This is a genomic window from Psychromonas sp. CNPT3 (assembly GCF_000153405.2).
Lineage (GTDB): Bacteria > Pseudomonadota > Gammaproteobacteria > Enterobacterales > Psychromonadaceae > Psychromonas.
The window spans coordinates 2652891-2883576 of record NC_020802.1 but is presented as its reverse complement, the minus strand read 5'-3'; the positions used below and the strand labels follow the sequence as shown (position 1 = coordinate 2883576).

Below are 230686 nucleotides of genomic sequence, written 5' to 3'. Positions count from 1 at the left end.
GGGTTGCTTATGCAAGTGGTAATTGGGATTTCCAAATGGAGATGCAATATTGGCAACAAATGGAAAGTAATGCGATAAGTGAATTTGATAATGGCAATTCTGATTATCTCTATAACTTTAGAGTTATGTATGCATTTCATGGGCTTAATGGTAAAAAATGGCGTCCTTTTGTTGAAGTCGGTAATGTAAGAGAGAGTCGTACTACAGATAACAGACAAACGCGTTATCGTGTGGGTATTAAATACACTTGGTAATCTTGTTCTGAATGATCTTCATTAAATAAGATAGATCTAATCGTATAAAACGAAAAGTATAAGTACTAAAAATAGTGGGTGTATAAGGGAACCTACAAGGCTAAATAGGAGCGGATATTATTATTCCGCCCTTATATTAGATACTATTGCACTGCTTACGAAATGACTTTTCAGTGTTTCTTCTTTAATTATTTAATAGCGATTAATTCTATTTCAACCAGAGCATCCATTGGTAAACGCGCAACTTCCACGCAAGACCTCGCTGGTTTATGCTCCCCAAAAAATGCAGCATAAAGTTCATTTAACTTAGAAAAATTATCCATATCAGATAAAAAAACGGTTGTTTTAACGACTTTGTTTTTATCATAGCCTGCTGTATCAAGAATGCTTTTAACATTTTTAAACATTTGTGTTGCTTGAGTAATAATACACTCACCTTCAAGTTTTAAGGTGAGGGGATTTAATGCTAACTGTCCTGACATATAAAGAGTGTTATTGGCATCTATAGCATGGGCATATGGCCCAACAGCGGGAGCGACGTTATCTGAGTATATTGCTTGCATTACTTTTCCTTATTGTTGATATTTTTTAATTCAACAAGCATATCTTTAAAATCACGATAGCGCATCGCAAAAAGAATTAAATCAGAATATTAAAAGCACAAATGTATGATAGGAGAGTTTTTAATGCACTTAGTTAGAAAGATCAACTTACGGGAAAGATTTGTTTTTAAGTATTGTTTGTATGAGATAGGGTTTTTAGAGTAAAGGTTCAAATGTCTATACGGTCTTTTTGAGGATCTTTCAAAACGCCGTAGTAAATAATAACTATGAGACTCATAAAGAAAAGATTAAGCTTATATTCGTTTTGTCTAGCTAATTTCCTAGGTTATAAAAGCGAAGTTACATTATAAATCTGTACTCTTAGTAATAAATTACGTTATGACCTATAAAATGAAATCGAATGATTTTAAGACAGAAGGCGTTAGGTACTGGTGAATATTATAAAAATATTTATATCAGTATAAGGATGGACATTAAATGTTTTTATGGAGGAAATATGAAAAGAGTTTCTATTGTTATCCCTTGCTTTAATGAAAGTGAGGTTATAGATACCACCGTTGCAGAATTGATATCGGTAACACAGGGGATCAAAAATTATGAATTTGAGCTGATTTTTGTCAATGATGGTAGTTCTGATGATACAGAGAAAAAATTGCTGGCGCATAGTAAACGTTATAACAATGTACGTACTATTTCATTTTCACGTAACTTTGGTCACCAACAAGCAGTGAGCGCCGGTTTAGATGTTAGTACGGGTGATGCTGTGGTTTTGATCGATGCTGATTTGCAAGATCCTCCAAAAGTTATTGCAGAAATGATAATAAAGTGGGAAGAAGGTTTCGATGTTGTTTATGGAACAAGAGCAAGTCGTGAAGGTGAATCGTGGTTTAAGCTTCTCACCGCGAAAAGTTTTTATAGAATATTAAACTATTTGTCAGAGGTTAAAATTCCACTTGATACGGGTGATTTTCGTTTAATGGACAGGCAGGTTGTTGATCATTTAATAGCAATGCCGGAAAAATCTCGATTTATTAGAGGTATGGTCAGTTGGATTGGTTTTAATCAAACGGCAATCAGTTATAAACGCTCTGCACGTTTTGCGGGTGAATCTAAATATCCGTTAGCAAAGATGCTTAAATTTGGCATCGACGGCATTTTATCCTTTTCAGTTAAACCGTTAAAATTATCGATTATGATGGGCTTTGCATGTTCAGGGGTTGCGATGCTGATGTTACTGTATTCAGTATATATTCGCTTGATGACGGATCATTGGGAGACTGGCTGGACCTCAATATTAGTCTCTATTTTATTTATGGGGGGAGTACAACTGATTTCTATCGGTATTCTGGGTGAATATGTCGCGCGAATTTATAACGAATCCAAGCAGCGTCCGCTGTATATTATCAAGCAACAAAGAGAAGTGGATGTTCAAGAAACAGACTCAATTACTAAGTAATTTAGTGACCTCAGATTTACAACAAAAAATACGTTTTGCAACGGTAGGTGTTATTAATACGGTTGTGGCGTATTTGGCTTTTATGATCTTTTATGAACTATCAGCGCGCTATCTGATTTCCTCAATCTTCTCCTATTTCATTGGGATGATCATAAGTTATGCCCTTAATCGCACATTTGTATTTAGAAGTAAGAAAGAAAAAGGGCAATTTATTCCCTTTTGTGTGGTTAATTTTACCTCATTAGCGATCTCAACCGTTACGTTATTTTTGTTGGTACATTATGCAATGCTACATGTCTATTTAGGGCAGGGATTGGCGGTATGTGTGTCTATGGGGATCAATTATTTAGGTTATAAAATAGTATTTACAGAGGGAGTTTCAATGCAAAAACACTTTAAAGATTTGTATGATAAAGAGAGAAATATCAAGCCATTTATCATGCTGCAATGGGGAATTCTCATTGTATTTACTGGCGTGACATTATTTAATCTACAATTGGCGATGTCGGCAAATGTAGCGCATGACGCATTACCTTATATGGAGAATTATATAGGTAAATTCACCACAGAGGGGCGCTGGATAAATTTTGCCTTCTATTATCCATTATGTGCATTACCTGCTTTTATTGCAGCCAGTTTAGCTAACCTCTTTATGTTTATATTTGTTTACAAAGTAGCAATGGGTATAAAGAAAGAGTATTGGTTGGCTATCATGGTTGCTTTGTTAGTTATCAATATACCTTCTTTTACTATGTTGCTTAAATGGCCGATGACGATAATGCCAAGTTGCTTTATGTTGGCCGTGTTGGCATGCAACAAAGATAAATTAAAAATGCCCTTATTTTTAATACTGGCAGGGATTTTGTTATTTTCTACCTATCCCGTCTTCTATTTTTTGATGCCGTTATTGTATTTATCAACGTTAAGACACGCTTCTTATTCTGATAACTTTAAATTTTTGTGTTTTTGGATTTTAGGTTATGTACTTGGGTATGTCGTTGCCAATGCATTTGTGTACTTATATACCTTTGCTTTCTCTGATCAGGCATCCTTTATTCAGTTTGTGAGTTGGCGACATGAAACACCATCACATAGCCTATCTGCATTGCTTGGAAATATACAAAGTAGTGCCGGTAATTTTATGCGTAACTTTAACTATATTGGGCGATTAAGCCTATGGCTTTATATCCCGATTGGCGTTACCGCATTATGGGCATTGCGAACACATTTTAAATATACAGTGATGCTTTTATTAGTGGTGATCTCATTGTACGTTAGCGTGCTTCCCCTTGGCATAACGGTTCCCCTACGTTCGGGAGTTACCTTCCCGATAGGTATGGTGATGTTGTTATTTATTATCCCTAATAAATATTGGCGCTTACTGACGTTGCTGAGTCTTATGATCCCTTTTGCATTGCAAACGTATAATTATAATTCACGCTATGCGTATAACAGAGAAGTATTGGCGCAGATGCTAGAGAAACATGACAATCAAAACGCATTAAAAAATCCCCAACGTTTTGATAAAATTGTAGTGCGTGTGGATGCTAAAAAGATGAGTCACTATATGTGGGAAAAAACCGGTTCAAATTCTTTTAAGCGGGTTTTGAATTTACGAGATCATTATATTAAACCCTATCTATACCAATATGATTGGAAGGATGCTGAGATAGAATTTCTGAATATAGTGGGCGCTCAGATAAAAGGTAACGTGTCATTTAAGATAAAAGATAAGATACTGTTTGTTGTTATGGAGTAATAGTAGAAATAAAAAAAGAGAGGCTTGCCTCTCTTTTTTTATGATGATTTAGTAAATAAAGTTAAGGTAGCCTTGTAATATAATGGCATTCACAATATCAATAAAAAAGGCGCCTACGATAGGTACAACCATAAATGCTTGTGGTGACGGTCCTGTTCTGCTGACTAATGCGCCCATGTTCATAACAGCGGTAGGGGTTGCGCCCATACCAAAGCCACAATGACCACCTGCCATTACTGCGGCATCATAATTACCACCCATGACTCTAAAAGTGATGAAATAGGCAAATAGACCTAAAATAACCGTTTGTATTAATAAAATAAATAACAATGGGATCGCCAGATTAAAGATCTCCCATAATTTTAGATTCATTAAAGCCATCGATAAGAATAAAGAAAGTGAAACGGTACCTAAGATATCGATACATTCACTGTTTATTTTATAGCCACGTGAAATTTCAGTAATATTGGTGATCACCACGCCGATAAAAAGAGCATAAACAAAGTTCGGCATTTTCAACCAGCTGATACCTAGATTTGAGATGGCATAGCCAACCCATTTAGCGCCTACGACACAGATAAGTAGAATAAAGAGAACTTCTAAAATACTTTTTGCGGTGACTTTATCTTCTTCAAGTTGATCATAAGTAACCAAATCAGGGTGATCTTTATGCGAGTTACCGCCGGCACCATAAGATGAAACAAGATTATTTTTATTAATAAGTCGCTGCGCTACTGGCCCACCGATGATACCGCCCATGACAAGACCAAAGGTCGCAGATGCCATCGCAAATTCAAGGGTGTTAATACCGTAATCGTCAGAGAATGTTTGCGCCCATGCCGCGCCCGTTCCGTGTCCGCCAGAGAGGGTAATAGAGCCTGCAATTAAGCCCATTATCGGATCTAATCCTAATGTTGTTGCCATACTAACGCCGACAATATTTTGGATCACAATATAAAAAGACGCAATACCAAGGAAGATAAAGACTTTATTACCACCCTTTAATAATAATTTGTAGTTTGCGGCGAGGCCGACGGTACTGAAAAACATCAGCATCAATGTATTTTGCATGGACAGTGAGAACTGCAATGTGATCTGATAAAAATGTAAAATAGTGATAATGGTGGCCACAATAAGCCCACCGACGATGGGTTCGGGAATATTATATTTTTTGAAAAAGGCAACATGACGGTTGACGGTATGACCGATAAATAAAACCAAAATGGCTATCAGAAAAGACTCAATTTCACCTATTGAATATATTGTATTCATGAAACTCCTAATTGAACATGTTGAGTTTTATTTTTGTAGAAGTCTATTTATAACTAATTTCTATTTGATAAAACTCTGTATGGGAATACTAAGTTTGATAGCGCGAGTATTGTAGTGAATACTCGTTATTCGCGTTATGAAACTCGGCGCTTTTTTATGGGTATCTGATGCATTGATCAGAAGGATAAAGTGGTAGGTTTACCACTGCTAATAATTTTATGGAATGAAAAAAGCAAGGCTATCTTTATAAATTACATCATATCTAGGGCAAAACGATAATGTATGTTTAATGCTAAAAAATCAAACTAAATAATTCGCAATGTGATCTACTGTTCCTTTTTATGTATTTATTAGAGGTACCACGTAAGTACCAATCCGAGAGCCTACACTTTTAAAATACTGATGTAAATCATGTTAGCTGTTCCCCGCTACCTTTTGCTCTGATCTTATAGACATTATAATGCCTTTCATTTTAATGAATGTTTTATCTTTTAACCCCCTGTTAACTTCAGTTTAACTTCTCTTTTACTTTAGATTACCTCTTATAACCTTATAAGGTGAGGATTGGTATTTGTTTTCCTATAATAACGTGGAATATGAAAAAATGATTTAAAAGTGTCACGGCCAAAAAGTTATTGATTATTTTTTGTTAAAATCTCATGTGGTTCATGATTTTGTGAGCTTAATTAAAAGTATAAAATTATTAAATAGCATTTTTTTTTATCTTTAAAGTCAATTAATACAGTATTTTGTTGCGCAATAAATAAACACTGTTGTAATGGTAATTATTATCAATTAACCTCTTTTTTCTATTTAGTGGTCTTTTGGTGAGCTATGTTTTTAAAAGTAATACAAGGTGTCTTGATTGTTTTCTCTCTTATGATCTCAGTTAATACATATGCAAGTCCAGACTATCAGGCGCTTGTAGATGATATTTCCCAGCGTTTAGATAAAACGTTGGCACTCTATGAAGAAGGTCAAATAACCACGGCAAAACGCACCGTACAAATGGCTTATTTTGAAGTTTTTGAAAACTTAGAAGGCCCCATTCGTATTAATTATTCGGCCGATTTAAGTTATCAATTAGAGAGTAAATTTGGGTTTATTCGTAAATTAATTACTAATAAGGCGCCTTTAGCGCAAGTTGAAAATGAGATCCTGACCTTAAAAAAAGCATTACAAGCTTTACCTGAAGCATTAAAAAATGGCCATCAAATAGTAGCGCAGAGTCGCCATGACTTAAACGATGAAATAGCGCCTTACTGGTTAAAACAAATTGAATTTATTGATGAACGCTTAGGCCTTGCTGTTATTGCTTACAAAACACACCAATACGAAAAAACCAAAGCGTATGTTCGCCAAGCTCAATATAGTGGCTATAAAAACTCTGAATTGGAAACATACCTTGGTATTGAAGTCAGTGGGGCTATTTCAGCTGCCTTTAATCGACGTTTTAAAGTGTTATTAGATTTATGTCAAAGTGATGATCAATTAATTGAATTTGGCTATCAAACGTCGAATTTGGTTTTAGAGTTAAATGATTTTCTGCCCGGCCTTAAAGTGCCACAAAGTCAAAAAACGCAAGAAAATAATCCGCTCGAGCAGAGCAAAGATTGGGATGGCGTTAAACAACAGATACTGGGCGCATTCTCGGACGTTTTAGTGTTACAGCAAAAGGGTAAAACCCAAGATGCTATTTTCTTAGTACAAGATACTTATTTTGATTTGTTTGAAGCCAGCGATATGGAGGCCAAAATCGGAGCGCGTGATGCGACGTTTAAAGCCGAATTAGAAAGCTCATTTACTAAAATCGTGAGTTTGATCCGCGCGGGTAAATCGGTGCGCGCCATTGAAGACGAGATAGATAAATTAGAGATCAACTTAAACATAGCCGTACAGATGTTAAGTAAAGAAAATCAAACACCTTGGTCGCTTTTCTTATATAGCTTGATGATCATTGTGCGTGAAGGTTTAGAGGCGATGTTGGTAGTGGCTGCTATCATTGCGTACTTAATAAAAAATAAACATGAAGACAAGCTCACTATCGTCAAAAACAGTGTTGTTGTTGCTTTGGTTGCCAGTGTGGTGACGGCGCTTATTTTCAAATTCATTTTAGATAATTCAGGTGCAAAACAAGAGATCCTCGAGGGTGTGACCATGCTTTTGGCAGCCTTGGTTTTATTCTTTGTCAGTTATTGGTTAATTGCAAAAGCGGAAGCTTCAAGGTGGAAAGCATATATTGATGGAAAATTAAGTAAATCATTAAGCACTGGCTCAATTATCGGTTTGTGGTTTGCTAGCTTTTTATCTGTCTACCGAGAAGGCGCTGAAACTGCATTGTTCTACTATGCCTTGATCCTTGATGCACAGCTGCATGGATATTGGATGATAGCGGCTGGATTTGCATGTGGCTGCATTATTTTATTACTTTGTTATTTAATTATTCGCTACAGCGTAGTTAAATTACCATTAAGACCCTTTTTCATCTTTACCAGCGCATTGCTGTATTTAATGGCATTTGTGTTTGCAGGTAAAGGTGTTCTTGAACTTATCGAAGGGAAAGTATTTCAACCCCATTTGGTAAGTGACTTTCCACAAATCACGGTGCTAGGCATTTTCCCTTATGTAGAAACGCTCATTCCTCAAGTTGTTATCTTGTTGGCTGCGTTCTTTGCTCTTTATTTACTAAAGAAAAATAAGGTGCAAGAAATTGTTTAAGCCGGCGTATTTATATTTTATTTGTTATCTATGGAGAAGAAAATGATAAAGAACCAACTAGTTAAGATCCTTGCCGGTGGAGCATTACTTGCTGCATCTAGTCAGGTAATGGCATTTACTGAATATCCTGCGGGCGAGTCTGTGGATATCAATCAAATGGAAATTGCTGCGGTATATTTACAACCTATCGTGATGGAGCCTCGTGGTATGGGCTTACCTGCCTCTCAAGCTGATATCCATTTAGAAGCGGATATTCATGCATTAGAAGGTAATAAAAACGGTTTTGGTGCAGGACAATGGATCCCTTACCTAACGATTGAATACACATTGAAAAATACCGATACAGGTAAACAACAAACTGGCACATTCATGCCAATGGTTGCATCAGATGGAACACATTACGGTGCCAACGTTAAAATGATGGGAATTGGTAATTACACTGTGACTTACCGTATTGATCCACCATCAAAAGCGGGTCTTTACCGTCATACAGATAAAGAAACGGGTGTGGGTCGTTGGTGGAAATCATTTGAAGTTAAATATGACTTCAAATACGTTGGTTTAAAGTAACCAACCTCATAAAATAAAAGTGTCGATGACGATCAAGCATCGTGATCGGCACTTTAAAAGGTGATTTTACTATGAGTTTTTTTGCGGCGAGTCTGTTGCATAAATTTTTACTATTTACTTTCTTGCTTGGGCTTTTACATGCAAGATCAATCACGATCAATGTAAAAAGTATTTTCTTACAATCTGTAGGCGCTATTTTTATAGGGGGATTGTTATCTCTTTATTTACCCTCTTCGTTGTTGATCCGTTTATCTATCTCGGTATTTGAATGCATCCTTATTGTGTTTATTTTATTAACCTTCTTATTACCAAAACACTTCAGTATTTTGTGCGCGCTTTGGCAAGTTCTTTTACTCACGCTTGCGAGCTACCTTTTTTTCCTGCAACCAGAAATTTTGCTAATAACAAGTGCCAGCGTACTTAACACTGCGCTTATATTAAATGTGAGTGCCTTGATTTTTGCCGTGTTTTTGTTGGTGTTATGCCAATTAAGCAGTTATAAAATGAGTAAATTTCAGCCGAAGTTGGGATTGTTTTTTGGGCTACTTATCTTATTCTTATGGGCTTTTTCATTAAGTGGTCAATTGCTGCTTTCGATGATGAAGTTACATGTTGCGACCTTAACCAGTTTACGTTTGTCGTTTGCTAGTAAAAGTATTTATTTCACCGAATTTGTGAGTTACAGCGCGATCCTCTTCTTATGCGTTTTTAGCGTGCGTTATCACTTTAAATTTATTGCGCCATTAGTTGAGCCTCTTAAAACGTTAACGGCGATAAAATATCGGCATGCGTTAGCGCAGTATTATCAAAAGCGCAGGTTATTGCGTTTGACTGTACTGACCTTATTACTTTGTTTATCGTCTCTTTTATTTTGGGATCTTTATGCATCTCGGCCTGCCAGTTTATCCGCCTCTACTTTTGTTACGTTAGAAAGTGATGATGCTATCCATCTTGATATAAAGAAACTTGAGCTTGGCAGTGGTAAATTATATCGCTTTATCTGGGTTGCGTCTGATGGTAAAGCTATCCGTTTTTTTGTTATCAATCGTTATAAAGATCAATTGAAACTCGGCGTGGTTTTTGATGCTTGTTTATTATGTGGCGACAAAGGCTACGTACAAAAAGGCAATCAAGTTATTTGCCTCGCCTGTGGGGTACGTATTTTTATCCCCTCAATCGGTAAAGTCGGTGGTTGTAACCCTATTCCCATGCAGTTCACCCAAGATGCGACAGAGGTGCGTATTAGCAAAGAAAGTTTACTTCAAGGTTATCAATACTTTACGCAAACCCTTGAAATAGAAGTCTGGGATCCTGTTGCAAAAATCAAATTATTAAATACGAAAGCCAGTAGCCAGTATAAATACAAAGGCAAAACATGGTTCTTTATTAATGATGCAAACTATACGCATTTTAGGGATGATCCTGAACGTTATCTTGAGAATACCGCCTCAGCAACAGGAGATAAATAATGTTTTTACTCTGCCTGAAACAGTCATTGTGGCGTGGTCGTAACCGGAAAATATTATCGATCTTTACTTTTTTCTTATCCGCAGCCTTACTGAGCGCGTTATTTGCCGTATCCATTAACATTGGCGATAAAATGGCGCGGGAAATGAAGTCCTATGGGGCTAATATATTGATTCAAAGTGCCAGTGAGTCGTTAGCGATGCATGTTAATGGTATTAATTATAATCCGTTATCGGGACAATCCTTTTTAGATGCAAGAGAGCTAAGAAAAATAAAAGGTATTTTTTGGCGTAATAATATTATTGGTTTTGCGCCAAAATTACACGCGCGAGTCAGTTTGAAATCCGCACAAAAAACACTGCCTAATATCGGCTTACTGGGTACCTACTTCAATAAAAAAATTGGCGTCGATGATGAGCCAAATTATCACACTGGGATGCAAATTATTGCCCCCTTCTGGGAGATACAAGGGCGCTGGCCTGATGATAGTAAAATCAATGAAGTGTTAGTTGGTGCTGAGATTGCCAAGCGTTATGCAATATCGATTAATAGCGAGTTAAACATTGTCTATAAACAGCAACAATACCCGGTTTACGTGAGCGGTATTGTGACAACGGGTGGCGAGGAGGATTCGCAGATAATAGCAACGCTTGCGTTAGTGCAGAAAATATTAAATCTGCCGGGGAAAATGCAACAAGTACAAGTCAGTGCATTAACGGTGCCTGAAAATGCACTCTCGAAAGCTGCGCGTAAGGATCTAGCCGGATTAAATTCTGCCGATTATGACAAATGGTACTGCACTGCCTATGTGTCTGCGATTGCATTGCAATTAGAAGAGGCGATGAGCGGGGCGCTTGTGCAACCCATTTGGCAAGTGGCTGCCTCTGAGGGCTTAGTCATAGAGAAATTACAATTGTTATTGTTGGTTGTCACGATAGCAGCCTTTATCGCAGCCGGTCTCGGTATTGCGTCCTTAATGACAACCACCATTATTGAACGGGCAGCTGAAATCGGTTTAATGAAGTCATTAGGGGCAACCAACAGCGAAATCCATGGGCTTTTTTATTGTGAAGCGATGATTTGTAGCCTTATCGGGGCATCACTGGGCTGCGTTGCGGGGGCGTTACTGGCGCGAATTATTGGCTGGTCTCTTTTTAATAGTCCACTTGAATTTAGCTGGATTGTGGTGCCGGTTGTTATTGTTGTTTCCTTATTAATTGCCCTATTTGGTAGTTTTTTCCCCGCTAAAAATATTACCAAGTTATATCCGGTGGAGGTGCTACATGGGCAGTAAGAAAATGCGCATATTTGCGAGTAAAATCCAAAGTGTGTTCCTTTGGACGCTTATTTTTAAAGCCTTGTGGCAACGTAAGCAGCGCGTGCTCGTGGTGATCGGCGCGCTTATAGTGGGATCATCGACCATTTTTGCCTTGACCTCTATTTACTTTGATATCAATGCAAAGATGAGCCAAGAGCTGCGCACTTATGGCGCTAACTTTTTTATTAAGGGATCGTCCTTAGATGCTAACGAATATCTTGAGATGGATCTTTTTAAACAAGTCTTGGCATTGGCAGATAAAGACTTAGTGATGGGCGCTAGCCCGTATTTATTTGGGCAAGTTCGCGCATCATTACAAGAGGTTGTATTAGTGGGAGTTAACTTTAGCGCCCTGCCTAAGATCAGTCCATATTGGCAAGTACAAGGCGCTTGGGTAACGGTAGATTTTGATGAGCGCAATGCAATGATCGGTAAGCGTTTAGCGAAAAAATTAGATGTGGGTGTTGGCAGTTTACTTACTCTTATCGATAACGAAAAACCGATACATTTAAAAATAAAAGGGATCATTGAGTCGGGAGACAGTAGTGATCAGTACTTATTCGTGAACTTATCATTAGCACAAAAGCTACTGCATAAAGCCAATAAATTTCAACATATATTAATGAGCCTCGCTAATGATAACGATCAGGTCGAGGCCTTCGCGCTGCAAATAAATGCAAAAATAGCACAATTAAATGCCAGCGCCATTCGTAAAGTGTCTGCCTCTGAGGGTCAAGTTCTCGATAAAATAAAGGGTTTAATGGCCTTTATTGCTTTGATGATATTTGCGTTAACCACCTTGTGTGTGAATACCACATTAACCGCCATGATAGCGGAGCGTAGCCGTGAGTTTGCATTACAAAAATCACTCGGCGCGCGCAATAAAGAAATTATCCTGCAAATTTTAATTGAGACATTTTTTATCACCACGGTCGCCATTATTTTGGGCTGCCTACTCGGTTATGTACTGGCGCAAATATTAGGACAGACCGTTTTTTCATCGAGTATTAATTTTAGGCTTGTTGCCTGCTTTATTACCATTATAACAGCGATGGTTTCGGCTTTCATTGCTGCCATTATACCGGTAAGGCGAGCGATTAATGTACAAGTTGCTATCTTGCTAAAAGGAGAATAACAGATGCATGAATTTGTTATTGAAACACGCGCTATGAGTAAAAGGTTTGGCAATGTATTGGCGTTAGATAATCTAGATATACAGATAAAAAAAGGGGAGTTTGTTGCCTTTATGGGGGCCTCTGGCTCAGGAAAAACAACCTTACTGAACATTTTAAGTTGTTTGGATGTACCGAGTAGTGGGCAAGTCATTTTAGATGGCATTGATGCTGGTAGCTTAGATGAGGATAGCCAGCGCCAATTCAGGGCAAATAAAGTGGGCCTGATTTTCCAGCAATTCCATCTTATTCCGTACTTAAATGTACTTGAAAATATTATGTTAGCACAACATTACCACAGCGTTGTCGATGAGCGCGCCGCGCGTAAAGTATTGCAACATGTAGGCCTGTCGCACCGCGAAACGCATTTACCTAAACAGTTGTCTGGTGGTGAGCAGCAACGTGCTTGTATTGCGCGTGCGCTTATTAATGAGCCACCCATTATCTTTGCAGATGAGCCAACCGGTAACTTAGATGAAGAAAATGAGAAGCGCATATTAGCCATGTTAAAAGATCTCAATAAGGCGGGGCGCACCATTATTATGGTGACGCATAACCCTGAATTGGGCGCACAAAGCGATCGCATTATTACATTGCAGCACGGCAAAATAATGAGTGAGGTAAAAAACAGTGCGTAAAATATTAACAATGTTGCTACTAAGTCTTAGCGTTTGTGTGCTCAGTGCTTGTAAGGAAGAAATTGTAGCAATCGACAAGGTTGCGCCATCGCTTGCGGCTGTTGATTTACAGGGTCAACAAGTTGATTTTCATGATTATCCTGAAAGCGTTAAATATCTGTTTTTTTGGTCCATTAATTGTGGGGGATGCTTGGCGGAGCTACCCATGTTAGAGCAACTGTCGCAACAATATCAAAGCACCTTAAGTATTGTTTCTATCAATGTTGATACGGATATCGTTGCGCTACAAACATTGGCTAAAAAATATGGATTGAGCTTTAGAATGTTACAAGATCAATTACAGATAACCCAAGAGCGCTATCGCATCATCGGCACGCCAACCGCTTTTATTATCGATAAGCAAGGCATTATTCGTGAAGCGTTTCAAGGGATGATGAGCCACGCTGCACTGCGTGACTTTATTGAAACTGCGCTAAATAAATATTCTAATGTTGAAATAGAGAGTAAGGACTTTTAATGAAAAAATGTATCTATGTATTATGCCTATTACTGAGCGGGCCAATGTTTAGTGGCATCGTTTTGGCGCAGGGCGCAACGGCCCATGTGAAGCATGTGTTTATCAACTCTGGCTCAGAGAAACATTTTTGTACGCTGTGTGGTATGCATCTTAAAAAATTTTACAAAACAAATTATATCGTGAGCTTACAAGGCAAAGACGAAAAACAAGTTTGTTCGATACATGGCGTCAGTGCGCTACTTAAAGAGTTTCCTTTTTCGCACGTAGATGCTATTCGCGTTGTTGATTTTAATACGCAACGTTTTATAGACACTCAAGATGCTTATTATGTGCTGGGTAGCAATATAAAAGGCACCATGTCTATAACCAGTAAGCTTGCCTTTGCGAGTAAGAATGATGCGTTGGCGTTTATTAAAAAAGAGGGCGGGCAATTGACGCGCTTTAAGGCGGCGCTGCTCAATGCTGATAACGACTTTGCGATGGATAATAAAAGGATCTTTAAAAAACGCAGTAAAATGATGTATGCCAAAGGTGAAATGATTTTTAAAACGCAGTGTGATGCAACAAAACTTATTTCATTACAAAAAGAAGGGCAACAAGGTAAGCATTTACATGTTGGCGCATTAAAGGCTTTAATGATCGATAATAATATTTGCTCGGCAATAAAAGGTAAGCGCTTACAAATGGCGGCTCTTTATTACCACGATAAAGTACTTACGCACTCCCCTCATCTGCAAGCTGATTTATCCCGCGCTATTCCTAAAGATGCTAAATGCCCCGTTTGTGGCATGTTTGTGTATAAACACCCGCATTGGGCAACTTGGATCCGAGTAACCGATAGCAAGATCCATTACTTTGATGGGGTGAAAGATTTAGTTAAGTTTTATTTAACACCGAGTAAATATGGCTATGACTATAAAGCAGAAGATTTTAAACAAATAGTGGTGCTTGATTACTTCTCCTTACAAGGCATAGATGCAAAACAGGCTTATTTTGTTGTCGGCTCTAATGTCAGTGGCCCGATGGGCGCAGAATTCATTCCTTTTGAAAATAAAAACGAGGCTTATCAGTTCCTCGTTGATCATAGAGGATCGGGTGTGTACTTGTGGGCTGATTTATTAAAATCAGATGCATTGCATTAGATGAAAAATAAGTTGATTGGGCTCTCTTTTTTCTCGCTACTGATACTTGCCGGAGTAGGCGTTTATAACGTATCTGCGCGCAATGTAAAATTACCGGCGTGCTTACCGGCGGCGCTCGCCTTTTCAACGAATGCAAGTTTTGTGCGTTATAACGAGCGTTCACTACATGCATTAAGTGCGAATAAATTAAGCTTTATTTATAAATCTCAACACGCTAAAAACAAGCACGCGGCAGAGAATAAAGGGCGTTAACATGCAGTTTTTTTATTTTTCATATTTAATGCTAAAGCGTGATATAGGCAAAAACGCGTTATTATTTAGTTATTATCTTTTTTTGGTTTTTATACTGAGTAGCGTGATTTTTACTGCCAATTCATTGCAATATACCTTTTTGCAGGGCGTTAAAAATCAAGATGATATTGTCGTTAGCTTTGAAGTTGCGGGGCGTAATAGTGCGATAACCGAGGATAAAATAGAGAAAATCGAATTGATTGATGGTATTAAAAAAATCAATAAGCGTGTTTACGGGTTTTATGATGCTTATCTAGGTGGTAATAAAATTAGTATTAATGGGATTGATTTTTATGATGCCGACACTGCCTCTTCGATCGCGCCATTAGTGGAAAACTTCGATTTAAAAGATTTTTTATCAAAGCCTAATATGTTGGTATCGGATGCGGTAAAAGCATTATTCGAACGTCAATATTACCAAGATAAGTTCGTTTTTGAAAATCAACAGGGGCACTTTACGAAGGTCTCTTTGTATCGCACTTTTAAGCCGGGAATAGAGCTGTTTTTAAATGATACGATCCTGATTGATATAGAGCTCGCGCAGTCATTACTCGGTTACGCCTCCGATGAATATACCGATGTCACGTTAAGTGTGCCCAACCCTTATGAAGTGGATAATATTATCGAGAAATTGCACGTATTTGGGCTTTCTGGGCGCAGTAAAAAACGAGCGATTTCTGACGCCATGGATCTCTATGAATATAAAGGGGGGCTTTTTCTTTGTTTATATTTAATGGCTTTTCTTGGGTTTATGATGATTTTTTATATTCAAGCGAGCGTGCAAGGTGGTGCGCAGAAGAAACAGGTAGGAATTTTAAGGGCAATTGGCTGGTCTATTAGCGATATTATTCGCTGGCGTTTATGTACCGCGCTACTGATATCTATTAGCGCTTTTGTGCTGGGCGTTACATGTGCCTATTTGTATGTTTTTTTGGTAAACGACAACGTCTTTCTCGGTATTTTTATGGGCACTGAAAACTTAAATAATGATTTTGTCTTATTGGCGCATGTCTCTATCGAAAATATTTTCTTATTGGCATTACTGCTGATCGTGCCTTTTATCGGCAGTACATTGTACCCCGCTTGGAAAGTGGCGGTGCATTCACCGAGTGAGGCAATGAAATGATTTATCTAGAAGATATTGTCTTTGATCCGGATCCTCAAGCCAATGCGGGGCCTATTTTAGATTTAATCAATTTACACGTAAAAAAGAAAGAGATATGTATTTTATCGGGTGTGAGTGGTAGTGGGAAAAGCTCATTGCTGAGTATTATTGGCGGCCTTACTCGCCCTGGCTCTGGGCTGGTATTAATAGATCAATGCGCAATTTCTAAAATGCCAGATAAGCATGCGTCAAAACTAAGACAGCAAAGTATTGGTTTTATTTTCCAGCAATTTAATCTATTTGATAATTTAACGGTATTAGAAAACATTTACTGCGCCTTAGTGCCACTTAAAAAGACGCAGCAAGCAAAGCTAAAAATTGAAACCTATTTAGAATTAGTGGCGCTTAGTCATAAAAAAAATGCGTATGTGCAAGATTTATCCGGAGGGGAAAAGCAGCGTTGCGCGATTGTGCGCGCATTAGTGAATTCGCCCAAACTATTATTGGCGGACGAGCCGACTGCCAATTTAGATAAAGATAATTCAATCATTATTATCAATCTTCTTAAATCGTTAAATCAACAAGGTGTGACGGTACTCATTGCAACTCATGATCCACTGTTTTCTGAGCTTTTGCCAAACGCACAGGTGCATTATATCGATCAAGGTCAATTACGCTGATGTTCTCTTTGTTAATGCTTAGTTTTGTGTTTATAGAATTACTGCTATTTATATTACTGCTGTGTTTATTACCACGTTGCTACTTTATTTATCGTTATTGGGATTTCTCTAAAAGTACGCAAAGGCAATATGCTTACGAGCGTAGCGATCATCTCGTTTCATTGTTATGCCTCTTTATATTGGCGACTAAAATCATATTGTTACCCTTTTTTGTGCGTTTATTAGATCAGTTATCAGAGAGAATATCCGGTGCAATGTGTGGCGCTGGCGTACTCAGTGCAAATGAATTTGGGGTGCCAGTCATGCAACTCAAACTCGCGGTGGTCGCGTTGAGTGTGTTATGGCTATTGTTAAATAAATTTGATATCGACAGTGCTTGTTTTGCTTTTTTAAAGAAACGCTATTGTTGTTTTTTTATATTGGCAGGCCTGATGCTGGCTGAGTTTGTTGGTGAGTTTTTATTTTTTAGCGGGTTAGATATACATAAAGTCGTACTCTGTTGTAACGCTATTTTTGGTGTTAATAAAAATAATGCGTTTCTGCTTGGGCTTTCAACCTCACAAATTCTCGTCGGCTTTTACGTTAGTTTTATTTTCTATGGCTTGGCTTATTTTTTAAAGAAAAAAAGCGTTGTTCTTATTCTTACCTGCTTATTTTCACTGTTTTCTTATTATAGTTTTACCTTGTTTTTTTGTACCTATATTTATGAGATCCCAACGCATCAGTGCCCTTATTGTATTTTTCAAGCTGATTATTATTATATTGGCTATGTCGTTTGGGGGTTGTTATTTAGCGGTCTATTTATAGGTGCTTCGAGTATCGTTTGTTCTTATTTAACCTCACAAAACACAGATGCCTTACAAAAATATGCGTTTATTAGTCATTGCGCTTTCATCGTATTGTGCACCTATTTTGTCGTTTCATTTTATCTGCGCAATGGCGTGTTTTTATAAATTATTTTTTGATAAAAGGAGTTTTTAATATGCCAAGTAACAACAAAAAAGGCCATAAGGGAAAGCTTACCCTGGTGATCCTTATTATTTTATGTGGCCTTGCAGGGCTTGGTTACTATTGTATTAATATGATCATAGATGGCAATAAAGAAGCCATTGTACAAAATAAATTGATTTTAGCCTCAGGCATAAAAACCGATAAAGCACGTTATTTTATCTTTAAGCATTACATTAAAAAAAGATTGTTAGATCTTGATAGTGGCATGTTGGTGGAGGTTGATGATGTGCTTACCCAAGGTTATCAGCAGCACCTTGCCAGCGAAGATCCTGCGCAAAGTAAAAGCTTATCAAAAAAACGCGATGTGGCAAAAATTAAGCGCCGAGCTAACTGGGCAAGTATCTATTTAGTTTTTAACGACGCGGGAAAATTACAGCGTTTTATTCTACCTATTCACGGCAGTGGTGGATTATTAGGAACAATGTCCGCTTTTGTTGGCATAAATACCGATGCACAGCATATTGAATCATTGATTTATTATGAACAATATGAGACGCCGGGCCGAGGTGGAAAAATTGAAGGTGAGCGTTGGCGTAAGCAATGGGCTGGCAAATCTTTGTTTAATGATCAAGGCGAAATGGCCATAAAAATAGTCAATGAGAGGCCTGCATTAGAAAATTCAAAATATGAAATTGATGGTGTAACGGGGGCAACAATGACCAGCCAAGCGGTACAACATAGCTTTGATTTTTGGTTCGGTGCCCAGGGTTATCAACCTTTTCTGAGTAACGTGCAACATAAAGATAAGAAACTGCTTCTTGATTTAGGCCTGTAATTAATACGCGTTATACGGATATAAGCTAAAGATTCTTTATGGGGTACTCCCGAATTTTTGTTTAAGGTATCCCCTTTAGTCTTGGGTATAAGGGATATTAAAAACCGCGCAGGCTGTTTTTAATATCCGCATCTTATCAAGAAAATTGTGAGATCAAGGCTTGCTGTCTTTCGAGTTTATCGAGTAAATCATGGGATAAATCGACAGATTGACGACTGTTTTTCTCACTGTCACATGCCATTGATGAAATACTTACCACATTAATATTGATTTGCTCACTAACGACTGCTTGCTCCTCAATTGCCGTGGCAATTTGCATATTCAAATCGGCTAATTCACTTATCTCACCCGTAATGGCTTCGAGTGAAACGCCTGTCTTATCGGCCAGTTGAATACAGATCACAGAGAGGTCGTTACCTTTTTGCATCGATTTATTAACGATATCTGATTTTAATTGCAGTTTAGATAATAGATCATTAATTTTCAATGTGGAGTGTTGCGTGCGTTTTGATAGGGCGCGCACTTCATCGGCAACCACTGCAAAGCCTCGTCCAAATTCACCGGCTCTGGCCGCTTCAATGGCTGCATTTAAAGCCAATAGATTGGTTTGATCGGCAATACCACTTATTTCACTGAGGACCGTTTCAATAGATTGGCAATCATTACTTAATAAAATGATTTGTTGCTCAACGTCTTGTAGCTGTGTTGCTAAATCATGGTTAGCAACAATAGTTTGTTGCACCATATCTTGGCCTTCTTGGCTTGTTTTTAGGCCTTGTTGTGAGGTGGTTGATGCATGTTCGACGACTTGTGCCAGATCCTGCACCGTGGCAGACATTTCATTCATTGCGGTAGCCACTTGATCTGTTTCATTGTGTTGTTGCAATAAAATGCTCGACACTTTTAACCCGCATTCTGATGCATCTTTGGCTTTTTCGGTGATACTGTCAGAGACGTCAGAAACGCGGCCAACAACAGCGCTCAGCTCGGCTTTACGCATTCTTAACGCTAAATCGATATTACCAATAACGTCATGTGTTCCGGTATAAAGATAGCGCATTAAAGGGTTGTCGAAGGTAGAGATAGCAACCGTAATGATTTTTTTATATTGAGTGCGCCAATGTATAAATAAAGCACAAAAAATGGCAGAGACAAGGGTACTTGCAATACCTACCCACATATTGATATCACTAAGCAATGCATTTGCGAGGCAAAACAGGAAAGTCGCAATAAAAAAACCTTGAAATAGTGCACTTATATCGGTTGTCCTGTTTAATGCTGCCGGTGGCGTACCCGCTTTAATTTTTTTATAAACCTGTGTTGCTCTGTTTACAACCTCAGCATCTAATTTAGTGCGAATGGATTGATACTCAAAAATATTGCCTTCACTATCTTTGATCGGTGTAACAAAGGCATTAACCCAGTAATAATCCCCATTTTTACAGAGATTTTTAACGGGGCCCATCCATGATTTCCCCGCTTGTGTAAATGACCACAAATCTTTAAATGCTTGTTTGGGCATATCGGGGTGGCGCACCATATTGTGTGGTTGACCTTCTAACTCATTTAATGGGTAGCCTGCTATATTACAAAAATTTTCATTTGCATATTTAATATTACCGTGAAGATCGGTAGTTGATAATAATTTTTCAGATTCAGTAAATAATTGCTCTTGGCTCATGAGGATGTTCACTTATGATAATGATAATGATAATGATAATATTTTAATGTTTCAGATGGCATTTTACATTTAGATCTTAAATTTTACATTTAGACCTTAAATTTCACAAAATGTAGATCTGTATTTTATGTAAATATAACTAAAAAACAGCTCTATGTTAATGATTTTTTTCAATAAACATTCTTAATGTTTGAAGTGTAAAGGTTTTTTGTATTTATTCTTTGAGGGTTTTTAATAGAGATCATACGATTAAATACAGGAGATAAGCCTTTTGACAGTGTATTTTTATTTTTTGTTGTACGATTAACACCTATTTTTGCATATATAAGGCGACAGGTATAATCTAGTGTTTTAGGCTCGGTTTATGAAAATAAGCTATCGCCTTTAGCTTTAGGAGATAAAAATGCCGAGTAACACAAACAATGATCGCATTCGTTTAACCCAATATAGTCATGGCGCTGGTTGCGGATGTAAAATATCCCCACAAGTATTACAAAAGATTTTACAATCCTCTCTACCTCCTTTTTCAGATCCTAATTTACTGGTTGGTAATGCAACGAATGATGATGCTGCAGTGTATGATCTTGGTAATGGCAGTAGCATTGTGAGTACCACTGATTTCTTTATGCCGATTGTTGACGATCCCTTTGATTTTGGGCGCATTGCGGCCACTAATGCAATAAGTGATATTTATGCGATGGGCGGTAAACCTATTATGGCCATTGCGATCTTAGGTTGGCCGATTGCGAAATTAGATCCAAGTATCGCAGCGCAAGTACTCGATGGTGGGCGATCCGTTTGTCATGCCGCAGGGATATCTTTAGCGGGAGGGCACAGTATTGATTCACCTGAGCCTATTTTTGGTTTGGCGGTAACGGGCGTCGTTGCAACAGAGCATATTAAGAAAAATGTGAGCGCAAAATCGGGTGACCTTTTATTTTTATCTAAAGCGATTGGCGTGGGCATTTTAAGCACCGCAGAAAAAAAGGGCTTATTACAAGCTGAGCATAAAAACATAGCGCGCGATAGCATGTGTCAATTAAATGATTTTGGGCAGCAATTAGGGTACATGTCCTTTGTTCACGCGATAACGGATGTGACCGGTTTTGGCTTATTGGGACATTTATCGGAAATGTGTAAAGAGGGTGTACTCGGTGCAACGCTTGATTTTAAGGCTATCCCTGTTTTAGGCGGTGTAGAGCATTATATTTCTTTGGGCGCTATCCCCGGAGGCACTCATCGCAACTTTGCGAGTTATGAAAATAAGGTAAGCCAGATAACGCAAGCGCAGAAAATGATATTGTGTGATCCTCAAACATCAGGCGGATTGTTAATTGCCGTTGATCCCGCGCACAAAGAGGCTTTGTTAGACAAAGCGAAACAAGTAGGCTGTGAACTTTATCAAATTGGTACAATGCATACTTTAGAGGCACAAAGCCCCTTAATTAGTGTTGTATAAAATGGATAATAACAAGAAAAAGTTAACGCCAGAGCAGGCGAACTATCGAACGATGCTACTTGCTAACACTCCCTTAATCGATGTGCGAGCGCCTGTTGAATTTGCACAAGGCGCTTTACCTAATGCGACTAATTTACCCTTAATGAACGATAATGAGCGTCATTTGGTGGGCATTTGTTATAAGGAAAAAGGTCAAGATGCCGCCATTAAATTAGGCTATCAATTAGTTGAAAATGAGATGCCAGCGCGCATTGAGCAATGGGCCACATTAAAAAACCAACAGAGTAATGCTTTGATATATTGCTTTCGTGGGGGGCTTAGATCGCGTTTATCTGTGCAGTTTTTAAAAGATAATGGCGTTGATATATCCCTTATTCCAGGGGGTTATAAAAGCGTACGCCGTTATTTGATGGGCATTTTAGAAGAGCAAGAGCAATTACCGATTGTCGTGCTAGGCGGAAATACCGGTTGCGCTAAAACCGAACTGATTCAACGTTTAAGTAATGGATTAGATATTGAAGGAATGGCTAATCATCGAGGCTCTAGTTTTGGGAAGCAAGTGACCCCTCAGCCTCGGCAGATAAATTATGAACATCAACTCGCATTAAAGATCCTACAGATAGCAAACCGTGCAGGCTCGTTAGTGATAGAAGATGAAAGTAAAAGGATTGGCCAATTAATGGTGCCACTGCCTTTGTTTAAAAATATGCAAGAGGCGCCAATGGTCATCATAGATGATCCTTTAGAGCTGCGATTGCAACGCTTAAGCAAGCAATATTGTGCGGATATGTGGCTTAAATTTAAAGCCGAATTAGGTGCTGAGCAGGGTTGGACGGCTTATGAAAATTATTTACATCAAGGCTTGTGGGGGATCCATAAACGTTTAGGTTTAGAGCGCTTTAAAATGTTAAAAGTGCTACTTGATCAAGCGTTGCAGGCTCAAAAAACGCGTGCCTGCTGTGCTGCGCATCAAAGCTGGATAGAAATTATATTGAGAGATTATTATGATCCTATGTATCAATATCAATTAGCGTCTAAAACGCAGCGCATACAGTTTTCAGGATCATCAGATGAGGTTGCGCAATGGCTTATGATGCACAAACAGTCACTAAGAACATAAGCAAGCGCATTCTTTTTTATCTACTGCGCGTGTTGATAGCTAACTGCTTATTGCGTTAAATAGAGTATTTGCTTTATCCAACTTTTAGAAACATTTTTATACGGGGTTTCTAAAAGTTGCGTAAATATTTTTTGTGATTGTTCCCATCGTTGTAATTCAAAATAACTCATTGCTTGGAGTAAAGACCAATAATCTCGATTGCTATGATGCTTATCTAAACGCTTAGTAAGTTGAATGCATTTTTCCCACTTACCTTGTTGGTAAGCAAGTAAAGCTTGAGTTGAGATCTTATCATTTTCCGAATATTTTTCTAACCAAAGTGCTGCTTTATCCGTATCCCTTGAGTTTAAGTAAGCTTGTGTAAGTAACTGCTGGTATTCTTTTTTCTTTTCCAAATTAGGGTTTTCTTCTAAAATAATAACCGCGCGGTTAGGGGCGTTATTTTTTAATAAAAGAAGCGTATAAAGTAAAATGTTATGCTCTGATAAGCGTTTTGCTTTGTAGGCACTGCCTAACGTATCGAGTGCTTTTTTTTCTTGTTTTAATTGTAAAAAAGATTGGCTGTATTGTTCCCAATATTGTTTTTTATTTGGATAATGACTGACTAAGTATTTTAATACCTGATGGCTTTCGACCTTATCTTTTCTTTTTTTATGTATATTTAATAAAAATAAATAACGGCCTTCAGTTGCCTTGTTTTTTATTGCGTTTTTTATGGCAAGTAGAGCCTTATCGAAGTTTAATTGATAATAATAGCTATAAGATTTTAGAGTATATATATCTGCAACTAAGGTATGAGAAGGGCGGTTTTTTAAAGCGTTTAAACTTGTTAACCATTGCTGAGCTTTATCAATAACCATGCTGTATTCTTGTATTTGATAATGCAGTTGTGTGGCCAAACGCAGTAATTGCGTTTTATTTTGGGATGGCTCAATGATCCCTAACATAATATCGACATAATGGCTGGCACAGGCGTAACGTTGTAAACTGATACAAGCTTGTATCAGCAGATGATAGGACATCTTCTTTGCTTTAATGTCATCTCGTTGCACTTGTTTTTCAAATAAATATAAAGCCGGTAACGTGTGTAATGCATCTTGTTGTAATTGCATTTGTAGGCGCTGATAAGTTTGATAATTTTGTGAAGTACTGGCCAGTACGCTACTGAAACTGCAATAAAAGCACACAAACAATAAACTATTTTTCCAATTCATAACGTATGGTTATCCTTTGCCATTGCGTTGATTTAGGCGCTAAGAATCGCCACCTCAGTACTGCTTTTTTGGCCGAATGAGAAAATATACCCGTCGGTTTTTCTTTAAATACCTTAATACTTTTCACTCTTCCATCTGCGTTTATATGCAAATCTAATGTTACAAATCCTTCAATGGCGTGCCGTTTAGCATAAAGAGGGTATTGAGGGGGTATTTGAAAAATGGGTTTTGCTTGTGTGATCTTATTTGTCATAAGGCTCATAGTTTGATCGCCCAGTGCACTAATATCTAGATTGATATTGTTTAAATGCAGTGCATTTTCTGTTTGTAGTAATATATTTTGTGGGAGACTCAATGTTTTTTCAAGTGCGTCGAGGGCTAAATTTAATGCAATAGGGGGGGCAGGCGCAGGCGCTGATTGAGGTGCTTGTGTTAACTTAAATAATGTCTCCAAAGGAGCTAACTCTTTTTTAGTTTGATGGGGCGAAAAAATAACGCCCATTAAAATCTGAGTTTTTTTATTTTGTATCTCGCCTGCAGAGGTAAGCCAGAGCATGAGATAGACTAAAAAAGTATTAAAGCTTAAGCTTAAAAATACCCACACTAATTTTGACGATTTGTGCTGCTCAGTTAATTTGCGTGGCAACTGCAACATTATTAACTCCTGCAATTCTAATTTTATCGATTACTTCAATCAAATTTCCACTGCTTACTTGTTTATCGACATGGATAACGACACTGAGGTTATTGCTGTTTTTTGCTTTTTGTTTTATTTTAGAGGTTAATGAAGACGCTTTAATTTGCTCTTTATCCATCCAAATAATATTTTGTTTGTCGATGCTAACCATTAAGACTAGGCTGGTGACGCTATCGCTTATTTGGCTTTGTGGTCGGTCTATTTTTATTTGATTTTGTTTTTGAAATGAAGCCGATAAGATAAAAAATATTAATAAAATAAAGACGATATCAACTAAAGGTGTCATATCAATATTAGCTTGATCGGTGAGATCATTGCTATGGCCGAAGCGCATGAGTTATCTCCAATTTAATTTTTAATTTGTGTATATATTTATTTTTTCGTTGTTGTAAATCGTGTATTAAATAAAGTCCTGAGAGCGCGGTTACTAGACCGGCTAAGGTTGTGAGTAAAGCGTGGTAAATACCGCCTGCTAAATGTAACTGTAAGTTGGTTTGTTGCATGTTTTGAAAGCTTTCAACCATGCCATCCACGGTACCGAGTAAGCCTAATAAAGGCAGTATTTTAATAAAAACACGGATCAAGGCAAAAGTATAACTGAAGTATTGATCCGCTTGATTTAGCCATGTTTGAGACAGGTGTGATTTTGACGCCTTTGACAGCGAGTTGTATTTGTTTTTTTGTGTTAAAAAATATTGGCTTATTTTATTTTTATTATTTATCAAAACCCAATAAGAGCGAATGATCAGGCACCACATTATGCTGGATATCGCAATAATGCACCAAAATAAAAAGCCAGCATTGAGTATAAAACTATTCATTTATATTTCGTAAATCATGTTGGCGAAGTACTAATAACCCTGCACTTTGTTGCTCTAATATTTCAATTAAACGAATACTTTTTGAGCGTAACAAGCAATGTAATAACAACAAGGGTATTGCCACCATTAAGCCAAGTTCTGTGGTAAGTAGCGCTTGGGATATGCCCCCCGCGAGCAATTGACTATCACTATTTCCCTGCTCCGTGATCACTCTAAACGTTTCAATCATGCCTGCGACAGTACCTAACAAGCCAAGTAACGGCGGTATACTTGCAATAACAGCAAGTGTGCTGATACCTTTTTTAATGGTAGGCACTTCTTTTAATATCGCTTCATCAAGGAGTGCATCTAAGGATAAGAGATCGCTTTTTTCAGTTGCAAGGATAACTCGGCCCAACGCGTTATTGGAGAGCGCTTTGGAGTGTTTTAATTGAAACTGTATTTTTTGTTCTTCCTGGTGTAAAGCCCACATTCTTATTGCACAAATAAGACCACCAATAATACCGAGTAATATAATAAGTACCCCCACGGTGCCCGCTGGTTTTAAACGTTCATACCAGTTAGGTGCTCGGCTTTCTTTTATTAATAATTGTCCAAAAGAGGGATCAATTTGCATTGTTGTAGTATCTATTTGCGTTGTTGGCTCTGGGGTAATTTGTTGCCATATTTTTTGACCCGGCAAAAAGGTTAACCAGTGGTATTGTTTTTGGATTTGAGAATAGGCATTAAAAGGTCCAAATTGCACTGTATATTGGCTTGTTAAGGTGCCGTTAGTCAGCACTATTTGTTGTTCATCCTGGATTATTTTACTGCTCATTAAAATTTGCTCAATCAAGGCTATCCATAATTGGCGAATGTGCAGATTATTAATGTTGCCTTTGTCTTTTTGTATGAAATTTGATCGATCATATTTCCACAGACCATAAGCTGCCGTGCGTTGCAGCATTATGTCGCCATGATCTGCCACGCTCTTAAACACTCCTTGCATACCTTCTTGTTGCGACTGATATTGCGCCCGACGTTGTTTGATTTGTGCTTGTAATTGTAAAATACGATCTTCTAATATCACATTTTCATTATTAGTACTTTTTAGTGTTTTACGGGCATTAAATAAACGCTTATTTATTTTTTTAACGTCAATATGAGCGTTATAAATTTGTGCTTTTGCTTGTTTTTGTTCAATTAAGTTGCCTTTTTTCACCTGTTCTAATATTGCATCTAGAGGGGTAGCAGGCACACTTAAGCTGTATAAAAAGAGAAGAAATCCGATATATTTGTTCATTACAGGCTCTCCATATCAAGGCGAGGAAGAGTCAGAATGTGAGGTGGGATCTCTCCGCTTGCAACTTGTTGTGCTTGCTTCAGATAAGGGATCCATTTCTTTGGTAATGGCTTCCATTTATCCTGCCATACGGCCGCTTGTTGAGCTTCAACTGAAAAATAGTAATAACCTAAGCGTCCAATTCGCACAAAAGTAACCAATTTATTTTGAAACTTACCTTGCCAGCTTTCAATGCTATAGCCATAACTCAGTTCGACTTGGTAAGCATCAAGTAATGAAAGCATTTGTTCACCTGAACTTAAGCTCGGATCTTGTAGTTTTTGTTGCAAGTTACGTAATCTAGCTTGTCGTTCGGGGAGCAAAAATGGCGTATCACTTTGAATCATTGTGCTGAGTGTTTTAAGCATTTCTTGCATTAAAGGCATTAGCATCATGCGCGTATGACGTAGTGATTTTTGTTTTTTTTGTATGCCTTGTAGGACTTCCTCTGCATGTTTAACTTGAGCGCTTAATAAGCTTTGATATTTATTTGCGAGCTGCTGTTCACGTAATATTTGTCGATATTGTCTTTGCGCAAACTGCGCTTGATCATCTAGCACATTTACTTTTTCTTGTGCGCGTTGACTCAATGCTAATCCTTCTCGCTCAGTTGCTAATACCTTTTCTATATTTTGTGCAAAGGTGTTCGGAGTGTGTAATGAAATACACAAAGAAGCGAACATCAAATACGTTTTAATCCTACAAAAAAACAAAAGAAAGTCTCCATTATCAATCATGTATATATTTATTTTATTAGTCACTTGATTCTTGATTAATTCAGAGACGTAAAATTTAAGTGTCGCAATCGTAACACTTTCTTGTAATAATGATAACCATTATCACCAAATGGTCGGTAATATTTCTTGTGACAAAGGTAAATTGTTGCAGTTTAAAAAGTAAAAGCGTATCGCCTAGAAAATGTGACAAGGAAGATACATGAAATTTATGAGGCAAAAAATGAAATACCCACTTACTATTCTTAGTGGCATACTTTGTAGTGCATATGTCGGTGCGACTGATATGCAAAATAACGTTGAAGTCGTTGTTAAAGATACAATAGAGGCCCCTCTTAGCAGTACACAAATATTAACATCAGAAGAGATAAAACAACGGCCAACAGGCGATGGCAATGTCACTGACTTATTGAAAACTAATCCTGCAGTACAATTTTCAAATAGCGCTAATAATGCGATGACACAAGGTGAAATCAAGCCAGCAGATATTTCTATTCATGGTTCAACGGCTTATCAAAACTCCTTTACGTTAGATGGCATGAATATCAATAATGACATTGATCCCGCAAGTGGCCAATTAGGCGTAACAAACAGTCAACTTTCTTCGGATGAACAAGGTTTCTATTTAGACAGCAAACTGATTGAAAGCGTGACGGTTTATGATGCGAATGTCCCTGTCGAGTTTGGTGGTTTCACCGGCGGCGTCGTTGAAGTGAAAAGTCGCCGCTGGCAAGGTGAGACGAGTGCGCATGTTTATTACCGCACTACAGACGCCAGTTGGAATAATTTATTCGTTGATGAAAAGCTTGATTTTAGCAGTAAAAATAATGATGCGAGTCGTCCTGCGCGTTTCCAACCGAAATATTCTAAAAATAGTTATGGGGTGAGTTTTGAAACGGGTATCACAGATAATTTAGGTATGATTGTTTCTCTTTCGCGTCGTTCATCTTCAATCCCAATGCAACGTGTTGGTGGAAAATCAGTTAACTTAAATGGCGATACTTTCTATGAGTTTGAAATGCAAGATAGCATGCAAACACAAACACGTACGGCCGATAATATTTTTAGTAAATTAACTTGGTACGTCTCCCCGAAAACGACGGCTGATTTAAGTGTGACCTATTCAGGCTATGATGCTGAGCTATTTATGAATGGTATCGCCAAGTCAAATTACAGTGATAAACATGATGGTTTATCAACGACGTTACAAGTGCAACATATGTTTGATTTTGCAACATTAGATGTGAGTGCTGGTTTTCAAAGCATGCAAGATAAACGCACAAGTGAACAAAACAATTTTGTTTCTTTAGTTGATTATAGCGACTGGAAAAATCCGACCTCATATTCGTCGGGAGGACCGGGCGATCTTTTGAGTAAGCAACAAAACAGCTCATTGAAAGCCAAAATTTCGTTTAATCCTGTGAAGCTTGCAGGCGTGACGCATCAAGTCGTAACCGGCGCTGAAATGACGCACAGCAATGCAAAATCGAGTCGTAAAAAAACGTACTTTAGAAATTCCTATAACGCATACATGCCGACGCCAAGTGTCGATGCTTTTTTTGCCGGAGAGAAAAAGACAAATTATACCAACATCGCGGCTTTTATCGAAGATACTCTTAAATTAGGGGATGTCACGGTACGTGCTGGTCTGCGTATTGATCGAGATGATTTTATTAAAAGAACTAATATAGCGCCTCGAGTGAGCAGTAGCTGGGACGTGTTCTCTGATAATTCGACAACATTAAGCGCGGGAGCGAGCCGTTATTACGGGCGTTCAATGCTGACTTATGCTCTGTATGAAGCGCAAAATGCGGGCTTAAAACATTGTATGATGAATTGTACTCCTAACAGTGAAAGTGCGAATGTGTGGACGAATACACCTGATTATGAAGGTATGGGTGAACTGCAAACGCCGTATAACGATGAATTAACATTGGGCGTTGCGCAAGTGATAAACAATAGTCTTTGGTCGTTGAATTATGTACATCGTTTAGGTCGCGATGAGGTGCGAGCACGTTATAAATATCCAGACGCGAATAAATACTCCGCTGAAGCTAAAATCCGCAGTTTTGATAATCAAGGTAAAACATACCATGATAGTGTCGCTTTAACCGTTGCTAACCGAGTACCTTTTGAGATAGCCCAAAGCTTAAATCAGATGAGCGCTTCAGTGGTCTGGCAGAAAACAACCAGTAATAGCCCATCTAACCAAGGCTATGCCTTCCATGATCCTTCTATGTCGTTAGACAGAACGAAGGTTTGGTACGATGGAAAAATTATTGATGCAGATGATTTGCCGAGTACAGATTTTAATGCACCGTGGCGCGTGAATTTAGAATGGACGTCGCAGTTACCTACATATGATCTTACTTTCTATAACTTATTACAATGGCAAAGTAGTCGTGAGCAAGTCACTCGTCATGAAAATGAATATGCGATAGACAGTGCAACGGGCAACCAAGTGATGAAATATGAAGCGGTTGATTTTGAGGATACTTTGCGCTGGGATGTTAAAGCGCAATGGCAACCAAAGTTTGCTTATGGTGCGAGTTTAGCGTTAGAGGTGACTAATTTACTTAATAATAAAAATGCATCAGATGCTTTTGTGAGTGGTGGAAACGTATATCGCTCTTATGAAGCGGGTCGTCAATTCTGGCTACAAGTTAGTTTTGATTATTAATCTACTAGGGGTATGAAAATACCCCTTTTCAATTAGTTAACTGAATGCAATTTTATGAAATTATTATCTCAATATTGGCAATTAGTTAAACCTTTTTGGTTCTCCGAAAAAGGTTTATCTAGTTTTTTTTTACTGCTTATCATTATTGCAATGATGGCAGGATCTGTTTGGCTTAGTGTGCAGTTTAATCAATGGAATGGTGACTTTTATAATGCGTTACAGCAATTAGATGGTAGTCAAATTTATCGTCTTTTAAGTCAATTTATTCAACTTATCATTGCGATGATCCTTTTCTCTGTCTATAGCTTTTATTTACAAAAAAAGTTGTTAATCGAGTGGCGAACATGGATGACAGGGAAATTGGTGCAATCCTGGCTATCTTCTTCGCAACATCATTATCATTTAAAACTGACTCAGGAAGAGCCAGATAACCCGGATCAGCGTATTGCTGAGGATGTTTACCTTTTAATCGATCTGTCATTAGATTTATTATTGTCGTTTTTACGATCGACTCTGACGTTGATCTCATTTGTTGCGATCTTATGGGCATTATCGGGTGATTTTAAATTTGAAATGTTTTCTATACAGTGGAGTATTCCAGGCTATATGGTATGGATGTGTTTAGTTTATACATCTTTAGGGACGATCATTACACATTGGATAGGAAAATCATTACAACAACTTAATGTTTATCAGCAAAAAAATGAGGCCAATTTTCGTGCGAGTTTAATTTCATGTCGTGAGAACAGTGAAGTTATCGCGGCCCAAAAAGGTGAGGGAGTGGAAAGACAAGATCTTAAAAACAAATTTAAGGCAGTGTCTACAAATTGGTATAAATTAATGTTAAAAGAAAGAAATTTAGGATTCTTTACGGTCGGTTATGGTCAAGTTTCCAGTTTAGCCCCCATTTTTTTTGCTTTACCACAATTTTTATCAGGCGCTATTTTATTGGGTGGATTGATGCAACTGAAAATGGCTTTTACACAAGTATCAGGCGCATTAAGTTGGTTTATTTATTCTTATCAAAACATCGCAAAATTAAGTGCAACAGTTGAAAGGCTTTCTGTTTTCACTCAAAAAATAGAGTCTATTCAGCTTCCAAATGACATTGTTAAACCATGTCATAAAGTGTATTTACAAGCGCACATAGAAATTTACCATCAAGATAAAAAACCGTTATTAAAACTGCCAGAATTATTGCTACATAGTGGTGAGTTGATGGTGATAAAAGGGCGTTCTGGACTGGGTAAATCTAGTTTGTTACGTACGCTCAGTGGCTATTGGGCGCATTATACGGGAGATATTAAACGTCAAGATTGTATTTGGATCCCGCAAAAGTTATATCTTGCACCCACATCATTAAAAGCACTACTTTGCTATCCTCAGCACACTCAAAATATTGACGATCCAACGTGTATTGAAGTATTAAACAAAGTGGGCTTATCTGAGTTGCAAAAAGAGTTGGATAAATCGATGTCATGGTCGACACGTTTGTCTGTTGGTGAGCAACAAAGGCTGATGTTTGCACGCTTATTAATTAATAAGCCGAGTTTGATCCTACTCGATGAAACAACCTCTGCATTAGATAGTGATGCGGCGGTTAATTTGCTATTAATGCTTCGTCGCTCTCTACCAGAGAGTGCTATTTTAATGGTAAGCCATCAGCGAGAGCTATGGACGCTTGCGGATCAATTTATTAATTTAGATGCATCGACAAAAATAAAAGAGGGTATAAAAACAGATCCGAGTCTTTTATTTAATCCATAATATGCTTACACAGATGATGCCAAATACCAGCCGTTTAGTGGCTGGTATTTGGCATTTTTAGCGATTTATTTCTTCTTTATAGTGACAGTCTAGTTATGTCTAAAGGCTGATCGTGGAATGCTCTTCTTGTCGTATGTGTGCCCCTGCCATAAAGCTGCTCAGTATAAACAGCTAGAGTCCGATAGAGCCCCTGACTTTTAGACTGTTATTTTTCCTTTGGTATTAACAAAGGCGCCTTTGCTATAAGCATACCTAAACAAACAACATATCATCAACAAGTAAAAGGACGTGAAATTCAAGGCGCCAGCAGAGGCTTTGCTCTGCATTACGATGCCTCGACCTGTTTGTTCGCTACGCACACTTGCAGAGTTAGGGATCGTTGATGTCATGGTGATGCTGGCGTGTTTACTTTGTGTATTTAGGGGGGTGAAGTAGACATTAAAAGTACAGGTACTTAGTGCTGAAATATACTCACAAAGACTCGAATCAAAAGAAAATTGAGGGGAGTTTTTGATATCTTCTTGGTAAGTAAATGTCGCATCATAGTGACTATTATTGCGTACCATCATTATTTTACTTTTTTGTTTACCTATTGGTTGCGCATTAAATTCAACATGTGATGTGATCGTCGCATTTTGTACATAACTGTTTATCCATTTTTTATATGTGGCGACTCGTGTGTAGATACCTGGGTAGCTGGATGCACAGCCTCTGCCTCGACTGACAATACCAATTTGTTTCCAAGTATTATTTACTTGTAGTAGTAAAGGTCCTCCACTATCACCTTGGCAAGCATCTTTGCCTTGTGTAAACGCACATATCAAGGTGTTTTCTGAACATTGTTTGGCGTACTTGAGATCAGGAAAGTCAGCTTCTGTTTTTAATGATAATTGCACTTCTTGTAATACGCGGGGGTATTTTGCAATGACGTCTTCTGCGGGGGAATATGCAACGGTTGATCCCCATCCTAGTACGGTTACTTGTCGGCCAGTATTTAACGCATTTATGGTGTTTTCAGCACTTACTCGTGAAAAATAATGAGGAAGAGGGGTATCAAAACGGATTGGTTTTTCCAATTTTAATAAAGCAATATCATTATTTTTTGTCTGCTTACTATAATCGGGGTGCAGATATAAGGCGCTAACATTGACGCCACTAGAGATAGAGGCAGATTTTGGGCTGGCGCCCCCAACAATCGCTTTTATCACATCGGTGGGATAGCGCTGGCCTTGCGAATTAACCAAGCAGTGCGCAGCGCTTAAAATCCATTGATTTGCAATTAATGATGCACCACATAAATGTTGTCCATAAACACTGATGGATACCATATAAGGCCATGCATCTTGCCTACTGTTTTCGCCATTAATAATACGTGTCGTTTCGCCTAAATTTTCGCTATTGGCATAACTTGTCATGCTTATTAGAGAGACAAAAAATAAGAAAGAAAGAGGGATTGATTTGAGCATTGAGAGCCTTACCTTTAATATTGTAAATACAGAGAGGGTTTAGACATAGGGTCTGATAGAGATGGGATTATACTTGCCAATGCGATTGATAACAATTACTATTTGAGAGTTAAAACTCTCCTAGTAATATGATCTGATCCTCTAATATGTATTCGATTTATCATTATTAGTTATCAAATGTAAATTGAAAAGGAATATTAGATGCTTCTATATCGCATCCGCATAGTCATTTGTATCCTCAGTGTTATCGGGGTTTTTGGCTGCCAAACGTCGAAAAATGTGCCATTAAAAATATCGAACGTCCTAGCACCCCGTGTTGATATTGAGCAGTATCAGTTAGAAAATGGTATGCGTATCATCCTACATAAAGGTCAGAGTGAGCGCCTTGAAATGCGCTTGTTAGTACATGCTGGCTCTTTACAAGAATCTGATTCGGAACGGGGTATTGCTCATTTTGTCGAGCATATGGCATTTAAAGGCACTAAAAACTTCCCTCAAAAAAGTATGATCCATGCACTGCAGCAACAAGGTGGCACGTTAGGTGTGCACATTAACGCGGTTACGCATTACGACAGTACTATTTATAATTTATCGTTCGCTAATGCCTCGGTGAAAAGCCTCTCTTTAGGTTTAAATATTTTAGCCGATTGGAGTCATCAGCTTAATTTTGATAGTGATGCTTTTGAGCATGAGCGTGCGATCATTATCGAAGAATGGCGTTTAAGCCAGAGTGTTGGGGGGCTGATCAATAAACGTTTAGAAAATTTTCGCTATCAAGGCAGTCGTTTCCTAAATCGAAATGTGATTGGATCGCTGGACGCTATTCGTAATGTGGCACGAGAAAATGCGATTGCTTATTATAAAAAATGGTATCAACCACAGCGTATGACTTTGATTGTTTCAGGTAAGTTTGATGCATTACAAGTACATCAAGAAATAGATAAGTTGTTTTCAGGACTTAAAAGAGGCGCGACGAGTGCAGATCCTCAGCGTTGGCAAAAATTTAGCAGTTCAAAAAAATTCCAGAGCGCATTGATTTTTGAAAAAGAAAATAGCCAACGTTTAATACAATTAACGTTACAGCAAGATTTATTGTTTGAAAGTAACACTAAACAGGGGCTTCACGCAGAGATGCTTGATAGCGTATGGCTACATATATTAGCTCAACGTTTGGCGATTTTAGTGGATAAAGGCCTTTTAAAAGGGGTTTATGTTGGGCAGAAAGGGCACTTGTTGAGTCCTTATCGTAAGCAAATCCTATTGACTGTATTGCCGTTTTCTAATGATTATTTATCAGCTTTTGAGCGAGTATCCATTGAATTAGAACGCCTTTCGCAGCAAAAAGTGAGCGCGCAAGAGCTACTTAATGCGAAGCGCGCGTTACTTGCTAACGCGCGTCAAAAAATGAGTCACATAGGATCAGATACAGACGTGGTGAGTCAATTATTACAAGCGAGTCGTTATCAATTAGCCATGCTGGACAATAAACAACAATTTAAAATATTAGATGTTTTTTTGAAAACGTTAAGTAGAGACAACATTCAACAAGCAGTACAACATATATTAAAATCTAGTCTGCATAAAGTGGCGTTAGTGGGGCCCGGTACTGATACGGGAACTATCACATCGGCAACACTCTCACATGCATGGGGAAAAATACGTTTATCTCGGTTAGCACCCTTTAATTTAACGGCGACTAAGTTGACCTTGAAGGTTAATGCGCTGGGTGCTGGAGAAATCACCAACACTAAGGAAGTGCACTTGAAGCAGGGAGTAAACAGCTTCGAATATCAATTGAGCAATGGTATTAACGTGATGCTTTTTAGTGATCCGAAATTGCAAGGTGGGAGCCAAATAAATGTGCAATTTAAAGGCGGTGCATCGCTTGAGCCTGATCCTCAAATTGGCGTCATTTCTTGGGCCAGTAGAATGGGTGAACGTTGTGGTTATGGGGAATATAGTGCCTCTCAATTAGCCCGCTGGAGTAAAAAACATAATGTGAGCGTCACACCTTATGTTGGCTTTATTACACATGGATTTCATGTAAATGCGCCATTAGGGCCGATGCAAGATGCCTTAAAATTATTGCACTTGAAACTGACACAACCGAAATTTTGTGAGCAAAAATTACAAAACATGCAAAAGGGGATGTTGCAAAGCCTTAAGCAATCATCCGTAGAAAGAAAATTTAAAGATTTAGTTAGTGCCTCTGCATTTACACATAGTGAGCGTTTAAGTGTTAATAAATTAGGTGCATGGAGGAATTTTTCTGTAAAGCAACTTGCGCAGTGGCAAGATAAAGTGTTCAGCGATACGCAACAAATGCGGGTTACAATTGTGAGTTCGCAAAGCATTGCAAACGTTAAAAAACAGATTGAAAGATGGTTAGCAAGCTTACCTCAAAAAGCTCGTCCTTTGATGCAAGTGCTACAACGAAATGTACAACCTAAATTAGGGACTGAAAGTAAACGCTTTTATATGTCGAGCAGTAATAAAGCAATGGTGGAGATCCAATACAGTCGAAAAGTGACGTGGTCGATTGCAATGCAGGTGAAAACGTCATTATTAGAGCAGATAATGAATAAACGTTTACAGTCTGCATTAAGAGACAAAGTATCGGGTACTTATGCGATTAGTATGTCACAAATGTTGGTGCGAGATCCAAGTGCGTATTATTTAGGGCGTATGTACTTTAGTTGTGATCCTACCCGCTCGGATGCCTTGGCAGAAATGGCAAATAGGGTGGTTGAAAAAATGCGAGATAAGGGCGTATCAGAGCAAGAAATGCAACAAGCTAAAAAAACATGGGTAATAGATCAAAGCCAACGTGAGCGATATAGTCAATATTGGGTCGAAGCGCTTAGTCAAGATGCATTTAGACGTCTGCCTTATCAGAATATAAGAGAGCAACGTAATATTTTACAGAAAGTGCAAGTCAGTGATTTAAATATTTTGGCCAAAGCATTGCTTGGCCAAAATAAAAAGACCTATGTATTAATGCCGACAAAAGATTAATATTATTTTTTAGTGACAGAGTGATATTTTTTGTAAAAGAATAAAAGAGTATCACGTCAATGCTATATGGACGGATCCAAGCAAAATTATAACGTTTAATCATTAAATATATGTTTTTTTATAAAAACTAAGGATTATCACGTTACAAATTGCTTAAAAATCCTTATACTATCGAGCTTTATTTCCTCAGTATCGAGAATAATGCTTTGTTTATTTATCGAGACTGAATTTAGGTTATCGCCTTAGTGTGCTACCGTATATTTTGTAAAGTGATAATATACAAAATATTATGAATATTTAACATTGGATAAAAACAAGCTATGAGTGCAATACATACTGAAAGCAGTAAAAGCTCACTGGATGGATTAAAGTGGGTTATAACAGTTTTATTATTAGTCGCTATTATTGCGGGTAATTATATTTACGGTGAAAGCGTGCATATTATTGCTCGCATCTTGATTTGTTTAGTTTTAGCTGCCTTAGCTATTTTCTCTGCCGCGATGACAGAAAAAGGGAAAACATTTATCGAGTTTGCGACTGATGCTCGTTCTGAAGTACGTAAAGTGGTTTGGCCAACACGCCAAGAAACAGTACAAACAACCTTAATAATCCTTGCTGTATCAACTATTGTCGGTTTGATATTATGGGGCTTAGACGGTATTTTTGTTCGAGTGATCGAATACATCACTACAGCAATCTAAGGATTTAATATGTCAGATGAAGTACAAAAAATGAGATGGTATGTTGTGCAAGCTTTTTCAGGTTATGAAGGGCGCGTACAAAAAACATTAATTGAGCATATTAAATTAAACGAAATGGAAGAATATTTCGGTGAAATTTTAGTTCCAACTGAAGAAGTTGTAGAAATGCGTGCCGGTCAAAAACGTAAGAGTGAACGTAAGTTCTTCCCTGGTTACGTTTTAGTGCAAATGGCAATGAATGATGCAAGTTGGCATTTAGTTAAAAATACTGACCGCGTCATGGGCTTCATTGGGGGAACAAAAGAGCGTCCAGCTCCGATTTCTCCTAAAGAAGTAGAGAACATTCTTAATCGTTTACAAGAGTCTGTTGATTCTCCTCGCCCACGTACCCTCTTTGAAGCGGGTCAAATCGTGCGTGTTGTTGACGGACCGTTCTCTGACTTTAGCGGTACTGTTGAAGAAGTGGATTACGATAAGAGTCGTTTAAAAGTATCTGTCTCTATATTCGGCCGTGCAACACCAGTCGATTTAGAGTTTTCTCAAGTTGAGAAAGATTAAAGCTTAAAAAATCAACAAAAATATCTTGAAGAAGGTGGCGAATTACAGGTATAATTCGGCACCTTTTTTATTTATGAGTAAATATACTCAGAAGTAAGAATAGGTATTTATTTTAACCGGGGAGCTTATCCTTTTGGAATGAGCGTTATACCCAAACATAGGTAATATTATCATGGCTAAAAAAGTACAAGCATATATCAAGCTGCAAGTTTCAGCTGGTATGGCTAACCCGTCACCACCAGTTGGACCAGCTCTTGGTCAACATGGTGTTAATATCATGGAATTCTGTAAAGCATTCAATGCAAAAACAGATAAAATGGAAAAAGGCGCTCCAGTACCTGTAGTAATTACAGTATACAACGATCGTTCTTTCACATTTGTGACTAAAACTCCACCTGCATCTTACTTACTTAAGAAAGCTGCTGGTATCAAGTCTGGTTCTGGCGTTCCTAACAAAGACAAAGTGGGTACAGTTACACGTGCACAACTTGAAGAAATTGTTAAAATAAAAGAAACTGATTTAACGGGTGCCGATCTTGATGCGATGGTACGTTGTATTGCGGGTTCTGCTCGTTCAATGGGCTTGGAAGTGGAGGGTTAATACAATGGCTAAATTATCTAAACGTATGAAGAACATCCGTACTAGCGTTGACGCTACTAAAGAGTACGAAATCAATGCAGCTGTTGTACTTTTACAAAAGCTAGCAACAGTTAAATTCAAAGAAAGCATAGATGTTGCAATCAACCTTGGTGTTGATTCTCGTCGTAGTGATCAAAATGTTCGTGGTGCAACAGTATTGCCACACGGTACAGGTCGTGAAGTACGCGTTGCTGTATTCACACAAGGCGCTAACGTTGAAAAAGCGAAAGCAGCTGGTGCGGATATCGTAGGTATGGAAGATCTTGCAGCTCAAATTAAAGCTGGCGAAATGAACTTCGACGTTGTTATTGCTTCTCCTGATGCAATGCGTGTTGTTGGTCAACTAGGTCAAATCTTAGGTCCTCGTGGTTTAATGCCTAACCCGAAAGTGGGTACTGTAACACCTGATGTTGCAACGGCTGTTAAAAACGCTAAATCTGGCCAAGTACGTTACCGTAACGATAAGAATGGTATTATCCATTCTACTATCGGTAAAGTTGACTTTACTGCTGAACAAATTAAAGAAAACTTAGAAGCTCTGCTTATTGCGATTAAAAAAGCAAAACCATCAGGTGCTAAAGGTCAATTCTTGAAGAAAATTGCTCTATCTACAACAATGGGTGCTGGTATTAAAATCGACCAAGCATCTCTTGATACTACGGTAGCGTAATTTTCGGTATAGATTGAATATTGCTTTTTAGTGATATTCACTCTATACAAGGTCACAAATTATCTGTATAATTTGCGGCCTTACTTTGGAGGGCCTTAGGTCCCTTCTTAGACCGTAGGGGTAAAATTTATTTTACTTAATATCCTACGTAGATGGTGCCGGACCCCAGAAAGAATTATTCTACCTGGATCCGATGACCAAATAGTGCCTCGTTATTTTCTGTTTAAGCAACGAGGGTGTTTAAGCTGGAGTTAAATCCAGTGGAATCCAGGAGTAAAACCAAATGACATTAAGACTCGAAGACAAGCAAGCTATTGTCGCTGAAGTTAATGTGGCTGCAAAAGCTGCACTGTCTGCTGTTGTTGCCAATGCACGTGGCGTAACAGTTGGTGCAATGACTGAACTTCGCGCACAAGCGCGTGCTAACAATGTATATTTACGTGTAATACGTAATACATTGGCACGTCGTGCTGTTGAAGGTACAGACTTTGCATGTCTAGTAGATACGTTTACTGGTCCTACAATCCTTGCATTCTCAAACGACCATCCGGGTGCTGCTGCGCGTCTTTTAAAAGACTTCGCTAAAGCAAACGAAACGTTTGAAGTAAAAGGGTTGGCATTTGAAGGTGAATTTATTGAAGCCGATCAAATCGACCGTTTAGCGACACTACCAACGTACGACGAAGCAATTGCAAGATTGATGGCTACCATCAAAGAAGCTGCTGCGGGCAAACTTGTACGTACACTGGCTGCATTACGCGACCAGAAAGAAGAATCTGCAGCTTAATCGCTGTCATTTATTTAATTTTTTTAAAAGTAGGAATTGACTCATGTCTATTACTAAAGACCAAATCATTGATGCTGTTGCAGAGTTAACAGTTATGGAAGTTGTTGAATTAATCGAAGCAATGGAAGAAAAATTCGGCGTATCTGCAGCTTCTGCTGTTGCTGCGGGCCCTGCAGCTGGTGAAGCAGTTGAAGAGCAAACTGAATTTGACGTTGTTATGACTGCGTTCGGTGAGAACAAAGTTAAAGCAATCAAAGCAGTTCGTGCAGCTACAGGTCTTGGCCTGAAAGAAGCTAAAGCGACTGTTGAATCTTGCCCAGTAGTGATCAAAGACGCTCTTTCTAAAGAAGAAGCTGAAACACTTAAAGCAACATTAGAAGAAATCGGCGCAACGATTGAACTTAAATAGGTTATATTTTATAACTTATTAGCCATGCAAATGGCACTGGCTGGTGATTATTTAATCACCGGCCTTTTTGCGCTATAGGATTCTGTAAGTTTTCATTATTTTAATTACGGGATCATAAGCACTCAATGTAAAAAAGCATTGAGACATACTAAAATGATGTTCGCCGCTGCCTAATAATGAAGGCCTAATAATAGGTCCGGTAGCTATGATCACTTAATCAGCGAGCAAAGGAACCACATGGGTTACTCTTATACTGAGAAAAAACTTATTCGTAAGGATTTTGGGAAACGTCCACAAGTTATGGAAAAACCATACTTGTTGTCGATTCAATTAGATTCATTTAAACGCTTCATCGAAGTCGATTTAACTGGAGAGGTTGGTTTAGAAGCCGCTTTTAGAAGCATCTTCCCAATCGCTAGCTATTCAGGCACATCAGAACTGCAATATGTAAGCTACCGTCTGGGTGAGCCAGTCTTTGATGTCAAAGAATGCCAAATCCGTGGCGTTACATATTCAGCGTCAGTGCGTGTAAAATTACGCCTCGTTATTTACGATCGTGATGCACCAGCTGGTACCATCAAAGATATTCGTGAACAAGAAGTGTACATGGGTGAAATGCCACTCATGACTGATAACGGAACGTTTGTTATCAATGGTACAGAGCGTGTTATCGTTTCTCAATTACATCGTAGTCCAGGTGTATTCTTCGATCACGACAAAGGTAAAACGCATAGCTCAGGTAAAGTACTGTATAACGCACGTGTTATCCCTTACCGTGGTTCTTGGTTAGACTTTGAGTTTGATCCGAAAGACAATCTCTTTGTTCGTATTGATCGTCGTCGTAAATTGCCAGCGACTATTATGTTGCGTGCATTAGAATATTCTACGCAAGATATTTTAGATATGTTCTTTGATACAACGAAGTTTGAGATCAAAGATGGCGCAATTTCAATGGCGTTAATTGCCGATCGTTTACGTGGTGAACAACTCTCCTTTGATATCGTAAGCGCAGGTAAAGTATACGTTGAAGCTGGTAAACGTGTGACAGCACGTCATATCCGCCAATTACAAAAAGACAAAATTAAACACCTTGAAGTACCTGCTGAGTACCTTGAAGGTAAAGTTTCTGCAAAAGATTACATCAGTTCAGAAACCGGTGAAATTATCATTAATGCTAATGATATATTGACACTTGAGTCTCTTGCTGAGCTAGCGCAATCTGGCATTAAAGCTTTTGAAGTTATCTACACTAATGAATTAGATTGTGGATCATTTATGTCAGATACATTACGCGTCGATTCATCAACTAACCGTTTAGAAGCGTTAGTTGAAATCTACCGCATGATGCGCCCAGGCGAGCCACCAACAAAAGATGCAGCAGAAGGTCTATTCCAAAACCTATTCTTTGCTGAAGAACGTTATGACTTATCTAAAGTAGGTCGTATGAAGTTCAACCGTCGTGTTGGTAATGAAGGCGATGAAGGTAAGGGCATTTTATCTAAAGAAGATATCTTAAGTGTAATGAAAACACTGATTGATATCCGCAATGGTAATGGTGTTGTAGATGATATCGATCATCTAGGTAACCGTCGTATTCGTTGTGTAGGTGAAATGGCAGAAAACCAATTCCGTGTTGGTTTAGTACGTGTTGAGCGTGCGGTTAAAGAACGTTTATCATTAGGCGACCTTGATGCAACAATGCCTCAAGATCTTATTAATGCAAAACCAATTTCTGCAGCGGTTAAAGAGTTCTTTGGTTCATCACAACTGTCTCAGTTTATGGATCAAAATAACCCGCTTTCAGAAGTGACGCATAAACGTCGTATTTCAGCGTTAGGGCCCGGTGGTTTAACACGTGAACGTGCAGGCTTTGAAGTACGTGACGTACATCCAACTCACTATGGTCGACTATGTCCAATCGAAACGCCAGAGGGACCAAACATTGGTCTAATTAACTCATTAGCTACGTTTGCGCGTACTAATAGTTACGGTTTCTTAGAAACACCATACCGTAAAGTAGTTGATGGCAAACCAAGTGATAAAGTTGAATATTTATCAGCCATTGAAGAAGGCTCATTCGTCATCGCACAGGCATCTGCGCGTATTGATGAAAATGGTTTCTTGAACGAAGAGTCTATTCCATGTCGTCACGAAGGTGAAACTACCTTTATGGCACCCGATCAAATTGATTACATGGATGTATCTCCACAGCAAATCATCTCTATCGCAGCATCGCTTATCCCGTTCTTAGAACACGATGATGCTAACCGTGCCTTAATGGGCGCGAACATGCAACGTCAAGCCGTACCAACATTACGTGCGGATAAACCGCTTGTAGGTACAGGTATTGAACGTCGTATCGCGATAGATTCAGGTGTAACGGTTATTGCAAAACGCAGTGGTCTTGTTGATTATGTAGATGCGTCTCGTATCGTGATTAAAGTAGATGATTCTGAACTCCTTCCTGGTGAAGCGGGTATCGATATCTACAACTTGACTAAATACACACGTTCAAATCAGAACACTTGTATTAACCAACGTCCAACATGTAAACCTGGCGAGCCAATCGTTAAAGGTGATGTGTTAGCTGATGGTCCGTCAACAGATATGGGTGAGTTAGCGCTAGGTCAAAACATGAAAATTGCATTCATGCCTTGGAATGGTTTTAACTTCGAAGATTCAATCCTTATCTCTGAGCGTGTTGCGCAAGAAGATCGTTTTACTACTATCCATATTCAAGAATTCTCGTGTGTTGCACGTGAAACTAAATTGGGTTGTGAAGAGATTTCTGCAGATATCCCGAATGTCGGTGAAGCTGCCCTAAGCAAACTAGATGAGTCTGGTATTGTTTATGTTGGTGCTGAAGTTAAACCGGGTGATATTCTAGTAGGTAAAGTGACACCAAAAGGTGAAACACAACTTACACCAGAAGAAAAATTATTACGTGCTATTTTCGGTGAAAAAGCGTCAGACGTTAAAGACAGTTCTTTACGTGTTGCCAATTCTACTTATGCAACGGTTATCGATGTACAAGTATTTACCCGTGATGGCGTAGAAAAAGATAAACGTGCTCTTGAAATCGAAGAGATGCAACTTAAATCTGCTAAGAAAGATCTTAATGAAAAATTCAAGATCTTAGAAAATGCAATCTTTGAAAAAGCATTAAAGATTTTAGTGAGTGCTGGACAAGATGAGCAACGTCTTAAACAGATGCCTCGTGCGCAGTGGTTAGAGATCATCGTTGATGATCAAACTCAGCAATCATACTTAGATCAAATCATTGCACAATATGATGACATCAAAGCAGATTACGAGAAAGAGTTTGATATTAAACGTCGTAAAATTACACAAGGTGATGATTTAGCACCTGGTGTACAAAAAATTGTTAAGGTTTACTTAGCCGTTCGTCGTCGTTTACAGCCTGGTGATAAAATGGCTGGACGTCATGGTAACAAAGGTGTTGTTTCAAATATCGTTCCTGTTGAAGATATGCCTCATGATGAATTTGGTGTGCCAGTTGATATCGTATTGAACCCGCTAGGTGTTCCATCACGTATGAATATCGGTCAGATCTTAGAAACGCATTTAGGTCTAGCTTGTAAAGGCGTAGGTGAAAAACTTGAGCGTATGATCAAAAATCAACGTGAAGTTGAAATGGCTAAAGTGCGTGAGTTTATACAGAAACTTTACTCGTTTGGTGAAGCGCCTTGTCACGTTGACATCAGTGAATTTGATGATGAAGCAGTAATGCGTCTAGCGAAGAATTTATATCGTGGACTGCCTGTCGCAACACCCGCATTTGATGGTGCTTATGAGTCAGAAATTCGTGAGTTATTAAAACTTGCCGATTTACCTGAATCAGGTCAATTGATCTTAACAGATGGTCGTACAGGTATTCCTTTCGAACGTCCTGTTACTGTTGGTTATATGTACATGCTTAAATTGAATCACTTAGTTGATGATAAAATGCATGCACGTTCAACAGGATCATACAGTCTTGTTACGCAACAGCCTCTAGGCGGTAAAGCGCAGTTCGGTGGACAGCGTTTCGGTGAGATGGAAGTATGGGCTCTACAAGCATTTGGTGCGGCGTATACGCTTCAAGAAATGCTAACTGTTAAGTCAGATGATGTTAATGGTCGTACTAAGATGTATAAAAACATCGTTGATGGAGATCATCGAATGGAGCCAGGTATTCCTGAATCGTTCAACGTATTGTTGAAAGAGATCCGTTCATTAAGCATTAATATTGAGTTAGACGAAGAAAACTAGAATTTATTTTAGTTAACAATAAGTGGCACCTTACTGGGTAAGGTGCCTCGTTTTAACTCCTATGGGAGAATAGCGTGAAAGACTTACTTAAGTTTTTGAAGCAACAAAATAAAAGCAAAGAGTTTGATGGAATAAAAATTGGTTTGGCCTCACCTGAAGTGATCCGTTCATGGTCATTTGGTGAAGTAAAAAAACCTGAAACAATCAACTACCGTACCTTTAAGCCTGAGCGTGAAGGTCTTTTCTGTGCGCGTATCTTTGGTCCAATTAAAGATTACGAATGTTTATGTGGTAAGTACAAACGCCTAAAACATCGTGGTGTGATCTGTGAAAAATGTGGCGTTGAAGTAACCCAATCTAAAGTTCGTCGTGATCGTATGGGTCATATCGAATTAGCTTCTCCAGTGGCACATATTTGGTTCCTTAAATCATTACCATCACGTATTGGTTTAATGCTAGATATGACGTTACGTGATATCGAACGTATTCTTTATTTTGAATCATTTGTTGTTGTTGAGCCTGGCATGACAGATCTTGAGCGTCGTCAAATTCTTCTTGAAGAAGAATACCTTGATATGCTTGAGCAATGGGGCGATGAATTTGAAGCGCTAATGGGCGCCGAAGCTATATTTTCTCTATTAAAACAACTCGATCTTGATCATGAAATCGCAGAAATGCGTGAAGAGTTGGGTACTACTAATTCTGAAACTAAGCGTAAGAAACTAACTAAACGTTTGAAATTGGTTGAATCTTTCCACCAGTCTTCAAATAAACCAGAGTGGATGATATTAACAGTATTACCTGTATTACCACCTGATTTACGTCCGTTAGTACCACTTGATGGTGGCCGTTTTGCAACGTCTGATCTTAATGACTTATACCGTCGTGTTATTAACCGTAATAACCGTCTAAAACGTCTATTAGACTTAAATGCGCCTGATATTATCGTACGTAATGAAAAACGTATGTTACAAGAATCAGTGGATGCATTATTAGATAATGGTCGTCGTGGCCGTGCTATTACTGGATCTAACAAGCGTCCTTTAAAATCGCTTGCTGATATGATCAAAGGTAAACAAGGTCGTTTCCGTCAGAATCTACTTGGTAAACGTGTAGATTACTCTGGTCGTTCTGTAATTACGGTTGGTCCAGCGCTGCGTTTACACCAGTGTGGTCTTCCTAAAAAAATGGCGCTTGAGTTATTCAAACCATTTGTTTACGGAAAATTAGAAGCATTAGGTCTTGCAACCACGATCAAAGCTGCTAAAAAATTAGTAGATCGTGAAGGTGCTGAAGTTTGGGATATCCTTGAAGGGGTTATTCGTGAACATCCAGTACTACTTAACCGTGCGCCAACATTGCACAGATTAGGTATCCAAGCATTTGAGCCTGTTTTAATTGAAGGCAAAGCGATGCAATTGCATCCTTTAGTTTGTGCTGCGTACAACGCCGATTTCGATGGTGACCAAATGGCGGTACACGTACCGTTAACAATTGAAGCACAGCTTGAAGCGCGTACTTTAATGATGTCTACCAACAATATCCTTTCACCTGCAAATGGTGAGCCGATTATTGTACCATCACAAGATGTTGTATTAGGTCTTTACTATATGACGCGTAGTAACATCAACGCGAAGGGTGAAGGCATGTGGTTTAAGAGTGCTAAGGAAGCAGAAAAAGCTTACCGCGCTCGCGTTGTAGATTTACAAGCAATTGTTAAAGTGCGCATGACGCAAGTACATATTGCAGAAGATAAATCACGTACAGAAACCACTTCAATTGTTGAAACAACAGTTGGTCGTGCGATCTTATCGTTAATTATGCCTGTAGGTCTTGAATTTAAACATATCGATTTAGATATGGGTAAAAAAGCAATTTCTAATGTGCTTAATGCTTGTTATCGTTTACTGGGCATTAAAGATACGGTTATCTTTGCAGATCAACTTATGTACACCGGTTTCGAATATGCAACATTATCAGGTGCATCAGTTTGTATCGATGACATGGTTATTCCGGATGCTAAAAAACATTTAGTAGAAGAAGCGGAAGAGCAAGTAACTGAAATTTATGAGCAGTTCCAAGCTGGTCTTGTAACCGCTGGTGAGCGTTACAATAAAGTTATCGATATCTGGGCAACAACGAATGATAAAGTTGCCAAAGCGATGATGGATAACTTGTCAACGGAAATGGTTAAAGATCGCCACGGTGAATATGTTGAACAGAAATCATTCAACAGTGTTTACATGATGGCCGATTCTGGTGCTCGTGGTAGCCCAGCTCAGATCCGTCAGTTAGCGGGTATGCGTGGTCTAATGGCGAAACCAGATGGTTCGATCATTGAAACGCCGATCATTGCGAACTTCCGTGAAGGGCTAAACGTACTACAGTACTTTATCTCTACGCATGGAGCACGTAAAGGTCTAGCAGATACCGCACTTAAAACAGCAAACTCGGGTTACTTAACACGTCGTCTTGTTGATATTGCACAAGATCTTGTTATTACTGAAAGAGATTGTGGCAGTGAAGACGGTCTATTGATTAAACCGCTTATTCAAGGTGGCGATATCGTTGAGCCACTTCGTGAACGTGTATTGGGCCGTGTTGTTGCGCGTGACGTTATTAAGCCTGGCACTAAAAATGAAGTTATCTTCAAACGTAATACATTACTTGATGAGAAACTTTGTGATCTTATTGAAGTTGCGTCTGTCGATGAAATTTGGGTACGCTCTGTAATCACTTGTAAAACTGACTTTGGCGCATGTGCGGCTTGTTATGGTCGTGATTTGGCTCGTGGTCATATGGTTGGTCAAGGTGAAGCTATTGGTGTTATGGCTGCACAATCAATCGGTGAGCCAGGAACGCAGCTTACAATGCGTACGTTCCATATCGGTGGTGCGGCATCTCGATCTGCTTCTGAAAATAACGTACAAGTTAAAAACACAGGTAAGATCAAACTGCATAATGCTAAATTTGTTATTAACTCTGAAGGTAAAGTTGTTGTAACTTCACGTTCAACAGAATTAACAATTATCGATGCGTTAGGTCGTGCTAAAGAAAACCATAAACTACCTTACGGCTCAGTATTAGAGAAGTTAGATGGTGCGGCAATCGTAGCTGGCGAAATTATCGCTAACTGGGACCCACATACACATCCAATTATCACTGAAGTAGCGGGTAAAGTTGAGTTCCTAGATTTCGTTGAAGGTATTACTATTACCAAACAAACGGATGAACTGACTGGTTTATCAAGTATTGTTATCATTGATCCAGCGCAGCGTCCAACTGCAGGTAAAGAAATGCGTCCAACTGCGAAATTAGTTGATGCTGAAGGTAATGACTTATTTATTCCTGGTACGAAAGTAACAGCGCAATATAATCTACCTGCTAATGCAATTGTAAACCTAGAAGATGGTGCACAAGTGCAAGTTGGTGATGCGGTTGCTCGTATACCTCGTGAAAGTTCGAAAACACGTGATATTACCGGTGGTCTACCACGCGTTGCGGATTTATTCGAAGCACGTATACCAAAAGATGCTGCTATCCTTGCTGAAGTTTCAGGTACGCTTTCATTTGGTAAAGAAACTAAAGGCAAAATGCGCTTAGTTATCACTAAAGCTGATGGCGAAACGTATGAAGAGATGATCCCTAAATGGCGTCACCTAAACATCTTCGAAGGTGAGAAGATTGAAAAAGGTGAGGTTGTTTCAGATGGTCCTGAATCTCCTCATGATATCTTGCGTTTACGTGGTATTAGCCCAGTGGCGAACTACATTACTAATGAAGTGCAAGAAGTTTACCGTCTACAAGGCGTAAAAATTAATGATAAGCATATCGAAGTTATCGTTAATCAAATGCTACGTAAATGTGTGATCACTGATGCCGGCGATTCAACATTCCTAGTGGGTGAGCAAGCTGAAGTAGTACGCGTTATTATTAATAACCGTCTATTAAAAGCTGCGGGTAAATCTGAGACTAAGTTTAATTACGTGTTACTCGGTATTACTAAAGCATCACTTGCAACAGAATCATTCATCTCGGCTGCGTCTTTCCAAGAAACAACGCGTGTTCTTACGGAAGCTGCGGTTGCAGGAAAATGTGACAAACTTTACGGTCTTAAAGAGAACGTTATCGTGGGTCGCTTGATCCCTGCTGGTACTGGTTTTGCTTATCATAAAGCACGTGCAGCTGCGAAAGCTAAAGCACTTGAGCCTAAACCAGAGCATCCTGTTATTGACGTAGATGCTGCTGAGAAAAACTTAGCAGACTTACTAAATGCAGTTGATTTTGGTGAATAATCTTTACTGATAAAATCATAAAAAGGTGCTTCGGCACCTTTTTTTTTAACTTTTTTATGTGCCAGAATGTGGGTTAATTTACTTAGGCATATGTGAATATCTGTTTTATGATGTTATTTAAACGTGCGTATAAATTTTAAAAATGCGATCGTACAAATTAATAGCAAAGGAATTAATTAAGTTTTCATGTATTGCGCAGGAAAAATTAACACTAGCAAAGCATGAGTTGTAGGAGATAGTTGTTCTCACTTCAAAACTCACAACGCAGGTAGGGATAATTTCAACAAGCAAGACGGGTAACCTTTTTAGTTTCTTTGGTATAAGCAGAGAGTTATTATGTCAAAAACAAAAATAGCCTTATTAGTTTCAGGTGCGCCTTATGGACAACAAGGCGCCAGTAGTGCTTATCAGTTTTGCCACGCAGCCTTGCAAAGTGGACATGAAATTGTAGGGGTGTTCTTTTATCAAGAAGGCGTTCTGAATAGTAGCTATATACTGAGCCCCGCGACAGATGAAGTTAATTTACAACAATTATGGTGTGATTTGGCAACGCAATATCAGTTTCCATTAGAAGTGTGTGTGTCGGCAGCATTACGCCGAGGCATTGTTGATAGTGTAGAGGCAGAGCAATTGGCCCTTAGTCATTTTAACCTTAAACCTCCTTTTGCTTTAAGTGGCCTTGGCCAACTCGCAGAGCTAAGTGCAAAATCAGATCGTTTGGTGCAATTTTTATGAAACAAAAAAAAATTGGAATAATTAATCGCGCGGCATCTCATGGCTCAGCGCAAGGACGTGAGGCGCTTGATTTGACCTTAGCGTTATCGGCATTTAATGAGTCACTGTCCGTTTTTTTTATGGGTGATGCGGTGTATCAATTATTAATCGGTCAAGATCCTGATGAAATTTTACAAAAAAACTTTGCGCCTCTCTTTAAAATGTTAGCGTTGTACGATGTTGAAAATATTTATGTCTGCGCCGAAGCACTGGCAGCGCGTCATTTACAAACAAAAGATTTACTGATCGAGGTCAGTGTTTTGGATAAGCATCAATTACAACAGCAATTGGCACGACAAGATCAACTATTGAGTTTTTAATATGATATTACATAGCGTGCATACGTCTCCATCACAAAGCTTGGCATTACAACAGTGTTTAGCGTTGCTTAACGATGCTGACAGCTTGATTTTGTTAGAAGATGGTGTATTTGCCTGTCATGCAAAGCATGCATGGTATAGTGCATTAGAGGCGCTTTCTGAGCAGGGTAGATTAATGGTGTTACGCCCTGATTTAGAGGCGCGAGGCATAAAAAATAAAATAGGCAAAAGCTGTTCATATACAGATTTTGTCTCTCTCACGCTAGCGCACAAGAGCCTCATAGCGTGGTAACGAAATAGAATTTTACGCTGCATTAGATTTGTTGAGCCGGATCACAACTGCTTAATTATTGACTCGCATTTGTAAGCAGCGTAAACTCTTGCAACCCTAAATTATAGGGTTTGATTTTTCACACACAAATTAGGAGCTATTTAATAATGGCAACAATTTCACAATTGGTACGCAAACCACGTAAGGACAAAGTTGTAAAAACTAAGGTTCCTGCGTTAGAAGCGTGCCCACAAAGACGTGGTGTATGTACTCGTGTATATACTACTACTCCAAAAAAACCTAACTCAGCAATGCGTAAAGTTGCTCGTGTTCGTCTAACTAACGGTTATGAAGTTACTTCATACATCGGTGGTGAAGGCCATAATTTGCAAGAGCATAGTGTTATCTTGATCCGTGGCGGTCGTGTAAAAGATTTACCGGGTGTTCGTTACCACACTGTTCGTGGTGCTCTGGATACTTCAGGCGTTGCAGATCGTCGTCAAGGTCGTTCTAAGTACGGTACTAAAAGACCTAAGTCTTAAGTTGTCCCGTAAGTAAGGCCAAACAAACACTATTTTAATTTAATATGTTTTGGGGAAAATCCTGAAGCGCACGGAGATAATAAGATGCCAAGAAGACGCGTCATAGCTACTCGTAAAATCCTTCCAGATCCTAAGTTCGGATCAGAAGTTTTAGCAAAATTCATTAACGTTGTAATGGTTGACGGTAAAAAGTCAATCTCAGAAAAAATCGTATATGTTGCTTTAGAAGTTTCTTCTAAAAAAACTGAAAAAGATGCATTAGAGCTTTTTGAAAGTGCTCTAGAAAACATCCGCCCAAGCGTCGAAGTTAAATCTCGTCGTGTTGGTGGTTCAACATACCAAGTTCCTGTAGAAGTTCGTCCTTCTCGTCGTAATGCTTTAGCAATGCGTTGGTTAGTTGAAGCTTCTCGTAAGCGTGGTGAAAAATCAATGGCATTACGTCTAGCTGGTGAGCTAGTCGATGCAGCAGATAATAAAGGCTCTGCGGTTAAGAAACGTGAAGATGTTCACCGTATGGCTGACGCAAATAAAGCGTTTGCTCATTACCGCTGGTAAGATCTTAACGCAAGCTATTGCTTGCGTTTTTTCGTTTCAAAAAATAATTAGTTATTTCAAAGGACATCACTTTGGCACGTACAACACCCATTAGCCAATATCGTAATATCGGTATTGTTGCTCATGTAGATGCGGGAAAAACAACAACAACCGAGCGTATATTGTTCTACACAGGTCTATCTCACCGAATGGGTGAGGTGCATGACGGTGCAGCAACAATGGATTGGATGGAGCAAGAGCAAGAGCGTGGTATTACTATCACAGCTGCTGCGACGACTACATTTTGGTCTGGTATGCAAGGGCAGTTTGCGAAACACCGCATTAACATCATCGATACACCGGGACATGTTGATTTCACTGTTGAAGTGGAACGCTCGTTACGCGTATTAGATGGTGCGGTTGTTGTTTTTTGCGCAGCCTCTGGGGTTGAACCTCAATCAGAAACCGTTTGGCGTCAAGCGAACAAATACCACGTTCCACGTATCGTATTTGTAAACAAGATGGACAGAACGGGTGCTGATTTTGAGATGGTACTTGAGCAAATTCGAGAACGCTTAGGCGCAACTTGTGTACCCATTCATTTGAATGTAGGAACAGAAGAAAACTTTAGCGGTATAATTGACCTCATCATAATGAAGTTAATTAAGTGGAATGATGCAGATCAGGGCATGACGTTTGAATATCTCGATATTCCAGCAGACTTACTTGAGCAAGCTGAAATGATGCATGAAGAATTGCTCGATCACGCCGCGGAAGCCAATGATGATTTAATGGATAAGTACCTTGAAGAAGGCGACCTTTCTATTGAAGAAATCAAACAAGGCTTACGTGAGCGTACATTAAACAATGACATTGTATTGGCAACCTGTGGGAGTGCTTTTAAAAATAAAGGCGTTCAAGCAGTGCTCGATGCTGTTATTGATTTTTTACCATCTCCTTCTGAAGTTAAAGCTATAAAAGGCCTTAATGCGAAAGAAGAAGAGATTGCGTGTCCTGCGGATGATGATGCCCCTTTTGCCGCACTAGCATTTAAAATTGCAACGGACCCCTTTGTGGGCACGTTAACGTTTATTCGCGTTTATTCGGGTGTGGTGAAAAGTGGGGATAATGTTTATAATTCAGTCAAACAAAGTAAAGAACGTTTAGGGCGCATTGTACAAATGCACGCTAACGAACGTAATGAGATTAAAGAAGTGAGAGCGGGCGATATCGCTGCTGTAATCGGTCTTAAAAATGTCACTACGGGCGATACTTTATGTGCGATTGAGCATAAAATTATCCTTGAGCGCATGGATTTCCCTGAACCTGTGATCCAGATCGCAGTTGAACCTCGTACTAAAGCAGATCAAGATAAATTGACCATTGCACTAACTAAGTTAGGCGCAGAAGATCCTTCATTCCATGTCGAAACAAATGAAGAATCAGGACAAATTCTTATCTCCGGTATGGGTGAATTACATCTTGATATTATTGTCGAACGTATGCGTCGAGAATTTAATGTCAATTGTAATGTCGGGAACCCACAAGTGTCATATCGAGAAGCTATCCGCAAAACAGTGGAAGCGGAAGGTAAATTTATTCGTCAAGGCGATGGACCTCACCAATACGGTCATGTTCATCTTAAACTCGAGCCGCTTGAAGCGGGTAGCGGGTTTGAATTTGTTAATGCAATTACTGATGGACGTATTCCTAAAGAATATATCCCGGCGATCAGCAAAGGCTGTGAAGAGCAAATGAATCAAGGAGTATTAGCGGGTTATCCTATGCTGGATGTGCGCGCTACACTTTTTGATGGTTCGTTTCATGAAACGGACTCTAACGAAATGGCATTTAAAGTGGCTGCCATGTTTGGTTTTAGAGAAGGGGCATTGAAAGCCGATGCAACTATTCTTGAACCGGTAATGAAAGTTGAAATTACAACACCAGATGACTGGCTGGGTGATGTAGTAGGTGACTTAAATCGTCGTCGTGGCATGATTGAAGGAATGGGCGATGGTCTCGGAAACGTGAAAATTGTTCATGCTAAAGTACCACTAGCCGAAATGTTCGGTTATGCGACAGCATTACGCTCTGCAACGCAGGGTCGTGCCTCATATTCGATGGAATTCCTCGAATATGGTGATGCACCTAAAAAAATAGCTAACGCTATTATTGAAGCGAAATAGAAAATAAATTAAACTACGATCTTTCCATGTGATGGCATGTGGAAGGTATTAACTGAAATAGAAGGTACACACTGTGTCTAAAGAAAAATTTGAACGTAATAAACCACATGTAAACGTTGGTACTATTGGCCACGTCGATCATGGTAAAACAACTCTAACTGCAGCAATCACTTCAGTTCTTGCTAAAAAATTCGGCGGTGAAGTAAAAGACTTCGCATCAATCGATAATGCACCTGAAGAACGTGAACGTGGTATCACTATCTCTACTTCACATGTTGAATATGATACAGCTGTACGTCATTACGCACACGTGGATTGTCCTGGACATGCCGATTATGTTAAAAACATGATCACTGGTGCTGCACAAATGGATGGTGGTATCCTAGTTGTTGCTGCAACAGATGGCCCTATGCCACAAACTCGTGAGCATATCCTACTTGCACGTCAAGTTGGTGTTCCACATTTAGTTGTTTTCATGAACAAATGTGACATGGTTGATGATGAAGAGCTTCTTGAGTTAGTAGAAATGGAAGTTCGTGAACTTCTTAGCGAATATGATTTCCCAGGTGATGATTTACCTGTGATCCAAGGTTCTGCTCTTAAAGCACTTGAAGGCGAAGCTGAATGGGAAGAAAAAATTCTTGAGCTAGCTGATGCTCTTGATAACTACATTCCAATTCCAAAACGTGATATCGACAAACCATTCATCCTACCAATTGAAGATGTATTCTCAATTTCAGGTCGTGGTACAGTTGTAACTGGTCGTGTTGAACGTGGTATTGTTAAAATTGGTGATGAAGTAGAAATCATTGGTCTTAAAGACACTGCTAAAAGTACTTGTACTGGTGTTGAAATGTTCCGTAAACTACTTGACGAAGGTCGTGCTGGCGAAAACGTTGGTGTTCTTCTACGTGGTATTAAACGTGAAGAAATCGAACGTGGTCAAGTTCTTGCTGCGCCTGGTTCAATCACTCCTCATACTAAATTTGAGTCTGAAGTTTACGTACTAAGCAAAGATGAAGGCGGCCGTCATACTCCTTTCTTCAAAGGTTACCGTCCACAGTTCTACTTCCGTACAACAGATATCACTGGTGCTGTACAGCTTCCAGAAGGTGTTGAAATGGTAATGCCTGGTGATAACCTTAAATTCGTTGTTGAGCTTATTGCTCCAATCGCAATGGATGAAGGTCTACGTTTTGCTATCCGTGAAGGTGGCCGTACTGTAGGTGCTGGTGTTGTTTCTACAATCATTGAATAAATACTATTCATAAATTGTTAAACACATGATAGAAGAGAGCTTAGGCTCTCTTTTTTTATGCCTTTTTTATGTGTTTTTAGTGAGTGTAGCAGGCTGATTGCATCAAATAAGCGCAATGGACGAAGGTCTACGTTTTGCTATCCGTGAAGATGGTCGTACTGACGGTGCTGGTGTCGGATCTCATCATTGAATAAATACACTTCATAAATGGTTAAACACAGTTGAGCGAGCTTAGGCTCTCTTTTTTTATGCCTTTTTTATAGTTTTTATGTGTTTTAATGAATGTGTAAGGCTGATTGCATCAATAAGCGCAATGGATGACGGTCTACGTTTTGCTATCCGTGAAGGTGGCCGTACTGTAGGTGCTGGTGTTGTTTCTACAATCATTGAATAAATACTATTCATAAATTGTTAAACACATGATAGAAGAGAGCTTAGGCTCTCTTTTTTTATGCCTTTTTTATAGTTTTTAGTGAGTGTAGCAGGCTGATTGCATCAAATAAGCGCAATGGACGAAGGTCTACGTTTTGCTATCCGTGAAGGTGGCCGTACTGACGGTGCTGGTGTTGGATCACATCATTGAATAAATACACTTCATAAATGGTTAAACACAGTTGAGCGAGCTTAGGCTCTCTTTTTTTATGCCTTTTTTATAGTTTTTATGTGTTTTAATGAATGTGTAAGGCTGATTGCATCAATAAGCGCAATGGATGACGGTCTACGTTTTGCTATCCGTGAAGGTGGCCGTACTGTAGGTGCTGGTGTTGTTTCTACAATCATTGAATAAATACTATTCATAAATTGTTAAACACATGATAGAAGAGAGCTTAGGCTCTCTTTTTTTATGCCTTTTTTATAGTTTTTAGTGAGTGTAGCAGGCTGATTGCATCAAATAAGCGCAATGGACGAAGGTCTACGTTTTGCTATCCGTGAAGGTGGCCGTACTGACGGTGCTGGTGTTGGATCACATCATTGAATAAATACACTTCATAAATTGTTAAACACAGTTGAGCGAGCTTAGGCTCTCTTTTTTTATGCCTTTTTTATAGTTTTTAGTGAGTGTAGCAGGCTGATTGCATCAAATAAGCGCAAGGGACGAAGGTCTACGTTTTGCTATCCGTGAAGGTGGCCGTACTGACGATGCGGGTGTTGGATCTCATCATTGAATAAATACACTTCATAAATCGTTAAACACAGTTGAGCGAGCTTAGGCTCTCTTTTTTATGCCTTTTTTATGTGTTTTTAGTGAGTGTAGCAGGCTGATTGCATCAAATAAGCGCAATGGACGAAGGTCTACGTTTTGCTATCCGTGAAGGTGGTCGTACTGACGGTGCTGGTGTCGGATCTCATCATTGAATAAATACACTTCATAAATTGTTAAACACAGTTGAGCGAGCTTAGGCTCTCTTTTTTATGCCTTTTTTATGCCTTTTTTATGTGTTTTTAGTGAGTGTTGCAGGCTGATTGCATCAATAAGCGCAAGGGATGACGGTCTACGTTTTGCTATCCGTGAAGGTGGCCGTACTGACGATGCGGGTGTTGGATCACATCATTGAATAAATACACTTCATAAATCGTTAAACACAGTTGAGCGAGCTTAGGCTCTCTTTTTTTATGCTTCTTTTATGCTTTTTTTACGAATATTACCGGGAGTTATGAATCAATAGGAAAAATGTCTGCTGATGTACGTTTTAATGTGCACGTAGAGGGCCATACGGAGATGCAGGTATTGTTTTGTTGATTATTTAACACATAGGTGCATAAATACTTAAAAGCCGACTAGCGAGCTTAGCTCTCTTTTTATGCGCTTTTAGTCATGTTTTAGGCCTTGATTTATACATTGTTACGCGCACATGCCTGAGGTAAATGTGCCAGAAAAGCGGATCACAGATCCTTTATTAAAACAAAAATCTATGATCAGATGCATTTGCGTCAAACCATTATTAAATGAATGAAGCGGCTATTAATCGACAGACATAGAACTATTTGAGGTTTTATCCGCAGTTAGCCCGCATCGAGGATAAACACATCCGTTAAAAGTTTAGGATGTCGGTTTTATTCTCAATGCCTATGTCCTGATTTTACAAAAAATAAATTTAAGCATTATGAGAGAATGTAATTTCTACACGCCTATTTTTTGCTCTCCCTTTTTTTGTTTCATTATCATGAGTTGGAAGTCTTTCACCATGACTTAATACGTTGATCCTGTTTTTATTTATATTCTTATGTAAAAAATATTTCGATACTTCGAGCGCGCGTTTCGCTGCTAATTTATCATTGTATAGGTCGGATCCTTCACTATCTGTATGGGCAATAATAGAAATGTTAATTTTGGGAAACTTGGCTAATTGATCCGTGATCTGATGTAAAAGTGGAGTGGGCAGGATTTCTGATGAATCGAAATCAAAAAATAGTATTATATTTTTAGGTAGCTTAGGTTGTTTTTTGATCTCAGAGACGACAGTTTCTTTTGGTTGTGTGATCGGGATAATGTCTTTTTGTTTTGAGCTGGAAAATCTATATTTGATCCCGACAGAGGTGAAATGGAGATCAGCTTTTAATGATGTGTCATCTCCTATTCCATCGATAAATTGGTACTCACCACGTAAAGACCAATTATTATCTAGTTTGTAATCAATACCCATGGCGACTAGTCCTCCAAAGCTTGAACCCGAAAAGTCACCTAGATCTGACATTGTTTTATTTATATGTTGATACGAGATCCCAACTTTTGTATACAGTTGTACATTGTCGGTTAATCGATAACCAAATTTAGTGGAGAGATCACTACTAATCGCTAATGCCTCAACATCATAATTTTGATATGATGAATTAACCTCATTGTGATTTGTTACGCCACCTTCAATGGCAAACCAATCAGTAAAATCATAGCCTACAAAAAGACCATAACCTAAAGAATCTTCTTCACATTTAGTGTAACCATAGAGACATGCATCTTGGTATTTTGACCAGCCAGCCTTTGCGCCAATGTAAAAATTATTGGTATTATTTTCAGCTGCTTGTAAAAAGAAAGGCAGAAGTGGGCAGATGGCTATTAATATTTTTGTATTGTTCATTAAGCAGAGAGGGGAATTGTGTTTCATTGCATTGATCCTTTGATAAATTGTTAAAGTTTGCCTTTCAATTCCCTGAATTGTTAATTAGATTTCCTTTACTATCTAAGTATGAGATATAGACTTTTTCTCTGTTTTTCTTTAATTATATCGAGTATAAAGTGTCCAATAAATTATGTAATACCAAAGGAATTAATTAAGTTCTCATGTATTGCACAGGAAAAATTAACGCAAGCAAGACGGGTAACCTTTTTAGTTCCTTTGGAATAAGTCTATAGAGGCATAGAGCCTTTTTTTAGATGCGTCTCGTTATTCTTTTTTACGAAAAAAGATGATAGGGCAACGAGCACCGTATTACATCGTAATAAAGAAATACGCTTTGGGTCGTCTAAGCTAACTTTGATCGTATCATCACTCATGATCCTGTTTAACCAAGATAGACTAAATAAAAATAAAGACATAAAAAAAGTGCGTTACAACACGCGTTTTAAGTTTAAATATATATAGCAGTGAATATTAGAAGAGGTAAAAAACGGAAGAATGATGCGGGAGAATAAGCACATAACTTTCATGTGCAGGATCGATAATAGAAACGTTTTCTTGGCGTAGTGTTATTAATGTATGTTGATAAGCATTACTGCAGGCATAAAAAAACCTAAGCATATAATACTTAGGTTTTGTTATAGGAAGGCTCTAGAATACGTACGAAGCACCCATCACTAAGACATTGTTATTGTGTCCATAGTTGTATTTAGCGCTATCTTCTTGATTACGGTATTCGATATAAGGTTGAACTCCATTACGAGTCCATGTTGCGCGTAATTCGTGCTCCATAGAGTTACGGTTGGCATCGCCTTCGTTAATGTAAAATACATTGTTGTATTTAACATTAAGATCAATATCAGAGAAAGAATAAGCGATATTATTATCAAAACGTATTTTATCATTGGTGATGTCTTCATCAATGCTGTTGTACGCATCATATGCTTGAATTTGGTAACGTGTACGGTTAGAAATTGCAATGCCGTTATCAAAGTTATAACCAATTTTAACTAGTGGGCGGTACTCGGTTGCTTTGCCATCATGTAGTAATTGATGGTAACCCGCAGCAACCCAAAGGTTATCATTTAAGTTAAACATTTGCTCAACACCTAATGTGATATAAGCAGGCGATGCACCATTTGGTGTCGTTTGACCTAATTGGATGCCATCAAATTCGACTAATAATGTCGTGCCGCTGTCAAAAGTATGACCACTTTCTAATGTGGAAGTTGTATCTGAACCATTAAAGTCAGCACGATCATGTATTTGAACATTACCGGTGACGTAAGATGAGCCGGCAGCGAATGCGAGAGGAGTCAATAAAAGAGAGGTGCAAGCCATTGCGAGTGTTAGTTTTTTCATTATTTAATACCTTTTATATTAGAATTCTAGTTATAAATTCACGACTTCCATGTTGGCAAGGTGCTGTTAGATATATTCCATTCTTTTATAAATTACATCGTCTATGATGTTCTAAAGATATTAAACAAGCATCCGGCGTTATTCCCGTAACGCTGAGTTATGCATATAATCTACAAGGTTTTATTTGAACACGCAAACCAACAAAGTGGAGATTTGCATCTTATGAAACAGGGGCTATTATGTAAGGTTAACCTTAAAAAATTTATCGTGGATATAAGTTTGATTATTTTCATTCTGCTTTATTTAGGTGCGCTATGGAATGCAATAGAGATATTGGATGCTAACGGCATATTCTAGGATTAGGGAGATATATTTTCTTTGAACTTGGCTTGTTGTCTGTGTCTTTATTTTGACGTCGAGATATCGGCTTTGTTAGATAGGGATTTAATCGGTATGTACTCGCGCTTATTTTTTTGTATTTTATGTGATAAGGATCTCTCTTTTTAGCATGTTAAAGTGAACTTTTATGCATTCGCTGAACCGTAAAGATGCAAGTATTAAAAATAGACTCTTTTTTATTTAGTGTACAGGGAGCATCTGTATTATGGTCTTTGTGCTTGTTGAACAATCTGCTCGGGCATTCTGTCGGCTAATTTAGCGAGTAATCTTTGTGCTTTTAAATGCGTCCTTTTATCGGCGATAATGCTTGAAAACAGTGCGTGATAGGCATCCGGGTAATCAAGAGGGCTACCGTAACCTGCTAATAAAAGATTGATATAACGTAATTGTGCTTTGACAAAACCTTGTAGTGCAGCTTCTCGGTAATAAACTAATGCCCGCGTTTTATTTTTCTGTACCAATGTGCCATGTTCATAATAACGGCCCAATTGTTCAATGGCCGCCAATAAACCTTGTTTTGCAGACTGATTAATATAAAACATACCTAATTTTACATCTCGATCAACACAAACACCCCAAGCAAGCATATCTCCCCAGAGGAAAGTATAAGTGGGCTCTTTTACTTTTAAAGCATGTGCTTTTATATCTTCAACCAATTGACACTCATCCGCTTTAACGCGCTGTAAGTGCTTGTTATTAAGTATTAAAACGTTCAGTTCATCTTGGCTGTAGAGTTGTACAACATCAAATTTACTGTAGAGCTCAGAAGATGCGGTGGTACTATAAATGAGCATGAAAAGTAAAATTAATATTTTTTTCATCGGTAATTCCTATAAACAAAGACTAGTTAACGTATCGGCAGAGAGCTGAAAATCTTAAATAGGTATTAAGTAGAGGTAAAAAGAGAGAGTGGAACGATAGGTAAGAGCAAACAACCATCATGTTTTCGCATCGTTGTTTACTCTTTTTATTTTTTAAAAATGTACTTCGACGCCGGCAAATAGGCCTTTGTTTTCTTGTTTAACAGAATTAATAGTCATATCTTGCATGCGGTACCCTGCACGTACTGAGAAATTTAGAAGCACTGAATTAGGATTGAATGTATAAGCAACACCTAGCATAGCATCAGTCGCATTATCACTTGTTAGTGAGCCTGTTGTGCCTTCTGCGAAAACATTCATTGGTAAACCAGGAAGTTGTACTTTTGCCGCTAGGTAGCCTTGTAGTAAATTAGTATTTTGGCTAGAAAGATCTTCTGCGTGTGTATAAGCCAAACCAAAATCAAATTCAAACATGCCATTATCAAAAAGTTGGTAATATAAAATAGCATTGCTCATCGAACTTTCTTGATCTGCATTTTCATGCTCAATATTTAACGTCGCATGTTTTAATTTAACGTTCGGGATCAGAGGGATAAAATGTTCAAAAGCAATATAGCCTGAAAAATTATTACTGTCTTTTAAATCTGTTTCTGAATAACTATTATTGGTTGTGCTGTAATCAATACCGGCAAAAACACCAATATTATCTGCGAAAGCAGATGTGCTAAGAAGGCTTGTAATGGCGATGGCACACAGTTGTTTTTTCATTATAATTCCTAAAGTATTTAAGTAGTTGATATTGTATAGATAATAATTTTTTATGAAGGACTCAGATCAAGATCTATGTGTTCATAAAAAAATAATATCCACAGATATTAATATATCGCATCATATTAATTGCAGAGCAATCAGTACTTATATTATGCGTTATTATTCATTCTATTTATAGCAAGCACTTCTCGACAGATTTTAGTCTGAGATCTGTTTTCAGTGCATTTTTTGTGCATACTATAGCTATGATACTTCAAGATACAAAATCAGCAAGCCAAATTGGCGTTAGATTGTTAGCGTAAAAGTGATGCAGTGTGATCCTACATCGATGTTTTATAAGAAAATATCCACAACACTGAAGAGTTCAAGTCAGGCTGCCAGCTCGCATATCACTTTTGCGTTGTAACTGATGGAAAGGGGATATCTTTTATAAATGTTGTGTCTTGAACTGCTCTCTGAGCGTGCGCCGGATAAAGCATCTATAGGTAATATGTTTAGAGTGAGAGAAGTAAAAACTTCTAGTGTATTTTTTCTATTTTTGGCCTTTAATATTATCCATTTAATTTTCATCTTTATGAAAAAAGTAATAATAAAGACAAAGTGCGAGGATGATCCAGAATCCAAACTGGAAAACAAAGCTGATAGTGCTTAATAGAATAAAGCCAACGAACATAATAATAGCGATGATGCTTAAACTTAGCACGGAAATACCAAACATAAAGATCACAAAGGCCGAAAGTAAAAAAGCGGCTAATTCAAACATATAAACTCCTAACAAGAGAAGACGGATTATTTTGCGTTATGCATATTTTATATAAATAAAGCCTCCTCGGTGAATAGTATAGAGAATAACGGTTTTTTAATAATATGCAGAGTTTTTCCTTATCTAATTTATTTTATAAAGCGCACGTTCGAGTGTAATATTCATTATATGTCTTTGACTCTACTGTTGATTTTATATAAAAGTATATAAAACAATATTTTTGTTGTACTAAGTTGTTTAAAAAGTACCTAAGTGACTATATATTTCAATGGATATTGGTTAAAATTCGTCTTCTTTTTACCGTCGAATAAATAGAGGCTTTGATGTTTGAAATTAATCCTGTTTTACATAAAGTAAAAGAGCTTTCTGAGCGTGCGCAATTACTCCGGGGGTATCTTTGACTATGATGTCAAAGTGGAGCGTTTAGAAGAAGTGACACGTGAGCTTGAATCTCCTGAAGTATGGAATGATCCCGAGAGAGCACAAGCATTAGGTAAAGAGCGTAGCGCATTAGAGCTTATCGTTGAAACTATCAAAGCACTCGAAATCGGTTGTGATGAGATATTGATGTTAGTTGAGTTGGCTGTTGATGAGCAAGATCAAGATACCTTTGATGAGGCCGCTAATGAAACTCTCGAATTAGAAAAAAAACTTGAAGTCCTTGAATTTCGTCGCATGTTTTCGGGTAAAAATGACAGTTGTTCTTGTTACTTGGATATTCAATCTGGCTCTGGCGGAACGGAAGCTCAAGATTGGGCCAATATGCTACTGCGCATGTATTTACGCTGGGGCGAAGCCAATGGCTATAAAACAGAATTAATGGAAGTGTCGGCAGGTGATGTCGCTGGTATAAAAGGGGCAACAATTCGCTTCTCGGGTGAATATGCATATGGCTGGTTACGTACTGAAACCGGCGTACATCGCTTAGTACGTAAATCACCGTTTGATTCATCAGGCAAACGCCACACTTCTTTTGCGTCTGCTTTTGTGTACCCTGAAGTTGAAGATAATATTGATATAGTGATCAATCCTGCTGAGTTGCGTATTGATGTATACCGAGCGTCAGGCGCCGGCGGGCAACATGTCAATACCACTGAGTCGGCGGTACGTATTACGCATTTACCGACCAATATAGTGGTGCAGTGTCAAAATGATCGCTCACAGCATAAGAATAAAGATCAGGCAATGAAGCAGTTAAAAGCCAAATTGTATGAGCATGAAGTACAAATTCAAAATGTAGAAAAACAAATCAGCGAAGATAATAAATCGGATATTGGCTGGGGTAGTCAAATTCGTTCGTACGTTTTAGATGATGCACGTATAAAAGATTTAAGAACCGGGGTTGAGAGTCGTAACCCACAGCGAGTGCTTGATGGCGAGTTAAATGAATTTATCGAAGCCAGCTTAAAATCAGGACTTTAAGTCTATGGCCATATAATGGCCATATTTGAACAATGTATAAATTAATAAGGGAAAAAGATGTCAGAGAAAAATCAAAGTGAAGCACCTACAGTAGAGCTAAGTGAAATTTTAGCGCAACGTTTAGCAAAGCTTGATGCTATGCGTGAAAAGGGTAATGCATTTCCAAACGATTTCCGTCGTAAAAATATTTCTGATGAATTACATGAAAAATATGATGATAAAACAAAAGAAGAATTAGACGAACTTGCTGTTGATGTGAGTATCGCGGGTCGAATGATGACGCGTCGTATTATGGGTAAAGCTAGTTTTGCAACCATTCAAGATATGGGCGGACGTATTCAAGTTTACGTGGTGCGTGATAACCTGGCTGTTGATTTTTATAATACTGAATTTAAGAAATGGGATCTTGGCGATATAATTGGCGCGCAAGGGCGTCTATTTAAAACTAAAACCAATGAACTGAGTATTAAAGTTTCAGAAATTCGTATTCTGACTAAGGCGCTACGCCCATTACCAGATAAGTTCCATGGTTTAACCGATATTGAGTCACGCTATCGTCAACGTTATTTAGACTTGATCGCCAATGATAACTCTCGTCGTACTTTCATACTGCGCAATAAAATCGTTAACTCTATCCGTCAGTACCTAAATGACCGTGATTTTATGGAAGTTGAAACGCCAATGTTACAAGCTATACCTGGCGGCGCAACGGCGAAACCATTTGAAACTTTCCATAATGCACTTGATTTACCGATGTACTTACGTATTGCACCAGAGCTTAATTTAAAACGTTTAGTGGTTGGTGGTTTTGAACGTGTATTTGAAATAAATCGCAGTTTCCGTAATGAAGGTACTTCTACTCGCCATAATCCTGAATTTACGATGATAGAATTTTATCAGGCATATGCAGATTACATCGATTTGATGAACCTTACTGAAGATATGTTACGCCATATTACAGAAACAGTATTAGGCTCAAGCGTTGTTAAATATGGTGAAGAAGAATTTGATTTTGGAAAACCATTTATTCGCATGACCATGAAAGAGTCAATTCTTGAGTACAATGATGAGATAAAAGCAGAAGAGTTAGATAGCATGGAAGCACTACAAGCGCTTGCGAAACGTTTAAACATTCATCTGAAAGATAATTGGGGTGCGGGTAAAGTTCTGACTGAGATCTTTGAAGAAACAGCAGAGCATAAACTAATGCAACCTACCTTTATTACGGCTTACCCTGCAGAGGTTTCTCCTCTTGCACGTCGTAGTGATAATGATCCTGATGTGACAGATCGTTTTGAATTCTTTGTAGGTGGTCGTGAGCTTGCAAATGGTTTCTCAGAGCTAAATGACGCACAAGATCAAGCGCAACGTTTTAGAGATCAAGTGGCACAAAAAGATGCTGGTGATGATGAAGCGATGTTCTATGATGCAGATTACATTGTTGCTTTAGAGCATGGTCTACCACCAACAGCGGGAGAAGGCATCGGTATTGATCGCTTAGTCATGCTGTTTACAGATAGCCATACTATCCGTGACGTATTGTTATTCCCGCATATGCGTCCACAAAATAAATAAAGACATATAAAAAGGGTGTCATATAGACACCCTTTTTTTATTATCATCTTTAACTTAACGGCTTTATTTCTCAACTAAGAGAACTTTAATACCCAGTTGTTTTAAACTTGCTAAGTCATTCTCAGAGATACCATCATCGGTGATCACGGTATCGACACGTTTAGAGTCGAGTATTTTATGTAAACTAATATTTGAAAATTTAGACGAATCAGTGACCACAATAATTTCATCTGCAACTTCACACATCGCCCTATTTAATTGAGCTTCGGGTTCATTATGTGTGCTAATACCTTTTTCTAAATGGAAACCATCCACCCCTAAAAACAATTTATTAAAATGATATTGTTTCAAAGATTGCTCTGCTTGAGAACCAAAAAAAGATAAGGACTTACGGCGTAAATGTCCTCCTGTGATCAGTATTTCTATGCCTGGCGATTTTATCAGGGCATTGGCAACGTTGATCCCATTGGTCATCACAATGACATTTTTAATATTTTGTAAATGCTCTGCTATTTGTGATGTTGTGGTACCCGAATCTAGAATAATAGAATCACCCTCATTAATAAGCGTGGCAGCTAATTTTCCAATTCGTTGTTTGATCACATCATTAAATTTACTTTTTTGATCGATACTGTACTCCGTCAGGCTAATATTTGCTTTATTCAAATAAGCCCCCCCATAAGCACGGGTTACAATCCCTTTCTTTTCAAGTGCACCTAAATCATTGCGAATGGTTACGGTGGATACACTAAACATTTCTGCTAAGTCTGCGACCTGAACACTGCCTTTTTGGTGCAGATGAAAGAGGATCAATTCACGTCTTTCACTTGTTGTTTTCATATTAATAAAATACCTTTTTAACCTTTTTTTGCATTATACGGTTATCTTATCAAAAAGAAAGCAAAGTAAAATGACGGTGTTAATAGAACAAAAAGAAAGTTAAAAAAAGTTTTAAAAGAGCGACGAGCCTTTCATTTCCTTTTATTTTATTGTGTTTATTGTGATGCAACGCTAATTATCGAGCCACTTTCGTTTTGTTTTTATTTCTTTCATTTTATTGTGGTGTTATCTGATTGTAAGTTATATTTATTTTATTTAAGGGTTCAATTGAACGATATGTTGCCTTTTAAATATGAACTTTTGATTTAAACGAATAATAAAGAAGGATAGAGCAATGCCAAATATCGTGTTAAGCCGTATAGATGAACGTTTAGTACATGGGCAAGTCGGCGTGCAGTGGGTTGGGTTTGTGAATGCAAACTTAGTGATAGTGGCTAATGATGTCGTTGCCAAAGATGAAATACAACAAAATCTAATGGAAATGGTTGTTGCTGATGGTATTGGCATTCGCTTTTGGAGCCTACAAAAAACCATCGATACTATCCATAAAGCAGCGGATAGACAAAAAATATTATTAGTCTGTAAAAACCCAAGTGATTTTTTAACATTAGTAAATGGTGGTATTGAATTATCAAGGATCAATGTGGGAAATATGCATTTTATTCAAGGTAAAGAGCAGATCCATAAAACGGTTTCTGTCGATGAAAACGATATTAGTGCCTTTAAAGCGTTGCAAGAAAAAGGCATAGAAAGCTACATTCAAGGTGTTCCAACAGAAAAAGAGACGGATCTTTATACATTACTTTAAGAGGAAATAAAAAATGGAAATTGGCATCATACAGGCATTAATGCTTGGTCTACTTGCTTTTATCGCAGGTTTAGATTTATTTAATGGCTTAACACACATGCACAGACCGGTGGTCTTAGGACCACTTGTTGGTTTGATACTTGGGGATTTACAAACAGGTATTCTAGTCGGTGGTACTTTAGAATTAGTGTGGATGGGTCTTGCACCACTTGCTGGCGCACAGCCACCAAATGTAATTATTGGAACTATCGTGGGCGCAACCTTTGCGATCACTACCGGTGTTTCTGCTGAAGTTGCAGTTGGCATTGCCGTTCCTTTTGCGGTTGCCGTACAAATGGGTATCACTTTATTATTCTCTGCTATGTCACCAATGATGTCGAAATGTGATGTTATGGCGGCAGAAGGTAATACTCGTGGTATTGAACTGGTTAACTATTTTGCGTTAAGTGTATTGGGTACGTTTTACTTCTTATGTGCTTTTTTACCGATTTATTTTGGCGCCGAGCATGCGGGCGCATTTGTTGAAGCATTACCTAAAAATCTGATTGATGGACTTGGTGTTGCCGGTGGGATCATGCCTGCGGTTGGTTTTGCTATTTTAATGAAAATCATGATGAAAAATATTTACATTCCTTATTTCATCTTAGGTTTTGTGGCTGCTGCTTGGTTAGAGCTTCCTATTTTAGCGATTGCATGTGCAGCGCTAGCGATGGCTTTAATTGATTTTATGAAAAAAAATGAACCTGCGACAGTAAAGAAAGAGGAGATTGAAGATGGGATCTAATACACAAGAAAATGCATTGATTGATGCCAATGAATATGAAGATCAATCAGTAGGCGCAGAGCTTACCACTGCAGATATTAATAAAATGGCGTGGCGCTCTTTACTTTTACAAGCCTCTTTTAACTATGAACGTATGCAAGCCGGTGGTTGGTTATATGGCTTATTACCTGCGCTCAAAAAGATCCACACCTAATAAAAATGATTTAGCTAAATCGATGCAAGGACACATGGGTTTTTTGAATACCCATCCCTTCTTAGTCACTTTTGTTATGGGTATTATTCTTGCTATGGAACGCTCTAAGCAAGATGTCGCGAGTATTCAAAATACTAAAATAGCAGTAGCAGCGCCTTTAGGTGGTATTGGAGACGCTATGTTCTGGCTAACACTCTTACCTATTTGTGGTGGTATTGGCGCAGATCTCGCGTTACGAGGCTCCATAATGGGTGCTATCGTTTTCTTCATTATGTTTAACGTTGTGCATTTTACCTTACGCTTTGGCTTAGCGCATTATGCATATCGTATGGGCGTTAAAGCGATCCCTCTTATCAAAGCGAATACTAAGAAAGTGGCTCATGCAGCGGCTATCGTAGGTATTACCGTTATTGGCGCTTTAGTGGCGACCTATGTGCGTTTATCAACCACATTAGAAATCAATGCGGGTGAGGCGGTAGTTAAATTGCAAGGCGATGTTATTGATAAATTAATGCCGGCATTTTTACCGCTAGTCTATACGTTACTTATGTACGCTTTAGTGAAACGTGGCTGGAGCCCAGTAAAACTTATCCTCTTTACCATGGTTTTAGGTGTTGTTGGAAAATACGCTGGTTTCTTATAAAAATGAGCTAAGTAGCAGAGCATACGCTCTGCTACTTTAAAAAGGAGAAATTATGTTAGGTGTCATTATTAGTGGGCATGGTGGATTTGCCAGTGGTATGGAAAAAGCGATGTTACAAATCGTGGGCTTACAAGATCAAGTGCAAGCGATAGATTTTCCGGAAGAGTCGACAAGTGAGTTATTAGAGAGTCAATTTAAAAAAGCATTTGCTAAAGTAGACAGTGGTGACGGGGTTATTTTCTTAACGGATTTATTAGGCGGCACGCCATTTAGAACCGCATCTATGATAGCGCTTGAAAAAGAAAAAGTAGAAGTTATTACCGGCTGTAATTTACAAATGATTTTAGAAAGTTTATTAGAGCGAGATGAATTAACGATCAGTGATTTTAAAGAATTTTCACTTGCATCCGGGCATCGTGGTATGACAAGTTTGAAAGATGAATTACAAAAATCCAAAGAGCCTCAAAAGGAAGATGAAGACGGAATTTAAGTGGTTAGGTGTATTTTTTAAAACACACGTAATAATGAATCATTGATAAGATCTACGTATAGGGTGTTGCTATGCACCTTATACGTGCTTTTTTAATAGGTTAAAGCAGACAGATTTTAACTATCAATAACATTAATATATTGCTCTCCGGCAGTGTTTATCGCCCTTATTTATTAAGGGCGTTTTTTTGTCTAAAAGAGAGGTATTTTTTCGGCTAAAAATAAGCGGGAGTCTTAATTAGAAGTAAAAGCTAAAACACTTTAATAGGAGAGGCCAACAACTAAAATTCAGCACACTGAGGTTGATATCTAATGAGAGAGATAAATCGTTAAAAAGGATCTCAAGAGATCCTTTTTGTTTTTAAGCTTTGTTTGCGAATAATTTACTTTCACCATAAAAGTGTGATTTTATGTGGTGAACGTTACCTTTTTCGGTTAATTTCACTTCCCAAATCTCACCATTATGGGCGATATCTTTTGGATAGTCAGGCAGGATATTAAGTAAAATGGCCTTGATTAAACGTAAGGTTACTGCGTGAGTAATAATTAAAATATGCTCTTGCTCCGCTTTAAACATATCGTCAAAGAAAGGCTGTAAACGCGACGCTATCATCGCATAGGACTCTCCTTTACCTTCAGGAACCCAATTCCAGCGTAAGTTTCTATCGTGGCAGTATTTCGGCTCATCTTCTAATTCAGCGTAGGTTTTCCCTGCATATTTCCCTAAATCTTGCTCAATAACACGAGAGTCAATACTCGGTGTTAATGAAAACAACTCAGCAAAAGGGGCAGCGGTTTGTTGCGCTCGAATAAGAGATGAACAAATAATATGATCAATAGGATGGTTTTGTTGTACTTCTTTTGCAATTTGTTGCGCATCTTTTTTTCCTGTTTCTGTGAGCGGAAAATCAAGTTGTGATGCGAGTATATCTGCAAGATTCGCTTCGCTTTCTGCGTGGCGCATAAAATAGAGAGTGGTCATGAAATAGCCTTATAAACAAATGTTAAAATAAAAGAGAGTCGTTTAATAAAAACTGTCCGTTACATGTAAATACGTTTTAGTTTTAGGGGACGTCAGTTTGAACAATAAACAGTCAATTAAACAAAAAAGATCCAGAAGAGCGCACCAGAAAGACAGATGGTGATGATGGCCGGTAATTTATTATTCAAGATTTTTTTAATAACCGAACTATTTTCAGCGCGAGTTTCTTCTTCTTCTTGTTGTTGAAACTGTTGCTTAGGCGTAACGTCCTCAAATTCAGAGTATTCATTACCATCGGCCATTCTAACTTGTGGCTCTGCAGAGATTAACCAGTGCACTTTATCACTACTTTGGGGATCGGTACCTGTGGCCATATATTCGACATTACCTTCACCAGGTGGTTTAGATTTAAAATCGGCTTTAACAACCCATTTTTGTTTGCGTTTTTTCTCGACTATTTTTTTTAATCTGGTTTTAACTGAGGAATAACTGGGATATTTTTCAGAATACTTAAACTTGTTTTCTCCGCTTTCTCCTTGATAAACCAAAGCAGTTAAATAATAGGCTGTATTTTTTTTGTTATTACCCTTGTCTGTTATTTGATTCATTATGTTTCACTTATTAGTTTTGATTAATAAATTCTATGATAGTGCTCTCTCTAACGAGCATGAATGTGAGCGTCACTATAATACAAAAAGAAAGCTTTTGAATACTATACACGAAACGAAACGAAAGTTAAAAAAGCTTTTTAACTGAAATGTTGGCAGTGTGAACACTGAGACTTTTATCAATAAACTTTAAATGTCATAGGCTTAGGAGAGATAGATGCGTTGTGGTTTATTTTGTTTTTGATAGCGACTAATTAATCGAAATATGGGTGAGAGTAGACAGATATATTTTAACGCTTCGTTATGTCTTGTACTTTTAAAAAGCTCAGCGCATTTTTGCTGTTATTTTTCAGAGTGAATAAGTCATGCGTTCTAACGTTAAATTTTAGATAAAAAAATACCTGCACATGGCAGGTATTTTATTTTAAAGTGATGGCTGTGAATTACTCAGCAGCAACAACTTCAATTGTAAGAGTGCTAGTAACATCTGAATGTACAGAAACGTTAATTTCATAAGTACCAATGTTACGTAAAGCGCCTTCAGGAAGACGAACTTCACTTTTAACAACAGCAACACCAGCAAGTGTAATTGCATCTGCAATATCACGTGTACCGATTGAGCCGAATAGTTTGCCTTCATCGCCTGATTTAGAAGTGATCACGATCGCTTCTAAAGCGTTAAGTGCATTTCCACGCTCTGTAGCTGCAGCTAAGTTCGCCGCTTGCTTAGCTTCTAATTCAGCACGACGTGCCTCAAAAGCTTCTAAGTTTGCTTTGTTTGCTGGAACAGCTTTTTGCTGTGGGAAAAGGAAGTTACGTGCGTAACCTGATTTAACACTTACTTTATCGCCAAGTTTACCAAGGTTAGCAACTGTATCTTGTAGAATAATTTCCATAATATATAGCTCCTATTTACTTGTGTAAATCTGTGTAAGGGATAAGTGACAAGTAACGTGCACGTTTGATAGCGCGCGCTAGTTGACGTTGGTATTTCGCACATGTGCCAGTAATACGGCTAGGTACGATTTTACCACTTTCAGTGATGTAATTTTTTAACGTAGTTACGTCTTTGTAATCAATTTCGCTAACACCTTCAGCAGTGAAGCGACAGAATTTACGACGGCGGAAGTAACGAGCCATGGTAGTTCCTCAAATTTGTTCTATGTACTGAGCATGCAAAACTAATTTGCCAAGATTATTGGCGCTTTTCTGATAAGCGATAAAACCACTTATCCTAAGTTGCATACCTTTCGATAATGTATTTTTTAACTGAGTAGCGAGTGTTCCACTAATAACGATTTGCATATAACAATATACGTTACGTGGTAATTCAGCTTCTTTTTGCATAGAACGATGTTCAATTGTAAAATAACAATGTTCAACACCACTCGGGCTCACTTTAAACGTAGGTTTTTCAGTGATATTGCCGGATAAACGCAAAAAGTTTTCAGTCACTAGTGTTCTTATGCAGTTGTTTCTGTTCTAGCTTCTGGGCGTGGGGCACGAGGAGCACGATCAGCACGTTCAGAACGTTCTTCTCTTGCTTTTGCCACTACAGATGCTTCAGTCACAGCTGTTTTAGTACGCATGATCATAGTACGGATCACAGCATCGTTGAAACGGAAAGCATTTTCCAAGTCATCGAGTACATTTTGCTCTGCTTCAATGTTCATAAGAACATAGTGTGCTTTGTGTAGTTTATTGATTGGGTACGCTAGTTGACGACGGCCCCAGTCTTCTAGACGATGGATCGTACCGCCAGCTTCTGTAATAGAAGTAGTGTAACGTTCGATCATACCATTAACTTGTTCACTCTGATCTGGGTGAACCATAAATACGATTTCATAATGACGCATATAAAAATCGCTCCTTACGGGTTAGTAGCTTCATAAATTGGCTCAGCCGGGCCAAATAGAAGCAAGGAACAAAAAGATTGGCTGAATTAAGGCGACAAATTATACTGTTTAGAGTGAAAAGGTGCAAGCTTTGTTAATAAATAGATCGATTCTATTGTATACACTTATACAAAAGATAATTTTAAGGACATAATGACGTAGGTATCCTCGATTAATTTTTATACGGGAAATTGATTTATTTTCTTTTTTATAATGCAATTTTGACTTAGAATTGGGTGTATTTTATTTATGTTGGGTGTATTTTATTACTATTAGGCGTATTTTGGGTAATTCCATCATCTCATTTATATTGTTTTTTAATTTTAGCTTATTGGCATGTAACGGTTGGCTCGGCTTAAGTGACGCTAAAAAAGCACCCTTGTTAGACAAAAATGCAAAAAATAGCCTCTATTATGTGGGTTATCCCTATCATGACGCAGCAAGTCCAGATCAAGCGACTTATATCTTTAAAAAGCCACATCCTCCAGTGAGCAAATCCAAAATACAAACAGCGGAAATAAAAAAATCTCATCAAAAAACGCAAATCCTAACACTTTTACAAAAAAACAAAGCGTTGCAAGCACAACTAGAATTGGCTCTTAAAATAAATGATAAATATCAAAAGAGCATTGCACAATTACATCAAAAAGTGAGCCAGCAAGCGCGCTCATTATCTTTGCAAGAAACTAAGAAGTCAGTACCATCAGCGATATATACAGATAGTTTATTTACATCTAGAAGTGAGCGCCTACAAGAAAACATAGAAGTGCAACCTGCACTGTTGAATTTAGCAGATGCGAGCACAGTGAATGCGTTTTCTGCGGATGAAGACGCGAGTATTCATGATGTCTCGGGATCGGTTGAATTCGGTTTTAATTATGAACGCGATAACCATCGCACTCAAAATATATATACGCGCTTGATATTAAATTATACATATAACGATATATATAATATCAATAATGATTTAAATATTGAGATCGAATCGGAAGATGATGAAATAAGTACGGAGCAATATCGCTGGCAATTACAAGGTGATTACTTTTTAGATGCAAGAAACATCTTATTTTTACGTACCGATCTGCAGCGTAGTAAATTTGCAAGTTATGATCAAGAAGATGTTTATACTATGGGTTATGGGCATACATTATTTAATACCACAAAACATTTGTTGAAGCTAGAAATGGGCCCTGGTTATAGAATGGCGGTGCCTAATGTGGGTGAAGATGCCGTTTCAATCGATGAGTTTATTGTGCGTACAAGGCTCAATTATGAGCGTGTCATTTCAGAATCATTGCAAATAAAAATGGATACCGTGTTAGAGCTCGGGCGTGAAAATAATACCTATTCGTTAAGTTTCGTCGCGCAAAATAAAGTGTATAGAGAGTTATATCTTAATTTTGATGTCGATTATAAATATACACAAAATGTGCCGATAGATACGCATAACAAAGAGATATCTACCGGCATTAAATTAATGTACGCCTTTTAACTGCGTTGACGAACCACTTCAAACAGGCATATGCCTGTTGCAACAGAAACATTGAGGCTTGATACACTACCTGCCATGGGTAGTTTGATTAAAGCATCACAATGTTCGCGTGTTAGGCGTCGTAAGCCTTTATCTTCAGCGCCCATCGCAATAGCTATTCCACCTGAAAATTGGCAATCATAGACGCTACCAGTAGCCTCACCGGCGGTGCCATAGATCCAAATGCCTTTGTCTTGCAAACTGCGCATGCAACGCGCCAAGTTAGTCACTTGAATAAGTGCGACTGACTCTGCTGCGCCACAGGCAACTTTACGTACAACAGGTGTTAAACTTGCTGAGTTGTCTTTAGGAATGATCACTGCATGTACGCCAGCTGCATCTGCACTACGCAAACATGCCCCTAAATTATGGGGATCTGTGACACCATCTAAGATCAGTAAAAAAGGTGCTTCTGTTAAATTTTCTAAAAGGCTCTCTAAATCGTTATCATTTAATACTTTGGCAATTTTAATACGTGCTAATACACCTTGGTGTTGCTCGCATTGCGCTTTTTCATCTAATGATTTACGTAGCATTTCTTGTACAGAGATGCCCCAGTGCTTTGCTTTTTCAGTAATGTCCGTTATGCGCTGATCATCACGGCCCTTTAAAGTGTATATTTCAATTATTCTTTCAGGCTCTCTTTCTAGTAATGCATCAACTGCGTGCATACCGTAAATTATTTCACTCTTACTCATATTCTTCTCTCTGCTTAGATTCGTTAAACGCTTTGCACTTATATATTGACGCTAACTTATGACGCGTTGCTATTGGATACTTTTGCTTTTGCGCGTGCACTGCGACCTAAGCGTGTATTTTTCTTTGTGGTTTTCTTTTTCTTTGATGAAGCTGTATTTTTTTCACCTTGTTTTACTTTGTATTTTGGTTTCTTTTTTTCTTTTTTAGGTTTAGACAATTTTTTCTCAGTTTCTTTGTTAATTTCTTTGATCAATGGCTGCTCATCGTGTTTATTGCTTGTTTTACGATCTTTTTTGTTTTTAGCACGTTTATCCATTGGGCGATCGATTGCATTTTTATTACCTTTAAAAGCCCGTTTTCGACTACCCGCAATCGCTTCATCATTTAATTCAAAGTCGATTTTTTTATCTTCAAGATTAACGGATAAAATCTTCACTTCAAGCGCATCACCAATACGGTAAGTGCGGCCAGTGCGCTCACCTTTAAGGGTTTGCTTTCCGGCATCAAAGATATAATAGTCACTAAGTAAACCCGTTACGTGTACCAATCCATCTATTTGTAGCGCTTTTAAGCGAACAAAGAAGCCAAAATTGGTTACTGCTACGATGGTGCCATCCATGACGTCACCAACATGATCTTGCATATATTCACATTTCAAAGCATCGCTTACATCACGGGTCGCATCATCCGCGCGACGCTCTGTCATTGAGCAATGCTCACCGAGTTTTGTTATTTCAGCGGGCTGGTAATGATAGCCACCTGTTTTTGTCCACTTAGTATTTTGTTTACCAATTAATGATTTTATGGCGCGATGCAAAATTAAATCAGGGTAGCGACGAATAGGTGAGGTGAAATGTGCATATTGCTCTAACGCCAAACCGAAATGACCTAAGTTTTCATCTTGGTAAACTGCTTGCTTCATAGAGCGCAGTAACATGGTTTGTAACAGCTCTTGATCGTCTCTTCCTGCAAACTTTTCAGCAAGGTCGGCATAATCTCTCGGTGCAGGTTTATCGCCACCGGCTAAGACTAAGCCCAAGTCAGATAAGAAAGAGCGGAAGTTAGTCAGTTTTTCTTCACTCGGGGTTTCATGTACACGATATAACGCGGATGCGTTTGCATTTTCAATAAAGCGAGCAGCTGCAACATTGGCTTGGATCATACATTCTTCGATGATCTTGTGCGCATCATTGCGCACTAATGGTTCAATGGAGGATATTTTACGGTTCTCATCAAAAATAAAGCGCGTTTCTAGGGTCTCAAATTCCATACCACCACGATGATGACGTGCTTTTTTCAAGGCTTTATATAACTGCTCTAGTGTTTCTAAATGGGGGACTATTGCTTTATATTGCTGGCGAAGCTCTGCATCTTTATCGACAAGGATCTTCGCGACTTTAGTATAAGTAAAGCGCGCATGGGAGTTCATTACCGCTTCATAAAACTTGTGCTCTTTAAGCTGACCGTCTTTATCGATACACATTTCACTGACCATACACAAGCGATTTACTTGTGGATTTAGTGAACATAAACCATTAGAAAGTACTTCAGGAAGCATCGGGACAACTTGATCGGGAAAATACACCGAGTTACCGCGTTTGATAGCTTCTTTATCTAAAATAGTGTCATGGCGAACATAGTAACTCACATCGGCAATAGCGACCCATAAGCGCCATCCTCCATTAGGCTCTGCTTGACAGTAAACGGCATCATCAAAGTCACGTGCATCTTCACCATCAATGGTTACTAAAGGTAAATCGCGTAGATCTACTCGTCCTAGCATTGCACTTTCAGGCACACTTTCTGTAAATTGTTGTAATTCTTTGTCGAGTCCTTCAGGCCATGTATGTGGAATATCATGGGTGCGTAAGGCGATTTCAACTTCCATACCCGGCTGCATTTCTTGGCCTAATACTTCGGTGATTGTACCCATCGCGTTGAAACGTGCTTTAGGACGATCTGTTATCTCTACAACGACAATTTGACCGTGGCGAGCACCACCATTACATTCTTGTTTGATGAGAATTTGTTGGTTAAGACGAGGATCATCAGGGATCACCATCGCAATGCCATCTTCCACAAAATAACGACCAACAATACTTGCGCTACGAGCTTTTAATAGACGTACAAAGCGCGCTTCAGTGCGCCCTCTATGATCCAGTTTCACCGGTTGTGCTAAGATCTCATCCCCATGGAAAAGAAAACGCATTTGATGTGCTGGTAAGAAAAGATCCTTTTCTTGATCGCATTTTAAAAAGCCAAAACCATCTTTATGTCCAATAACGATACCTTGGATCAAACTTAATTTATCCGGCAAGGCATAAGTTGCATTACGGCACCAAATTAATTGACCATCACGCTCCATCGCTTTTAAGCGTCGACGTAATCCTTCTGCTTCTTCTTCACTCTCGAGTGAAAAAGTTTTAAACAGAGTATCTCTACTAATCGGTTTATCCTGTGTTTTCATAAATTCTAAAATAAATTCACGGCTCGGCACAGGATGTTCGTATGTTTTTGCTTCTCGTTGCTGATGGGGATCTTGGATCATAATGAAGGCTCTTAATAAGTAAGTGGATAAAGTATATCTGAAAACAAAAGAATCACCTTATATATTCAATTCTAGCGAAAATCGTACGAAGAATCAGCATATAGTTAATGTTTTATAAAAATTAGCCGAAAATAGTAGACATAAATGCAAACATTGAGTAATATCCGCGCCACGCCAATGACGTGAGCACCCGTAGCTCAGCTGGATAGAGCGTTGCCCTCCGGAGGCAAAGGCCACAGGTTCGACTCCTGTCGGGTGCGCCATACTTCGGAAGATAATGCCCAGTGGTGTAATAAGAAAAATGGCGGATGTAGCTCAGTTGGTAGAGCCCCGGATTGTGATTCCGGTTGTCGCGAGTTCAAGCCTCGTCATTCGCCCCATCTTATAAGATGTAAAATAAGAATTTCGGTGGTTAGTACAGTTTGTTAGTGCACCTCCATGGGTTTATGAAGAGTTGGACCAGAAGGTTTGTCTTTTATAATGTAAACGCTAAATAAAAATTTCGGTGATTAGCGCAGCTTGGTAGCGCACCTGGTTTGGGACCAGGGGGTCAAAGGTTCGAATCCTTTATCACCGACCACATTAGAAAAACCCGCTAAGTTTTAATTAACTTAGCGGGTTTTTTCGTTTTAGATGCTTATTCTGCGACTCATTAAGCACGGTAAGAACAGCGGTTCGTCTCCTACTCGCTAAGCACATTAGAATAGCCCGTAACGTTTCAATACGTTACGGGCTTTTTGCTTTTAGATACTTATTCTGCGATTCATTAAGCACGGTAAGAACAGCGGTTCGCCTCCTACTCGCTAAGCACATTTAGAATAGCCCGTAACGTTTCAATACGTTACGGGCTTTTTGCTTTTAGATACTTATTCTGCGATTCATTAAGCACGGTAAGAACAGCGGTTCGTCTCCTACTCGCTAAGCACATTAATAATAACCCGCTAAGTTTTAATTAACTTAGCGGGTTTTTTCGTTTTAGGATGTTTGATTAGTTAATACTGCACCGTTAGACAATTAACAAAGTAAAGAGTAGCGGTTCGTCTCCTGCTCGCTAAGCACATTAGAATAGCCCGTAACGTTTCAATACGTTACGGGCTTTTTGCTTTTAGATACTTATTCTGCGATTCATTAAGCACTGTAAGAGTAGCGGTTCGCCTCCTACTCGCTAAGCACATTAAGAATAGCCCGCTAAGTTTTAATTAATTTAGCGGGTTTTTTCGTTTTAGGATGTTTGATTAGTTAATACTGCACCGTTAGACAATTAACAAAGTAAAGAGTAGCGGTTCGTCTCCTGCTCGCTAAGCACATTAGAATAGTTCGTAACGTTTCAATACGTTACGGGCTTTTTGCTTTTAGATGCTTATTCGTTATATGTATTATGCGACTCATTAAGCACTGTAAGAACAGCGGTTCGTCTCCTGCTCGCTAAGCACATTAATAATAACCCGCTAAGTTTTAATTAACTTAGCGGTTTTTCGTTTTAGGATGTTAAGACTACACCGTTAGACAATTAACAGAGCAAAGAACAGCGGTTTGTCTCAGGATCTACGATCTTACTCGTTAAAGGCTCCTTTACAGTTGGTAATTCATATTGGAATTCTCGGTTCAATTCGAATTTTCCTATAAAGTAAGTGCATCGAATAAATTTGTTACTAAATGTAATAGATCTGTTCCCTTCACATTTTACGCATGGGGGGAATGATAAAGTAAACGTTAAATTACTTACTTGGAGTGGATCATGAGCTTAGTTGGGAAAGTGTTAATGGCGCCTCAAGGCCCTAAATTTTCAAAAATAGTGCAAGGTTATTGGCGTTTGGCGGCGTGGAATATGTCTGCACAAGAGCGTCTATCTTTTCTCAAACAACATGTTGAACTAGGTATTAGTACGGTCGATAATGCGGCAATTTATGGAGATAGTGAGCGTTTATTTGGAGAGGCTTTGAAACTTGATCCCTCAATGCGCGAGCAGATCCAACTGGTTTCGAAATTTGGCATTAATGGTGTTATATCTGGGCAAGATACAAAATATGTAGCGCATTATGATAGCAGTAAAAAAAGTATTATCGCATCAGTTGAAAGATCATTACAGCGCTTAGGGGTTGAGCAACTAGATGCTTTGTTGGTACATCGTCCTGATTTTTTAATGGATGCAGGGCAAGTCGCAGATGCTTTTGGTGAATTAAAAAATAGTGGTAAAGTGCAACATTTTGGTGTTTCTAATTTTAACAATACACAATTTTCATTGTTACAATCATGTTTAGATAAGCCCCTTATCACCAACCAAATTGAAATCAACCCTCTTAATTTTTCTGTGCTTGAAGATGGTAGTTCGGATCTATTACAACAGCATCATATTCACCCTATGGCTTGGTCATGCTTAGCTGGAGGGGCTATTTTTAATGAGAAAAACGCACAAACAGCCCGTTTACGTCATACTTTTATACAAATAGCCGAAGAACTCGGTACCCATTCAATGACTCAGGTTATTTTTACGTGGGTATTAAAACATCCATCGGGACCGGTTGCTTTGGTGGGTAGCGGTAACATTAAACGCGTAAAAGAGGCAGCAGGCGCATTACAATTACAGATGACGACTGAGCAATGGTATCGGATCTGGGTTGCATCAAAAGGACATGATGTTGCTTAATACTATTTTTGGTTGAGCGCTATTACAATCTATAAAAGAATTTATACATTGTAATAGTCACTGATGCAGTTGTAATGTTCACTTGATCTTAAATTAGTGCGATGGCGAGGCGAGCAGCAAATGCAAGTAAAATAATACCCATCGCACGTTCAAATATTACGCTATAGCGAATAAATTTACTGCGGATGCTTTTTCGGGTGAATAAAAATGACACCAAAGAAAACCACAACATGGTGCTTAAAACTATCCATATACCGTAGATTGATTGTACTGCTAAAGGGGTGTTTACACTTACTATGGTTGTAAAAATGGCTAAGAAAAACAGCGCCGCTTTGGGGTTTAAAATATTAGTAAGAAAACCTAATAAGAAGGCTTTTTGATGATGGCGCGTGTCCTCCTGAATACTTTCTAATTGCTCTTCTTGCACATCTAAATTCGTTTTGCTTAGCAGTAGTTTTATTCCGAGATAAGTGAGATAAAGCGCCCCAATAATTTGTACGGCAACAAAGATGGGTTTAGATTGAGTAATAAGGAAACCAATCCCGAGTAAAGTATAACTCACATGAACAGCTATCCCTGCACCGATCCCTAAACTGGTTATTATCGCTGTTTTGCGACCAAAGCGGATACTTTGACGGATAACAATTGCAAAGTCTGGACCGGGACTCATCACCGCTAATAAATGCACAATTGTGATCATTAAGAATTCATGAAGATATGGCATTGATAATTCCTGTTATGGCGAAGGGATGCAGTACAATAGCTTAATTACTTCGGTTAGCATAAGGTTAAATAATGTCATTATTAATTGAATTCCCTATTCCCGTATTAGGTTTTGCAGCGTTTAGCGGCACAGGGAAAACCACGTTACTTGAAAAGCTGATCCCATTATTAACTGCATACGGATTAAAAATTGCGTTGATCAAGCACAGTCATCACGATATTGAGCTTGATAAACCAGGTAAAGATAGTTTTCGTTTACGTAAAGCGGGTCTTTCTCAATTAGTGTTAGCGGGAACAAAGCGTTCTATTTTATTTAAAGAGTATGCACAATCTGCGGATCGGAAATTAATAGATCAATTGACTCTTTTAAAGACGGACGAATTGGATCTTGTATTGGTAGAGGGGTATAGAGACGAAGGTTTTGCGAAAATCGAATTACATCGCAGTATTTTAAATAAGCCATTTTTGTATCCTAATGACGCTTCGATTATTGCTTTAATATCTGATAATATTAGGGTAAAGCATCGTTTGCCGGTATTAAATATTAATGATATTGAGCAAGTTAAAATGTTTATTATTGAGTGGCTAGGACATCAATAATACAACTTAATCGAACGTATAATGATAAGGAAGTAGCGCAATGACAATACCTAAAAGTTTTGTACATTATAAAAGTAGCTCGATCATGAATAAAGATAATGTTCCTAAATTGTTTTTATTTGAACATAATACAAAAGCCGGCGTTTATGGCGAAATTTGTGTGTTAGCAGGATCCCTCAAATTTTATGGCTTTAATGAACGCCGTGGGAAAATAGAGCAAGAATTTATTATTTATATGGGAGAGGTGGCAGTATCTCCCCCTGAATATTGGCATAAAGTTGAGTTGTTAAGCGCGGACACGACATTTCAAGTTAAATTTTATGCGCACAAAGACTCTCAAATTGTTTCGGATAATTTATCAGAGCGCAACATTGAAACGAAGTAGTTGAAGTAATGAATTAAGGGCCACGCTGGCTTATACCAAAGGAATTAATTCAGCTTTCATGTATTGCGCAGGAAAAATTAACACTAACAAGGCGTGAGTTGCAGGAGATAGTTGTTCTCACTTCAAAACTCACAACGCAGGGTGGGATAATTTCAAAAAGCAAAACGGATCACTTCTTTAGTTCCTTTGGTATTATAGGTGCCTAAATTGTTTTTCTAATTCAAATTGTGTTGCATGGGCTGGTAAGCTTTTACGCTCTTTACCTAACAGGTAGTTTTCTTTAAAGGTTTCAAAAAGTAGGTCGAGTAGACTTGCATTAGCGCTTTCGTGTATAAATTCTAAAGCGCGAGCTGCCACTTCTGCGGTTGCTAGTTGATTGTCTTTACTTGCTTTACGTACTAAATAACGCGATATGTTTTTAGGATCAAAAGAAAGCACCGGGAAGTTTTCAAGATAGGGGCTTTTACGAAACATCTTTTTGGCTTGCGCCCAACTACCATCAAGTAAAATAAATAAAGGGCGTTTAGTTGAGCTTGGAAGATAGCTCAACAAAACTTTCTCTTGCTGCGCGTATTCTGCTGGGAAAATAACAATAGGTTGCCATTTTGGATCTTTGAGTAAGGTCAGCATTTTACTATCAGGTTGGGTTCTTGACCAAATGTATGCAAACGTATCAGGGATAAGGTCGGCAATTAGCCTACCTGTATTGCTGGGTTTTAATATCTCATCATCATACATGAGGATCAAAAAGGCACTTTGTGTCGAGACTGTTTTTTTTATTAAGCAGATACATAAATTAGGCAATAACATACAATTCAAACATCGCTTTATTCGACCTCCTCGTGCTAAAAAGGGACGAGTAGATTGTGCTAAACGGTGTTTATAAAGACGGTGTAGAGCATGAATTCGCATGAAAGTATCTTTTATAAAAAAGAGGAGAATATTATATTCTCCTTCTTTTATATAGGTGATTTTACCTTTGTGAACAAATAAGGATCTTAAGGGTCGATAAAATGTATAACAAATTACAAAAATATTTTGGTTTTGACTCTTTTAGAGAAGGTCAGGAACCAGTGATCAAGGCGTTATTAAACGCGCAAAGTGCAGCCGCTATTTTTCCAACCGGATCGGGTAAATCATTATGTTATCAACTTCCGGCATTGTGTCTTCCTCATTTAACCTTGGTGGTATCTCCCTTACTTGCATTGATCCAAGATCAGCTTGATTTTTTACATCAAAAAGGTATTTCGGCTGCCAGTATTCAATCGATGCAAAGTGCAGCGCAATCAGCGGATGTTTATCGACAAGTTTCTGAAGGTAATATTAAGATCCTGTTTATTTCTGTGGAGCGTTTAAACAGTGAGCGCTTTCGTTTGTTTTTAAAAACAATTCGTATTTCTTTATTAGTGGTTGATGAAGCGCATTGTATTTCTGAGTGGGGCCACAACTTTCGCCCAGATTATTTAAAGCTAGCGCAATATCGTAAGGAATTTAATATTGCACAGGTTTTGTTATTAACCGCAACAGCGACCTCTAAAGTGATTGCGGATATGGCGAGTAAATTTTCAATATCCCCTGAAAACATTACCCAAACAGGATCTTATCGTAGCAATTTAAACTTAGACGTTCAGGGTGTATCGGAAGCCGATAAATTAACAACCTTGATCCCATGGTTACAACCGCGCTTGGGGCAAGCGGGAATTGTATATGTGACATTACAACATAGTGCTGAAAAGGTAGCCCAAGCTTTAACGCGGGCAGGTATTGTTGCACAGGCATATCATGCCGGAATGAACAGCGAGGATCGCATTTCGATACAGCAGCGTTTTATGTCAGGAGAGTTATCTTTAATCGTCGCAACGATAGCGTTTGGTATGGGCATAGATAAAAGTAACATCCGTTTTGTTGTGCATTATGATCTTCCTAAATCGATTGAAAATTACGCTCAAGAAATTGGCCGTGCGGGCCGTGATGGTCAAAGTAGTGATTGTTTGTTATTAGCGAACGTCAGTAATCTTAATGTACTGGAAAACTTTGTTTATAGTGACACACCAGAGGCCTCTGGCATTGATTTTATCTTTTCAGAAATAAAGAAATCTGGATCGCAGTGGGAGGTATTAATGAATAGTCTGTCAGATAAATCGAATATCCGCTTGCTTGCCCTTAAAACATTACTGGTGTATTTGGAATTAGAAGGGGTGCTAAGCCCTGCATATAGTTATTACGCAGAGTATCGCTATAAACTGTTAGTGCCAGAAGCACAGTTACTCGCTCGTTTTAAAGATGAAAGACTTCATTTTGTAAAAGTCATATTAGAAAGCTCAGACAAAGCACGGACTTGGGCTACCCTTAATTTTGAAAAATTAGAGCAGATCGATCAAAGCCCGCGTAGTCGCGTGATCACTGCGATTGATTATTTGGCACAACAAGGCTTAATAGAATTACAAACGAAGCAGATGACCTTGGTTTATCATATTTTAGATAAACCTATTAATAGTGAATTACATGACTTGTTATTACGTCGTTTTATTGAAAAAGAGCAAAGTGAGATCCAGCGGATCCATTTTTTAATTAACTTTTTTGCAAGTGATCGTTGTTTGAATTTGCAATTAGCACAATATTTTTCAGATCCAAAGTTAAAGGGGGCATGTTTGCATTGTAGCGTTTGCGCCGGGAATATAGCAAGGATGCCTGAAGTGGAGAGGTTAGTCCCTGTTAATGAATTAAATTTTTATTCATTAACCCAAGAGATCCAAGAAAAATTAGGTGTACATCATAGTGCAACTTTGATCGCGCGTTTCTTGTGTGGTTTAAGCACTCCCATTTTTAGACGTATAAAGGCGCGTAAAATCTTTGCGTTTGCAAAATTAGAGAAATATCGTTTTGCACAAGTAAAACAATGGGTCGAGATGCAACTAAAGTGATAAGTAAAAAGAAGGAACACCTCTTTGTTGTTGCTCTGTTGTATAAAACAGCAAGGTAGGATCACAGCGTTTCCGTTTCCGTTTATGGTGAGAAGCGCTAGCAAATTTAGTCTAGTGATTTTACATCTGTAAATAGAAGCGGTATAACGTAGGCAATATTCACTTTATATAAAGAGAGAAAAATGGCGAAGAAAAAACGTATCTATATAGCTTATACCGGTGGCACGATTGGTATGAAACCGTCAAAAGAAGGTTTTGTACCTGTTGCGGGCTATCTTTCACAAACTATTGCAGATATGCCAGAGTTTTTTCATGAGGATATGCCGGATTTTGAAATTTATGAATATGATCCCTTAATTGATTCAGCTAATGTCTCGCCTGATATATGGCAAACGTTAGCACTCGATATCCAAGCGCGTTATCATGATTTCGATGGTTTTATTATATTGCATGGTACCGATACGATGTCTTATACCGCATCTGCGCTTTCTTTTGTTTTTGAAAATCTGTCTAAACCTGTGATCATTACGGGATCGCAAATTCCATTATCACAATTACGCACCGATGCGCGTATTAACTTATTAAATGCCTTATATATAGCAGCTTATCATCCGATCAATGAAGTGAGCTTATTTTTTAATAACCAACTGTTTCGTGGCAATCGTAGTAGCAAACAAGATGCCGATGGTTTTGATGCTTTTGTCTCACCAAACTATCCTGCATTATTAGAAGCCGGTATTGAAATAAGAAACATTGCAGGTAGTAAACAGGAACTGCTCAATACGCGTTTACGAGTGAGTGAAATTAAAAGGCAATCGGTGCTCATTCTTCCTCTTTTCCCTGGGATTGATTGGAGTATTCTTGAAAACGTATTAAAAGGTCCATTACAAGCTTTAGTTTTACTGACTTATGGGATTGGTAATGCGCAACAAGATGAAAAGCTGCTAACGATATTAAAAGAAGCCACCGACAGAGGTGTGTTAATTGTTAACTGCAGCCAATGTTTAAAAGGTAAGGTTAATATGGGCGGATATGCAACGGGAAACTCATTACAAGCAGCGGGTGTGATCAGTGGTTTAGATATGACGACAGAAACGGTGATAACTAAACTTTATTACTTATTAAGCCAAGATTTACCGACGCATGTCGTGGCCGAGTTATTAACGACAAACTTACGTGGCGAGCTAAGTTAATATTAATCGGTGTTTTAAGGGAGAAAAGAGTATAAAAAACACAAATTGATTACTAAACAATCATTAAAGTGTTTATTTTAATTTAATGTAAATAAAGCCTTGCCAATGTCGATGAACTCCCTATAATGCGACCCCACAGACACAGCAAGTAACGCGAGTTACGCAGTGTTTGGTGAGACAACGATTTGATTATTAACTTAAATTAAAGCGTTGACAAATCTCACTGGTGACGTATTATACGCACCTGCCGAAAGGCACGCTCTTTAACAATTTAATCAAACAATCTGTGTGGGCACTAGATGATGATTTCAAAAAAGTCCTTATGGTGATTTTGCTTTGCAACTTCATTAAGAGGACAAAAAGAATCAATATCAGTGACACACGAATTAATTCATTAATTCAGAATAACAACAAGTACTTTTCACTAGTTGATTAGTTACTTAGTTTTAGTCAGTAATATTGAGTCGCATTGTTGGTAACAACATTGCAAATTAAACTTTAAATTGAAGAGTTTGATCATGGCTCAGATTGAACGCTGGCGGCAGGCTTAACACATGCAAGTCGAACGGTAACAGAGAGTAGCTTGCTACTTTGCTGACGAGTGGCGGACGGGTGAGTAATGCTTGGGAATATGCCTTAACGTGGGGGACAACAGTTGGAAACGACTGCTAATACCGCATAATGTCTACGGACCAAAGCAGGGGACCTTCGGGCCTTGCGCGTTTAGAGTAGCCCAAGTGGGATTAGCTAGTTGGTAAGGTAATGGCTTACCAAGGCGACGATCCCTAGCTGGTCTTAGAGGATGACCAGCCACACTGGAACTGAGACACGGTCCAGACTCCTACGGGAGGCAGCAGTGGGGAATATTGCACAATGGAGGAAACTCTGATGCAGCCATGCCGCGTGTGTGAAGAAGGCTTTCGGGTTGTAAAGCACTTTCAGCGAGGAGGAAAGGGTAGTAGTTAATAACTGCTATCTGTGACGTTACTCGCAGAAGAAGCACCGGCTAACTCCGTGCCAGCAGCCGCGGTAATACGGAGGGTGCGAGCGTTAATCGGAATTACTGGGCGTAAAGCGCGCGTAGGTGGTTAATTAAGTCAGATGTGAAAGCCCAGGGCTCAACCTTGGAACTGCATTTGAAACTGGTTGACTAGAGTTTTGTAGAGGGTGGTAGAATTTCAGGTGTAGCGGTGAAATGCGTAGAGATCTGAAGGAATACCAGTGGCGAAGGCGGCCACCTGGACAAAGACTGACACTGAGGCGCGAAGGCGTGGGGAGCAAACGGGATTAGATACCCCGGTAGTCCACGCAGTAAACGATGTCTATTAGAAGTTTGTGGCTATATGCCGTGGGTTTCAAAGCTAACGCATTAAATAGACCGCCTGGGGAGTACGGCCGCAAGGTTAAAACTCAAATGAATTGACGGGGGCCCGCACAAGCGGTGGAGCATGTGGTTTAATTCGATGCAACGCGAAGAACCTTACCATCCCTTGACATCCAGAGAATCGCCTAGAGATAGATGAGTGCCTTCGGGAACTCTGAGACAGGTGCTGCATGGCTGTCGTCAGCTCGTGTTGTGAAATGTTGGGTTAAGTCCCGCAACGAGCGCAACCCTTATCCTTACTTGCCAGCGGGTCATGCCGGGAACTTTAGGGAGACTGCCGGTGATAAACCGGAGGAAGGTGGGGACGACGTCAAGTCATCATGGCCCTTACGGGATGGGCTACACACGTGCTACAATGGCAGATACAAAGGGTTGCTAACCTGCGAGGGTATGCGAATCTCATAAAGTCTGTCGTAGTCCGGATCGGAGTCTGCAACTCGACTCCGTGAAGTTGGAATCGCTAGTAATCGTGGATCAGAATGCCACGGTGAATACGTTCCCGGGCCTTGTACACACCGCCCGTCACACCATGGGAGTGGGCTGCACCAGAAGTCATTAGCTTAACCTTTCGGGGATGGCGATGACCACGGTGTGGTTCATGACTGGGGTGAAGTCGTAACAAGGTAGCCCTAGGGGAACCTGGGGCTGGATCACCTCCTTATACGAAAGAAACACGTTTAGTGTCCACACAGATTGTTTGATTAGAATGATAAAGAGATGTATAGATAATTGTATCGCTTATAAAGAGCGGTGAGGTCGGCTTTGATTTTTCAAATCTGTCCAGACCCACAATTACTTTAGTTGGGTCTGTAGCTCAGTTGGTTAGAGCGCACCCCTGATAAGGGTGAGGTCGGCAGTTCAAATCTGCCCAGACCCACCAATTTTTGATTTACTCTGTGTTAAATGAAAGCTCGTTTAGAAAAGACTAAACTACGCCATCATTTGCCTTGATTAAATCCAAAATAATGGCCAACTAATATCTATACAAAAACCATGTTGGGGCTATAGCTCAGCTGGGAGAGCGCCTGCCTTGCACGCAGGAGGTCTGCGGTTCGATCCCGCATAGCTCCACCACTTCTTATGAAGTGTACCGACATGAAAACCAAGATAATAGAAGTTTTCGATAAGTTATTAAATTTATCAAAAACTTTTTACGAAGTTTGCTCTTTAACAATTAGGAAAGCTGATAAAGTTCTTACTTAACGTATTAGCATAATAAACCATCCACTGGATGCTTTATTACATATGCATATTACGTTAAGTATAAACGAAATTGTTCTCAGTAATTAGTATTTATATTAATTACTGTAATCAAGCAAAAATAAAAACAGCTGCAATTCACGTAAGTGAAGTGCAGTTTGTACGTATCTACTCAGTTATTTATAACTGATAGGTGCACGAAAAACGAATGTGTTTTTCATAGTAAAATATGAGGATCGCAAGCGTCTTGGAAACGACATATAACATCTAAATTTTATAATCTTATGTGTTTTTTGAATGTTATTAATATTCATAAAAACGCTTAAAGACAGTATCTTTAGGTATTGTATGGTTAAGTGAATAAGCGTGCACGGTGGATGCCTAGGCAATTAGAGGCGATGAAGGACGTGGTAATCTGCGATAAGTCCAGGGGAGTTGATAACAAGCGTTATATCCTGGAATTTCCGAATGGGGCAACCCGGCACTTAGTGTCATCGTTAAGTGAATACATAGCTTAACGAAGCGAACGAGGGGAACTGAAACATCTAAGTACCCTTAGGAAAAGAAATCAACCGAGATTCCGATAGTAGCGGCGAGCGAAATTGGAACAGCCCTTAAGCTGTTTAGAAGTTAGTAGAATGCTCTGGAAAGTGCAACGATACAGGGTGATAGTCCCGTATATGACAACTTCTTTATAGTGAAAACGAGTAGGTCGGGACACGAGAAATCCTGACTGAATATGGGGGGACCATCCTCCAAGGCTAAATACTCCTAATTGACCGATAGTGAACCAGTACCGTGAGGGAAAGGCGAAAAGAACCCCTGTGAGGGGAGTGAAATAGAACCTGAAACCGTGTACGTACAAGCAGTAGGAGCCGACTTAGTTCGGTGACTGCGTACCTTTTGTATAATGGGTCAACGACTTAATTTCAGTAGCAAGGTTAACCGTTTAGGGGAGCCGTAGGGAAACCGAGTCTTAACTGGGCGAATAGTTGCTGGGATTAGACCCGAAACTTGGTGATCTAGCCATGAGCAGGTTGAAGGTTGAGTAACATCAACTGGAGGACCGAACCCACTAATGTTGAAAAATTAGGGGATGACTTGTGGCTGGGGGTGAAAGGCCAATCAAACCAAGAGATAGCTGGTTCTCCTCGAAAGCTATTTAGGTAGCGCCTCATGTATCACTGTTGGGGGTAGAGCACTGTTTAGGCTAGGGGGTCATCCCGACTTACCAACCCTATGCAAACTCCGAATACCAACAAGTGCAATCATGGGAGACACACGGCGGGTGCTAACGTCCGTCGTGGAAAGGGAAACAACCCAGACCGCCAGCTAAGGTCCCAAAGTATATGTTAAGTGGGAAACGATGTGGAAAGGCTTAGACAGCTAGGAAGTTGGCTTAGAAGCAGCCATCTTTTAAAGAAAGCGTAATAGCTCACTAGTCGAGTCGGTCTGCGCGGAAGATTTAACGGGGCTAAACATATCACCGAAGCTGCGGATGCATAATTTATTATGCATGGTAGAGGAGCGTTCTGTAAGCCGTCGAAGGGAAAGGTGTAAACCATCCTGGAGGTATCAGAAGTGCGAATGTTGACATGAGTAACGATAAGGGGGGTGAAAAACCCCCCCGCCGGAAGACCAAGGGTTCCTGTCCAACGTTAATCGGGGCAGGGTGAGTCGACCCCTAAGGCGAGGCCGAAAGGCGTAGTCGATGGGAAACGGGTTAATATTCCCGTACCCTTTATTATTGCGATGGGAGGACGGAGAAGGCTAGGTGGGCCTGGCGATGGTTGTCCAGGTTCAAGTATGTAGGCGGGAGACTTAGGTAAATCCGGGTTTCTATTAACGCTGAGATACGATGTCGAGTCACTACGGTGATGAAGTCATTGATGCCATGCTTCCAGGAAAAGTCTCTAAGCTTCAGATAATAAAGGATCGTACCCCAAACCGACACAGGTGGTCAGGTAGAGAATACCAAGGCGCTTGAGAGAACTCGGGTGAAGGAACTAGGCAAAATGGTACCGTAACTTCGGGAGAAGGTACGCCTACGACGGTGAAGTCCCTTGCGGATGGAGCTGTTGTAGGCCGAAGATACCAGATGGCTGCAACTGTTTATTAAAAACACAGCACTCTGCTAAATCGTAAGATGACGTATAGGGTGTGACGCCTGCCCGGTGCTGGAAGGTTAATTGATGGGGTTAGCGCTTGCGCGAAGCTCTTGATCGAAGCCCCAGTAAACGGCGGCCGTAACTATAACGGTCCTAAGGTAGCGAAATTCCTTGTCGGGTAAGTTCCGACCTGCACGAATGGCGTAATGATGGCCATGCTGTCTCCACCCGAGACTCAGTGAAGTTGAAATCGCAGTGAAGATGCTGTGTACCCGCGGCTAGACGGAAAGACCCCGTGAACCTTTACTACAGCTTAGCAGTGAACTTAGAGCCTACATGTGTAGGATAGGTGGGAGGCAATGAAACCAGGTCGCTAGATTTGGTGGAGTCAACCTTGAAATACCACCCTTGTATGTTTTGAGTTCTAACCATGGCCCCTGAATCGGGGTTTGGGACACTGTTTGGTGGGTAGTTTGACTGGGGCGGTCTCCTCCTAAAGAGTAACGGAGGAGTACGAAGGTTGGCTAATCACGGTCGGACATCGTGAGGTTAGTACAATGGTATAAGCCAGCTTAACTGCGAGACAGACACGTCGAGCAGGTACGAAAGTAGGTCATAGTGATCCGGTGGTTCTGAATGGAAGGGCCATCGCTCAACGGATAAAAGGTACTCCGGGGATAACAGGCTGATACCGCCCAAGAGTTCATATCGACGGCGGTGTTTGGCACCTCGATGTCGGCTCATCACATCCTGGGGCTGAAGTCGGTCCCAAGGGTATGGCTGTTCGCCATTTAAAGTGGTACGCGAGCTGGGTTTAGAACGTCGTGAGACAGTTCGGTCCCTATCTGCCGTGGGCGTTTGAGAATTGAGAGGAGCTGCTCCTAGTACGAGAGGACCGGAGTGGACGAACCGCTGGTGTTCGGGTTGTCATGCCAATGGCATTGCCCGGTAGCTACGTTCGGAATCGATAACCGCTGAAAGCATCTAAGCGGGAAGCGAGCCTCGAGATGAGTTCTCACTGGAGCTTTAAGCTCCCTAAAGGGCCGTTGGAGACTACAACGTTGATAGGCAAGGTGTGTAAGTACAGTAATGTATTGAGCTAACTTGTACTAATTACCCGTGAGGCTTAACCATACAATACCCAAAAGTATTGAGCTTAATAAAAGATTCGAGTATTGAGAAGATTATTAATCTTCTTTTGCGAGAGTGAAGATATTAAGACTTAGATTTGAAGTATTGTATTGAGTAACCAAGAGATGATTGTAATCAATCAAATACGTTTGCGAAGACATATTTTACGAAACAAATTGCAAGATTAGACACAATCCAGCTTTTCTAATTAAGATTTTTAGCTTGGCGATAATAGCGCTGTGGCACCACCTGATCCCATGCCGAACTCAGAAGTGAAACGCAGTTGCGCCGATGGTAGTGTGGGGTCTCCCCATGTGAGAGTAGGTCATCGCCAAGCGCCTAATTAACGATAAACCCCAGTCCTTCTACGAAGGGCTGGGGTTTTTTCGTTAAAGGCTTGGCAATGACCTACTCGAACATGGAACATAAATAGCCTGCCGAAGGCAGATACATATTGTGTGATAGTAGGGCGAGTATCGCTACAGCGATGTATACGAGCGGAGGAGCTCTGCGAGCCCTGACCGTCGCCAAGCGCCTCTCTTAATAAATTCCAACGATAAACCCCAGTCCTTCTACGAAGGGCTGGGGTTTTTTCGTTATTAGCTTGGCTAGATGACCACTCTCACATGGAAAATAAACAGCGCAACAAAGTTGCTTTCCTTAAGTGTGATAGTAGGGCGAGTTTGCCGACAGGCAAGTTTACGAGCGGAGGAGCTCCGCGACTCCTGTCCATCGACAAAGCGCCTCTTTTTTTAAACTCATCACTATATAAAATCGTTTTTTTCGTTAAATGCTTGGCAAATGACCACTCTCACATGGGAAATAAACAGCGCGGCGAAGGCAGAAGCATATTGTGTGATAGTAGGGCGAGTTTACGGCAGGTAATATTCACGATCGGACTAATCAATGCATGTCCTGGAGGGTATTATCGACAGGAAAGTAGTTGATCTAGGGGATCGTATCAGACGTCAACTACTTTGGCCGATCGTCGTCAAAGGCCTCTTTTTATAAACACTTCACTTTTTTAAAACAGTTTGTCCGTTATTAACTGGCTCGATGGGCCGTCTCACGCTGTTATGTTGGCAAGTTTCGTTGATTGATGGTTGCGAGCATCGCCAAAGGCCTCTTTTTATAAAGCCTTCACTCTTTTAAAACAGTTTTTTCATTATTGGCTTGGCTAAATGAGTCTTTTAACTGACGAATGGATATGGCGATCGTCGCCAGCACTTCTTTTTATATATATCCCACTCTGAAACGGTTAATAAACAGGCGTGCCTAAGGATTAAACATATTGTGGATAGTCGGGTGGTTTATTTTATCTAAGATTAGGATCGAAAGTGTCGTCTTTTAATGAAGAGCCCCTATCGATTATGCGGTAATTAATTTGGTTGTGTTCATATCCCTGCTTTCCCCCTTTCTTGTGGCGTGCTATATTTGCATTTATTTAATAACATATATTTTCGTTTTATTATCAGCTTTAGCGTTAATACGAATACTTTTATTTGGAATACTAAATGACTACGATCAAGTCGACCTCTGAGATCCGTCAAGGATTTTTAGATTTCTTTGCCAACAAAGGCCATCAAGTAGTGAGCAGCAGCTCACTCGTTCCTGCTAACGATCCCACGTTACTGTTTACAAATGCGGGGATGAACCAATTTAAAGATACATTCCTTGGTAGTGAACAACGTAGTTACGTACGAGCAACTTCAAGTCAACGTTGTGTTCGTGCTGGCGGTAAGCATAATGATTTAGAGAATGTAGGTTATACCGCGCGCCATCATACTTTTTTTGAAATGCTAGGTAATTTTAGTTTCGGTGATTATTTTAAGCGCGATGCTATTTCTTTTGCTTGGGAATACTTAACCGTTGAACTTGGTTTGCCAAAAGAGAAACTTTGGATCACTGTTTACGATAAGGATCCGGAAGCGGAAAAAATTTGGATCGAAGAAATAGGTGTTGATCCTGCGTGTTTGTCACGTATTGGCGCAAAAGATAATTTTTGGTCAATGGGTGATACTGGGCCTTGTGGTCCTTGTACTGAAATATTTTATGATCATGGTGAGCACATTTGGGGCGGTCCTCCGGGGACACCTGAAGAAGATGGCGATCGTTATATTGAAATCTGGAATTTAGTTTTCATGCAGTATAACCGTCATGCTGATGGCACTATGGTTGATCTTCCTAAACCGTCTGTCGATACGGGAATGGGGTTAGAGCGAATTTCTGCTATTTTACAAAACTGCCATTCAAATTATGAAATAGATCTATTTCAAGCTTTGATTAAAAAAGTAGCAGAGGTAACGGGCGCGACTGATTTAGAAGATAAATCATTACGTGTTGTTGCTGATCATATCCGTTCTTGTGGGTTTTTAATTTGTGATGGTGTGATGCCATCAAATGAAGGTCGTGGATATGTACTGCGCCGAATTATTCGCCGCGCCGTACGTCATGGTAATAAACTGGGAGCACAAGGTGTTTTCTTCTTTAAAATCTATGGTGAACTAATCTTGCAAATGGGTGATACCTATCCAGAGCTTGGAAAACAACGTGATTTTGTTGAAAAAATATTGCGCTTGGAAGAAGAGCAGTTTGCTAAAACACTGGTACGTGGATTACAGATCCTTGATAACGCATTAGAGAGCCTAGAAGGTAACGTTATTTCAGGTGAGACTGTTTTCAAACTCTATGATACTTATGGATTCCCTGCAGATTTAACGGCAGATATTGCGCGTGAACGTGATTTGATAATTGATATTGATGGGTTTAATACATTAATGGATGAACAACGTACTCGTGCCAAAAAAGTGGATCATTTTGGTACTGATTATAATGATGGCCTTAAATTTGACGAAAAAACGCAATTTTTAGGTTATGAACATTTGCAACATAGTGCAACTGTTAGCATCTTAGTAAAAGAGGGGGAATTAGTCCCTGCTTTAAATCAAGGTGAACACGGACACGTTATTTTAAAACAAACGCCTTTTTATGCAGAATCAGGTGGTCAGGTTGGAGATAGCGGTCGTTTAGTTTTAAAAGATGGCATCTTTAACGTTACGGATACTAAAAAATCGGGTGATACGTTCTTACATATTGGCTATGTCGAGAGTGGCAATATCAGTGTGCATGATGAAATTATAGCCGAAGTAGACAGTGAGCGTCGTAAAGCGATTGCATTGCACCATTCTGCCACGCATTTATTACATGCTGCATTACGTCAAACATTAGGCGAGCATGTGACTCAAAAAGGCTCACTATGTGACGCGGACAAATTACGCTTTGATTTCTCTCATTTTGAAGGCTTATCTTCGCAAGTTTTAGAGCAGGTTAATTATTTAGTTAACAGTGCCATTCGCGATAATGTAAGCGTGTTAACCAAGCTTAGTGATATCGAAGAAGCAAAAACAGCGGGCGCGATGGCCTTATTTGGTGAAAAATATGATGAGATGGTGCGCGTAGTAAGTATGGGCGCGCTATCAACGGAGCTTTGTGGTGGAACACACACTTCGCGAACCGGTAATATGGGGCTGTTCTTTATTCGCAGTGAATCAGGTATTGCCGCGGGTGTTCGCCGTATTGAGGCGTGCGTAGGTAAAGCTGCTGAACTCGCTTTACATGACGTTATGAGCCAATTTACAAAATCATGCGAGCTTGTTAAAGGGGATGCGTCTTCTTTAAGTGATAAAATATTACAAACATTAGAGCGTAATCGCGCGTTAGAAAAAGAGCTACACACTTTAAAAATTAAAATGGCAGCATCTGCAGGTTCAGATTTAGTCGCGAATGCTATTATTATCAATGGTGTAAAAGTAGTGATTGCTGATTTGCCGGGTATTGACCCAAAGTCATTACGTGATAGTGTAGATGCAATGAAAAATAAAATGCAGTCAGGAATTGTTGTTTTAGGAACGGCTGTTGCAGATGATAAAGTTAGCTTGATAGTAGGTGTAACGAAAGATTTAACTAAAAAAGTCAAAGCGGGAGAATTGGTCAATGTTGTGGCAGCTCCCGTTGGTGGTAAAGGTGGCGGTCGCCCTGATATGGCAATGGCAGGCGGTAATGATGCTAGTGCATTAAAAGCTGCTTTAGCACTCGTTGAACCGTGGCTTGCTGCGCGTTTATAAGAATATATCCCGCTTTACAAGAGCGGGTAAAGAGGTGTAAAGAAGAATGGCGTTAATAGTTCAAAAATATGGTGGCACGTCGGTAGCTAATGTTGATCGTATCAAAATAGTCGCTAAAAAAGTCAAAGCTTGCAAAGATGCAGGGAATGATGTCGTTGTTGTACTTTCAGCAATGGCTGGCGAAACGAATCGAATGATAGCGTTGGCAAAAGAGTTAAATGTAGCCCCGAGTTCAAGAGAAATGGACGTACTATTGAGCACTGGAGAGCAAACGACTATTGCGTTACTTTCTATGGCATTACACCATTTAGGTGTTGATGCGGTTTCTATGACGGGCGATCAAATCCGTTTAAATACCGATGATACACATGCTAAAGCACGCATTCTAAATGTTGAAACAGACAATCTGAAAAAGCATCTAAAGCTTGGGCAGGTTGTTGTAGTTGCTGGTTTTCAAGGTCGTAATGCGGCCAATGAAATCACCACATTAGGGCGTGGTGGAAGTGATACTTCTGCCGTGGCTGTGGCTGCTGTGTTAAAAGCTGACGAGTGTCAAATCTATACGGATGTCGATGGCGTTTATACGACAGATCCGCGCGTTGAGCCAAATGCTAGGCGCTTAGAGCGTATTACGTTTGAAGAAATGCTTGAAATGTCGAGTTTAGGCGCCAAGGTATTACAGATCCGCGCGGTTGAATTTGCAGGAAAATATAATGTACCACTGCGCGTACTGTCTAGTTTTAAAGAGGGCGGTGGAACATTAATTAGCTATGAGGAAAACGAAATGGAATCGCCTATTATTTCGGGTATCGCATTTAATCAAGAAGAAGCACGTATTACTATTTCTGGTGTACCAGATAAACCGAGCGTTGCTGCGCAAATCTTATCGCCTATTGGTGCTGCCAATATAGACGTGGATATGATTGTACAGAACACGGTAGGGCAAGGAAAAACAGACTTTACTTTTACCGTGCACCGTGAGGACTATCAGCAAGCAAAACATTTACTTAAAGCGGTTTGTGCGTCATTAAATGCAGATGCAGTGCAAGGCAACGATGAAATTGCTAAAGTATCTGTCGTGGGTGTTGGAATGTGGAATCATCCCGGAGTGGCTGAAACCATGTTTAAAGCATTGGGAGATGAAGGTATTAATATTCATCAAATAGCGACCTCTGAAATAAAGATATCCGTACTCGTTGATGCTAAATATTTAGAATTAGCAGTACGTACATTGCACCATGCCTTTAATTTGGCAGAAGAGCCTTGTGAAAAATGAAAGAATACTCACTAATTATGATATAAAAGCTGAATTTTTATCATAATTAGGTCATAATGCGTTCAATCGGATCGAATAATAATAATAGGAGCAGGATATGCTAATTTTAACCCGTCGTGTAGGCGAAACTTTAATGATCGGTGATAATGTTACCGTTACTGTTTTAGGTGTTAAGGGTAATCAAGTGCGCGTAGGTGTAAATGCACCTAAAGAAATTTCCGTGCATCGTGAAGAAATTTATATGCGTATTCAGGCTGAAAAAGCCAATGAAGCAGTTAAAGTCGCAGAAGCACAATAAATAAAGCCTTTTTATTGTTAGTAAATTTTGAAGGGAAAGTTTCAAATATCTTTTCTCTTGAAATTTAGTATGATCAAAAGTTGTTATAGTATCGCTCTTTTTTATATTTCATAGTCTAAAAAATGAGCTTTAAGTTGATGTTGTTGCTATAAATTGAACGCTTTGTTGGTTTAGTAAGCAAACAACATTAAGCAGTCAAAAAAGGTTTGACTTGTTTTTAGAACACCGTATTATAACGACCAACAAGACGACGGTGGGGTGGCCGAGTGGCCGAAGGCGCTCCCCTGCTAAGGGAGTAACGGGTTTATAGCCCGTTCGAGAGTTCGAATCTCTCCTCCACCGCCATTTTGTACTGATTCTTAAAGCGGGTGTAGCTCAGCTGGATAGAGTACCTGGCTACGAACCAGGCGGTCAGGGGTTCGAATCCCTTCACCCGCACCATCTTTCTATTTGTACGAAGGATGAGTTGAGAATCAAAAAGAAGAACAAAAGAATATCGCGGCGGGTGTAGCTCAGCTGGATAGAGTACCTGGCTACGAACCAGGCGGTCAGGGGTTCGAATCCCTTCACCCGCACCATTCTTTTAAAGCTTTATTTATACTGCTTTTTGTTCTTTGAGCTTAATAATATGTTCCATCATATTATGCATCTATGCGGGTGTAGCTCAGCTGGATAGAGTACCTGGCTACGAACCAGGCGGTCAGGGGTTCGAATCCCTTCACCCGCACCATTTTATTAGTACATTCCTTTATATATATTAAATCAAAAACAAATCTACTCCCATTTTAAATCTGTTTATATTATGTAAAAACGTTATGTGTTACCGGGTAACTATTTTTACGTTTTATTGTATTAACTTAATGTAGCGACCCATTCCTTATTACCCACTCAACGTATAGTTCCTATTAGAATTGCGACTCTGCAATGTTTTCTGTTTTTTAAAAATAAATAAACACAATCACTAAGCATTTGTTATGAGCGCCGTTAAGCTAACTTGTGGGAATTAATGCTGAAATTCACTGTGTTTTTTTTATTTTGTATTTGTTATCCGCTAATAAATTAGGTAACCTATTTATTCGGATCAGATCTTACTAAGGGTATATCGTGTCTCTTACTTTTAAGCAACGCTTAGCGGTTATAGAACAACAACCACAATCAATAATAGGCTTAGGCCGAGGTATTGAACGCGAAGCATTACGCGTTGATGAAAATGCTCATCTTTCACAAAAATCACATCCCTATGCCTTTGGTAGCGCACTTTGTCATTCATCAATTACGACAGATTATGCAGAAAGTTTATTAGAGTTTATTACCCCTGTTGCAAAAACAGTGCCTCAGTTATTCGATTATCTCAATGATATACATCATTACGTGGCTAAAAATTTAGATGTAAATGAAACACTTTGGCCGATTAGTATGCCTTGTTATGTAAATGACCAAAGCGCCGTTGAGTTAGCACAGTATGGCTCATCTAATGTCGGTCGAATGAAAACAACGTATCGACAAGGCTTAAGCAATCGTTATGGCAGTATGATGCAAATTATTTCAGGCGTGCATTATAACTTCTCATTACCAAACGATTTTTGGCCTGTTTGGGCAGAGATACATGATTCGCCATTAAGCGGAAAAGAGCGCCAATCCGCGGGATATTTAGGCTTAATGCGCAATTATTTCCGTTATGGTTGGGTCATTCCTTTTCTATTTGGTGCTTCGCCTGCTATTTGCCGATCTTTTATTCAAGGTAAAGAAACCCTTTTTGACTTTCAAGAATTTGATGAAGAATGTATTTACTTACCCTATGCAACCTCACTTCGTCTTAGCGACTTAGGCTATACCAGCAGTGAGCAGGCAGCGCTGAATATCGCTTACAATAGTTTACCCGAGTATATAACGTCGGTGCGTGATGCTCTGCAGCATAAATCACCTGAATTTAAAAAGTTAGGCATTAAAAATGCGGGTAACTATGTACAACTCAACGACAATGTTTTACAAATCGAGAATGAACTGTACGCCTCTATTCGTCCTAAACGAGTATTAAACGAAGGTGAAACGCCTTCTCAAGCATTGCATGCTCGCGGCGTTGAATATATTGAAATTCGCTCTCTTGATGTGAACCCTTTTGAAAAAGTGGGGATCAGTGAAGAGCAAGTTTACTTCTTAGATCTTTTCCTCATTTGGTGTGCCATGCGTCCTTCGGATAGCTTAACGAAGGCAGAAGAGCAGCATTATGCGAAAAATTTTGATTGCGTGGTGACGCAAGGGCGTAAACCTGATCTGCAGTTAGAGATTGAAGGCTCAACTAAAACAATCGCTGCGTGGGGAGAAATGCTAAGTGAGGAATTGCAACAATTAGCCGTCGTACTTGATAAAAACAGTCCAGACAATCAGTATAGTGATGCCATAAAGCATATTTCTGTGCGTTTTGACAAGACTGAGCTTACGAGCTCTGCTCGTGTGTTATCGCATCTTACCGGGCAAAATCGCAGTAAGTGCTCACTGGCATTAGAGTTATCTAAAGAGTATAAGAAGCAGCTAATAGCACAAGATTATCGTTGTTATTCGGATGCCTATTTTGAACAACAAAAAACACTCTCATTACAAAAACAAGCGCAAAAAGAACAAGCCGATGTGCTTAACTTTGATGACTATTTAGAGCAATATTTCATTAAAGCTCAAAATAAATAGGCGAACTTAGATAATATAAGAGGCGTAAGTAAAAACTTATGCCTTTGCCTATTCGCTTTACTTTATGTTAACAAATATGCCACTGCGCATGTGCTCAATAAAGGATCATTGCCGTATGCAAGTCCCAAAGTATATTGTTGTTTTTTTGAGTTGTTTGTACTTAAGCGCTTGCGCCACTCCTCCTCCTAAAAATCCTGACAATATTTGTTCTATTTTTTTAGAAAACCGCGATTGGTATGATGCGTCGAAAGAGATGCAGGACACCTGGGGAACGCCTATCCATGTGCCTCTTGCTATGATGTACCAAGAAAGTAGTTTTAAGCATGATGCCCAGCCTCCGATGCAATACTTCTGGTTTATTCCTATTGGCCGCGCTAGCGATGCTTATGGCTACGCACAAGCCAAAACAATGACTTGGAGTGATTATAAGCGAGAAACGGGTAACAGTTGGGCGGATCGAGATGATTTTGATGATGCGATAGATTTTATGGGCTGGTTTACGGCAAAAACGCATAAAATTAATGGGGTATCTAAATGGAATGCGTATGGCCAGTACTTAAATTATCATGAAGGATGGGGTGGTTATCGTAATAAAAGTTATAAGAAAAAGCCCTGGTTAATGAAAGTGTCTTGGAAAGTAAATAGTCGTGCTAAAAAATATGCCTCACAATTAAAAGGCTGCCGAGAAAACTTAGATTCAAGTTGGTTGTGGCGCTTGTTCTTCGATTAAAGTAATGCGTCGTGAGATCTGCTCACGACGCTCAACGTTATTTAACGCCTTTCTTCTTGGTACAATGCTGGCATGACTTTGACTAACTTGACGGTGTTATTTTCAACTTCTAAAATTTCCATCGGATAGCCACAAATACGTGCACTAATATTACTGTTTGGGATCTCTTCAAGGTGCTCTAAAATCAAACCATTTAGCGTTCGCGGGCCATCGGTTGGGAGTTTCCATCCCATCTCTTTATTAATATCACGAAGACCTAAACTGCCTTCCATAATGTAAGAGTCATCTTGTTGTTTTTGAATTTCTTCTGAGCTACTTGGCTCGCGAGTCGTTGTAAAATCGCCAACAATCTCTTCCAAAATATCCGCTAAAGTCACTAATCCTTGAATATCACCATACTCATCAATCACTAAGCCAATGCGCTCTTTATTATGTTGAAACTTACTCAGCTGAGTATTTAAAGGCGTACCTTCAGGAATAAAATACAGCTCTCTGACGCTACGCAATAAGGTCGTTTTCGTGAAGTCTTCTTTTAATAATATATTTAAACAATCACGCGCATGCACAAAACCTATCGCATCATCAATGGTGTCGCGATATAACAGCGTCATGGTGTGATTGCGATGTTGTAACTGTTTTAAGATGCTTTCCCAGTCAAGGTTAATGTCTATCCCATCAATTTCATTACGCGGGATCATGATCTCATCAATAGTGACTTTCTCAAGTTCAAGAATACTGAGCAACATCTGTTGGTGATGCGCGGGAATAAGAGAGCCTGCTTCATGAACAACAGAGCGTAACTCTTCACTCGAGAGTGCATTATTATTCTTATGGATGACTTTTATGCCGACGATGCGCAATAAACCATTAGAGATACCATTGATCATCCAAACGATGGGCGTTAATATCTTTTGTAAAAAAATAAGAATATAAGAGCTGGGAAATGCAATTTTCTCAGGGTAAAGCACCGCTAAGGTTTTTGGCGTGACCTCTGCAAAGATCAGGATAATTAAGGTTAATGCGCCGGTCGCAATAGCAATACCTGCATCACCAAACACGCGTTGACCGATGATGGTCGCGATGGCGGAAGCTAAAATATTAACTAAATTATTACCAATGAGAATAAGACCAATTAATTTATCGGGCTTAGTCAGTAATTTTTCAACGCGTATCGCTGCCTTATTTTTAGCTTGCGCCATGTGTCGTAAGCGATAACGATTAAGTGACATCATGCTTGTTTCAGAGCTTGAGAAATAAGCAGAAAGTAGGATCAAAACAACTAAAGTGATCAGCAGTGCAGTGGTCGAGATTTCGTTCAAAACGGGCCCTTTTTATTAAATAAAGTTAAGTATAGATGAATCTTTGATAGTAACGAACAATGCGTAATAAAACAAAATAATATTGGTTTATTTTTAAGTGCAATGGAAAATTATGCGCGATATCTGCTTAATGTTGGTTTGTTAAATTGTGTCAGTATTAATATAAAAAACGAAGAAGTGTGACCGGGACTTACAGAGCTAATTAATGAGGCCTATTTGAGGGAAATAATTTAGGGTGCTACGTCTTAACGTTGAATGAATACGTTATTCATTCAAAAAAAATCCCGAAGTATAAACTTCGGGATCATAATAAACACTAATAAATAAGGCTATTAGAAGTTTATTTTAACACCAGTAATGTAACCTAATTCAGTATTATCTGCATCAGATTTACCAAGTTCAGCATATACATGAACACTAGATGTAAATGAGTAACCTACATTAGCATAGTAATTTTTTGAATCAGTATCTGCTACGTTATTTTTAACAATACCAAGACCTAGACCGAAGTTCCAAGCGTCCATGTAGTAGTTACCAGATACGCCGTAAGCATCGTTATCTTTAGTATCTACATTTGAAGCATTATCTTTAGTTGCAGTGTTTGCATAGAAAGCACCAAGATCGAATGCATCAAAAGTATATACACCTTGTAGGATGTAAGCTGTTACTTCGTCTTTAGCTGCAGTTTTACCAGTAGAGTAGAAAACAGTAGCATCAAGACCGCCAACACGGATACCTACATTAGCATCAACAGTGTGTGAGCTATCTTTAAGTTTATCAGCACTTAGTACATAAGCTACGCCAGCGTATACATTGTCCCACTCGCCTTTATATTTGATAACTTGAGTACTTGCATCTGTAACATCGCCGACATAAGTGTCAAAGCCGAATTCATAATCACCACTGATACCAGCATCATCAAAAATAGTTGCTTGGTTACCAATTGTTAACGTACCGTATGAATCATGACTAACGCCAACAAATGTATCGCCTAATTCTGCAGTGCCATCTTCAGCTGAAATTTCCATTGTGCCGCCAACAGTGTAACCGTTGCCTACATCATAAGTTAAACCAAAACCGAAATCTGCGTCATCAATAAGAATAACACCGTCTTTATCACTGTCTTTAGCAGTATCGTTTAAATATTGTACTTCTACATCGCCGTAAAGATCAATTGTTACGCCGTCTGCTTCATAAACTGTTGCAGCCTGTGCTGCTGTAGCCGCGAATAAACCTGTGATAGCAATTGCTAGTATCGTTTTTTTCATTTCCATAGCCTTTTAAAGTATTAATTATTAATAATTAATTAAATGATCCATATACCCTGCGTAAGCAGTTATTTTTCTTACAGACAGACACTAGCAATGCCAAAAAATAAATGCAATAAAAATTGAACTTTTTAAAAGAGAGTGAAATGTAGCTAAAACGGCTTAAAATTGGTTTTTTGGTGATGTTTTAATTACTTTATATGTTGCCAAATGATAATCAATAGCGTTAGTGTGACGAGCGTCACATTTATTGTTGGTTTTGTCGGCGGCGAAAGTTGTTTCCCTTTCTTTTGATTGATTGTTATTTGATTTAAATTTATTTCCCATAGCATGGTATTTGTGAACTATGTCTGATCTTAAGCTTACTATTAATAAGGGAATAGTTATGGTCGTTTATTTATTAAAGAGAAGAAGTGCTATTAGAAAGGGGGGGAGTTGGTTGTTTTGAGCGTATGACATAAAAAATCGAAGCACGTAGGCTTCGATTTTGATATTCGGTGTCTTTAAAAAGTATTAATGTACTACTCTTTAAAAAACGACTTCCATACCGACAACGTAACCTACTTCACTGTCATCTTCATCGCTGTAACCGACTTCAACATAACTTTGAATGTTTGATGTGAATGCATACGCAACATTTGCGTAGTAATCATTACGATCATTATTAGAGGTTAGGTTATCTTTTTCTGCACCCCAACCAAGACCAAAGTTCCATGCGTCCATGTAATAGTTACCAGATACACCGTAGTGATTTAAATCGCTAAGATCTGAGCCATTTGAATTTTCAATTGTTTCATTTGAGTAAAAAGCGCCAACTTTAAATGCATCTGCATTGTACATTGCTTGTAAAATATAAGCGTTGTTATCTTGTTTTAGATTATTTGTGCCTGTTGAGTAATAAACAGCAGCATCAATGCCAGCAAAACGCACACCAAAGTTAGCATCTACTTGATTTTTATCGTCTTCACCCGTTGTTCCGTCACCATTGCTTGTTGCATCGCCATTAAGCATATAAGCAACACCAGCATAAAATGTATCCCAGTCGCCTTTGTATTTAATAACTTGCTCGCCAGAATCGGTCGTATTCGCGTAAGTATCAAAGCCAAATTTAAAATCTTCACCGATGCCTGCATCATCAAAGATCAAAGGTTGTTTACCAACAGTAACTGTACCAAAATCACCAGCAACACTAAGGAATGTATCACTTAATGCGATATTGTCGTCTTCACCTGAAATTTCCATGGTTGCGCCAAGTTCAATGCCATTACCGATTTCGTAACCTAAAGCAAAAGAAAAGTCAGCGTCATCAAGTTCAATGTAGTTTGAATCTACTTTGTTATCATTAAACTTACGAACGTCAGATCCATAATTAATTTTAACATCACCATTAAGTTTAAGTGTTACGCCATCAGCATCATATACTGTGGCAGCTTGTGCTGCTGTTGCTGCAAATAATCCGGTGATAGCCATTGCTAGTATTGTTTTTTTCATTTTCCTGCGCCTTTTAAATAGTTGTATTTATCTATCAAAAATTTTATTTTTTTAAGTTAAGCTGTATTTCATAGGAGACATTATCAACGTAAAAAATAAATGCAATTAAAATTGAACTTTTTTGCAAAGGCGAAAATCGCTATAAAAGGGGTGTTTTTGATTGTGATTGAGGTTTGATTGGCTTGGCTTTGGCTTTAAGTGCATGGTGTGGGGTTTTTAAAGGTTTGTATTTGATGTTTTTGGGTTGTTTTTGGTTGTGTCCCCTAAATTGAGCACATAAATAAATATTTATTTATGTGATCTGTTTCCATTTCTGTCTTCAACAAAAGACACAAGCGAAGGTTTTTAAGGGGATTTTATTTTACGATAAGATGATCTCTCGTACAAAGCGACTGCCGAAATAAGCAAGGGTTAATAATGAGGAAGCAGCTATGGTGATATAAATCGTCATGCGCCCTCGCCAACCGCGCTTAAAGTGACCCCATAATAATACGGCGTAAATTACCCAAGCAAATAAAGTCAGTACGGCTTTATGTGCGTTTTCTTTATAAAACATATGCTCTAAAAAGAAAAAACCGGTTAATAACGTACAACTTAGTAAAATAAAGCCGATCAATATAAATTGAAATAAACTTTTCTCTAGTGTCATTAAAGGTGGCAGACTTAGTTTTCTTTTAATAAGTTGCGGTCGTTTTAAATAGTGGTTTAAATAAGCAAGTTGTAAGGCAAATAAGCTGGCAATGGTTAAAACAGAATAGGCGAGTAAAGCAAAAAGAATATGTGTGCCGATAAGCGGGTTGCGCTCTAAATGGGTAATGTAATGGCTCGGAAGATAAGTAATAATAATAAACGTTAAAATGCAAAAAGCATAAACCACAGGTAATAAAACACCGGTATTAAAGCGTTTATGGGCAAGCGTTGACAGTACTGCAATAATAAAAGTGATCATGGAGAGCACATTTAACATCGGTAAGTTTTGTCCACTGACTAAAAAAATGTGTTGATAGAGCCAAGAAAAATGAGCAAAAAAAGCAATACTAATACAGGCAGTAAAATGCACGCGATAGGCAAGCGCATTTGAAAAAAGGCGTTTGCTTACTATAAAGCTTGCCATAAAGTAAAAAACACTACTGACTAGTGCATAATAATCCATATACCATTCCACTTATATTACGGTTGATTTGCTGATCATATTCAAAATTTGGCGAATGACAAGTGAATACTTAATACCTTTAGTATAAAGAGTGTTAAAACGAAGTATAGTTCCATTAATACCTAATATTATGTGCCTCGATAAAATGATGCGGTGCTGATTTTTACATCTACAAGGCTTACAGGTATAATCCTTCATTATTCTTTTAATTTAGCAGTGAGATCTCTGATGTTTGAAAATTTAACTGAGCGACTATCGAAAACCCTGAAAAGTATCAGTGGCAAAGGACGTTTAACGGAAGACAATATAAAGTCGACCTTACGTGAAGTGCGCATGGCATTACTTGAAGCTGATGTAGCTTTACCTGTTGTCAAAGATTTCATGAAAGCTGTCAAAAAACGTGCATTAGGGCGTGAAGTTCAAAAAACATTAAATCCAGGGCAAGCCTTTTTAAAAATAGTGCAAACAGAACTTGAACTTGCAATGGGTGAGTCGAATGAATCACTTAATTTAGCGATGCAGCCTCCGGCCGTTTTATTAATGGCAGGCTTGCAAGGTGCGGGTAAAACAACCTCTGTTGCTAAACTAGCTCTCTTATTAAAGAATAAAGAGAAAAAATCAGTCTTAGTGGTCAGTGCCGATGTCTATCGCCCTGCCGCTATTAAACAACTGCAAACATTGGCGAGCGAAGTCGATGTTGAATTCTTTCCCAGTGATATTAGCCAAAAACCTATTGATATTGCTAATGCTGCTATCGCGCATGCCAAAAAGAAATTTATTGATGTTGTGATCGTCGATACCGCGGGTCGTTTGCATGTCGATACGGACATGATGAAAGAGATCCAAGACTTGCATGCTGCAATATCGCCGATTGAGACATTGTTTGTTGTTGATGCAATGACAGGTCAAGATGCGGCTAATACAGCAAAAGCGTTCAATGAGATGTTACCTCTAACCGGTATCATATTAACCAAAGCCGATGGTGATGCTAGGGGTGGTGCTGCACTTTCTATCCGCCACATTACTGGTAAGCCGATTAAATTTATTGGTATGGGTGAAAAAGTAGATGCCCTAGAAGCTTTCCATCCGGATCGTATTGCTTCACGTATTTTGGGAATGGGTGATGTTCTTACTTTAATCGAAGATCTAGAGCTAAAAGTAGATAAGAAAAAAGCAGAAAAATTAGCTAAAAAGCTTAAAAAAGGTAAGAGCTTCGATCTTGAAGATTTTAGAGACCAACTTGTGCAGATGAAAAGTATGGGTGGTATGGCGGGTATGATGGATAAATTGCCGGGCATGGGACAACTTCCTGACGCAATGAAAAGCCAAGTTAATGATAAAGCGACGGATCAAATGGAAGTTATTATTAATTCTATGACCAAAAAAGAGCGTGCGAAACCAGAAATCATTAAAGGTGGACGTAAGCGTCGTATCGCTGCAGGCTCAGGCACCCAAATACAAGATGTGAATAAATTATTAAAGCAGTTTACGCAAATGCAAAAAATGATGAAGAAGATGTCTGGTAAAGGCGGGATGCGTAAAATGATGTCGAGCATGCAAGGAATGTTACCACCTGGCATGGGCGGTATGGGAGGCATGGGTACACCTCCTGGCCTTGGCGCTTTTAGAAAAAAATAAACGTTAGAGTTAAATGAAGAAAGTAAGTTATTGCTTACTTTCTTTTTTTTTGTGAAATAAATAATGGCAGAGTATTGCCATTATTAGCCCCGCTAATAAGCCCACAAGATGCGCATAGTTGGCAACATTTACCGGTAGAATATCAACAAACCCTAACGCCAACCAAAACAGTAAAAACAGAAAATAAGATTGTGGTAAATTGACTAAACTACTTTTATCTAATCGTCCACTAAGCCAGCAATAACCCACCAAAGTATAAACCACACCACTTAAGCCTCCAAAGTAAGGGCTCACTAAAAAATACTGCGCTAAATTTGACGCTATGGCTGAAAAAACAAAAAGAATGAGTAAACGTGCGGAGCCTTGCTGCTTTTCGATAACACCTGCGAGTTGCCACCACCACAATAAATTGAACACAATATGTAATAAGCTAAAGTGCAAGAAAGCTGGACTAATAAAACGCCAACTTTGTGAAAGATCAAAAGGTTGATTTACAAAGAAGGCCAGTGCTCTAAAGGTCGACTCAGAAAAGCCAATATTCATTAAGATAAAAACGAAGACGCAAAGTCCCAGCACGCTGTGCGTTAATATCCCTGCATGTGCAATAAAGTTATTAAGTAAGTTCTCGTGGGTATCGTAGGCACTATTACGGACTTGTTTAGTGCTACCTGTACTCCAACTCGCTGATAGGTACTTATCAGCGTTGGGGTTTTCAAGAAATGCATCTAGCTCATGTTGAGCTTGCTCTTGTTGATCACTTTTTAAAAGAATAAGCACATAATTAAACTCATCGCTTTCAATTTTATTATCAATATCGAGCGTATTTAAGTGGTCAGAAAAAGCCTGTGCAATGCGTAAATTTTGAAAGTAATACAAACGAAACATAGGAGTATGCCTTTATTGGGGACTATATGTAAAAATATTGTTATCAAAGTACAATATGAAATTTAGCTAAATATAGCCTTAAAGAGCATAATGACATTTTAAAGCAGAAACAAGTGCTTACCACAATTAAAACATAAAGAAAATAGTTAATAAAAAAAATACTTTGCTGGCAATAAGTTATCGAGTAGGAGAGTGGAAGCTTGACAAAAAAATGCTATAATAGCGTGCTGGTTTTTTTGTTCATATAAGAGTTACTTTTAAAAAGAGAATAAGATGAAAGTATTGACTGTCTTTGGTACTCGTCCAGAAGCTATAAAAATGGCGCCGTTAGTGGCTGCATTAGCGGAAGACCCTCGTTTTGAGGCTAAAGTTTGTGTTACAGCGCAGCATCGTGAAATGCTAGATCAGGTATTAGAACTTTTTGACATTAGTCCCGATTATGATTTAAATCTGATGAAAAAAGGTCAGACATTAAATGATATTACAGCGAGAATTTTACAAGAAATAAAGCCTGTACTTGAGGATTTTAAGCCTGATGTTGTACTTGTACATGGCGATACGGCTACGACATTTGCTACAAGTTTGGCAGCTTATTATGAACAAATACCGGTTGGTCACGTGGAAGCCGGTCTTCGCACTGGTAACCTTTATTCTCCTTGGCCGGAAGAAGGTAATCGTAGATTGACAGCCTCATTGGCAAAGTATCATTTTGCACCTACAGAGGTATCAAAAGAAAACTTACTTAAAGAAAATCATTCAAAAAATAATATAAATGTAACCGGGAATACGGTTATAGATGCGTTATTAATGATTAAAAATAAAATTGACACTGATCCCGCATTAAATCTTAAATTATCAGAAAAATTCTCTTTTTTAGATAAAGCAAAAAAATTAATTTTAGTGACAGGCCATAGACGAGAAAGTTTTGGTGGTGGCTTTGAACGTATATGTGAGGCGCTAGCTAAGACCGCGAAAACACATCCAGATATTCAAATATTATATCCAATGCATTTAAACCCGAATGTACGCGAGCCGGTTAATCGTATTTTGAATAATATAGATAATATATTCTTAATAGAGCCTCAGCAATATTTGTCTTTTATTTATCTAATGGATCGTTCTCATATTATATTAACAGATTCGGGAGGCATTCAAGAAGAAGCCCCTTCATTAGGAAAACCTGTTCTAGTTATGAGAGATACAACAGAGCGCCCCGAAGCAGTGAAAGCTGGGACTGTAAAACTAGTCGGTACAGATGTAGATACTATTGTATCTAGCTTAAATGAATTATTAGTAAATGAAAAAATTTACAAAAAAATGAGTTATGCACATAACCCTTATGGCGATGGTAATGCATGTGAACGTATTCTTAATATTTTAGATAAAAAGTAAAGGTTAAATTATGTCTTTTAAAACTATTTCTGTTATTGGTCTTGGCTACATAGGCTTGCCAACTGCTGCTATGTTTGCATCGTATAAAGTTAAGGTTATTGGTGTAGATGTGAGCGCCCATGTTGTCGAGACGATTAATAAAGGAAAAGTACACATAGTTGAACCTGATTTAGATCTTCTCGTTCAAGAGGCGGTTGCAAAAGGGTATTTAAAAGCAGTCACAAAGCCAGAGATTGCCGATGCTTTTTTAATAGCGGTACCTACACCATTTAAAGCTTGTAAAAAAGGTGATATACCAGAGCCTGATCTTCGTTATATTGAATCTGCCACTAAAGCAATTGCTTCAGTACTTAAAAAGGGTGATTTAGTGATTTTAGAATCAACTTCACCCGTTGGCGCTACAGAACAGATGTCGGCTTGGTTGGCTGAAGCTCGTCCTGATTTGAGTTTTCCTCAAACAGCAGGCGAAAATGCAGATGTAAATATAGCTCATTGTCCTGAGCGTGTATTACCAGGGCAGGTTGTTCGAGAGTTAGTTGAAAATGATCGCGTTATTGGCGGGCTATCAAAACGCTGTTCCGAGCGTAGTGTTGAACTTTATAAAACATTTGTAAAAGGTGATTGCGTTATTACGAATGCGCGTACCGCCGAAATGGCAAAATTGACTGAAAATAGTTGCCGTGATGTGCAAATTGCATTCGCAAATGAATTATCTGTTATCTGTGACAAATTAGACATCGATGTATGGGAGTTGATAGCATTGGCTAATCGCCACCCTAGAATTAATATTCTTCAGCCAGGTCCGGGTGTTGGGGGGCATTGCATTGCAGTTGATCCTTGGTTTATTATTTCAAAAACGCCACAAGAAGCTCAATTGATACATACTGCACGTAAAGTGAATGATGCAAAGCCTGAGTGGGTCATTAATAAAGTTAAATTAGCGATAGCAGACTTTTTGCAAGCGAATCCAGATAAAACAACAAAAGATGTACGAATTACTTGTTTTGGTTTGGCATTTAAACCCAACATAGACGATCTTCGTGAAAGCCCTTCATTAGCTATTGCCCAAAAAATTGCAAAAATGCATGCCTCAGTTGTTAATTTTGTTGAGCCTAATATTCATGAGCTTTCGGAGGAAATGAGTAAAAATTCTAAGCTGATTAGTTTTATAGGATCAGAAGATAAAACAGATATTGCCGTTCTGTTGGTTGATCATAAGGAATTCATTAAAGCTGATAAAGCAGTTAACTTTGCATTCATCGTTGATACAAAGGGTATTTGGAAATAATGAGGATTAAGGAGATCTTTAAAGAGTATTCGTTATTAACCATTCTTTTTAAAGTGTTTAACAGGTTTAAGCAAAAAATGCAGATGTATATCTTAAAGTACTTTTTATTAAAATATGGCTTTAAAATTTCATTGAAGAATTTTTCTCCTTTATTAACATTTTTTTATGGTTCAGAATCAAAAGAAAAAGTAAAAAACTTTTATGATGAAAACCCTCAAATTCAAAAAGAAGTAATAAAAAGTGCAGATGCTGTTTTAATGCATCAGTTTTATTTGCTTGGGTCTAATTTAGTAACACTAAGTAAAAAGATACCATGGAACAAAGATTTTAAAAGTAACTTTGTTTGGGAAAATATCTTTTATAAAGATATTGTACTTGTGGATTTAAATAATTCTGCAGATGTAAAGATCCCATGGGAAGTATCTCGATTTCAGCATTTTTTTTGTTTAGGAAAAGCATATTGGATAACCGGAGATGCTAAATACTTCACAGAAATGAAATTTCAAACTTCTGACTGGATCGATTCAAATCCCTATTGCTTCAGCGTTAATTGGACTTGTGCTATGGATGTTGGGATTCGAGCTGTGAATTGGATCCATGCTTATTTCCATTTTGAAGAACCGATTAATCAAGACAAAAAATTTAAAGATAAATTCAATCAAAGCTTATACCAACACGGACAATTTATTTTTAGAAATCTAGAAAATGGAGAGAAGTTAAAGAATAATCACTACCTTTCAAATTTAGTTGGACTTATTTATCTAGGATTATATTTTTGTGCTTTTAAAGAAAATAAAGAGCATGAAAAATGGCTCTGTTTTAGCATGAAAGAGCTAGAAAAAGAGATGTTTATTCAAAACCATATAGATGGAAGTAATTATGAAACATCTACATCTTATCATCGATTAGTAACTGAACTTTTTTTCTTTGCAATGTTATTAACTGAAAAAAACAAAATCAATTTTACTGAAAGCTTTAGAATGCGATTAGAGTTAATGCATGAGTTCCTTATGAATATAACCAAAACCAATGGAACATCTCCCCTTATTGGTGATGTCGATGATGGTCGCTTATTGATCATATCTGATTATTATGGCTGGAAAAAAAATGCACTTAACAACACGCTTGGCCTTGCTGGTCTATATTTTAAGCGAAAAGATTTTAGTCAGTATGGCTCCGCCTATAAAGAAGAGTGCCTTTGGATCTCTGGATTGGTTAATTACGACCAAGACAGAACACTAACAAATGGGAAATCAATTTCTTATCCGGATGGAGGGCTTTATTTTTTAAAAAATAAAGCGATATATTGCGCAATAAGATGTGGCGCTTTATCATTAAGGGGCAAAGGGGGGCATAGCCACAATGATCAATTGGCGATTGAATTAAATATTTTAGGGGAAGATTTTTTTATTGATCCGGGTGTCGATGTTTATACTGCAGATTATAAATCGAGAAATAAATTTAGAAGCACTAAAATGCACAATACGGTAAGTATTGATGGTGATGAGCAAAATGATTTTGATGAAAAATCTCTTTTTCAAATGAAAGAACAAAGCTTTGCTAAATGTTTAAAGTTCAATGAAACAGAGTTTGAAGGTGAACATTATGGATTTTACAAGAAAAATGGGGTTATCCATAATCGGAAAATAAATATAAAGGAAGGTGTTTTTGTTCTTCAGGATGAAATTAAAGGAGGAGTAGGAATTATAAACTTCGTATTATGCCCCGATGTTGAGTTGTATTTTATATCTGAACGCATCGTTTTTCTTAGGAAAAATTTTGTGGAACTTCAAGTTCACTTGTTAAACGGCAGTTATATAGTGATAAAAGAAGATCTTATTTCTCTGAGCTATGGAAGGCCTTTAAAGACTAAAAAAATAGAAATCAATATCAAGAATAGGAACAAGATTAGCTTTTCTTTTCAATACCTAAGCTAAAAATCATAAAATAAATCACATAGAATAATGAGGTTTAGAGGTATTGAAAATCACTTTAATTAAAGTTTCTAAAATCGAGAACCAATGAAAAAGCTAATAAAAAAAATACTCAGCCACCTCCCAAGAGATCTTTCTCGTTTCATTATATACGGTAAGGAATACTTTAAGGTAAAAAGAGAGTTAACTGAAAATGCTGAGTTTAATGAACTGGATGCAATGAAAAATCTTTTAATTCATGCTTATGAAACAACGATCTATTATAAAAACAGTTTTGATGCAGCTTGTTTCGATCCTTATAAATTTTCAAATGTAGAGGAAATAAAGGAGATTTCATTAATTGATAAGACAAGTGTTATGAGTAACCTTGAACAATTTAAGTCAACAAAGTTTCAAAAGAAAGACTTTCGGATTGTAACAACAGGCGGTACAAGTGGTGTACAAATGAGATTTTATCATCATAAAAAAAGTGCAGCGAGAGAACTAGCTTTTATTGATTATATTTGGAGTTCTGTTGGTTACAATTACAAAAAGTCATGGAAGGCTATTTTTAGAAATCAGGTTCTCGGCGATGAACTTTATTATGTCGATCGGTTTAATAAAAACATTGTTTTCAATACGTACTTAATGACTAATAGCAATATAAAAAAAATGATAGATGTAATGAATAAGTACAAACCCGAGTTTATTCACGGGTACCCATCAGCTCTTTTGATTTTATCTGAATCTATGCTTACATATGGTTTCAAGCTTAATTATAAGTTAAAGTCTCTTTTATTAAGCTCTGAAAATCTATATAAAGGACAACGGGGTTTTATTGAAAAAGTATTAAAATGCAAAATTTTTACTTTTTATGGGCACTCAGAGCTATGTGGAATGGCCATAAATAAAAATAATGATCACCATTACCACATTTTAAAAAAATATGGCTACATAGAGCTCATAGATGACAATAATGAGGTAATCAAAGAAAATGGGAAAATGGGAGAAATTGTAGTGACAGGATATGGTAGTGTCATTATGCCATTTATTCGTTACAAAACTGCAGATTATTCCTCTTATTTAGACTATGAAAATGGGGTTTTAGAAGATATAAAAGGACGATGGACACAAGAGATGTTGTTCACAAGTAGGGGCAATAAAATTTCAATAACAGCCTTAAATATGCATTCTGATATTTTTAAAAATGTTTGTAATTATCAGTTTATCCAGAATGAAATTGGTGTCGTTACCTTAAAGCTAGTCAAAGGTGACGATTTTAATGACAAAGATTTTCATCTAATAAAAACGAGTTTATCTGAAAAATTAGGTCGGCATTTAAATCTTGAAATAGAGTATTGCTTTATTATAGAAAGGACAATGGCTGGAAAACAACGGTTTTTAGTCCAAAATGTTAAAAATCAGAAATAAGGGATGTAACATGAAAATAACACTTTTTGGCTCATTCCCCCCTCCTATTGGAGGTATTTCAATCCATATAAAAAGAGTAAAGCTACTTTTAGAAAAAAAGGGGGATGAGGTTTTAATTTATACTAATGGAAATAAAGAAAAAGAGGCAAAAAATATAGTTATAGAAAATTTTAAACATACAATTTTTAAAATCCCATTTTTAGACACTGATATTTTACATTTTCATTTAACAAGTCTAAAAATAAGAATGTTACTAGGGGTCTATTGTCTACTAGGAAAAAAAGTGATTTTAACCATTCATGGCGAGAGCTTGAATGAACAATTAAATACCGCTACGTTTCTTCAAAAGCACACTTTATTGTGGAGCTTAAAAAAAATAAATAAGATTGTTTGTGTAAACCATAAAATGGTTATAAAGCTAATTAAATTAGGTGTTAAAAAAGAAAATGTTGTACATATTCCGGCATCCATTAATCCAATTGAAAGTAAAAATGAAATTCAAAATATCCCTGAAAATGTAACTAAGTTTATGGAAAACGCTAGTTTTTTGATCTCAGCCAATGGTGCTATTCGAATTCATGAGAACGAAGACCTATATGGTTTAGATATGCTTATTGAATTGATGGCAAGTTTAAAAGAAAAAAAAAGAGACGTTAAACTGTTATTTTGTGTGCTTTCAAAAGAGGTACAGCAAAGCCAAGAAAAAATACTTTATCAAACATTGAAAAATAGAATTTTAGAGTTAAGTTTAGAAAATAATATCATGTTATATGAAGTTGAAAATACAGAGTTTTATCCAATTCTTAAAAAAAGCGATTTATTTATAAGACCAACAAATACCGATGGAGACGCAGTTTCAATTCGAGAAGCTTTGTTTTATGGAGTGCCAACGATTACCAGTAATATAGTTGCGAGACCAGGAGGAACTCTTCTTTTTAAAAGCAGGGATCAGAATGATTTGATAGAGAAAGTTATGTTTCTTTTGGATTCTTATCAAGAAGAAAAATTAAAAGTGATCAACATTAAAGTTAAAGATTATTTTGATGAGTTATATTGTGTTTATAAAGAAGTGAGTAAAAGCCTAAATGAAAGTTGAAATAATTCGGACGACAGAAGAGTTCTATAAGTTAAAAAACATCTGGAATGACTTAGTTGAGCAAAGTAATACTTTAACATATTACGATACATTTGATTATAACTATCATTGGTGGACTTGCTTTGAAAGTAAATCCGAAACTAAATTATTTATTTTGATCCTGTACAATAAACTTAATCAAGTAATAGCAATTTTTCCTTTAATGATAAAAGAGAATCAACATTTTTTCCTGAAAGAAAAAGTATTAAGTTTTTTATCAAAAGGAGATTACCACAATATAATTACAATCTCTGATAATACAAATTTAAATAAAGTTTTTAATCTGTTATTTTTAAAGCTTCTAGATAGTAAGACTGAGTTCGATAAAGTGTTGCTTACTCACCTAAACATCTCATCTGCATTTTCGAAATATTTAATGAAGCACCAGGAGTATAATAAACATTTTAATCTATTAGTCGAAACTCCCGTATTAAAGAAAAATGAAGTTACTTCATTGATAAGTTATAAGAAGGCATTTTTATCAAAGAATGTTAAAAACTTAAATAATCGGCTTTTAAAAGATGTTAATTATACATTTGAAGTCACTTATAATAATTGCATAGATATAATATCTAAAGTTCATATTGAACAACAAAAAGAAGACTCAAGAGATGGTCGTAGAAGTCTATATCAAGATAAAAAAAGGCAGAAGTTTCTATATAAGCTTTATTCTAAAAATAAACACATAACATTTTTAATAAAAAATAAAGATGGCGAAGTTATTGCCTATCAAACCGCGTACGTGCATAAAAAAACAATTAATTTTTGGAATATGGGTTATCAATTAAATTATACTAAATATAGTATTGGTCGCATTGGTGTATGGAAAATGATTGAGTGGTTTATTGAAAGCGAATGTTTCGATGAGCTTGATTTTGGTAGTGGACGATACCCCTGGAAATTTCAATGGACAGATGAAATGAATTCAGTTTATAAACTAGAGTATTATGTTAATCACTCAATAAAAATTAAATTTGTTACAAAGGTAAGAGAACTAAAAAGAGTTATAAAATGTTTTCTAATATATTAAGTAAGATAAAGAATCAAAAAGTCCTTTCAAATGGCCTAACATACCTTTTTTTTTCAGTCTTTACTCAAGTTGTCGGCTTACTTTACACCCCTATTTTAACTCGAAACTTATCAATAGAAGATTATGGTAGTTATAATCTTATTTTGTCAGTTCAGGGGATCTTGGCTATTTTATTTACCTTATGCCTTGGTAGTGGTTTTTCCCGATTTTATAATGAAGTCAAAAATAAAAACCTCTTTATTAATTCAGTTATTAACCTTCATTATGTATTAGGCATTAGCAGTTTATTCTTGATCATTACTTTCAACAGTTTTTTTTCAAATATTTTATTTGGTAGCCTAAATAATGCCTCTGAATATTTGATTTATTTGGGTGTTTTGTCCTTATTAGGCGGGGTGATCTCAATATATGAAATCAAATATTCAATGGAATATAAGGCAAAGCAAGCCTCTTTAATAAATTTCATTAGGATTGTAGTTCGATTAGGAAGTGTGTTTTTATTAAGTATGACCGGAACTTTAGATGTTAAATTACTATTAACTGTTCAAATTGTAATTAACCTGTTTATTTTCATGGGGTTATTTTTTACAAATAGAAAGACATACAAACTAGAAGTGGATTTTATATTAGTAAAACCAGCGTTAAAATTCGGAACTGGCTTGATTTTAGGTAGTGTATCAACATGGGTGCTATCTTTAATCGATAGACGATTTATAAGTGAGTACCATGGACTTTCGGATGTTGGCATTTACTCTTTAGCTGCAACAATTGGAATGCTTATATCTCCTGTATTTTTAACCCCTTTTCGCAAAGTATTTACACCTTTTAAATTTAGTGTATATAACAAACCGGGAGGGAAAGATAAAATAATTCACTTTTATAATGTTTATATTTTTTTATGTGTTTTATGTGTTTTAGGGCTCTCTTTATATGGGGAATTGCTAATACATATTTTGGCAACAAAAGAGTATTATGAAGCAGCTAAAATAATCCCGTTAATTGCTATCTCTTATTTCTTTTGGGGGTTAAATGAATTTTATGGTCTTGGTGTTAATATAAAAAACAAGACATTTATAAACTCTTTAATAGCAGGAAGCGCTGCGTTGATGAATGTTTTATTAAATGTTTTGTTAGTGCCTAATTATGGTATTTACGGTGCTGCGGTAGCAACAATTATGAGCTATTTCTTCACAAATGTTATTTATTTTGTTTCATTAAAAGTCTATTTTAATATAGAGATCAAATATTATAATTGGATCAAGTTCTTTTTTGTGTATTTATCTCTTTTTGGGGTTCATTTATATTTAGATCTTAACCTGATTCCAGATTTTTTTCTCAACCTTTTTTTGATTTTCCTTTATATTTTAACTTGTTTTGGGTTTAAGTTTATAACTCCCAAAGCATTTAAATCAATTAAAATTTAATAATAAAAGGAGGCTTCATGTTTTGTAAAATTTTCCTTTTGCTAAAGGAAGAAGGCATTCGAGGCTTATTTAAAAGGGTATTCAATAAAACTCTACAAGTTTACTATCTTTATGAAATAAAGTTGACAGATGAAATGGAACTGGAACATGAAAAAGAGTTTTTGTCACTGTCTCTTGAGGTTTTAACTGCTGTATGTGACGCTGATATTAATGAAATTACAAAAGAAAAACTGGATATTTTAAAGAAAAGATTAGATTTAAAAGGTGTTCAAGATTATTTTTTCTTAGAAAGTACATTCATAGCAGGGCACTATGGGCTGGCTTTTGAAAATAATCAAGATAACCCTTATATCAATAAGTATTTAAAAATAAAAAAAGGAGAAAGTTACTTATTTGATGATTACACTTTAGCAAGATATAGAGGAAAAGGGTTTCATAAAAAATCAATCTTAAGCAGACTTGAAATGTCCAGAAAAAAGGGTTGCGACAAGAGTTTTGTTATTATTTATTCTATTAATCAAGCGTCTCAAAAATCATATGAAAAATTGGGTTTTATTTATCAACGAAAACTATATGAAATAAAGCCGTTTAAAATCATTTTGTATGGTAATAAATAAAAGCCAAAAAACGCGATTAAGAATGAGAGGTATTTTTTGTGGTTAATAGGTATTGAAAACATATGAGTTTTACCAAAAAATTAGATTATTAACTAGGTCTTTATTTTTGAATTTTAATTGATTGTGAAAGAAGCTAGAGATGCTCAATTGAAATTTTATAAATCAGCTTTCAACTGTTTTTGTATCCGTAATCATCTCCAACCTTAAGGATATTTATCATCATTTAACCGATGTGTTTTTTTAGCGATAACAGCCGCGATTCCAAGCCCTTAAACTTTTGAACCTATGTGGATGTATGATTACAATTGATGGCGTGGGCTGTCAAACTAAAATAACGAAAAGTAGTGCTTAAAGTTGATGTCTACTTGTTACCAGTCAAAGATAATCTGAAAAGATAGTAATCGATATTGGGTTATTTGTTTCCTATTAATAAGCTAGAAAAAAAACGAGTAAAACTTACTTAATAAAAAAGGCATGGTATGAAGAAATTCACCCTTGCATAGTATTAGCTGTCAGTGAAATTGGTAATTTAGCTTTTTAGGGATCCACTTTTAAAATAGTTGGGTATATTGTTTCTTTTAAAACGGGAAAATAACCGTTACCTTTAAATTTTACATTAGTTCAGCATTCAAGCTTGCACCGATTAAAGACTGAAAAATAAATTGTTGCTGGAATTAAGTGAAAATATAAACAAGCAAACCTAAGTGATAGTTACAGAGGAAAGTAATATCAGGTTTGTCTCTGCGTTGAGATAGAAACATCAATAAATTTAAAATAATAACGTGAATAGCATCACTCGCGGTCTCTCCTTTGAAATGAGGATGGTTGCTTTAGGTGATACGTATGAGGATTAAAAAATGAATGCGATGAAGCTATATGAATTATCCTTTTATTTTTATTCTAAAAATAAAAGGATAATAAGGATCTTCCAAATGCTTAATCGGTTCTTTAATAACTCTCATCTTCCATATGAGGCGAATAAAAGGAGTTCATTTTATAGGAAGCATTGGTGTTGTTATTCATTCTAATGCAGTCAGCGGGAGCCCGAGTGCTTGGCGGGATAACGATTGGAGATAATGTAGTGAGAGGCACTAATTTTGTTGTAATACGAGATATTCCATCAAATAAAGGGGTGGTTGGTATACCAGGTAAGATTTTTTCTAGATGTTTTAATATATAAACGAGAGGGAGAGATATGAACATTAATATATGTAAATGGAAATACAATGCACAATCACCTGTATTGTTTATGATTGATGATCTTGCAAATGTTTGGGTTGACCTAACTGGAACGGGGCAGGTTGATTTGGGAGAAGACTGGGGCTACGCTAAAAATGGAAAAAACGCATCAATTAGATTCTTAGAGAATAAAATTTTAAAATCATTCCCTTGGGTTAAAGTAAACTTCTATGTGCCTGTTGGAAAAAGAATAGGAATGCTAAAAAAATCATCGATATTTATGTATTCTAATCCTATTAATGAAAATAAAGAAACTAAGAATTTTTTTAATGCTTTACATGCTCATCCAAATTACGAACTATCATATCATGGACTAACCCATGGAGAGGTGTTTGAAAAAGCTGAAAATCAAAAGCAAGAATGGGATTGCTATGGCTCATTAGATGAAGCGATGGCAACTATCGAGAAAGGAAAACAAATATTCAAAGACGCATGTGGAGAATATCCTAAAGGAGGAAAGTACTGTGGCTATAAAGCTGGGGAATTTGGAGATCAAAGTATAAATGATTCTAACTTTTTATGGTGGCATAGGTATTGGAATAAAGGAGTGGAAAATCAAGAGAAAGGGCTCGATATAGGTAATGAATTAAACCCGTTAAAGAACTTTGATCTAATTAATTTTGGAAGTCAAAAAGTAATTGATATTCCATCAACATTAAATGGAGCGTTATTTAATAATACTTCTGCAAATAAAATTAAATTAATAGTAAAAAAAGCATTATCATTTTACTTTTTTAAAAAGAAAAAAAGAGAAATAGATTTTTTACTTGATAATAAACTTGTTATATCCATCCAAGAACACATATCACCAGCAAGAAATGATGGAAAGACGCAAACACCAAATATATTTGATGACAGAAAAAGTCTTATCAAAATTTTTAATTACTTAAAAAATAAAAATGTGTGGTACTGCACAGGAACAGAGCTTGCAGAATATTATATTTTAAGAGAATCTTTAAATATAAAAATAATAGATAAATTTTCATTTGAATTTGAGCTGGAAAAGACAAGCCATGATATTTCTGGCGTTGAAATCTCATTGATTGTACCTTCTGCCATTAAATCTATAACTACTCCTAGTAACAAGGAGATTATTACGCATAAAAATGTGGTTACTCTGCTTCCCACTAAAGGCATTTATTACTTTGATTTTTATGGCAATGAGAAACGAGACTGATGATATTTTATATACTTTTTGGGTGTCTTTTTATAGCGTTATTTATAGTAACTCAAAGTAAAAGTTTGCTTCAAAAAAAGATAAGTACCACTTTAATTATGATTCTTTTTTGGATTGTTGGAGGATTAAGTTATAAAATTCATAATGATATGTACATTTATGAACAATTTTATAATTCAATACGGCTATCTTCTATAATCAGTTGGAGGCCTGTTGATTTTGAAATAGGCTTTGTAATATTAAATTATATTGGTAAAAATATTTTATTCCTACCCTTTATATTGTTTAAAGCATTAGTTTATTTTTTCTGTGTTTTAATGATATTTAAAGGGGTAGATAGAGTTTTAATTAAAAATAGTAATGAAACCGCTTTTTTATTGATCCTTCTCTATTTCTTTACCGCCTTTTATATGTCTTTTTTTGTTACCTTTAGACAAGCAATTGCGGTATCAATTTTTATTTATGCTATTAAATATATCGGGTCAGTTCGTTTTTATTTTTTGATTGCTGTTGCTTCTTTATTTCATTTAAGCGGTATTCTTTTATTGTTTATACCCCTGTATATTAGAGTCAAAAGGAAAAGCAAATGGTTAGATTCTAGTTTGATAATACTTATTCCCCTCTTCATGTATTCACCCGTATTTAGTTATATTATAGCTTTGGTGATGCCTTATCTTGGAGAGTTTAGTGGGAAAATTGTTTCTTACGGAATTGGTCATGTAGCAGTGAAAGTTTTCGGCTTAATGGACGCCCTTCATTTTATAATAGGGTTGCTGGTTATATTTTTAGTGAGTAAGAAAGCATTAACAAAAGAAGAAAGTATAATTTATAAATTATTTATTCTTTATGTAATTCTGGCGCTAGTCGCGAGTACAATTCCTCTAATGTATCGAGTATTGATGTACTTTCAGGTGTTTTTACCGCTAGGAATTGTTTTAGCATTTAGAGGTATTAAATCTTCCTCTTTGAAAAACATAACAAAATTAGTGGTCATTATTAGTTTCTTTGGTTTGTTCAATTTATATAGAATTAATTTAGCTTATAAATTTGATGGGAAATTTATACCGTATCACTCCGGTTTAGAGTTGGTTTTTTACGAAATCCCTTATTCAACTACAGCACAGTATCGGCACATGATTGAGAGGTGGGGAGTGCCTAATGTCGAAATATATTAACGGTGAAAATATGCTTGTACTTGCTATAGGGAGTGAAAACTCTCATCGAAAAAGTAAACAGATTTATAACCTTTTTGGGAAAACTGTTAGACAATAAAAAGTTAACTCTTTCTTAAAATGGAGCCAAAATGAAAATCATATACATTACATCTTTACTCTCAAAACAGGGGAGCTCAGCTTCTATTCGTAACACGTCACTTATTAATGGACTATCAAAAATAGGCCACGATGTGACGGTTTTAACTATTAAATACCCTCAAGAAGTATTAGATGATTATTTAATTAATGAAATCCATGAAAATATTAATGTTATTGAAGTCGATTCAGGTCTTATCAGTCGCTATGTTCCAAGATTAGCTAAAAAATCAGGTTTTTCTCAAAAAAGGAAAGCATCTCTATTAACTGAATTTAAAAAAATGGTTAAGGATGTTATTTTTTTTCCAGATGTTGATGCTGGGTGGATAAAATCATCGAAAAAAGAATTTATAAAGTTGAATTTAGAGGTGTTTGACATCATGATCAGCTCGTCAGATACCAAAACATCTCATTATGTTGCTAAAAATATTAAGAAAAAGTTTAATAATCTTAAATGGATTCAAATTTGGGGAGATCCTTGGTATTCGGATGTGAATGTGATGTCATCCTTTAAAAGGATACGCATCAAATATGCAGAAGAAAAAATACTAAAAATAGCAGATTTAGTTTTTTATGTGTCGTTGCCAACTCAGATCGAAATGTCGAAAAAGCATCCATTAATCGATATGCGCTATGTACCTCGAGGTTACCTGAATAATGTTGATAAAATTTCTGTAGATTCAATTAAATCATTTAAAATGGTTTATACGGGGTTAATTACAGGGCGTAATATAAAACCAATAATATCAGCAATAGAAGCGTTTAATTCTTCAAATAATATTCCTATAAAATTGTTTTTTTATGGTCGAGTTGATTTAGAACTTGTAAGTCAATATGAACATATTGATTTTGTTGAATTTAAGGGGCAAGTATCCTTACATGAGGTGATGTATGTTTATCAATGGGCTGATATTCTTCTCTTGATTGGAAATGATAAAGTAACAACTCAAATCCCAGGGAAACTCTATGATTATTTTGGAACGAAATGTTCGATTCTTGTGTTACTTGAAGATTTAAATAATGAAGTCGCAAAATTTATAAAGGCGACAGGAAGATGTAATGTTTTTTTAAATGTAAAAGAAGAAATTAATTTAAAATCAATTTGCAATAGTTCCATCGATGAACTCTTTTTAGAGGAGTACTCTCCTGAAAGTATTGCAAGAAATTTAATAACTCAAGTTGTAAGTGTTTTGTAAAAAGGAAACAAATGTTTAAAATCGAAGATCACGGGTAAAATGCGACTACAATACTTGAACAAACTCATCTGAACACTATGAGTTATGGCTTAGATGTCGAGCTTTAGGTTATCGATTTTGAAATTTAAAAGAAATTACTTTTAAATATAGGGTGTTGGAAAGTAGTATCTCAAGGTTAAATAATAAAGCCAGGAGCCAAGCTTCAATTAATTTAATTTAAAATATTGTGATTTTTTTACTAATCAATCGGAAGCTGAATATCTACTTTATAATTGTATATGTTCGAAGGATTTTAAACTTAATATTAAGTTTTGGTGGCGAAATATAATCAAGTTTAGGTTTTTTAAATCTATTTTTGTCCCTTTATATTTAATTAAATAAGGGATCCTGGTGGAAATTTTATATAAGTAACTTATATTTTGTAATTATATTGATATAATTCTTTGGTCTAGTTGCTATTAGATCTAAAGTTTAGTTTTACTATAGCGAATTATTTGTATGGGAATTTAACTTTTTTATGGTCGAGAGTTGATCTTATATAACTGTTATATCAATTATGACGTATAGTAAAAGTGGATTATATGGGAAATAGAAAATTAACTTTAATTATTGCAACGATGAAGAATCGAATATCTTCCCTCTATAGAATATATTAGTAGGTAGGCACTGGAAAATAACATTAATACTATAGCGAATGTGACTAACTTACCTATAAACAAAAATTTAATTACTCTTCAGGACAAGCGATATCAACAGCATCTACAGATGCAGTATAACAATGTGTTTTTGTTTAAATAACCCTCAATTTTTTAGGCGAATCGTCGTTATATAGAGTTTAATTTACGATTTATTATTCTGACTAATTAGTCGCCGGGGTAGATGTAGTTGTACGTTAAGGGGATTATAGTTTTAAACTTACTAGAAGGTTTTTGATAATTGATAAGTGTATTAGTATCCTGCTTATATAGTAGGTTAGATAACGTAGATAATGTGATTAAGCAACGTCAAAGTAATGTTGAGTATATAGTTGTGGTTCAAGGAACAACCGAAGATTTACTTATCGAGTATAAAAGGGCACATACTTGGACAAAACGATCTGATGTGCAAATAGTCTTTGATTCTAATTTAGGGGTTTCTTATAGTCGAAATATGGCTATTAGTTATAGCAATGAAGGACTTATTTTATTTACAGATGATGATGTAATTCTTTCTCCCGATTTGTTTGATTTGTTAGAGAATAGCTTCTCAAAGTCTCCTGATTGTACTTTTATAACTTTTGATGTTGAAGATAATGAAGGTAAATTACTTAAGCCCCCATTATGTAAAAATTATCATAATTTACGTTCAATTCTAGGTGTCGGCACTATTCAAATCGCAGTGTCTTTAAATAATGACACTAAAAAATATAGGTTTCCATGCGATCTAGGTGCAGGAGCAAAATATCCTAATTGTGATGAGCCAGTATACTTAGCTCAATTTCTGAATAATGGGGGGAAAGGCAAACATATACATAATACAATTTGTCAGCACCCTAGAGAATCTTCGGGAAACTCATTAAATAGCTATGTCAAAATAATGTCTAGGTTTATTGCATTTCGTTACATATTTGGTAACACAAAAGGCATAATAATTTTTATATGTTTTATTTTAAAAAACATAAAAAAAATGTATTAATAGATAAATTTACATTGGTCCTTACATATGAAAACTTTAGTTTCAATAATAACACCTTCTTATAATTCAATTAACTTTATAAGATCAACCTATGATTCATTATCCCAGCAAACCTATTCCAACTGGGAGTGGCTGGTTACCGATGATTGTTCAACCGATGAGACTTTTACATTACTGCAGGAGTTAATGAAAAAAGATTCCCGTATAAAGCTATTTAAAAACAAAGTAAATTCCGGAGCCGCAGTTACAAGAAATGTATCTTTAGAACATGCTAAAGGCGATTTCATTGCTTTTTTAGATAGTGATGATCTATGGTATTCGGATAAACTAGAAAAACAAGTATCCTTTATGGGGGATCAAATTAATTTTTCTTTTACAGCTTATGAGTTGATTGATGCTGAAAATGTAAAGGTTGGAAAAACGGTTGATACAAAGCAAAAGGGTTCTTTTAATTATCAAAATCAATTGCGCAAAAAAGCAACAATGGGATGTTCGACAGTGATGCTAAGGCGTAGTGCTTTTAATGATATTAAGATGCCCTTGATTAGAACACGACAAGATTATGCCCTATGGTTAAAATTATTAAAAACGGGTGAAAGTGCTGTGATTTTAAATGAAATATTAACTCAATATAGAATACTACCAGATTCTATTTCTCGAAATAAAATAAAAGCGGCCCAAAAGACATGGTTTGTATACCGTGAGATTGAAAAATTGTCATTCTTCTCTGCGTGTATAAGTTTTATATTTTATGCGTGGCGCGGTGTCTTTAAAACGCAGTAAGGAACAAATATATGAAAATTGCAATCGCAGGGACTGGTTATGTCGGATTATCAAATGCAGTATTATTAGCACAACATAATGATGTCGTAGCAGTAGATATTATTGCTGAAAAAGTATCATTAATTAACGCTAAAAAATCTACAGTGGCTGATGTTGAAATAGAAAGTTATTTAGCTAACAAACCATTAAGCCTTAAAGCGACCTTAGATAAAGAGAGTGCTTATAAGAATGCTGACTTTGTGATAATAGCTACCCCCACCGATTACGATGTAGCTACTAATTATTTTAATACCAGTTCAGTAGAGATGGTAATTAAAGATGTGCTGTATGTTAATAGGCAAGCAACTATTATTATAAAATCTACAGTTCCTGTTGGCTTTACTCAAAATATGAGGCTGCAGTTCCAATATGAAAACATTATCTTTTCACCTGAGTTTTTACGCGAAGGGAGGGCCCTACAGGACAACCTTTACCCTTCTCGTATTATTGTGGGGGATAATTCAGAGAAAGCTAAAGTCTTTGCTAGTTTGTTAGTACAAGGGGCTATTAAAGAAGATATAGATGTCTTATTTACGGACTCTACCGAAGCTGAAGCCGTCAAGTTATTCTCTAATACTTATTTAGCGATGCGTGTCGCTTACTTTAATGAATTAGATAGTTATGCTGAAGCACATGATCTAGACACTAAGCAAATAATACAGGGTGTTTGCTTAGATCCGCGTATAGGAAATCATTATAATAATCCTTCCTTTGGTTATGGTGGTTATTGTTTACCTAAAGATACTAAACAGCTTCGTGCTAATTATAAAAATGTTCCAAATTGTATTATTGGTGCCATTGTAGATTCAAATACTACACGTAAAGATTTTATTGCAGATTCTATATTAAAACGTCATCCAAAGACGGTTGGAATCTACAGGTTGATAATGAAAAGTGGCTCGGATAACTTTAGAGCATCGAGTATTCAAGGTATAATGAAACGTATTAAGGCAAAAGGTGTCAACGTTATTATTTACGAACCAGTGTTAAAAGAAAAAACATTTTTTCATTCAAAAGTATTTACTGATCTCACTAAATTTAAACAAGTATCTGATGTCATTGTCAGTAATCGCATGCTTGATGAGTTAATTGATGTGAAAGATAAGGTTTATACTCGTGATATTTTTGGTAATGATTAGTTATTACTAAGCCTTAATCATTACCATCCAAGAATTTCGTCAAGATGGATACTTATTGTATTATTGATCAGGGATCACTATTTAGCCCCAAATCCAGTTAGCATTGTTTTAATCGTTTTAATGACAATATTTGCATCCAACCAAAATGATAAGTGTTTAATATAATAGAGATCGTGTGCTAATTTCTCTCTTGTTGAATCTGTGTCATCCGTATACCCTTGTACTGTTTGTGCCCAGCCGGTTATCCCAGGCTTTACCATGTGCCGATAACCGTAAAAAGGGATCTCTTTCTCGAAGGCAAGAACAAATGAGTTTTGCTCTGGACGAGGGCCTATTAAGGCCATTTCGCCTTTTAGTACATTAAAAAATTGTGGAAGTTCATCAATACGTACTTTTCTAATAAATTTACCGATGCGAGTGACTCGAGCTTGCTCTGCTGTTGCAAATTTTGATTCTGAGTTTGGGCTACGTACAGTCATACTTCTAAATTTATAAATAGAAAATTCTTTGCCACCTTGGCCAATTCGTTTTTGGATGAACATAGCAGGGCCTGAGCTTTCTATCTTGATACAAATCGCCGTTATTATCATGATAGGCAGGGTGATCGGAAGTGTTATTAAAATAAGCAATGACTCCCAAATTCTTTTAAAAAAAGTATAAAAGGGGGGGGAAAGTAATGTTCCAATTGAGTTTTCGGATAAATGCTTTGTTTGAACTTTACCTTCTAAGTTTTCTTTAATGGCTGCAAAATGAAAAACATGTATATTGTTAATACTACAATCAGCCAGAAATTTTTCTTCGTTGGCGGTTAAATTGTGGTGTAAATCGACAACAACGCCATCTTTAATATTGGTTAATTTATAAGGGGTTCGTAAAATACTAATGTCTAAACGATCGTTGACTCGTAGTTCTTTTAAATCAAAATTGGGTATTGCAGCAAGCTTAAGTCGTTTCGACTCTCGTCTTAATCTGGAACTTATATAGAGCCAAACAACAGAAAGAATTATTCCTTTTAGCAAAATAGAAAGAGAGTAATCGATGCGAAACATTACTATTATTAACAGCGCGATACCGTAAGCACTAAATAGAACGGGGAGTATGTAATAGGTTCTTTCAACTAAAAGGTATTTTGTTATTTTAGGGAGTGTCATTGAACACGACAAGTAAGTTAATAGGGTAATGATGATACTATTTGTTACGTTGTCTGATGAAATCGGGGAAAGAAAAAAAAGAAAAAAGGCAATCAACGATAAGCCTATACCATGACATATATATGAGTTTAAAAATAAATTCTTCATCAATTTCTTTTTAGATTATTAAAGGTTATTTTGATAATACCAGAAAACAGGCACTTTTAGACATTAAATCAATAAAAATGTAGTGTACTTTGTGGTTTTAATTTAGACATTAAAAAATGTCACGATAACGCTCATTGACGTTAATGATTTCTTGTTGGTGCTTACGAAAAGCTGCCACCACGAGCGGATCAAAGTGTTTGCCTTCTTGATCATCTATAAACTTTAAAATCTCATCCATTGGCCATGCTTTTTTATAGCAACGATCATGTGCTAAAGCATCAAAAACATCTGCAAGAGAAGCAAGTCTACCAACGAGATCAATCTCTTCACCTTTAAGGCCATTAGGGTAACCGCTACCATCCCATTTTTCATGATGTTGATAACAGATAACCGCTGCAAACTTTAAAATATCTTGTTGAGAATAGCGCACTAATTCATAGCCAATCTCGACATGTGTTTGCATGGTTTTCCATTCTTCTGCCGTTAACGATCCCGGTTTATGTAAAATGCAATCGGGGATCCCTATTTTCCCGAGATCATGCAGAGGAGAGGCTGATTTTATTTTTTCAGCATCGCTAATGCTATAACCTAATTCCAGTGCCAAAATATAGGAAATTTCAGCAACTCGGCGAATATGATTGCCGGTTTCTTTTGATTTCTTTTCAATCGCTTCACCGAGTAGATAAATAATCTCTCGTTGGCCCTCATCAACTGCGTTACGTAACTCTTCATTGTCGAAAGAGGTTTGTGTGTTGCGGGCAAAGACTTCAATCCAAGTAATATCGGTATCCGAAAGGGGGGTGAAGCCTTCAACGTAGAATAAAATACAACTATTATTACTACTGTGCATATTTAAAATGAATGCGTTTTCAGTAAAAATGTTGGTTTTTTCTGCCAAACTTTTGGATATTAAAATGGAAACATTGTCGGGGAGTAAAGAGATATCATTAAATTGAGCTAACTGAGTAAACTTACCCTGTGCACCGGATAGTTGAAAAGTATTTTGATCGCAATAAATGCCTAACGTCGAAAAATCGGTGCTATTACCCTGAGTGCATTGTTCAACCAAAAGTGACAAATAATGGATTGTTTCATTAACTAAAACGTTATAGGTTCTTGCCTTTATAAGTTGTGCTGATGAGTTGGCAATAATTTGTAAACTATTTTTACTTTTCTTTAAGCTAATAATATTTTGATAAGAGCGTAAAGCACTACACATTAAAGTGTCGAGCTTAACGCCACTGAGTTCTGTTTTGTTCTTATAATCAGAGATATTGTATTCTCTAATGATCTTGCGCTCGGGGGCTTGACCGGGTTGGCCTGTGCGTAAAACAATGCGTGTAGTATGATTTTTTAATTTATTACGGATGTTTTTAATTAAACGTAAGCCAGCATCGTCTGTTTCCATTACCACGTCGATTAAGGCAACAGCAATGTCATCGTGCTCTTGAAACATTTCTTCGGCCTGTGCCGCTGAATAGGCGCTTAAGAACTCTAATGTTCGACCATCCCATTCAAAAGAAGAAAGAACAAGTTTAGTAACTGCGTGCACTTCTAAATCGTCATCGACAAGCATTACCTTCCAAGGCGCGAGCCGCAAGGAGGGAAGGATTGCGTCGGAGTCATTATCCTCTTCTATAAAAAGAATCTCATCATTCATAAATAGGTCTCTAAGATAGTAAATACAGCATTTATTTTACAGTTTAGTGCATTTTCGATCATAAGCCGATAACTATGTATCACGTTCATTATTATCATATTCTACGCAGTTGAATAGATAGTTTAGCTTATATGTCCTACTTTGTGACAATCTTCACGTAGATCAAATAAAGTAAAGCTTACTTTGTTTGATTTTTAAGCGTTTGTTTTATTATGATATTGCTGTGAATTTAATGGTGATATCATCGCACAATCATTGTCTTTATTTATTGAGTGCTTATTTTGTTGAGTACATGGATGTATTGAAAGAGGATGAATACAACAAACTAAACACTTTAAATTTATTTTTAAAGTGTTTAGTTTTGAAAATATGGATAGATAAAAGTCATTTATTTGTAGGGATGTTTAAGACGTAGAGATTTAAGCTCTATTTCTAGCGAGCTGAAACAGATATAAATGATGATCATTTTATGCGTTATTTTTTGTATATTGCTTTATTAATTCAGAGCTTAAAACACAAAAAACACCTAATGCATTGTATAAGCTAAGATAAATTGACTTTACTTGTTGATAGTAATTATCGTCAATAAGGTCATAATCAGATTTTTTTTGATATTAAATAAAGTTCTATTAGAAAAATAGTCTTATTATGCAGAGTGATCTTTTTCATTTGTTTTTCAAATTCCCCCGTTTAAGGGTTATTGGCTAGTAATTTGCCCATGGAAAATAAGCGTCTTTATCTGTATTTTTATATATAAGACTTATTCTAATAAAGGAATTAATAATGTTACACAAATTTAAGCCGATGAGTATCTTGCTGATGCTTGTCGCTGTTTTATTTTCGCCCTCATTGTTGGCTAGTGAAGGGGTTTTGGTCGATTTAACGTCTAGTGGTATCGGTTATACTGCACTATTGATTTTTACGATTGCTTATTGTTTGGTCATGCTTGAAGACGTTATTCACCTGCGCAAATCTAAACCTATGTTAATAGCTGCCGGTCTTATTTGGGCAATGATTGGTTATTATGGAACGCAACATGGTATGAGCCATGAAGCAGAAGCCGCTTTCCGTCATAATTTACTTGAATACTCTGAATTGTTTTTCTTCTTATTGGTTGCGATGACCTATATAAATGCAATGGAAGAGCGTCAGTTGTTTGATGCTTTACGTGTGTGGATGGTGAACAAAGGCTTCACACTGCGCAATATCTTTTGGTTAACGGGTGTACTCGCCTTCTTTATCTCTCCGATTGCAGATAATTTAACAACCGCATTATTAATGTGCGCCATTATAATGAAAGTGGGTGGTACCAATAAAAAGTTTATTACGTTAGGTTGTATCAATATTGTTGTTGCCGCTAATGCAGGGGGCGCATTTAGTCCCTTTGGTGATATAACAACGTTAATGGTTTGGCAAAAAGGTATGGTACCGTTTGCTGATTTCTTCCAGTTGTTCTTACCATCAGTCGTTAACTTCCTCGTGCCAGCTTCTATTATGAGCTTCTTTGTTGTAAATGAAGCGTCAAAAAGCCACGCTACGTTTGTACATATGAAACCCGGTGCATTACGCATTGTTGGTTTATTCTTATTAACCATCCTTTGCGCTGTACTTGGGCACTCTTTCTTAGGAATGCCTCCTGTATTAGGTATGATGTTTGGTTTAGGCTTGTTACAGTTTTTTGCCTTTTACTTACGTAAAACGCACACTGCTTATTATAGAAAAGCGATTGCAAAGACGTCGGATCAACATGAACACGATCGCTTGCATGCATTAGGTAATGGCGCGCCTTTCGATATATTTAGTAAAGTTGCGAGAGCGGAGTGGGATACATTATTGTTTTTCTACGGTGTTGTATTATGTGTGGGTGGACTTGGCTTTCTGGGTTATTTAGGCTTAACATCATCAATAATGTATGCAGATCCTGCAATGATGACTTGGGCAAATATTGCAGTAGGTTTACTCTCTGCAGTGGTTGATAATATCCCGGTTATGTTTGCGGTATTAAGCATGCATCCTGAAATGAGCGAAGGTCAGTGGTTGTTAGTTACTTTAACCGCTGGTGTGGGTGGTAGCTTACTTTCTGTTGGCTCTGCTGCTGGCGTGGCATTAATGGGGCAAGCGCGAGGTATTTATACCTTTGGTGCACATTTAAAATGGACGCCTGTTATCGCACTGGGTTACGCTGCCAGTATCGCGACGCATTTATGGATAAATTCAGCTTTATTTTAAGCTGATAAGTTAAAATACAATCAAAAAGCCAGCGTATATGCTGGCTTTTTATTATATAAAATATAATGTGATGTTCTTTTTAATTGTTATAGCAAAGGAATTAATTTAGTTATCATGTATTGCGCAGGAAAAATTAACGCTAGCAAGGCGTGAGTTGTAGGAGAGTGTTGTTCTCACGTCAAAACTCACAACGCAGGGTGGGATAATTTCAACAAGCAAGACGGGTAACCTTTTGAGTTCCTTTGCTATTAATAGGGTTTTTATGCACAGCATTGAGATAGATAAAATAGATTTAGCGATATTAAAGTTATTACAGACGCATGGTCGCCTTTCTAATCAAGAGTTAGCAGAATTAGTCGGGTTATCACCATCACCCTGCTCTCGACGCGTCAAAGCGCTAGAAGCGACCGGGTTTATTAGTGGTTATGCTACATTGCTTTCTGCTCGGCATTTTGATTTGCGCTTAACCGCTTTTGTACAAGTGCAGCTAGAAAAGCAGATGCATAATGTTTTAAATGACTTTGAAGAAAAAGTGGCGACATATGATGAAGTACAAGAATGTTACTTATTAACCGGTAGTGATGCTGACTATCAGTTAAAAGTATTAGTTGAAGATATGGATGCGTATCGAGAGTTTATTTTGGATAGATTACTAAGCTTGCCATTTATCAGTGGCATAAAATCTAGCTTTGTATTAAAAGCCGTAAAAAATAATACGCAGATCCCTTTACCGGATAAATAGTTTTAATGACGCCTTAAAAAATGCTTTGTTATCTTATTCTAAGATTATAATTTATAGCTTCTGCCTCATTAGATGAGGTGCTTTGTTAGGATAAACGCTTAAAAATCCCGCATAACCTCCTCATTTAAAATAAAGTGTAATTAAAATTCAAAAAGATCTTATTGCGTGGCTTCGTGCACTCATTATTTATGTTTGGTATGTTTGCCGTATTTCTTTGTTAATTGACATTTAATCTTGTTTTTGTGTGTTTTGTTAGCTTTTTATGCTTGCTTCTGTTCTGTTACTGGCTGTTTGTAGCGTTGCAGTTTTGCGTTAAATACTTATGATGGAGCCTTATATAAAGTCAAAGAGTTAGCACAATGAAGAATGCAAAATCAAATCAATTTAGTTCTCGCTTAGGTTTTATCATGGCTGCTGCTGGCTCCGCTGTTGGCGTCGGTAATATTTGGGGCTTTCCAACGCAGGCTGCCTCTAATGGAGGAGGTGCATTTTTACTTGTTTATCTTATTTTGATCTGCCTGCTTGGTTACCCGATGTTAATGGCTGAATTAATGATAGGTCGGCACGGACAAACGAACCCTGCCGATGCAATGGCTAAATTAGGTCAGCATAAATGGACCCGCTCCATTGGTAAAGTGATTGGATTAGCGTCCATTATAACTGCCCTTTTAATTTGTAGCTTTTACACTATTTTATCGGGTTGGTTTGTTAGTTTTGCATTGGCATCGGTGAGTCGTTTTGTTGGGTTTGCTCAATTATCATCTTGGTTTATTGATTTTTCGGTGGCGAGAAACGTTTTTTTCACGAGTTTATTGATCGTGATGGCGGTTTATATTATTCGCCAAGGCGTGCAACAGGGCATAGAAAAATGGTCAAAAAGATTAATGCCTTTATTGTTAGCTATATTACTGGGTGGCGCTATTTATATTTTAACCTTACCCGGGGCGATGCAAGGTCTCTCTCTACTTTTTAAACCTGATTTTTCTAGGATCTTAGACACACAAGTCTTGATGGGGGCGTTAGGGCAAACATTTTTTTCCCTGACTATCGGTACTGGCGCAATGATGGTGTATGGCTCTTATATAAATAAAAAAGAAAACATTGCAAAATTAACGGCTTATGTAACTTTAATGGATACTTCTGTGGCTTTTTTAGCTGCTATGATGATCATCCCTGCCATGTACGTTGCGCAGCATAATGGGGTTGTTATTTTTGATGATCAGGGGCAACTACTTAATGATACGACCCTTGTATTCACAGTGCTTCCGCATCTGTTTGATAGTATCGGAGGGCAATCTCAGTATATTTTGAGCTTTATATTTTTTAGTTTAATGGCGATTGCGGGTTTAACCTCAACCATCTCGATTGTTGAAGTTCCCACAAGTTATCTTGTTGAAAAAACGAAAATGGGTCGTAATAATGCGAGTTTATTTGTCGGTGTTTTGATTTTAGTGCTCGCATTGATTGTCGTTTTCTATTTTGATCCTTTGTTTAATTTTATGATCACTTTGACCACCGAGCGAGCGCAACCATTAATTGCTTTAGCAATCGCTATCTATTTAGGTTGGGTATGGCAGCGTAATGATTTATTAAAAGAGATATATGCACAAGAGGGGGTGAGTCAGGACTCTTTATTTTGGAAAATATGGCCTATTTATGTGAAATTCATTTGCCCTGCGTTGATCCTATTGATCATCATTAAATTGTTTTAACAGATTATTTGTCAGGGTAGATCCAACGTGAGGTGGCCGGAGAGATGAGCGATAACTAAAGGTTATCTGTTGTAAAAAGACTACTTTTTAAAGTAGCCTTTTTACTGTTTTATATCTATCTATGAGGCTTTATGCATCTAACTAAAGCGAACCTATTAGCAATTTAACAGCGCGTTTAATTCATCAAGTGTTGCGACTTGATAGCTGGGATCTATTCCCTCTGGTAGGGGAGTGCCTTGCACATTTAGCCAACAAGTATGAATGCCAGCGTTCATTCCGCCTAGAATATCGGAGTGTGGGTTATCACCTACCATTAAAATCTCATGCTTATTGGGATGGTCCATTTGTGTAAAGGCAAAGTCAAAAATACCTTTGTGCGGTTTGGCTATGCCCACTTGTTCAGAGATGATCAATGCGGAAAAAGTATCTAAAAGTCCCATCTTCTCTAATCTAATATTCTGTAATTCAGTAAAGCCATTGGTAATGATCCCTAATTTCACGCGATCTTTTAAGCTATTTAAAAGTTCGAGTGCGCCGGGTAAAAAAGTGCAGATATCGGCCATCGCACTTAAAAAAGCACTGTTTATTTCTTGTGTTGTAATGCACAGTTGCTCTGCCCAGGGTTGAAAACGAATATTTTGTAATTCCTTAGAGGTGATTTTCCCGTCTTGATAATCGACCCAAAGTGGTTTGTTGACCTTCTGGTATTCGGTGAATTGTTGTTTTGAAAAGGTAATGCCGAAACGTGAAAACATTAATTTAAGACCTTGATAAGCATCAAAGTGAAAGAGCGTTTCGTCTGCGTCAAATAGGATCCATTTATACTGCATTAATTATTGCCTTATATTTAATATTTTTAAGGTTGCTTGTGAGAGCAAAGTACTTAGATAGTTTGTCTTCTTTACATATTTATATCAGTGCTTGGTTGCCACAAAATAAGTGCCTAATAAATTAAACATCTCTCTTATTAGGCCTAAAATATTGTAAAGGCATTATATTATCGAGATATGACATGGAAATAAATAATGGAAATAAATAAAAAACAGAGCATTTAGGTGCGTAGCCCTCTATTGTATTTATTTACTAGATAGCATGATAGAAGCGTATATATAAGAATATATCCGTATTGAAAATAATATCTTAACGGAGGTAACATGGGTATATATTATTTTCCTTTATTTTAACAACATAAGGTATGCAACATGCGAGGCATTATATCCATCCAATCCCATGTGGTTTATGGCTGTGCGGGCAACTCCTCGGCCGTTTTTCCTCTTCAGCGTCTTGGTTTTAATGTGTGGCCGATACAAACAGTACAATTTTCTAATCACACGCAATACACCGAAGGTTGGACGGGCAGTGTTCTTCCACAAGGCGAGATCTCACGCTTATTTGATGGGTTAGAAAACATTAATGTGTTGGGTGATGTCTCAGCCCTTATTTCTGGTTATTTAGGCTCGGGTGCACAGGCGTTAGAAATTTTAGATAATTTAAAACGCGTAAAAACAGCGAATAAAGATTGCCTTTATATTTGCGATCCGGTGATGGGCGATCCTAAAAAAGGGTGCATTGTCAGCGCGGATGTTACCACCATGCTGTGTGATCATTTAGTGCCGGCAGCTGATATTATTACCCCCAATCAATTTGAATTATCGCAAATAACGGGTGTTGAGATAACCGATTTAGACAGTGCAATTAGCGCTTGTTTAAAGGCGCGCTCTATGGGGCCAAATATCGTATTGGTTAAGCACTTACATTACGCATCTGCCTCATCTTATACCATGTTAATGGCAAATAAAGAGGGGGTTTATCTCATTGAGCGACCTTTGGTCGATTTTGACATTTATCCTGTGGGCGTTGGCGATTTAATTACTGCACTCTTTGTGGGGAGCTTGTTTAAAACTAAAAATGCGGTGCATGCTTTTGAGCAGACCAATCAAGCGGTTTATGAAGTGATGAAAGTGACTAAAGCGTTAGGCGAAAGAGAGTTACAAATTATTGCAGCACAAGAGAAGCTTAGTACGCACAATATTGAATATTTCTGCACTCAGGTTGCGCTTGCATAGCGTTAGGCTATCGCCGAGCTCTGTTTTAATAATACAAAATAAAAAGGATCTGTAAAAACAGATCCTTAATTATTTTAAGCATAACAATGATTGATATTTTTAGATCTAGAACGGAATATCGTCATCAAAATCCATTGCAGGCTCATTGTATTGAGCGGGTGCTTGCTGAGGCGCTTGTTGTTGAGGCGCCGCTTTCTGTTGTGGTGCTTGAGGCGCTTTTGGTGCCTGTGGTTGTTGAGTAGGCGCCTGATAAGCAGGTGCCATTTGAGGTGCTGCTTGTGCTTGCATTGGTGGTTGTTGTGGTGCATTTCCCCAGCTTTGTTGTGCGGGTTGTGCATTTTGTTGTGGGGCATTATTTTGGAATGCTTGTCCACTTTGCTGGTTACGTGAATCCATCATTTGAATTTCAGAAACGTTAACCTTTGTTGTATAACGAGCTTGGCCACTTTGATCTTGCCATTTGTCCGTTTTTAAACGTCCTTCAACGTAAATTTTGGCGCCTTTTTTAAGGTACTCTCCACACATTTCACCTAAACGGCCAAATACCGTTAAATTATGCCATTCAGTGTGCTCTTTGCGCTCACCGCTTTGTTTATCTTTCCAACTTTCTGTCGTTGCTAACGTTAAGTTTGCGACTGCATTACCGTTGGGCATGTAACGCATTTCAGGATCTTTACCAAGATTACCCACTAAAATAACTTTGTTGATGCTACGGTTAAACATTTTCTTTCTCCGCTCTTATGCTAGTTAACTAAAATTTGTTTGGCTTTATCGCTATTAAATTCAGCGTTATTCACCTTAATATAAACAGTTTTCTCTTCAACAAAAAAGACGACTTCAATCACGCCTGGCAGTGCAACGAGTTGATCGCTAAGCGTATGCGCATGATCATCATCTTTAATATCAGTAGTATAACTGTGAGTACGAATTTTGCTTGGGTTTAACATTCCCCAAGTGATAAAAAACCAAATCAATATTAATATGGATAAGCAATAAAATAAACCACTACTACCGAGTAGTTTATAGGAAATTCCGCCTAAAATCCCACCTAAAAATGCACCAGAAAACTGAAAAGTACTATAAATACCCATGGCACTACCTTTGCCCCCAGCAGGAGCAAGCATTGAGATAAAGGCTGGCAGTGAAGCTTCTAAAAAATTAAAAGCCGTAAAATAAAACATAACACACAAAAACATCACAAATAAGGAATGTGTGGTGCTTCCCATTGCCACTAAACTTGCTGCCATTAATAGGATCGCAAAAAGAAAAAATTGACGATTCATATCTTTTCGGGCCGCCAGGATCAGCATCGGAATAATTAATAAGAACGAGAGCAGTAAAGCAGGTAAGTAAAGATGCCAATGCTCAGCTGCGATTAATTGCATGTCCAGTAATTGTAACGGTAAGGCGATGAACATAGCCGTTAATGTCATATGCAGGATAAAAATACCTAAATTAAGGCGTAGAAGTTGGGGATCTTTTGCTAATGCTTTTAATTGTTGCGGAATAGGTACGGTTTCGCCACGGGGCGCTTTATTAATAATATTAGGTACCATAAAGTGCACAATGGCAATACCGGTTACCGCGCCAGCTGCGGTAATAAAAAAGAGTCCCTTTAAGCCGATAATAGGCGCAAGTACCGGGCCTGCGACCATTGCAACAGCAAATGAAAGACCGATGCTGACACCTATCATGGCCATCGCTTTTGGGCGTTGCTCTGCGCGCGTAACGTCGGCAGCCAATGCTAAAATGGCGCTGGCAATGGCGCCTGCACCTTGCAATGCTCTACCCGCGGTGACGCCATAAACGCTGTCAGAAAATCCCGCGACTAAGCTGCCTAATGCAAAGAGACACAATCCACCATAAATAATGGGACGACGTCCAAACTTATCAGACAGCATTCCTGCAGGGATTTGTAATAAAGCTTGTGTTAGTCCGTAAGCGCCAATGGCAAAACCCACCCAGATAGGAGAGTAGCCTGTTAGATGTTGCCCATAGATAGCAAAGACGGGCATGATCATAAACAGTCCAAGCATACGTAAGGCAAAGACTAAAGAGAGTGATATCGCGGTGCGTCTTTCGATGGGGTTTAAGGTTTCTGTTCGCATTGCATTCCACCTGATGAGAAATAAATTTGGCGATGATAATAACATGCAGGTTGTATTTTGACGCTTGTTTTTTTAGTGTAAAATAGGAAAAATCAGTATACTTAATAATTTGGGAACGCTTTATGCTCAGCTATCGTCACTCTTTTCATGCAGGAAATTTTGCAGATGTTTTAAAACATACTGTTTCAACTGCTATTTTCCATCATTTATTAAAAAAGGATAAGCCTTTTTGTTACCTGGATACACACGCAGGTTGTGGCGCATATTCTTTATCTTCAGAGCAAGCGCTTAAAACCAAAGAAGCAAATAACGGGATAAAACGTTTATGGGGGCGTAAAGATCTTCCGCCTGCACTGGCTAACTACATGTCGCAAGTTATCGAGTTTAATGCGCAAAAAGAGTTAAAATATTATCCTGGTTCACCCAGTATCGCGCAGCAAATGCTACGTGAAAATGATCGATTATTTTTATTTGAGTTACATCCTAATGAGTTTATTAATATGAGCGAGAACTTTGGCTCAGATAAGCGCGTTAAAATGGCAAAAAAAGATGGTTTAGAAGGTTTAATTGCAAACCTTCCTCCTCGAGAGCGCCGAGGTTATATTTTAATTGACCCGTCTTACGAGATAAAAACAGATTATCAAGATGTGGTTGATACGTTAATACAAGCGTGTAAACGCTTTTCGACTGGCACCTATGCACTTTGGTATCCGGTGGTGAACCGCATTGCAATTAAAACAATGGAACGCGAGTTAAAGCAATCTGGAATTAAAAACATACAACTTTTTGAGTTGGGAATAGAAGCCGATAAAGGTGAAACGGGCATGACATCAAGTGGCATGATAGTGATAAACCCACCGTGGACATTAATGGCTGAAATGCGTCAAACCCTACCTTATTTAGCGAAATCGTTAGCCAAAGAAGATAAGGGTTTTTACCGTATAGAAACACTGGTTGCAGAGTAAGTTAGCATTGATATTAGTGGTCGTATGAGTTTATTTTACATTCTTTTTTTTATGCAGATGTAAAATATCCTTCAGTTTGAAATAACGATCATAGTGTTTTTTATCTTTATGCCCAGAGGTACCCGAGTTCTCTATAGCAATGATACCGGATCGATTAAGGGTTATTTTATAGCGTTCAAAATGCTCGGTATATAAACCTTGATCGATACTCACCACAATATTGATTTGGTAACGACGCTCAATAGAAATTTTTTGTATTTTTTCTTTGTTATTACTCGGGTCGTTACGCTCATAAACGCGACCCGTGCCGCGCTCTAAATAGCGAGATAATGGGCGTAAGCTAAATAATATCGTTTCTTCTATACTGCTATAGCCCGCCTGAAAACCGTGATTATTGACTTTGGTTTCTATACGGTAATGTAGTATTTCAGAGCGTTGTTTATTTTGTGTATCGCGCCGAGCCAGTAGTTCTTTTGCCTGTAAGGGTAAATTTTTAGACTTAATATAATCTAGCCATACTTTTTGTTTGGCTATTTCATTGTGGCTCGTCGGATCTTTTAACATACGCGACCATTTAGGTTTGCCTTTACGGATCCAGCGCCACAGCATATTTTTAAAATCATCTTTAAACACTTCACGCACACCATAGATGATAGCGAGAAGAAAAATCATTAAGGAGGTTAAATTACTGAAAGCACCTTGCGTCTTTATAATTAAGATCAACACCACACTCATGATCAAAGCCGTCGCAATACCGGTTACAAATTTACGTATTATTTTTCCTAACTCGTAGGTATCACTTTTAAAAATAACACCAAATTCAATCAAACGGCGTAGTAAACGCATTTTATTGGCAATGCGGTTAGGATCGCTCAAGGTCACGCTGCTATTATAAACTTTTTTCTGTCGATATTGATTTTCAGTGTGACAAATATCAAGTAAGGCTAAGCGCTCGTCGGAAAATTCGCTATGGCGAGGTTTTTGAGAAAGCATGCCTAAAATAGACTGCTCAGTATACCAAGAGAGGTAATTATCTACGGCTTCAAAAATAGATAATAGTTTGTTGTCGCTCGGTATATGACTACGATGTTTTTTTAAAATAAGTAATGACTGTTCAACGAGTTCATTGGTGGCACTATAAAATTCACTAAGGCTAGTGCTATCGTCTATTTTCAGTACATCTTGAATGTCAGTGTCTAAAGCGACGATATATTGGTAAGCAAAGAGGTTGAGATTACTTTTGTACTCTTCTGGGGAGCGTTTCATGCGACTTGCAAAGCGAGTATGCAGTAAAGGAAGGTGTAGCCCTGCAGTGTAATAGGCGCGTCGACCTTTTATTCCCGCATTAAAATAGTCTCGTTCACTCAATGTATTTTTATTAATGCCCATTTCATTGGGTAATAAAAAATAGATATCGAGACGTCGGTACTCCCCTTGTTTTATTTTATGTGAGAGCTTTATGGATAATTTATCTTGTTGCTTCAATGTAAATCTATGCAAAAAATGTCCTCATCGTTAACGTTTTATAGGTAACCAATTATTAAAATAAGGTATTGGCATTGCTTCTTTTATGCTAACTTATCTCGTTTTTTCGAGAGCATCTGCTAGAAAGTGCATGATGTATCTCGATATTTATCCTTATTAAATGAATTTTTTATATTAAGAAGAACAGTGTAACGCTGTATCCAAATATTATGAATTTATTTATTATTTATTATTTTTTTTCGCAAAGGTAACACATGAAATTATCCCAACTTAACGCCTCTCTTTTTGATCATTTATATCGTGACATTATGCAGTTTCGCATGACCTTTGATTTACCATGTGAAGATCCACTCTCATTAGATGATAAATCAGATCAATTACATAGCTCACTTATCATAGAAGAATTAACCGAGCTTGCACAAGCAAATTCTCTGATAGATGAAGCGGATGCTATCGTTGATAGTGTCTATGTATTAATGGGACGTGTGGTGCATTTAGGTAATAAAAAGTTAACGGATAATCTTGCGTTAAGTTATTTAATTGATTTATTTTTAAATGTGGCTGCGTCACGTAAAATAAACTTTTTAGCGTGTTGGGATGAGATCCATGCCAGCAATATGAGTAAAGTGTGCCGTAATGCCCAAGAATACCAAGAAACACAGGCCTATTATGAAAAGCAAGGTGTAACGCTCGTTGATAGTGTTAAAGGTGATTTTATTATTGCCAAATGTGCACAAGACGTGCAACTTGCGGATAAACTGGTACGCCAAGGTAAAGTATTAAAATCTGTTTATTATCGTCCTGCCGATTTAACTAATATCGTATCGCTATAAAATAAAAGGCAAGGATCATGACGATCCTTGCCTTTTATTGAACGATTTTAAGCCTCTTTAAGTTGGTAAAGTAGCGCCAGCGCTTGTTTTGGGCTCAATTCATCCGGATTTATTTGTTTTAGCAAACGATGCACGCCATCTTCTTCTACTTCCTCTACAGGTGTCATAAGCGTCTGCGCGGTGATATTTGTATTATTCGACGTTAATTCTAATTGTTGTAATTTACGTTTTGCGTTTTTAACAACTCGGCTTGGTACACCGGCAAGGGCTGCTACCTGTAAACCGTAACTTTTGTTGGCAGCGCCATCATGCACCGCATGTAAGAAGATAATGTTGTCTCCATCTTCTGCCGCATCAAGATGTACATTTACCACCTCTTTAATTGTTTCGGGAAGCGCAGTTAATTCAAAATAATGCGTTGCAAATAGGGTGTAGGCTTGGATTTTAAGAGCAAGCTCTTCTGCGCATGCCCATGCCAGTGATAAGCCATCAAACGTACTGGTTCCTCTGCCTATTTCATCCATGAGTACTAAACTGTTTTTGGTTGCATTATGTAATATATTAGCCGTTTCTGTCATCTCTACCATAAAAGTAGAGCGTCCACTGGCAAGGTCGTCCGATGCGCCAATACGGGTGAATATTCTATCAACCGGACCAATGGTTGCACTTTGCGCCGGAATAAAACTACCAATATGTGCCATTAAGACAATCAATGCGACTTGGCGCATATAGGTTGATTTACCTCCCATATTGGGGCCGGTAATAATTAACATACGCCGATCATCTGCAAGTGCCACAGGGTTCGCAATAAAGGGTGTTTTATTCACTTGCTCTACGACAGGGTGGCGTCCGTCTGTAATGATAATGCCCCGATCAGGTGACAGTGTTGGGCGCACGTAATTAAGTGTTAATGCGCGCTCTGCAAGTGTATTTAAAACATCTAGCTCAGCGAGTGATTGCGCCGTAAATTGTAGTGCTTTTAAATAAGGCAATAATTGCTCAATTAATTGTGCATACAATTTCTTTTCAAGTGCTAATGCTTTGCCTTGGCTGACCAACACTTTATCTTCGTGCTCTTTGAGCTCTGCAATAATATAACGCTCGGTATTTTTTAATGTTTGACGGCGTACATAATGTGCGGGAACGGCATCTGCTGCATGGCGACTGGTTTCAATGTAATAGCCATGTACGCGGTTATAACCGACTTTTAAAGTAGATATACCCGTAGATTCTCGCTCTCTTATCTCTAATTCTTTAAGATAATCCGTTGCACCTTTCGCTAAATTACGCCATTCATCAAGCTCACTGTTATACCCAGGTGCTATCACGCCACCATCGCGAATGATCACGGGAGGGTTATCGATAATCGCATTTTCTAACAGGGTAAGTAGTTCTGGGTAGTTACCCATTTCAGTGCTTAATTTATGCACTAGTTCGTGAGGCAGTTCGGCGAGTAGATTTTGTAACTCAGGCAACAATGCAAAAGCGCTACGTAAACGAGTGAGATCTCGAGGGCGTGCCGAGCGCAGTGCTAAACGCGCTATCACTCGCTCAATATCCCCGATTTGTTTAAGGGGCTCTGCTAATGCATTACACAGATCCAAATCTATCAATGTTTGGATCATTGTTTGTCGGTAATTTAAAATGTTGACGTTACGAATGGGTTGGTGGATCCAGCGTTTTAATAAACGACTCCCCATCGGGGTGACGCTGACATCTAAAATTTGCGCTAAAGTATGATCCGTTCCACCACTTAAATTTTGGGTTAACTCTAAATTCTTACGGGTGGCAGCATCTAAGATCACTGTATCAATTGTTTGCTCTAATTTAATACTTTGTAAATGTGGCAGACTAGTACGCTGTGTATCTTTTATATATTGCAGTAATGCGCCAGCTGCACAAAGGGCAAATTCGGCTTTATCAACACCAAAACCGACCAGATCTTGCGTTGAAAACTGTTGATTTAGTGTTTTTCGCGCAGTACCCAAATCAAATTCCCACTCAGGGCGGCGGCGAGTACTCGGTAAATGTTCAATTAAATGTAATGCTTCAAAAGTCTCTACATAGAGTAATTCTGCAGGATTTAAACGTTGTAGTTCAGCTTGTAAGGTTTCTTCATGTTGAAATTGGTTAATAACAAAACGGCCACTACTGATATCTAAAGAGGCAATCCCGAAATTGTTTTGTTGTTGGTATAGCGCGCATAGCAAGTTATCTTGGCGATCATCGAGCAAGGCTTCATCGGTTATTGTCCCGGGCGTAATAATGCGTACTATTTTTCTATCGACGGGACCTTTAGAGGTCGCGGGATCGCCGATTTGTTCACAAATGGCAACCGACTCTCCTAAGGCGAGCAATTTGCCTAAATAACCTTCTACACTATGATAAGGTACTCCTGCCATCGGAATGGCATTACCACCTGTTTTTCCACGTTGAGTTAATGAAATTCCCAATAATTGCGAAACTTTACGGGCATCATCAAAAAACATTTCGTAAAAGTCGCCCATACGATAAAAGAGCAGGGTATCAGGCACTTCACTTTTGATAGTTAAAAACTGTTGCATCATGGGCGTATGTTTTTTTAATTCTTGCGCACTAGGTTTCATATAAATACACTTATAGCTATGGCCTAATATAAAGGCTCTATGGAGAAAACTTATGTTTACTGAAAAAACGGTACAAGAGTTAGCGCAAGTTTTAGGTGAAAAACTTAGCCAAACAAATATGATTGCTAGCTGTGCAGAATCCTGTACTGGTGGAGGTGTAGCATACGCTATAACTGAAATATCTGGAAGTTCACAATGGTTTGAACGAGGCTTTGTTACTTATAGTAATGAAGCAAAAATACAGATGCTGGGAGTTGATAAATCCGTGATCGATAAATATGGCGCGGTATCGGAAGAAGTGGTTGCGCAAATGGCGCAAGGTGCGATAAAAAATTCAGATGCTGATATTGCGGTGGCGATCAGTGGTATAGCTGGGCCGACGGGGGGGAGCGTGCAAAAACCGGTGGGTACAGTATGCCTTTCTTGGTATAACTCGCATGGCCTTGAAAAAACGGTCACTTATCTTTTTGTCGGAGATCGCAGTGCGGTACGTACACAAGCTATCCGCGTCGCCTTATTGGGATTAATTGAAATAATATAACGCGTATTTTGATAGGTTTAATTAATTAATTGAGATGGCATTTAAAATAAAACTTGATACTGTATGAATAGTCAGTAAACTGATCATATAAACAGTAAAACATAAGCCTATCTGGAGATAAAATGAGTCAGGATAAAAATAAAGATAAAGCACTAGCGGCAGCGTTAGGACAAATTGAAAAGCAATTTGGTAAAGGCTCTATTATGCGTCTCGGTGACGGGAATGCGATGATGGATATTGAAGCTGTATCTACTGGCTCATTAGGTTTAGATATAGCACTCGGCATAGGTGGACTACCTTGTGGACGTGTGGTAGAAATTTATGGGCCAGAAAGCTCAGGCAAAACAACACTCACATTACAAGTGATTGCAGAAGCACAAAAGAAAGGCAAAACATGTGCCTTTATTGATGCTGAGCATGCACTTGATCCTATTTACGCTAAAAAATTAGGTGTAAATATAGATGAGTTACTTATTTCTCAACCTGATACGGGTGAGCAAGCGTTAGAGATTTGTGACATGTTAATTCGCTCTGGCGCAGTCGGTGTCGTGGTGATCGATTCGGTTGCTGCATTAACACCAAAAGCTGAAATTGAAGGCGATATGGGCGATTCTCATATGGGCTTACAAGCACGTTTAATGTCACAAGCATTACGTAAATTAACCGGTAGTATTAAACAAACTAACACCATGGTTATCTTTATTAACCAGATCCGTATGAAAATTGGTGTTATGTTCGGTAATCCAGAAACGACAACGGGTGGTAATGCACTTAAATTTTACGCTTCTGTTCGTTTGGATATCCGCCGTATTGGCGCGGTTAAAAATGGTGATGAGATCGTCGGTAATGAGACGCGCGTTAAAGTCGTTAAAAATAAAGTATCACCGCCGTTTAAACAGGCTGAATTCCAAATTCTTTATGGCCATGGTATTAACCGCTTTGGTGAATTAATCGATTTGGGTGTGAAAAATGATTTAGTAGAGAAAGCGGGATCTTGGTATTCGTACCAAGGCGTTAAAATTGGCCAAGGTAAGAGCAATGCTTGTAAGCATTTTCTTGAGAATCCAAAATTAGCAGCTGAGCTTGAATTAAAACTTCGTGATATTTTACTGCCGAAACCGGAAGAAGATGAAAAAGCGGCAGATAAGCCTGTTGATAAGAAAGAAAGCGCACTCTAACTTTTATATGAGAGCTTATCTTTTGAAAGGTGCACTTAGTGCACCTTTTTTATACCTGTTTTTTAAGGTTCTATTTACATACCCATGATTTTTTAAATAAAAAATCAGCAAGCCCGCTTAGGCTTAGCTTCTCTGTATGAAATTGAAAGCATGTTATTCTACATTGATGTTTTATAACAACAGCTAAAATACAAAGCTAACTTTAAGTTGCGAGTGCCTAAGAAATGACAGTGAGGTAATATAGATATATTACAGCCCTCTGCTTTTCATTGCGAAGACTCAGTCAGGATCCGTAAATTATTATTTTAGTTTCCCTAGCGTAAAGAAATTGATGCTATTCTAAGTTTCGTTAAGGAACTTATTTTATAATAAACCACAGGAAGTCATATGAAATTTAATTTTAGTCCCACCGTGAGTGCTAAACAAGATACTTTATTGGTCCCTATTTTTTCAGATAATAATAGTTCACTTGAGAAATTAGCTTGTCATCAAGCGATTCAAGCGCTTATTGATGCGCAGCAAATTAGTACAGCCAAAGGCGAAGTCACCGCATACTTTTTTGAGCAACAAAAAGTGTTGTTACTTGGTGCGGGTAAAAAATCAGAGTTAAATGAAAATCGCTTACAATCTTTGATAGAAAGTGCTGTTAAAGCAACAAAAACACAAGCACAGCATGTCGCTATTTTTGTGGATGCACTTGTACCGAAAAGCCGTGATATTAACTGGACGTTGACCCAAGTAAGTCAGTATTGGGTAAGTAACTTGTATGCTTATGACACAACGAAAAGTAAAAAAGAAAGTGCCACAAAAACGACCCAAATTACTTTCATTAGCGCGACTGAAAATGAGAAAGCGGTACAATTAGGTTATGCGATTGCTCAAGGCATGAATATAACGAAAGAATTAGGTAACTTGCCTTCAAATATTTGTACGCCAACTTATCTTGCGGAACACGCGTTGGCTTTAAGTAAAAATAATAGTCAATTTAGTTGTGAAGTATTAGGTGCTGATGAAATGTATGCATTAGGAATGCATTCCTTTTTATCTGTCTCTAAGGGCAGTGATGAGCCTGAAAAACTAATTGTTTTAAAATACCAAGGTGCTCAAAGCAATGAAGCGCCACATATATTAGTGGGTAAAGGTATTACGTTTGATAGTGGTGGTATTAGCTTGAAGCCGGGTGCCGGTATGGAGGAGATGAAGTATGACATGGGCGGCGCTGCGTCTGTTCTTGGAACGATGAATACTTTAGCACTATTAACGCCAAAAATTAATGTGATTGCCATTATTGCTGCTGCTGAAAATATGCCGTCTGCACGCGCGTCAAAACCGGGTGATGTGATAACGAGTATGAACGGTAAAACAATTGAAATTATTAATACTGATGCAGAAGGCCGTCTTGTACTCGCTGATGCTTTAACTTATGCAGAGCGTTTTGAGCCTGCTTCTGTGGTTGATATAGCAACACTGACTGGCGCGGTGATCGTTGGTCTTGGTAGTCACCCAACGGCGGTCTACGCGAATGATGATGCTTTGAGTAAAGAGTTATTAGATGCGGGTTTAGAAGCTTGGGATCGTGGCTGGCCGATGCCTTTATGGGAAAATTACGAAGAAGAGATCACAACCCCATTTGCAGATCTTCGTAACACCGGTAATGTGGGTCGTGCCGGCGGATCAATCACTGCAGCTATGTTCCTAAAAGCCTTTGCAGAAAAATATACTTGGGCACATTTAGATATTGCAGGAACCGCGTGGACAAGTGGTAAAAATATGGCGTCAACGGGTCGACCTGTCCCAATGTTAACGCATTATTTACTTAACAAAATCAAATAAGGCCTAAAAAGGACACTTATTTGCATTAAATGCAGTTTATTTTAAAGCACCTTTTAGGTGCTTTTTTCTTTTTATTTCTTATAAAACATAAGCATAAGATTTAAGCAGTTTTCTACCAAAAAAATTGTTTATAAATCCATCAATAAAGTCTTGATCATCGCTTAACTTAGCTCTATTATCTCGCCTCGATCGCCCTATGCCGCTTTGGCAATTCCAGGGTTTTATCCTATTAAAGAATGAGTAACGCGCGTGTTAGATAAAATAAATCCCCCAAAAATGTCAAAATTATTATGCTTAGTTATTTTAATGGCGGCTGTTGGTCAAATGACGCAGACAATGTATGTTCCTTCCATTGCTCTTATGTCTGATTATTTTTCAGTTCCTGTCACTAGTTTACAAGCGGTGATGGCAGCTTATTTGATCCCTTATGGTATATCACAATTTATCTATGGACCTTTATCGGATAGGATCGGGCGAAGATCGGTTATTTTAATGGGCTTAGTTATCTTCATGTTGGGATCTGTCCTAACATTAATGACGTCAAGTTTTGAATTCTTTTTACTTGGAAGTTTTATTCAAGGCATGGGAACGGGTAGTTGTGGCGCTATGTCACGTACGGTAACGCGAGATTGTTTTGATGGTCCATTGTTACATAAAGCGAATAGTTATGTGAGCATGGGAATTATTATATCGCCATTGCTAGCGCCATTATTAGGTGGGTTTTTAACACAGATCTTTAATTGGCAGACAACTTATATCTTTTTATTGATACTGGGCATGTTAGTTACCCTGATCATGTATTTTTTCTTTGTTGAAACTTTACCGGAAGACAGACGAAAGCCGGAGAAAGTACTGCATAGTTATAAAATTGTCTTTAGTAATAAACACTATCAAGGTTATTTATTAACGTTACTGTTTACTTTTTCTGGGGTGGCTGTGTATGAAGCTGCGCTAGGCGTGTTGCTTGGCGGCGTCTTAAAATTAGACAGTGCAACGATCAGTATTTTATTTATATTACCTTTACCCGGCTATTTTATTGGTAGTGCATTATCTAGTCTTTTAGTAAATAAAATGTCGGTAACACGCGTACTCTATATTGCGGCATTCACATTATTGATTGGATCGCTTTGTATCGTGATCCCTGGGATCGCCGGGTTAGTGACTGTTAACTCTCTTATTATTGGTGGGTTTCTTTACTTTTTGGGTGCGGGGATTTTGTTTCCCGTTGCCACGTCTGCAGCGTTAACGCCTTTCCCATATCATGCGGGAACGGCAGGGGCTGCGCTTGGGGGCACTCAAAATATAGGGGCTGGCTTAGCCGCGATGAGTGCTTCTTTTATGGCAATGGATAATCAGTTTAATTTAGGCGTAGTGATGTTACTTATGGCTTTATTAACACTTATATTTTTAAGACAGAGCAGTAAAGAAAAGCATTTCCACGCACCACAAATGTCATAATTAAAGGCAATAACGGCTTTGCAATATAAAATAGAGTATTTATTATTCTGGCCGTTATTAAAGTTTAGGACCAAGGTTGAGTGTTAAAGGTATAAAATATTAAGCATGGTATTTGTTGGCTTGCATGCCAATAAACACCATGTTGTGATTTTTAGTACTTTTTAGTACTGACTACAAAGGCTTGAATTAAGTTTAAAAAGTCACTTTCGGCTAATTTTGCTGATTTTAGTGTTTGTGCATGTGATAATTTCACATCTCCAAGGCCCTCTGCAAGATTTGTGATTGCGCAAATAGCGAGGACAGGTAATCCACAGTGTGCAGCGGAAATCACTTCGGGTACGACGGACATGCCGACGACATCACCCCCCATAATTTGCATCATGCGGATCTCTGCTGGCGTTTCAAAGCAAGGGCCGGTGTAAGAAACAAAGATACCTTCGTTTAATGTGATGTTTTTATCGTTAGCAATACTCAGCGCTTGCTCGCGCAGTTTTTTATCATATGCGTTGGCGAGGCTAAAGAAACGAGGGCCATACTTTTCATCGTTTTCACCTGTCATTGGTGTGCTTGGCATCGTATTGATATGATCTGAAAAAACCACTAAAGAGCCAACCCCAATGCGCTCGGGACTTAATGAGCCGGCTGCATTTGTGACTAATAACAATTCACAACCTAGCATTTTGAACGTGCGTACAGGCGTTGTCATCACCTTCATTGTCTCATGTTCATAAAAATGACCACGGCCTTTCATGCAGATAATCGGCACGCCTTGTAAATAACCTAAAACCAGCTCTCCGCTATGACCTTCGACAGTGCTAACGGGGAAGCCATCTAACTCTTGATAGTTAATACTTACTTTATCTTCTAATTTATCAGCAAGTACGCCTAAACCCGATCCGAGGATCATTGCGATTTGAGGCTTAAAGCCAGGTTTATATTTTTCGATGGTAGCAATGGCATTGGTAACCGGATCATAGGTAGACATATTTTATTCCTCAGTGAATTTATATTATCCTCATGATATTCTTAAGTTCTTTAAATTAAAATCACTTTAATCAGCACCAGTGTGCTGTTTTTCAGCACCTTAAAATAACGAGCCTATGGGGATTATTTTTTATAAGTGCGGTTTTCATATAAACTCAAAACGGATGTAAATTAGTGCATACAACGGGTAATCAATCGGTGGGAAAAAGCAATTTAGAGTTGCCCTTCGACATTAAAAATCTTGCTTGGAGTGAACGTTTAAGTATGAAAATGCTGAGGTATTTTTATGTGGCGAGTCATAGTCAAAATTTAACGCAAGCCGCGGAGCGTTTACATATATCAAAGTCTCCCTTAAGTGCTCAGATGCGCGAACTCGAAGCGATCCTAAATGTCGTATTATTTAACCGTCAGCAGCGCAGTCTGCAACTTACCGCTGCCGGAATATTATTGCGAGACGAATGTGCTCATATTTTTACAGTCATTGAAGGTTCCGTTAATAAAGTGTGTCAATTTGATAGGGAGCAACAAGAACATTTACGTTTTGGAATTATAAGCTCTATTTATTGGGCGGGATTTAGCTCTGCTTGTCAGCAACTTAAGAAGCAATATCCGAAATTTCAGTTTGAATTTATTGAGTTATCGCCCATGGCACAAAAAGAGGCGTTAGTTAATAATGATATCGATATTGGTATCGTACGTTATGCCGATACGCTTAATATTAAACCCTTAGTGGCAGCTACACTCTATACTGAGTCAATGTGCGTCGCCCTTTCAAAGAAGCATAAGTTTAGCGCTAGAAAAAGGCTTTGTTTATCCGAATTAAGTGATGAAAAGTTTGTGATGATGAAGCAAAAAAACTCGGCATCTTCGCAATTAATAGTGCAACATTGTATAAAAGAAGGCTTTATAACGCAGATAGCTCAAGAGGTCATTGAGCCGATGACATTAATGAATGTGCTTGAAGATCAGGAGTATATTTCTATTGTGCCACAGAGTTTTGCAAAGCAAAGTTGGAATAACATGTGTTTTGTAGCACTTAAACAGCCAATTGTTGCGGATATTTGTGCTATTTACTGTGCGCAGACGATCTCGACGCAAAAGCAGATGTTCATTGAGTCTTTACGTGTTTTGATGAGTACATCCCAAAGGAACTAAAAAAGTGATCCATCTTGCTTGTTGAAATTATCCCACCCAGTGTTGTGTGTCGTGAGTCGTAAGTGAGAACAACTATCTCCAGCAACTCACGCATTGCTAGTGCTAATTTTTCCTGCGCGGTACATGATCACTTAATTTATTCCACTGCTATAAGTATCTTTAGATATTTAAAATCCACCATTATTAAAGGTTTTCGTGACGATATTATTGGCGAGAGTAGACTCATATAAGACCGTATTAATCAGTAATATGATCTTATATGAGATTATTTGTTTTTAGAAAACTACTTCTCAAATCGTTTAATAAGCGCGAGTGCCACATTGGTAGCTGATGCAGGATTTTGTCCTGTGATCAATTCGCGATCGATAACGACGTTAGAATGCCAAACTTCAGCGCTTTGACTATATTGCCCACCTGCCAATTGTAATGCACTCTGCGGATAAAATTTCATCTCACCGCCACCGAGCCAAGCTTTACCTGCTTCTTCTTCTGCATTACTAAATGCAGTCATTTTATAACCGTTATAGATCCAACTAGATGGTTTCTTAGTATTTTCACCCGCTTCTAATGAGGCGACAAATTGCGCTGCATTTGGCAAGGTTGAAAGTAAAGCGATAGGCCCATGACAGACTAACGCAGTCACTTTTTGGTTATTATGAAAATAGGTTAACAAGGCGCCCATGTTTTTATCTTTTAATAAATCATTCATTGGAGCATGGCCACCGGGAACATAGATAGCATCAAAATGATCATAACCAATTTGCTTTACGCGGTTTAAACTGATCACGGGAGACTCAATACGATCAACTAATTTTAATGATTTAAGCAAGGTTTTATGTGCCTGCAGTGCTTTTTCATTACCATTAAAAAACATCGCATTGTCAGAAATTTTGTCCATGGTAGGGGCTAAGCCTGTTGGCGTAACAAAAGTCAGTGTATGACCTGCATCCAATAAAAGTTTTACAGGTTGCATTAGCTCATTGAGATAAAATCCTGTTTGATAGATATCAGTCCCTTTTAGTTTTAACTGATCTTTGTCTGACATGACGACGAGAATATTCTCTGCAATGGCCATTTGACTGCTGGCTACAAAGATCAAACTTGCTAATACAGATTTAGTAAAAATTTTCATGCTGTGTTCCTATCATTTCGTTGCTATTTAACGTGTCTATTTATTTCCAATTCATCAACTCAATGTTAATGAATTTGGCTGTTTTTATCTTGAATGTAGCTTACAAGTTAAAATCGGCTAGAAAAAGCATGAATACGTGTATAGTTAGTTTCCATTTTGGAATTTAAGCAATAGGTGAGGATGATGGATACTTTAAGATCAATGGCATTATTTGTTAAAGTTGCTGAAACAGGTAGTTTTAAACAGGCAGCTGAAGAAATGAATTATTCCAACTCTCTTATTAGTAAAGAGATTGGTAAATTAGAGCAAATGGTCGGTGCTCGTCTATTGCAACGATCGACGCGTAAAATACATTTAACGGAAATTGGTCTGGGATATTTAGAACGTTGCCGTAAGATCCTTAGTGCAGATCAAGAAGCGCATGACTATGTGCAAGAGATGCAAGGTCAGCCTAAAGGGCGCTTAAAAATAAATGCGCCGATGACGCTCGGGATAACTGATTTGAGTCTTGCTTTTGCAGCCTTTACTGAGTTGCATCCCGAAGTGGAATTAGATGTTGATTTAAGTGATGAGCCCGTTGATCTGATTGCTCAAGGTTATGACATAGGGTTTCGTGTATCAAGTACCTTTATCGACGTAAATTATGTCGGTAAGCCGATTGCATCTTTTAGTTTACACTTAGTGACCACGCCTAAATACCTACAAAACCATGGCCCAATAGAGTGCCCAGAGCAACTCAGTGAGCACAATTTTTATCTTTACAGTTTAGCAAATAGTAAAAACAAACTACCCATTGGTGGCGGTATTACGGTCAAGGGAAACCTCAAAGCCAATAATACGATATTTCTTCGAGATGCCTTATTACAAGGAAATGCGATAGGCCTTTTCCCTAGTTTTGTGTGTGCTAAAGAGATCAAATCAGGGCTTTTGGTCGAGTTGTTAGTTGATTATCCGCTACCTAAATTAAATTTTTATGTGTTATATCCAAGTCGTCATTATACACCACCAAAATTAGCAAAATTTGTAGAATTTATGCAAGCTTGGTTTGAAAATAAAGACATAAGCTAATCAACGTTGAGGCTTGTTTATTGCTCTATTTTTCGTATTAAAATCACACTATAAATGAATAGATCAGCTGAACATGTTTTTATGGCAGTGACGCGAAAGCGATTAAGCGCATTAATTCTGTTTTTCTAATATTAGAGGCAATTCTTTCTTTTTGAATGTTGTAGTAACTCGGTGTATTATTCTTTCGTTCTTTTTAGTGCCACTGCTTTGAAAATGTATTTTTTCCTTTTTAGGCTGGTGTTGTATTGATAAAGATACCCTTTTTTCTTATGCCTCAATGTGTACTCTAACGAAACACGCGTAACGCAGTGTAATTTAAAGCAAAACTAGCACATGAATAAAGAGAGAAATATAATGACGAACCCATCACCCATCGAACCGCTTTAGCGTAGCCCCCATGCATGATTGGACGGTGTTTTAATTTATTTTCATATTAATCAACTGGTTGTTGGGGTGGGTTATTTAGAAGAGACTCTTTAGATACCCTCTGTAAGGTAAGTGTCTAATTATTTATTGTTTTTTTATTTCTAGAATGTTCTTGTCACCCCTCGTTTGGATATCAAACATATCCAAGATAGGTATTGTCAACTCAACAACCTCCGTATGAGTTATGCGATAATATCCCGATGAAAAATTCTAATATCTACGCCGGTTATCGTTATCCAGCGCAAATAATCAATCATGCAGTCTGGCTTTATCCTCGTTTTACATTTCACTTTCGATAGTTCGAAGAATTACTTGCACCACGCTGTGCTCTTGTACTTTTGATCCTCTTCACAATACCATCAAAAGCTTTCGAGTTTTATTTGAAAGACAACAAAATTGTAGTCAGATTTATTTGAGCATTACAGGCTCTAATTTGTAAATTACGACAAGATCACACCCATAAATATAATTGGAAAATAAATATAAATTGCGTAAATAATTTTTTATTACGTCCCTATTGTTGACCTTGTTTTTTTATTATTGTCGATTAAATTTAATGAGTAAACATAGATAAAGGACGTAATATGAAATTTAAAACATTGTTGGTTGTCATGGGGTTAATCCCTTTAGTTGGATGTGGCAGTGCTAGTAACGATACATCGCAAGGAATAATCGATCCTGAATTGCCTAATATTGAAATAGCGGATGAAGCCTCTACAGGCGTAAATAAGTCAATGTTACAGTGGCAATTCTTTCCGACTGATAACCCTTTTGCGGGTGATTTATCTATTATGTTAGCAACGATTTCTGAGAATGTGGTGACTATGAGTATTATGTACGAATCAGAGGCCTACATTGCAATTCTTGACGGTTCTAATGTGGATGATAATCAACAAATTGTTCGCAGTGTACGCTTTAAGCGATTCCTAGATGGCTTTGACAATCTCGGGTTACTAGCAGATCGTAACGCACTTGATGGTACGGTCACTTTCGACCTGTCTGGAGAAACTCCATCTGTTTCATTCGATCTTGTTAGTGAAAAAGATAGCGTAGAAATAAAGAAAACATCTGCTAGTTCTTGGGCTGGTTTATTGAACGAAGGGTTGCCTGTAACGCTAGATGCGCTTGACATTCATCCAATAAGCAATGATGGTGACTTTGTTTATAATGGCAATGGTGAATTTGTATTTGTTGATGACTCTTCAGGATGTTCAATCACAGGTGTTGCACGTGAGACTTCGTACCTTACGATGTCAAAAGAGAATTTTTACTTAAGTGGCTCTGGGCATATTTTTGATTTTGCCATTCTACAAGAAAACTCAAACTGTGACGTAGGTGAAGAAGGAAAGGCGGGTACTATTAATATCTCATTTAGTGAAAAATATACGGATATTATTATTCTTGCACCATTACATAATTACAATGTTACTTATCAAGGTCAAGTAACGCATTATTAATATCATTTACACGCAGATAACAAAAAGGCTTACTAAGTTAATAAGTCTTTTTGTTGGCTTTTTTTGCACGATAATCGTCTAATAAAAAAATCAAATTTTATGATCAAGCTCGGCGTTTTTGAGTTGTCACTGAGCAATTAATAACCTATTTTGATTTGGTCGCCATTTATTCAAAACTAAACATTATCACGCTTTCCGTGATCGTTCCGTCGTAGAATGGGATAGAGGTAGTTGTGTATAAAATTTAGATTGAACAGTATTTAAATAGTATTTGAACTAATTTACTCAGTTCTAGTCAATAAATTGACAATACCTAGCCATAGTATATCGTTGCTAAGATTCTGTATAGTAAAGAGTATTTGTCAGCTAATGAAACCCATCCGTTAATAGTGGCATATTAGAAATGTTGTTGATTAAATCATTACGAAAAGTGATATTGAAGAAAACGTAATGTGCGTCGTTGTTGGATTATATTTTTTTAGCCTGAATGAGTTTTTAACTAAAATCAAAGGAAACAGTTATTATGTTTGGTCGAAATTCAAGCGACTTTGAAGTAGTTAAGCGTATAGATAAGATTGTCTATGCGTTAATGTTTATCGCTTTTATATTTTATTTTCCCACGACATTGTTACCAGAAGTATTCCTCACAAAAAATGCTAAAACGATATCAAGCCCTACTATGCAGGCTATTCCTGATGCTCACTCGATGAGTGTAAATACATTTATTGTTCCTTTTTTCGGTTGTTTTAAACGGTATAGTGCGAGCGTTTATTCAAGAGGAAATAGTATATATAGCGATCATTACTGGCGTCGAGTTTTTTGTGAAGGATTTAGCCTGGACTACAAACTGGTGAAAGAAGGGGCACGGCTAAGTGTCTATTATTTTAAACCTATTTCAGGACAGGTTGAACTCAACTCAAAGATAGAAAAGAGGATGTTATTCGATGCAGATCAGACATTCTCTAAGTTGTTTGAGTATCGATATGCAAGAATGCTTAAAGATAAAAAGAAAGGGTAAAGTAATGATTTTTATATATTCAGTCGCTTGTATCTATCGATTAGTTATAGCTTGCTTTGTTGGGCTACTAACCTATTGGTGGGGAGGTGGTGTTGATTACACTATTTTTTCGATAGTTGCCTGCTTTTTATTACTTATGCGCTTAAATGCTGATTTCACTGGTGAGTCTAGTTTATTTTTATATTTATTCTATAGGGCATTGTTTTGTGCCGTCATTTATTCATATGTGATCCTGACTTTCTTTTATGGCTTATCTCAAGCCTCGAATGCTATGTAAAAACGAGGTGCTGATGCAAGGATTAAGGTGTATTTTCCGTTATGTGGAACGATTTTCCAACAGCTCAAGTTCGACTATGATGGTGATAAATTATTCGCAGCTATCCGGGAGAGAGTCATCAATAAAATGTACTATTTCGGAAATACGCTCCTATGTATATTTTCGATTAAAACAAACATAAAACAGGATATAACATCATGGAGATGATAATTTACACGTTACGTAAATACCTATATATAACGCTTAATCTGATTGCTATTGTCTGTGATTTTGCGCGTATATGGGTTCCAGCCTTATGCTTTATATATATGTTTACTCAAAGTGATGGCAGTTCAGCTGAGTGGTTTCTAATAATAATTGAGACAGCTATTTTGGGGTATTTTGGTGGAATCGTAGTGAAATTTTTTGGCCTTCTACTCCTTGTTGTAAATGACTACGTTGAACCGAATATCGAAAATTATAAGACAGAGAAAAACTTTCCGATTTTATTAGTGCTACGGAATTTTGGGATTGGTTTAGTAGTTACATTTGTGGTGTTTTATTTTAGATCAATGACAACCGTATTGCCTGAAGGCATGGAAATAAAAAGTAACCAGAATAAAAGAGAAAGCCCAACAGTAAGCGTTTCTACAAAAAAAGAGCGAGGGAATACATCTAAAACTAACTGGGACAATTTATATCTTCTACCGGGTAAAAATTTCTATTTTGAAAAGTTGAATATTAAACATTCTTACCAATATTTAATAACAGCAGCAAGAAAGGGAGATAGCGAAGCGAAAATTCGCGTGGCTATCTTGTATATGCATGGGATTGGCGTAAAGCAAAATTTTGAGAAAGCTAAATATTGGTTTGAACAATCAGCAAATGACAACCATCCACAAGGTCAAAAAATGTATGGTTATACTTTATATGGGACTCAAAATAGTGAGGCGTTCAAGTATATTAAAAAAGCCGCGCTACAAGGTGATTTAGAAGCTCAATATTTGACGTCAAAGTTTTATCTGGATGGAATTGGAGTGAAAAAGGATAAGGAAAAGTCTGAGTATTGGTTCCAAAAAGCGATAGCTAAAGATATATTTTAAAATCCACTGGCATCATATTGTCAACTTAACCTTATTGCTATTAATAATCCATATGTAATTGATAATACTTTCAGTAGTTTGCAGTGGCGATGGCCAAACATCAGCTTGTTGTGCTATAAAATAGATGAATAAACATTATTTAACGTGATGTTAATTAATGTTTATTGTTATGAATGTTGATGCCGCATGATCAGTAAGCTTGGTAATAGCTTTTATTTTTTAATAGAAAGGAATATTAAATAAATGAATATTTCTAAAATAAACCCTTCACATGTACGAGGAGCATCATGTTTTTGCTGCTCAATAACAATACAAATTGGATGTTTCGATAATGAGTCAATTAAGAATTATTAATGCCTGCTTTAACCATCTTAATATTTTTTTCCAAAACTCTTCCCTTAATAACAAACTGTTAAGTGAGCCGGATACTTTTTTACCTTTACTATTATTACTCGTTGAAAAAACAGTTAATGACCCCTCGATTATGCGTAGGCTTGTTCGTTATGATTTAGTATACAGGGAAAAATCTCTTTTTTATTTAGTGGCAAAAAATGTCAACATTAAAGATGCAGACGTGCTTCTTAATATAATTTTGGAAATGAAAGGGATTCAACCTTTAATTCACTTATTTGATTGTATTGAAAATAATGATGAGAAGCGTAAAAGCTATGATCTAATAAGATTGTGTGAATATATGAGAAAGCACCTTTCAGGGAAGGAAGAAGGAAAGGCCTTCGATAAAGAAAAGGATTTTGAGTTCCTGTTCAATCATATTACGACTAACTCCCTCTCTGAAACATTTATAAATACGCAGCTTAAACACTTAGATGATTTAACAATTTGTGACGAATTTGATTTTGAGGTAGCTACCGAAAGTAAACCGTTACCTAACGATTTTGTTATTTCTGAAGTATATCCTCAGCTCAGTGGAACAGATAAAGAGATATTTGATGAGTTAGCTGTCCTAGCGTGTGCTTGTTACCTTTCTGAAAATCCAAAGATAAATAGTATTGAAGATATTAAGAAAGATGAAGAACTAGAGGTTGATGAGCAACTACTGCTAGGTGCTATTATTAACCACAAAGAAATATTAAATAAAATTTCAGTGTCTTTGAATTGCCTGAGTTATCAGCTTGTATTTAGCCATGATGTATATAATTTACGTGAAAAATTAAGATTGAACGTCACGACGCGTTCATCCGAGTCTACTTCTACCACGTGGTATGAATACGCAAAACACTTTGCTACAAATTTAAAGTTATCTGGTCCCGTTCTTGCGTGTTTCTCAATTGCAATAGACAGCAATAAACTTAACATTGATAGTTTTGTTTATGCATTACTTACACAATCAAATAATCCATTTGAAGCTTTTGTTAGTATGAATCAGCATGGCAATAGCGCAGTGAAAACGGCATTAGCTAGCCAGAAAATACAACAGAGCCTTAATAATAAGGTGATTGGTCAAGAATTAGCAGTAGAAGGTTTATGCCAAGGATACTTAACATCTAGTATTGAAGCGCAACAAGGGCCTCGTTTAATACTTACATTTGCCGGTCCATCGGGTGTAGGGAAAACTTATTTAGCATCGCTGTTACAAGAAGAGTTGAATAATTTTGAAAAAACTGGATATGTTTTTAATATTTTTAATATGGAGAACTATTCGGACGAAAGAGATGGAATGAAATTGTTTGGGACCGGGGTACAGTATTCGGGTGGAAGTGCCGGTATGTTAACCTCTGAAGTACGTGCTCAACCAAGGCAAATTATTCTTTTTGATGAAATTGAAAAAGCTCACAGTGTGGTAATACAATCACTGTTATCAATTTTAGACTCCGGGACAGTAAAAGATCAAACCAGTCAAGAAGAGATCGACTTTAGCCAATGCATTATTATTTTCACTACCAATTTAGGGCAGGATGTTTTAAAAAATAATACTCAAAATAACAAATTAAGTATTTTTGATTTACTACAGGAGTCTGAAAATCCATCTAATAAAACTAAATTATCACCAGAGTTCATTAATCGCTTAGCAAAGGGATTTCCTATTTTATTTTCTGATTTAAAAGTAAATCACTTAGTGAGGCTTGCTGAAATGCAAGTGGAGAAAATAGATACAGCGCAAGCGAATGTCACTTATGATTGGCCTCATGATTTTGCGAGTTTGATGTTGCAAAGTATGTCTCCAGATATTTCAGTAAGAGGATTAACAAACAATCTCGCTAAGCACAAATCAATGATATTAAGTCGAGCTATACCTTTCTTTACAGAAGATTCTTTAGCGGTTAATTTCCAGATTGAAATTGATAAATCAGAGAAAGATGAACAGTCGTCACCTATCCAGTTGTTATTATTAGATGATGATTCAAGGGTTTTTGATCAGGTAAAAAAACATCAAGAGGGTAAAGGAATTACATTGTGTGCCAGTGTGGAAAGCCTTCATAATACTATCGAATCAAGTCATCCAGATGCTCTATTAATTGATGTTGAGACTGCCCAGAAGAGTAACATTCAACTAAAAGGGATCATTTCAGAGTTACTTAAAAAGAATCACAAAACCCCTATTTTCACCTATTGTATTCTCGATGTGGATAATCATGAGGCAGCACAACCATTACCTCATGAGGTACGAGAACATTTTAGTATTGATCTTAATGAATTGTCCGCTTCTTTCTGTCAAATGCTTACTAGGGTGGAATACTACCTTGAGACAGAGCGTAAGCTTTTTAATATGCAACGTAGAAATGAACAATTGCAATATCGTTGCGAAGTAAGTAAAGAAGATGATGTATATCATGTTCTTTATAAAAAACTTTCAGTTGTTCAATTAATAAAAAGTATTGATTTAAAAGAAGGAGAGCTGTTTAAAAAAACGCTACCGACGCTAAAACTAAATGATGTTGTTGGCTTAGAACGGGCTAAAAAACGCCTAAAAGAAGTGGTTAACTGGCTCAAGTCTCCGGAAAAGTTAGCCAACTTTGGAGTGAAAGTGCCGAGTGGTTTTCTATTTGCAGGGCCACCCGGAACAGGAAAAACCTTTTTAGCAAAAGCATTAGCGGGAGAAAGCGGATTACCTTTTTTTAGTGTCTCATCTTCCGAACTGTCTGAAAGCCATGCTGGTGGTACGACTGAAAATATTAAAAAATTATTTGCAACAGCGCGTAAATATGCACCTTCAATTATTTTTATTGATGAGATTGATGCGATTGCAGGAAAGCGTTCAGGATCAGCAGAAGGGGCGAGTAGAGATAGAAACTTAACGGTTAATGCATTGCTAACAGAGATGGACGGGTTCACGCCGCAAAGCGATCCTATCTTTATTTTAGCAGCGACAAATCATCCTGAATTACTAGACCCGGCTCTTGTTCGTCCTGGACGCTTTGATGAAACTATTTATTGTGACCTGCCTAATGTAGAAGCAAGAAGGCATTTTTTCACTCGCTTTTCCCAAAAGCATCAAATCGCGTTTTCTAAAGAGGAGATGAAACAACTTGTATCTTCATCTCAGGGAATGTCGTCTGCTGAAATAGAGCAAGTATTCCGCGAAACTATATATCAGGCAATCGGTGACAATAAAGCCTTAACAAGTGAAGGTATTAAACAAACTATGATACGTGTTTCCTATGGTTTACCCTCGGATCATATTGTGTTGAGTGCAGAAGAGAAGCATAGAACGGCGTATCACGAAGCTGGTCATCTATTACTATCAAAACTTCTATTTCCCAAGCAACCCATCGACTTTGTCACCATTGAACCGCGCAATAATGCATTAGGTTTTGTTGCGACACGTGCAGCTGACGAATATGAAAGCTTATCGAGCACAAGAGTAAAGCATCGCTTAGAGATGTTATTAGCAGGGCGTGTTGCAGAGAAAATATTTACCGGATCCTTCGATGAAGTAAGCTCAGGCGCTTCAGGAGACATAGAAAAAGCAACCCGGTTAGCAATGCATGCAATCTATGAAGGAGGCTTAGATGCTTCTGTTGGGCCAATAAACATTGGGTTACTAACTAAATTTGAAGAGAGCGACTTACTGTTAAAGGCGCAAACAGCCGTAAAATCATGGCTACTTGAAGCAGAGTCATCAGTGGAAGCTCGATTAATTGCACACCGTGAACAATTAGATCTTATTGCTAATACATTAATTGAAAAAGAATCATTAATTGGCGAAGAGATTGAAGCTCTGTTTTTGTGATTTTCACTAATAGCTTTCGATAACGACTATGGAAAACAATGTTATTAATACCTTTTATGCTTATGTGAAAAGGTCAATAAATACATGGGATAAGTAACAATGAACTCAAAGACTTTCAGATTATTTATAAGCTCAACCTTTAGTGATTTCAAGCGAGAAAGAGAAGTTTTACAAAGCAACGTATTTCCACATATAAAAAACTATGCAGCACAGCAAGGCTACACTTTTCAACCCATCGATTTAAGATGGGGTGTCAGCAATGAAGCGCAGTTGGATCAAAAGACACTTGAGCTATGTCTGGACGAAGTCAAAGCATGTAAAACCTACAAGCACCCTAACTTTTTAGTGATGTTGGGGGACCGTTATGGTTGGATACCACTTCCTTATGCTATTGAAGCGCAAGAGTTTGAAATGCTCTGTGTGCTAATGACTGAACAAGAAAAGCAAAACTTAGCTAACTGGTATTTAAAAGATCTTAACCAACTACCCGCATCATATATTTTACAAGAAAGAACCGGTGACTTTGAAGCGTTTGAATGCTGGGAAAAAGAAGAACGTAAGTTAAGACAAATTTTACAAAATGTAGCAAATAGCTCCACTCTTAGTCGAGACCAAAAAAATAAATATTTTACTTCGGCAACAGAGGCTGAAGTCAATGAGGGGATTATCTCCTATTTAAAACCAACTGACTCCCAGAAAAAATTAAAAATAAGGCCTGAGATAGATGCTGAACATGTTTTCGGTTTTTTCCGAAAAATTGATCCAAATTCAAAAGTTGCAGAAACATTTATTGCTGATGATGCTGACCAAGGGAATGCGAAAGACTTTAGTGATAGAGTGAGTGTGCTCTTGCGACCAGAAAATCGCTTACATAGAGAAGTGAAGCAGGTTGAGAAAAATAAGCTCGATGAAAGCTACTTGCAGGATTTTCAGGAAAGAGTTACTCAATTTCTTGAGTCAAAAATTGATGAGCAAAAAAAAACAGAAAGTAAGCAACCGTTACCACCTTTAAAAATAGAGCAAAAAGAACAAAAATATTTTGCAAGTAACAAACGTAAATTTTTTTTGGGACAAGAGGAGCCGTTACAAAAGATCGCAGACTATATATCAGATGATAATCAGAAACCTTTAGTTATTTACGGCAAGTCAGGTAGTGGAAAATCAGCCTTGATAGCAAAGGCAATTGAGCTGGCTGAGTTGAACTCCCCTAAAAAAGTAGTCTATCGCTTTGTCGGGGCAACTGCTAATTCAAGCTCTTGGAGTAAGTTATTAACTTCAATTTTTTCTGAACTTAAACAGTTATCAGATTCAAATACTTTATTCTCATTAGATGAAAACGAAGAAGCGTTTAAACAAATTCCACATGTTTTGTATAATTTTAATCTGATAAAAAGCGATGTTGTAATTTTTATTGATGCAATCGACCAGTTAATAAATCATGATGATTTTGAATGGTTACCAAAGCAACTACCTACTAATATAAAAGTTGTTATCTCTGTATTAAAAGATGATATATATCCCAAAGAGAATCTTGCTTATGAAACTTTAAGAGGAAAAAGTTCAACTTTGAATTTTACAAAAATGCCAGAATTTGAAAGTGGAACTCAGTTACTACTTGAGTTGTTAAGATGGGAAAAAAGAACTATTCAAGAAGACCAATTAAAATATATTGAAAGTCAGCTTAAATCAACTCGCACCCCTTTATATGCTTATATGTTAGCTCAAAAAGTTAAACACTTAAAAAGTATAGATTCAGCACCTGAGCAAGAGGTTATTACAACTAGCCAATTAACACACCTTAAATCAATACAACAAAAATCTGTAAAAGCATACATAGACAGTCTTTCTACAGTTTATCACCATGAAGCTAGTTTCATTAATCGTGTATTAGGCTACCTATTCGCCTCTCGGGATGGTTTAAGTGAAAACCAACTACTTGAACTTATTAATACGGATAAAACCTTTATAAAGTCAGTCGCTTCGGAACAGTACCACCAGAATACAACTAGTGAACTGCCGTTAATTCATTGGAGTCGATTGATTTCAAAGCTAAAACCGTTTCTTTCACGAAAGAAAGTTAATGACCAATCGGTTATGTTTTTTTCTCAGCGTGAATTTTCTGAGCTGTGTAAACTATCCCTTGTCGCTAAGGTCGAGCATGAAAGTATCATTACTGCCATTCAGGTGTTGATATCAACAAACTCAAAAAACAGTAAAATTCTAAGTTCCTGGGAAAAGCTTTACCTCAAGGTTTCGATGAATCATTACACGCTTTATCAAGATGATGAAATATTAAGTCTCTTTATGAATTTTCTTGCCTCGCAAGGCGGGAAAAGGGCACATGATCTAAAAACAATTAAATCAAGTAGCGAATTAAATAAGGTTGATGCAATTGCTTTTGCAAAGTGTAATTTTTATTACACAAAACACTTTTACTTATTAGATAAAGCTGAGCATTTTAATAGAAACGGGTACATGATGGCATTAAAAGAGTTATCAATCTCGTTTAAAAAATATGGAGAAGAAAGTAAAGCGCTAGCATTTGATCATAAAGCATATGAAATGGCTATGGATGCATATAAAAAATATAACCAATCACCAAAAGATTATTTAGGTTATGGGAATAACTTAGCCGCATCATACATTAGGTTAAATCAACTAGAGGGTGCTGAAACTATATTGAGTGATATTTGGGCAATAATAAAAGAGTTGTTTTATGGTGAATGGAATATGCCAAATGACTTGATATTATGCGACTGGAAAGACCTATACATCGTGATCGCAAATAATTTAGCAACATATTTCAACAAAATCTCTGATTATACTCAAGCACAAATATTACTTATAGAAGTAATTGACCTTACTGAAAGGCTAATCGACTCTGACCCTGAAACATACGTTTCCCGCTATGTATCAAGTTTAACAACCCTTTCAGATATATATATTCATCATGAGAGTGATGGGATTAATAAAGCGCTAGAGATTTTGACTAAAGTAAGTGTCGTGCTTGATAAATATGTTAATTTTAATGAAAACTTATTAGTTGATGAATTCATAAAAAACTGTCTAGAACTTGCGTATGTACAGGAGTTTCAACACGATTTTGAGTCTGCGTTAAGTAATCTAGATAAGGTAAAACCAGTATTAACCCAAATAATGCAGAAGGATGAAAGTAAAGCTCTAGATTCTAAATATTTAGATTATCTCGTATTGAGTTACAAAGTTAACTTTCATCTGCAATCAGCTGAGGCAGAGCAATTAAAAGATGAGGTGTTTAACTTTGTAGAAACTAAAAACCTACAAGGCGAGCAGGTAACGCGTTATCTAAATGAAATAAATAGTATGTTACCTAAAGCAAATAATGCTGGACAAGAAGGTTTTATACGAATTACTAATGCTGAAATGAATGCAAGAAATTCCCAATTAAAAGTTATCTTTTTTTGTGATTTTGAACAAGAAAATCGAATTACTAGTCATGCTAAAGAGATATTAACAAACTGTGATTTTACAGATGATACACCTTATGAAATTGTAACTATTTACAATGATAAAGAGTTAAGTTTTGCAGAAATGATTATTGAATCTAAGTTAGAGTTACCCTCTTTAGTCTATTTTTTTGACGGTAGTGTGGAGTTCATTCGTTCTATAGAAAACATAAGTACTACTAATATAAAAGCGACGTTAGAGCATTGGTTGGATTTGAGTGTATACGTTGCTGATAATGAAAATTCAAATCAAGTAGACTTTAAACATTTTCTCAACGCTCTTAGTTATATTGAACTTGATACAAAGTGGAAAAATTTCTTTGATCAGTTGTTTGAAACCGATACAGGTAAGTTACCATTCAAAACTAATTCTGAGAGTTGTATTGAATATGCAAAAAGTATTTCAGATATTGGGATCACTACTGATTGCCATAATTTTCTTCTTGATTTCTCTAAGTTATTAAACGATGAGTCGATGGGGCACCTTAGATAAGTACCCAAGAGATAAATATCATTCATTTGAATAAATTTAGGATCGTTATGAATAAAAATACCACTAAAAAATCCCCAAGCATTGTTTATTACTTGCTAGAAAATAAAGCCATTACCATCGGTACGGTATGTATATTAGCTTTTATATTGAAGCTTGGGCTTGCGTTGAGCTTTTCTGCTGTAGGTGGGATTTCTGATTCAATCGGTAAAGCACTAGAGTTTGCATCAATTGTTTCTGCTTCTGTAATCGCTGTTTTAATCTTTTTTAAAGATGCGGTAAACCAGCAAATAGTTAAGGCCATATTACAAAAAGAGCACGTCACTGTTTTTGGCCTTGGTGAATTTAATCGTGCGTTATTAAATAGTGAAATGGCAGCCAATAATCCTCGTTATGTGATTTTTGAGAAAAACAAACAAAATGACAAACTAGATCTATTTAGAAAGTTTGGTATGGGGGTAGTAGCGGGAGATGTTTTTAACGATAAAAAGTTAGCAATATTAAACTTTGAAACGATGCAGAGTGGCGTTATCGCTTTAGGTAATGACCGTTTAAACGTTGAATTAGCCACAATCATTATTGAGCAATATAAACAAGATAAAAGATCAACTCCGCTAAAATTGGTTGTGCATATTATTAACCAAGATTTGAATGCACTTTTCCACCAAAACTTTATTAATCCCAATAACGCTAAAAATGAAACACTTCAATTAGACATACAAACGTTTTCATTTTATGAAGAAGCTGCGGAAACATTTTTTAAAGATAATTTTGTCGATGGAGCAGGGCGTGAAATCATCGATAGCGATGAGGAATATCATATCGTGGTCGCTGGTGATGGAGAGCTTGCGCTTAATCTAATAAATATAACCGCTAAAATTGCTCATTTACCTAACGAAAACAAATTGACTATTCACTTAGTAGATAATCAGGCATCTGCTTTTAAAGAGAAGGTCATTAAGCGTTATCCTGGTATCTTAAATGTGCTTGCTCTAGAGGCCGTTAATTGTGACCGTCAAACGCTTTCCTATTTTGAGAATGATGCCTTATGGTTTAAAGATAACTTAACCCATGTTGTTGTTTGTTATGACGATGAAGGGCGAAACCTGAGTATTGCTGCTGATTTGTTTAATAAAACATATTTGGAAAAATCAGTTGATGAGACATTAACAACGCGCATCAGTTTTGCTAGTTTCAATAATTATAATATGAGCAAAATTATAGATGCTGACAAAGGGAGCTTTAAACAGTTTTATACCTTTGCTGATGTAAAAAATATTTGTACTCGTAAAAATGTATTAGATGAACAACATGAGTTAATTGCAAAGCTTATTCATAAGGGGTACGCAAACAAGTATAAGCCTGAAATGCTACCAGATCTAAATGATCCTAATGTTCAAACTGAAATTAATACTGGATGGTATAACACCGCAAATTTACACAAGAAATTATCTAATAAATCTCAAAGTTTACATATTGATATGAAGTTAAAAGCTTTGGGGTTAAAGAAAGTTAAAGTTGACGGAGTAAGCTCTGAAAAACTTCTGATATTAAATCAGGAGCTATTTAAACCAATTATATATTCCAACAGTGGCGATCTAACGGAAGATAAAATTATTGAGTACTCATTAGAGTTAGATAAATGTTATGCAGATGAGGACTATGAGATTAAATACTTTCCAACTGAATATATCTGTTTGTTAGAAAAGCTTATTCGGGCAGAGCACAATCGTTGGAACGCATTTCATTATTTAAATGGCTGGAAGTATAGTGATATTCCAACAAAAAATGACGAAGAGAAAGACAATAAGAAAAAGAAAAAGCACCATGCTTGTTTAAAACCTCTTGCAGATTTTACTGAGCCAGAACTCCAATTAACAATAATTTATGATCTCTATTCTATTTTGTATATTCCCAATTATTTAGCAAATGCAGGTTATGAAATTAAAGAATGTAGTGTGAATACACATGCAGAACCAATTCTTAACGGAAAGGACAAAACGTTTAATGCCAACTAATAAACATTCTATTTCAACTGCTCTACCATTTATTATTGGCGTCACAGGACATAGAGATATTGCCGAATCACTTGATGTGCCACTCAATACAGGGCTTAAAAGTGATATTCGTGCTTCTCTGGAATATTGGCATCAACGTGTCGGTCATAATTCACCTATTTGGTTATTGACGGGCTTAGCCGCTGGTGCTGATCTACTCGTTGCTGAAGTGGCTCTTGAACTACAACAGGAATGGGGAGAGGGGGAAATAAAAGTAATCGGTTGCTTGCCGATGCCTGAAGCTAATTATAAAAAAGACTTTGAGAATTTAGCTTATGCACCTAATGCTCCGCAACAGTTACAAACTATTTTAGATAAAATATTTCATTCAAATAATGAAATACTCGTTGTGAAAAATGCATTAAGTCCGGAGCAAGAACAATTCGCATGGTTCGATACTGAGTATGGCGAACTGAGAAATAGCTTATATATAAACCAAGGTTTATTTGTTGCTAAATACTGTAATGTATTATTATCTCTTTGGGATGGGTTACAAGCAGTCGGCGCAGGCGGGACTGCTGATGTCACCAACTTCAAACTTGGTGGTTCTATTGGGTGGCCAGAACACACGCACAATCAATCCTTGAGCCCAATATCAGATTTTGATGGTCAAATTGCAGGATTAGTACATCATCTGCATACTCAACGTTATCGACATCTATCCGCTGAGCCTCCCTTAGAAAAGAGCAATTTTGCGAATAATTTTACTCTTTCTTCTTGTGAACAGCCACCTACAATTGGCGCTCTCTACGATAGCATTCAAGGTAATGACCAAAAGACGGAGCAATTAGCTTATTTTATTTCTGAGGAATTTTCTCATTTATTAAGTGATCTCTCGACATATAATGAGATGGTTTGTAAATCAAAAGAGAGTATCACCTCTGCTACAAGGGAAGCCCTTAATACGAGTGAAGGGATCTTTAACTGTGCAGACAAAATTGCTAAAAAATATCAAAAACAGTATCGAAAAACTGTCATCACCTTCTTTTTAATCGCATTACCTGGCTTTATTTGTTACGAATTGGTGGGAGGTTTTGTTAACTCTGAGTTAGGTGGTGGGCTTGTATTAACTATTCTTTTGGCCATTTTGCTAGGGGGAAGTCTCATACGCTATGCCGCCCGTAATGACTTAAAGTGGAAATATCAACTTGCACGGGGTGTTGCAGAGGCAATGCGAATTCGAAGGTGTTTAAATTTAGCCAATGTTCCCCCCTCTTCATCTCCATTAATTCCAAGAAGATACCGAGCACATCTTACATTGCTCAATCACGCTATAGTCGTTGCTGAACTTGATTGGTGGCGTGGTGATTTTCAGTTTACACAAGAAAGTGTTAACACCGAATGGATTAACTCTCAGCGAACGTTCCTCCAAAAAAGATTATCAAATACAGCAGGTAACATTAACGAATTTCTTTATGATAGGCCTCAGTTTGCGGCCAATAAAATAGCATTATGGGCAAAAAGGTGTTTTTACGTAGCCATTTTTAATGGCTTTTTATTATTACTATTGATGGCTATTCAATATTTTATTGATATATCCCTATTAAGTGAATTTAATCAATGGTTAATGGCGCTTGTACAATATAGCTTGATGATCGGTGCTGTGATTGCTTTATGGCGAGAACTGGCTGGTTATGAGTCAACGGCAAAAGGCTATTCAAGCCTAGATAAGTTATATGAACGAGCTCAATCTCTTCTCTCGGGACCTATGACGCCATCAAAACAGCAAATGCTATTAGACTTAGCAAAAGAGGCGATGTATGAGCATGTTAATTGGACCGTGTCTGAGATGAATAATGATTTAAAACATAAAAAATAATATTTTAAATCATTGTTAATTTATGCTGTATGAGTATTGATGATTTTTTTAAAAGTACCTGTATTAACGATATTTTTGGCTTGTTCGTAACCATCAGCTTCAGGGCTCCCATCCGCTGTATGTTGTATTTGTTCTATTATTATACTCGGTACTTTAGTCATTCCAGGAATTTGTTCAAACCTAAAATCTGTATGTTCACAATATAGATTATAAAGCATTATGCTATTACTTTGACCTAGACATATTATATCCTGCTGTAGAAAAGTATGGTGTGGATATAATGCGGCGTATATGCAGCCTAAATCAAAAGAACATTTAATGATAAATATTCTTTAAGGAGTGCGCGTACTCATTTAATCACTCACTTTATATGTTCATCGGAGATAATTATTGGATATATTAATTAAATACCTAATGGCCTCGTTTAAATGTTATTTCCTGATGATATCTATCCCGGTTGCATTATGGTGCGTTTATAAAGTGTGTTCATTGATTACCTGGTTAGAATTTTTATCTAAAGGAAATATTTCAAAAATTATCATTTAAATATTTCATTTTAACCTTATATTTTCAGCATGTTACTGATGTTAGTATTTTATATTAATTCAGTACCATCCTCTTTAATCTCATTTCTTAGATAAAAAATTGCGTAAACAATTCATAGTTATGTCACTGCGCTGCATGTCCCTTTTCGGTATTATTATCCCATTAGCAAACTTGCTAAGTAATTTAAAAGCTTAAATTATTAAGGGTCAATGATGAAATTTTTTTAAATAACAAGTGTAAATTAATCCTATCTACTGGCTTCGTTGCATTAATGTTAACAGGCTGTGGTTCATCAACTCAAGAGGATCAACTTACTTGGCTAAGCGGATGGGATAGCCAATATGAAGCAAAAATAAAAATGATGAATGTTTGTTATAAAGAAGCGGGTGTACATAAAGACACGAAACGCATATCTAAAAGCCAACAAGAGGTGATTAATAAGTGTGAGTTTGTCTATATCACTGAGCAGGCTGATAACGATGGTATTTCACTTGATATGGAAACCTTAAAAAATAACGTGATGCAGTTCTAAATATGGTTATCAAGAGCCAAGGCCTGACTGTCATGGTTTTCTTGAAAATAAATTTATCAGTAAGTTGCGTAAATCTAGTCTGTTTACGTCACCTGAGCATATTATCAATTAAGTCGTGAGCTAACGTTAATAAGTCTCGCGATTAAAAATTATATTAATGACGATTTAATATTAAAAGGAAACCCTATTATGACCATTAAAAGCAGAGCGGTTGAAATGGTGAATGAAGCACAAAAACGAGCAGAGAATTTATCAACAGAGTTGAAGCAATCACAGACGCTGGATAAGGCAAAGGCAGCTTTCGATGAAACAGCAAAAAGGGTATTAAAAGCAGATACATCAAGTATTAAGTTAATGAACTTCTTTGCGGTGTGTAGCTTATGTGGTTTGATGTTTAGTAGTCTATTTACGTTCGGTGAATATTGGGGACATTCATTTTCATTAAGTGAATCAACACCCGCATGGCTCTATATTATTGCAATTGTGACACTTTGCAGTTACTTGCTTGGTGCAAAGAAATCTGTCTCTCGCGGTTTGATCTTCGTGTTGCTGGTGGCAATTGGTTGGCGTTTTTATGGAGTAATTTCTGAATCGGTTATTCATACTTCAAGTCGTAGCAGCGAAAATTATAGTTTGCCTATCGATGAGGTTGGTTTTGGCTTTTATCTGTTTATGGGGAGCTTGCTGATGGTTATTGTTACTATGCTGAAACCTGGTTACCAAGCTAATACTCTGTTTTGGGAAAAGCTCATACAAAAATAAATAGAGACTCTGATGTGAGTTGCCATCAAAGGATGTTGATTCACCTTTATTCATGGAGACTGTCATGCAATTTAAACCACGCAAGCAACATGTTTATAGTGCCCTTAACCGTGTCGGTAACGATTATATTGTCGGGGATATTCACGGGCAGTTGAAGCAACTTTTTAAGCAACTGGCTTCTCTTAAATTTGATTTTAAATTAGATAGGTTATTTTGCACTGGTGATTTAATTGGTAGAGGAAGCGACAGCATTGGTTGTTTAAATTTATTAACTGAGAAGTGGTTTTATTCGGTAATGGGAAATCATGAGCAACTTTTTATACTGGGATTTAAATCATCTAAATTTTGGGACCATTTAAAATCAGACAACGGGCAATGGTTAACCGACAACTTAGATCGCTTTGATCTGCTGATGCGTTGGAAAACGCTGATTGAAATAGCGATGCCATTAACGCGTACCATTGCGGTGAATGGCTTAACAGTCGGTGTGTCACATGCATCTGCAACGCGTGATTGGTCGACATTACAAAGCGGGACTTTATCGGACGATGATATTTGGCAAACCTTATGGAGTCGCCCGTTGACAGAAAAAGGGGGCTGTTTAACCATTAATTCTGTTGATTATGTTGTACATGGGCATACACCCGTGTTAACTGTTGTTAAAGTGAATAACCGCTTTTGGATAGATACTTACTCATCAGTTAATAAACTCTGCATACTTAACCTTAATGAATTGAGCATTAACGAGATAAGTTAACATTAATAGTTGGAATGACTAGAAATAACCAGAGAAATAGATGATGATTCATTTTATTAACGATGAATATCAAGGAGTGTTAGGTGTCGATAAAAGAGTTAAATAATGCAACTGAATTATTGATTGGTTGGCAGAATAGGGATGAAAGCAAAAGTAAGGAGTTTCTTGAGTACGCGTATCAAGATATTCGTGCAATTGTGGCTAAATATCTGCAAAAAAAACAACCTAACGAAACTATTTTACATGATGCCTCTATTACTGAGCTTGCTAGTGAGTCGATCATCAAATTACATCGCTGGCGAAATGATGAGTTACCCTTTGAAAGTCGTCACGATTTTTTTGATTATATTCGCGTGTCTGTTTGGCACCTTTTATTTGGTAAACCTCACCAATCATTCGTTAATAAACAACAGTCAAAACGAGACTTTTTAGCCTCTGAAATAACACAGGTTACGGGGCATCAACCTAATTGGGATGAGAGTATTGATCTTGTCAATGCATTAGACCTTCTCCGTGAAAACCACCCTAGGCAGTCGGAAGTTTTTGAACTAAAAAACTTTGCCATGATCTCACATCAACAGATTGCAGATATGCTGTCGATATCGACTCGAACGGCGGATAACGATTTAAAATTTGCAGTTACTTGGTTAAGAGTAAAGTTAGTAGAATGATAGATATTGTCACTTTGTATATAGAGCTTTCTAGTTTAAGCCCCGTTGAGCAACAGTTACAATTATCTAAGCTTAAAAACATCGACTCAGTTAAAGCTGATGAGTTAGAAAGGATGTTACAGGTTGATGATATACCTCTCTCTAGTAGTGAATTAATCTCACAGCAGGTAACAATCTCAACGCACGCGTCATGGCAATCATTCATCGGCCAGAAGGTGATGGGGTTTAGCATTAAACGTTTACTTTCGGACTCTGGTGGAATGGGATTGGTTTTCCATGCAGAACAAACTATTTCTAACCCGTCTCATACAGAAAATGAAATTCATAAAGCGGCAGTTAAAATCCTGCGACGTGACAAGTTAAATAGTCACCAACGAACTGCGATGTTTTTTAGTGAAGCATCAAGTTTGATGGCATTAGATCATCCCAATATTTGCAGTATTTATGGTGTATCTGAAGTATTAGATCATGCTTGTATTGTTATGGATTATATCGATGGTGAATCCTTAGATTTATGGCTAGCTAATAGTAAGTGCAATCAGAAACAAAAAATAGATGTTTTTATGCAACTTCTCGAGGCTGTGTGTTATTTGCATCATCGAGATATTTATCATGGAGATTTAAAGCCACAGAATATTATTATCAACCACCAAGGTCATTTGGTATTGATAGATCTTGGTCTGGCTAAGAAGTTTAAAACGAGTGCTAAAGTTGATAACAGGGAAACCATTAAAGCATTCTCAAAGAATTGGAGTGCACCTGAGCAAATGGCAGGAGAACACTGTGAAGCGATGTCGGATGTTTATTCATTGGGAGCGATCCTGTTTTACCTTTTAACTAGCAATCAGCTTGAGCAAAGAGATTTGCAAAAAATTAGCAATAAAGAGTTACAGGCAGTGTTAAGTAAAGCGCTTTCTGTTAAGCCTGAAAATCGATATCAAGATGCTCTCCAATTCCGACGTGTATTGCAACAATATCAGACCGGCTTTCCCATAGATGAATATTCCATGACCCCCGCTTATCAGTTCAAAAAACTTATATTTAGGAAACCATTTACTTCTCTTTCTTGTTTGCTAGCACTGTATTCAGTTATTAGTAGTGTATTGCTATTTGCTAAGCTGTAAAATATCGAATGGAATGAGATTTTTCAGGTGATTTAAAACAAGTATTTTTGTTTTAAATGTTTTAGAGAGTCTTTCAATCACTTTGCCTTCGTGCGTTTGCTGTATTTTTGCTCGGTGGCTAATATTGCCTGTTTTACCAACTCTTTTTTCAATAATTACAGATGCCATGTATAATACTTTCTATTAAACGCTATGTTAGTAATGGGATCATAAATAACAGCTTGGGATCGATTTGGGGTGTTATTTGGGATCATTTGTAATGAGAAATATAGCAAAACAACACATAATAACAAACTTCGATTTAGAGTTATCGCAGTTTTAGGTGGTTAAGTCATTGATTAATAGTAAAGAAAATAAAAAACACGTTTCAAATAGATTCTCTGTAGCTCCGATGCTTGATTGGACGGATAGACATTGTCGTCATTTCCATCGTATTTTGAGTAAAGAAACCTTGTTATATACAGAAATGGTAACAACGGGTGCTATTTTATATGGCAAAGGGGATTACCTGCAAAAAGGTGATGCTGAGCATCCTGTCGCTTTACAATTGGGTGGCTTTGCTGCCGTTGATTTAGCAAAAGCTGCGCTTGCGGGCAAAGAGCGGGGTTATGACGAGATAAATCTAAACATAGGTTGCCCTTCTGATCGCGTGCAAAATGGACGTTTTGGTGCCTGTTTAATGGCTGAGCCAGAGCTCGTTGCCGATGCGGTTGCCGCCATGCGCGATGCGACAGGTTTGCCTATTACAGTCAAAACGCGTATTGGTATTGATGATCTCGACTCGTATGAATTTTTATGTGATTTTATCTCTAAGGTGCATGCTAAAGGTTGTGATAACTTTATTATACATGCGCGTAAAGCGTGGTTAAGTGGACTTAGCCCCAAACAAAATCGTGACGTCCCACCTTTAGATCATGATCGTGTTTATCAGCTGAAAAAAGATTTCCCACAATTAATGATTGCCATTAATGGCGGGATAAAAACCTTAGATGAATGCAAAACACACTTACAACATTTAGATGGCGTCATGCTTGGGCGTGAAGCGTATGCTAATCCCTATTTATTAAGTCAGGTAGATAAAGCGCTATTTGGCTGCACAAAAAAACCGTTAACGCGTTTTGAAGTCCTTGAACAGATGTATCCCTATATTGAGCAACAGCTTAGTAATGGCTCTTATCTGAACCATATGGGAAGACATATGTTGGGATTGTTTCAAGGTTTACCGGGCGCGCGTGCGTGGCGTCGACATTTAAGTGAGAATGGTCACTTACCGGGCTCTGGTATTGAAGTGATGCAAAAGGCAGCTTCTTTTGTAACGGAAGAGATTGAAGTATAAAACTAATATAAAAACAAGAGATCAGGGTTTTAATAAATAGAGTGCATTGTTACTTTTTGAGTTAGTATCAATGCACTATTTTAGATGGAATTGAGAGGCTATATGTTTAAAAAATATTTTATATACATTTGCTTGCTGGCTTTGTTTGCATGTTCTTCGCCAAGCAATGATGTTGCCCCTGTGAGTCAGAAGTCACCTGAAAAAACACAAAGATTAACCGTGGTCAGTAGTGGTGATCCTGCACAAGTATTGCCTGCCTTTAACACATTTTCATGGGATGACAGTTATAGTTACGTTTTATCTGCGTCTGCAAACAAAAATCAAAATGAGATAAGAGCCTACCTGCAAACTGAAATAATTAAATATTTAGCGACTAAAGGCTATGTTTATGAAGCGGACAGAGCAAAAGCCGATATGGTTGTAGGCTTTTTATTTGCACTTGAAAATGATGTAGCAGATGCAAAAATTGAACGTAAATTTGGATTGTTACCGCATTTAAACAGCGATGCGATAAAAGATGTTCGCTATGAAAAAGGCAGTTTCTTATTATTGTTATTAGATCCTGATTTACAAAAAGTATACTGGCGCTCTGCGATACAAGGTTTCGTGAATTTAGATGGCCCAAATGGCATGACGGATAGCCAGCGCATGCAGTGGATTTTAAAACTAATGATGGGACGCTTCCCTATTGCAGGAAGATAATATTAAGCAGTGTAATGGATAAGGGTATACCAATGGAATTAATTAATTGAGCATGTATTGCGCAGGAAAAATTAGCACTACTAAGGCATGAGTTGCAGGAGATAGTTGTCTCACTTCAAAACTCATAACGCAGGTAGGGATAATTTCAACAAGCAAGACGGATCACTTTTTTAGTTCCTTTGGTATTGAACTGCTTCTTTTTAGATCTGTTTAATATATATATCGGAAATATTCTGATAACCGGCAGCTTGTAGAAAAAGAGCGACACCCGCTTGCTCTTGTTTCGGAAAGTCTTCTAACGTTAACGCGACTTCTTGTACTGATTGTATTTTTAAATGTTTTTCAACTTCACGTAATAAATTAATACCTACCCCTCTACGGCGAGTAAGATCTCTGATGCTTAATAAACTGAGGCAGGCTTTATTACCCTCTACTTTTACCTCAACCGCGCCCAAATGACGTTCATTAAAAAGAGTCACATATAAGGTACTATCTTTGTTTTCAATGAGCGCCGTAAGTGCTTGTTGGGTAAGTTTATCTGCGTCGAAATAAGGTTGATAAATCTTGGCAAGATCAATTAATAATTGCGCAGATAATAAGGCGGAAGTAACGGATAAACGCATAATATGGACTCTTTATTGGTAAGCTAAGAATGTGTGCATTACATTTTTTAAGTGTAAATTTGTGGCATCTTAGTTGGCGCGAGTAAATCCTTTGAGGCATCAATCAGCTGGGATTGTATTTTTTAGACAATGCATTGTGTAAAAAATTAATGTTTCAGGATACGGGGCACTGGGATGATCACATTTTTCGTCTGCTAGTTTAATCGTGATTTTATAAGGTTGCAACATCGACTCTGCTTATTCAAAAAAAAGAGTGTAAGTTAATGGATATAATAGGCTTCAATTTCGCTTTTTACGCCTATATCTCAGAGAGCCAAAGTGTTTCTCTTTGCGCTCTCATTATCAATTTAGTTCGTCTTTATTTTTGTAGCCATCTTAAAGGATTTTGTGCTTTTCCCTTATAAGTAAGTTCAAAATAAAGACTATTTCTCTCTTGCCCACCACTGTGGCCTGCCAATGCAATATTATCACCCGCAAAAACGGTCTCTCCTGTTTTATAGAGCAGTGCTTGGTTATACGCATAAAGGGTAATGTGGTCGTCACCATGTTCAAGGGCTATTACCATGCCGTAACCTTTAAAGTAACCCGCAAAAAGAACCCTTCCAGAGGCAACCGCTTTGACTTTTTCGCCCTCATTCGCGGAGATAAGGATCCCTTTCCATCTTATTTTTGCGCTACGCTTACTGCCAAAGTGGGCTAATACTTTACCTTTGATAGGCCATTTTAATTTACCTTTAAGCTGATCAATCGGTAACTGTTTTTTCCTTTTATTTTTAGCCCTTTCTCTCTCTTTTTCTTTGTTGGCTTGTATGCGAGCTTGTATACGCGCTTGTGTTTTTTGACGTATTATTTTCTCTTTTTTAAGCTTTGTTTTTAGTGCTCTTTCTGCGCCATTGAGTTTGGCAAGCTGTGAACGTTGATAATTTAAGTCTTTGTTTAATTTATTTAAAGCGAATTGTCGTTTATTTTTTTGTTGTAATAGCGTCTTTTTTGTTTTCTTTTGTTGTTTATCTAGTGCGTAAAGATCATTTAGCGATTGTGTGACATCCGCTCTGTTATCTATTAATTGCTCTTGCGTTTTTTGTAGTGTATGAAGACTCTCTAAGCGGGCTTCATTAAGATACTGATAATAGGTTTTTGCACGCGTAATTTTACTGATGTTTTCTTGATTGAGTAATAATTTAATAAAATCATGTTGGCCACTCATATAAGCGCTGAGGAGTAGTTTTTGTAATAGTTTTTGTTGTGTCTTCGTGTCTTTTTCTAATTTCTGGATGTTTTTTTGTAGATCACGTAAGTGTCGTTTTTTCTTTATTAATTTTTTTTGTGTTTTTCGCTCGATGAGAGCTGCAGAGGCCGTTCTTTTTTCGGCACTCGCGACTTGATCTTCTAAACGTTGCTGTTGCTGTTTTTGTTTAAGACTTTGTTGTGTTGTTTTTGTTATTTTTTGTTGTAATCGTGATAAATCGTTACTTGCCCAGCTTGTGGAAACAGGGAACAATAGAAGTAAGAATAAAAACAAAGATTTGTAAGCTTGTCTTTTTTTTCCGAAAGGCTGTTTTGGGTATTGATCTATCATTAATTTTATACACTTATCCAATAAAAAGTCAGTATTTAGAAATTTTAACAACTTTTCAAAATAAGTTGAGTAAAAAAACTAAATACTGTGTTGTCGCGTTTATTTTAATGAAATAAGAGTTTTACCCGTCATTTCACTTGGGATCTCAAGATCCAGTAATGTAAGTATTGTAGGTGCAATATCACATAAACGTCCATTTTCTGCCATTGTCGCTTCACGACCGACATAAATAAAGGGAACGGGTAAGTTAGTGTGCGCAGTATGTATTCCACCAGTGTTAGGATCAATCATTTGCTCCGCATTACCATGATCTGCAGTTATCAAACATTCGCCATCAACCTCTTTTAATGCAGCAACGACTTGTCCTACACAAGTGTCTACCGCTTCACATGCTTTAACGGCTGCATCGTACACACCTGTATGGCCTACCATGTCACCATTTGGATAGTTACAAATGATCACATCATATTTTTGGCTACGGATAGCGGTGGTTAATTTTTCAGTAAGCTCTTCAGAGCTCATCTCTGGTTGCATATCATAAGTTGCAACAGCAGGAGATTTGATCAAAATACGATCTTCACCTTTAAATTCATCTTCAATGCCGCCATTAAAGAAAAAGGTAACGTGTGCATATTTTTCAGTTTCTGAAATACGTAATTGTGTTTTGTTATGATCAGCTAACCATTCGCCTAACGTATTTTGTAATGATTCACTTGGATAAGCGGCAGGAGCAACAATATCATTTGCATATTCAGTGAGAGTTGCGAAAGTTATTTTCGGTGTTGCTGCGCGTTCAAAGCCACTAAAATTAGCATCACAAAAAGCATATGAGATCTCACGTGCACGATCAGCTCGGAAGTTTAAAAATAACAGCGTATCGCCATCTTCAATTGGCGCGTTTTCACCGATAACAGTCGCTTTAACGAATTCATCGTTTTCATCGCGCGTATAAGCTGCTTTTAAGCCCGCTAATGCGCTTTCTGCTTTATAATCTGCTTTTGATAATGTCAGTAAATCATAAGCTTCTTGTACACGTTCCCAACGAGTATCACGATCTAATGCATAGTAACGACCAATGATCGTTGCGGTGCGGCCAACGCCAAGTTCTTTATACTTATCTTCAAACTTTTGTAATGTCAGCGCTGCACTACGTGGTGGCGTATCGCGACCATCTAAAAATGCATGTACAAATATTTTTTTAGCGCCACGTTTTGCAGCTAACTCAATAGCAGCTAAAATATGCTCATCAAAGCTATGTACGCCACCCGGAGATGCAAGCGCCATAATATGAACGGCTTTATTTGCTTCGACAGCTTTATTGATTGCTGAAACCAAAACGTTATTTTCAAAAAAATCACCATCTGCAATAGATTTAGTGACTTTAGTTAAATTTTGGTAAACGGTACGACCAGCACCAATATTGGTATGGCCCACTTCAGAATTACCCATTTGTCCATCGGGTAAACCAACATCTATGCCAGATGCTGAGATATGCGTATTTGCATAATCTTTACACAATTGGTCAAGTATCGGAGTGCGTGCATTTGATACTGCGTTATCAGGCATATCAGGGCGGTATCCCCAACCATCCATGATCAATAATACAAGTGGTTTTTTAGCAATCGTCATATAAAGCCTCTTTCTGATAAAAAATAAAATATTAATGAGGTTGATTTTACTACATTTGAGAGGCTTGTCACTGTACAGATCAATATCTACTTAGATTCATGAAAAATTTATAAAGAGAAGATAAGATAAAATGTGTTGTCCGTTCTTTTTATTGGGCCATGTTTATCTGTCTGGTACTTTAAAACTTTTAATAAAGCACGCATTCGTATCATTGATAAAGGTATCTTGGTTATTATAAAGGCCTCACTGTTTCAATCTTATATAGAGAAGCTAACTCCAATTTGGCTTGTTGATTTTGCATCTTGAAGTATCATGGGTATACTAACCTCCAAATTGTTTTTTACTTATAGAGATGAACTTTACTATGCAAGAATATATAGACTTTTTTTCACGTAATATGATGTTATCTGTTGCTTGGTTGGCTATTGCTGGCATGTTCTTACACCACGTTTTTAAAGAAAAATTTAGTGGTTTTAAAAATATAGATAGACAAGATGCGACGCTTTTAATTAATAAAGAAAATGCGATTGTTGTCGATGTTCGTGAGCCTGCCGATTATAAAAAAGGCCATATTGTACATGCAAAAAATATAACTCAGTCACAGATTGATGACGGAAAATTAAGCATGATAGAAAGTCACAAACAAACGCCTATTATTGTAGTGTGTGATTCAGGACTACGCTCAAAAGCTAGCGCGATTAAACTCGCAAAAGCAGGCTTTACTAATGTTAATAATCTTGACGAAGGCATGAGCGGTTGGGTTTCTGAAAACCTACCTGTGATCAGAAAATAATGGTAGCAGTAACTATATATACGACGCCTTGGTGTCCATATTGTATTCGCGCATTACGTTTATTAGATAATAAAAAAGTGCAATATACGCAAATCGATGTTTCTGATCCCACTGAGCGTGCAAAAATGCAAGCGCTAACGGGTGGACATACAGTGCCTCAAATCTTAATAAATGCACAGCCTATTGGTGGTTGTGATGAGCTTTATGCTTTAGAGCATGAAGCAAAATTAGATGCGCTTTTAAACGCATCATAAAGGCTTTTCAGCCAAGCATTCTGCATCACAAGGAAGCGAAATGCTTAGGCGCCGTGTATCAGTAATTGAGCATATAAAATTTAATAATTAAAATAAATAAGGGATGAACATGTCAGAGCAACAAGCAGAACAAATTGAATTTAATATCCAACGTGTCTATGTCAAAGATATTTCTTTTGAATGTCCAAATTCTCCAGCTGTGTTTAAAAAGGAATGGGTACCTGAAGTTTCAATGGATATTGATACTAAAAACGTAAAATTAGAAGATAACGTTTATGAAGTCGTGTTAACGCTAACAGCAACGGCAAAAATCGGTGAAGATGTGGCATTTTTGTGTGAAGTACAACAAGCGGGTATTTTCACTGTCGGTAATTTAGAAGGCGCACAAATGGCGCATTGTTTAAATGCTTTTTGTCCTAACATTTTATTCCCATATGCACGTGAGACAATCGCAAGCCTTGTTACACGTGGTACATTCCCACAATTGAATTTAGCACCTGTTAATTTTGATGTGTTATTTCAAAATGCAATTGCTCAAAAACAAGCAGAAGTTGAATCTGCAGAAAGTACTAAATTAGACTCTTAATAAGTAGGTATTAAATGGCAGATCAAAAAGCCATTACAGTATTAGGTGCTGGCTCGTACGGCACAGCCCTTGCTGTATGTTTGGCTAGAAATGGACATTCCACATTGCTTTGGGGACATGAAGCAGATCATATACAGCGTTTGCAAGAAGACAGAGAAAATAAAGCTTTTCTTGCCGGGATCTCTTTTCCTGAATTATTAACAGCAGAAGAAAGTCTAGAGGTGTGTTTAGCCTCGACAACCACTGTTTTATTGGTGGTTCCTAGTCATGTGTTTGGCTTGGTTTTAAAACAAATCAAACCGTTTTTAACGGCGCAGCATCGTATTGCTTGGGCAACGAAAGGCTTAGAAGCTAAAACAGGGCGATTATTACAAGAAGTCGCCAGGGATGTGTTAGGTGATGCGCATCCTTTAGCTGTGGTATCTGGGCCTACTTTTGCGCTTGAAGTGGCAAAAGGTTTACCGACCGCGGTGGCAGTCGCAGGGACGCAAACTCAATTTACACAAGATATTGCAGACTTATTGCATAATAAAAGTAATTTTAGAGCTTATGTCTCGGATGATTTTATTGCGGTGCAACTCGGTGGCGCAGTTAAAAACGTGATTGCCATTGGTGCGGGTCTTGCCGATGGTCTTGGTTTTGGCGCAAATGCGCGTACTGCTTTGATAACGCGTGGTTTAGTTGAGTTAACGCGTTTAGGGGTTGCACTTGGCGCGCAAGAGTCTTCGTTTATGGGGATGGCAGGTTTAGGTGATTTGGTCTTAACATGTACCGATAATCAATCGAGAAACCGTCGCTTTGGCTTAGCGCTAGGGCAAGGTAAAGGGATTGATGAGGCGCAAGAAGAGATAGGGCAAGTAGTCGAAGGTTATCGAAACACTGAAGAAGTGTATAATCTTGCTAACAAGTTAAATATTGAAATGCCAATTTGTGAGCAGATTTATTATGTTCTCTATCAAGGTAAAGGTGTTAAAGAAGCCGCGATTGATTTACTCGCTCGTGCTAAAACCGGTGAAAGATAATATGTCTTAAGTGCAGAACTGCTGCATATCACATAATAAAAAGGCGCTTTTAAAGCGCCTTTTTTAATCTAATACGTTTATACTATTTTACTAATAAAATATTAAGCATACGTCGTAGTGGCTCTGCGGCTCCCCATAATAACTGGTCGCCCACGGTAAATGCACTAACGTATTGTGCGCCCATGCTTAATTTTCTTATCCGCCCAACTGCAATGTTTAACGTGCCACTTACCGCCGCAGGAGACAGCTCTGCAATAGAAGCTTCTCGTGTATTGGGAATAACCTTCACCCACTCATTATGATCGGCGAGTATTTTTTCAATCTCTAAGATGTTGATATCTTTTTTTAGTTTCATGGTGATAGCTTGGCTATGACAACGCATTGCACCAATACGTATGCATAAACCATCAATCGGAATAATCTCTTTATTTTTACCTAAAATTTTATTCGCTTCAACTTGTGCTTTCCACTCTTCTTTACTTTGACCTGAGGGCATTTCTGCATCGATCCAAGGGATCAAGCTACCTGCAAGTGGGCTACCAAATTGCTGGGTAGGTAATTGATCGCTACGTAAATGCTCGGTGACTTTTCTATCTATCTCTAAAATGGCAGAGGCAGGATCGCTGAGTTGCTGGGATACACATTGCTCAATAGAGCCCATTTGTGCAATTAATTCACGCATATTTTTTGCACCCGCACCGGATGCCGCTTGATACGTTTGTGGTGCAACCCATTCAATAAGATCTTTGGCAAATAAGCCACCTAATGCCATCAGTAATAATGAGACGGTGCAATTCCCACCAACATACGTTTTGATGCCGTTTTGTAGGCCTTCTTGTATGCTTTGGTTATTGATAGGATCTAAAACGATTAAGGCATCATCGCGCATGCGCAGTGTAGATGCTGCATCTATCCAATATCCGCTCCATCCTTGAGCGCGTAATTTAGGGTAGATCTCATCGGTATATTCTCCACCTTGGCAGGTTACAATAATATCCATTTTAGACAAACTCTGCAGTGCATAAGCATCTTGTAGCTGGATTTCTTTTTGGCCATGGTTCGGGGCCTTAAGGCCTGTTTGAGAGGTGCTGAAAAAAACAGGCTCCATGGTTGAAAAATCATTTTCTGCTGACATGCGCTGCATTAATACTGAGCCAACCATGCCTCGCCAACCAATTAATCCTACTTTTTTCATCATTTTTAATCCTTTATTGTTAGCTTATCAAATTAACGGCACTCTTTTTCAGCGTTCTTTATGGGCGTTTATCATTCGATTAATAGGCTCATAAAGCCCTAGAGAAAAGGGCGAAGCTTTTCAATTTAGCATTAACTCGTTTACTCTGGCTAGTCTTTTGCTGTAATTAATTATACAGCGTTGGGATACTTTGGCGTTTGTGCTCAGTCGCAAGGTATAATTTTATGAGTTTATCTTCAATATCTTGAGGGACTTTTTTACCTTCTAAAAAATCATCAATTTGTTGATAAGTCATTCCTAATGCGACTTCATCTTCAAGTAATGGTTTTTGTTCTTCTAAGTCTGCTGTTGGCGCCTTTTCGACTAATATTTTGGGAGCCCCCAGTGTTTTAGCAAGCGATCGAACCTGGCGTTTGTTTAAGCCAAATAAAGGTGCAAGATCGCAAGCACCATCACCATGCTTAGTATAAAAACCGGTAATGTTTTCAGCGCTATGATCAGTGCCCACTACTAATCCCCCCGTTAATCCTGCAATTTCATATTGGGCTATCATGCGCATTCGCGCTTTTACATTACCTTTAACAAAATCTAAATTAACGCCATTTATATCAAGGTTAGTCTGTTGTAAACTTTGCAATGTTTCTTGGTGGATAGCATCTGTGCCACTTTGTACATTTACGGTGAGGTTATGCGTAGGGCAAATAAATTTTAGGGCAAGTTGCGCCTCATGTTCATCTTTTTGCTCTGCATAGGGCAAGCGTACTGCTATAAATTGATAAGCATTTGTGGTGTTTTCATTATTAAGTTCGTTGATAGCTATTTGGCAAAGTCGCCCTGCACAGCTTGAATCGACGCCACCACTGATGCCTAAGACAAGGGTATGACTACGCGCTTGTTGTAATTTTGTTTTGATAAAGGCAATACGTTGCTTAATTTCGATATCAATATCGATAACAGCTTGCACGTGCATTTCTTGTAATATTTTTTGTTTCATTGAAAGAGACCTTTTTCGCTAGCGAGAGGTCAAGATTATGCAGAAAAATCGTGTTTTTCGACAGTAAAATTAAACTTTATTATCGCTCTTACTTAAAAGTCCGTTAAAATAGGCCTTTGTCTTCTCTGTTTTCTTTTTTGAGGTTGTTAATATGTCTCTTAGTGTTGTTATTCTTGCCGCCGGTAAAGGTACGCGTATGTGCTCTCGTTTACCTAAAGTACTCCATAAAATTGCTGATAAACCGATGGTGCAGCATGTCATCGATACGGTTAAAGAAGTTGGCGCGACTCATATCCATTTGATCTATGGTCATGGAGGCGAGCAAATGAAAACTGCCATTAGCGCATCTAATTTACATTGGATTGAGCAAACTGAACAATTAGGAACTGGCCATGCGATGCAAATTGCAATGCCACACTTTCAAGAAGATGAAAAAATCTTGATGGTTTATGGCGATGTACCTTTGCTCTCTGCTAAGACATTACAAAAATTAATAGCTGCCCAGCCTGAAGGTGGCATCGCATTATTAACTAATTATTTAGATGATCCCACTGGCTATGGACGCATAGAGCGTAAGCAGGGCGATATCATCGGTATTGTCGAGCAAAAAGACGCCTCTAAAGAGCAATTAAAGATTAATGAGGTTAATACCGGAATTTTAGTTGCAGATGCTTCAGATTTACGTCGTTGGCTACCGCTGTTAAGCAATGATAATGCAGCGGGCGAGTTTTATATTACCGACATTATCGCAATGGCACATCAACAAGGTGCCATGATCAATGCCGTGCACCCAAGTCATGCCTTTGAAGTTGAGGGCGTTAATAACCGTTTACAACTTGCAAATTTAGAGCGCGCTTATCAACGTAATGTTGCGGAGCAGCTATTATTGAGTGGTGTTATGTTACGCGATCCTGCGCGTTTTGATTTACGTGGAGAGCTCTCTTGTGGGCAAGATGTTGATATTGATATTAACGTCATTATCAAAGGAAAAGTCACGCTAGGTGATGGTGTTAGCATCGGTGCAAACTGTATTTTAATTAACTGCCATATTGCAGATAACGTTGAGATCAGTGCGAACTCTATTATTGAAGATAGTCAGATTGGAGACGCATCTACGATAGGTCCGTTTGCGCGTATTCGTCCTGGTACGGTATTGAAAAAGAACGTTCATATTGGTAATTTTGTTGAAATAAAAAAATCAACATTAGGTGATGGCACAAAATGTGGGCATTTAACCTATTTAGGGGACAGCATTGTAGGCAGTAATGTAAATGTGGGCGCGGGGGTTATTACGTGTAATTATGATGGTGCTAATAAATTCCAAACACATATTGGTGATGATGTTTTCATTGGTAGTGATTGTCAGTTAATTGCACCTCTGAGCATTGGTAATGGTGCGACTACAGGGGCAGGCACGACGGTGGTGAGTGATGTACCTGAAAATGCACTTGCGATATCACGCAGTAAACAACGCAATATTAATAATTGGGTTCGTCCTGTTAAGAAGAAATAAGGGCGTTCTTCAAATATTTTAAAAATCGAAAATGAGACATAAAAAAAGGGCACTTAGAAAGTGCCCTTTTTATTTACTTAGAAAAAAGAATTATTCTTTTCTAAGTTTTAATTGACGTTTACAAACATAAACACTTTCAAGATGTTTTAATGTTGCTTCAGGCATACCTTTAGGCAACTCAATCGTTGAGTATTCGTCATTTAATTTAATATCACCAATAAAACGGCTGTTAATATCGGCTTCGTTAGCAATTGCGCCAACAATATTTTTAACTTGCACACCATGTGAACGACCCACATCTAAACGATATGTTTCTAGTTCAACATCGGTAGGACGTCCGCGACCACGAGGCTTATCACCACCGCGTTCACTGCGCTCACCACGAGGACCACGATCATTACGATCACCACGGCTGTTGCGATCTCCGCGATCACGTCCACGTCCACGGCTTTCACGATCAAAGCTACGTTCATGAGTGCGAGGCTCTACAAATTTTTCTTCAACAGGCTGTAAAGGTTTTTCTTTTTGCGCCATGAGCAATAATGCAGAAACAAGATCAAGTTCATCAAGCTCTGTATTTTTTTCCATTTGTGCATATAAGTTGCGGAAGAAAGTTAAATCTTCGCTTTCACAAATATCGAATACTTGTTTTTGGAAGTTTTCAATACGTGTTTGTGTTACTTCATCACGTGTTGGTAGTTCCATAATAGTGATTTCTTGACGCGTAGCACGTTCAATCGCTTTTAATAAACGACGCTCACGAGGCGCTGCAAATAAAATCGCTTTACCTTTACGTCCAGCACGGCCAGTACGACCAATACGGTGAACATAAGATTCAGTATCTGTTGGGATATCGTAGTTAACGACCAAACTGATACGTTCAACATCAAGACCACGAGCCGCAACATCAGTTGCTACTAGAATATCTAGGCCACCTGATTTTAAACGTGCAATAGTACGTTCACGTGTTTGTTGATTCATATCGCCGTTTAGCGCTGCGCTACGGTAGCCACGAGCTTCTAAACGTTCCGCTAATTCTACCGTTGCCGTTTTAGTACGTGCAAAGATGATCACGCCATCAAACTCTTCAGTTTCAAGCATACGTGTTAATGCGTCTAATTTATTAACGCCACGTACGATCCAACATTTTTGCTCGATATTTTCAACAGTTGATGTTTTAGCTTTAATCTTTACTTCAATAGGATCATTCATGTAACGCTTAGTAATACGTTTAATTTGATCCGGCATTGTTGCAGAGAAAAGTGCTGTTTGATGTTTTGCAGGCATATCTTTCATGATGGTTTCAACATCATCAATAAAGCCCATGCGTAGCATCTCATCAGCTTCATCTAAAACAAGTGTAGTAAGGTTAGATAAATCTAACGTTTTACGTTTTAGATGATCCATAATACGACCAGGCGTACCGACAACAACTTGTGGTCCACGACGTAATTGACCAAATTGAATGTTGTAGCTTTGACCACCATAAATAGGCATTACATGAAAACCTGCTAAATGGCGAGAATAGGTTTGGAATGCTTCTGCTACTTGAATAGCAAGTTCACGTGTAGGTGCCAATACTAATACTTGTGGCGCCTTCAAAGAAAGATCGATATTTGCAAGTAGTGGTAATGCAAAGGCTGCGGTTTTACCCGTACCTGTTTGTGCTAAGCCGAGTACATCTTTACCATTTAATAGGTGAGGAATACATTGAGCTTGAATTGGTGAAGGTGTTTCATAACCCATCTCTGAAACTACTTTAAGTAGTGCTTCAGGAAGATTAAGTTCATTAAAAGTTATTTCGTTTTGTGTTATATTTGACTCTGACATCGAGGCCTCATGATTTCGTGTAAATTCTGCGTTTTAGCGGTGCATAAACGCACTAAACTCAGCCTATACCTACATCACCTCAATAGTTTCAACCGAAGTTGAGCTATTCAATATTTCGCGCATGTGAATTGTGATCCATTACTGCGTAGTAGGTTTAATCTGAATGTATCGTAACAGTTCATTAGGAACTCGTTACGAGGGAGGCGCATTCTACTCGATTTGATTATAAAATGCTCGCATTATTTTGAGGTATAGCACAAAAACAACAAAATAATTCAAAATCAGTCTGTTTTTGCACTAATTTGCTTGTCAGTACCCAATGGGTATGCCTAAAGGATACCGATCTGTTTACTATGAATTATTATTTATAAAAAGAATGATCTCCACTTTGATGTTCAGTAATATCTCTTACTGCATTAAGTTCACCCGAAAATTCTTCTAGTAATTCTTTTTCGATACCATCTTTTAAAGTGAGGTCGACTTGAGAGCAACCATTACAACCGCCTCCAAATTCAATCACGGCGACTTTATCTTCCGTTAATTCAATTAATTTGATAAAACCGCCATGACTGGCAAGTTGTGGATTAATTTGTACTTGGATAACGTATTCAACACGCTCTTGTAATGGGGCATCATCTTTAACTTTACGCATTTTAGCGTTAGGTGCTTTTAAAGTCAGTTGTGTACCTGTGTCTTCTTCTACGAGATCGATAAAAGCATCTTCTAAAAAGGGTACGCTTATCTCATCTACTAAGGCGTCAAAGCCATCAAAGTGTAAGCGAGTGTCACTGCTTTCAACGGCTTCAACTGGGCAGTATGAAACGCCACATTCTGCTTTTGGCGTACCTGGGTTGATCACAAAAACGCGAATACAAGTCCCTTCATTTTGAGGTGCTAGTAAATTTTTAAAGTGTGTTTGTGCAACCGGAGTGATTTCTATCATTATTTTACCCTTAATCTTGAGTCATTTACTCAGGCATTATACCTATGCAACTTTAAGATGCAAAAGAGGACGCCTTTTATCGGTATTTTAGTCATTCAAAAGTGATGCTTATATAGCCATGTTATCTACGATGCTTTACAGACTCGCCAAAAAGCATGCGAAGGGACCTCTTCTGTATTTTTAATATGATTCTTATAAAACATCGATGTAGGTTCTCTCTTTTTCAATTTTACGCTGAAAAGCGAATCCAATTTGGTTTTCTCGTTTTGCACCGTAAAGTTTTATGGGGATATTATCTGTTTAGGCTGTCGAGAGGTTCTGCAAATAGCCCAGATGTCTACGCGCCGTGCACCTCCTTGTAAAAGGATAGTGCATAAACTGTTTACTGTGGCTCCGGAGCTAACAACATCATCAATGATCACAACGTAAGCGTCTTTTAATGAGGCTTGTTGTTCTTTTTGTAATGTAAAAGCACCTTTAAGGTTTTTTTTCCTTTTTTGTTTATTAAGCCCTTCTTGTGCGCAAGTGTTTTTAATGCGTTGTACTGCTTGATTTAAAATAGGAATGCTTAAGTTTTTTGCAAGCACATCTGCTAATAGCTGTGCTTGATTGAAACCACGTTGGCGTAAGCGTTTGCAGTGTAATGGTACTGGGATCAAATAATCCACTTGGGAGATCTGATCTGCCGGTATGTTTTGTTGTATCGATAAACTTAATAATTGTGCAAGTAATTGTCCATTTAATAGCTGTTTCTTATATTTAAAATTTTTTATTAATGCGGGATACGGTTTTATATAATCATCAAGCGCATAAATTTGAGTGAAGGCATCGACATTGTGCATACATTGACTGCAATAAGCCTCATCGTGGATCAAAGGTAGTGCGCAGTGTAAACAATGGGGGCGCTGCTTGAGTAAAGACTTTTGGCAATACATGCAAAGTAGCGAGCCTTGACTCGGCAGACGGCACAATAAACATTGTGCAGGTAAAAGATACGCACTTAATTGTTGAAGCCTCGAACTCAATGTCTTGATATACATAGGCGCTCAATATTTTATGGGGATAATAATATCACTTCGTATAAGGTTGAGTATAATCTGTAATAAGATTAATCATTAAAGTGAATTTTTGTGAGTATAGAAAAAGTGGTGGCGTGTCGTATTTCTGGTGTGGGTGAGGATCTGGTTTTATTACATGGTTGGGGAACCAATAGTGCTATATGGCAAGGTGTCGAGACATCTCTCGCCCAATATTTTAGAGTGTATTGCATTGATCTTCCCGGCTTTGGAAAAAGCTCTGAATTATCAACTTATACATTAACGTCTATGCTCGAGGCCATCATCGAAGTATTACCCGATCATGCGATTTGGTGTGGATGGTCATTGGGCGGTTTATTGGCGACCTATGCAAGTTATGCTTATCCACATAAAGTGAGAAAATTAATTCAGGTGTGTAGTGCATTAAAATTTGTGAGCGAAGATCCCCTTTATGGTGTTGAGGGTGCCGTTTTTGAAAATTTTAAGGAAAATTTAAAAACAGATAAAAATAAAACATTAAAGCGCTTTATTAGTTTACAAGCACAAGGACCAATTTCTTCAAAAAAAGATATTGTGGTAATAAAAAAATCATTACAAAATTCATTTATTGCTTCAGATGAGGCGTTGCTTTCTGGGCTTGATTTATTACAACACACTGATTTGATAGAATGCTTTGCTACTATTAAACAGCCATGCTTATCGATATTTGGGGCTTATGATGCACTCATACCCGAGCAGGGGCGTTTGCAAATGCAGGCAATATTAAAGCATAGTCAGCAAGTTGTTTTTGAACAATCTGCGCATGCTCCTTTTATTAGCGAAAGAGATCGCTTTTGTCACTTGATAAAAATGTTTTGATCGTCTAAAATTTATACAGAAGTTTTGTTTTCGTAGAGAGCTAGGCTCTATCATTATATTTCATTAAGTAAGGAACTCATTATGGATGTTCGTTCCGCTTCTTCTTCGGGTCTATCTGGTTTTCAAGATGCGTCTGTTCAGCTTAATAATGCAAGCTCTCGGATCGCTCAATCGGGTAGTGCCGAAAAAAGCAAAAATGTAGATCAGTTACCTGTAGAGGCTTCATCTTCACAGGAACCTCGGACGCCTGTCTCTTTAACGACTGAATTAGTCAATTTAAAAGTGGCAGAATTTCAAGCGAAGGCATCGGTGAATGTTATCCGCACAGCGGATGAAATGTTGGGAACATTAATCGATACTAGTGCATAGATCACAATGGCGAATATTAATGCGCTATTGCCGACGGCTGTTGCCATTCCCTTTCATCCGGCAACAGAAGCTCTGCAGCATGAAAATGCAATACGTCCGATCATACCGAAAACAGAGATAATATCGTCATATACTAAATTGCGTGATGAACAAGAAAAGGCGCAGTTAACCCCCTCAAAACATACGATCGTACAAGATCAAAATACACAACGCGATACGCAACAATTTAGCTCGGAACAGCAAAATGCACAGAAAAGACGATCTCTTTTTTTTGCGAGCAGAGAAGAATTAACAGAATTTGAAAAAGGTGACAAGCGCTTAGATGATAAGTATGATTTTAAGCAAGTGCGATCAGTGATACTCGCTCATTATAAAAATGCAGTGAGTCCTTATGCCTCGGCGTCTGTTGAGTATGCAGTATAAGATTGCATCATGTAGATGCAATCTTCATTTATTTAGCGATTAGTGGCATTGACCACAACAGCCATGCGGTTCTTCTTCTTTTTCTTCTTTTTTAGCATGATCATCAGAACAACAATGTTCACCTTCAGAATGCTTGCTGCTATCTCCACCACAACACTTATGATCTTCTTTATGTCCATGATCATGGCCAGAGCAACTTGAGCCTGCTTGATGAATGTGTCCGTGCGCAAGTTCTTCTTCTGTTGCCTCGCGAATAGCAACAATTTCACCTACAAACTGTAAAGACATACCGGCTAGAGGATGGTTTGCATCAATACTGATCATTTCATCATCTACAGCAGTGACTTCTACTGTGCGTTGACCTTGATCTGTATCTGCTTGGAAAGACATGCCCACTTCGATGTTATCTACACCTGCAAATAAATCACGTGGTACCTGTTGCACTAATGCTTCTTGGAATTCACCATAAGCGTCTTTAGCGTCAAGTTTTACGTCAAATTTATCACCGACCATTTTACCTTCTAGTTCGCGCTCTAAACCTGAAACAAGGTAACCGGCACCTTGAATAAAATCAAGAGGTGAACCATTTTCAGTGCTATCGAGTGAACTACCGTCGACTTCAGCGACACCAAAATGGATTGATACCACTAAATCTTTTTTAATTTTCATTTGTTTTTCTCACTTTAATCTGTTGCATCAAAGACACCAATTAGCTGTTCAAATTGACGCGTTGCGGCAGTTGCTTGTTTTGGGGTTTGTGTTTGTGTAAAAGCGCATGACACACAGGTCAACGTTTCAACTGCATTTTCTAGTGTCAACGCAACTGTGTCAAGTGCATTACACTTGGGGCAGTGTGCGCCTGCGATAAAGCGTTTCTTGTTTTTAGATAAAGTCATTTTATTCTCTAAATAGAGGGAATACATTCAGATGGTAACGAAATCATTCACTATTTTCAGTGGTTATCGTGTTATTTTGCGTTATTATCCCTGTATTTTTTTATCCTTAATAATAGTAGAGAAACTGAAGTTATGATTGTTGCAACTAATATTGAATTTATGCGTGGTGGTAAACCTTTACTGTCGGGAGCGAGTGCAACGATTAATCCACGCCAAAAAGTCGGCCTTGTCGGCGCGAATGGTTGTGGTAAATCGAGTTTTTTTACTTTATTAAAACAAGAAACACAAGTAGATGGCGGTGATTTAAGTATTCCTGCGAAGTGGCGACTCGCCACTGTGGCGCAAGAAACCCCTGCGTTAGACAGCAATGCATTACAGTATGTAATTGATGGTGATCATGAGTTTCGTCGCCTGCAACGAGAGCTCACAAAAGCTGAGTCTGAAAATGCGGGTACTAAAATAGCTGAATTACATGGTTTATTAGATAATGCCGGTGGTTATACGATAGAGTCGCGAGCAGCCGAGCTACTAGCGGGGCTCGGATTTTCAGATGAATCGCAACAACGAAATGTGAGTGATTTTTCAGGTGGTTGGCGAATGCGTTTAAATTTAGCCCAAGCCCTTCTGTGTCCCTCTGACTTATTATTACTTGATGAGCCCACCAACCATTTAGACTTAGATGCGGTGATCTGGCTTGAAAAATGGTTACGTCAATATCCAGGTACGTTGATCCTTATTTCGCATGATCGCGATTTCATTGATTGTATTGTCGATAAAATTATCCATATAGAGCAATATAAGTTTCATGAATATACGGGCAACTATACAAGCTTTGAGCGTCAGCGAGCTGAGAAGTTAGCACAACAACAAGCTTCATATGAAAAGCAAGAAACGCAAAAACAACACATGCAAAGTTATATCGATCGTTTTCGCTACAAAGCAAGTAAAGCAAAACAAGCACAAAGCCGTATAAAAGCATTAGAAAAAATGGAGCAACTACTACCGGCGCAGGTTGATAATCAATTTAGCTTTTCATTTAGAGAGCCAGACTCATTACCGATGCCGTTACTCACGTTAGAAAAAGTCAGTGCGGGTTATGATGATGTTTTAATTTTAGATAAAATTAAATTAAATTTAGTCCCTGGGAGTCGTATTGGTTTACTTGGTCGTAATGGCGCAGGTAAATCTACCTTAATAAAGCTATTGGCAAATGAGTTACAGCCAGTATCTGGGAAGTTAGAAATAAATCCAAATGCTAAAATCGGATATTTTGCCCAACATCAGCTAGAATTTCTACGTTTAGATGAAACGCCTTTACAGCATTTAGCGCGCCTTGCACCGGGAGAAAAAGAGCTAGCCTTGCGTAACTTTTTAGGTAGCTTTGGTTTTCAAGGAGATAAAGCGTTAGATAAAGTCGCTCCTTTTTCGGGTGGCGAAAAAGCACGTCTTGTTTTAGCGCTATTAGTGTGGCAAAAACCCAACCTGCTTTTACTTGATGAACCCACCAACCATTTAGATTTGGATATGCGTCATGCATTAACGATGGCCTTGCAAGAATTTTCGGGTGCGATGGTCGTCGTTTCTCATGATAGACATTTATTGCGAACCACCACGGATGAACTATATTTAGTCGACAACAAAAAAGTAGAGCCTTTTACTGGCGACTTAGATGATTATCATAAATGGTTGTCAGAGCAACAGCGTATACAAAAGCAAGCACACAATAGCCAAAAGAAAGTTGCGGTTGATAATGTCAGTCGTAAAGATCAAAAACGTTTAGATGCTGTTTTTCGTAAAAAGCTGACACCGTATAAAAAGCAATTACAGACCGCTGAAAATGAAATGGACATATTTACGCAACGCTTAACCGAAATAGAAAGCGCGCTGGTAGATAGTACTCTTTATGAAAGTGCACAGAAGAAGCAGTTAACGGCTTTTTTGAAAGAGCAGGGCGAACTAAAAGAAAAGCTTGAAGATGCAGAGATGCTTTGGATGGATGCACAAGAGAAAATAGAGTTAATGCAGTCAGAGTTTGACGCGCAATAAAAGAGTAGATGTTTTATCTGTTATTAGCATCTACAGTTAAAGTCATTACTAATGAGAGATAAAGACTTAAATCATCCGTTTCGTTAATAAATTGTTGAATAATTAAACGGAAAACCCAATTTATGTATACTAAGTGAGCAGTTGTTTGTTTGTTTATAAATAACCTAATAAAACGCTTGCCAATGTGACTTAGATCTCTATAATGCGACCCCACAGACACAGCAAGTAACGCGAGTTACCGCGGTGTTTGGTGAGACAATGATTTGATTATTAACTTAAATTAAAACGTTGACAAATCTCACTGGTGACGTATTATACGCACCTGCCGAAAGGCACGCTCTTTAACAATTTAATCAAACAATCTGTGTGGGCACTAGATGATGATTTCAAAAAAGTCCTTATGATGATTTTGCTTTGCAACTTCATTAAGAGGACAAAAAGAATCAATATCAGTGACACACGAATTAATTCATTAATTCAGAATAACAACAAGTACTTTTCACTAGTTGATTAGTTACTTAGTTTTAGTCAGTAATATTGAGTCGCATTGTTGGTAACAACATTGCAAATTAAACTTTAAATTGAAGAGTTTGATCATGGCTCAGATTGAACGCTGGCGGCAGGCTTAACACATGCAAGTCGAACGGTAACAGAGAGTAGCTTGCTACTTTGCTGACGAGTGGCGGACGGGTGAGTAATGCTTGGGAATATGCCTTAACGTGGGGGACAACAGTTGGAAACGACTGCTAATACCGCATAATGTCTACGGACCAAAGCAGGGGACCTTCGGGCCTTGCGCGTTTAGAGTAGCCCAAGTGGGATTAGCTAGTTGGTAAGGTAATGGCTTACCAAGGCGACGATCCCTAGCTGGTCTTAGAGGATGACCAGCCACACTGGAACTGAGACACGGTCCAGACTCCTACGGGAGGCAGCAGTGGGGAATATTGCACAATGGAGGAAACTCTGATGCAGCCATGCCGCGTGTGTGAAGAAGGCTTTCGGGTTGTAAAGCACTTTCAGCGAGGAGGAAAGGGTAGTAGTTAATAACTGCTATCTGTGACGTTACTCGCAGAAGAAGCACCGGCTAACTCCGTGCCAGCAGCCGCGGTAATACGGAGGGTGCGAGCGTTAATCGGAATTACTGGGCGTAAAGCGCGCGTAGGTGGTTAATTAAGTCAGATGTGAAAGCCCAGGGCTCAACCTTGGAACTGCATTTGAAACTGGTTGACTAGAGTTTTGTAGAGGGTGGTAGAATTTCAGGTGTAGCGGTGAAATGCGTAGAGATCTGAAGGAATACCAGTGGCGAAGGCGGCCACCTGGACAAAGACTGACACTGAGGCGCGAAGGCGTGGGGAGCAAACGGGATTAGATACCCCGGTAGTCCACGCAGTAAACGATGTCTATTAGAAGTTTGTGGCTATATGCCGTGGGTTTCAAAGCTAACGCATTAAATAGACCGCCTGGGGAGTACGGCCGCAAGGTTAAAACTCAAATGAATTGACGGGGGCCCGCACAAGCGGTGGAGCATGTGGTTTAATTCGATGCAACGCGAAGAACCTTACCATCCCTTGACATCCAGAGAATCACCTAGAGATAGATGAGTGCCTTCGGGAACTCTGAGACAGGTGCTGCATGGCTGTCGTCAGCTCGTGTTGTGAAATGTTGGGTTAAGTCCCGCAACGAGCGCAACCCTTATCCTTACTTGCCAGCGGGTCATGCCGGGAACTTTAGGGAGACTGCCGGTGATAAACCGGAGGAAGGTGGGGACGACGTCAAGTCATCATGGCCCTTACGGGATGGGCTACACACGTGCTACAATGGCAGATACAAAGGGTTGCTAACCTGCGAGGGTATGCGAATCTCATAAAGTCTGTCGTAGTCCGGATCGGAGTCTGCAACTCGACTCCGTGAAGTTGGAATCGCTAGTAATCGTGGATCAGAATGCCACGGTGAATACGTTCCCGGGCCTTGTACACACCGCCCGTCACACCATGGGAGTGGGCTGCACCAGAAGTCATTAGCTTAACCTTTCGGGGATGGCGATGACCACGGTGTGGTTCATGACTGGGGTGAAGTCGTAACAAGGTAGCCCTAGGGGAACCTGGGGCTGGATCACCTCCTTATACGAAAGAAACACGTTTAGTGTCCACACAGATTGTTTGATTAGAATGATAAAGCGCACAAAGTTCTTGGTCCCCATCGTCTAGAGGCCTAGGACACCGCCCTTTCACGGCGGTAACAGGGGTTCAAATCCCCTTGGGGATACCAAAGTCTGGACATTTAAAAAGATTATTAATCTTTTTAAACATCAATATGATGACGTAAAAACAAAATCACTTTATAAATGTTTACTTATTAAATATTTATAAAGTGTTTTTTTAACACTGCTCTTTAACAATTAGGAAAGCTGATAAAGTTCTTATTTATCGCATAAACAATAAATAATTTAGGTTATTTACTGAGTGCTTTAAATATAAACGAAATTGTTCTCGTTTGTTGGACGAAAGTCTAATAAACGTAATCAAGCAAAATAAAAAACCATTTGAACGCGAGTTCAAATGTGTACGTATCTACTCAGTTATTTATAACTGATAGGTGCACGAAAAACGAATGTGTTTTTCATAGTAAAATATGAGGATCGCAAGCGTCTTGGAAACGACATATAAAATCTAAATTTTATAATCTTATGTGTTTTTTGAATATTATTAATATTCATAAAAACGCTTAAAGAAAGTATTTTTAGGTATTGTATGGTTAAGTGAATAAGCGTGCACGGTGGATGCCTAGGCAATTAGAGGCGATGAAGGACGTGGTAATCTGCGATAAGTCCAGGGGAGTTGATAACAAGCGTTATATCCTGGAATTTCCGAATGGGGCAACCCGGCACTTAGTGTCATCGTTAAGTGAATACATAGCTTAACGAAGCGAACGAGGGGAACTGAAACATCTAAGTACCCTTAGGAAAAGAAATCAACCGAGATTCCGATAGTAGCGGCGAGCGAAATTGGAACAGCCCTTAAGCTGTTTAGAAGTTAGTAGAATGCTCTGGAAAGTGCAACGATACAGGGTGATAGTCCCGTATATGACAACTTCTTTATAGTGAAAACGAGTAGGTCGGGACACGAGAAATCCTGACTGAATATGGGGGGACCATCCTCCAAGGCTAAATACTCCTAATTGACCGATAGTGAACCAGTACCGTGAGGGAAAGGCGAAAAGAACCCCTGTGAGGGGAGTGAAATAGAACCTGAAACCGTGTACGTACAAGCAGTAGGAGCCGACTTAGTTCGGTGACTGCGTACCTTTTGTATAATGGGTCAACGACTTAATTTCAGTAGCAAGGTTAACCGTTTAGGGGAGCCGTAGGGAAACCGAGTCTTAACTGGGCGAATAGTTGCTGGGATTAGACCCGAAACTTGGTGATCTAGCCATGAGCAGGTTGAAGGTTGAGTAACATCAACTGGAGGACCGAACCCACTAATGTTGAAAAATTAGGGGATGACTTGTGGCTGGGGGTGAAAGGCCAATCAAACCAAGAGATAGCTGGTTCTCCTCGAAAGCTATTTAGGTAGCGCCTCATGTATCACTGTTGGGGGTAGAGCACTGTTTAGGCTAGGGGGTCATCCCGACTTACCAACCCTATGCAAACTCCGAATACCAACAAGTGCAATCATGGGAGACACACGGCGGGTGCTAACGTCCGTCGTGGAAAGGGAAACAACCCAGACCGCCAGCTAAGGTCCCAAAGTATATGTTAAGTGGGAAACGATGTGGAAAGGCTTAGACAGCTAGGAAGTTGGCTTAGAAGCAGCCATCTTTTAAAGAAAGCGTAATAGCTCACTAGTCGAGTCGGTCTGCGCGGAAGATTTAACGGGGCTAAACATATCACCGAAGCTGCGGATGCATAATTTATTATGCATGGTAGAGGAGCGTTCTGTAAGCCGTCGAAGGGAAAGGTGTAAACCATCCTGGAGGTATCAGAAGTGCGAATGTTGACATGAGTAACGATAAGGGGGGTGAAAAACCCCCCCGCCGGAAGACCAAGGGTTCCTGTCCAACGTTAATCGGGGCAGGGTGAGTCGACCCCTAAGGCGAGGCCGAAAGGCGTAGTCGATGGGAAACGGGTTAATATTCCCGTACCCTTTATTATTGCGATGGGAGGACGGAGAAGGCTAGGTGGGCCTGGCGATGGTTGTCCAGGTTCAAGTATGTAGGCGGGAGACTTAGGTAAATCCGGGTTTCTACTAACGCTGAGATACGATGTCGAGTCACTACGGTGATGAAGTCATTGATGCCATGCTTCCAGGAAAAGTCTCTAAGCTTCAGATAATAAAGGATCGTACCCCAAACCGACACAGGTGGTCAGGTAGAGAATACCAAGGCGCTTGAGAGAACTCGGGTGAAGGAACTAGGCAAAATGGTACCGTAACTTCGGGAGAAGGTACGCCTACGACGGTGAAGTCCCTTGCGGATGGAGCTGTTGTAGGCCGAAGATACCAGATGGCTGCAACTGTTTATTAAAAACACAGCACTCTGCTAAATCGTAAGATGACGTATAGGGTGTGACGCCTGCCCGGTGCTGGAAGGTTAATTGATGGGGTTAGCGCTTGCGCGAAGCTCTTGATCGAAGCCCCAGTAAACGGCGGCCGTAACTATAACGGTCCTAAGGTAGCGAAATTCCTTGTCGGGTAAGTTCCGACCTGCACGAATGGCGTAATGATGGCCATGCTGTCTCCACCCGAGACTCAGTGAAGTTGAAATCGCAGTGAAGATGCTGTGTACCCGCGGCTAGACGGAAAGACCCCGTGAACCTTTACTACAGCTTAGCAGTGAACTTAGAGCCTACATGTGTAGGATAGGTGGGAGGCAATGAAACCAGGTCGCTAGATTTGGTGGAGTCAACCTTGAAATACCACCCTTGTATGTTTTGAGTTCTAACCATGGCCCCTGAATCGGGGTTTGGGACACTGTTTGGTGGGTAGTTTGACTGGGGCGGTCTCCTCCTAAAGAGTAACGGAGGAGTACGAAGGTTGGCTAATCACGGTCGGACATCGTGAGGTTAGTACAATGGTATAAGCCAGCTTAACTGCGAGACAGACACGTCGAGCAGGTACGAAAGTAGGTCATAGTGATCCGGTGGTTCTGAATGGAAGGGCCATCGCTCAACGGATAAAAGGTACTCCGGGGATAACAGGCTGATACCGCCCAAGAGTTCATATCGACGGCGGTGTTTGGCACCTCGATGTCGGCTCATCACATCCTGGGGCTGAAGTCGGTCCCAAGGGTATGGCTGTTCGCCATTTAAAGTGGTACGCGAGCTGGGTTTAGAACGTCGTGAGACAGTTCGGTCCCTATCTGCCGTGGGCGTTTGAGAATTGAGAGGAGCTGCTCCTAGTACGAGAGGACCGGAGTGGACGAACCGCTGGTGTTCGGGTTGTCATGCCAATGGCATTGCCCGGTAGCTACGTTCGGAATCGATAACCGCTGAAAGCATCTAAGCGGGAAGCGAGCCTCGAGATGAGTTCTCACTGGAGCTTTAAGCTCCCTAAAGGGCCGTTGGAGACTACAACGTTGATAGGCAAGGTGTGTAAGTACAGTAATGTATTGAGCTAACTTGTACTAATTACCCGTGAGGCTTAACCATACAATACCCAAAAGTATTGAGCTTAATAAAAGAATCGAGTATTGAGAAGATTCTTAATCTTCTTTTGCGAGAGTGAAGATATTAAGATTAAGATTTGAAGTATTGTATTGAGTAACCAAGAGATGATTGTAATCAATCAAATACGTTTGCGAAGACATATTTTACGAAACAAATTGCAAGATTAGACACAATCCAGCTTTTCTAATTAAGATTTTTAGCTTGGCGATAATAGCGCTGTGGCACCACCTGATCCCATGCCGAACTCAGAAGTGAAACGCAGTTGCGCCGATGGTAGTGTGGGGTCTCCCCATGTGAGAGTAGGTCATCGCCAAGCGCCTAATTAACGATAAATCCCTGTTGACTGATGTCAACAGGGATTTTTTCGTTATTAGCTTGGCTAGATGACCACTCTCACATGGGAAATAAACAGCGCAACAAAGTTGCTTTCCTTTAGTGTGATAGTAGGGCGAGTATCGCGACAGCGATGTATACGAGCGGGTGAGCTCTGCGAGCCCTGACCGTCGCCAAGCGCCTCTCTTTATAAAAGACAAGAATAACCCAGTCGGTTTTTTCTGACTGGGTTTTTTATTGCCTGCGATTTATGACCTACTCTCGAACATGGGAAATAAACAGCGCAACAAAGTTGCTTTCCTTTAGTGTGATAGTAGGGCGAGTATCGCGACAGCGATGTATTTGATCGGAGGAGCTCCGCGACTCCCGACCGTCGCCAAGCGCCTCTCTTAATAAATTCCAACGATAAACCCCAGTCCTTCTTTGATGTGCTGGGGTTTTTTCGTTAAAGGATTGGCTAGATGACCTATACAGCTTATTAACCTATTTATTAAGTGAATAAGGATCTGTATTAGATCTTAATAGTTAACATTATATTTAGTGATATTTTCCTATATTGATGTTTGGAATAAAAATAAAGGGCAGGAAAATTGTCTATTGTACTCATCTAATGATGCTTTTAGTGACTTGTTTTGTCTCGATTTTTTTAAAATCCATTGCGCTTAAGTCCTTATGTTACATGGGCTGTAGGCGGGTTGTGGTTTGTTTTAGCTTGGCAGGTTAAGGTCAATAAGTTACCATATACAAAATATACACATTTATATTTATTTGGAAGTGATTTGTTAGATCATATATTTAGTATTGTCTTTATGGGGATATTAAAGATCTAAATCAGATCATTTATTACAAGTTCCACATATTAAGCTGCAGAATATTATGATCCCAAAAACATTATTATTATCTTTATTACTCCTTTGTGGTGCAAGTGCTTTTGCTACACAAGTACCTCCAACCGTTGAACCGTTAAATAGCTCGAGTATTTTGAAAATTAAATACTCTGAAACTTATACCTATGTTCGTTGCTGGTATCGACCACATACGGATCATAATGATCCTGCTACTGAATGGGAGTGGGCACTCGCCGAAGATGGAAGTTATTATACAATTTCAGGTTATTGGTGGTCTTCAACATCTTATAAAAATATGTTTTATAGTTTTGAATCACAATCTAATATCCAAGATCGTTGTAAAAAAACACTGAATGTGGAACATGAGACTGCAGATATAACCTACTTTGCATCAGATCATGGTATGTCATATAACCATGCAATTTGGAGTAATGATGCACTCGTAATGGAAAGTAAAATTAATCGGATAATCGCATTTGGTGACAGCCTATCAGACACTGGAAATATATTTAATGGTTCACAGTGGTTATTTCCGAATCGTAACGCATGGTTTTTAGGGCATTTCTCTAATGGTTTTGTATGGACTGAATACTTAGCAAAAGAAAAAAATATCCCATTGTATAATTGGGCTGTCGGAGGGGCTGCAGGGCAAGATAAATACTTAGTATTAACGGGGGTATATGGTCAAGTAAGCTCTTATTTAACTTATATGAAAATGGCGCTAAATTATAATCCAGAAAATACCTTATTCACCTTAGAATTTGGATTAAATGACTTTATGAATTACCACCGAAAGATGTCAGACGTTAAGGCAGATTTTAGTAGTGCACTTATTCGTTTAACCGATTCGGGAGCAAAAAATATATTGGTATTAACTTTACCTGATGCAAGTCAAGCACCACAATTTAAATACTCTTCGCAAGCTGAGATACAAAAAGTAAGCGCTCAAATTAAAGAGTTTAATGTATTTATTAAAGGTCAGGCTAATTATTATCAGCTGCAAGGCTATAATATTGTTTTATTTGATGCAGAAAAACTGTTTTCAAACATCACAAAAAACCCTAAAAAACATGGATTCAAAAATTCGAAAGATGCTTGCTTAGATATTAATCGTAGCTCTTCTCGAGATTATTTATATAGTCATAATCTTACGGATGAATGCGCAGACTATGGATCTGATGCTTATGTATTCTGGGGAGTGACTCACCCAACAACTGCTATGCATAAATATATTGCTGATAATATATTAAAAACAGCATTTAATACATTTAGCTTTTAATGGAATTGTTTAGGAAAGCTCTCTAACAAGAAAACTTCGAAAGAAATATTAGTCTATATTTTTAAAAAATAAGGCTAAGCAAGTCTTCAATTCAAAAAATCCTAGATTTTATTTTAAAGTCTAGGGTTTTTGCATCGCACGTCTCAATAGTATTTTTTTGTTTTTGATCTTTTAGTTGAAAATCATTTACTTCCAAAGGAAAGTGTCGTGTAGTTTGCATTTTCTTGATAGAAATTTTTATCATAAATTTTTGTTTCTATGATCGACATAGCATAAAAAAATAAAATTATTAGTGAACTACTCTGACTAGTCTATACCTTAGATGTTCTACTTTTTTTGTTACATCATTAAAGCCCCAAATAATCATTAGTTTAAGAAAAATATGTATTAATGATTTTACGATATTTATATTTTTAACGTTATTAAAATACCTACGATCAGAATCGTATTTTATCTAAACTAAGATGTTGAAATTTAAGTTTGTAGAGTATAAAAAGGAGCTTATAAAGTATGCGGTATTCTTTTTTGGTTGATAAAAAGACAGATGCACTCTCTCATTTTTTATTATATGGATTATTTGTTATTACTTGTTCATGGTCTACTGCTATTTTTGCTTCGGATCAGATGCAAGCTGCGCCTGAAAAAAAAATCATAAAGAAAATTTTTCTTTATTTTCTGATCATTGGTATGTGGGTGGAAAAGTCGGTTGGGATAATTTCGAAGGTGCCTGTACACCGGGTTATAGCAGGTGCAATAATGATTCGATAGTCTTTGGTACTTATACCAAAGGAACTAAAAAGGTGATCCGTCTTGCTTGTTGAAATTATCCCAACCTGTGTTATGAATTTTGAAGAGAGAACAACTATCTACTACAACTCACGCCTTGCTAGAGCTAATTTCCCCTGCGTAACACATGAAAGCTTAATTAATACCATTGGTATAACTATGTTTCAATTTTATGCCGAGAGGCTAAGTCTAATCGGGTTTTCTGATCCTGCATATGAAGCATCATGGGTATATACATTATTGGTATTGAGCATAATTATAAATGATGTATACGTTTAAACATTATATTTAACTGCTTTTTATCTTTATCGGGTACCAAAGACAGCGATGTATACGAGCGGGTGAGTTCTGTGAACCCTGACCATCGCCAAGCGCTCTCTTAATAAATTCCAACGAAAACCCCAGTCCTTCTTTGATGTGCTGGGGTTTTTTCGTTAAAGGCTGCAATGACCTACTAGAGCATGGAACATAAACAGTGCGCGAAGGCAGATTCATATTGTGTGATTTTAGGTGCGAGTTTGCCGGCAGGCAAGTATTTGATCGGGTGAGCACTACGAACTCCGACCGTCACCAAACACCTCTTTTTATTAAAAACAGTATTTAATTTATTTGGTTTTTAATCGGAAAATTTCATCATAAAGGATCATTTCTACGATCGATATAGCATAAAAAAATAATGTTACTACTGAAGCGTCAAGACTAGTCTATACCTTACTATAGTCATTTTTTATTACATTTATGGTGTTTCTATTTTCACGTTATTAAAATGTTTGCGATCATAATTTTATTTGTCTAAATAAAGATGTTGAAATTTAAGTTGTAGAGTATAAAGCGAACCCCTATAAAATACATGGTACTTTTATCTTGTTATAGATTCTTCTTTGGTCAATAAAAATAGAGATGTGATCACTCAGGCCATTTGTTATTGCTTGTTCTTGGCCGACGGTTATTTTTGTATTTAGATAATGCGATTGTTAAGGCGGATACCAAAACGTATAAAGAAAATATTTTTTACTCCGCAAATAGTGTCTGTGGAGGCGAAAAGTCGGTTGGATAATTTTGATGAGGCTTGTACTGCTGGTTATAGTAATTTTGATAATTACTCAGGTATTAACTCAGAGGAGTGATTCATAAAATTTTAGTTTTTGAAACTTACAAACAGAAAATATAAAATGCAATAATTTTTTAATATTGTCAAATTATTCGCGTTTACTTGAATTTTAGAAGGAAAATCAATGAAATACATCGCATTCATGTTTATTGTCTTATCATTTGTTCTGAGTGGTTGTAATGATGATACAGGTTTACTCAGTGGAAGCTCTACCGAAGTTGGACTAAAAGCTCTTCCTGAAGAAGCCTCTATTCCTGTTGGGCTATCGCAAGCGTATAAAGCGCAGGCCATTTTTGATGATGGGCACACTACCGACGTAACGACACATGAAGAATTGCATTGGATAAGCAGTGATGAAAACATCGCAACTATTGATGAAAATGGGGTTGCTCGAGGTATTAATGAAGGGAAAGCGTGGATCACAGCTCAAGGGATTTACCATGGAGAAACATTTACGGTAAAAAATTCACTTAACGTCACATTAATTGGTATTGAATCGGTACTTATCAATGGTGATAGTGAAATAAATGCAGGCTTAAGTATTACTCTGACTGCTACAGCTATCTTAGAAGATAAGACGCAGCATCTAATGAGTAATGATGGTAAGGAAGTTATTTGGACAATTGTATCTCAAGCTGGAAGCGGTGCTGTTATTGATCCGAATACTGGGGTGTTAACAACGACGTCAGAATCTATTGGATTGATTATAATAGAAGTAACAGGTGTATCACATGCTTGGGAGGGATCGATAACCAAAGAAATTATGGTAAAAGGTCTTGAAGTAGTTAAAGCGAGTATTTCTTCAAATATAGATGTTGTGACAGCGGGTTTACCTGTCCTTTTTTCAGGGGATCTTTTTTGGTCTGATCACTCTACAACTTCGGTTTCTAATGATGGCACTATGGTCACTTGGAGTATAAACCCCACTTCAGAAGCGACTGGCAGTATAGATCCAGATACTGGTGTTCTAAGTACTGACTCGAATTCAAATGGCGAAATAACAGTAGTCATGACGGGCACATCAGATGCTTGGAGGGAGAGTGTAGAGAAAACAATCAGAGTGAAAAAGGTAATAGTTCATGAATTAAATGTGTCTTCTGATAAGGATATTGTCGACAATGGAGAAACTCAACAATTTGTAGCTACATTGACTTTGTCTGATGGGTCATTGCATATAACCACTGCGACTGGAGGTGAGGTGCAGTGGTCTATTAAAAGTTTAGATGAAACGAGCGTTGATATTTGTAAGGGAACAACTATCGATCCAAATAGTGGGATTTTAAGTGTATCTACATATTGTACAGGTGCTATCACAGTGCAAGCAGAAGGCACTTTTAATGATCAGCTTTTAAAAAGTAGTAAAAAAGTGACTGTATTTATGCGAAAAATTGATAAGTGCGGAGGAGTCGTTAACGATATGACGGATGGAAAAGGCACTTGTTTGAAAGTAGTAGTAACAACAGATAATTCATTATATAGCGCGCCGCCAAGCATTAACATTTTAAAGAAACTCGGTTATTTACAAGTAGAAGGAGAGAGTGGCGGAAGAACTTATGCGAAACTTGATAATGAAAATTTTGCATTAGTTAATCAAATGGGTGGAAATGTGGATGGTATCGCTGGTCAGTATGATCGTTGGTGTACCGAGTTAAAAAGCATTATGTTCGCTGGAAAAAGTACCTGGCGCCGGCTCGATTACAATGATCTTAATTATATATATGAAAATAAAGGTCCTCTGGGTACAAAGTATAATTGGCCTGTATTTGAACAAAGTTGGAGTGATAGTATAGATGGTCCTGGTACGTACAGTACTCGCAATTTTGAATCTGGGGAAAGAAGGGATAGTTACCCAGAAAAGCAACATTATGGGACCTGTGTAGCACCCGAATAAAAACATCAAAAATTATATTTATTAAAAAAACAGTGTTGAGGTGTGTTATGTATTTAATTTAGATGCATAACCATCTCTTTTATGACGAGTTTAAAGGCTAAAACTTTTAATAAAAATAGCTTTGTGGTTTGGTTTTATTGCTTATAATTTAAATTTCAAATTATTAAGGTTTTATAAGACAAAAATTCGTAGATAGAGTGGGAAAAGACAGAGAAATTGAACTTACTTAGAATGATGTGAGCATATTAGAAAAAGTGTAAAGCAGTTAAATATTAAAAAATCATATTTAACTGCCTTTTATCTTTAGCGGGTACCAAAGACAACGATTGTTTTACCGTGTGCAGAAATAAGACCCTGCTCTTCTAGCATTTTTAGAATTCGGCCTACTGTTTCGCGAGAACAACCTACAATTTGGCCAATTTCTTGACGAGTGATCTTGATTTGCATGCCATCGGGATGAGTCATTGCATCTGGTTGTTTCGCAAGATCAAGCAGCGTATTTGCAATACGTCCGGTTACGTCTAAGAAAGCAAGATTACCTACTTTTTGGCTCGTAATTTGTAAGCGGTTTGCCATTTGTTGTGATAAACGCATTAAGATCTCAGGGTTAACTGTGATCAATTGATTGAATTTTTTATAAGATATTTCGGCCACTTCACAAGCTGATTTAGCTTTAACAGAAGCACTACGAATAGGCTCTTCCATTTTATCAAAAAGGCCTAGTTCACCTAAAAAATCACCTTGATTTAGGTAAGATAAAATCATTTCTTTACCGTCTTCATCTTTAATAACAACGGCAACAGAGCCTTTCACGATGAAGTAAAGAGTGTCTGCTTTTTCACCTGCATGGATAAGCATGCTTTTGGCTGGGTATTTATGGGTGTGACAGTGAGATAAAAACCATTCTAACGTAGGATCGGTTTGAGGTTTTGTGATTATCATAAAATTCCCTTAGTGGTATGAATAGCTAAAAGGCTATTTCTCATTATTATTGAGAGAGAGTAACTTAGTTTTAACTGAAAACTGATTGTATCTCTTTTAACTAGTACAGATAACATTTATAGTTTGTTATTATCCAAGAAATTAGATCTTTGTCAAAAACCCTACAAAAAATAAGATTTAATTTGATTTTTTCAGTGGAAATATAACGAATAACAGTTTTATTTAAGATGCCCCATATTTTTATTTATTGTCCTATATAAATATTTATCGTTCAGTGTTATTTGAGATTAATATTTATTTTCATTTAGTTGGTTTTTATGGATCAAAGTAATGCTTTCATGTAGCTCTGAATAAAGAATAAGAATATCGCCCATTTTCAGTTGGCGTAGTACTTGTTGTCTTTTTTCACTTAAGCTTATTTCATGCTCCCCATAATCGGTTCCTTCTCGCAAAATAAAGTGTTCGATTAAGTTATGTAGTGTTTCTGTTTCTAAATCTTGGTAATTTATTTGCACAATGGGTAATATCCTTAACAATAATGTACAGTTATTAATAAAATGGCCTATAAGGTATTTTGATGTAAATTATATCGCAAAGTAAAGAATAGATTTTAAATATGATCGTTGTTATGAAAAATAAGGATATTTAATGCAAAAATATATATACACAATATTAATATTACTCCTCCCAATGTCTGTTTTCGCAGGAGATATTAATTTAGGTAAAGAAAAATCGGCCATGTGTGTAAGTTGTCATGGGGTGGAAGGGGTATCAATGGTACCTATATATCCTAATTTAAAAGGGCAAAAAGAAGCTTATCTTGTTGGCGCTTTAAAGGCTTATAAATCGGGTGATCGTAAAGCGGGAATGGCGGCTATTATGGCGGGACAAGCAATGGCTTTAACGGCGCAAGACATTGATAATTTAGCTGCTTATTACAGTTCATTAAAATAGAGTACAGAAACAAAAACAGCCTCGAAGAGGCTGTTTTTAGACTTTTATAATCAATATTTTATTGCTTATAAAGCGTCTGCATTTTCGCTGAGATATTTAGCAACACCCGCTGGGCTTGCATCCATGCCTGCTTTGTCTTTAGACCATTGTGCAGGACAAACTTCACCGTGCTCTTCATGGAACTGTAGAGCATCAACCATACGTAACATTTCATCAATATCACGACCAAGAGGCAGATCATTAACAACTTGATGGCGAACTACACCGTTTTTATCAATTAAGAAAGAACCACGTAATGCAACACCTGCTTCAGCAAACTCAACACCGTATGCTTGGCAGATTTCATGTTTTACATCAGCAACAAGAGGATACTGAACAGCACCAATACCGCCATCATTGATAGCAGTGTTACGCCATGCATTATGCGAGAACTGTGAATCAATTGAAATACCAATTACTTCAACACCACGTGCTTGGAATTCACCAAAACGTTTATCAAAAGCGATTAATTCAGATGGACATACAAAAGTGAAATCAAGAGGGTAGAAAAATACAACCGCTTCTTTACCTTTTGTAAATTCTGCAAAGTTAAAGCTATCTACGATTTCGCCATTGCCAAGTACAGCTGCAGCTGTGAAGTCTGGTGCTTTTTTTGTTACTAATACCATGTGAATTTCCTATTTTGTAAGAAGAGTTGGATCATCTTCATATTAACGTACATATTTATACAAAGATGATGCAGGAAAGTATAGGCAGAATCGAATTGTTTAAACCAATTAAACTGATAGTTTTTTTCTATCAATACTTTTTGGTTCTGCTATTGCTGGTTATCTTCGCCATTTATGGGTTGCGGGCAAAAGGGCTAAAATCAGGTTTACGTTTTTCATTAAAGGCATTACGCCCCTCTTGACCCTCTTCTGTCATATAAAAGAGCATAGTTGCATTACCTGCGAGCTCTTGCAGGCCCGCTTGTCCATCACAATCTGCATTGAGTGCAGCCTTCAAGCATCGCAGTGCCATTGGACTATTTTGGAGTATCTCTCTGCACCATTTTACCGTTTCTTTTTCAAGGAAGTCTAAAGGCACTACCGTATTGACCAGCCCCATATCTAAGGCTTCTTGAGCGTCGTACATGCGGCATAAGAACCAGATCTCACGTGCTTTTTTCTGACCGACGATACGTGCCATATAACTTGCGCCCCATCCCCCATCAAAAGATCCCACTTTAGGCCCTGTTTGACCAAATTTCGCATTGTCAGCCGCGATAGTTAAATCGCACATCATATGTAAAACGTGTCCACCGCCGACGGCATAACCGGCAACCATTGCAATAATAGGTTTAGGGCAAGTGCGAATTTGGCGTTGTAAATCTAAAACATTAAGGTGCATTCCGCCTCCCATCTCATCTTTATAACCGCTATCGCCACGAATACTTTGGTCGCCTCCAGAGCAAAAAGCAAGGGGGCCTGCGCCCGTTAAAATGATAACGCCAATGGATGCATCGTAACGTGCATCTTGTAAGGCTTGCATCATCTCATTCACAGTGTGCGGGCGAAAAGCATTACGTACTTGTGGGCGATTAATGGTTATTTTAGCGATGCCATCTGCTTTATGGTAAAGAATATCACTAAAATTTAATTCACTTTTTTGCCAACTAATTGGCGCATAAAAATCTACATCAGTCATGGGATCTCAACTTGGTTATTTTAATTTATGATGCCGAGTCAGAAAGCTTTGCGATCTTATTTTAGCGTCATAAAAGAAGTATTCTAAAGGTTATCTACATGGCGTTTAATTTATTTCCATGTAAACATTCAATAATTAAATTGGCATACGTTAAAGGGGAGTGTAAATGAATGTTGTGTCCAGCCCCTATAAACTCCGTGCGTTTAATATTTTTTATGGCGGTAAACGCTAAACTTATGTCTTTAAATTTGGCATCGTTTTCACCGAAAAAATAATAAATTGGGAGGGTGGTATTTTGTAAAAAATCCAAGGCATTATGTTGTTTTCCTAAACTAACTGCTAAAAGCATGGAAGCTAAGGGGACTCCATAATTATCAAAGCGTCTATCGACCATGATTTTTTTGTCTGGATAGCTAAGATCTTTAAAAATATCTTGTTCGTACCATGCCGATAAAGTTTCATGAAGAGGCTCTGTCGCAAAACGTTTTGCCCATTGTGCATCATGAATAAAGCGTTGCTCTTTGTCGGTTTGAGAGATTAATCCATTATGAGTGGATTCAAGAAAAAGATGTTTTAAACGTTGATCATTTTGAGTGCGAGCGTAATCAAGTGCAATGCGCCCCCCCATGGAGTAACCAATAAAGCTATATGCTTGTATATTTAGCGTGCTGATGACCTGTTTTATCAGTTTATGACAATGTGTAAAGCCATTACCATCTTCACTTTCTTGTACTATCGACTTTCCATGTCCAGGAAGATCAATACAAACACAATAAAAATGCGCTTTAAGGTGCGTCACAATGGGATCCCAATCGTGGTTATTACCTAAAAAACCATGTAAAAAAATGAGCGTTGGTTTGTTGCTATCACCGTATTGCTGACTAAATAGAGGCATCGTTGATTAACTCCTTGAGTTGCTTAATTTGTTGTACGCATTGCTTATTTTCAATTTGTATCTCAATAAGAGAGATCGAACCTTGTAGGGCGCTTTGATAATTTTCAGAAAATATTTCTAGGCTATTGGGGCAATAATACGCTATCGAAAATTGCTGGCAACTTGCCCTAAAATCTAGCCCATGTGGTAACTGATAAAAGTCTCTTTTTTGGGCATTGGGAACGGGCAGTAGATTAAAAATAGATCCGCCATCATTATTAAGGACAATAATAATAAAAGGTGTACTTAATTGTTTCAATAGCGCTAAAGAATTAAGATCATATAAAAAAGAGGTATCACCAATTAACAGTGTGCTCGTTAATTTTTTGTGTTTCGCAACGCCGATAGCACTGGCGATGATCCCATCAATGCCGCTGGCACCGCGGTTGCTGTAAATTTGGCAACGCTGGGTTGGCATGAACATATCAGCGAGGCGGATAGGCATACTATTACCAATAAATAAGGGCGAATTTTCAATTAACAATTTATCTAATGCACCCACAACCCCTATTTCACTTAAGCCAAGGTTGCTTACAAAAGGTTGTAGGATGTATTTATGTAATCGATTATGTTGCTCTTTGATGCGTTTTAACCAATCAGCATCAAGAGGGAGAGTGATGGGGCTATATTTTTTAAGCCATTGTATTGGGCTGCAATTAAAACGAAAGTTGACCCGATGTAGTGCATCAATACGCTGTGTTGAGTCAGCAACAAGCCAATATTGACCGCTAAAGGAGGCGATAAATTGGGATAAGTTTGTACTTAGCAATTGCTCTCCAAATTGTATGACGATATCGGCTTCTTGTAATAATGTTAGCCAGTTATTTTGTGTGATCAGTAGATCATAAGCGCATAAGTTAGTTAAGTTACCTGCTTGCGAAGATTGTATATCGGCAAGCAAGGGATAGTGCATCTTTGCTGCAAAATGAGCGATATCTGTGCTTTCTTCTTTATTTTTCATGCGCGCCATCACGATCAATACTTTTTTATGGCTGATGTCGACATGTTCAACAAGGTCGCTTTGCATGTTTGGTCTTTGCGTAAAAGGTTTGGTATCGTTTAGCCAGTGTTGCAAGGGCGCTAAATAATCGTGGTAATTAGAAGCATCGTCTTGCGGGTAAAAAGGCGCCGCAAAAGAAAAGTTAAAATGAATCGGGCCACATTGCTGTTGCTGTAATTGCAAACCTTGGTGCAGGGTTGTTAATAAAAAATTGGGGCTGATCGCAAGTGTTGGAGTAGGAATTTGCGCAAAGAAAAGTGGATAATGAGAAAATATACGGTGTTGGTCAATCGCTTGATTTGCACCACAATCGAGTAATTCGGGAGGTCTATCAGCGGATAACACAATAAGGTTAATGTTACTTTGCTTTGCTTCTATGATGGCGGGATATAAATTAGCAACTGCGGTGCCCGATGTGGTGATAATGGCGACACTCTTTAGACTTGCAACACTTAACCCTAGCGCTAAAAATCCTAAACCACGCTCATCAAAATGCAGGTGTATGTGTACGTTTTTGTTAGCTGCTGCCATTAATGTTAGCGGCGTTGAGCGTGATCCCGGCGCAATACAAAAATCAGTTACGCCATGGCGAACCAATTCTTCGATGCACAGTTTTGCCCATAATAAATTGATATTCGAAGTATTGTCGGTGAATTTCGCCATTTGTTCTCTTTTTATGTCGCTAAAAGGGTTAAAATAGTCTGGATTTTATGATCGAGTTCTTGCCATTCTTGGCGGGCTTTTGAGCCTTTAACAATCCCTGCCCCTGCAAATAATTTAATGCTTTTATTGGCAATTAAGGCACTTCGGATTGCCACACTAAAATCACTTTTGTGCGCGTCAATATAACCTACCGTACCAGCATACCAGCCTCGTGGATAAGATTCATGATCTTCGATAAATTGTAATGCTAATTTTTTGGGTAACCCGGCAACAGCAGGGGTTGGATGTAGCGTTTCTAATAGTTTTTTTGTTGTCGTTTGTGGGTTTAAGGTGGCGTGAATGGGTACACAAAGGTGCTGCACTTTATGTAATTGCATCACATAGGGTAATTCGCACTGCACTTGTGCATTGAGGCATTGCAGCCCACTCACAATAAAGTTTTGTACCAAAGTGTTTTCTCTTTTAATTTTTTTATCGTTCAGCAATTGTTGTGAGCGTTGCTTATCTTCGTCTGGTGTTTTACCGCGGGCTACCGTTCCTGCAAGTGCCTCTGTTGTTAATTGTTGCTTATGTTTACTAAACAGGCGCTCTGGAGAGCATCCAATAAAGACGTGTTTATCGGAAAATTGAAAACTAAAGAGAAAGTTATTGACGTTGGCTTGCTGGTATTGATGGAGTAAATCAGTGCTATTGATGATGTTTTTGCATTGTAAGGTACTTTGTCTTGATAAAACAACTTTGGATATTTTATCCTGACAGAGACTTGCCTGTTTAACGAGCTCTTCCCATTTATGTTTTGAGGGAATATCTTGACGCGAAACAATACTATTCGCCATTTTGTGTAGAGCTCTTGGAGGTTGTAATTTATTTAATAGATGTAAACACTGTTGAATGCTAAATGTCCCATTAAAGTGACAGGTTAAAGAGTATTTATTATTTTCTTTTTTAAAAACGATGGCAGGGCGAATAAAAAGAGTACCTGGAAAATCATTCCATTGTGTCACTTTTTCATGAAAAGCTAATCCACCGATATATAAAGCATCGTTTTTTACGTCTGGGATCTGTTGATGAGTTTCAATCGCGCCAAAACAAAGCAGATTTTGTTGTTGCTCTTTATCATGCCAATATATAGCAGGGAAAATGTTCTGTTGTGCTTTGAGAATAGGTAACAATGGTAGCGCTTGAATAGAAATTGATATATTTGATGTAGGGGTGTTCCCCATTGTAATAGCAAAATTTTCTAATGCAGCACGCATGTTTTTTATGCCTAACTCGAAATGTAACTTAGTCTTTTGCATCGCGTGTTTATATATTTATAGATTGATGTTTGTTAATGTAACGTGATTACACTCGTATAGCTAATCTAGCGTATTAATTTTGGATATTTAGATGAATAAATTTTCTGTTTGGATCAGCGTACTACGCTTACGAACTTTACCACTGGCAAGCTCTTCTATTATTATTTCCGGCGCGATTGCGTTGCAACTGCATATTTTTAATATTTTCATTTTCATTTTATCGCTAAGTACTGCGTTGTTATTGCAGATATTATCGAATTTAGCCAATGATTATGGCGATGCAAAAACGGGTGCGGATACGGAATTACGTTTAGGTCCTCAGCGCGCAATGCAAAAAGGCGATATATCACAAAAAAGCATGGAAAAAGCCATAATCAGCACCTTGGGGTTTACATTAATTTCAGGTTTTAGTTTGTTGTTGTTAGCTTTAGGTGATGATGTTTTTAGTTGGATGTTATTTTTAGGGCTAGGCGTACTGGCGATTGTGGCGTCGATAACTTATACCATGGGACGATATCCTTATGGTTACCGCGCAATGGGGGATATTTCTGTTTTTCTTTTTTTTGGTTTACTCGGCGTACTCGGTGGCTTTTATTTGTATGATTTGAGTTTTAATAGCATGGCGATTTATCCCGCCTGTAGTATCGGCTTATTTTCGGCAGCTGTTTTAAATATTAATAATCTGCGCGACTTTGAAGCGGACAAAAGAGCCAATAAGATTACACTTGTGGTGTTATTAGGGAGAGATTTAGCGTTTAAATACCATTTATGCTTAATTTGTATGGCGCCATTATTGTCTATCGGTTATATTCTCAGTTTAGAAGAGGCGCATCTTTGGCAATATATCTTTTTATTGGTAATAAGCCCCTTAATCAAAACAGCAATCGCATTGCATAGAACGTTGCAAGATATTCCTAAAAATGGCCTCATTTTTAATGAGCAGTTAAAAAACACTGCATTAACAACCTTTGTATTTTCACTTTTATTTGCATTAGCAGTGATCCCACAATAAACGTTATATGTGAAGAAAAGAGTTTTCTTGCTTGTTTTACAATCTTTTTGTATAGAAATACACAAAATTCGTTGAAAAAAGCAACAAATTTCACTTTTTTACAAATTCTGTGTTCTGTTTAACGACAAGCTTGGGTATAATACGCGCGGAATATTGACTACGATTTTTACTAACAGAGTATAAAAAATGACAGACTTATCTAAATACAGAAATATTGGTATTTTCGCGCATGTTGATGCGGGTAAAACCACGACGACCGAACGTATCCTTAAATTGACTGGCCAAATCCATAAAACGGGTGAAGTACATGATGGCGAATCAACTACTGATTTCATGGAACAGGAAGCTGAGCGCGGTATTACTATCCAGTCTGCTGCTGTAAGCTGTTTTTGGAAAGAGCACCGTTTAAACGTTATCGATACTCCTGGACACGTTGATTTCACAGTTGAAGTTTACCGTTCATTAAAAGTACTTGATGGCGGTATCGGTGTATTCTGTGGATCTGGTGGTGTTGAACCTCAATCAGAAACTAACTGGCGTTACGCGAATGACTCAAAAGTAGCACGTATCATTTTCGTAAATAAATTAGACCGTATCGGTGCTGATTTTTACCGTGTAGTTAAACAAACAGAAACAGTACTTGGTGCTAACCCATTAATCATGGTATTGCCAATCGGTATTGAAGATAAGTTTGTTGGTGTTGTTGATTTGCTTACTCGTAAAGCATGGATATGGGATGACACAGGTCTTCCAGAAAACTATGAAGTAACTGATGTTCCTGCGGACATGGTTGATAAAGTAGAAGAATACCGTGAGCTACTACTTGATACTGCTCTTGAGCAAGATGATGACTTATTAGAAGCGTACATGGAAGGTGAAGAGCCTTCTATTGAAGATATCAAACGTTGTATCCGTAAAGGTACACGTACATTAGAATTCTTCCCTACGTACTGTGGTTCTGCATTCAAAAACAAAGGTGTACAAAACATCCTTGATGCTGTTGTTGATTACCTACCGGCTCCAAATGAAGTTGATCCTCAGCCACTTACAGATGAAGAAGGCGAACCTACGGGTGAGCACGCTATCGTTTCTGAAAACGAAACATTTAAAGCGTTAGCATTTAAAATTACTGATGACCGTTTTGGTGCACTTACTTTCGTACGTATCTACTCAGGTACACTTAAGAAAGGTGATACGATCATGAATGCTGCTACAGGTAAAACTGAGCGTGTTGGTCGTATGTGTGAAATGCAAGCAGATGATCGTAACGAGCTTACTTCAGCAAAAGCGGGTGATATCATCGCTATCGTTGGTATGAAAACTAACGTACAAACAGGTCACACATTATGTGATCCAAAACACCCTGTTATTCTTGAAGCAATGGTGTTCCCTAACCCAGTTATCTCTATCTCTGTAACGCCTAAAGATAAAGGTTCAACTGAGAAAATGGGTATTGCTATCGGTAAAATGGTTGCAGAAGATCCAACGTTTAAAGTTGAAACTGATATCGATTCAGGCGAAACAATCCTGTCTGGTATGGGTGAGCTTCACTTAGATATCAAAGTAGATATCTTAAAACGTACTTATGGTGTTGATTTGATCGTTGGCGAGCCTCAAGTTGCTTACCGTGAAACAATCACACAAGAAATCGAAGATTCATACACACATAAGAAACAGTCTGGTGGTTCTGGTCAATTTGGTAAAATTGATTACACTATCAAACCAGGTGAGCCTGGTACTGGTTTCGTATTCACATCAGTAGTTACTGGTGGTAACGTACCTAAAGAGTTCTTCCCAGCGATTGAGAAAGGCTTTAAAGGCATGATGGATACAGGTGTTCTAGCTGGCTTCCCAGTACTAGACGTTGAAATCGTACTTACCGATGGTGGCTTCCACGCCGTGGATTCATCTGCAGTAGCATTTGAACTTGCAGCACGTGGTGCATTCCGTCAGTCTATCCCTAAAGCGGGTGCACAACTTCTTGAGCCAATCATGGCTGTAGATGTATTTACTCCAGATGATCACGTTGGTGATGTTATCGGTGATCTTAGTCGTCGTCGTGGCATGATCGCAGGTCAAGAAGCTGGCGTATCGGGTGTTCGTATTAAAGCTGATGTACCTCTTTCTGAAATGTTTGGTTATATCGGTAGCTTACGTACAATGACATCAGGTCGTGGTCAGTTCTCTATGGAGTTCAAAAACTACATGCCTTGTCCAAGCAGTATTGCCGAAGGCGTTATTGAAAAAGTAAAAGAAGAAAAAGCTGCAGGTAAAAAATAATATTTTTTAGCTAAGCTTCAACCCCAGCGACGTCAGTCTCTGGGGTTTTTTTATACCTAAATTTTGGTTATCAGCCCTCTGATAGTTCAATTTAGTTTCCCCTATTACATTCGTTCTAATATCTCTTCGCGTGACAATCCATAAAAAAAAATTATCTGCTATTGAATGCTATCTGTGCAAATTTGGTTATTTTTCTAACTGATTGCTTATTAATCATTAATGTTAGATCTGATATTTTTGTTTATTTAGATAGATAAAGTCGTTTGATTAACATATAGTTCGCCCATCAAACTATATATTCATAATAGGATCATAAAATGACCAAGCACCTCGAAACGTCAACGTTAAAAAATTGGCAACACAGTCATGACTTTAATCAGCAGGATAAGCGAGGAGAGCGTAATACTCTTTACGTATTAATTTTAACGTTACTGACAATGATTGTAGAGATTGTAGCGGGTACTTTTTATGGTTCAATGGCTTTGCTTGCTGATGGTTGGCATATGGGTACGCACGTTGCAGCTTTTTTGATCACCTTATTTGCTTATTATTATGTGCGTAAACATAAAGAAACCAATAAGTTTGCCTTTGGGCCCAGTAAAGTCAGTGTGTTAGCGGGTTACACCAGTGCTATTGCATTATTATTGGTGGCAGTGATCATGCTCGTTGAATCGGCAATGCGCCTGTTTAGCCCACAAACTATTCGTTTTGAAGAAGCGATTTTTGTGGCCGTTATTGGCTTAATTGTTAATATTATTAGTGTTTTTTTATTAAAAGGCGATCACCACCATCACCACGATCATCATCACGGAGAGGTTCATGAACACCATCAGGATCATAACTTACGCGCAGCTTATATACACGTTCTCGCGGATGCATTAACGTCTATTCTTGCCATTGTCGCTTTAGTGTTAGGGAAATATTTAGGCTTTAAGTTTTTAGATCCCATCATGGGTATTGTTGGCGCATTGATCATTAGTCGCTGGGCATGGGGGTTGTTATCGCAAACGGGGCCCATTTTACTCGATCAAAGTATTGATGCGCATTATCAGAAAGAAATTATTGATTGTATTGAAAATGAGAAACACCAACATGTGAGTGATATTCATATCTGGAAAGTGAGTAGCGATCATTATGCGGCTATCATTTCTATTGTTTCTGTGACGCCTTTAAGCGTAAGCGATTATAAAGCGCTTTTAATACCCTTTAAGAAGTTAGCGCATATTAGTATTGAGGTTAACAGCGCACAATAAAGGTAAGGGCATCTCTCCCCTTGATACTTAAATATGTAAAATAAAAAAGCAAAATTAGCCTTGGTTTTTGGTATAAAATCAAAATAAGGCGCTACCTTTGGTCGCTATTATCGTGTGTTATACCAAAGGAATTAATATAGCTTCCATGTATTGCGCAGGAAAAATTAACACTAGCAAGGCATGAGTTGTAGGAGATAGTTGTTCTCACTTCAAAACTCACAACGCAGGTAGGGATAATTTCAACAAGCAAGACGGATCACCTTTTTAGTTCCTTTGGTATTATCTAAGGCTAATTGGAGAATGTTTAGTATTTGCTCTGCGCGCGACTTAAGGTTCCATGATAAAGTAAGCTCTTGATTTTCAGAGGTGAGTATTTTTCGTGTTGAAGGATAGATTGACCTTATTTGATAGGAACGTGCATAAATGAAATCACAGACACAAGCATTAAATCATGCCCTTATTGAGTTCTATGAAAAATTATCGGCTTGGGAATTAAAAATAATTAAAGGCAAAGGGTTATCGTTAGGCCTAATACATGCTCTCGAAATTTTAGGGGCATTTGGTAGTATGCCGATGAAAGCGCTCGCCGATAAAATAGGGATCACCATGGGCACGTTAACGGTGCAAATTGATAAAATGGTAAAAGCGAATTTAGTGACGCGCATCCCACATAAAACAGATAGACGTTCTATTTTGGTGTGTTTAACCGCATCGGGTAAAAAATTATTTGATGAGCATGATGCCTTACATTTACAACTAACAGAGCGTCTAACTTGTTCGTTTGAGGCGCAGGAGTTGCAATTGTTGACCTCTTTTCTTGATAAGATCAATACCAATTTTAGTAAAGAAGTAGTGGATTAAAACGTCTCTATTTATTACTTTGCATAAAGCGCGCTTTAGCGGTTGCCATTTTTACGCCATCAACATATAAGCTCGCTTCAACTTTATATAAAACAGAATATGAAGACGTTATTTGGCTTTGGATAAGAATATCTTTATTGATAGGCACTTCATTTAAATAACGAATTTGTATATCACCAGTGACCGCTTGTACGCCTCGATGGAAAATAGCATTGCACATACCCGCATCGAGTAATGCAGCTAAATATCCCCCATGTAAGATCCCCTGATAGCCTTGTTGATGGCACGTACCTTTTGCTTTTGTCCATATTTGGTTATCGTTATTACTGTAAAAATTAAGTTTTAAACCCAGTGGTGCTTGCATGCCACACATCATACACTGCTGGTGACTAGGCTCTTTTGCAATGGCGACTAAGTTCAAGTCCACTTTATTTTTAAAAGTATTGCGCAGCAGGGTTTGTAATTCAAGCTTACTCATCAGTGTATCCTAAAAATTAGTTATTGGCATATGCCAATAACTTGCGTAGTATAACAGTTGCACTCCTTAAGAGGTATTAAAATTGCGACCTAAAATAAAACGACATATTTGCCCTGAGCGAGGGGCTACATTTAAAGCTTTTAAACCCAATGGTATTCCCTTATCAAAATTAAAAAAAATAGTGTTGCAAAAAGATGAATTAGAAGCAGTGCGCTTAGTCGATATGGAGGCGCTCTCACAACAAGATGCTGCTTTGCAGATGCAGATATCAAGGCAAACCTTTGCCAATATATTAAAAGCATCACGCAAAAAAATAACGTCAGCATTAGTGCTTGGAGGCGCTTTATTTTTAGAAACCAAAGAAGGATATGAGCAATGAGTTATGTTATCGCGTTAACAGGCGGAAAACTCGCCCCTCGATTTTCAAAGGCAGAAATATTTGAATTTTATAATACGCAGAAACGTAAAATAGCGGTATATAAAAACCCTGCTTTAGATGTTTCGGGTTGTGCGGGTAAGAGGTTACTGGTTAACTTATTAATTGAGCGTCAATGTAAAACGGTTATTGTGCGTAAAATTGGTGAAAATACGTTGGCTAAATTATTACAGGCATCTATTCAAGTGCAACAAGGTAATACGCGCCATAACATCGATCAATTACTTGATGATGCTATTTTAGAGACGAATTTATTAACTGATGCATCGCAAGGTGTTCCTAAAAAATGTAACGGTCATACTGAGCATAAAGGCTGTAAGGGTCATGCAGGTTAATCCATTGCTATCATTAGGAGATAAATATGTTATTTATCAGTAGTTTTTTGGTTTTTATTAGTTGTTTTTTTTTAATGGCTTTAGGCGTTATATTTAGTCATAAAAGGTTACGAGGAAGTTGTGGGGGACTCTCTTCTATGGGAATAAAAAAGGCCTGTAATTGTGCGGATAAATCAGCAATGAAAAAAGATCTTTATCAAATACAAGAGCCAACTATAAAATAAATTGTTAATAATAACTGAAAAAACGCGGTATAAATAAAGCTTAATTTAGAGAAATGAGTAATGTTTTTTAAGTGTTGCGCGTTTATTTCATGTGTATTTATGTTGCTGTACGTCTGCCTTGAGACTATACTGCGCACTTCTTGTCGGAGTGCCTTAGGGCTGAGATCACAGATTATATGTGGGATCCGTGGAACCTGATTGGGTTAATACCTGCGAAGGGAACAGGTCAAAGTTGCACTGCCTATGTGCAACTTATACTTACCACACAAAATTCGACAAGCATTCTTCTCTCTCTGAATAAGGTAAAGATTGCTATGTCTCAAGAATTAAAAAGTACCCTAGAAACAACGCCACGAACACAATTGTCACGCCGAGAGTCACGAAAAGCGGCTGAAGATTACTTAAAAAGTTTAAATCAAAAAGCCTATCCCCGCTCAGAAAAAATATTTATTGATGCAAAAATCCATCCCATTAAAGTCGCTATGCGCCAAATTAATCAAGATGATACTTTAATTGGCGGTTCAAAAGAGACCCCTATTTTTGAGAAGAACGAAGGGATCCCCGTTTATGATACTTCGGGTGCATATACGGATGAAAGTGTTGTTATTGATATTTATAAAGGCTTACCTCGACTACGAGAAACATGGATAGCCGGGCGTAATGATGTACAAACACTGCACGGCCCAAGTTCTGAGTTTGCCCGCCAACGTTTAGATGATGACAGTTTAGATAGTTTACGTTTTGAACATCTACCTCAGCCTTTACGTGCAAAAAAAGGCCGATGCGTGACGCAAATGTATTATGCGCGCCAAGGTATTATTACGCCGGAAATGGAATATATTTCTATTCGTGAAAATCAAGGTCGAGAGCGTATTAAAAATGAAGCGTTACACCGCCAACATGCAGGAAATAGTTTTGGTGCAGATTTGCAGAGCAATATTAGCGCTGAATTTGTTCGTCAAGAGGTCGCCGCTGGGCGCGCTATCATCCCTGCTAATATTAATCATCCGGAAACGGAACCGATGATAATCGGGCGTAACTTTTTAGTCAAAGTGAATGCTAATATTGGTAATTCTGCGTTGTCTTCATCGATTGAAGAAGAAGTGGAAAAATTAGTCTGGTCGACGCTTTGGGGGGCGGATACGGTAATGGATCTGTCTACGGGTCGTAACATTCATGAAACGCGAGAATGGATCTTACGTAACTCACCGGTGCCCATCGGCACAGTACCTATTTATCAAGCGCTTGAAAAAGTGAAAGGGGTCGTTGAAGACTTAAACTGGGAAGTTTTTCGCGATACTCTTATTGAGCAAGCAGAGCAAGGTGTGGATTATTTTACTATTCATGCCGGCGTATTACTGCGTTTTGTCCCACTGACCGCGCAGCGCTTAACGGGGATTGTGTCACGAGGTGGCTCAATTATGGCTAAATGGTGTTTGACTTATCATGAAGAAAACTTTGTTTATGCTCATTTTCGTGAAATTTGTGAAATTTGTCAGCAATATGACGTGGCTTTATCATTAGGTGATGGTCTACGCCCTGGCTCTATTGCAGATGCCAATGATGAGGCGCAGTTTAGCGAATTAGAGATTTTAGGTGAGCTCACTAAGGTGGCTTGGGAGTACGATGTACAAGTTATCATCGAAGGTCCGGGGCATGTGCCGATGCAAATGATAAAAGAAAATATGGACAAGCAATTAACGGATTGTTTTGAAGCGCCTTTTTATACATTAGGGCCTTTGACGACAGATATTGCGCCCGCTTATGATCATATCACCTCAGCGATTGGCGCTGCTCAAATCGCTTGGTATGGCTGTGCGATGCTGTGTTATGTTACCCCAAAAGAGCATTTAGGCTTGCCCAATAAAGACGATGTTAAAATAGGGCTGATAACCTATAAAATAGCAGCTCATGCCGCAGATTTAGCCAAGGGGCATCCTGGCACGCAAATACGTGATAACGCACTTTCAAAAGCACGCTTTGAATTTCGCTGGCAAGATCAATTTAATTTAAGCTTAGATCCCGTAACTGCCCGTCTATACCATGATGAAACGTTACCGCAAGAGTCGAGTAAAGTCGCTCATTTTTGCTCGATGTGTGGGCCTAAATTCTGTTCAATGAAAATAACACAAGATGTACGAGAATTTACTAAAAAGTTAGAATCGGGTGAAATATCAACCAAAATATTAGATCCGAGTATCAGTCAAATCGCGCAGAAAGGTATGCACGATAAAGCGTTACAATTTAAGACAAGTGGCGCGCAAATATATCAACAAATAAATGTTAAGTAATGTTTAAGGTAAAGATTATATGAAGAATACAGTATGCAGTTTGACCTACTCAGACGTTAATATGTTCGAGGGTGTGCACAGTGATATACAAACTGTTATCGCATTAGGCGCTACGCCTTGCCATGTTAATAGTGCCATTCATGTGCAAGATGTCTTAATGGAGGGAGTGTCGGATAAAATATTTAGTGCACAATTAGATAGTATTTTCGCAAAAGACGCACCTGCTGTGCTCAAAATAGGCTTTTTAGCAAGCCGCGAACAAGTACAATTAGTCTGTAAAAAGATACAAGATCAAAAAGCCCAACAGGGTGATAATGCGTTTGTTTTATACACGCCAAGTAAGCTTGATTTTGATGTAGAAGGGCGCCAAGAAGCGTCCATTCATGAATTGATCAAAACGCATCTATTGCCTCTGCTTGATTTATTAATTGTTAATGCAAAAGAGGTGTTTAGTTTTTCGGGGCACATGCTTATTACGCCACAATCATTATCTGAAAGTACACAAGCCTTACTAAGTAAAGGCTGTAAAAGCGTGCTCATATGTGGTGGTGATTTAGACTTTATGGATGGGCGTTGTGTCGATTATTACGCAGATGGCACGCGCACTATTGCATTAAGTAGCGCGCGCTTAAACGTCTTAAACGTCTTAAACGTCTTAAATGTGGCATCTAAAAAGGCGATTTTAGGCAGTGCCCTGGCAAGTGCGTTAGCCTTAGAATACGTACTAGAAGACGCCTTTGTTATTGCTAAAGCCTATTTAAATCGTTATTTAAAAGACGCTAATAAAGAAAACTTTTGTGCGTATTCGCGTGCGTGGCCTGATCTTAAAGAAGATTTTCCAACGTGGGTGAACGTCGAGTGCGATATTGATGATGAGCTTACATTAATGGGCGCATCAAATTTAGACTTTCCAAGTTGTCAGACCTTAAATTTAGGTTTATATGCGGTGATGGACTCCTTATTTTGGCTTGAAAAAGTCCTAAAATGTGGCGTTAAAACAGTGCAATTGCGTATTAAAGATAAAAAGCCTGAGCAAGTTGAAGAGCAGATAAAGCAAGCTATTATCTTGGCAAGATCATTCGATGCGCGGTTGTTTATTAATGATTATTGGCAATTGGCTATCAAACATGGTGCTTATGGGGTGCATTTGGGTCAGCAAGATATTGACAGTGCCGATCTTCGCCTTATTTCGGATGCCGGTTTACGTTTAGGGCTCAGTACGCACGGCTACGCTGAGATATTACGCGCGCAGCAGTTTAATCCGAGCTATATCGCATTGGGCCATGTTTTTGCTACACAAACCAAAGACATGCCGAGCGCCCCCCAAGGTTTAACGCGTCTTAAACAATATGTCGATTTATTATCAGGTACGCCAACGGTTGCCATCGGTGGGATCAATTTAGTGCGCGCACCGGCCGTTTATCAAACCGGCGTCGGCAGTGTTGCGGTTGTCAGTGCTATCACTGGCGCCTCCGATATCGCGGACGTAGTGCAACAATTTAAGCAAATGCAGCGGAGCTCATTATGTTAAGCGATCCGGAAACGTTACGTTATAGCAGCCACCTTTTATTAAAAGATATTGGCGGCGCGGGCCAACAAAAATTAAAGAGTAGTAAAGTGCTTATTATTGGCATGGGAGGGTTAGGCTCCCCTGCTGCATTATATTTAGCTGCCGCTGGGGTGGGCACCTTGGTTATTGCTGATTTTGATGTAATAGAGTCGAGTAATCTACAGCGCCAAATCGCTTATAGTAGCCAAGATATTGGTAAGCATAAAGTATTAGCGATGAAGGCCCGTTTAGAGGCGCTAAACCCGCATATACGCATCCGCAGTATTAATAAAGCGATGCATGAAGAGCAATTATTGATTGAGCTTACCATGATCGATTTAGTGCTTGATTGCACGGATAATATGAACGCTAGGCAGTTGATCAACCGCGCCTGTGTGCAAACTAAAACCCCTTTATTGGTAGGTGCTGCCATTCGCATGGAAGGTCAGTTGATGTTCTTTGACAATCAGAGCGCAGACTCTGCTTGTTATCATTGTCTTTTTCCCACAACTGAAGAGCAAGCCTTAAATTGCAGTAACTCGGGGATTGTCGGCCCCGTGGTGGGCATTATTGGCACGATGCAGGCGTTAGAAGCCATTAAGTATATTGTCGGCTTACCTTTAGCACTAAAAAACAAACTCAAACTCTTTGATGCAAAAACATTAGATTGGCAAACCTTTGCGATTCAAAAAAACAATCAATGCACGGTGTGTGGAGGCAAAACATGCAGATCAGAGTAAACGATCAGTTGATGCAAGTTGATAGCGATTTGAGTATTGAGCAGTTACTCATTTTATTAAAAAGTGACATTGGTGGTCATGCTGTTGCCATCAAGCAAGAAGTGATCTCTCGGCAGCAATGGGCGCATTATAAACTTCAAGATAATGATGTTGTTTCTATTTTTCAAGCAATTGCAGGTGGGTAAAGTGAACAAAGATAAACTGGTAATAGCAGGTAAAACATTTACGTCGCGTCTATTAACGGGCACTGGTAAATTTAACGATCAAAAAACCATGCTTAAAGCATTGCAAGCTTCGCAATCCGAGTTGGTGACAATGGCCTTAAAGCGCATAGACTTGCAAAATAAAGGCGATGATATTTTAGCGCCTTTGATAGCGCATGGTATGCAACTTTTACCGAATACATCCGGCGCCCGTGATGCAAAAGAGGCTGTTTTTGCAGCCCAGCTTGCGCGTCAAGCACTGCAAACTAATTGGGTTAAATTGGAGATCCATCCGGATCCTAAATATTTACTGCCGGATCCAATAGAAACCTTAAAAGCCGCTGAAATGCTGGTAAAAGAAGGTTTTATTGTTTTACCCTATGTGCATGCTGATCCTGTTTTATGCAAACGTTTAGCTGAAGTTGGCTGCGCTGCCGTCATGCCATTGGGCGCTCCAATCGGCTCAAATAAAGGCATTAAAACAGCTGATTTTTTAGAAATAATTATTGAACAAGCAACCGTACCTATTATTGTCGATGCAGGCCTTGGCGCGCCATCGCACGCTGCCCTTGCGATGGAAATGGGAGCCGATGCTGTTTTAGTTAATACTGCTATCGCGACCTCCGGCGATCCTATATTGATGAGCCGCGCTTTTGCTAAAGCGGTGCAAGCAGGACGTGAGGCATATTTAGCGGGACTTGGAGGGCAAAGCCAAGTTGCCTGTGCATCTAGCCCTTTAACTGCATTTTTAGAGGTGGACTAGAAAATGAGCTTTAGTGAGAAAATAAAGGATTATCAATGGGATGATGTGCGTTTATCTATTTACGCAAAACGCGCGGTGGATGTGCAGCGCGCATTAGGAAAGTCCAAATTAGACTTGGAAGATTTTAAAGCCTTACTCTCTCCTGCAGCGGAGCCTTTTTTAGAGAAAATGGCGATGAAATCACAGAAAATAACGTTACAACGATTTGGTAAAACGCAGCAATTTTATATCCCTCTGTATTTATCGAATATGTGCAGTAACATTTGTACCTATTGTGGATTTTCGATGCACAATGCGCTTCGTCGTAAGACGTTAGATTTAGCGGAGATTGAAGAAGAATGCATCGCCATAAAAAAAATGAATTTTGAGCATATTTTACTCGTCGCGGGAGAGTCTGAGCGAAAAGTAGGGGTGCCTTATTTTAAGCAAGCCTTAAGCGTTATTCGTAAATATTTCTCGCATATTAGCCTCGAAGTACAACCGTTAGACGTTGATGAATATACTGAGCTTATTGAGCATGGCATTGATGCGGTTTTAGTTTATCAAGAAACATATAATGCCCCCACGTATGCAGAGCATCACCTAAAAGGTAAAAAAAGAGACTTTAAATATCGTTTAGACACCCATGATCGCTTAGGCGTTGCGGGTGTGCAAAAAATGGGATTAGGGTGTCTTATTGGCCTTGAAGAGTGGCGTACTGATTGTTTTTATGTGGCAGCGCATTTACAATATTTAGAGAAAAAATATTGGAAAAGCCGTTATACTATCTCTTTTCCAAGGTTGCGTCCTTGTGCCGGTGGTGCTGCTATCAAATCAGTGATGGATGACAAACAATTACTGCAATTGATCTGTGCTTATCGTTTATTTAATAATGTGGTTGAATTGTCATTATCGACGCGAGAATCCCCCTCTTTTAGAGATAACATATTAGCGCTAGGTATTACTTCTTTAAGTGCAGGATCAAGTACGCAGCCTGGAGGCTACGCAAAAACGAGTGTGAAAGCGTTGCAACAGTTTGAAATATCAGATGATCGTAGCCCACAAGAGATGGCGGCCCAAGTAAAAAAATTAGGTTATGAGGTGGTTTGGAAAGACTGGGAACAGTGTTTATCAGGGCCTCTACGCGCGATCAACGATAATGAGGCGCGCCATTAAAATAAAAAGAGAGCAATAACATGTCAGATAAGAAAGAAATTTATGCCACGCTAGTGGAGATACGGGAAGAGCCTGTTGCACTCTATAAAATATTAAAGTTGGGTAATTTAGTCTCCGGTGGCGGGGAGGCGAAGCAAATCATTTCTGAGGGCTATGTGTCACTTAATGGTGAGGTGGAAACGCGTAAACGTAAGAAAGTATACGCGGGAGATATGGTTTATTTTAATGAGCAATATTTACAAATCGCATTGCAAGGTGAGCTCGCTGAGTATGAGATTGTTGACACCCCAGAAGAGAACGAGGCACCTTTAAAAAAACCGAGACGCGCCATACAATTTTAAGTCTCATCGAGGAGCGGTAATAAAATCGTTGCACATAAACCGCCACTCGCGTTGTTACTTAGCCGTAAAGTGCCTGCATGAGCAAGCACAATACTACGGCTAATAGCCAGTCCAAGCCCAACGTTTGCATCACTTGTGTCGCGCGCTTTATCTAAGCGCACGAAGGGCTTGAATACCTCTTCAAAATCTTTTTCAGCAATGCCAGAGCCCTGATCAATCACCTGTATTTTTAATTGCTTGGCTTTTAATGTGCATACTATCGAAATAGAGACTAAACCATTTTCATCTTTTGCATAGGTTAAACTATTATTGATTAAATTTTCAATGACGCGGCGCAGTGCCAGTGGCCACACTTTAAAAATTACTTTTTCAGGGCAGTCCAAGTTTATACTGACGCCTTGCTCTTGTCGTTCATAGCAGATGGTCGATAGCAGTGTATTAATATCACAACGTTGTTTTTTTTCTTTTTGCGCCTCATCGCGAGAAAAGCGTAATGTTGCTTGAAGCATGTCTTGCATTTGCGTTAATGTCGCTAGCATTTGTCTTTGATCTGCACTGGGCGCAATAAATTCTAAACGTAAACGTAAGCTTGTAATAGGCGTGCGTAAGTCGTGAGAGATAGCAGCCAACATATTGCTACGATCTTCAATAAAAGTGGATAAGTGCTGCTGCATCTGATTAAACGCGCGAATAGTTGGCAATATTTCGGAAGGTCCTTGCTCGGCAAGTGCTGAAAAGTCTCGCTCAATGCCTATTTTTTTAGCCGCTAAGGCGAGTTTATCAAGGGGTTTAAGTGCCCGTTTTACGAGCCATGCCATGCTCATTAATATAATAAATGTAAGAGAAATCAATATCAAAATGGTTTTTAATGATACGTTTTCAGTTTGTGCATTAATGGTAGAATCAAAGTTTAACCACAGTGAAGGGCCTAATAAAACAGATCCACTTAGCTGACTATTACGTCTTGATCTTTTTTTATTATGTCTTTTTCGCTTATGGTGATTTTTTCTGTCGTAAGCAATAATACGAATATCAAAGATCCGATCCTCACTTAGATTTTGTTGTAATTGCTGGCTGAGATCTAGGCTACGATTGATTAAGATCACCGGTAAACTATCAAGGCTGAGTTTAAAGCCGATACCTTGGCTTACTTGTACTATCTCTGGGTGTAAACTTTGCGGTGTTTTATTTAGCACTTCAATTAAAGCGCTTATTCGTTGTAAGGTGCTTTCACTGGAAACCGAGCGCAAGGCTTGCTGACGATCGGAGGAATAAAGTTGCATAGAAAGCAACATCAGCGCGCTTAAGCCGAGTAACATGACAATACTTATCTGTACAATTAAACTATTTAGTGCGCGAAGTTTTAGCATTTTCAACCTCACAAGCTAACTGATAACCGCCACCCCATATGGTTTTTATCAAACAAGGTTGTTTGGGATCTTTTTCTAATTTTTTACGTAATCGGCTGACTTGGGTATCAATGGCGCGATCATAAACATCCCCCTCACGCCCTTTTGCTAAATCGAGTAATTGATCGCGACTGAGTACTTGTTGTGGATGTTCAAGAAACACTTTTAATAGGCTAAATTCGGCGCTACTTAAAATGATATTTATGCCTTGGTGATTGAGCAGTTGCCTGCGATTGATATCAAGGGTCCAACGCTCGAAGTGAAGTATTTGCGAGTCAGTTACTTGCTTTGTTATCTGAGTGCTACGTCGTAGCACCGCTTTTATACGAGCGAGTAACTCATGGGGATTAAAAGGCTTGCTAATATAATCGTCAGCGCCCATTTCTAAGCCAATAATTTTATCCATCTCTTCGCCCATCGCACTGAGCATGATCACGGGAATATTTGATTGAGCTCGTAAATTACGACATAGCGTTAAACCATCTTCACCCGGTA

Annotated in this window: 182 protein-coding genes, 10 tRNA genes, 6 rRNA genes, 3 pseudogenes and 1 riboswitch (2 of these 202 only partly in view); of the genes and pseudogenes, 139 read left to right on the top strand and 62 right to left on the bottom strand. The window is 38.0% G+C overall.

From position 1 onward, the window contains the following. Positions 1-254, top strand: partial view of an oligogalacturonate-specific porin KdgM family protein gene (locus tag PCNPT3_RS12700; protein ID WP_015466252.1) — the end only. It extends 457 nt beyond the left edge of the window; only the last 254 of its 711 coding nucleotides appear in the window; its start codon lies off the left edge, out of view; it ends in the stop codon at positions 252-254. A gap of 188 nt (positions 255-442) precedes the next feature. Here PCNPT3_RS12700 and PCNPT3_RS12695 read toward each other — a convergent pair whose 3' ends face one another. After that, a complete protein-coding gene (locus tag PCNPT3_RS12695) occupies positions 443-817 on the bottom strand; it encodes a Rid family detoxifying hydrolase (protein ID WP_015466251.1) in 375 nt (124 codons plus the stop codon). Positions 818-1313: 496 nt separating this feature from the next. Here PCNPT3_RS12695 and PCNPT3_RS12690 point away from each other — a divergent pair, with 496 nt between their 5' ends. Both PCNPT3_RS12690 and PCNPT3_RS12685 read left to right on the top strand, forming a co-directional pair. Further along, positions 1314-2273 (top strand): glycosyltransferase family 2 protein, encoded by a 960-nt coding sequence (locus tag PCNPT3_RS12690; RefSeq protein ID WP_015466250.1) that lies wholly within the window; start codon positions 1314-1316, stop codon positions 2271-2273. Next, a complete protein-coding gene (locus tag PCNPT3_RS12685; RefSeq protein ID WP_015466249.1) occupies positions 2242-4032 on the top strand; it encodes a GtrA family protein in 1791 nt (596 codons plus the stop codon). Before PCNPT3_RS12690 ends, PCNPT3_RS12685 begins: the two co-directional genes overlap by 32 nt. Before the next feature lie 48 nt (positions 4033-4080). Here the strand turns inward: PCNPT3_RS12685 and gltS are convergent, their stop codons facing one another. After that, positions 4081-5304, bottom strand: a complete 1224-nt coding sequence (gltS, locus tag PCNPT3_RS12680; RefSeq protein WP_015466248.1) for a sodium/glutamate symporter — start codon at positions 5302-5304, stop codon at positions 4081-4083. An 834-nt stretch (positions 5305-6138) separates the two neighbouring features. Here gltS and PCNPT3_RS12675 point away from each other — a divergent pair. From PCNPT3_RS12675 to nqrC, 13 genes are all read left to right on the top strand, one after another. After that, positions 6139-8022, top strand: a complete 1884-nt coding sequence (locus PCNPT3_RS12675) for an FTR1 family iron permease (protein WP_015466247.1) — start codon at positions 6139-6141, stop codon at positions 8020-8022. A 42-nt stretch (positions 8023-8064) separates the two neighbouring features. Then, positions 8065-8592 carry an iron transporter gene (locus tag PCNPT3_RS12670; protein WP_015466246.1) on the top strand — a complete coding sequence of 176 codons (528 nt, stop codon included), beginning with the start codon at positions 8065-8067 and terminating at the stop codon, positions 8590-8592. A 71-nt stretch (positions 8593-8663) separates the two neighbouring features. Beyond that, complete coding sequence (locus PCNPT3_RS12665; protein ID WP_015466245.1) at positions 8664-10061, top strand: Fe-S-containing protein; 1398 nt, start codon at positions 8664-8666, stop codon at positions 10059-10061. After that, positions 10061-11353 (top strand): ABC transporter permease, encoded by a 1293-nt coding sequence (locus PCNPT3_RS12660; protein WP_015466244.1) that lies wholly within the window; start codon positions 10061-10063, stop codon positions 11351-11353. Before PCNPT3_RS12665 ends, PCNPT3_RS12660 begins: the two co-directional genes overlap by 1 nt. Then, on the top strand, positions 11343-12512 hold the full coding sequence (locus PCNPT3_RS14310) for an ABC transporter permease (RefSeq protein WP_015466243.1): 1170 nt from the start codon (positions 11343-11345) through the stop codon (positions 12510-12512). The genes PCNPT3_RS12660 and PCNPT3_RS14310 overlap by 11 nt, the downstream gene beginning before the upstream one ends. 3 nt (positions 12513-12515) lie before the next feature. Continuing rightward, the gene (locus PCNPT3_RS14305) at positions 12516-13187 is read left to right on the top strand and encodes an ABC transporter ATP-binding protein (RefSeq protein ID WP_015466242.1); all 672 of its coding nucleotides are present in this window, start codon (positions 12516-12518) and stop codon (positions 13185-13187) included. Further along, entirely contained in the window at positions 13180-13704 is a 525-nt protein-coding gene (locus tag PCNPT3_RS12645) for a TlpA family protein disulfide reductase (RefSeq protein WP_015466241.1), read from the top strand. The genes PCNPT3_RS14305 and PCNPT3_RS12645 overlap by 8 nt, the downstream gene beginning before the upstream one ends. Beyond that, positions 13704-14846: a nitrous oxide reductase accessory protein NosL gene (locus PCNPT3_RS12640; protein ID WP_015466240.1), complete on the top strand. Its 1143-nt coding sequence runs from the start codon at positions 13704-13706 to the stop codon at positions 14844-14846. The genes PCNPT3_RS12645 and PCNPT3_RS12640 overlap by 1 nt, the downstream gene beginning before the upstream one ends. Continuing rightward, the gene (locus PCNPT3_RS12635) at positions 14847-15098 is read left to right on the top strand and encodes a hypothetical protein (protein WP_015466239.1); all 252 of its coding nucleotides are present in this window, start codon (positions 14847-14849) and stop codon (positions 15096-15098) included. Between the two features lies 1 nt (position 15099). After that, positions 15100-16263 (top strand): ABC transporter permease, encoded by a 1164-nt coding sequence (locus tag PCNPT3_RS12630; RefSeq protein WP_015466238.1) that lies wholly within the window; start codon positions 15100-15102, stop codon positions 16261-16263. After that, positions 16260-16922 carry an ABC transporter ATP-binding protein gene (locus tag PCNPT3_RS12625; protein WP_015466237.1) on the top strand — a complete coding sequence of 221 codons (663 nt, stop codon included), beginning with the start codon at positions 16260-16262 and terminating at the stop codon, positions 16920-16922. Before PCNPT3_RS12630 ends, PCNPT3_RS12625 begins: the two co-directional genes overlap by 4 nt. Next, entirely contained in the window at positions 16922-17875 is a 954-nt protein-coding gene (locus PCNPT3_RS12620) for a hypothetical protein (protein WP_015466236.1), read from the top strand. Before PCNPT3_RS12625 ends, PCNPT3_RS12620 begins: the two co-directional genes overlap by 1 nt. Positions 17876-17904: 29 nt before the next feature. Continuing rightward, positions 17905-18708, top strand: a complete 804-nt coding sequence (gene nqrC, locus PCNPT3_RS12615) for an NADH:ubiquinone reductase (Na(+)-transporting) subunit C (protein WP_015466235.1) — start codon at positions 17905-17907, stop codon at positions 18706-18708. A 136-nt stretch (positions 18709-18844) separates the two neighbouring features. Here nqrC and PCNPT3_RS12610 read toward each other — a convergent pair whose 3' ends face one another. Continuing rightward, positions 18845-20389, bottom strand: a complete 1545-nt coding sequence (locus PCNPT3_RS12610; RefSeq protein WP_015466234.1) for a methyl-accepting chemotaxis protein — start codon at positions 20387-20389, stop codon at positions 18845-18847. Between the two features lie 403 nt (positions 20390-20792). On the opposite strand from PCNPT3_RS12610, the gene selD reads away from it, so the two are divergent. After that, the gene (gene selD, locus PCNPT3_RS12605; protein WP_015466233.1) at positions 20793-21848 is read left to right on the top strand and encodes a selenide, water dikinase SelD; all 1056 of its coding nucleotides are present in this window, start codon (positions 20793-20795) and stop codon (positions 21846-21848) included. Position 21849: 1 nt separating this feature from the next. Continuing rightward, positions 21850-22968: a tRNA 2-selenouridine(34) synthase MnmH gene (mnmH, locus tag PCNPT3_RS12600; protein WP_015466232.1), complete on the top strand. Its 1119-nt coding sequence runs from the start codon at positions 21850-21852 to the stop codon at positions 22966-22968. Positions 22969-23015: 47 nt separating this feature from the next. Here mnmH and PCNPT3_RS12595 read toward each other — a convergent pair whose 3' ends face one another. Genes PCNPT3_RS12595 through PCNPT3_RS12570 form a run of 6 tightly spaced genes read right to left on the bottom strand, consistent with a single transcriptional unit; the run spans position 23016 to position 27704 of the window. Then, positions 23016-24182, bottom strand: coding sequence for a tetratricopeptide repeat protein (locus PCNPT3_RS12595; RefSeq protein ID WP_015466231.1), 1167 nt, complete (start codon positions 24180-24182; stop codon positions 23016-23018). Beyond that, the gene (locus PCNPT3_RS13620) at positions 24166-24837 is read right to left on the bottom strand and encodes an energy transducer TonB (protein ID WP_015466230.1); all 672 of its coding nucleotides are present in this window, start codon (positions 24835-24837) and stop codon (positions 24166-24168) included. Before PCNPT3_RS13620 ends, PCNPT3_RS12595 begins: the two co-directional genes overlap by 17 nt. Then, positions 24809-25213, bottom strand: a complete 405-nt coding sequence (locus tag PCNPT3_RS12585; RefSeq protein WP_015466229.1) for an ExbD/TolR family protein — start codon at positions 25211-25213, stop codon at positions 24809-24811. The genes PCNPT3_RS13620 and PCNPT3_RS12585 overlap by 29 nt, the downstream gene beginning before the upstream one ends. Further along, a complete protein-coding gene (locus PCNPT3_RS13615) occupies positions 25197-25700 on the bottom strand; it encodes a MotA/TolQ/ExbB proton channel family protein (protein WP_015466228.1) in 504 nt (167 codons plus the stop codon). Before PCNPT3_RS13615 ends, PCNPT3_RS12585 begins: the two co-directional genes overlap by 17 nt. Continuing rightward, on the bottom strand, positions 25693-26982 hold the full coding sequence (locus PCNPT3_RS12575) for a MotA/TolQ/ExbB proton channel family protein (RefSeq protein WP_015466227.1): 1290 nt from the start codon (positions 26980-26982) through the stop codon (positions 25693-25695). The genes PCNPT3_RS13615 and PCNPT3_RS12575 overlap by 8 nt, the downstream gene beginning before the upstream one ends. After that, positions 26982-27704, bottom strand: coding sequence for a DUF3450 domain-containing protein (locus tag PCNPT3_RS12570; protein WP_015466226.1), 723 nt, complete (start codon positions 27702-27704; stop codon positions 26982-26984). The genes PCNPT3_RS12575 and PCNPT3_RS12570 overlap by 1 nt, the downstream gene beginning before the upstream one ends. 253 nt (positions 27705-27957) lie before the next feature. On the opposite strand from PCNPT3_RS12570, the gene PCNPT3_RS12565 reads away from it, so the two are divergent. Next, complete coding sequence (locus PCNPT3_RS12565; RefSeq protein WP_015466225.1) at positions 27958-30435, top strand: TonB-dependent receptor plug domain-containing protein; 2478 nt, start codon at positions 27958-27960, stop codon at positions 30433-30435. A 54-nt stretch (positions 30436-30489) separates the two neighbouring features. Further along, positions 30490-32202, top strand: coding sequence for an ABC transporter ATP-binding protein/permease (locus tag PCNPT3_RS12560; protein WP_015466224.1), 1713 nt, complete (start codon positions 30490-30492; stop codon positions 32200-32202). Between the two features lie 197 nt (positions 32203-32399). Here the strand turns inward: PCNPT3_RS12560 and PCNPT3_RS12555 are convergent, their stop codons facing one another. Continuing rightward, positions 32400-33668 (bottom strand): trypsin-like serine protease, encoded by a 1269-nt coding sequence (locus PCNPT3_RS12555; protein ID WP_015466223.1) that lies wholly within the window; start codon positions 33666-33668, stop codon positions 32400-32402. 201 nt (positions 33669-33869) lie between these two features. Here PCNPT3_RS12555 and PCNPT3_RS12550 point away from each other — a divergent pair, with 201 nt between their 5' ends. The 19 genes and pseudogenes from PCNPT3_RS12550 to PCNPT3_RS14405 all read left to right on the top strand — a co-directional run bounded on the left by PCNPT3_RS12550 (position 33870) and on the right by PCNPT3_RS14405 (position 56456). Then, positions 33870-36683: a M16 family metallopeptidase gene (locus PCNPT3_RS12550; protein WP_015466222.1), complete on the top strand. Its 2814-nt coding sequence runs from the start codon at positions 33870-33872 to the stop codon at positions 36681-36683. Between the two features lie 320 nt (positions 36684-37003). After that, complete coding sequence (gene secE, locus PCNPT3_RS12545) at positions 37004-37384, top strand: preprotein translocase subunit SecE (RefSeq protein WP_015466221.1); 381 nt, start codon at positions 37004-37006, stop codon at positions 37382-37384. 9 nt (positions 37385-37393) lie between these two features. Further along, entirely contained in the window at positions 37394-37942 is a 549-nt protein-coding gene (gene nusG, locus PCNPT3_RS12540) for a transcription termination/antitermination protein NusG (RefSeq protein ID WP_015466220.1), read from the top strand. A gap of 172 nt (positions 37943-38114) precedes the next feature. Further along, entirely contained in the window at positions 38115-38543 is a 429-nt protein-coding gene (rplK, locus tag PCNPT3_RS12535; protein WP_015466219.1) for a 50S ribosomal protein L11, read from the top strand. A 4-nt stretch (positions 38544-38547) separates the two neighbouring features. Further along, positions 38548-39252, top strand: a complete 705-nt coding sequence (gene rplA / locus PCNPT3_RS12530) for a 50S ribosomal protein L1 (protein ID WP_015466218.1) — start codon at positions 38548-38550, stop codon at positions 39250-39252. Positions 39253-39535: 283 nt separating this feature from the next. Further along, complete coding sequence (gene rplJ / locus PCNPT3_RS12525; protein WP_015466217.1) at positions 39536-40039, top strand: 50S ribosomal protein L10; 504 nt, start codon at positions 39536-39538, stop codon at positions 40037-40039. 43 nt (positions 40040-40082) lie between these two features. Next, the gene (rplL, locus tag PCNPT3_RS12520; RefSeq protein WP_015466216.1) at positions 40083-40448 is read left to right on the top strand and encodes a 50S ribosomal protein L7/L12; all 366 of its coding nucleotides are present in this window, start codon (positions 40083-40085) and stop codon (positions 40446-40448) included. 237 nt (positions 40449-40685) lie between these two features. Then, positions 40686-44720 (top strand): DNA-directed RNA polymerase subunit beta, encoded by a 4035-nt coding sequence (rpoB, locus tag PCNPT3_RS12515; protein WP_015466215.1) that lies wholly within the window; start codon positions 40686-40688, stop codon positions 44718-44720. A 74-nt stretch (positions 44721-44794) separates the two neighbouring features. Continuing rightward, a complete protein-coding gene (rpoC, locus tag PCNPT3_RS12510; protein ID WP_015466214.1) occupies positions 44795-49015 on the top strand; it encodes a DNA-directed RNA polymerase subunit beta' in 4221 nt (1406 codons plus the stop codon). Between the two features lie 336 nt (positions 49016-49351). Next, complete coding sequence (tusD, locus tag PCNPT3_RS12505) at positions 49352-49750, top strand: sulfurtransferase complex subunit TusD (RefSeq protein ID WP_015466213.1); 399 nt, start codon at positions 49352-49354, stop codon at positions 49748-49750. After that, positions 49747-50109 (top strand): sulfurtransferase complex subunit TusC, encoded by a 363-nt coding sequence (tusC, locus tag PCNPT3_RS12500; protein ID WP_015466212.1) that lies wholly within the window; start codon positions 49747-49749, stop codon positions 50107-50109. Before tusD ends, tusC begins: the two co-directional genes overlap by 4 nt. Before the next feature lies 1 nt (position 50110). Beyond that, positions 50111-50401 (top strand): sulfurtransferase complex subunit TusB, encoded by a 291-nt coding sequence (gene tusB, locus PCNPT3_RS12495; protein WP_015466211.1) that lies wholly within the window; start codon positions 50111-50113, stop codon positions 50399-50401. Positions 50402-50547: 146 nt separating this feature from the next. Then, positions 50548-50922: a 30S ribosomal protein S12 gene (gene rpsL, locus PCNPT3_RS12490; protein ID WP_015466210.1), complete on the top strand. Its 375-nt coding sequence runs from the start codon at positions 50548-50550 to the stop codon at positions 50920-50922. An 84-nt stretch (positions 50923-51006) separates the two neighbouring features. Beyond that, positions 51007-51477, top strand: a complete 471-nt coding sequence (gene rpsG / locus PCNPT3_RS12485) for a 30S ribosomal protein S7 (protein WP_015466209.1) — start codon at positions 51007-51009, stop codon at positions 51475-51477. 71 nt (positions 51478-51548) lie between these two features. Beyond that, positions 51549-53642 carry an elongation factor G gene (gene fusA / locus PCNPT3_RS12480; protein WP_015466208.1) on the top strand — a complete coding sequence of 698 codons (2094 nt, stop codon included), beginning with the start codon at positions 51549-51551 and terminating at the stop codon, positions 53640-53642. 73 nt (positions 53643-53715) lie between these two features. Further along, complete coding sequence (gene tuf, locus PCNPT3_RS12475; RefSeq protein ID WP_015466207.1) at positions 53716-54900, top strand: elongation factor Tu; 1185 nt, start codon at positions 53716-53718, stop codon at positions 54898-54900. A 277-nt stretch (positions 54901-55177) separates the two neighbouring features. Next, positions 55178-55294: pseudogene (locus tag PCNPT3_RS14045) on the top strand (hypothetical protein); the annotation flags it as partial. 276 nt (positions 55295-55570) lie between these two features. After that, positions 55571-55687 (top strand): annotated as a pseudogene (locus PCNPT3_RS14040) (hypothetical protein); the annotation flags it as partial. A 637-nt stretch (positions 55688-56324) separates the two neighbouring features. Next, a complete protein-coding gene (locus PCNPT3_RS14405) occupies positions 56325-56456 on the top strand; it encodes a hypothetical protein (RefSeq protein ID WP_269571685.1) in 132 nt (43 codons plus the stop codon). A 540-nt stretch (positions 56457-56996) separates the two neighbouring features. Here the strand turns inward: PCNPT3_RS14405 and PCNPT3_RS12470 are convergent. The 5 genes from PCNPT3_RS12470 to PCNPT3_RS12445 all read right to left on the bottom strand — a co-directional run bounded on the left by PCNPT3_RS12470 (position 56997) and on the right by PCNPT3_RS12445 (position 62132). After that, positions 56997-58004, bottom strand: a complete 1008-nt coding sequence (locus tag PCNPT3_RS12470) for an outer membrane beta-barrel protein (protein ID WP_015466206.1) — start codon at positions 58002-58004, stop codon at positions 56997-56999. 663 nt (positions 58005-58667) lie between these two features. Next, positions 58668-59378 (bottom strand): oligogalacturonate-specific porin KdgM family protein, encoded by a 711-nt coding sequence (locus tag PCNPT3_RS12465; protein WP_015466205.1) that lies wholly within the window; start codon positions 59376-59378, stop codon positions 58668-58670. 602 nt (positions 59379-59980) lie between these two features. Beyond that, positions 59981-60598 carry a tetratricopeptide repeat protein gene (locus PCNPT3_RS12455; RefSeq protein WP_015466203.1) on the bottom strand — a complete coding sequence of 206 codons (618 nt, stop codon included), beginning with the start codon at positions 60596-60598 and terminating at the stop codon, positions 59981-59983. A gap of 153 nt (positions 60599-60751) precedes the next feature. Next, positions 60752-61366 (bottom strand): TIGR04219 family outer membrane beta-barrel protein, encoded by a 615-nt coding sequence (locus PCNPT3_RS12450; protein WP_015466202.1) that lies wholly within the window; start codon positions 61364-61366, stop codon positions 60752-60754. Positions 61367-61928: 562 nt separating this feature from the next. After that, positions 61929-62132 (bottom strand): hypothetical protein, encoded by a 204-nt coding sequence (locus tag PCNPT3_RS12445; RefSeq protein ID WP_015466201.1) that lies wholly within the window; start codon positions 62130-62132, stop codon positions 61929-61931. A gap of 323 nt (positions 62133-62455) precedes the next feature. Here PCNPT3_RS12445 and prfB point away from each other — a divergent pair. Beyond that, positions 62456-63554, top strand: a protein-coding gene (prfB, locus tag PCNPT3_RS12440; RefSeq protein ID WP_156801539.1) for a peptide chain release factor 2 whose coding sequence is annotated in 2 segments (ribosomal slippage) — positions 62456-62530 and positions 62532-63554 — 1098 coding nt in all. Because the reading frame shifts where the segments join, the coding sequence is not laid out codon by codon here. Positions 63555-63611: 57 nt separating this feature from the next. Then, a complete protein-coding gene (gene lysS / locus PCNPT3_RS12435; RefSeq protein WP_015466199.1) occupies positions 63612-65129 on the top strand; it encodes a lysine--tRNA ligase in 1518 nt (505 codons plus the stop codon). 63 nt (positions 65130-65192) lie between these two features. Here lysS and agaR read toward each other — a convergent pair whose 3' ends face one another. Next, entirely contained in the window at positions 65193-65969 is a 777-nt protein-coding gene (agaR, locus tag PCNPT3_RS12430) for a transcriptional repressor AgaR (protein WP_015466198.1), read from the bottom strand. 334 nt (positions 65970-66303) lie between these two features. Between agaR and agaV the strand changes: the two genes are divergently transcribed. From agaV to agaF, 4 genes and pseudogenes are all read left to right on the top strand, one after another. Further along, the gene (gene agaV, locus PCNPT3_RS12425) at positions 66304-66777 is read left to right on the top strand and encodes a PTS N-acetylgalactosamine transporter subunit IIB (protein ID WP_015466197.1); all 474 of its coding nucleotides are present in this window, start codon (positions 66304-66306) and stop codon (positions 66775-66777) included. A 13-nt stretch (positions 66778-66790) separates the two neighbouring features. Continuing rightward, the gene (agaW, locus tag PCNPT3_RS12420; protein ID WP_015466196.1) at positions 66791-67561 is read left to right on the top strand and encodes a PTS N-acetylgalactosamine transporter subunit IIC; all 771 of its coding nucleotides are present in this window, start codon (positions 66791-66793) and stop codon (positions 67559-67561) included. Beyond that, positions 67551-68397, top strand: a pseudogene (gene agaE / locus PCNPT3_RS12415) (PTS N-acetylgalactosamine transporter subunit IID). The gene agaW and the pseudogene agaE overlap by 11 nt, the downstream one beginning before the upstream one ends. A gap of 52 nt (positions 68398-68449) precedes the next feature. Further along, the gene (agaF, locus tag PCNPT3_RS12410; protein ID WP_015466193.1) at positions 68450-68887 is read left to right on the top strand and encodes a PTS galactosamine/N-acetylgalactosamine transporter subunit IIA; all 438 of its coding nucleotides are present in this window, start codon (positions 68450-68452) and stop codon (positions 68885-68887) included. Between the two features lie 360 nt (positions 68888-69247). Here the strand turns inward: agaF and PCNPT3_RS12405 are convergent, their stop codons facing one another. From PCNPT3_RS12405 to rpsF, 6 genes are all read right to left on the bottom strand, one after another. Continuing rightward, the gene (locus tag PCNPT3_RS12405; RefSeq protein ID WP_015466192.1) at positions 69248-69868 is read right to left on the bottom strand and encodes a histidine phosphatase family protein; all 621 of its coding nucleotides are present in this window, start codon (positions 69866-69868) and stop codon (positions 69248-69250) included. 116 nt (positions 69869-69984) lie between these two features. Beyond that, positions 69985-70476: a hypothetical protein gene (locus tag PCNPT3_RS12400; protein WP_015466191.1), complete on the bottom strand. Its 492-nt coding sequence runs from the start codon at positions 70474-70476 to the stop codon at positions 69985-69987. A gap of 443 nt (positions 70477-70919) precedes the next feature. Continuing rightward, complete coding sequence (gene rplI, locus PCNPT3_RS12395) at positions 70920-71372, bottom strand: 50S ribosomal protein L9 (protein WP_015466190.1); 453 nt, start codon at positions 71370-71372, stop codon at positions 70920-70922. 16 nt (positions 71373-71388) lie between these two features. Next, positions 71389-71616: a 30S ribosomal protein S18 gene (gene rpsR / locus PCNPT3_RS12390; RefSeq protein WP_015466189.1), complete on the bottom strand. Its 228-nt coding sequence runs from the start codon at positions 71614-71616 to the stop codon at positions 71389-71391. 9 nt (positions 71617-71625) lie between these two features. Continuing rightward, positions 71626-71931 carry a primosomal replication protein N gene (gene priB / locus PCNPT3_RS12385; RefSeq protein ID WP_015466188.1) on the bottom strand — a complete coding sequence of 102 codons (306 nt, stop codon included), beginning with the start codon at positions 71929-71931 and terminating at the stop codon, positions 71626-71628. Positions 71932-71939: 8 nt separating this feature from the next. Then, positions 71940-72332: a 30S ribosomal protein S6 gene (rpsF, locus tag PCNPT3_RS12380; protein ID WP_015466187.1), complete on the bottom strand. Its 393-nt coding sequence runs from the start codon at positions 72330-72332 to the stop codon at positions 71940-71942. Positions 72333-72654: 322 nt separating this feature from the next. Between rpsF and PCNPT3_RS12375 the strand changes: the two genes are divergently transcribed. After that, positions 72655-73863, top strand: a complete 1209-nt coding sequence (locus PCNPT3_RS12375; protein WP_015466186.1) for a DUF481 domain-containing protein — start codon at positions 72655-72657, stop codon at positions 73861-73863. Here PCNPT3_RS12375 and rlmB read toward each other — a convergent pair. Together rlmB and rnr are read right to left on the bottom strand one after the other, a co-directional pair. Further along, on the bottom strand, positions 73860-74600 hold the full coding sequence (gene rlmB, locus PCNPT3_RS12370; RefSeq protein WP_015466185.1) for a 23S rRNA (guanosine(2251)-2'-O)-methyltransferase RlmB: 741 nt from the start codon (positions 74598-74600) through the stop codon (positions 73860-73862). The two genes, PCNPT3_RS12375 and rlmB, sit on opposite strands and share 4 nt — an antisense overlap. A gap of 56 nt (positions 74601-74656) precedes the next feature. Continuing rightward, entirely contained in the window at positions 74657-77149 is a 2493-nt protein-coding gene (rnr, locus tag PCNPT3_RS12365; RefSeq protein ID WP_015466184.1) for a ribonuclease R, read from the bottom strand. Between the two features lie 186 nt (positions 77150-77335). Between rnr and PCNPT3_RS12360 the strand changes: the two genes are divergently transcribed. From PCNPT3_RS12360 to PCNPT3_RS12345, 4 genes are all read left to right on the top strand, one after another. Further along, a tRNA-Arg gene (locus tag PCNPT3_RS12360) sits at positions 77336-77412 on the top strand. 41 nt (positions 77413-77453) lie between these two features. After that, a tRNA-His gene (locus tag PCNPT3_RS12355) sits at positions 77454-77529 on the top strand. Positions 77530-77652: 123 nt separating this feature from the next. Further along, positions 77653-77729 (top strand) — tRNA-Pro (locus PCNPT3_RS12350). A 1158-nt stretch (positions 77730-78887) separates the two neighbouring features. Then, positions 78888-79796 carry an aldo/keto reductase gene (locus tag PCNPT3_RS12345; protein ID WP_015466183.1) on the top strand — a complete coding sequence of 303 codons (909 nt, stop codon included), beginning with the start codon at positions 78888-78890 and terminating at the stop codon, positions 79794-79796. Between the two features lie 88 nt (positions 79797-79884). Here the strand turns inward: PCNPT3_RS12345 and PCNPT3_RS12340 are convergent, their stop codons facing one another. After that, a complete protein-coding gene (locus PCNPT3_RS12340; RefSeq protein ID WP_015466182.1) occupies positions 79885-80520 on the bottom strand; it encodes a LysE family translocator in 636 nt (211 codons plus the stop codon). A 71-nt stretch (positions 80521-80591) separates the two neighbouring features. On the opposite strand from PCNPT3_RS12340, the gene mobB reads away from it, so the two are divergent. Both mobB and PCNPT3_RS12330 read left to right on the top strand, forming a co-directional pair. After that, positions 80592-81119 (top strand): molybdopterin-guanine dinucleotide biosynthesis protein B, encoded by a 528-nt coding sequence (gene mobB, locus PCNPT3_RS12335; protein WP_015466181.1) that lies wholly within the window; start codon positions 80592-80594, stop codon positions 81117-81119. A 40-nt stretch (positions 81120-81159) separates the two neighbouring features. Next, the gene (locus PCNPT3_RS12330) at positions 81160-81504 is read left to right on the top strand and encodes a DUF1971 domain-containing protein (protein ID WP_015466180.1); all 345 of its coding nucleotides are present in this window, start codon (positions 81160-81162) and stop codon (positions 81502-81504) included. 192 nt (positions 81505-81696) lie between these two features. Here the strand turns inward: PCNPT3_RS12330 and PCNPT3_RS12325 are convergent, their stop codons facing one another. After that, a complete protein-coding gene (locus tag PCNPT3_RS12325; RefSeq protein ID WP_041771312.1) occupies positions 81697-82416 on the bottom strand; it encodes a tRNA-uridine aminocarboxypropyltransferase in 720 nt (239 codons plus the stop codon). A 101-nt stretch (positions 82417-82517) separates the two neighbouring features. On the opposite strand from PCNPT3_RS12325, the gene PCNPT3_RS12320 reads away from it, so the two are divergent. The 16 genes from PCNPT3_RS12320 (at position 82518) to PCNPT3_RS12245 (ending at position 100557) form a co-directional block, all read left to right on the top strand. Next, positions 82518-84428 carry a RecQ family ATP-dependent DNA helicase gene (locus PCNPT3_RS12320; protein WP_015466178.1) on the top strand — a complete coding sequence of 637 codons (1911 nt, stop codon included), beginning with the start codon at positions 82518-82520 and terminating at the stop codon, positions 84426-84428. Between the two features lie 182 nt (positions 84429-84610). Next, positions 84611-85621 carry an asparaginase gene (gene ansA / locus PCNPT3_RS12315; RefSeq protein WP_015466177.1) on the top strand — a complete coding sequence of 337 codons (1011 nt, stop codon included), beginning with the start codon at positions 84611-84613 and terminating at the stop codon, positions 85619-85621. A gap of 500 nt (positions 85622-86121) precedes the next feature. Next, positions 86122-87666 (top strand): 16S ribosomal RNA (locus tag PCNPT3_RS12310). Positions 87667-87808: 142 nt separating this feature from the next. Beyond that, a tRNA-Ile gene (locus tag PCNPT3_RS12305) sits at positions 87809-87885 on the top strand. Positions 87886-88003: 118 nt separating this feature from the next. Beyond that, positions 88004-88079: transfer RNA gene (locus PCNPT3_RS12300), tRNA-Ala, on the top strand. 476 nt (positions 88080-88555) lie between these two features. Beyond that, positions 88556-91447: ribosomal RNA gene (locus PCNPT3_RS12295) — 23S ribosomal RNA — on the top strand. A gap of 218 nt (positions 91448-91665) precedes the next feature. Then, positions 91666-91781, top strand: a 5S ribosomal RNA gene (gene rrf / locus PCNPT3_RS12290). The 16S, 23S and 5S rRNA genes sit together here with 2 tRNA genes alongside, the layout of an rRNA operon. Positions 91782-92958: 1177 nt before the next feature. Beyond that, the gene (gene alaS / locus PCNPT3_RS12285) at positions 92959-95568 is read left to right on the top strand and encodes an alanine--tRNA ligase (protein WP_015466176.1); all 2610 of its coding nucleotides are present in this window, start codon (positions 92959-92961) and stop codon (positions 95566-95568) included. Positions 95569-95614: 46 nt separating this feature from the next. Continuing rightward, complete coding sequence (locus PCNPT3_RS12280) at positions 95615-96844, top strand: aspartate kinase (RefSeq protein ID WP_015466175.1); 1230 nt, start codon at positions 95615-95617, stop codon at positions 96842-96844. A gap of 97 nt (positions 96845-96941) precedes the next feature. Then, a complete protein-coding gene (gene csrA / locus PCNPT3_RS12275; RefSeq protein ID WP_015466174.1) occupies positions 96942-97142 on the top strand; it encodes a carbon storage regulator CsrA in 201 nt (66 codons plus the stop codon). 252 nt (positions 97143-97394) lie between these two features. Then, a tRNA-Ser gene (locus PCNPT3_RS12270) sits at positions 97395-97487 on the top strand. Positions 97488-97506: 19 nt separating this feature from the next. Further along, positions 97507-97583: transfer RNA gene (locus tag PCNPT3_RS12265), tRNA-Arg, on the top strand. Positions 97584-97643: 60 nt separating this feature from the next. Then, positions 97644-97720, top strand: a tRNA-Arg gene (locus PCNPT3_RS12260). Positions 97721-97795: 75 nt separating this feature from the next. Beyond that, positions 97796-97872: transfer RNA gene (locus tag PCNPT3_RS12255), tRNA-Arg, on the top strand. A 374-nt stretch (positions 97873-98246) separates the two neighbouring features. After that, positions 98247-99827, top strand: a complete 1581-nt coding sequence (gene gshA / locus PCNPT3_RS12250) for a glutamate--cysteine ligase (RefSeq protein WP_015466173.1) — start codon at positions 98247-98249, stop codon at positions 99825-99827. Positions 99828-99942: 115 nt separating this feature from the next. Continuing rightward, entirely contained in the window at positions 99943-100557 is a 615-nt protein-coding gene (locus PCNPT3_RS12245; RefSeq protein ID WP_015466172.1) for a transglycosylase SLT domain-containing protein, read from the top strand. A 41-nt stretch (positions 100558-100598) separates the two neighbouring features. On the opposite strand, the gene PCNPT3_RS12240 is transcribed toward PCNPT3_RS12245, so the two are convergent. From PCNPT3_RS12240 to PCNPT3_RS12225, 4 genes are all read right to left on the bottom strand, one after another. Continuing rightward, on the bottom strand, positions 100599-101876 hold the full coding sequence (locus PCNPT3_RS12240) for an HlyC/CorC family transporter (RefSeq protein ID WP_015466171.1): 1278 nt from the start codon (positions 101874-101876) through the stop codon (positions 100599-100601). Between the two features lie 332 nt (positions 101877-102208). Continuing rightward, on the bottom strand, positions 102209-103144 hold the full coding sequence (locus PCNPT3_RS12235; protein ID WP_015466170.1) for a porin: 936 nt from the start codon (positions 103142-103144) through the stop codon (positions 102209-102211). Positions 103145-103672: 528 nt separating this feature from the next. Then, complete coding sequence (locus PCNPT3_RS12230; RefSeq protein ID WP_015466169.1) at positions 103673-104635, bottom strand: porin; 963 nt, start codon at positions 104633-104635, stop codon at positions 103673-103675. A 361-nt stretch (positions 104636-104996) separates the two neighbouring features. Beyond that, positions 104997-105788, bottom strand: a complete 792-nt coding sequence (locus PCNPT3_RS12225; RefSeq protein ID WP_015466168.1) for a cytochrome C assembly family protein — start codon at positions 105786-105788, stop codon at positions 104997-104999. Between the two features lie 228 nt (positions 105789-106016). Here PCNPT3_RS12225 and ffh point away from each other — a divergent pair, with 228 nt between their 5' ends. Next, positions 106017-107426 (top strand): signal recognition particle protein, encoded by a 1410-nt coding sequence (ffh, locus tag PCNPT3_RS12220; protein WP_015466167.1) that lies wholly within the window; start codon positions 106017-106019, stop codon positions 107424-107426. 27 nt (positions 107427-107453) lie between these two features. Here the strand turns inward: ffh and glpG are convergent, their stop codons facing one another. After that, positions 107454-108311, bottom strand: coding sequence for a rhomboid family intramembrane serine protease GlpG (gene glpG, locus PCNPT3_RS12215; RefSeq protein WP_015466166.1), 858 nt, complete (start codon positions 108309-108311; stop codon positions 107454-107456). Between the two features lie 273 nt (positions 108312-108584). On the opposite strand from glpG, the gene wecB reads away from it, so the two are divergent. From wecB to PCNPT3_RS12140, 14 genes are all read left to right on the top strand, one after another. Then, complete coding sequence (gene wecB, locus PCNPT3_RS12210) at positions 108585-109703, top strand: non-hydrolyzing UDP-N-acetylglucosamine 2-epimerase (RefSeq protein ID WP_015466165.1); 1119 nt, start codon at positions 108585-108587, stop codon at positions 109701-109703. A gap of 10 nt (positions 109704-109713) precedes the next feature. Beyond that, positions 109714-110991, top strand: a complete 1278-nt coding sequence (gene wecC, locus PCNPT3_RS12205) for a UDP-N-acetyl-D-mannosamine dehydrogenase (RefSeq protein WP_015466164.1) — start codon at positions 109714-109716, stop codon at positions 110989-110991. A 77-nt stretch (positions 110992-111068) separates the two neighbouring features. Beyond that, a complete protein-coding gene (locus PCNPT3_RS12200) occupies positions 111069-112928 on the top strand; it encodes an alginate lyase family protein (protein WP_198006666.1) in 1860 nt (619 codons plus the stop codon). A gap of 84 nt (positions 112929-113012) precedes the next feature. Further along, positions 113013-114335 carry an AMP-binding protein gene (locus tag PCNPT3_RS12195; protein ID WP_015466162.1) on the top strand — a complete coding sequence of 441 codons (1323 nt, stop codon included), beginning with the start codon at positions 113013-113015 and terminating at the stop codon, positions 114333-114335. Between the two features lie 10 nt (positions 114336-114345). Continuing rightward, complete coding sequence (locus PCNPT3_RS12190) at positions 114346-115431, top strand: glycosyltransferase family 4 protein (protein WP_015466161.1); 1086 nt, start codon at positions 114346-114348, stop codon at positions 115429-115431. Next, complete coding sequence (locus PCNPT3_RS12185) at positions 115421-116500, top strand: GNAT family N-acetyltransferase (protein WP_015466160.1); 1080 nt, start codon at positions 115421-115423, stop codon at positions 116498-116500. Before PCNPT3_RS12190 ends, PCNPT3_RS12185 begins: the two co-directional genes overlap by 11 nt. Then, positions 116482-117924, top strand: coding sequence for a lipopolysaccharide biosynthesis protein (locus PCNPT3_RS12180; protein WP_015466159.1), 1443 nt, complete (start codon positions 116482-116484; stop codon positions 117922-117924). Before PCNPT3_RS12185 ends, PCNPT3_RS12180 begins: the two co-directional genes overlap by 19 nt. Before the next feature lie 17 nt (positions 117925-117941). After that, positions 117942-118541 carry a GNAT family N-acetyltransferase gene (locus tag PCNPT3_RS13610; protein ID WP_015466158.1) on the top strand — a complete coding sequence of 200 codons (600 nt, stop codon included), beginning with the start codon at positions 117942-117944 and terminating at the stop codon, positions 118539-118541. A gap of 1195 nt (positions 118542-119736) precedes the next feature. Then, complete coding sequence (locus PCNPT3_RS12165; RefSeq protein ID WP_015466156.1) at positions 119737-120957, top strand: hypothetical protein; 1221 nt, start codon at positions 119737-119739, stop codon at positions 120955-120957. After that, positions 120957-122132: an EpsG family protein gene (locus PCNPT3_RS12160; RefSeq protein ID WP_015466155.1), complete on the top strand. Its 1176-nt coding sequence runs from the start codon at positions 120957-120959 to the stop codon at positions 122130-122132. Before PCNPT3_RS12165 ends, PCNPT3_RS12160 begins: the two co-directional genes overlap by 1 nt. A 128-nt stretch (positions 122133-122260) precedes the next feature. After that, positions 122261-123463: a hypothetical protein gene (locus tag PCNPT3_RS12155; protein WP_015466154.1), complete on the top strand. Its 1203-nt coding sequence runs from the start codon at positions 122261-122263 to the stop codon at positions 123461-123463. A 990-nt stretch (positions 123464-124453) separates the two neighbouring features. Beyond that, on the top strand, positions 124454-125137 hold the full coding sequence (locus tag PCNPT3_RS12150) for a glycosyltransferase family A protein (protein ID WP_232207365.1): 684 nt from the start codon (positions 124454-124456) through the stop codon (positions 125135-125137). Positions 125138-125164: 27 nt separating this feature from the next. Continuing rightward, positions 125165-125920, top strand: coding sequence for a glycosyltransferase family 2 protein (locus PCNPT3_RS12145; protein ID WP_041771311.1), 756 nt, complete (start codon positions 125165-125167; stop codon positions 125918-125920). Positions 125921-125931: 11 nt separating this feature from the next. After that, positions 125932-127098: a nucleotide sugar dehydrogenase gene (locus PCNPT3_RS12140; protein WP_015466151.1), complete on the top strand. Its 1167-nt coding sequence runs from the start codon at positions 125932-125934 to the stop codon at positions 127096-127098. Between the two features lie 77 nt (positions 127099-127175). On the opposite strand, the gene PCNPT3_RS12135 is transcribed toward PCNPT3_RS12140, so the two are convergent. Next, complete coding sequence (locus PCNPT3_RS12135) at positions 127176-128396, bottom strand: sugar transferase (RefSeq protein WP_041771310.1); 1221 nt, start codon at positions 128394-128396, stop codon at positions 127176-127178. A gap of 109 nt (positions 128397-128505) precedes the next feature. Further along, positions 128506-130056, bottom strand: coding sequence for a response regulator (locus tag PCNPT3_RS12130; RefSeq protein ID WP_015466149.1), 1551 nt, complete (start codon positions 130054-130056; stop codon positions 128506-128508). 783 nt (positions 130057-130839) lie between these two features. Between PCNPT3_RS12130 and nhaD the strand changes: the two genes are divergently transcribed. The 3 genes from nhaD (at position 130840) to PCNPT3_RS12115 (ending at position 134739) form a co-directional block, all read left to right on the top strand. Then, positions 130840-132285, top strand: coding sequence for a sodium:proton antiporter NhaD (gene nhaD / locus PCNPT3_RS12125; RefSeq protein ID WP_015466148.1), 1446 nt, complete (start codon positions 130840-130842; stop codon positions 132283-132285). 262 nt (positions 132286-132547) lie between these two features. Further along, positions 132548-133027, top strand: a complete 480-nt coding sequence (locus PCNPT3_RS12120) for an Lrp/AsnC family transcriptional regulator (RefSeq protein ID WP_015466147.1) — start codon at positions 132548-132550, stop codon at positions 133025-133027. 359 nt (positions 133028-133386) lie between these two features. Further along, entirely contained in the window at positions 133387-134739 is a 1353-nt protein-coding gene (locus tag PCNPT3_RS12115; RefSeq protein ID WP_015466146.1) for a sodium-dependent transporter, read from the top strand. Between the two features lie 155 nt (positions 134740-134894). Here PCNPT3_RS12115 and yjjG read toward each other — a convergent pair whose 3' ends face one another. Continuing rightward, the gene (yjjG, locus tag PCNPT3_RS12110; RefSeq protein WP_015466145.1) at positions 134895-135569 is read right to left on the bottom strand and encodes a pyrimidine 5'-nucleotidase; all 675 of its coding nucleotides are present in this window, start codon (positions 135567-135569) and stop codon (positions 134895-134897) included. A gap of 372 nt (positions 135570-135941) precedes the next feature. Here yjjG and pdxY point away from each other — a divergent pair, with 372 nt between their 5' ends. Then, on the top strand, positions 135942-136805 hold the full coding sequence (pdxY, locus tag PCNPT3_RS12105; protein ID WP_015466144.1) for a pyridoxal kinase PdxY: 864 nt from the start codon (positions 135942-135944) through the stop codon (positions 136803-136805). A gap of 105 nt (positions 136806-136910) precedes the next feature. Here pdxY and ssb read toward each other — a convergent pair whose 3' ends face one another. Together ssb and PCNPT3_RS12095 are read right to left on the bottom strand one after the other, a co-directional pair. Continuing rightward, positions 136911-137528: a single-stranded DNA-binding protein gene (ssb, locus tag PCNPT3_RS12100; protein WP_015466143.1), complete on the bottom strand. Its 618-nt coding sequence runs from the start codon at positions 137526-137528 to the stop codon at positions 136911-136913. A 20-nt stretch (positions 137529-137548) separates the two neighbouring features. Further along, positions 137549-138913 carry an MFS transporter gene (locus PCNPT3_RS12095; protein WP_015466142.1) on the bottom strand — a complete coding sequence of 455 codons (1365 nt, stop codon included), beginning with the start codon at positions 138911-138913 and terminating at the stop codon, positions 137549-137551. Positions 138914-139035: 122 nt separating this feature from the next. On the opposite strand from PCNPT3_RS12095, the gene PCNPT3_RS12090 reads away from it, so the two are divergent. Then, positions 139036-139878, top strand: coding sequence for a 23S rRNA (adenine(2030)-N(6))-methyltransferase RlmJ (locus PCNPT3_RS12090; RefSeq protein WP_015466141.1), 843 nt, complete (start codon positions 139036-139038; stop codon positions 139876-139878). 30 nt (positions 139879-139908) lie between these two features. Here the strand turns inward: PCNPT3_RS12090 and PCNPT3_RS12085 are convergent, their stop codons facing one another. Beyond that, positions 139909-141378 (bottom strand): hypothetical protein, encoded by a 1470-nt coding sequence (locus PCNPT3_RS12085; RefSeq protein WP_041771309.1) that lies wholly within the window; start codon positions 141376-141378, stop codon positions 139909-139911. Between the two features lie 239 nt (positions 141379-141617). Between PCNPT3_RS12085 and PCNPT3_RS12080 the strand changes: the two genes are divergently transcribed. Next, complete coding sequence (locus PCNPT3_RS12080) at positions 141618-142196, top strand: nucleoside triphosphate pyrophosphohydrolase family protein (RefSeq protein ID WP_015466139.1); 579 nt, start codon at positions 141618-141620, stop codon at positions 142194-142196. Between the two features lie 47 nt (positions 142197-142243). Here PCNPT3_RS12080 and mutS read toward each other — a convergent pair whose 3' ends face one another. Then, entirely contained in the window at positions 142244-144802 is a 2559-nt protein-coding gene (gene mutS / locus PCNPT3_RS12075) for a DNA mismatch repair protein MutS (protein ID WP_041771308.1), read from the bottom strand. 52 nt (positions 144803-144854) lie between these two features. On the opposite strand from mutS, the gene PCNPT3_RS12070 reads away from it, so the two are divergent. The 4 genes from PCNPT3_RS12070 to emrD all read left to right on the top strand — a co-directional run bounded on the left by PCNPT3_RS12070 (position 144855) and on the right by emrD (position 149812). Further along, positions 144855-145343, top strand: a complete 489-nt coding sequence (locus PCNPT3_RS12070) for a CinA family protein (protein WP_015466137.1) — start codon at positions 144855-144857, stop codon at positions 145341-145343. 122 nt (positions 145344-145465) lie between these two features. Beyond that, positions 145466-146521, top strand: coding sequence for a recombinase RecA (gene recA, locus PCNPT3_RS12065; protein ID WP_015466136.1), 1056 nt, complete (start codon positions 145466-145468; stop codon positions 146519-146521). A gap of 387 nt (positions 146522-146908) precedes the next feature. Continuing rightward, complete coding sequence (locus tag PCNPT3_RS12060; RefSeq protein ID WP_015466135.1) at positions 146909-148354, top strand: leucyl aminopeptidase; 1446 nt, start codon at positions 146909-146911, stop codon at positions 148352-148354. A gap of 249 nt (positions 148355-148603) precedes the next feature. Next, entirely contained in the window at positions 148604-149812 is a 1209-nt protein-coding gene (gene emrD, locus PCNPT3_RS12055) for a multidrug efflux MFS transporter EmrD (protein ID WP_015466134.1), read from the top strand. Positions 149813-149963: 151 nt separating this feature from the next. Here emrD and xapA read toward each other — a convergent pair whose 3' ends face one another. Continuing rightward, on the bottom strand, positions 149964-150797 hold the full coding sequence (gene xapA, locus PCNPT3_RS12050; protein ID WP_015466133.1) for a xanthosine phosphorylase: 834 nt from the start codon (positions 150795-150797) through the stop codon (positions 149964-149966). 173 nt (positions 150798-150970) lie between these two features. Here xapA and PCNPT3_RS12045 point away from each other — a divergent pair, with 173 nt between their 5' ends. Further along, positions 150971-151951 carry a LysR family transcriptional regulator gene (locus tag PCNPT3_RS12045; protein ID WP_015466132.1) on the top strand — a complete coding sequence of 327 codons (981 nt, stop codon included), beginning with the start codon at positions 150971-150973 and terminating at the stop codon, positions 151949-151951. 283 nt (positions 151952-152234) lie between these two features. On the opposite strand, the gene PCNPT3_RS12040 is transcribed toward PCNPT3_RS12045, so the two are convergent. After that, positions 152235-153083, bottom strand: a complete 849-nt coding sequence (locus tag PCNPT3_RS12040; protein WP_015466131.1) for a type 1 glutamine amidotransferase domain-containing protein — start codon at positions 153081-153083, stop codon at positions 152235-152237. A 183-nt stretch (positions 153084-153266) separates the two neighbouring features. Between PCNPT3_RS12040 and PCNPT3_RS12035 the strand changes: the two genes are divergently transcribed. From PCNPT3_RS12035 to PCNPT3_RS11990, 8 genes are all read left to right on the top strand, one after another. Next, entirely contained in the window at positions 153267-154151 is an 885-nt protein-coding gene (locus tag PCNPT3_RS12035; RefSeq protein WP_015466130.1) for a LysR family transcriptional regulator, read from the top strand. A 1010-nt stretch (positions 154152-155161) separates the two neighbouring features. Next, positions 155162-156034, top strand: coding sequence for a hypothetical protein (locus PCNPT3_RS12030; RefSeq protein WP_015466129.1), 873 nt, complete (start codon positions 155162-155164; stop codon positions 156032-156034). A gap of 523 nt (positions 156035-156557) precedes the next feature. Then, a complete protein-coding gene (locus PCNPT3_RS12025; protein WP_015466128.1) occupies positions 156558-157052 on the top strand; it encodes a hypothetical protein in 495 nt (164 codons plus the stop codon). Positions 157053-157526: 474 nt separating this feature from the next. Then, positions 157527-158411, top strand: a complete 885-nt coding sequence (locus PCNPT3_RS12010; RefSeq protein ID WP_015466126.1) for a tetratricopeptide repeat protein — start codon at positions 157527-157529, stop codon at positions 158409-158411. Between the two features lie 331 nt (positions 158412-158742). Next, complete coding sequence (locus tag PCNPT3_RS13605; RefSeq protein ID WP_015466125.1) at positions 158743-162603, top strand: AAA family ATPase; 3861 nt, start codon at positions 158743-158745, stop codon at positions 162601-162603. A gap of 99 nt (positions 162604-162702) precedes the next feature. Continuing rightward, positions 162703-166581, top strand: a complete 3879-nt coding sequence (locus PCNPT3_RS13600; RefSeq protein WP_015466124.1) for an ATP-binding protein — start codon at positions 162703-162705, stop codon at positions 166579-166581. A 47-nt stretch (positions 166582-166628) separates the two neighbouring features. Beyond that, positions 166629-168596: an NAD-binding protein gene (locus PCNPT3_RS11995; RefSeq protein WP_015466123.1), complete on the top strand. Its 1968-nt coding sequence runs from the start codon at positions 166629-166631 to the stop codon at positions 168594-168596. Further along, on the top strand, positions 168586-170454 hold the full coding sequence (locus PCNPT3_RS11990; RefSeq protein WP_015466122.1) for a hypothetical protein: 1869 nt from the start codon (positions 168586-168588) through the stop codon (positions 170452-170454). Before PCNPT3_RS11995 ends, PCNPT3_RS11990 begins: the two co-directional genes overlap by 11 nt. 20 nt (positions 170455-170474) lie before the next feature. On the opposite strand, the gene PCNPT3_RS11985 is transcribed toward PCNPT3_RS11990, so the two are convergent. Beyond that, a complete protein-coding gene (locus tag PCNPT3_RS11985) occupies positions 170475-170672 on the bottom strand; it encodes a hypothetical protein (protein ID WP_015466121.1) in 198 nt (65 codons plus the stop codon). A gap of 599 nt (positions 170673-171271) precedes the next feature. On the opposite strand from PCNPT3_RS11985, the gene PCNPT3_RS11980 reads away from it, so the two are divergent. From PCNPT3_RS11980 to PCNPT3_RS11960, 5 genes are all read left to right on the top strand, one after another. Further along, a complete protein-coding gene (locus PCNPT3_RS11980) occupies positions 171272-171532 on the top strand; it encodes a hypothetical protein (RefSeq protein ID WP_015466120.1) in 261 nt (86 codons plus the stop codon). Between the two features lie 189 nt (positions 171533-171721). Then, a complete protein-coding gene (locus PCNPT3_RS11975) occupies positions 171722-172294 on the top strand; it encodes a hypothetical protein (protein ID WP_015466119.1) in 573 nt (190 codons plus the stop codon). Between the two features lie 64 nt (positions 172295-172358). After that, positions 172359-173051: a metallophosphoesterase gene (locus PCNPT3_RS13595; RefSeq protein WP_015466118.1), complete on the top strand. Its 693-nt coding sequence runs from the start codon at positions 172359-172361 to the stop codon at positions 173049-173051. A gap of 83 nt (positions 173052-173134) precedes the next feature. Further along, positions 173135-173722 (top strand): ECF-type sigma factor, encoded by a 588-nt coding sequence (locus PCNPT3_RS13590; RefSeq protein ID WP_015466117.1) that lies wholly within the window; start codon positions 173135-173137, stop codon positions 173720-173722. After that, positions 173719-174846 carry a serine/threonine-protein kinase gene (locus PCNPT3_RS11960; protein ID WP_015466116.1) on the top strand — a complete coding sequence of 376 codons (1128 nt, stop codon included), beginning with the start codon at positions 173719-173721 and terminating at the stop codon, positions 174844-174846. Before PCNPT3_RS13590 ends, PCNPT3_RS11960 begins: the two co-directional genes overlap by 4 nt. Here the strand turns inward: PCNPT3_RS11960 and PCNPT3_RS11955 are convergent. Further along, entirely contained in the window at positions 174829-175014 is a 186-nt protein-coding gene (locus PCNPT3_RS11955) for a hypothetical protein (protein ID WP_015466115.1), read from the bottom strand. The two genes, PCNPT3_RS11960 and PCNPT3_RS11955, sit on opposite strands and share 18 nt — an antisense overlap. Before the next feature lie 166 nt (positions 175015-175180). Here PCNPT3_RS11955 and dusA point away from each other — a divergent pair, with 166 nt between their 5' ends. Then, positions 175181-176182 carry a tRNA dihydrouridine(20/20a) synthase DusA gene (gene dusA / locus PCNPT3_RS11950; RefSeq protein ID WP_015466114.1) on the top strand — a complete coding sequence of 334 codons (1002 nt, stop codon included), beginning with the start codon at positions 175181-175183 and terminating at the stop codon, positions 176180-176182. A 102-nt stretch (positions 176183-176284) separates the two neighbouring features. Continuing rightward, complete coding sequence (locus PCNPT3_RS11945; protein ID WP_015466113.1) at positions 176285-176884, top strand: DUF4136 domain-containing protein; 600 nt, start codon at positions 176285-176287, stop codon at positions 176882-176884. Positions 176885-177084: 200 nt separating this feature from the next. On the opposite strand, the gene panM is transcribed toward PCNPT3_RS11945, so the two are convergent. The 3 genes from panM to gpmM all read right to left on the bottom strand — a co-directional run bounded on the left by panM (position 177085) and on the right by gpmM (position 180715). After that, the gene (gene panM, locus PCNPT3_RS11940) at positions 177085-177507 is read right to left on the bottom strand and encodes an aspartate 1-decarboxylase autocleavage activator PanM (RefSeq protein ID WP_015466112.1); all 423 of its coding nucleotides are present in this window, start codon (positions 177505-177507) and stop codon (positions 177085-177087) included. A gap of 358 nt (positions 177508-177865) precedes the next feature. Then, the gene (locus PCNPT3_RS11935; protein WP_015466111.1) at positions 177866-179086 is read right to left on the bottom strand and encodes a murein hydrolase activator EnvC family protein; all 1221 of its coding nucleotides are present in this window, start codon (positions 179084-179086) and stop codon (positions 177866-177868) included. 99 nt (positions 179087-179185) lie between these two features. Continuing rightward, positions 179186-180715: a 2,3-bisphosphoglycerate-independent phosphoglycerate mutase gene (gene gpmM / locus PCNPT3_RS11930; RefSeq protein ID WP_015466110.1), complete on the bottom strand. Its 1530-nt coding sequence runs from the start codon at positions 180713-180715 to the stop codon at positions 179186-179188. Positions 180716-181079: 364 nt separating this feature from the next. On the opposite strand from gpmM, the gene PCNPT3_RS11925 reads away from it, so the two are divergent. From PCNPT3_RS11925 to gpsA, 4 genes are all read left to right on the top strand, one after another. After that, the gene (locus tag PCNPT3_RS11925) at positions 181080-181508 is read left to right on the top strand and encodes a rhodanese-like domain-containing protein (RefSeq protein ID WP_015466109.1); all 429 of its coding nucleotides are present in this window, start codon (positions 181080-181082) and stop codon (positions 181506-181508) included. After that, positions 181508-181762 carry a glutaredoxin 3 gene (gene grxC / locus PCNPT3_RS11920; protein WP_015466108.1) on the top strand — a complete coding sequence of 85 codons (255 nt, stop codon included), beginning with the start codon at positions 181508-181510 and terminating at the stop codon, positions 181760-181762. The genes PCNPT3_RS11925 and grxC overlap by 1 nt, the downstream gene beginning before the upstream one ends. A 109-nt stretch (positions 181763-181871) precedes the next feature. Continuing rightward, positions 181872-182348 (top strand): protein-export chaperone SecB, encoded by a 477-nt coding sequence (gene secB, locus PCNPT3_RS11915; RefSeq protein ID WP_015466107.1) that lies wholly within the window; start codon positions 181872-181874, stop codon positions 182346-182348. A 14-nt stretch (positions 182349-182362) separates the two neighbouring features. Continuing rightward, positions 182363-183370: an NAD(P)H-dependent glycerol-3-phosphate dehydrogenase gene (gene gpsA, locus PCNPT3_RS11910; RefSeq protein WP_015466106.1), complete on the top strand. Its 1008-nt coding sequence runs from the start codon at positions 182363-182365 to the stop codon at positions 183368-183370. Between the two features lie 82 nt (positions 183371-183452). Here gpsA and asd read toward each other — a convergent pair whose 3' ends face one another. Both asd and nadE read right to left on the bottom strand, forming a co-directional pair. Beyond that, positions 183453-184565: an aspartate-semialdehyde dehydrogenase gene (gene asd, locus PCNPT3_RS11905; RefSeq protein WP_015466105.1), complete on the bottom strand. Its 1113-nt coding sequence runs from the start codon at positions 184563-184565 to the stop codon at positions 183453-183455. A 166-nt stretch (positions 184566-184731) separates the two neighbouring features. Continuing rightward, on the bottom strand, positions 184732-185559 hold the full coding sequence (gene nadE / locus PCNPT3_RS11900) for an ammonia-dependent NAD(+) synthetase (protein WP_015466104.1): 828 nt from the start codon (positions 185557-185559) through the stop codon (positions 184732-184734). Positions 185560-185710: 151 nt separating this feature from the next. Here nadE and glmU point away from each other — a divergent pair, with 151 nt between their 5' ends. Beyond that, positions 185711-187072 carry a bifunctional UDP-N-acetylglucosamine diphosphorylase/glucosamine-1-phosphate N-acetyltransferase GlmU gene (glmU, locus tag PCNPT3_RS11895; RefSeq protein WP_015466103.1) on the top strand — a complete coding sequence of 454 codons (1362 nt, stop codon included), beginning with the start codon at positions 185711-185713 and terminating at the stop codon, positions 187070-187072. Positions 187073-187162: 90 nt separating this feature from the next. Here the strand turns inward: glmU and PCNPT3_RS11890 are convergent, their stop codons facing one another. The 3 genes from PCNPT3_RS11890 to PCNPT3_RS11880 form a co-directional block, all read right to left on the bottom strand. Next, entirely contained in the window at positions 187163-188902 is a 1740-nt protein-coding gene (locus PCNPT3_RS11890; RefSeq protein WP_015466102.1) for a DEAD/DEAH box helicase, read from the bottom strand. Positions 188903-189263: 361 nt separating this feature from the next. Beyond that, entirely contained in the window at positions 189264-189845 is a 582-nt protein-coding gene (gene nfuA / locus PCNPT3_RS11885) for a Fe-S biogenesis protein NfuA (RefSeq protein ID WP_015466101.1), read from the bottom strand. Between the two features lie 281 nt (positions 189846-190126). Then, positions 190127-190885, bottom strand: a complete 759-nt coding sequence (locus PCNPT3_RS11880) for a ComF family protein (RefSeq protein ID WP_232207364.1) — start codon at positions 190883-190885, stop codon at positions 190127-190129. A 90-nt stretch (positions 190886-190975) separates the two neighbouring features. Here PCNPT3_RS11880 and bioH point away from each other — a divergent pair, with 90 nt between their 5' ends. From bioH to PCNPT3_RS11865, 3 genes are all read left to right on the top strand, one after another. Next, positions 190976-191740 carry a pimeloyl-ACP methyl ester esterase BioH gene (gene bioH / locus PCNPT3_RS11875; protein WP_015466099.1) on the top strand — a complete coding sequence of 255 codons (765 nt, stop codon included), beginning with the start codon at positions 190976-190978 and terminating at the stop codon, positions 191738-191740. Positions 191741-191821: 81 nt separating this feature from the next. Beyond that, complete coding sequence (locus tag PCNPT3_RS11870; protein ID WP_015466098.1) at positions 191822-192109, top strand: hypothetical protein; 288 nt, start codon at positions 191822-191824, stop codon at positions 192107-192109. A 6-nt stretch (positions 192110-192115) separates the two neighbouring features. Beyond that, the gene (locus PCNPT3_RS11865; protein ID WP_015466097.1) at positions 192116-192532 is read left to right on the top strand and encodes a hypothetical protein; all 417 of its coding nucleotides are present in this window, start codon (positions 192116-192118) and stop codon (positions 192530-192532) included. Positions 192533-192571: 39 nt separating this feature from the next. On the opposite strand, the gene slyD is transcribed toward PCNPT3_RS11865, so the two are convergent. Together slyD and PCNPT3_RS11855 are read right to left on the bottom strand one after the other, a co-directional pair. After that, on the bottom strand, positions 192572-193201 hold the full coding sequence (gene slyD, locus PCNPT3_RS11860; protein ID WP_015466096.1) for a peptidylprolyl isomerase: 630 nt from the start codon (positions 193199-193201) through the stop codon (positions 192572-192574). Positions 193202-193215: 14 nt separating this feature from the next. After that, complete coding sequence (locus tag PCNPT3_RS11855; protein WP_015466095.1) at positions 193216-193428, bottom strand: YheV family putative zinc ribbon protein; 213 nt, start codon at positions 193426-193428, stop codon at positions 193216-193218. A 132-nt stretch (positions 193429-193560) separates the two neighbouring features. Here PCNPT3_RS11855 and PCNPT3_RS11850 point away from each other — a divergent pair, with 132 nt between their 5' ends. The 7 genes from PCNPT3_RS11850 to PCNPT3_RS11815 all read left to right on the top strand — a co-directional run bounded on the left by PCNPT3_RS11850 (position 193561) and on the right by PCNPT3_RS11815 (position 207384). Next, positions 193561-195474 carry an ABC transporter ATP-binding protein gene (locus tag PCNPT3_RS11850; protein ID WP_015466094.1) on the top strand — a complete coding sequence of 638 codons (1914 nt, stop codon included), beginning with the start codon at positions 193561-193563 and terminating at the stop codon, positions 195472-195474. A 578-nt stretch (positions 195475-196052) separates the two neighbouring features. Next, positions 196053-197597: ribosomal RNA gene (locus tag PCNPT3_RS11845) — 16S ribosomal RNA — on the top strand. A 69-nt stretch (positions 197598-197666) separates the two neighbouring features. Next, positions 197667-197742, top strand: a tRNA-Glu gene (locus PCNPT3_RS11840). A 484-nt stretch (positions 197743-198226) separates the two neighbouring features. After that, a 23S ribosomal RNA gene (locus PCNPT3_RS11835) occupies positions 198227-201118 on the top strand. 218 nt (positions 201119-201336) lie between these two features. Next, a 5S ribosomal RNA gene (gene rrf / locus PCNPT3_RS11830) occupies positions 201337-201452 on the top strand. An 893-nt stretch (positions 201453-202345) separates the two neighbouring features. Next, a complete protein-coding gene (locus PCNPT3_RS11825) occupies positions 202346-203596 on the top strand; it encodes an SGNH/GDSL hydrolase family protein (RefSeq protein ID WP_015466093.1) in 1251 nt (416 codons plus the stop codon). A 2021-nt stretch (positions 203597-205617) separates the two neighbouring features. Continuing rightward, positions 205618-207384 (top strand): Ig domain-containing protein, encoded by a 1767-nt coding sequence (locus tag PCNPT3_RS11815; RefSeq protein ID WP_015466091.1) that lies wholly within the window; start codon positions 205618-205620, stop codon positions 207382-207384. 303 nt (positions 207385-207687) lie between these two features. On the opposite strand, the gene crp is transcribed toward PCNPT3_RS11815, so the two are convergent. Further along, on the bottom strand, positions 207688-208326 hold the full coding sequence (gene crp, locus PCNPT3_RS11810) for a cAMP-activated global transcriptional regulator CRP (protein WP_015466090.1): 639 nt from the start codon (positions 208324-208326) through the stop codon (positions 207688-207690). Between the two features lie 287 nt (positions 208327-208613). Further along, a complete protein-coding gene (locus PCNPT3_RS11805) occupies positions 208614-208841 on the bottom strand; it encodes a YheU family protein (protein ID WP_015466089.1) in 228 nt (75 codons plus the stop codon). Between the two features lie 133 nt (positions 208842-208974). Between PCNPT3_RS11805 and PCNPT3_RS11800 the strand changes: the two genes are divergently transcribed. Next, positions 208975-209280: a c-type cytochrome gene (locus tag PCNPT3_RS11800; protein WP_015466088.1), complete on the top strand. Its 306-nt coding sequence runs from the start codon at positions 208975-208977 to the stop codon at positions 209278-209280. A gap of 65 nt (positions 209281-209345) precedes the next feature. On the opposite strand, the gene PCNPT3_RS11795 is transcribed toward PCNPT3_RS11800, so the two are convergent. The 5 genes from PCNPT3_RS11795 to PCNPT3_RS11775 all read right to left on the bottom strand — a co-directional run bounded on the left by PCNPT3_RS11795 (position 209346) and on the right by PCNPT3_RS11775 (position 214819). After that, the gene (locus PCNPT3_RS11795; RefSeq protein ID WP_015466087.1) at positions 209346-209948 is read right to left on the bottom strand and encodes a peroxiredoxin C; all 603 of its coding nucleotides are present in this window, start codon (positions 209946-209948) and stop codon (positions 209346-209348) included. Positions 209949-210120: 172 nt separating this feature from the next. Then, positions 210121-210966: a 1,4-dihydroxy-2-naphthoyl-CoA synthase gene (menB, locus tag PCNPT3_RS11790; protein ID WP_015466086.1), complete on the bottom strand. Its 846-nt coding sequence runs from the start codon at positions 210964-210966 to the stop codon at positions 210121-210123. Between the two features lie 94 nt (positions 210967-211060). Continuing rightward, entirely contained in the window at positions 211061-211861 is an 801-nt protein-coding gene (menH, locus tag PCNPT3_RS11785) for a 2-succinyl-6-hydroxy-2,4-cyclohexadiene-1-carboxylate synthase (RefSeq protein ID WP_015466085.1), read from the bottom strand. Next, positions 211848-213563, bottom strand: a complete 1716-nt coding sequence (menD, locus tag PCNPT3_RS11780; protein ID WP_015466084.1) for a 2-succinyl-5-enolpyruvyl-6-hydroxy-3-cyclohexene-1-carboxylic-acid synthase — start codon at positions 213561-213563, stop codon at positions 211848-211850. The genes menH and menD overlap by 14 nt, the downstream gene beginning before the upstream one ends. Before the next feature lie 11 nt (positions 213564-213574). After that, a complete protein-coding gene (locus tag PCNPT3_RS11775; RefSeq protein ID WP_015466083.1) occupies positions 213575-214819 on the bottom strand; it encodes an isochorismate synthase in 1245 nt (414 codons plus the stop codon). A 133-nt stretch (positions 214820-214952) separates the two neighbouring features. Here PCNPT3_RS11775 and menA point away from each other — a divergent pair, with 133 nt between their 5' ends. The 4 genes from menA (at position 214953) to PCNPT3_RS11755 (ending at position 220267) form a co-directional block, all read left to right on the top strand. After that, on the top strand, positions 214953-215873 hold the full coding sequence (gene menA / locus PCNPT3_RS11770) for a 1,4-dihydroxy-2-naphthoate octaprenyltransferase (protein ID WP_015466082.1): 921 nt from the start codon (positions 214953-214955) through the stop codon (positions 215871-215873). A 186-nt stretch (positions 215874-216059) separates the two neighbouring features. Beyond that, entirely contained in the window at positions 216060-218153 is a 2094-nt protein-coding gene (gene fusA, locus PCNPT3_RS11765; protein WP_015466081.1) for an elongation factor G, read from the top strand. Between the two features lie 317 nt (positions 218154-218470). After that, positions 218471-219406 carry a CDF family Co(II)/Ni(II) efflux transporter DmeF gene (gene dmeF, locus PCNPT3_RS11760; RefSeq protein ID WP_015466080.1) on the top strand — a complete coding sequence of 312 codons (936 nt, stop codon included), beginning with the start codon at positions 218471-218473 and terminating at the stop codon, positions 219404-219406. Between the two features lie 423 nt (positions 219407-219829). After that, positions 219830-220267 (top strand): MarR family winged helix-turn-helix transcriptional regulator, encoded by a 438-nt coding sequence (locus PCNPT3_RS11755; protein ID WP_015466079.1) that lies wholly within the window; start codon positions 219830-219832, stop codon positions 220265-220267. Between the two features lie 7 nt (positions 220268-220274). On the opposite strand, the gene PCNPT3_RS11750 is transcribed toward PCNPT3_RS11755, so the two are convergent. Further along, positions 220275-220745: a PaaI family thioesterase gene (locus PCNPT3_RS11750; RefSeq protein ID WP_015466078.1), complete on the bottom strand. Its 471-nt coding sequence runs from the start codon at positions 220743-220745 to the stop codon at positions 220275-220277. 82 nt (positions 220746-220827) lie between these two features. On the opposite strand from PCNPT3_RS11750, the gene PCNPT3_RS11745 reads away from it, so the two are divergent. The 10 genes from PCNPT3_RS11745 to PCNPT3_RS11700 all read left to right on the top strand — a co-directional run bounded on the left by PCNPT3_RS11745 (position 220828) and on the right by PCNPT3_RS11700 (position 228782). Then, positions 220828-221124, top strand: coding sequence for a DUF134 domain-containing protein (locus tag PCNPT3_RS11745; RefSeq protein ID WP_015466077.1), 297 nt, complete (start codon positions 220828-220830; stop codon positions 221122-221124). After that, positions 221121-221516, top strand: a complete 396-nt coding sequence (locus PCNPT3_RS11740; RefSeq protein WP_015466076.1) for a NifB/NifX family molybdenum-iron cluster-binding protein — start codon at positions 221121-221123, stop codon at positions 221514-221516. The genes PCNPT3_RS11745 and PCNPT3_RS11740 overlap by 4 nt, the downstream gene beginning before the upstream one ends. A gap of 26 nt (positions 221517-221542) precedes the next feature. Continuing rightward, on the top strand, positions 221543-221740 hold the full coding sequence (gene nqrM / locus PCNPT3_RS11735) for a (Na+)-NQR maturation NqrM (protein WP_015466075.1): 198 nt from the start codon (positions 221543-221545) through the stop codon (positions 221738-221740). A 134-nt stretch (positions 221741-221874) separates the two neighbouring features. Next, positions 221875-221978: riboswitch (TPP riboswitch) on the top strand. Positions 221979-222054: 76 nt separating this feature from the next. After that, positions 222055-224031: a phosphomethylpyrimidine synthase ThiC gene (gene thiC, locus PCNPT3_RS11730; RefSeq protein ID WP_015466074.1), complete on the top strand. Its 1977-nt coding sequence runs from the start codon at positions 222055-222057 to the stop codon at positions 224029-224031. A 19-nt stretch (positions 224032-224050) separates the two neighbouring features. Further along, positions 224051-225562 (top strand): thiamine phosphate synthase, encoded by a 1512-nt coding sequence (gene thiE, locus PCNPT3_RS11725; RefSeq protein ID WP_015466073.1) that lies wholly within the window; start codon positions 224051-224053, stop codon positions 225560-225562. Continuing rightward, entirely contained in the window at positions 225556-226320 is a 765-nt protein-coding gene (locus tag PCNPT3_RS11720) for a HesA/MoeB/ThiF family protein (protein WP_015466072.1), read from the top strand. Before thiE ends, PCNPT3_RS11720 begins: the two co-directional genes overlap by 7 nt. Continuing rightward, positions 226305-226505: a sulfur carrier protein ThiS gene (gene thiS, locus PCNPT3_RS11715; protein WP_015466071.1), complete on the top strand. Its 201-nt coding sequence runs from the start codon at positions 226305-226307 to the stop codon at positions 226503-226505. Before PCNPT3_RS11720 ends, thiS begins: the two co-directional genes overlap by 16 nt. Then, positions 226468-227286 carry a thiazole synthase gene (locus PCNPT3_RS11710; RefSeq protein ID WP_051043805.1) on the top strand — a complete coding sequence of 273 codons (819 nt, stop codon included), beginning with the start codon at positions 226468-226470 and terminating at the stop codon, positions 227284-227286. The genes thiS and PCNPT3_RS11710 overlap by 38 nt, the downstream gene beginning before the upstream one ends. 3 nt (positions 227287-227289) lie before the next feature. Next, positions 227290-228441, top strand: a complete 1152-nt coding sequence (gene thiH / locus PCNPT3_RS11705; RefSeq protein ID WP_015466069.1) for a 2-iminoacetate synthase ThiH — start codon at positions 227290-227292, stop codon at positions 228439-228441. 20 nt (positions 228442-228461) lie between these two features. Beyond that, complete coding sequence (locus PCNPT3_RS11700; RefSeq protein ID WP_015466068.1) at positions 228462-228782, top strand: RNA-binding S4 domain-containing protein; 321 nt, start codon at positions 228462-228464, stop codon at positions 228780-228782. Here PCNPT3_RS11700 and PCNPT3_RS11695 read toward each other — a convergent pair. Together PCNPT3_RS11695 and PCNPT3_RS11690 are read right to left on the bottom strand one after the other, a co-directional pair. Continuing rightward, complete coding sequence (locus PCNPT3_RS11695; protein ID WP_015466067.1) at positions 228779-230152, bottom strand: ATP-binding protein; 1374 nt, start codon at positions 230150-230152, stop codon at positions 228779-228781. The two genes, PCNPT3_RS11700 and PCNPT3_RS11695, sit on opposite strands and share 4 nt — an antisense overlap. Then, a protein-coding gene (locus PCNPT3_RS11690) for a response regulator (RefSeq protein ID WP_015466066.1) crosses the window boundary here: on the bottom strand, positions 230127-230686 show its 3' portion. The gene runs 169 nt beyond the window's last position; the window shows 560 of its 729 coding nt (coding positions 170-729); its start codon lies beyond the right edge, outside the window; its stop codon occupies positions 230127-230129. The genes PCNPT3_RS11695 and PCNPT3_RS11690 overlap by 26 nt, the downstream gene beginning before the upstream one ends.

What these genes read in the sequence shown, in the direction of transcription:
- PCNPT3_RS11740 (WP_015466076.1), top strand. Translation starts at nt 221,121, where the DNA reads ATGAGTTATGTTATCGCGTTAACAGGCGGAAAACTCGCCCCTCGATTT.
- PCNPT3_RS12670 (WP_015466246.1), top strand. Translation starts at nt 8,065, where the DNA reads ATGATAAAGAACCAACTAGTTAAGATCCTTGCCGGTGGAGCATTACTT.
- PCNPT3_RS11800 (WP_015466088.1), top strand. Translation starts at nt 208,975, where the DNA reads ATGCAAAAATATATATACACAATATTAATATTACTCCTCCCAATGTCT.
- PCNPT3_RS12120 (WP_015466147.1), top strand. Translation starts at nt 132,548, where the DNA reads ATGCACAGCATTGAGATAGATAAAATAGATTTAGCGATATTAAAGTTA.
- ssb (WP_015466143.1), bottom strand. Translation starts at nt 137,528, where the DNA reads ATGTTTAACCGTAGCATCAACAAAGTTATTTTAGTGGGTAATCTTGGT.
- PCNPT3_RS14305 (WP_015466242.1), top strand. Translation starts at nt 12,516, where the DNA reads ATGCATGAATTTGTTATTGAAACACGCGCTATGAGTAAAAGGTTTGGC.
- PCNPT3_RS12320 (WP_015466178.1), top strand. Translation starts at nt 82,518, where the DNA reads ATGTATAACAAATTACAAAAATATTTTGGTTTTGACTCTTTTAGAGAA.
- recA (WP_015466136.1), top strand. Translation starts at nt 145,466, where the DNA reads ATGAGTCAGGATAAAAATAAAGATAAAGCACTAGCGGCAGCGTTAGGA.
- PCNPT3_RS12565 (WP_015466225.1), top strand. Translation starts at nt 27,958, where the DNA reads ATGAAATTTATGAGGCAAAAAATGAAATACCCACTTACTATTCTTAGT.
- slyD (WP_015466096.1), bottom strand. Translation starts at nt 193,201, where the DNA reads ATGAAAATTAAAAAAGATTTAGTGGTATCAATCCATTTTGGTGTCGCT.
- PCNPT3_RS12280 (WP_015466175.1), top strand. Translation starts at nt 95,615, where the DNA reads ATGGCGTTAATAGTTCAAAAATATGGTGGCACGTCGGTAGCTAATGTT.
- nqrM (WP_015466075.1), top strand. Translation starts at nt 221,543, where the DNA reads ATGTTATTTATCAGTAGTTTTTTGGTTTTTATTAGTTGTTTTTTTTTA.
- PCNPT3_RS12685 (WP_015466249.1), top strand. Translation starts at nt 2,242, where the DNA reads ATGTTCAAGAAACAGACTCAATTACTAAGTAATTTAGTGACCTCAGAT.
- PCNPT3_RS11815 (WP_015466091.1), top strand. Translation starts at nt 205,618, where the DNA reads ATGAAATACATCGCATTCATGTTTATTGTCTTATCATTTGTTCTGAGT.
- PCNPT3_RS13605 (WP_015466125.1), top strand. Translation starts at nt 158,743, where the DNA reads ATGAGTCAATTAAGAATTATTAATGCCTGCTTTAACCATCTTAATATT.
- PCNPT3_RS11955 (WP_015466115.1), bottom strand. Translation starts at nt 175,014, where the DNA reads ATGGCATCTGTAATTATTGAAAAAAGAGTTGGTAAAACAGGCAATATT.
- nadE (WP_015466104.1), bottom strand. Translation starts at nt 185,559, where the DNA reads ATGAAACAAAAAATATTACAAGAAATGCACGTGCAAGCTGTTATCGAT.
- PCNPT3_RS12165 (WP_015466156.1), top strand. Translation starts at nt 119,737, where the DNA reads ATGAACATTAATATATGTAAATGGAAATACAATGCACAATCACCTGTA.
- PCNPT3_RS12155 (WP_015466154.1), top strand. Translation starts at nt 122,261, where the DNA reads ATGAAAATCATATACATTACATCTTTACTCTCAAAACAGGGGAGCTCA.
- mnmH (WP_015466232.1), top strand. Translation starts at nt 21,850, where the DNA reads ATGGATAATAACAAGAAAAAGTTAACGCCAGAGCAGGCGAACTATCGA.
- PCNPT3_RS12585 (WP_015466229.1), bottom strand. Translation starts at nt 25,213, where the DNA reads ATGCGCTTCGGCCATAGCAATGATCTCACCGATCAAGCTAATATTGAT.
- rplA (WP_015466218.1), top strand. Translation starts at nt 38,548, where the DNA reads ATGGCTAAATTATCTAAACGTATGAAGAACATCCGTACTAGCGTTGAC.
- rpsR (WP_015466189.1), bottom strand. Translation starts at nt 71,616, where the DNA reads ATGGCTCGTTACTTCCGCCGTCGTAAATTCTGTCGCTTCACTGCTGAA.
- lysS (WP_015466199.1), top strand. Translation starts at nt 63,612, where the DNA reads ATGTCAGAGAAAAATCAAAGTGAAGCACCTACAGTAGAGCTAAGTGAA.
- crp (WP_015466090.1), bottom strand. Translation starts at nt 208,326, where the DNA reads ATGATAATCACAAAACCTCAAACCGATCCTACGTTAGAATGGTTTTTA.
- xapA (WP_015466133.1), bottom strand. Translation starts at nt 150,797, where the DNA reads ATGTCTACCTATGATCCGGTTACCAATGCCATTGCTACCATCGAAAAA.
- tusC (WP_015466212.1), top strand. Translation starts at nt 49,747, where the DNA reads ATGAAACAAAAAAAAATTGGAATAATTAATCGCGCGGCATCTCATGGC.
- agaF (WP_015466193.1), top strand. Translation starts at nt 68,450, where the DNA reads ATGTTAGGTGTCATTATTAGTGGGCATGGTGGATTTGCCAGTGGTATG.
- PCNPT3_RS11750 (WP_015466078.1), bottom strand. Translation starts at nt 220,745, where the DNA reads ATGAGTAAGCTTGAATTACAAACCCTGCTGCGCAATACTTTTAAAAAT.
- PCNPT3_RS11700 (WP_015466068.1), top strand. Translation starts at nt 228,462, where the DNA reads ATGTCAGATAAGAAAGAAATTTATGCCACGCTAGTGGAGATACGGGAA.
- PCNPT3_RS11755 (WP_015466079.1), top strand. Translation starts at nt 219,830, where the DNA reads ATGAAATCACAGACACAAGCATTAAATCATGCCCTTATTGAGTTCTAT.
- rpsG (WP_015466209.1), top strand. Translation starts at nt 51,007, where the DNA reads ATGCCAAGAAGACGCGTCATAGCTACTCGTAAAATCCTTCCAGATCCT.
- PCNPT3_RS12190 (WP_015466161.1), top strand. Translation starts at nt 114,346, where the DNA reads ATGAAAATAACACTTTTTGGCTCATTCCCCCCTCCTATTGGAGGTATT.
- PCNPT3_RS12340 (WP_015466182.1), bottom strand. Translation starts at nt 80,520, where the DNA reads ATGCCATATCTTCATGAATTCTTAATGATCACAATTGTGCATTTATTA.
- PCNPT3_RS12070 (WP_015466137.1), top strand. Translation starts at nt 144,855, where the DNA reads ATGTTTACTGAAAAAACGGTACAAGAGTTAGCGCAAGTTTTAGGTGAA.
- PCNPT3_RS12625 (WP_015466237.1), top strand. Translation starts at nt 16,260, where the DNA reads ATGATTTATCTAGAAGATATTGTCTTTGATCCGGATCCTCAAGCCAAT.
- PCNPT3_RS12570 (WP_015466226.1), bottom strand. Translation starts at nt 27,704, where the DNA reads ATGTTCGCTTCTTTGTGTATTTCATTACACACTCCGAACACCTTTGCA.
- rpoB (WP_015466215.1), top strand. Translation starts at nt 40,686, where the DNA reads ATGGGTTACTCTTATACTGAGAAAAAACTTATTCGTAAGGATTTTGGG.
- PCNPT3_RS11775 (WP_015466083.1), bottom strand. Translation starts at nt 214,819, where the DNA reads ATGCGTGCTGCATTAGAAAATTTTGCTATTACAATGGGGAACACCCCT.
- wecC (WP_015466164.1), top strand. Translation starts at nt 109,714, where the DNA reads ATGTCTTTTAAAACTATTTCTGTTATTGGTCTTGGCTACATAGGCTTG.
- PCNPT3_RS13610 (WP_015466158.1), top strand. Translation starts at nt 117,942, where the DNA reads ATGTTTTGTAAAATTTTCCTTTTGCTAAAGGAAGAAGGCATTCGAGGC.
- nhaD (WP_015466148.1), top strand. Translation starts at nt 130,840, where the DNA reads ATGTTACACAAATTTAAGCCGATGAGTATCTTGCTGATGCTTGTCGCT.
- gpmM (WP_015466110.1), bottom strand. Translation starts at nt 180,715, where the DNA reads ATGACGATTGCTAAAAAACCACTTGTATTATTGATCATGGATGGTTGG.
- PCNPT3_RS12550 (WP_015466222.1), top strand. Translation starts at nt 33,870, where the DNA reads ATGCTTCTATATCGCATCCGCATAGTCATTTGTATCCTCAGTGTTATC.
- PCNPT3_RS11890 (WP_015466102.1), bottom strand. Translation starts at nt 188,902, where the DNA reads ATGTCAGAGTCAAATATAACACAAAACGAAATAACTTTTAATGAACTT.
- csrA (WP_015466174.1), top strand. Translation starts at nt 96,942, where the DNA reads ATGCTAATTTTAACCCGTCGTGTAGGCGAAACTTTAATGATCGGTGAT.
- PCNPT3_RS12465 (WP_015466205.1), bottom strand. Translation starts at nt 59,378, where the DNA reads ATGAAAAAACTAACACTCGCAATGGCTTGCACCTCTCTTTTATTGACT.
- PCNPT3_RS13620 (WP_015466230.1), bottom strand. Translation starts at nt 24,837, where the DNA reads ATGTTGCAGTTGCCACGCAAATTAACTGAGCAGCACAAATCGTCAAAA.
- mutS (WP_041771308.1), bottom strand. Translation starts at nt 144,802, where the DNA reads ATGAAACCTAGTGCGCAAGAATTAAAAAAACATACGCCCATGATGCAA.
- PCNPT3_RS12035 (WP_015466130.1), top strand. Translation starts at nt 153,267, where the DNA reads ATGGATACTTTAAGATCAATGGCATTATTTGTTAAAGTTGCTGAAACA.
- PCNPT3_RS12130 (WP_015466149.1), bottom strand. Translation starts at nt 130,056, where the DNA reads ATGAATGATGAGATTCTTTTTATAGAAGAGGATAATGACTCCGACGCA.
- rpsL (WP_015466210.1), top strand. Translation starts at nt 50,548, where the DNA reads ATGGCAACAATTTCACAATTGGTACGCAAACCACGTAAGGACAAAGTT.
- PCNPT3_RS12180 (WP_015466159.1), top strand. Translation starts at nt 116,482, where the DNA reads ATGTTTTCTAATATATTAAGTAAGATAAAGAATCAAAAAGTCCTTTCA.
- ansA (WP_015466177.1), top strand. Translation starts at nt 84,611, where the DNA reads ATGGCGAAGAAAAAACGTATCTATATAGCTTATACCGGTGGCACGATT.
- menB (WP_015466086.1), bottom strand. Translation starts at nt 210,966, where the DNA reads ATGACTGATGTAGATTTTTATGCGCCAATTAGTTGGCAAAAAAGTGAA.
- menD (WP_015466084.1), bottom strand. Translation starts at nt 213,563, where the DNA reads ATGGCGAAATTCACCGACAATACTTCGAATATCAATTTATTATGGGCA.
- panM (WP_015466112.1), bottom strand. Translation starts at nt 177,507, where the DNA reads ATGCGTTTATCCGTTACTTCCGCCTTATTATCTGCGCAATTATTAATT.
- PCNPT3_RS12665 (WP_015466245.1), top strand. Translation starts at nt 8,664, where the DNA reads ATGAGTTTTTTTGCGGCGAGTCTGTTGCATAAATTTTTACTATTTACT.
- tusD (WP_015466213.1), top strand. Translation starts at nt 49,352, where the DNA reads ATGTCAAAAACAAAAATAGCCTTATTAGTTTCAGGTGCGCCTTATGGA.
- PCNPT3_RS12330 (WP_015466180.1), top strand. Translation starts at nt 81,160, where the DNA reads ATGACAATACCTAAAAGTTTTGTACATTATAAAAGTAGCTCGATCATG.
- PCNPT3_RS12040 (WP_015466131.1), bottom strand. Translation starts at nt 153,083, where the DNA reads ATGAAAATTTTTACTAAATCTGTATTAGCAAGTTTGATCTTTGTAGCC.
- rlmB (WP_015466185.1), bottom strand. Translation starts at nt 74,600, where the DNA reads ATGAGTAAGAGTGAAATAATTTACGGTATGCACGCAGTTGATGCATTA.
- alaS (WP_015466176.1), top strand. Translation starts at nt 92,959, where the DNA reads ATGACTACGATCAAGTCGACCTCTGAGATCCGTCAAGGATTTTTAGAT.
- dmeF (WP_015466080.1), top strand. Translation starts at nt 218,471, where the DNA reads ATGACCAAGCACCTCGAAACGTCAACGTTAAAAAATTGGCAACACAGT.
- gltS (WP_015466248.1), bottom strand. Translation starts at nt 5,304, where the DNA reads ATGAATACAATATATTCAATAGGTGAAATTGAGTCTTTTCTGATAGCC.
- PCNPT3_RS11695 (WP_015466067.1), bottom strand. Translation starts at nt 230,152, where the DNA reads ATGCTAAAACTTCGCGCACTAAATAGTTTAATTGTACAGATAAGTATT.
- PCNPT3_RS12225 (WP_015466168.1), bottom strand. Translation starts at nt 105,788, where the DNA reads ATGGATTATTATGCACTAGTCAGTAGTGTTTTTTACTTTATGGCAAGC.
- thiS (WP_015466071.1), top strand. Translation starts at nt 226,305, where the DNA reads ATGCAGATCAGAGTAAACGATCAGTTGATGCAAGTTGATAGCGATTTG.
- PCNPT3_RS13595 (WP_015466118.1), top strand. Translation starts at nt 172,359, where the DNA reads ATGCAATTTAAACCACGCAAGCAACATGTTTATAGTGCCCTTAACCGT.
- PCNPT3_RS14310 (WP_015466243.1), top strand. Translation starts at nt 11,343, where the DNA reads ATGGGCAGTAAGAAAATGCGCATATTTGCGAGTAAAATCCAAAGTGTG.
- PCNPT3_RS11925 (WP_015466109.1), top strand. Translation starts at nt 181,080, where the DNA reads ATGCAAGAATATATAGACTTTTTTTCACGTAATATGATGTTATCTGTT.
- PCNPT3_RS11850 (WP_015466094.1), top strand. Translation starts at nt 193,561, where the DNA reads ATGATTGTTGCAACTAATATTGAATTTATGCGTGGTGGTAAACCTTTA.
- thiE (WP_015466073.1), top strand. Translation starts at nt 224,051, where the DNA reads ATGAAGAATACAGTATGCAGTTTGACCTACTCAGACGTTAATATGTTC.
- PCNPT3_RS11935 (WP_015466111.1), bottom strand. Translation starts at nt 179,086, where the DNA reads ATGATAGATCAATACCCAAAACAGCCTTTCGGAAAAAAAAGACAAGCT.
- PCNPT3_RS11990 (WP_015466122.1), top strand. Translation starts at nt 168,586, where the DNA reads ATGCCAACTAATAAACATTCTATTTCAACTGCTCTACCATTTATTATT.
- PCNPT3_RS12695 (WP_015466251.1), bottom strand. Translation starts at nt 817, where the DNA reads ATGCAAGCAATATACTCAGATAACGTCGCTCCCGCTGTTGGGCCATAT.
- PCNPT3_RS11945 (WP_015466113.1), top strand. Translation starts at nt 176,285, where the DNA reads ATGTTTAAAAAATATTTTATATACATTTGCTTGCTGGCTTTGTTTGCA.
- agaR (WP_015466198.1), bottom strand. Translation starts at nt 65,969, where the DNA reads ATGAAAACAACAAGTGAAAGACGTGAATTGATCCTCTTTCATCTGCAC.
- PCNPT3_RS12660 (WP_015466244.1), top strand. Translation starts at nt 10,061, where the DNA reads ATGTTTTTACTCTGCCTGAAACAGTCATTGTGGCGTGGTCGTAACCGG.
- agaV (WP_015466197.1), top strand. Translation starts at nt 66,304, where the DNA reads ATGCCAAATATCGTGTTAAGCCGTATAGATGAACGTTTAGTACATGGG.
- PCNPT3_RS12140 (WP_015466151.1), top strand. Translation starts at nt 125,932, where the DNA reads ATGAAAATTGCAATCGCAGGGACTGGTTATGTCGGATTATCAAATGCA.
- PCNPT3_RS12400 (WP_015466191.1), bottom strand. Translation starts at nt 70,476, where the DNA reads ATGAATCAAATAACAGACAAGGGTAATAACAAAAAAAATACAGCCTAT.
- PCNPT3_RS12345 (WP_015466183.1), top strand. Translation starts at nt 78,888, where the DNA reads ATGAGCTTAGTTGGGAAAGTGTTAATGGCGCCTCAAGGCCCTAAATTT.
- PCNPT3_RS12470 (WP_015466206.1), bottom strand. Translation starts at nt 58,004, where the DNA reads ATGAAACACAATTCCCCTCTCTGCTTAATGAACAATACAAAAATATTA.
- rpsF (WP_015466187.1), bottom strand. Translation starts at nt 72,332, where the DNA reads ATGCGTCATTATGAAATCGTATTTATGGTTCACCCAGATCAGAGTGAA.
- rplI (WP_015466190.1), bottom strand. Translation starts at nt 71,372, where the DNA reads ATGGAAATTATTCTACAAGATACAGTTGCTAACCTTGGTAAACTTGGC.
- pdxY (WP_015466144.1), top strand. Translation starts at nt 135,942, where the DNA reads ATGCGAGGCATTATATCCATCCAATCCCATGTGGTTTATGGCTGTGCG.
- PCNPT3_RS12595 (WP_015466231.1), bottom strand. Translation starts at nt 24,182, where the DNA reads ATGAATTGGAAAAATAGTTTATTGTTTGTGTGCTTTTATTGCAGTTTC.
- PCNPT3_RS12080 (WP_015466139.1), top strand. Translation starts at nt 141,618, where the DNA reads ATGAAATTATCCCAACTTAACGCCTCTCTTTTTGATCATTTATATCGT.
- menH (WP_015466085.1), bottom strand. Translation starts at nt 211,861, where the DNA reads ATGCCTCTATTTAGTCAGCAATACGGTGATAGCAACAAACCAACGCTC.
- PCNPT3_RS12635 (WP_015466239.1), top strand. Translation starts at nt 14,847, where the DNA reads ATGAAAAATAAGTTGATTGGGCTCTCTTTTTTCTCGCTACTGATACTT.
- rplJ (WP_015466217.1), top strand. Translation starts at nt 39,536, where the DNA reads ATGACATTAAGACTCGAAGACAAGCAAGCTATTGTCGCTGAAGTTAAT.
- PCNPT3_RS12200 (WP_198006666.1), top strand. Translation starts at nt 111,069, where the DNA reads ATGCAGATGTATATCTTAAAGTACTTTTTATTAAAATATGGCTTTAAA.
- PCNPT3_RS11870 (WP_015466098.1), top strand. Translation starts at nt 191,822, where the DNA reads ATGGATGTTCGTTCCGCTTCTTCTTCGGGTCTATCTGGTTTTCAAGAT.
- fusA (WP_015466081.1), top strand. Translation starts at nt 216,060, where the DNA reads ATGACAGACTTATCTAAATACAGAAATATTGGTATTTTCGCGCATGTT.
- PCNPT3_RS12405 (WP_015466192.1), bottom strand. Translation starts at nt 69,868, where the DNA reads ATGACCACTCTCTATTTTATGCGCCACGCAGAAAGCGAAGCGAATCTT.
- PCNPT3_RS12445 (WP_015466201.1), bottom strand. Translation starts at nt 62,132, where the DNA reads ATGTTTGAATTAGCCGCTTTTTTACTTTCGGCCTTTGTGATCTTTATG.
- PCNPT3_RS14405 (WP_269571685.1), top strand. Translation starts at nt 56,325, where the DNA reads ATGCCTTTTTTATGTGTTTTTAGTGAGTGTTGCAGGCTGATTGCATCA.
- nusG (WP_015466220.1), top strand. Translation starts at nt 37,394, where the DNA reads ATGTCAGATGAAGTACAAAAAATGAGATGGTATGTTGTGCAAGCTTTT.
- ffh (WP_015466167.1), top strand. Translation starts at nt 106,017, where the DNA reads ATGTTTGAAAATTTAACTGAGCGACTATCGAAAACCCTGAAAAGTATC.
- nfuA (WP_015466101.1), bottom strand. Translation starts at nt 189,845, where the DNA reads ATGATAGAAATCACTCCGGTTGCACAAACACACTTTAAAAATTTACTA.
- PCNPT3_RS12620 (WP_015466236.1), top strand. Translation starts at nt 16,922, where the DNA reads ATGTTCTCTTTGTTAATGCTTAGTTTTGTGTTTATAGAATTACTGCTA.
- PCNPT3_RS12450 (WP_015466202.1), bottom strand. Translation starts at nt 61,366, where the DNA reads ATGAAAAAACAACTGTGTGCCATCGCCATTACAAGCCTTCTTAGCACA.
- PCNPT3_RS11980 (WP_015466120.1), top strand. Translation starts at nt 171,272, where the DNA reads ATGTTAACAGGCTGTGGTTCATCAACTCAAGAGGATCAACTTACTTGG.
- PCNPT3_RS12115 (WP_015466146.1), top strand. Translation starts at nt 133,387, where the DNA reads ATGAAGAATGCAAAATCAAATCAATTTAGTTCTCGCTTAGGTTTTATC.
- PCNPT3_RS12235 (WP_015466170.1), bottom strand. Translation starts at nt 103,144, where the DNA reads ATGAAAAAAACGATACTAGCAATTGCTATCACAGGTTTATTCGCGGCT.
- PCNPT3_RS12640 (WP_015466240.1), top strand. Translation starts at nt 13,704, where the DNA reads ATGAAAAAATGTATCTATGTATTATGCCTATTACTGAGCGGGCCAATG.
- rplL (WP_015466216.1), top strand. Translation starts at nt 40,083, where the DNA reads ATGTCTATTACTAAAGACCAAATCATTGATGCTGTTGCAGAGTTAACA.
- PCNPT3_RS13600 (WP_015466124.1), top strand. Translation starts at nt 162,703, where the DNA reads ATGAACTCAAAGACTTTCAGATTATTTATAAGCTCAACCTTTAGTGAT.
- rplK (WP_015466219.1), top strand. Translation starts at nt 38,115, where the DNA reads ATGGCTAAAAAAGTACAAGCATATATCAAGCTGCAAGTTTCAGCTGGT.
- thiH (WP_015466069.1), top strand. Translation starts at nt 227,290, where the DNA reads ATGAGCTTTAGTGAGAAAATAAAGGATTATCAATGGGATGATGTGCGT.
- PCNPT3_RS12025 (WP_015466128.1), top strand. Translation starts at nt 156,558, where the DNA reads ATGTTTGGTCGAAATTCAAGCGACTTTGAAGTAGTTAAGCGTATAGAT.
- agaW (WP_015466196.1), top strand. Translation starts at nt 66,791, where the DNA reads ATGGAAATTGGCATCATACAGGCATTAATGCTTGGTCTACTTGCTTTT.
- PCNPT3_RS12575 (WP_015466227.1), bottom strand. Translation starts at nt 26,982, where the DNA reads ATGAACAAATATATCGGATTTCTTCTCTTTTTATACAGCTTAAGTGTG.
- glmU (WP_015466103.1), top strand. Translation starts at nt 185,711, where the DNA reads ATGTCTCTTAGTGTTGTTATTCTTGCCGCCGGTAAAGGTACGCGTATG.
- PCNPT3_RS12690 (WP_015466250.1), top strand. Translation starts at nt 1,314, where the DNA reads ATGAAAAGAGTTTCTATTGTTATCCCTTGCTTTAATGAAAGTGAGGTT.
- mobB (WP_015466181.1), top strand. Translation starts at nt 80,592, where the DNA reads ATGTCATTATTAATTGAATTCCCTATTCCCGTATTAGGTTTTGCAGCG.
- PCNPT3_RS11855 (WP_015466095.1), bottom strand. Translation starts at nt 193,428, where the DNA reads ATGACTTTATCTAAAAACAAGAAACGCTTTATCGCAGGCGCACACTGC.
- tusB (WP_015466211.1), top strand. Translation starts at nt 50,111, where the DNA reads ATGATATTACATAGCGTGCATACGTCTCCATCACAAAGCTTGGCATTA.
- PCNPT3_RS12195 (WP_015466162.1), top strand. Translation starts at nt 113,013, where the DNA reads ATGAAAAAGCTAATAAAAAAAATACTCAGCCACCTCCCAAGAGATCTT.
- PCNPT3_RS11880 (WP_232207364.1), bottom strand. Translation starts at nt 190,885, where the DNA reads ATGTATATCAAGACATTGAGTTCGAGGCTTCAACAATTAAGTGCGTAT.
- PCNPT3_RS11710 (WP_051043805.1), top strand. Translation starts at nt 226,468, where the DNA reads ATGTTGTTTCTATTTTTCAAGCAATTGCAGGTGGGTAAAGTGAACAAA.
- PCNPT3_RS12095 (WP_015466142.1), bottom strand. Translation starts at nt 138,913, where the DNA reads ATGCGAACAGAAACCTTAAACCCCATCGAAAGACGCACCGCGATATCA.
- PCNPT3_RS12610 (WP_015466234.1), bottom strand. Translation starts at nt 20,389, where the DNA reads ATGAGCCAAGAGCAATTATTTACTGAATCTGAAAAATTATTATCAACT.
- PCNPT3_RS11995 (WP_015466123.1), top strand. Translation starts at nt 166,629, where the DNA reads ATGAATAAAAATACCACTAAAAAATCCCCAAGCATTGTTTATTACTTG.
- PCNPT3_RS12135 (WP_041771310.1), bottom strand. Translation starts at nt 128,396, where the DNA reads ATGAAGAATTTATTTTTAAACTCATATATATGTCATGGTATAGGCTTA.
- PCNPT3_RS12675 (WP_015466247.1), top strand. Translation starts at nt 6,139, where the DNA reads ATGTTTTTAAAAGTAATACAAGGTGTCTTGATTGTTTTCTCTCTTATG.
- PCNPT3_RS11960 (WP_015466116.1), top strand. Translation starts at nt 173,719, where the DNA reads ATGATAGATATTGTCACTTTGTATATAGAGCTTTCTAGTTTAAGCCCC.
- asd (WP_015466105.1), bottom strand. Translation starts at nt 184,565, where the DNA reads ATGAAAAAAGTAGGATTAATTGGTTGGCGAGGCATGGTTGGCTCAGTA.
- PCNPT3_RS11975 (WP_015466119.1), top strand. Translation starts at nt 171,722, where the DNA reads ATGACCATTAAAAGCAGAGCGGTTGAAATGGTGAATGAAGCACAAAAA.
- PCNPT3_RS11795 (WP_015466087.1), bottom strand. Translation starts at nt 209,948, where the DNA reads ATGGTATTAGTAACAAAAAAAGCACCAGACTTCACAGCTGCAGCTGTA.
- PCNPT3_RS12555 (WP_015466223.1), bottom strand. Translation starts at nt 33,668, where the DNA reads ATGCTCAAATCAATCCCTCTTTCTTTCTTATTTTTTGTCTCTCTAATA.
- PCNPT3_RS11865 (WP_015466097.1), top strand. Translation starts at nt 192,116, where the DNA reads ATGGCGAATATTAATGCGCTATTGCCGACGGCTGTTGCCATTCCCTTT.
- menA (WP_015466082.1), top strand. Translation starts at nt 214,953, where the DNA reads ATGAATAAATTTTCTGTTTGGATCAGCGTACTACGCTTACGAACTTTA.
- yjjG (WP_015466145.1), bottom strand. Translation starts at nt 135,569, where the DNA reads ATGCAGTATAAATGGATCCTATTTGACGCAGACGAAACGCTCTTTCAC.
- nqrC (WP_015466235.1), top strand. Translation starts at nt 17,905, where the DNA reads ATGCCAAGTAACAACAAAAAAGGCCATAAGGGAAAGCTTACCCTGGTG.
- PCNPT3_RS11825 (WP_015466093.1), top strand. Translation starts at nt 202,346, where the DNA reads ATGATCCCAAAAACATTATTATTATCTTTATTACTCCTTTGTGGTGCA.
- thiC (WP_015466074.1), top strand. Translation starts at nt 222,055, where the DNA reads ATGTCTCAAGAATTAAAAAGTACCCTAGAAACAACGCCACGAACACAA.
- PCNPT3_RS11985 (WP_015466121.1), bottom strand. Translation starts at nt 170,672, where the DNA reads ATGCTTTATAATCTATATTGTGAACATACAGATTTTAGGTTTGAACAA.
- PCNPT3_RS12010 (WP_015466126.1), top strand. Translation starts at nt 157,527, where the DNA reads ATGGAGATGATAATTTACACGTTACGTAAATACCTATATATAACGCTT.
- PCNPT3_RS12230 (WP_015466169.1), bottom strand. Translation starts at nt 104,635, where the DNA reads ATGAAAAAAACAATACTAGCAATGGCTATCACCGGATTATTTGCAGCA.
- PCNPT3_RS12160 (WP_015466155.1), top strand. Translation starts at nt 120,957, where the DNA reads ATGATATTTTATATACTTTTTGGGTGTCTTTTTATAGCGTTATTTATA.
- PCNPT3_RS12030 (WP_015466129.1), top strand. Translation starts at nt 155,162, where the DNA reads ATGAAATTTAAAACATTGTTGGTTGTCATGGGGTTAATCCCTTTAGTT.
- PCNPT3_RS11720 (WP_015466072.1), top strand. Translation starts at nt 225,556, where the DNA reads ATGTTAAGCGATCCGGAAACGTTACGTTATAGCAGCCACCTTTTATTA.
- secE (WP_015466221.1), top strand. Translation starts at nt 37,004, where the DNA reads ATGAGTGCAATACATACTGAAAGCAGTAAAAGCTCACTGGATGGATTA.
- PCNPT3_RS12325 (WP_041771312.1), bottom strand. Translation starts at nt 82,416, where the DNA reads ATGCGAATTCATGCTCTACACCGTCTTTATAAACACCGTTTAGCACAA.
- secB (WP_015466107.1), top strand. Translation starts at nt 181,872, where the DNA reads ATGTCAGAGCAACAAGCAGAACAAATTGAATTTAATATCCAACGTGTC.
- wecB (WP_015466165.1), top strand. Translation starts at nt 108,585, where the DNA reads ATGAAAGTATTGACTGTCTTTGGTACTCGTCCAGAAGCTATAAAAATG.
- PCNPT3_RS12060 (WP_015466135.1), top strand. Translation starts at nt 146,909, where the DNA reads ATGAAATTTAATTTTAGTCCCACCGTGAGTGCTAAACAAGATACTTTA.
- PCNPT3_RS12090 (WP_015466141.1), top strand. Translation starts at nt 139,036, where the DNA reads ATGCTCAGCTATCGTCACTCTTTTCATGCAGGAAATTTTGCAGATGTT.
- grxC (WP_015466108.1), top strand. Translation starts at nt 181,508, where the DNA reads ATGGTAGCAGTAACTATATATACGACGCCTTGGTGTCCATATTGTATT.
- PCNPT3_RS12145 (WP_041771311.1), top strand. Translation starts at nt 125,165, where the DNA reads ATGAAAACTTTAGTTTCAATAATAACACCTTCTTATAATTCAATTAAC.
- PCNPT3_RS12245 (WP_015466172.1), top strand. Translation starts at nt 99,943, where the DNA reads ATGCAAGTCCCAAAGTATATTGTTGTTTTTTTGAGTTGTTTGTACTTA.
- PCNPT3_RS13615 (WP_015466228.1), bottom strand. Translation starts at nt 25,700, where the DNA reads ATGAATAGTTTTATACTCAATGCTGGCTTTTTATTTTGGTGCATTATT.
- PCNPT3_RS12455 (WP_015466203.1), bottom strand. Translation starts at nt 60,598, where the DNA reads ATGAAAAAAATATTAATTTTACTTTTCATGCTCATTTATAGTACCACC.
- glpG (WP_015466166.1), bottom strand. Translation starts at nt 108,311, where the DNA reads ATGTTTCGTTTGTATTACTTTCAAAATTTACGCATTGCACAGGCTTTT.
- rnr (WP_015466184.1), bottom strand. Translation starts at nt 77,149, where the DNA reads ATGATCCAAGATCCCCATCAGCAACGAGAAGCAAAAACATACGAACAT.
- selD (WP_015466233.1), top strand. Translation starts at nt 20,793, where the DNA reads ATGCCGAGTAACACAAACAATGATCGCATTCGTTTAACCCAATATAGT.
- PCNPT3_RS12630 (WP_015466238.1), top strand. Translation starts at nt 15,100, where the DNA reads ATGCAGTTTTTTTATTTTTCATATTTAATGCTAAAGCGTGATATAGGC.
- gpsA (WP_015466106.1), top strand. Translation starts at nt 182,363, where the DNA reads ATGGCAGATCAAAAAGCCATTACAGTATTAGGTGCTGGCTCGTACGGC.
- PCNPT3_RS12560 (WP_015466224.1), top strand. Translation starts at nt 30,490, where the DNA reads ATGAAATTATTATCTCAATATTGGCAATTAGTTAAACCTTTTTGGTTC.
- PCNPT3_RS12185 (WP_015466160.1), top strand. Translation starts at nt 115,421, where the DNA reads ATGAAAGTTGAAATAATTCGGACGACAGAAGAGTTCTATAAGTTAAAA.